At 42.5% G+C, this 164,049-nt stretch carries 112 protein-coding genes and 2 pseudogenes (1 of these 114 only partly in view); 56 read left to right on the top strand and 58 right to left on the bottom strand.

Annotated elements, in window-relative coordinates; translation table 11 throughout:
- The 8 genes from JF50_RS03235 to JF50_RS03200 all read right to left on the bottom strand — a co-directional run.
- Positions 1-569 (bottom strand): transposase (locus JF50_RS03235; protein WP_419177496.1); only part of this gene is annotated, 569 nt, incomplete at its 3' end.
- A 44-nt stretch (positions 570-613) separates the two neighbouring features.
- A complete protein-coding gene (locus JF50_RS03230; protein ID WP_039608041.1) occupies positions 614-991 on the bottom strand; it encodes a DUF6559 family protein in 378 nt (125 codons plus the stop codon).
- 126 nt (positions 992-1,117) lie between these two features.
- Positions 1,118-1,783 (bottom strand): phytanoyl-CoA dioxygenase family protein, encoded by a 666-nt coding sequence (locus JF50_RS03225; RefSeq protein WP_039608040.1) that lies wholly within the window; start codon positions 1,781-1,783, stop codon positions 1,118-1,120.
- Positions 1,784-1,902: 119 nt separating this feature from the next.
- Complete coding sequence (locus tag JF50_RS25940) at positions 1,903-2,265, bottom strand: hypothetical protein (RefSeq protein WP_052262114.1); 363 nt, start codon at positions 2,263-2,265, stop codon at positions 1,903-1,905.
- A gap of 103 nt (positions 2,266-2,368) precedes the next feature.
- Positions 2,369-2,572, bottom strand: coding sequence for a hypothetical protein (locus tag JF50_RS03215; protein ID WP_052262113.1), 204 nt, complete (start codon positions 2,570-2,572; stop codon positions 2,369-2,371).
- A gap of 40 nt (positions 2,573-2,612) precedes the next feature.
- Positions 2,613-2,978, bottom strand: coding sequence for a S1 RNA-binding domain-containing protein (locus JF50_RS27835; RefSeq protein WP_327077583.1), 366 nt, complete (start codon positions 2,976-2,978; stop codon positions 2,613-2,615).
- Positions 2,979-3,429: 451 nt separating this feature from the next.
- Positions 3,430-3,783, bottom strand: coding sequence for a hypothetical protein (locus JF50_RS03205; RefSeq protein ID WP_039608037.1), 354 nt, complete (start codon positions 3,781-3,783; stop codon positions 3,430-3,432).
- Positions 3,784-3,901: 118 nt separating this feature from the next.
- Positions 3,902-4,264: a hypothetical protein gene (locus JF50_RS03200; RefSeq protein WP_039608036.1), complete on the bottom strand. Its 363-nt coding sequence runs from the start codon at positions 4,262-4,264 to the stop codon at positions 3,902-3,904.
- A gap of 173 nt (positions 4,265-4,437) precedes the next feature.
- Here JF50_RS03200 and JF50_RS26655 point away from each other — a divergent pair, with 173 nt between their 5' ends.
- Complete coding sequence (locus JF50_RS26655) at positions 4,438-4,746, top strand: site-specific integrase (protein WP_080760092.1); 309 nt, start codon at positions 4,438-4,440, stop codon at positions 4,744-4,746.
- Here JF50_RS26655 and JF50_RS03195 read toward each other — a convergent pair.
- The 7 genes from JF50_RS03195 to JF50_RS03160 form a co-directional block, all read right to left on the bottom strand.
- Positions 4,644-5,072, bottom strand: coding sequence for a hypothetical protein (locus tag JF50_RS03195; protein ID WP_200890375.1), 429 nt, complete (start codon positions 5,070-5,072; stop codon positions 4,644-4,646). The genes JF50_RS26655 and JF50_RS03195 overlap by 103 nt on opposite strands.
- A gap of 124 nt (positions 5,073-5,196) precedes the next feature.
- Positions 5,197-5,604: a hypothetical protein gene (locus tag JF50_RS03190; RefSeq protein WP_039608035.1), complete on the bottom strand. Its 408-nt coding sequence runs from the start codon at positions 5,602-5,604 to the stop codon at positions 5,197-5,199.
- 655 nt (positions 5,605-6,259) lie between these two features.
- Positions 6,260-6,586 (bottom strand): ribonuclease E inhibitor RraB, encoded by a 327-nt coding sequence (locus JF50_RS03180; RefSeq protein WP_039608033.1) that lies wholly within the window; start codon positions 6,584-6,586, stop codon positions 6,260-6,262.
- 112 nt (positions 6,587-6,698) lie between these two features.
- Positions 6,699-6,920, bottom strand: coding sequence for a hypothetical protein (locus JF50_RS03175; RefSeq protein ID WP_039608032.1), 222 nt, complete (start codon positions 6,918-6,920; stop codon positions 6,699-6,701).
- Between the two features lie 111 nt (positions 6,921-7,031).
- The gene (locus tag JF50_RS03170; RefSeq protein WP_235423391.1) at positions 7,032-7,373 is read right to left on the bottom strand and encodes a hypothetical protein; all 342 of its coding nucleotides are present in this window, start codon (positions 7,371-7,373) and stop codon (positions 7,032-7,034) included.
- A gap of 129 nt (positions 7,374-7,502) precedes the next feature.
- The gene (locus JF50_RS03165) at positions 7,503-7,784 is read right to left on the bottom strand and encodes a hypothetical protein (protein ID WP_039608031.1); all 282 of its coding nucleotides are present in this window, start codon (positions 7,782-7,784) and stop codon (positions 7,503-7,505) included.
- 124 nt (positions 7,785-7,908) lie between these two features.
- Positions 7,909-8,274: a hypothetical protein gene (locus tag JF50_RS03160; protein WP_039608030.1), complete on the bottom strand. Its 366-nt coding sequence runs from the start codon at positions 8,272-8,274 to the stop codon at positions 7,909-7,911.
- 249 nt (positions 8,275-8,523) lie between these two features.
- Between JF50_RS03160 and JF50_RS03155 the strand changes: the two are divergent.
- Positions 8,524-9,491: pseudogene (locus tag JF50_RS03155) on the top strand (integron integrase); the annotation flags it as partial.
- A 40-nt stretch (positions 9,492-9,531) separates the two neighbouring features.
- On the opposite strand, the gene JF50_RS03150 reads toward JF50_RS03155, so the two are convergent.
- Positions 9,532-10,044: a M23 family metallopeptidase gene (locus JF50_RS03150; RefSeq protein ID WP_039608029.1), complete on the bottom strand. Its 513-nt coding sequence runs from the start codon at positions 10,042-10,044 to the stop codon at positions 9,532-9,534.
- A gap of 271 nt (positions 10,045-10,315) precedes the next feature.
- Here JF50_RS03150 and JF50_RS03145 point away from each other — a divergent pair, with 271 nt between their 5' ends.
- From JF50_RS03145 to JF50_RS03120, 6 genes are all read left to right on the top strand, one after another.
- On the top strand, positions 10,316-11,803 hold the full coding sequence (locus JF50_RS03145) for a PfaD family polyunsaturated fatty acid/polyketide biosynthesis protein (RefSeq protein ID WP_080760090.1): 1,488 nt from the start codon (positions 10,316-10,318) through the stop codon (positions 11,801-11,803).
- A 14-nt stretch (positions 11,804-11,817) separates the two neighbouring features.
- Positions 11,818-12,930, top strand: a complete 1,113-nt coding sequence (gene fabD / locus JF50_RS03140; RefSeq protein ID WP_039608028.1) for an ACP S-malonyltransferase — start codon at positions 11,818-11,820, stop codon at positions 12,928-12,930.
- Positions 12,931-13,007: 77 nt separating this feature from the next.
- Entirely contained in the window at positions 13,008-14,750 is a 1,743-nt protein-coding gene (locus JF50_RS03135) for a carbamoyltransferase (protein WP_039608027.1), read from the top strand.
- 81 nt (positions 14,751-14,831) lie between these two features.
- Positions 14,832-34,937 carry a non-ribosomal peptide synthetase gene (locus tag JF50_RS26890; RefSeq protein ID WP_039608026.1) on the top strand — a complete coding sequence of 6,702 codons (20,106 nt, stop codon included), beginning with the start codon at positions 14,832-14,834 and terminating at the stop codon, positions 34,935-34,937.
- Between the two features lie 94 nt (positions 34,938-35,031).
- Entirely contained in the window at positions 35,032-35,694 is a 663-nt protein-coding gene (locus JF50_RS03125) for a DNA alkylation repair protein (RefSeq protein WP_039608025.1), read from the top strand.
- Between the two features lie 79 nt (positions 35,695-35,773).
- Positions 35,774-36,247 carry a GNAT family N-acetyltransferase gene (locus JF50_RS03120; RefSeq protein ID WP_039608024.1) on the top strand — a complete coding sequence of 158 codons (474 nt, stop codon included), beginning with the start codon at positions 35,774-35,776 and terminating at the stop codon, positions 36,245-36,247.
- A 90-nt stretch (positions 36,248-36,337) separates the two neighbouring features.
- Here JF50_RS03120 and JF50_RS03115 read toward each other — a convergent pair whose 3' ends face one another.
- The gene (locus JF50_RS03115; RefSeq protein WP_039608023.1) at positions 36,338-36,559 is read right to left on the bottom strand and encodes a hypothetical protein; all 222 of its coding nucleotides are present in this window, start codon (positions 36,557-36,559) and stop codon (positions 36,338-36,340) included.
- 529 nt (positions 36,560-37,088) lie between these two features.
- Here JF50_RS03115 and JF50_RS03110 point away from each other — a divergent pair.
- Genes JF50_RS03110 through JF50_RS03085 form a run of 6 tightly spaced genes read left to right on the top strand, consistent with a single transcriptional unit; the run spans position 37,089 to position 42,175 of the window.
- On the top strand, positions 37,089-37,742 hold the full coding sequence (locus tag JF50_RS03110; RefSeq protein WP_052262112.1) for a non-canonical purine NTP pyrophosphatase: 654 nt from the start codon (positions 37,089-37,091) through the stop codon (positions 37,740-37,742).
- Positions 37,729-38,385 carry a cupin domain-containing protein gene (locus JF50_RS25935; RefSeq protein WP_052262111.1) on the top strand — a complete coding sequence of 219 codons (657 nt, stop codon included), beginning with the start codon at positions 37,729-37,731 and terminating at the stop codon, positions 38,383-38,385. The genes JF50_RS03110 and JF50_RS25935 overlap by 14 nt, the downstream gene beginning before the upstream one ends.
- Entirely contained in the window at positions 38,382-39,104 is a 723-nt protein-coding gene (locus JF50_RS03100; RefSeq protein WP_039608022.1) for an SDR family NAD(P)-dependent oxidoreductase, read from the top strand. The genes JF50_RS25935 and JF50_RS03100 overlap by 4 nt, the downstream gene beginning before the upstream one ends.
- A gap of 10 nt (positions 39,105-39,114) precedes the next feature.
- Complete coding sequence (locus JF50_RS03095) at positions 39,115-40,365, top strand: condensation domain-containing protein (RefSeq protein WP_039608021.1); 1,251 nt, start codon at positions 39,115-39,117, stop codon at positions 40,363-40,365.
- Positions 40,366-40,371: 6 nt separating this feature from the next.
- Complete coding sequence (locus JF50_RS03090; RefSeq protein ID WP_039608020.1) at positions 40,372-41,754, top strand: cytochrome P450; 1,383 nt, start codon at positions 40,372-40,374, stop codon at positions 41,752-41,754.
- 49 nt (positions 41,755-41,803) lie between these two features.
- Positions 41,804-42,175 carry a hypothetical protein gene (locus JF50_RS03085; RefSeq protein WP_052262110.1) on the top strand — a complete coding sequence of 124 codons (372 nt, stop codon included), beginning with the start codon at positions 41,804-41,806 and terminating at the stop codon, positions 42,173-42,175.
- 673 nt (positions 42,176-42,848) lie between these two features.
- Here the strand turns inward: JF50_RS03085 and JF50_RS03075 are convergent.
- The 3 genes from JF50_RS03075 to JF50_RS03065 form a co-directional block, all read right to left on the bottom strand.
- Positions 42,849-43,847 (bottom strand): sphingomyelin phosphodiesterase, encoded by a 999-nt coding sequence (locus tag JF50_RS03075; RefSeq protein WP_039608018.1) that lies wholly within the window; start codon positions 43,845-43,847, stop codon positions 42,849-42,851.
- A gap of 537 nt (positions 43,848-44,384) precedes the next feature.
- Entirely contained in the window at positions 44,385-44,675 is a 291-nt protein-coding gene (locus tag JF50_RS03070) for a hypothetical protein (RefSeq protein WP_039608017.1), read from the bottom strand.
- A 541-nt stretch (positions 44,676-45,216) separates the two neighbouring features.
- Positions 45,217-47,433 carry a hypothetical protein gene (locus JF50_RS03065; RefSeq protein ID WP_039608016.1) on the bottom strand — a complete coding sequence of 739 codons (2,217 nt, stop codon included), beginning with the start codon at positions 47,431-47,433 and terminating at the stop codon, positions 45,217-45,219.
- A gap of 195 nt (positions 47,434-47,628) precedes the next feature.
- On the opposite strand from JF50_RS03065, the pseudogene JF50_RS27865 reads away from it, so the two are divergent.
- The 5 genes and pseudogenes from JF50_RS27865 to JF50_RS03040 all read left to right on the top strand — a co-directional run bounded on the left by JF50_RS27865 (position 47,629) and on the right by JF50_RS03040 (position 53,298).
- Positions 47,629-48,347 (top strand): annotated as a pseudogene (locus JF50_RS27865) (LysE family translocator).
- Positions 48,348-48,382: 35 nt separating this feature from the next.
- Positions 48,383-49,099, top strand: a complete 717-nt coding sequence (locus tag JF50_RS03055; protein ID WP_039608015.1) for a sulfite exporter TauE/SafE family protein — start codon at positions 48,383-48,385, stop codon at positions 49,097-49,099.
- A 138-nt stretch (positions 49,100-49,237) separates the two neighbouring features.
- Positions 49,238-51,130, top strand: coding sequence for a hypothetical protein (locus JF50_RS03050; RefSeq protein WP_039608014.1), 1,893 nt, complete (start codon positions 49,238-49,240; stop codon positions 51,128-51,130).
- Positions 51,127-52,830 (top strand): HEAT repeat domain-containing protein, encoded by a 1,704-nt coding sequence (locus JF50_RS03045; protein ID WP_039608013.1) that lies wholly within the window; start codon positions 51,127-51,129, stop codon positions 52,828-52,830. The genes JF50_RS03050 and JF50_RS03045 overlap by 4 nt, the downstream gene beginning before the upstream one ends.
- A gap of 105 nt (positions 52,831-52,935) precedes the next feature.
- Entirely contained in the window at positions 52,936-53,298 is a 363-nt protein-coding gene (locus JF50_RS03040) for a glyoxalase superfamily protein (protein WP_039608012.1), read from the top strand.
- A gap of 40 nt (positions 53,299-53,338) precedes the next feature.
- Here the strand turns inward: JF50_RS03040 and JF50_RS03035 are convergent, their stop codons facing one another.
- Positions 53,339-54,697 (bottom strand): hypothetical protein, encoded by a 1,359-nt coding sequence (locus JF50_RS03035; protein ID WP_039608011.1) that lies wholly within the window; start codon positions 54,695-54,697, stop codon positions 53,339-53,341.
- 161 nt (positions 54,698-54,858) lie between these two features.
- On the opposite strand from JF50_RS03035, the gene JF50_RS03030 reads away from it, so the two are divergent.
- The 3 genes from JF50_RS03030 (at position 54,859) to JF50_RS03020 (ending at position 57,419) form a co-directional block, all read left to right on the top strand.
- Positions 54,859-55,224, top strand: a complete 366-nt coding sequence (locus tag JF50_RS03030; RefSeq protein ID WP_052262107.1) for a HopJ type III effector protein — start codon at positions 54,859-54,861, stop codon at positions 55,222-55,224.
- A gap of 89 nt (positions 55,225-55,313) precedes the next feature.
- The gene (locus JF50_RS03025; RefSeq protein ID WP_039608010.1) at positions 55,314-55,559 is read left to right on the top strand and encodes a TIGR03643 family protein; all 246 of its coding nucleotides are present in this window, start codon (positions 55,314-55,316) and stop codon (positions 55,557-55,559) included.
- Positions 55,560-55,787: 228 nt separating this feature from the next.
- Complete coding sequence (locus JF50_RS03020; protein ID WP_052262106.1) at positions 55,788-57,419, top strand: calcium-binding protein; 1,632 nt, start codon at positions 55,788-55,790, stop codon at positions 57,417-57,419.
- 72 nt (positions 57,420-57,491) lie between these two features.
- Here JF50_RS03020 and JF50_RS03015 read toward each other — a convergent pair whose 3' ends face one another.
- Complete coding sequence (locus JF50_RS03015) at positions 57,492-57,722, bottom strand: hypothetical protein (protein WP_039608009.1); 231 nt, start codon at positions 57,720-57,722, stop codon at positions 57,492-57,494.
- Between the two features lie 247 nt (positions 57,723-57,969).
- Here JF50_RS03015 and JF50_RS03010 point away from each other — a divergent pair, with 247 nt between their 5' ends.
- The 4 genes from JF50_RS03010 (at position 57,970) to JF50_RS02995 (ending at position 65,485) form a co-directional block, all read left to right on the top strand.
- Positions 57,970-59,145 carry an efflux RND transporter periplasmic adaptor subunit gene (locus tag JF50_RS03010; RefSeq protein ID WP_039608075.1) on the top strand — a complete coding sequence of 392 codons (1,176 nt, stop codon included), beginning with the start codon at positions 57,970-57,972 and terminating at the stop codon, positions 59,143-59,145.
- 6 nt (positions 59,146-59,151) lie between these two features.
- Positions 59,152-62,301, top strand: a complete 3,150-nt coding sequence (locus JF50_RS03005; RefSeq protein WP_039608008.1) for an efflux RND transporter permease subunit — start codon at positions 59,152-59,154, stop codon at positions 62,299-62,301.
- 324 nt (positions 62,302-62,625) lie between these two features.
- On the top strand, positions 62,626-64,863 hold the full coding sequence (locus JF50_RS03000) for a hypothetical protein (protein ID WP_039608007.1): 2,238 nt from the start codon (positions 62,626-62,628) through the stop codon (positions 64,861-64,863).
- 184 nt (positions 64,864-65,047) lie between these two features.
- Positions 65,048-65,485 (top strand): hypothetical protein, encoded by a 438-nt coding sequence (locus tag JF50_RS02995; protein WP_080760087.1) that lies wholly within the window; start codon positions 65,048-65,050, stop codon positions 65,483-65,485.
- 5 nt (positions 65,486-65,490) lie between these two features.
- On the opposite strand, the gene JF50_RS02990 is transcribed toward JF50_RS02995, so the two are convergent.
- On the bottom strand, positions 65,491-67,761 hold the full coding sequence (locus JF50_RS02990) for an acyl-CoA dehydrogenase (protein WP_039608005.1): 2,271 nt from the start codon (positions 67,759-67,761) through the stop codon (positions 65,491-65,493).
- Positions 67,762-67,961: 200 nt separating this feature from the next.
- Here JF50_RS02990 and JF50_RS02985 point away from each other — a divergent pair, with 200 nt between their 5' ends.
- The 6 genes from JF50_RS02985 (at position 67,962) to JF50_RS02960 (ending at position 73,410) form a co-directional block, all read left to right on the top strand.
- Complete coding sequence (locus JF50_RS02985) at positions 67,962-69,776, top strand: M2 family metallopeptidase (RefSeq protein ID WP_039608004.1); 1,815 nt, start codon at positions 67,962-67,964, stop codon at positions 69,774-69,776.
- Between the two features lie 130 nt (positions 69,777-69,906).
- Entirely contained in the window at positions 69,907-70,716 is an 810-nt protein-coding gene (locus JF50_RS02980; RefSeq protein WP_039608003.1) for an ABC transporter permease, read from the top strand.
- Positions 70,713-71,615: an ABC transporter ATP-binding protein gene (locus JF50_RS02975; RefSeq protein ID WP_039608002.1), complete on the top strand. Its 903-nt coding sequence runs from the start codon at positions 70,713-70,715 to the stop codon at positions 71,613-71,615. Before JF50_RS02980 ends, JF50_RS02975 begins: the two co-directional genes overlap by 4 nt.
- Positions 71,616-71,675: 60 nt before the next feature.
- Entirely contained in the window at positions 71,676-72,152 is a 477-nt protein-coding gene (locus JF50_RS02970) for a SixA phosphatase family protein (protein ID WP_052262105.1), read from the top strand.
- A 65-nt stretch (positions 72,153-72,217) separates the two neighbouring features.
- A complete protein-coding gene (locus JF50_RS02965; RefSeq protein WP_039608001.1) occupies positions 72,218-72,679 on the top strand; it encodes a GNAT family N-acetyltransferase in 462 nt (153 codons plus the stop codon).
- A gap of 86 nt (positions 72,680-72,765) precedes the next feature.
- A complete protein-coding gene (locus JF50_RS02960; protein WP_039608000.1) occupies positions 72,766-73,410 on the top strand; it encodes an NAD(P)H-binding protein in 645 nt (214 codons plus the stop codon).
- 125 nt (positions 73,411-73,535) lie between these two features.
- Here JF50_RS02960 and JF50_RS02955 read toward each other — a convergent pair whose 3' ends face one another.
- Positions 73,536-73,931: a hypothetical protein gene (locus JF50_RS02955; protein ID WP_039607999.1), complete on the bottom strand. Its 396-nt coding sequence runs from the start codon at positions 73,929-73,931 to the stop codon at positions 73,536-73,538.
- A gap of 215 nt (positions 73,932-74,146) precedes the next feature.
- Here JF50_RS02955 and dld point away from each other — a divergent pair, with 215 nt between their 5' ends.
- Together dld and JF50_RS02945 are read left to right on the top strand one after the other, a co-directional pair.
- Positions 74,147-75,862 carry a D-lactate dehydrogenase gene (gene dld / locus JF50_RS02950; RefSeq protein ID WP_039607998.1) on the top strand — a complete coding sequence of 572 codons (1,716 nt, stop codon included), beginning with the start codon at positions 74,147-74,149 and terminating at the stop codon, positions 75,860-75,862.
- 166 nt (positions 75,863-76,028) lie between these two features.
- Positions 76,029-76,964 (top strand): endonuclease/exonuclease/phosphatase family protein, encoded by a 936-nt coding sequence (locus tag JF50_RS02945; protein ID WP_039607997.1) that lies wholly within the window; start codon positions 76,029-76,031, stop codon positions 76,962-76,964.
- Positions 76,965-77,011: 47 nt separating this feature from the next.
- Here JF50_RS02945 and JF50_RS02940 read toward each other — a convergent pair whose 3' ends face one another.
- Together JF50_RS02940 and JF50_RS02935 are read right to left on the bottom strand one after the other, a co-directional pair.
- Positions 77,012-78,355, bottom strand: a complete 1,344-nt coding sequence (locus JF50_RS02940; protein ID WP_039607996.1) for a serine hydrolase domain-containing protein — start codon at positions 78,353-78,355, stop codon at positions 77,012-77,014.
- 69 nt (positions 78,356-78,424) lie between these two features.
- Positions 78,425-79,861 carry an MATE family efflux transporter gene (locus JF50_RS02935; protein WP_039607995.1) on the bottom strand — a complete coding sequence of 479 codons (1,437 nt, stop codon included), beginning with the start codon at positions 79,859-79,861 and terminating at the stop codon, positions 78,425-78,427.
- 268 nt (positions 79,862-80,129) lie between these two features.
- On the opposite strand from JF50_RS02935, the gene JF50_RS27750 reads away from it, so the two are divergent.
- Entirely contained in the window at positions 80,130-80,336 is a 207-nt protein-coding gene (locus JF50_RS27750) for a DUF1289 domain-containing protein (RefSeq protein ID WP_080760083.1), read from the top strand.
- A gap of 269 nt (positions 80,337-80,605) precedes the next feature.
- On the opposite strand, the gene JF50_RS02930 is transcribed toward JF50_RS27750, so the two are convergent.
- The gene (locus JF50_RS02930) at positions 80,606-81,727 is read right to left on the bottom strand and encodes a response regulator (protein WP_039607994.1); all 1,122 of its coding nucleotides are present in this window, start codon (positions 81,725-81,727) and stop codon (positions 80,606-80,608) included.
- A 17-nt stretch (positions 81,728-81,744) separates the two neighbouring features.
- Positions 81,745-82,824 carry an HD-GYP domain-containing protein gene (locus JF50_RS02925; RefSeq protein WP_039607993.1) on the bottom strand — a complete coding sequence of 360 codons (1,080 nt, stop codon included), beginning with the start codon at positions 82,822-82,824 and terminating at the stop codon, positions 81,745-81,747.
- Between the two features lie 92 nt (positions 82,825-82,916).
- Here JF50_RS02925 and JF50_RS02920 point away from each other — a divergent pair, with 92 nt between their 5' ends.
- Positions 82,917-86,915: a PAS domain-containing hybrid sensor histidine kinase/response regulator gene (locus JF50_RS02920; RefSeq protein ID WP_039607992.1), complete on the top strand. Its 3,999-nt coding sequence runs from the start codon at positions 82,917-82,919 to the stop codon at positions 86,913-86,915.
- 119 nt (positions 86,916-87,034) lie between these two features.
- Here the strand turns inward: JF50_RS02920 and JF50_RS02915 are convergent, their stop codons facing one another.
- The 4 genes from JF50_RS02915 to JF50_RS02900 form a co-directional block, all read right to left on the bottom strand.
- Positions 87,035-87,520 carry a GNAT family N-acetyltransferase gene (locus JF50_RS02915; RefSeq protein ID WP_039607991.1) on the bottom strand — a complete coding sequence of 162 codons (486 nt, stop codon included), beginning with the start codon at positions 87,518-87,520 and terminating at the stop codon, positions 87,035-87,037.
- Positions 87,521-87,592: 72 nt separating this feature from the next.
- Positions 87,593-88,567 (bottom strand): hypothetical protein, encoded by a 975-nt coding sequence (locus tag JF50_RS02910; protein WP_152614445.1) that lies wholly within the window; start codon positions 88,565-88,567, stop codon positions 87,593-87,595.
- Between the two features lie 26 nt (positions 88,568-88,593).
- The gene (locus JF50_RS25920; RefSeq protein ID WP_052262104.1) at positions 88,594-89,496 is read right to left on the bottom strand and encodes a hypothetical protein; all 903 of its coding nucleotides are present in this window, start codon (positions 89,494-89,496) and stop codon (positions 88,594-88,596) included.
- 49 nt (positions 89,497-89,545) lie between these two features.
- Entirely contained in the window at positions 89,546-89,830 is a 285-nt protein-coding gene (locus JF50_RS02900) for a YciI family protein (RefSeq protein ID WP_039607989.1), read from the bottom strand.
- 268 nt (positions 89,831-90,098) lie between these two features.
- Between JF50_RS02900 and JF50_RS02895 the strand changes: the two genes are divergently transcribed.
- From JF50_RS02895 to JF50_RS02875, 4 genes are all read left to right on the top strand, one after another.
- Entirely contained in the window at positions 90,099-91,538 is a 1,440-nt protein-coding gene (locus JF50_RS02895; RefSeq protein WP_039607988.1) for a PepSY domain-containing protein, read from the top strand.
- Between the two features lie 12 nt (positions 91,539-91,550).
- Complete coding sequence (locus tag JF50_RS02890) at positions 91,551-93,647, top strand: TonB-dependent receptor (RefSeq protein ID WP_039607987.1); 2,097 nt, start codon at positions 91,551-91,553, stop codon at positions 93,645-93,647.
- Positions 93,648-94,034: 387 nt separating this feature from the next.
- Positions 94,035-100,097 carry a leucine-rich repeat domain-containing protein gene (locus JF50_RS02885; RefSeq protein ID WP_039607986.1) on the top strand — a complete coding sequence of 2,021 codons (6,063 nt, stop codon included), beginning with the start codon at positions 94,035-94,037 and terminating at the stop codon, positions 100,095-100,097.
- A gap of 330 nt (positions 100,098-100,427) precedes the next feature.
- On the top strand, positions 100,428-102,098 hold the full coding sequence (locus JF50_RS02875; RefSeq protein WP_039607984.1) for an energy transducer TonB: 1,671 nt from the start codon (positions 100,428-100,430) through the stop codon (positions 102,096-102,098).
- A 179-nt stretch (positions 102,099-102,277) separates the two neighbouring features.
- On the opposite strand, the gene JF50_RS25915 is transcribed toward JF50_RS02875, so the two are convergent.
- Positions 102,278-103,147, bottom strand: a complete 870-nt coding sequence (locus JF50_RS25915) for a LysR family transcriptional regulator (RefSeq protein WP_052262103.1) — start codon at positions 103,145-103,147, stop codon at positions 102,278-102,280.
- Between the two features lie 92 nt (positions 103,148-103,239).
- Here JF50_RS25915 and JF50_RS02865 point away from each other — a divergent pair, with 92 nt between their 5' ends.
- From JF50_RS02865 to JF50_RS02835, 7 genes are all read left to right on the top strand, one after another.
- Positions 103,240-103,872 (top strand): hypothetical protein, encoded by a 633-nt coding sequence (locus tag JF50_RS02865; protein ID WP_039607983.1) that lies wholly within the window; start codon positions 103,240-103,242, stop codon positions 103,870-103,872.
- 9 nt (positions 103,873-103,881) lie between these two features.
- The gene (locus JF50_RS02860; RefSeq protein WP_039607982.1) at positions 103,882-104,511 is read left to right on the top strand and encodes a LysE family translocator; all 630 of its coding nucleotides are present in this window, start codon (positions 103,882-103,884) and stop codon (positions 104,509-104,511) included.
- 1,037 nt (positions 104,512-105,548) lie between these two features.
- Entirely contained in the window at positions 105,549-107,141 is a 1,593-nt protein-coding gene (locus JF50_RS02850) for a hypothetical protein (RefSeq protein WP_039607980.1), read from the top strand.
- Positions 107,138-107,707 (top strand): hypothetical protein, encoded by a 570-nt coding sequence (locus JF50_RS02845; RefSeq protein WP_039607979.1) that lies wholly within the window; start codon positions 107,138-107,140, stop codon positions 107,705-107,707. Before JF50_RS02850 ends, JF50_RS02845 begins: the two co-directional genes overlap by 4 nt.
- A 554-nt stretch (positions 107,708-108,261) precedes the next feature.
- On the top strand, positions 108,262-108,450 hold the full coding sequence (locus JF50_RS26880; protein ID WP_152614444.1) for a hypothetical protein: 189 nt from the start codon (positions 108,262-108,264) through the stop codon (positions 108,448-108,450).
- Positions 108,451-109,620: 1,170 nt separating this feature from the next.
- The gene (locus JF50_RS02840; protein WP_039607978.1) at positions 109,621-110,454 is read left to right on the top strand and encodes a hypothetical protein; all 834 of its coding nucleotides are present in this window, start codon (positions 109,621-109,623) and stop codon (positions 110,452-110,454) included.
- A 728-nt stretch (positions 110,455-111,182) separates the two neighbouring features.
- On the top strand, positions 111,183-111,980 hold the full coding sequence (locus JF50_RS02835; protein WP_039607977.1) for a dermatopontin-like protein: 798 nt from the start codon (positions 111,183-111,185) through the stop codon (positions 111,978-111,980).
- 917 nt (positions 111,981-112,897) lie between these two features.
- Here JF50_RS02835 and JF50_RS02830 read toward each other — a convergent pair.
- Together JF50_RS02830 and JF50_RS02825 are read right to left on the bottom strand one after the other, a co-directional pair.
- Entirely contained in the window at positions 112,898-113,869 is a 972-nt protein-coding gene (locus JF50_RS02830; RefSeq protein ID WP_039608071.1) for a transposase, read from the bottom strand.
- A gap of 800 nt (positions 113,870-114,669) precedes the next feature.
- The gene (locus JF50_RS02825) at positions 114,670-115,014 is read right to left on the bottom strand and encodes a hypothetical protein (RefSeq protein ID WP_039607976.1); all 345 of its coding nucleotides are present in this window, start codon (positions 115,012-115,014) and stop codon (positions 114,670-114,672) included.
- 399 nt (positions 115,015-115,413) lie between these two features.
- Here JF50_RS02825 and JF50_RS02820 point away from each other — a divergent pair, with 399 nt between their 5' ends.
- Genes JF50_RS02820 through JF50_RS02810 form a run of 3 tightly spaced genes read left to right on the top strand, consistent with a single transcriptional unit; the run spans position 115,414 to position 117,716 of the window.
- Positions 115,414-116,175: a metalloregulator ArsR/SmtB family transcription factor gene (locus tag JF50_RS02820; RefSeq protein WP_039607975.1), complete on the top strand. Its 762-nt coding sequence runs from the start codon at positions 115,414-115,416 to the stop codon at positions 116,173-116,175.
- Positions 116,176-116,186: 11 nt separating this feature from the next.
- Positions 116,187-117,218, top strand: a complete 1,032-nt coding sequence (gene arsB, locus JF50_RS02815) for an ACR3 family arsenite efflux transporter (RefSeq protein ID WP_039607974.1) — start codon at positions 116,187-116,189, stop codon at positions 117,216-117,218.
- A gap of 9 nt (positions 117,219-117,227) precedes the next feature.
- Positions 117,228-117,716, top strand: coding sequence for a dual specificity protein phosphatase family protein (locus tag JF50_RS02810; protein ID WP_039607973.1), 489 nt, complete (start codon positions 117,228-117,230; stop codon positions 117,714-117,716).
- Between the two features lie 131 nt (positions 117,717-117,847).
- Here JF50_RS02810 and JF50_RS02805 read toward each other — a convergent pair whose 3' ends face one another.
- A complete protein-coding gene (locus JF50_RS02805; protein ID WP_152614443.1) occupies positions 117,848-119,188 on the bottom strand; it encodes a fibrinogen-like YCDxxxxGGGW domain-containing protein in 1,341 nt (446 codons plus the stop codon).
- A 302-nt stretch (positions 119,189-119,490) separates the two neighbouring features.
- Positions 119,491-119,934 carry a helix-turn-helix domain-containing protein gene (locus JF50_RS02800; RefSeq protein ID WP_039607971.1) on the bottom strand — a complete coding sequence of 148 codons (444 nt, stop codon included), beginning with the start codon at positions 119,932-119,934 and terminating at the stop codon, positions 119,491-119,493.
- Between the two features lie 249 nt (positions 119,935-120,183).
- On the opposite strand from JF50_RS02800, the gene JF50_RS02795 reads away from it, so the two are divergent.
- Positions 120,184-121,347: a DUF819 domain-containing protein gene (locus tag JF50_RS02795; RefSeq protein ID WP_039607970.1), complete on the top strand. Its 1,164-nt coding sequence runs from the start codon at positions 120,184-120,186 to the stop codon at positions 121,345-121,347.
- Positions 121,348-121,537: 190 nt separating this feature from the next.
- Here JF50_RS02795 and JF50_RS02790 read toward each other — a convergent pair whose 3' ends face one another.
- From JF50_RS02790 to JF50_RS25910, 5 genes are all read right to left on the bottom strand, one after another.
- Entirely contained in the window at positions 121,538-121,933 is a 396-nt protein-coding gene (locus JF50_RS02790; protein ID WP_039607969.1) for a hypothetical protein, read from the bottom strand.
- A 249-nt stretch (positions 121,934-122,182) separates the two neighbouring features.
- Entirely contained in the window at positions 122,183-123,154 is a 972-nt protein-coding gene (locus JF50_RS02785; RefSeq protein ID WP_039608070.1) for a glutathione S-transferase family protein, read from the bottom strand.
- Positions 123,155-123,241: 87 nt separating this feature from the next.
- Entirely contained in the window at positions 123,242-123,661 is a 420-nt protein-coding gene (locus JF50_RS02780) for a DoxX family protein (protein ID WP_039607968.1), read from the bottom strand.
- A 241-nt stretch (positions 123,662-123,902) separates the two neighbouring features.
- Positions 123,903-124,622 carry a DUF4397 domain-containing protein gene (locus JF50_RS02775; protein ID WP_039607967.1) on the bottom strand — a complete coding sequence of 240 codons (720 nt, stop codon included), beginning with the start codon at positions 124,620-124,622 and terminating at the stop codon, positions 123,903-123,905.
- Between the two features lie 147 nt (positions 124,623-124,769).
- Positions 124,770-125,054, bottom strand: a complete 285-nt coding sequence (locus tag JF50_RS25910) for a putative quinol monooxygenase (protein WP_052262102.1) — start codon at positions 125,052-125,054, stop codon at positions 124,770-124,772.
- A gap of 102 nt (positions 125,055-125,156) precedes the next feature.
- On the opposite strand from JF50_RS25910, the gene JF50_RS02765 reads away from it, so the two are divergent.
- Positions 125,157-126,035, top strand: a complete 879-nt coding sequence (locus JF50_RS02765) for a LysR family transcriptional regulator (RefSeq protein WP_039607966.1) — start codon at positions 125,157-125,159, stop codon at positions 126,033-126,035.
- Here JF50_RS02765 and JF50_RS02760 read toward each other — a convergent pair.
- Positions 126,032-126,952 carry a hydrogen peroxide-inducible genes activator gene (locus JF50_RS02760; protein WP_039607965.1) on the bottom strand — a complete coding sequence of 307 codons (921 nt, stop codon included), beginning with the start codon at positions 126,950-126,952 and terminating at the stop codon, positions 126,032-126,034. The two genes, JF50_RS02765 and JF50_RS02760, sit on opposite strands and share 4 nt — an antisense overlap.
- 297 nt (positions 126,953-127,249) lie before the next feature.
- Between JF50_RS02760 and katG the strand changes: the two genes are divergently transcribed.
- Positions 127,250-129,463, top strand: a complete 2,214-nt coding sequence (katG, locus tag JF50_RS02755) for a catalase/peroxidase HPI (protein WP_039607964.1) — start codon at positions 127,250-127,252, stop codon at positions 129,461-129,463.
- 57 nt (positions 129,464-129,520) lie between these two features.
- Here the strand turns inward: katG and JF50_RS02750 are convergent, their stop codons facing one another.
- Positions 129,521-130,024, bottom strand: a complete 504-nt coding sequence (locus tag JF50_RS02750; RefSeq protein WP_039607963.1) for an RNA methyltransferase — start codon at positions 130,022-130,024, stop codon at positions 129,521-129,523.
- 387 nt (positions 130,025-130,411) lie between these two features.
- On the opposite strand from JF50_RS02750, the gene JF50_RS27105 reads away from it, so the two are divergent.
- Positions 130,412-130,579 (top strand): hypothetical protein, encoded by a 168-nt coding sequence (locus tag JF50_RS27105; RefSeq protein WP_160290448.1) that lies wholly within the window; start codon positions 130,412-130,414, stop codon positions 130,577-130,579.
- Between the two features lie 158 nt (positions 130,580-130,737).
- On the opposite strand, the gene JF50_RS02745 is transcribed toward JF50_RS27105, so the two are convergent.
- From JF50_RS02745 to JF50_RS02730, 4 genes are read right to left on the bottom strand one after another with little or no spacing between them, the layout of a single operon-like run.
- Positions 130,738-131,253 (bottom strand): GNAT family N-acetyltransferase, encoded by a 516-nt coding sequence (locus JF50_RS02745; RefSeq protein ID WP_052262101.1) that lies wholly within the window; start codon positions 131,251-131,253, stop codon positions 130,738-130,740.
- Positions 131,254-131,298: 45 nt separating this feature from the next.
- Positions 131,299-131,745, bottom strand: a complete 447-nt coding sequence (locus JF50_RS02740) for a methyltransferase family protein (RefSeq protein ID WP_039607962.1) — start codon at positions 131,743-131,745, stop codon at positions 131,299-131,301.
- A gap of 55 nt (positions 131,746-131,800) precedes the next feature.
- A complete protein-coding gene (locus JF50_RS02735) occupies positions 131,801-132,394 on the bottom strand; it encodes a Crp/Fnr family transcriptional regulator (protein WP_039607961.1) in 594 nt (197 codons plus the stop codon).
- Positions 132,395-132,859, bottom strand: a complete 465-nt coding sequence (locus JF50_RS02730; RefSeq protein ID WP_052262100.1) for a GNAT family N-acetyltransferase — start codon at positions 132,857-132,859, stop codon at positions 132,395-132,397.
- 311 nt (positions 132,860-133,170) lie between these two features.
- Here JF50_RS02730 and JF50_RS25905 point away from each other — a divergent pair, with 311 nt between their 5' ends.
- Positions 133,171-136,542, top strand: coding sequence for a methyl-accepting chemotaxis protein (locus JF50_RS25905; RefSeq protein WP_052262099.1), 3,372 nt, complete (start codon positions 133,171-133,173; stop codon positions 136,540-136,542).
- A gap of 170 nt (positions 136,543-136,712) precedes the next feature.
- Entirely contained in the window at positions 136,713-137,882 is a 1,170-nt protein-coding gene (locus JF50_RS02720; RefSeq protein WP_039607960.1) for a MerR family transcriptional regulator, read from the top strand.
- A 41-nt stretch (positions 137,883-137,923) separates the two neighbouring features.
- Here JF50_RS02720 and JF50_RS02715 read toward each other — a convergent pair whose 3' ends face one another.
- The 10 genes from JF50_RS02715 to JF50_RS02670 all read right to left on the bottom strand — a co-directional run.
- The gene (locus tag JF50_RS02715) at positions 137,924-138,331 is read right to left on the bottom strand and encodes an ASCH domain-containing protein (RefSeq protein ID WP_039607959.1); all 408 of its coding nucleotides are present in this window, start codon (positions 138,329-138,331) and stop codon (positions 137,924-137,926) included.
- A gap of 331 nt (positions 138,332-138,662) precedes the next feature.
- A complete protein-coding gene (locus tag JF50_RS02710) occupies positions 138,663-139,280 on the bottom strand; it encodes a DsbA family protein (protein WP_039607958.1) in 618 nt (205 codons plus the stop codon).
- A gap of 184 nt (positions 139,281-139,464) precedes the next feature.
- Complete coding sequence (locus JF50_RS02705; protein ID WP_052262098.1) at positions 139,465-142,467, bottom strand: FAD-binding and (Fe-S)-binding domain-containing protein; 3,003 nt, start codon at positions 142,465-142,467, stop codon at positions 139,465-139,467.
- Positions 142,468-142,731: 264 nt separating this feature from the next.
- A complete protein-coding gene (locus JF50_RS02700) occupies positions 142,732-143,955 on the bottom strand; it encodes an aspartyl protease family protein (protein ID WP_039607957.1) in 1,224 nt (407 codons plus the stop codon).
- Between the two features lie 1,147 nt (positions 143,956-145,102).
- Positions 145,103-145,615, bottom strand: a complete 513-nt coding sequence (locus tag JF50_RS02695; protein WP_039607956.1) for a DUF2141 domain-containing protein — start codon at positions 145,613-145,615, stop codon at positions 145,103-145,105.
- A 12-nt stretch (positions 145,616-145,627) separates the two neighbouring features.
- On the bottom strand, positions 145,628-152,896 hold the full coding sequence (locus tag JF50_RS02690; RefSeq protein WP_052262097.1) for a non-ribosomal peptide synthetase: 7,269 nt from the start codon (positions 152,894-152,896) through the stop codon (positions 145,628-145,630).
- Between the two features lie 3 nt (positions 152,897-152,899).
- The gene (locus JF50_RS02685; RefSeq protein ID WP_039607955.1) at positions 152,900-161,929 is read right to left on the bottom strand and encodes a non-ribosomal peptide synthetase; all 9,030 of its coding nucleotides are present in this window, start codon (positions 161,927-161,929) and stop codon (positions 152,900-152,902) included.
- Positions 161,930-162,019: 90 nt separating this feature from the next.
- A complete protein-coding gene (locus tag JF50_RS25900; RefSeq protein ID WP_160290447.1) occupies positions 162,020-162,778 on the bottom strand; it encodes an SDR family NAD(P)-dependent oxidoreductase in 759 nt (252 codons plus the stop codon).
- A gap of 87 nt (positions 162,779-162,865) precedes the next feature.
- Positions 162,866-163,582, bottom strand: a complete 717-nt coding sequence (locus JF50_RS02675) for a hypothetical protein (protein ID WP_039607954.1) — start codon at positions 163,580-163,582, stop codon at positions 162,866-162,868.
- Positions 163,579-164,049 carry the 3' portion of an SDR family NAD(P)-dependent oxidoreductase gene (locus JF50_RS02670; protein ID WP_039607953.1) on the bottom strand. Its footprint extends 249 nt past the window's final position, so the window shows 471 of its 720 coding nt (coding positions 250-720); the start codon falls outside the window, past its right edge; the stop codon is at positions 163,579-163,581. Before JF50_RS02670 ends, JF50_RS02675 begins: the two co-directional genes overlap by 4 nt.

The following is a 164,049-nucleotide window of genomic DNA, read 5'->3' as shown; positions in this document are numbered from 1 at the left end:
CGGATTGGGTTTAAGTCTACATACGCCATACAACTGAGCAGCTCTGTTTCGTCAAGTAAAGCTTGAGACTTGTACCGCCCTTCCCAGTATTTACCCGTGCAGTTATCTTCCTTGTTTGCTTCTTTTGCAATGTATTCATTAAGGTTTTTCATAAACCAACTAATGTCAAATAGCCTAGATCGCCACTTTTCAACTAACTCAGATACAAGCAACAGCTCCGCCTCACTAAGTGCATCACCGTTTAGCTGCCTATCAATAACTGGACTGCCCTTGTATAACTTGTACCACCTACCTATCACCTCATTGTCTGACCAACTAAGTGCTTGCTGTCTATTCACTTTGACCACCAAATGATAGTGATTACTCATAACGGCATAAGCCGCTATATCAATGGCAAATACACGACTGAGCAGCTTTACTCTTTCGACTAACCAAGTTCGTCTATGGTCAAAGTTTTTGCCAGTGTACTTATCGTCTCCGCACAAAAAAGCACGGCGTACACACCGTGCGATTAAGTGATAATAAGACGTCGACGACAAATCTATCAGTGCTTTCCTTGCTCTTGTCATTTCTACTCAACTCAACTTGGACTGGATATTTAAACAGTAGTTAATCAGCTCGATTTAAGCAATAAATTTGTGCCTGTCCCATTTGGTTTCTCACCGCCACCACCACAACCTCCGAATCCACCTCCTGAATCTCCATCATAGCTAGCACCGAAAAACATAGTGGCTACTATACCACCAGTCATAGCCGATGATATTGTGTCATTCATTGAATCGACTGGCTCTGGAAAGTCTTTTTCATCAAATGCCTGATAATCGCAATACATTATATATGCGTAGTGGATATACCTTGGATTTAACCTTAAATCATTGACGGTAACGTCTACTTGCGCTTTTGTATAAGATGCAGCCCCACCATACCGATTAGATAGTTCTGCGCCCAACTTCCGTTTATACTTTCTGATTGCAGATTTCTTGCCGAACATGATGCAACTCCTATGCGCATAACGCCTCGCATAACGGGCTAATAATGCTTGGCTAAAATTTGTGAGGTACGAACGAAGCCAACTGATTTTTGTCCGCACTTTTTTAATTTGCTTTGTTATATTGCCCTACGCCCAAGCTAAATTGCAAGGTAGTTGAAAACTGCTGAACTCTATATGAACTACACGCCTATTGCTGGGATTAACGGATTTGCTTGATGAATGCAAAAGATGTGGCCGCATTACCAATGCATCACCAGCTTTGACCACACACGAGAATGCTGGTTGGTTTTTAGTGATTGAATCAATTTCACTTTGAGTCAAAACACCCAATTGATGACTACTAGGTATAACTTTTAAACACCCATTGTCCTCGTCACAATCATCCAAATGAACCCTGAAGGCAACCATTTTATTTAAAACATCTATAGGTGGTTGAACATGGTGTTTACCATCTTTGATACTCCAAGCTTTCCAGTTTTCAATATCAGCTTTTCTGTTTACACAGATGGTCTTATCTTGATGCCAAGTAACCAGCCAATTATGTTCTGCCGTTTTATCGAAGAAAATTACTCTTACCAAATTAGCTTTCCCCATTAAGAAAGATTCAGCAATTTTTGTCAGTTTTTCAGATGAACATAATTTTTGGATGGATTGGAATTTGTTATTCGCGCCACGAATACCATATTTGGGGTAGGTTTCAGAAAACTCTTTTACCTCTGCTTTAATAGATTGTATTTCATGCTGAGATATAAAACTCTCTAATATCTCAAAGCCGTTTTCTCTAATATCCAAATTTCATAATTCCCTGAAGGCAATATAACGCTTGCCGTAAACGGCACAAAATAGCAGGCTAAAATTTGCGACGAAGGAGCACAAGCCTGCTGTTTTGTGTCCTTGGTTTAACGGCCTTGTTAGGTATACTTTTCCCAAAAGTTATTACTTGCAATTTTTTGAGTGTGGCAAGGATTATTCTTAATGAACTCTATTGTTTCAACTTTGGATTCTGGGAGAACAGGATCTGAATGGTAACCACTACCACAGTACCTGAAACCTGCTTCCCAAAGTAACCTTGCTGAATGCCACTTATTTGTATTCGACTGTTTCGGTGTACGAAAATTTCGACCTAAAAAAGCCATCCTGCGACCACAATTAGGGCAATTATGTACGAGTTCTGAATCAGCTTGCCAAGCAGTACCCGTATTTGACTCTTCAGTTGCACGTCTTTTGAATGCCACTCGACAATCAAAACATGCAAATTTGTGCAGAAATTCCATGTATACCTAACGCCTGCGTAACAGGCTGAAAAAGCTAGGCTAAAATTGGAAGCGCAGCGAACCAAGCCTAGCTTTTTTGGTCCAGTTGACGCATTTGTTATGTTTAAGCTCTCGCTAAATCTAAAGCAACAGCTATTTGTATTTGATGTATTTTGCTTAAGCCGTGTAAATAATCATTAAGTTCAACGCGCTCAATTACTGGCTCTTCTTGCGCATCAAATCTATTGAGCTCAATATTTAGGATATAAGAGCCTGAAATAAGCAGCACAAATATATCTTCGCTTTGCTCAGGAATATGATGCAACACATAGCTATTTTTAACTTCGTGGCCAGCGTTGACGACCTTGTTAGGTATTCATATACACGATTGCGCCAAATAAAATTATTGCTGATGCAAAGAAAATAGCAGTACTTATTGTGCTTTTCTTTTCTTGATAGGACAGCTCAAGTTCATGGACTGTTATTCCATTTGGTACTGTTTTATGAGCCTTAACAGCTGCACCCTTTTGTCCGTCTTCAGGCATTTCAATACTAACAATTAAAAACGAGCCTTCTTTATGTAATTCCTTGTCGTATCCCTCTATATTTTTTAGCGGCAAAAAACCTTGCCTTTCTGCGCCGAAGTCTACAAATGCTGCCTCTAATGTAGGTTCGACTCTAGTTATTATTGCCTTAAAAAAGCTACCTTTTTTGAATAACTCTACAGAATTCAATGTTACTCCCTGAATACCTAACATTTTTATCTACGACAAATGTCGCATAACAACGGCGTAATGTCTGCCGCATAGCAACAGCTTTTCAAATACGCACTTTGATACCCTCAACCATAACAAATAAGTTAAGCAGATGTCACCAAACTAGAAACGGTTAAAGTACGTCACTTGTCGTATAACAGTGATATTTGAAAAGCATCGAGTACTGTATATATAAAAATCAAAATAGAGCTGGTTATGAAGCAGCCCTTTTTATCCATAATACAAACGTATCTTCCTACGCAAAGATATGTCAAAAGTACCATTTCATGGTATCTCTATTGGATAACAGCCTTTATTCGATTTCACAATTTAATGCCCTAAATCAATTGGCCTAATGAATTCGTGCCTGTCCCATTTAGTTGAGGCACGAGCTTAGCCAAGCTTTTTAAGTCCTTCGTTGATTTGTTTGTTAGCTGTTTTTGGGCAAACTTTTACCTAAGCCCAAACCACCAATAAAAGTAATAACGCTGAGGATAATTTTTTCAGCTAATCCATCTTTATCGAAGAACAGTGCAACAAAGGCTATTAATAATATAAAGAAAGCAACACCAAAAAAGTAGTTCAAACCTTTGCCAATTAGTTTTGCCTGTATCTCTGCTCTTTTCGTAGCTTCGGTTGCCGCTATTTCTTGCCCTTTAGCTATAGGGGTAACAACACCCTCAAATAACTTACTTAATGCTTGGATTTCCACAGGTTCACCATTCTCAACGACTGTTGAGTGAGCTGTGGGATCTACAATTTGTACGTCTTTTTTATCAGTCACATGCATTCCTTTGAAAAACAGCTAACGCCGCAAATAAACGGCAAAAATTAGTTGGCTAAAATTTGTGAGGCACGAACAAAGCCAATTGGTTTTTGTCCGCACTTTTTAATTTGCCTTGTTATGTTGCAGGCAACTCCAATATACCTTTGGTACCAATATATAAAACAAATAGAGCAAATATTAGACCTGCCAGCCTTAATATTTTGGGAGCATCTTTTTTAATAGTTAGTTGACTAGCGATACCGAAATCAAAGTTAAAATACCACAAAAAAACTTTATCTAAGCTCCATAATATTAAAAACACATATCCGCTTAGCAACGCATACTGAGCATCGGATAGGTGAAGTACTAGCATTAAAGCCAAACTAACTAAGACGGCAGTAAAGCTTACTTTCTTAAATTTTTCGATCATACCCCTATGCAACATAACATTTTTATCTACGACAAATGTCGCATAACAACAGCGTAATGTCTGCCGCATAACAACAGCTTTTCAAATACGCACTTTAATACCCTCAACCATAACAATAAGTTAGGCAAATGTCACCAAATTAGAAATGGTTAAAATATGTCACTTGTCGTATAACAGTGATATTTGATAAATACTGAGTGCTGTATATATATACATATAAATAATTTAAAATAGAACTGCATATGAAATCACCATTTTTATCAATGATTCAGGAACATATGTATACGCAAAGATATGCCAAAAGTACTATTTCATGTTATCTCTATTGGATAACTGCCTTTATTCGATTTCATAATTTATTGCACCCGAAAACACTTGATGAGGAAGCGGTAGAACAGTTTTTAAGTCACCTAGCCAACCAACAAAACGTAGCTGCAAATACACAAGTTCAGGCGCTCAATGCACTTGTGTATATGTATAAAGAGGTCATCAAACAACCATTGAGTCTATCGCTTAAGTTTAATAATATAAATTGTGCCTGTCCCATTTGACTTGCACTTGCGTTGTAAATAGCATCAATACTCTTAGGTTTGTAAGTATCAAATTTTGCAACCAGCTCAGGGTTGTTTTCTATAAACGAATCCAACTCGTCTTTTTCATCAGAATCCAAAAGAGAAACAAACGCTAAATCACAACATTCAGTTGAAAAGGAGCGCTTATAAGAGTCGTTTACAAAGCGTGAAGAGAAAACAACAGTTCTAGGTTTATAACTTTGACTTGGAATATCGAAGTCATTGAGTTCTAGAATTCGGTGAACTCTCCATATTCCTGAACCATAGCTTCTGACCCAATCTCCGATCTTAATGTTTTCGTCCATACTTTCTTGATGCCTAACACTTACCTAACCGGCGCAAAATAGCAGGCTAAAATTAGCAACGAAGGAGCGCAAGCCTGCTGTTTTGCGTCCTTGGTTTAACGGCCTTGTTAGCTATCGGGCTAACTTAGTCCCACCAAATAAATACTTTATTATTTCTAACGTCAGTACTAGGGTCAAATTCCATGCCTTGAGAATTTGCCTCGTTTTTAAAAATTTTAAACAAGGCGGTTCGTTCCGATTCAGAGTTTGGCAACGTTACAACGATTGCATCAGCGTATGGGCCACCCTCTTTTTCTACTCTTTCCTTTTCATCGTAAATTGAATCTTTAGAAATTACGACTTTGACAGCGCCCAACTCATAAAGCTTCTCTACGAATTTAATAGCATCCTCTGTTCCAGCAAACCTATTTCCTGCTAATGCATACTTGTTTTTATTTTCTTTAAGCCACTCTTTTGCTTCTGGGGCATTTAACTTTAAAAAGTAAAAAGTTACACCCAGTAAAGCTAGAATAATTGCCACAATTTTTATCATATGCTTCCTAGATAGCTAACGCCTCGCTTAACTGGCGCAAAATAGCAGGCTAAAATTAGCGACGAAGGAGCGCAAGCCTGCTGTTTTGCGTCCTTTGGTTAAAGCGTTTGTTATACACCTGCCACACGGTTAGCTCTTAACAATTCTGAGCGTAATTCGATTTGGCGATTGACTTCAAAAAATGAAGAGTGCTGACCATTGAGAATGGGCCGAGCATAGGTAACCAATAAAGCTGCTAGCACTTGTATTTGTTGTAATTGACTGATATTAGGTTTTACTTTAACTCTGATTCGACTACAACTATAAATTACATCCATTAAATCAAAGTTTTCGAACTGACCATTATTAGAACCGATTGCAACTCTGGAGTTAAGACCCCAGTTAATTCCTTCAACACGAATTCTTGTTGTTGAGTTTTCGTAGTTTATCTCGAACTCTTTTGAGTAAACCTCATTGAATTGATAAACACTATTTAAAAATCGAAATTGCGTTCTTACTTCATTTAAAAATTCGTTCTCGATGGTAAATCACCTTAGGGTGTATAACGCCCCGATAAGCCGAGGCAAATGTGGAAGTTGCTTTGTGGTAAAGTGAGCGAAGCGAACCACAAAGCAACTGGAATGTTTGGCTTCGGCTTGATCGGTTTGTTAGGCATTTATTCCTGTAATACGCCCCAACCATCCATATAGCCTGTAACTAAAGCAACTCTACTAGCTAGAAGTTTCTCTAGCTTAGAGACTGAGTCATAAGTCACAAGCATCTTTTTAGAAATTTCCAACTCCATTCCCCCTTCGTCATAAGGGCGAGTTTCAATATTTTCATATATACACTCGTCAGCAACGAACATTCGTGCAATTTTATCAGCTTCTTCCTCTGTCGAAAAAACAGCATAAAAATCTACAACATGCTCTTTCGAGAAATCAAAATTACTTGCTTCCATTCTGCGAAATACATCGCCAATATCATCGTCTGGATATTCCATTGATTCCTCATAGTGCCTAACGCCGCAAATAAACGGCAAAAATTAGTTGACTAGAATTTGTGAGGCACGAACAAAGCCAACTCTTTTTTGTCCGACCTTTTAATTTGCTTTGTTATATGTACAGTAACTCTAAATCTGCATCATCAGGTTCAAAAAGCTCAAGCCAAATAGTTATGCCGTTTTCATCGCTACATTCTATGTCAAAAGCCTCACCATAAACTTCGACAATTGTTCCAACATCGCCTACCTTTGGAAGCCGAGAGCCAATGCTCTTTTCGGAATGAGTAAAATCTTTTTTTAGAGATTTAATTTTTACTACGGAGTATTGTCTCATTCAATTCTCAAGTACATATAACGCCTCGCATAACGGGCTAATAAAGCTTGGCTAAAATTGGTGAGGCACGAACCAAGCCAAGCTTTATTAGTCCATGCGTTAATGCGTTTGTTAGCTGTACTTTACTAGGATTTCTTTACTAAAGCGGTAAAAACAGATTGCAGACAATAAAATAAACGCTGAAGGTATAAGTAAAACAAACACCTCGAGAATACCAAATGAATCTGAGTTTTCAGCTATTGCTGCCGCCACAAAAGAAGACAAAATAGTTGCAAAAATAGATAGTTTTACACCTTTGGCATTCTTACTTTTAGTGATTTTGGCTAGTTTAATAAATGCAAGCAAAACCACAATAACGGCTACTAAGTAAATTACGGCGTCAAGAGCCATTACTGTGAACTCATAAAGAGACATCCCGTACATATTCATAATTATTTCTGCAAATGTGTCCACTACTCGGTTTTCCTTGTACAGCTAACGCCGCAAATAAACGGCAAAAATTAGTTGGCTAAAATTTGTGAGGCACAAACAAAGCCAACTGATTTTTGTCCGCGCTTTTTAATTTGCCTTGTTATATGCCAGTTACACCGCTTGTCTTACAGTTAGTGATTTAGCACCATTCCAGACTAGCTCTATACCTTTTTTGAAGTCATTAATTTGGCAATGTTCATTGCCATAGTTAGTAAGATAATTGATTACGTCAGCACTTTTAGTCCAAGTCGTTGCCACTAACTGTTTTTGAGTTCCTGAGTACTTAATGACCGCTAAGTGTCCAGCTGATCGGCGGTAAAATCCTGTCGGAATAGTTACTGCTTCTTTACTACAATGCTCTTCAATTATTTGCTGATACTTCGACTTTGGCACCTAAATCTCCATGGCATATAACGCCCGCATATGCGGAACAAAATGCTTGGCTATAATTGGTGAGGTACGAACCAAGCCAAGCTTTTTGGTTCCGCTCATAATGCACTTGTTATGTACCGATTTTCTATGAATTTTCAAAGAAAACGCGCAAACAAAAGCATTTAATACCATTTTGAAACATATACATAGAACCATCCATTCCTTTTTGTCTATTACCAAAGATAAATGGGAAAAGAGATACTTTGATTTTTGTCACTTTCTTCTCATTTTCAAAATCACAAATCAGTAAACCAGAACTTTGGGTTATTGAGTTGGAAGAAGAGAAATAAGTCTGTTTCACAATGGAACCGTCATTCTCAGTCCATTCTCTAATTAACGTACCTGAAAAATCGGAGTTAAATTGCAGCTTAACGGTTTCGTCAGTACCATCAGCGCTTCCTAGCCAACTACCGATTACGCCATCTTTTTTAAATGTGAAGTCAGATATCACGTCTACACTCCCTCAGGTACATAACATTTTTATCTACGACAAATGTCGCATAACAACAGCGTAATGTCTGCCGCATAACAACAGCTTTTCAAATACGCACTTTAATACCCTCAACCATAACAATAAGTTAGGCAAATGTCACCAAATTAGAAATGGTTAAAATATGTCACTTGTCGTATAACAGTGATATTTGATAAATACTGAGCGCTGTATATTTATACATATAAATAATTTAAAATAGAACTGCATATGAAATCACCATTTTTATCAATGATTCAGGAACATATGTATACGCAAAGATATGCCAAAAGTACTATTTCATGTTATCTCTATTGGATAACTGCCTTTATTCGATTTCATAATTTATTGCACCCAAAAACACTTGATGAGGAGGCGGTAGAACAGTTTTTAAGTCACCTAGCCAACCAACAAAACGTGGAAACGTGGCTGCAAATACACAAGCTCAGGCGCTCAATGCACTAGTGTATATGTATAAAGAGATCATCAAACAACCATTGAGCCTATCGCTTAAGTTTAATAAAAGCCACCGCCAACAAAAGCTACCCATTGTATTGACTGAACGGGAAATCGCAGCACTGCTAACACACTGCCCTCATCAACATTTACTGGCAGTATTTTTGCTTTATGGCAGTGGTTTAAGGCTAATGGAAGTGCTGAGGTTACGAGTACAAGATATTGATTTTGATTACCATTGTATTCGCATATGGCAGAGTAAAGGAGAAAAAAACCGAGTGGTTACACTTGCCGCTCACCTAATAGAGCCACTTCATCAACAAATAAAAGTCGTCAGTGCGTATTTACAAAGAGATATTCAAAACAAGCAATATGCTGGAGTCTGGTTGCCACACAAACTCAAAGATAAATATAAAAGCGCAAACAAACAACTTGGTTGGCATTATTTACTACCCTCTCACAAATTGAATATCGACCCTGAAACACAACAACTTCGCCGTCACCATTTGGACCCACGGCAAATTCAAAGAGCGCTAAAAACGTCAGCAACAAGGGGAAAGATCACAAAACCTGTCACTCCACACACACTTAAGCATTCATTTGCCACTCACCTACTTCAAAATGGTGCAGATATCCGAACTGTGCAAGCTCAACTTGGACATACAGATGTTAGAACAACACAAATTTATACTCATGTTATCCAACAAGGCGCGCAAGGAGTAACAAGCCCATTGAGTAAAATTGCCACGGATCAAATAACACCCTTTAGCAAAGTAAACTCCCTCACTCCACCAAAACCTTACTTGGATCTAAATAAAATATCTTTTTCCAGCCTTGGGTTTCACTTGTTACAAGCCAAGGTAGTGGGATAAGTGACAAAATAGAATAATGTACGTGAGCAGGTTTGCCTTTGGCGTTGCCTGTATCGCCCAAAGTACCAATGGGTTGACCTGAACTTAGCCGCTGACCAGCATGAGTTGTAACACTCTCTAGATGCGCATAATAATGAAGCCGCCATTTGGGGCCGAGCACAATCACCACTTTGCCGCCTTTATTGAACTGCCCTGAAAATAAAACAAACCCGTCGGATGCCGACAACACATCAGTACCTTTTTTCCCAAAAATATCTATACCTTTGTGCACGCCCGAACTCCCCCACGGTTCATACCAAAAAGTCTCTTGATGCCAATCATGAACACTTGCACCACGTACCGGTATGTGTAACTTCTCGGGTAGTAACAAACCGATTAAAATGACGAAAGTCACAACAAAGAGTAAATACTTTAGATACCTCACACTGCAATCCTTAAAATTTTTGCCAACCAATCCACATCAAAAACAGAATAATTTAGTTGCATAAAATGCACGAAAAAACATAACTTAGTGACCAACCAGCCTTTAAAAGTAGATTAAATACTAAAACTCCTTAAAAAGTGCTGAATAACGCGCTGATTAAAATACAAACTAATAAACTAGTATTATAAAAATAAAATTTATTCCTCCATTTTGCTTTCATAATTATGTACCACCATGCGTTATAACTAAGATGATCCCGCTTGGAAATGGTATGCAGCACGCTATAGATCATGAAAACGTCCAGTTAACTGGTGTCGTTTGTGAACAAAAACATAACAACAAAAACCAACAAAGTACTAAAGTCACAAACAACTTCGACTTAGCCAAGATTTCACCAAACAACCTTGGCTGTGCCAATTTTCGCAAGGACTATGGTCTCAAATATGCTTATTTAGCAGGCGGCATGTATCGTGGTATCGCTTCTAAAGAGTTGATCATCGCACTTGCAAACGCAGGTGTGATGGGCTTTTTAGGCACAGGTGGTAGACAACTAAAAGACATAGAGCAAGACATAGTTCATATTCAAAGCAAACTCACACATGGCCAAGCATATGGAATGAATCTAGTGGCAAATTTAAACTCGCCAGATACCGAGCTTGCAACCGTAGAGCTCTACCTTAAACATGGGGTTAAGTGTATTGAAGCCGCCGCATTTATTCGCATTACACCCGCTCTGGTACTGTATCGCTTACAGGGTTTATACCAAGATGAACAAGGCAATGTGCGCTCCCACAATAAACTGATCGCCAAACTCTCTCGCCCAGAAGTCGCCAATGGCTTTTTAAGCCCAGCACCTCAGCAAATCGTCCAACAACTGCTTAATGAGCATAAAATCACAGCCGAACAAGCACAATTAAGTCAGTCCATTTTTATGTGTGATGATATCTGCGTTGAGGCTGACTCAGGCGGCCATACAGACAGAGGCCAGCCCGCGGTTTTACTGCCCGCAATCCAAAGCTTACGGGACCAAAAAGTCGCTGAATTGGGCTTTATGCACGCGCCGCGAATTGGGCTTGGTGGCGGTATTGGCACGCCAAGTGCGGCCGCAGCCGCTTTCATGATGGGCGCAGACTTTATTCTCACGGGTTCTATCAACCAATGTACCGTCGAAGCCGGTACATCCGATACCGTTAAACACATGCTGCAACACATCAATGTGCAAGACACTGAATATGCGCCCGCTGGCGATATGTTTGAATCCGGTGCCAAGGTGCAGGTACTGAAAAAAGGCAGCTTTTTTGCAGCGCGTGCCAACAAATTGTTTCAGCTTTATCAGCAATATGACTCGCTCGACGCCCTACCGCAAAGAACACAAGCGCAGTTACAAGACAAGTACTTCAACATGAGCTTTGAAGATATCTGGCAACAAACCAAAGACTACTTGCTTGCATCTAAGCGCCCACACGATGTCGAGCGCGCCGAAAAAGACGGTAAATATAAAATGGCCCGCGTGTTTCGTTGGTACTTTGCCCACAGCATGAAGCTGGCCTTTAGCGGCGATGAGCAAATGCGGGTGAACTTTCAAGTGCACACTGGCCCTGCCCTTGGTGCATTTAATCAATGGGTCAAAGGCACAGAGCTCGAACCATGGCAGAACCGTCACGTTGACAAAATTGCCGACACACTGATGCAAGACACCGCTGAATTGATGAATGCCAAAGTGCAACAACTGCTGGCAGCTAACCTCGCTTACAAATAAAAAACGGAGCAGATATGAAAACATACATATTTCCGGGACAAGGATCACAATACGTCGGCATGGGCAAACCGCTTTTTGCTGAGTTTCCTGCGTATGTTGAGCAAGCCAGTGACTTACTTGGCTATTCAATCAGCGAGCTGTGCTTGGCAGATCCCAACAAGCAGCTTAATCACACTCAATTTACTCAGCCTGCACTTTATGTCGTCAGTGCCCTCGCTTTTTTACAACAGCAAAAACAACAAGGAACTGCGGACTATTTAGCAGGTCACAGTTTGGGTGAATACGCTGCGCTATTTGCCGCAGGTGCAATCAGTTTTGAAACTGGGTTAAAGCTGGTACAAAAGCGCGGTGAGCTCATGAGCAAAGCAGCCCCCGGCGCCATGGCCGCTGTGCTAAATGTCAGTGAATCGAACTTAAATAACGCACTGGCAGAGAACAACTTAAACACCATTGATATTGCCAATTTGAATGCGCCAGACCAAATCGTGATCTCAGGGCTTGCTGAAGACATTAATCAAAGCCAAGCTTTTATTGAGCAGCTAGGTGGTCGCTTTATCAAACTCAATACCAGTGGCGCCTTTCATTCTCGCTATATGGCCCCTGCGCAAACTGAGTTTGCTGAATTTATTCAAGGCGTTGAGTTTAAAACTCTACAAACACCTGTGATTGCTAATGTCACAGCACTGCCTTATAACCATACGGATATCGCTCAGCACTTAATAGCGCAAATTACCCAGCCTGTGCAGTGGACTAAAAGCGTTGAATACTTGCTCTCACAAGGTGATATGGACTTTGTAGAGCTTGGGCCAAAAAAGGTGCTGACTAAATTAGTGCAAACCATTGAAAAACAGTTTGTGATGCCAGCGCAGTCCAGTGCCGTAAAAACACCATCCAATAATCAAATTAGTGTTACGCCGCAGCAGCAAGTTGCACACTGGAATAACACGTATCCAGTGGGTACCGAGGTGCTTATCAAAGGGCAAACAACACCCTATAAAACCCGTACTCAGGCCACTCTGCAATTTGGCCACCGCCCTACACTTTATTTGCACGGTTTCGGCGGATACTTCCATTTAACTGATTTACGCCCTGCCCAGCAGCACGCGCGCATACCCGCAACGGCTTAAATCCACATGAATACAATCACTGGCCCAAGCAAGGCCATCAACAGAATAAAACTTAACCATAATATTGGACCACATCGATGAAATATTACATTGGCTTAGCCACCTCATTTCACGACCCTGCAATTGCAATCGTTAACGCAAAAGGCGAACTCATTTTTGCTGAAGACGCAGAGCGCTTTTTAGGCTACAAGCGTGGCCTATACTGCTTGCCAGACAACCCTTACTACATTGAAGAAGTACTAAAAACCCACTGCGCCGATTGTACCGAGCTTGTGATTGCCAAAACATGGAGTAAAGGCCGCGAAAAAAGCACCAATATTTTAGAAAATGTGGTTTTAAGTATTTTAGAAACTTTCTCATTTAATATTGACGTCAACACCCGTGATATTAAAGATCAGTTCTACTTTGCTCGTGCTTCTCAGGCAGCGGCTGGCAGAACCCTATCGCGCTTTTTTGAAGCTGGTTGCCGCAATTTTATCGTCGGTAACTACCGAACCAAAAAACCAACGGATGTACGCTATCACGACCACCATTTAACTCACGCGGCCAATGCCTGTTTTAACAGCCCATATGATGACGCGACCTGTATCGTGGTAGATGGCATGGGCGAAAAAAGCAGTATTGCCTATTACACCTACAAACATGGCAAAATTAAACCTGCGCCAATCAAGGTAAAACGCTCATTTAAGAGCTTGGGTTTGTTCTACACCATCATCTGTGAAAACCTCGGTTTTGACCCGCTCAAAGGTGAAGAGTGGAAAGTGATGGGCCTTGCCCCGTACGGTAAAAAAGACCAAAGAGTCTATGATTTACTGCGCTCATCTTTGCAGGTTAAAAACGGTAACTTTGCTGTTCCGAAAAACCTTAATGCCATCATGAAAGAAATCAAAAGCATGGCAAGAGAGCCAGGTGAGTCGGTTGAACGCTATAAAGACTTTGCTTACACAGGTCAGTTGGTGTTTGGTGAGATCTTCATGGATTTAATCAATGCCGCATACGAGTATGCACCGTCTAAAAACCTATGTATTTCAGGTGGCTGCTCACTGAACTCCTCATTTATGGGCACCGCTCTTGAGCGCTCCAAATTTGACAACATCTTTGTGCCTTCAGCCCCTGCTGATGATGGCAATGCCATTGGTGCTGCGTTTTTAAGTTACCAGCAAGACAACCCAACTTGGCAGCCAAGTAAAACCGTGCAATCGCCATACACTGGCTCGACAGTTAAAGAAAAATCGCTGCAAAAGCTGGCGCAATATGGCCACTTAAAAGCCACAGATTACGGCGATGAGGTCTACAAAAAGACCGCTGAATTTTTAGCACAAGGCAAAATCATCGGGTGGGCACAAGGTCGCGCCGAATTTGGTCCGCGCTCTTTAGGTAACCGCTCCATCCTCGCAAACCCATGTTTGCCAGATATGAAAGACACCATCAATGCCCGCGTTAAGTTCCGTGAAGAGTTCAGACCGTTTGCACCGTCGATCTTGCACGAGCACGGCGATGAGTATTTTGAAAACTACCAAGAATCACCTTACATGGAGCGTACTTTGGTCTTTAGAGAAGAAGTACGAGACAAAGTGCCTGCGGTTGTGCACGTCGACAACACAGGTCGTTTGCAGTCAGTAAAAAAAGAGTGGAACGAACCTTACTACAACTTGATCAGCAGCTTTAAAGAGATCACAGGCGTGCCTGTACTACTAAACACCAGCTTCAACATTATGGGTAAACCCATTGTGCATTCTGTTGAAGACATGCTCGCGGTGTTCCTGATGTCAGGCATCGACGTGTTGGTGATTAACAGCACCATTTACGAAAAGAGCTAACAGTAAGTGCCCTAAATCAAGGGTGATTTAGGGCCTTTGCTTTGCACATTATTAGTTACACCCGTTTTACTGAGACAAACCATGAAAAACAAGCAAGATACTACGGCTAACAAACACACATCAGCTCAACAAGAGATTGCCATTGTTGGTATATCGCTACGCTTTCCCGGCGCCAGCAACAAAGAGCAGTTTTGGCACAACTTAGCAAACAAAGTAAGTAGTATCAGTGAGATCCCTGCGGCGCGCTTTCGATGGCAAGATGACTTTGACCCAGCTCCGAAAAAAGACGAACAAAAAATCGTGAGTAAATGGGGCGGATTTATCGACAATATTGACGGTTTTGATGCCGGATTTTTTGCCATATCCCCCAAAGAAGCGCAAAGCATGGACCCACAACAACGCCTGAGCATGGAGCTGGCGTGGCAATGTTTTGAAGATGCGGGTTTGTCTCCAAGCACCTTCAAAAATACCAAAACGGGTGTGTACTTAGGTTGTAGTAATACCGATTATCAAGAGCTTGCCACGGGCAATATCGACCCGCATTTTTTAACGGGCATGTCGACTGGGGTTTTTGCCAATCGCATCTCCCATTATTTTAATTTCCAAGGCCCCAGCGAGACCGTCGATACCGCGTGTTCATCGTCTTTGGTTGCATTGCACAAAGCCATGAACGACTTTAATGCCGGAGAGATCAACGCAGCCTTAGTTGGCGGTGTTAACCTGCTTATCACCAAAAGTCGCTATGTGTCATTCAGTAAGCTCGGAGTATTATCACCAAATGGGCACTGCAAAACGCTAGATGCCAACGCCGATGGCTATGTGCGTGGCGAAGGCGTGGGCATGGTACTGCTGATGCCATTAGAGCGCGCTTTAAAAGAAAACCTTACAGTGTATGGCGTGGTCAAAGGCAGCAGTGTCGGTCATTCAGGTCACACCAATACCCTCACCTCACCCAGTCCTTTTTCGCAATCTCGTGTCATTCAAGAGGCCATCGACAATGCGGGGATCCACAGTGATGATTTATCTTACATTGAGCTACATGGGACAGGCACTCGACTTGGCGACCCAATCGAAATTCAGGGTCTAAAACGCGCTTTTCGTGCCACCAAATCTAAAAAGTCAGACGGAGACTCTACTTGTTATCTCAGTACAGTCAAAACCAATATCGGTCACTTGGAGTCCGCTGCAGGCATAGCGGGTATCATCAAGGTCCTCTTGAGTTTTAAACACCAACAAGTACCGCCGCTACAAAACTTCGAGACATTAAATCCCAAAATCACGCTGGATAAATCACCATTTGCCTTAGCAACTGACTGTGTCCCCTTAGCGCAAAAGCATGTGCTTGCTGGTATTTCATCATTTGGCTTTGCAGGGGTAAACGCCCATGTGATTTTGCAATCACCACCAGCTCAAATAGCAAATACCGTTAGTTTAGATACGCCAGCCGTGATTGTGCTCTCCGCCAAAAAGCCTGAGGCCTTAATGACGCGCGCCAAAGCGCTCAAAGCCTTTATTGAAGCGCAAAACTTAACTGATGATAGCTTGGCCGATTTGGCATTTACCCTACAAGTTGGCCGCGAAAGCATGAGCCAACGCTTGGCTTTTAGTGCCCGCTCAATGGCAGAAGTAACAAAACAGCTTAACTTGTTTATTGAAGGTAAAAACGGCGCTTGGCAGCAAGGTAAAGCAGATAAAGACAACGCGAGTACCTGTATAACAGCAGATAATCAAAACGCCTCAGATGCACTAAGCCAATGGCTATCAGGTGCGACTGTTGATTGGTCAGCACTTTATCCTGATGCTAAACCACAGCGACTTGCCCTGCCCGGTTACCCGTTTAATCCAAAGCCATACTGGATAACCTCAAAAAAAGATGCGCCAACAACCGAGGTTTTACATCCACTCCTGCATAAAGCACTACCTGCTTTTGATGAATTGCTATTTAGCTCGACTTTTACTGGCGACGAATTCTTTTTGGCTGACCACCAAATCAATGGCGAGCGCCTATTACCAGGGGTTTGCACGTTAGAAATGGCCCGTGCAGCCATCGCATTATCCCACAATTTAGATGCGTCCCATGCCATTCAAATCGAAAACGTCAAATGGCTACGCCCTATAAGCATTGAACAAGGGACATCCACTGAGCAAAACACTGTTTATGTATCCCTTTGGCAGTCAGATAGTGCAATGCAATTTGAAGTGTGGCAAAAGCACGAAGGCGAACAACAAGTCTGTGCCTCAGGACAAGTGCAAGTGTCACAGCACAGCGCGCCCGTCACCTTATTTGAATTAACCACCGAGTCTGATCAGCTGCTTACCCCGAGTGACGCTTACGCCACGTTTAAAAACATGGGCATAGACTACGGCACCCGCTTTCAAGGCCTACAGCAGTTAAGTAAACAAGGTACAACAGCAACCGCCAAAGTGGCCGTACCATCATCGTGTAGCCAAGGCTTTGGCCTATCACCAGCCCTCGTCGATGCGGCGTTGCAATCCTTAATCATATTTGCCGACCAATCACACGCAGCCCTGCCATTTGCCACCGAGCAAGTATGTTTTTACAACGCACAACAATTAAGTGCTGCACAGCACACTGAAGTCTGGGTCAAAGCAACGCAAACAAGCACCGATACAGATAACACACAAAAGTTTGATTTGGATATTTGTGATCTCGATGGCAATTTACTTATGGGTATTAAAGGCTTTTCAACTCGAAAAGTATCATTAGATGCTGTCAAACCAAGCACACAAGACTTGCTCACGCTCACACCTTGCTGGCAAGCAGTCACACCCGACTTTGCAACGTCTCCTGAACCGCACGCAGCTTATTTTGGGCCACAGGCATTAAAACCAGATTGGTTAACAGAGAGTAATGACACCAATCAGCTGGTTTGGCTGGCACAAGATGAGTACGCACAGCCACTGGCTTTATTCCAACAACTCAAGCGTATGTTGGCAGACGGGTTTGATGGCAAGCCACTATCAATCACCTTAGTGACAAAACAAACACAAGCCGTTTTTGGCCAAAATGAACAAGTTAACTGTGAAGGTGCTGGCCTAATTGGCCTACTGCAAAGTGTTGCACAGGAATACCCAAGCTGGACGGTGCGCATCATAGATGCAGAGCAACTAGACTCAATCCCAAGTGAATTTACGTTGTTACCTGCGGGTTTATATGCGCATCGCACCGGGCAATACTTTAGCTTTGAGCTGGCGCAGCACACCTATCTAGATGCGACAGCTAACAAGGCGAGTCTGCAAAAACAAGGCACCTATCTCGTACAGGGCGGGGCTGGCGGTCTTGGCCAAGTATGGAGCGAATGGATGATAAAGCACCACGATGCGCAAATCATCTGGCTTGGCCGCCGTGAACTAAATGCTGACATTCAAAGCGATATTGACCGCTTAGCAAAGCTTGGTAAAGCCCCTGTATACATTCAATGTGATGCCAGTGACAAAGATGCGATGGAAAGTGCATATCAAGACATCACCCGTCAATTTGGCAGTTTAAATGGTGTGGTGCATTCAATTTTACACCTAGAAGACCAAACGCTGACAAACATGGGGGAAGCGCAATTTAACCGCAGCTATCACGCCAAACAGCAAACCGGAGAAGTCGCGCTGGAAGTATTCAGCCAAGCAGATTTAGACTTTTTCTTGTTCTTTTCATCCATGCAGTCGTTTTCTCCTGCAGCGGGGCAAAGTAACTATGCCGCAGGGTGTGTATATCTAGATTCACTTGCTCGCACTTACCAACATAAGTGCCCAGTTAAAATCATCAATTGGGGATACTGGGGCTCTGTGGGCGTCGTCCAAGACGAGTACTACCAAAAGAAAATGACGGCTATGGGCATTGGCTCTATCGAGGCAGAACAAGGCATGCAAGCACTAGCCAACTTGATGGGCTCAAACTTAACGCAAGCGGGCGTGCTTAAAATCACACAAGCCGCACTAACCGATACCTTTAAGTTACGGAGCTTTAGTGCACAAGGCGCGCAGCACGCACTCGCCAAGCAAAACTCTAAATATCAAGCGCCTAAGCAAGATAGCAAAGCGCAGGTTGACCTACACCAACTTTGCGCGGCGCTCCACCAAGCTGGCTGGCAACACCCAGCCCAGCGTGAACAAGCCCTTGCCATTTTGCCTGAGTACTTCCGTAAGTGGTGGACAGAGACCGAGCGCTATTTAGAGGCGCACCAGCTAATGCAAAATGGCGTTATTCAACCTGTTGAAGCAACCCATACTTCAACCCCATCAGAGAATCTACTAGATAATTGTTTGGCGAATTTGCCTGCCATTTTAAATGGCGAGATCAAAGCCACAGATGCGCTCTTTCCTAATGCATCTATGGCCTTAGTCGAAGCGGTTTATCAAAATAATCCGGTTGCGGATTATGCAAATGCGGTGTTGATTGAGCAGCTGCAAACCTACTTGGCGACAGCCAACTTGGAATCAATACGCGTGCTTGAAATTGGCGCAGGTACTGGCGGCACGACCCGCTCGGTTTTACCAGCGCTTAAACCGTGGCAAGTCGAAGAATACGCCTATACCGACTTATCTAAAGCATTTTTTAACCATGCCAAGGCGCAGTATCAAACTGATTACCCATTTGTTGATACCAAATACCTAGATATCAGCAAGCCTCTTGCAGGTCAAAATATTGATATCGGCAGCTATGATGTGGTGATTGCCACTAACGTTCTACACGCCACTGCGGATATTAAAAACACCCTGCAAAATGCCAAAGCTTGCTTAAAGCAAGGCGGTGTTTTACTTATCAATGAAGTGGTACACACCTCCTTATTTACACACCTGACATTCGGCTTATTAGAAGGATGGTGGCTAAGCCAAGATACGCACTTGCGCTTAGCAGGCTCGCCGATGTTGTCTATCGAAAACTGGCAACAAGCCCTTTATGAAACTGGATTTGAAAACGCCTTTGCCGCTGGCGATGCAAGCACTCCTCAGCAAGTTTTTTGCGCCCAGAGCGATGGCTTTTCTTTACAAGCAAAAACGCCAACACACACCAAGAACAAAGACAAAAGAGACAACCCCAAAGCAACACAGAGTATGAGCAGTACATCAATACAACAACCACAACACAATACAGATCCCTCTGTGCTGACTGAATTTGTCCACAATGCGCTATTTGACATTGCAAGTGCCGCCCTAGACATGGCTCCTAACGAATTAGACGCAGATGAGTCATTTGCAGACTACGGGGTAGACTCTATTTTAGCCATTCAAATGCTGGATGAGATCAATGCCAAGTTTAACGTAAACTTGCCAGCAACCTTGCTATTTGATTACCCATCAATTGACACATTGAGTGCTTATATCATCGCAGAACATAAAGAGCAGGTAGTAGCGGTAATGCCAGCACAAAGCGACAGCAACGCATCTGAACAAGCGGTTGAAGCGCAGCCAAGTCCTGATAGTACGCACAACTTGCGCAAGCACAGCTCACACAGCAAAGTGGTGCAAGCAGAGCAAGAAAACTTAACAACACAAGCACCTACTCACAGAGGTAAAATCGCCATTGTGGGCATGAGCGGTCAATTTGGTGATGCAGACAACCTCGAAGAGTTTTGGAGCATGCTGGCGGAAAAACACACCTCGGTCAAAGCACAAACACGATGGGATTTATCACGCCTTACTGACAATCAGCAAAGCTGGAGCAAATACGCCAGCTTGCTGAATGACATCAGCCTCTTCGACGCGCCCTTTTTCTCAATTACGCCGCAAGAAGCCATGTACATGGACCCACAGCAAAGACTCTTTTTGCAAGAAGCGTATAAAGCATTAGAAGATGCCAATATGATCACCAAAGTTGCGGGTCAAAATGTCGGCGTATACTTGGGCTGTGCGCAAAGTGATTATGCTGGCTTGGCCGAAGAAGATGCGCCCGCACAAGTGTTTTGGGGCAATGCAGGATCTGTTATCCCAGCTCGTGTTTCTTACTTTTTAAATTTAAAAGGCCCAGCCCTTGCCATAGACACGGCGTGTTCGTCCTCTTTGGTTGCCCTTCACAGTGCGTGCCAAGCTTTAAACAACAATGAGATCAGCAGCGCCCTAGTCGGCGGTGTTGCTACTTTATGCACGCCTAAATTTTCCATTCATGCGGGTAAAGCGGGCATGCTGAGCCCAGATGGTACATGCTATACCTTTGATGATCGTGCTAATGGCTTTGTGCCCGGTGAAGGCGCAGGTGTGCTCGTACTGAAAAAACTTGAAGACGCCGAGCGCGACGGCGACCACATTTACGGTGTGATCCTAGGCTCTGCCACCAATCAAGATGGCACCACCAGCGGGATCACCGCACCGAGTTCTTTATCACAAGAGCAATTGCACCGTGATATTTACGCACGCTTTGATATCGCACCCGACTCAATTCAAATGATAGAAGCCCATGGTACAGGCACAAAACTGGGCGACCCCATTGAGTTTCAGGCGCTGACCCGCGCATTCAGAGCCCACACCGACAGCAACGAGTTTTGTGCGCTGGGCTCGGTCAAAACCAACATCGGCCACTGCCTAACCGCAGCGGGCATTGCAGGGGTGATCAAAGCACTACTTGCCATGAAGCACCGCACTATTCCTGCCTCGCTTCACTATGAGCAAGGCAACAGTCATATCAATTGGCACAACACGCCATTTTTTGTCAACCAAGAAGCCATCGCATGGCAAAGCGACAACGGGCAAAAGCGCCGTGCTGCGGTGAGCTCCTTTAGCTTTAGTGGCACCAACGCCCATGTTGTACTTGAAGAATATTTGCCTCAGCCTATACAGCAGCAAAACACCGTTTCGCTGCCTGTGATCATCACGCTTAGCGCCAAAAGCAAAGAGTCACTCAATGACAAAGCACACGCCTTGAAGTCATGGCTGACACGCAAAAACGTACAAGACAGCGCCCTAACTAGCCTTGCCTTCACGCTACAAAGCGCCCGTGAAGAGATGGACTATCGCATGGCATTTACCGCAAGCACCATTGCAGATGTGCAAGATGGCCTGACGCAATTTATAAACAAGGCGCGTGGTCACTACAAGCAAGGAGAAGTCAAACAAGGTAAAGAAATTTTAAGCGCACTGGATAGCAGTGACTTTATGCGTTGGATAGAACAAGGCGACTTGAACAAGTTGCTGGCGCTTTGGGTTGTTGGTGCTGACATCGATTGGCCTTTATTGTACGCACAGCAAACGCCAGCGCTATTACGTTTACCCACTTATCCGTTCGCTAAAACGTCATTTTGGCTACCAGAAAAAAGTACACATAAATCAGCTGAAAAATGCGAGCCAAGTGCTGCACTCAACTTTAATAGTCCAAGCGCAAACGAGCAAAACACGCAAGCGTTTGAACCTGTACCACACACACCAACTGCACAATCATCCACTGCACCGTCCGCACTGCTCCATTACACTGCAAACTGGGCAGACAAGCCGTTAACTTCTACTGAGCCTGCGACATATCATCGTCAAGTTGTATTGCTTGGTGATGACTTACCGGAAATATACTCGGTATCAAGCACGCGTCTAAGCTGCACAGCCACTGAAACTCAAGCGCAATTAGAAACCTATACAAATGGACTTATCGGCTATTTTAAGCAGCTCGAACTACAGCAAGGCACCATCACCAAAAAGACGCCGAGCAAGTTACTTGTTCAAGTTGTAGTGAAAGACCAAACCTCACTTTTATCTGCACTCAATGGTGTACTGAAAACAGCCGCCATTGAATACAGCAATATTGAGACTCAGCTAATTGCCGTTGATGATACAAATAATTTTGAGCACCTTGTTGAGGATGAAGCAAAAAAACAAGACGCCTGCATACGCTACCAACAAGGACAGCGACAGGTTTTAAGCTTTGACTTGCAAGCCTATCAGCAAGTTGACACCACCACTTTGCCGTGGAAAGAAGATGGTGTGTATGTCATAACAGGCGGCCTTGGCCAGCTTGGTCAAACCTTTGCCAAAGAAATCATTCAACATACTCAACAAGCACATATTGTGTTTGTTGGCCGCCGTGCACACAGTGATGCGATTCAATCACACCTTGATGCACTTGGAGGCGAGCATTCAAGATTGAGCTATGTATCATTAGATATTGCCAATCATGATGACGTCAACGCCCTGTTTGCAAGCCTCAAAGCCAAACATGGTGGTATCACAGGCATAATTCACAGTGCCGGGGTGATCAAAGATCAACTGATAAGCAATAAAACGCCGCAAGAAGTCGCGCAGGTGTTTGCGCCAAAAGTGGCTGGCTTAATCGCGTTAGATGAAGCAAGTAAAACATGTGATTTAGACTTTTTTGTCTGCTTCTCTTCCATTGCGGGTGTATTTGGCAATATGGGACAGGCAGATTATGCCTGCGCTAACGCCTTTATGGACCGCTTTATGGCGGCTCGTCAAACACAAGTATCACAAGGCATGCGCAGCGGTTTGAGCCTGTCGATTAACTGGCCATTGTGGTCAGAAGGCGGCATGCAAGTTGACTCATTAACCACGTCTATTTTGCAATCTCAAGGCATTGAAGTCATGCCGAATGAGGCAGGTATCGACGCGTTCTATCGTATTTTTACCTTGCATAACATCCCTACTCAGCACTGTTTTTTATATGGCGATGCCAGCAAATTAACACAGCTTTGGCACAGGCCTAGCACCACAACTGAGCGCATCAACACAGGCTCTATTGAGGGTGGAAAAAGCCACGCCCAGATCCGCGACCACGTTAAGTCAATTATTACCGACATCACTAGAATCGATGTGCAAGACTTAGACGATGAGGTTGATTTTAAAGACATGGGCTTTGACTCCATCATGCTGATGTCTGTGGTGCAAAGGCTTGAGTCTGATACGTTTTTGAACATTGAAACTTTACCACCCGCACTGCTTTTTGAGATAAGCACCATCAATGAGTTATGTGACTATTTGGCTGCGCACCAATTGCCAACGCAAGTGGATGAGCCTTTGGCTCAAAGCACGCCAGCCAGTGCAAATTTACATGGGCCTATGCCACTGTCAAAAGCTCAGCAAGGTCTGTGGTTACTACACAAGCAAAACCCGCAGCTAAGCACTTACCACGTACCAATGGTTTTTGAAGTCAATGACTTAAATGTGGACTGCATGCAGGCTGCGCTTAACTGGCTCAGCCAAAAACACCCCATTTTGTCGGTGCAGCTTGCAGAAGTAGAAGGCTTACCTCAACAAAAAATCACAGGGCTTACGCCCACACTGGTACAAAATCACACGCCAGTGTCGTCAAAATCAGCCTTGATTGATTTGATCCAAGCTGACATCAAGCTGCCATTCGCGATGACACAATCACACTCAGCACACAGCCCGCTGCTGTGGCGCGCAACACATTGGCAAATAAACGGCCAGCTCGATGTAATGGTTTTAGTATTCCATCACCTCATCATTGACGGTGTCTCTGCGACCCTATTGCTTGAACAATTATGGCAAACTTACCACGCTTTGGTCGCCAATGAGCCGCTAGAGCAAGCTCAACCAGATACTGGCTTTTTCACCTACCTTGAGTGGGAAAAGCAGATGCTCAACAGCGAACAAAGCACACAGCTAACACATTATTGGCAAACACAGTTGCAAGGTGTTGAGTCTGAGCTCGTGCTGGCAGGCAAGCAAGAAAAGCAACATGCGAACAAGCAAGCAAAACGACTTGAACTGGCAATGAATAGCAACCAAGTGCAGCGTATTCACCAATTTTGCAGTCGCAATAAGATAAACCCTGCCGCGTTTTTCTTATCTGCGTTTCAAACCCTGTTGAGTGCCAAAACGCAGCGTGGCGACTTCACCTTGGGTGTGCCAGTGCTGCACCGCCCAACCAGTGATATGGCCAATTCATTAGGCTTGTTTGTAAACCAGCTGCCACTTAGGGCTTCTGTCAATCAGTCGCACTCATTCTCGCAATTGGCCCTACAAAACCAACACCAGCTAGGCGAGCTTATAAAGCACAGTGGCTATCCATTTGCTGAAATCGTCCGCGCAACAGGTGCGAAACGCGCGATGCACAGCCATCCGATTTTCCAAATCGGGTTTGCCTACCATAACTTCTTAAAACCAGATTGGGTTGAGTCTAATCAAGACTTAGTAAACGCCATTTGGCCTGAATGTGTGCAGGAGCCTGAACTAGATTTAAGCTTGGAAGTCACCCCTTTATCACACAGCTTTAAAGTTGCATTTAAATTTGATGAAACCGTCTACCCTTCAGCAATTATTGATGCATTGGCTAAAGACTATGCAACTTTAATTGATGACGTGATGTTTGCAGGCGAGCAAGCACTTGGCAGCTTACCAGTCTTTATTAATGTACAAACACAACCAGCAGCTCAACCGACCCTAGTCGATTTGTTTGAAGCACAAGCCGCTACGCACCCAGAACGCATTGCGGTTTGCTTTGGTATGCAGTCAATCAATTACCGTCAGCTCAACGACAAAGCCAATCAATTTGCAAACACGCTCTTAAATCACCCTGAATTTAAGCAAGGCACTGAAAACCTTATTGCGCTATGTGCCAAACCCTCTATTGAATTAATCGTCGCGATACTGGGTATTTTAAAATCAGGTGCAGCCTATGTACCCCTTGATCCCAACTCACCTGCGGCGCGCATTCAACATATTTTAGAAGACGCCAAACCAAGCATGTTAGTACTTGGCACAGAGATGCAGCATGCAGGGGCCTACCAGCACCATCAAGTGATTAACTTGCAAGCTGCCCTTGCAACTACTGTTCAGGTTGCCAATATCAATCACGCATCTGCATCCAACTTGGCGTACATCATTTATACATCGGGCTCAACGGGCAAGCCAAAAGGCGTCTTGGTTGAGCATCACAATGTATGCAGCTTGTTTAACAACACCCAATCGTTATTTGGTTTTAACGAGCAAGACACTTGGTGTTTATTCCACTCTTATGCCTTTGATTTTTCGGTGTGGGAAATTTGGGGCGCGCTACTACACGGTGGCAAACTGTTGATCCCTGATGAGCTTACTCGCAAAGAGTCTGTGCGTTTTGCCAAGTTTGTCATCGATAACCAAGTGACTATTTTGAACCAAACGCCATCGGCATTTTACCCACTGATGGATAGCTTACTGGCAAGCCCACACAATGCACTGCGTAAAGTGATATTTGGTGGTGAAGCACTCGATGTGAGCAAACTGGCTCCTTGGTTTGAGCAAGCACAGCCACACGCTGAGCTTGTGAACATGTATGGCATTACTGAAACCACGGTACATGTGACCGAAGTCACCATAAATGCGAGCATGGCCTATGACGTACAAGCGCGCAGTATCATAGGCCGTGCCCTACCCGGCTACGAAGTATTGTTGTTAGATGAACAATTCAAACCAGTTCAAGCAGGCCAAGTCGGTGAGATTTTTGTCGCTGGCTGTGGCGTGACTCGAGGCTATCACAATCAACCGGCTCTGACTGATGCACGCTTTATTACTCACAGCGCTGGCAAACGCCTTTACCGCTCAGGTGATTTGGCCCGCTTCAATGAGTCTGGTTTACTGGAATACATGGGCCGAGCCGATGACCAAGTTCAGATCCGTGGTCACCGCATTGAGCTTGGTGAAGTCCAACACGCACTGCAATCACTGAGCTACATCACAGACGCCTATGTCACTAGCGCACAAAAGCAACGTGGCCAAGTATTGGTCGCCTATATCATTGCCCCTGATGCGCCATCGACCGCGAAGATCCGCACCGATTTACTGAGCAAACTGCCTGAATATATGATACCTGCTTATTTTGTATTGGTGCCCCATTTCCCGATTACTTCAAACGGTAAGATTGATAAACAAGCATTATCAAAGCAGTTACCATTTGTGCCGTCACACACGGCAATGTTAGACACAAAATCTAACGCCAGCACCCTCACTGCAACACCTAAACTGACTGATCAATCAGCGCTCAAAGCAGCGGTGACGCAAATTTGGCAGCAAGTCTTAGAAGTCGACCACATCGCCTCCAACGTGCCATTTTTTGAAGCCGGCGGTGATTCACTGCTGGCCAATGTGCTCACTGCTAAGTTCAAATCACAGTTAGATGTTGAGTTTCCGCTCACGCAGATTTTTCAATCTAGCACCATAGATGCGATGACAGACTTTATCGCCCAAGCGCAAAGTACGCATACGCAAGCGCCTGCTCAAGAGATAACAAGCGATGCAGCTAATAGCAATTCTCACAATCAAGATAATAGCACTCAAGATATCGCATTGATCGGCCTGTCTTGCCAGTACCCTGATTCGCAGAACCACACCGAGTTTTGGGATAATTTGGTCAACGAAAAAGACTTACTCAAACGACTCAGTGAGTCTACCGAGCAAGGCGATATTACCTGGCTCGACTCTTGGGTTGAGGGCCAAGACCAATTTGACCCAGAGTTTTTCAATATCTCTGAGAAGAACGCCAAAACAATGAGCTACTCGCAACGTCAATTGCTACTGCATGCGTGGAAAGCCATTGAAGATGCAGGCTACTGCGCTGAAAACATGCCAAATACGGGCGTGTATGTGTCATCCTCTGGTGCGGATAACCCAGATTTAAACCTGCAAGACAAGTTTAAAGATGGTCAGTTTATTTTAAATGCACAAGACTATGTGGCTTCGACCATTAATCAACCTGGTACACTGCCAACCACCATTTCATATCACCTTGGTTTTACTGGCCCAAGCTTGTTTGTTCATTCAAACTGCTCATCGTCTATGTCTGCCATCTCACTAGCATGCAGTGCACTAAAAGCTGGCGAGATTGATTACGCCATTGTCGGCGCAGCTTGCCTTTATCCGCAACGTTACACCGGATATGAATACGAGAAAGGGCTCAACTTTGCAGGCGATGCGCGCTGTAAGGTGTTTGATGAACAAGCCGACGGTATGATTGGCGGCAGCGGCGTGTCTGTGATTGTATTAAAACGCGCCGATGATGCAGTCAATGACGCTGATAACATCTACAGCCTCATTCGTGGTATTAAAGTAAATAACGACGGCAAAGACAAAGCGGGCTTTTTCGCTCCGGGCACCAAAGGCCAAATGCACGTCATTGAGCAAACTTTAAAAGCGTCAGACATCTCGCCAGCTTCAATCAGCTATGTGGAAGCCCATGGTACCGGCACTGCCCTTGGTGACCCCATTGAGTTTTCATCTTTGCAGCAGGTCTATCAGCAATATAGCGGCGACAAACAGTTTTGCGGTTTAGGCGCGGTTAAATCTAACCTAGGTCATACCGATACGTTGGCGGGCCTCACTGGCTTGATTAAAACATCGCTGGCGCTGTATCACAAAAAGCTGCCAGCCTCATTGCATTACAATAATGCTAATCCGCACGTAGATTTAGCAAATTCCCCCTTTTATGTGGTCGATAGCACACGAGATTGGCACACACCGCTACTACCAAGGCGCGCAGCTGTGAGCTCTTTTGGCATTGGCGGCACCAATGCCCATGCCGTGTTAGAAGAAGCCAATGACATCGAGCATCACGAGCTTGAAAGCCAGCTGATAAATACACCGGCCATTATTGTGCTCTCTGCACACACGCAAGCGGTATTAGACAAACAAGTCGCGCAATTACACGACTATTTAGCTGCTAATAACTTAACTGAGCAAGACCTAAGAAGACTGGCTTATACCTTGCAAACTGGCCGTACGGTGATGTCAATTCGCACTGGGTTTGTCGTCAGCTCTATTGCTGAGCTGAAATCAAAACTCGCTGAATACGTGCCAACAGCCACAACTAAGCCAACACACTCAATTGATTTAGAGCGTGCGTTAAAGCTTTTAGATCATCAAGAGATCTTAGCCCACTGGGTAGAAACCGGTTTCACAAACTGGGACTTTATCTATCAAGGTGCAAAGCTGCCAAAGCTCAGCTTGCCTACTTATCCGTTTGCACTTAAAACCATTGTTCTTGGCGATGCACAAACCGTGCAAGTACCTAAAGTGGGTGATGATGAACAGGCTAAAGTGACGCTGAAAGCCCCTGTTTGGGTCAAAGAAGCCCAAACCGCAAACCAAGCTCATGTGACAGCCGCGCATGCTGAAAACCACCTTGTTTTGTGTAACTGCACTGCAAGTACACAATTCAGTGAACTGCCAGATACGCAAATACATACATTGCACAGTGAACACTTCGCGATTGAGCAAAAAATTGCAGACTATGGCTTTCAACTGGTTGAGCTTATCAAACACTTAGCAAAGGCCAAAAAGCAGATAATACTGCAACTGGTCATTGGCGACACTGCATCCGCCGATACTCAAGCGAACCTCTATACTTGCTTCCATGCATTATTAAAAACAGCCAGCCTAGAGCACAAAACACTGCAAACCCAATTGTCGGTGTTAGACACAGAAGTGATAGACAGTGAAGTTGCGAAGATGCTCCGCGCCGAACAAAGTGGCTTTGATGCTAAATTTGTTCGTTACACCAAGGGTGAGCGTGAAGTATTAACCTATCAAGCAATTACACCAGCTGAGCCAAAAATGCCGTTTAAAGCAAATGGCGTTTACCTCATCACAGGTGGTTTTGGTGGCATAGGTCAGCACTTTATCAAGGCGATCAGTGCACAGCCATTTAATAAAACCATTGTCGTGGCAGGTCGTAAACCGCAAAGCCATCCTGAAGTGCAAAAGCAGTTAGTGGCACTGAGCACATCAAATACCCAATTGCAGTACCAAAGCGTGGATGTTTCACACAAAATGAATGTGCTTTTAATGGTCCGTGACATCCTTGCCAAACATGGTTCGCTGTGCGGTGTTATTCACGCGGCAGGCATTGTTAAAGACACGCTTTTAAGCAAAAAAGATAAACACAGCTTTTCGCAAGTGCTAGCCCCTAAAGTTTCGGGCGTGGTTGCATTGGATGAAGCCACTCAAGATTTGGCATTGGACTTTTTTGTCTGTTTTTCTGGGCTAAGTGGCGTAAATGGAGCTTTGACGCAGGTCGACTATGCCACTGCCAATGCCTTCTTAGATAGCTATATGCACTACCGCACTGGACTGCAACAACGCGGTGAACGCCAAGGTATGAGCGCCAGTATCGACTGGCCGTATTGGCAAGATGGCGGCATGAAGATCAATCCTGATTTTAAAGACCTGCTGGCACAAACTGGTTTTACACCTATGCCGACACGCACAGGTATTGATGCATTTTACAGTGCGCTACAACACCCTCAAACGCTCGTTGAATATACGAAAACGGCGCAGCCAGCCAATGCTAGCAGTACGCCCAATGCACACCAGTTTGACAATATCGAGGCACTCACTGCTGAGCTAAAAACGGGCTTAAGCGGCATTGCCGCTGACATTTTAGGAGTGGATGCCAACGAGCTTGATCCTGATACAGACTTAGGTGACTTTGGCGCAGATTCTATCGCTTTTATCACCTTTATCAACCAAGTGAACGCCAAATACCAACTAACGCTGTCGCCGAGCGTGCTGTTTATGCACTCTACTTTAAACAGTATTTTGACCCATATTTTGGACGAACACAGCGATAAATTGGTTGGGAACAACTCAGATCATACTGAGCTTCAAAAGACCCAAGTTACTGAACAGAAGAATGAAATGGATGATCGCATCGCGATCATTGGGATCAGCGCACAATTTCCACAAGCAAATAACATTGATGCATTTTGGCAAAACCTCGCCAATCAAACAGACTGTGTAACTGAATTTGACTGGGCAAGTGAAAATACTGATACCCGTTCACAACAACCATTACCAAAAGATATTAATTGGCTTGGCCGTCTTGAGCGAAACCAACGCTTTGATCCGCTATTTTTCAATATAGCTCCTGCTGAAAGTGACCGTATTAAGCTCCAAGAAAGCTTGCTAATGTCACATGTTTGGCAATGTATTGAAGATGCAGGCTATGATCCAAAATCCTTAGCTGGCACCAATACTGGGCTATTCATTGGCTGTCAGGCTGGATATCACGAGGGCTTAATCACCTCCTCTGCCTATGCGCCAAATCGAATGAGTTACTTCTTAGATTTACACGGTCCTAGTGAAGGCGTTGATACTACCTGTTCGTCTTCTCTCGTTGCTATCCACAAGGCGGTACAAGCCATTCAAAATGGTGAATGTGATCAGGCCATCGTAGGCGGTGTGAATGTCATTGATTCACCCAGTGCATCAATTGCCATGCATAACATTGGCGCGCTCTCACCCACAGGGCGTTGTCGCACTTTCTCGGCAGATGCCGACGGTATTGTGCGCGGCGAAGGTGTGGGCATGATCTTTATTAAAAAACTAAGTGAGTCTGAGCGTGATAAAGATCACATCTATGGGACGATTTTAGGCTCCGCCATTAATCACGGCGGCAAGTCTCAAGGCTTTACGGTCCCCAATGCAAAAGCGCAAACTCGCCTGCTGGACAAAGCATGGCAAGATGCGGGCGTTGACCCAAGCACGCTCAGCTACATTGAGTGCCATGGTACCGGCACCTCGCTTGGCGATCCTGTTGAGCTCGATGCTCTCAAGACCGCGTATAAAAAAATCAGCGCGGCGACAAGTAACGCGCAAACCTGTGCGCTGGGCTCAGTGAAAAGTAATATCGGTCACCTTGAAATTGCCGCAGGTATTGCTGGAGTGATCAAGGTATTGTTACAGCTTAAACACCAAACTTTAGTGCCATCACTCCATGTAGATGAGCTCAACCCATACTTAGGCCTTGAGCACTCACCATTTAAAGTACAAACAGAGATGACTCCTTGGCAAAGTGAGCAACCACGCCGTGCTGGGGTGAGCTCATTTGGTATCAGTGGCGTAAACGCCCATATCGTACTTGAGGAATACAGTAAACAGCCTGTCGTCGAGGCCACAGCAGCGGATACTGAATCTGCCATCGTGCTTTCAGCTACCAGCCAATCGGCGCTAGAAGCAAAAGTTAAGGCGTTCAATGCCTATCTTGAGCAGCAACCGACTGTGCCTTTCGAGTCCCTCGTTTATACACTGCAATTAGGCAGGACGGCGCACAAATACCGCACAGGCTGGACTGTTTCCTCTGTTGCAGCTTTAAAGCAAAAACTCAGCACTGAGCTTGAAAGCAATACTTTAATGATTAAAAAGGTGCCAAGCACAAAAGCTGAGGCGATTACGGATAACGATGTGTTAAAGCTTGCACACAATCCAGCGGCTCTACTGCGCTTTTGGCTTGAAGGTCACACAATCAATTGGTCTGCGCTGTATAAAACACCGGTGCAAAAAGTCAGCTTGCCAAGTACACCGTTTTTAAACACAAAGCCGCCTGCGGCACCTTGGTTACTGCTAGAGAATCAATGGCAAGCTATGCCACTGAGTTGCCCGCTAGATTGGCAAGCACAGCTACAACCGCTGCTTGCCAACAAAAAAGGGCTTATCGTTGCAAAGGATAAGCAAAGCGCTGAGCCACTGCGTGCTAAGCTCAACGGCTGTGACGTGGATATTGTACATTTTTCAGAGCTCGAAACTTTTGTATTTAACCAAGATACGTTACCTAGCTTTGTTTACTTCATTGCCGAGCAAGCAGAAACAAAACCTGCGAATATAAAGCCTCTGTACGAATTTATACAGGCGATTGCCAAGTTTGATAAACACGCGATGCAGATGTTTTACGCTTTGCCAAATAGCCAAATTAATAGCAGTTATGAAGACATCAGCGCACTGCTCAGAAGCTACACCATGCGCAACCCTGCCCATGTTTGGAGTCTTATTGAGTTTGCTGATAACGGCTCAGAGTGGGCTGAGAAATTACTGCAAGAGCTGGTATGCCCAAGCTTAAACAACGACGTGATTCAACCTAACCAAGTGAAGTATCAAGACCAATCTCGCTTTGGCTTAGCACTGCACAAAGCGGCTTTACCTGCAAATAATTCTGCGCTCTGTGCAAACAACTTTAAACAACACGGGGTGTATTTGATTGCTGGCGCTCTGGGCGAGTTAGGCATGGCACTGTGCGAGCAGTTATTAACGCAATTTAACGCCACACTTATCTTACTTGGTAGACGCAAAGAGGCGCAATGTATTGACTCACTCAATCAACTAAAAATATCTCAACAAGGTCAAGTCCATTACTTGAGTGCAGATGTCGCTTGCGAGCAAAGCCTTCAAGAGGTTCAAAAGTACATGGATCAACATAGCTTGCAGCTAAATGGCATATTGCATTTAGGTACCGCCTTTAAAGAAGATGAAAACAACTGGGCTGACTTTGAACAAGCGATGCAAGTCAAAGTACAAGGCTCAATCAATCTGGACAAGGTATTTGCACATACCGACCTTGATTTGTTTGTGATGTTCTCATCCATGGCGGTATTTGGCAGTTTAAATCACCTATCCTATTCATACGGCAATGGCTTTCAAAACGCATTTGCCCACGCCCGTCAACAACAAGTACTGGCAGGTGAAAGGCATGGTAAATCACTGGCCATAAATTGGGGATACTGGCATTCGGACGACCCTGTTAAAAGCATTGAAAATGGCTTTGCCGAGAAAAAAGGCTATCAGCTTATCACCATGCCTGAAGCGTTTAGCTTAATGCAACACTTGTTGAGCAACGAGGTCACAAATATGGGCGCTTTACTGAGCGCATCGCCTGATAAAATCTATCAGAATATCTCGCGCATAATGAGTCGCGAGGTTGCGCCCGCTGACACGGTCACACACTTATCAGATACAAAGATTGAAGTAGTGAACAGTGCTGATATACGAGGTGCAGTGATCCAAATCGTCAGCAATGTGATTGGCATTTCAACAGATGAATTAGACCTAGAGTGTGACCTATACGAATATGGCTTTGACTCAATTTCTTTACTGAAAACCTTTCAGCAATTAAAAGAGCAGCTTAACATTGAACTACAGGCAGATGCGTTTAAAAACATGAATACCATAGCGGCATTCATTGAAGACATTGAAAAGCTCTATGCTGTGCAGCAAACAGATAGCCAAAGTGAAGATAGCCAGCAAAAGCCTGACTTTATTTTAGACGCGGGCTTCACTCCAACAGCGAATACTACTGGGCTAACAAAAGCCTATGAAGGCGACGTAAAATCAGTGCTACTCACTGGCGCAACAGGCTTTTTAGGCAGCCATATTCTTCAGCAATTAATGGATGAGACAGATGCCACCATCTACTGCATCGTCAGAGCAAGTTCATTAAATGAGGCCAAGCAACGTATTGACAAAGCAGCAAAAAGCTACCAGCTCTCCCCTGATATGAGTCGCATCGTGCCCATGCTTGGAGATATGGAAAAGCCCCAGCTTGGTTTGTCTGATGACGATTGGCAAAGCTTGTGCGAACATGTGCAGCACATAGTTCACACGGCTTCTTACGTGAATCATATTCAGCCTTACTTTGCATTTAAAAAGTCAGTGGCGGGCACCAATCAGCTGTTACAAATGGCCACGACAAAATCGCTCAAAATGATGCACTTTGTCTCGAGCACGACCGCCAGTACACAAGTCAAAAATTCGCACTTTTCAGTGAACCCCATCGAAGACTTTATTGACGTCACTGATGCTGAGCTCATTTGTAGTGGCTACGGTCAATCTAAATGGGTGCAAGAGGAGAATATCCGCCAAGCTTCAGAGTGTGGTGTGCCCTACACCATTTATCGCTTTGCGCAGATCTCCGGGTCCTCACAAACTGGCATTGGCAACACCGATGATATTTTCCACCGAATTTTAAAAATGATGATGCGAACGACTGTACAGCCCTCAGATGTTCCGTATTTACTGGATATTATTCCGGTTGATAAAGCCGCTGCCGCCATCGTACTTGGCATGAATGATGAACAAAAACGCAATACGGTCTTTCATGTGGCAAACAAAACGCCACTGCCTGTCACGCAGTTTTACGACATGGCAAAAAACCAAGGCTTGCACTTTGAGCAAGGCGAAAAGCATGCGTTTATTGAGTCATGCAAACACTATATCGAACACGCAACAGAGGGTAACATCCAAGTCATTATGGATGGCTTACTCACGCAGCGTCCAGGATATGATGAATATTTGTTTGAAGCGTACCTAATGCCCATGGCACCGTACGACAAAGACAATTATTTAGCGCTGGTAGATCAATACCAAGTTGGATTAGATGACTGGGAGGCGCTGTTTAACACCTACTTTAAACAGTGGCGAGCAGACCCGCACTATCAAGTTATTTGGCAAGCGGCTGAACTCCCCTCCCATTAATATAAATGCTCAAAGTCGCTAGTTTATTTGTGCGGCTTTGAGCTTTTCCTATAATTCAGCTACCGTGTTTTAAAACAACTTACTGAAATACGCTATGCATATTAAAGACGCCGCACACCAAGCGCTTGCAGAGCTTGGCTACCCAGAACAAAAAATCAAAACGGCACAAACTCGTCAAATATCAGCATCTCTGTACCGCGCATTGCCTGATCATCATATCGATTCAGTGTTTGAACTCTGTGAACAGCTACTTGAGTCAAGAGAGTGGATGCTCAGTTTAATCGCCTTTGACTGGGCATTTAGAGTTAAAAAACAATATACCCCAAACACATTTGAAGTGTTTGAGCGGTGGCTACTCGAATACGTAACCGATTGGTATGACTGTGACGATTTTTGCACACATGCTTTTGGTGAGTTAATCGTGCAGTACCCGCAGTTAATAAATAAAACCCATGCATGGGCTAAACATGACAACTTTGCTGTTAGAAGAGCCGTTGCCGTGATCTTAATCTACCCGTTAAATAAAGGGAAATACCCCCAAAGTGCGCCTTTAAACGCTGCCGATCTCTTGTTCAATGATGAGCATGATTTAGTGCAAAAAGGCTATGGCTGGTTACTCAAAGTACTCTCTAAAACCTCACCCAATGAAGTCATTGACTATCTCAAAACACATCATAAAGAGATGCCACGTGTGGCATTTCGATACGCACTTGAGAAACTAGATAAGCAAGCCAGAGCTGAATTGATGTCACTGTAAAGCCAAGCTGTTCCCGTTATGGTAATTTTCGCCGTTATCATTTATGATTTTGTTACTTTATAACAATTAAGAGCATCCTATGATAACGATAACAAAGCTCTGTGATAGGTACCTTGAGCAGGTAAAACGCGTCCAAATCGAGCAGGATCAAATTGAATTTGCAGGCACTGCGTCAGAGTTTTTAGAAGAAATATGCGACACCACGCATTTGCATGTCATAAAACATCAAGAAGACGTGATTGGTTATTTTAAGCTGGATCTCGCCTATGCGAAAAAGTACGACTTTTGCCCACAAGATGGTGTTGGGATCCGCGCATTTGTCATCGATAAAGGCCAACAAGGCAAAGGCTTTGGCAAGCAAGCTGTTGCCGCACTAATCCCTTTTTTAAACGCATTTTACCCGCAATTTAATCATATTTGCTTAACTGTCAACTGCCGTAATACGTTAGCTTATGAATGTTATAAAAAAGCTGGATTTACAGACACTGGCAAGAAGTATTTAGGTAGTCCAGCTGGGCCAAACTATATTATGCAGAGTTCATTAATTGACTAATACTGCAGATTGGTCGGGATTCAAATATAAAAAATGTCTTATCTAAGTTAAAAATATGCACTTATAAAAAGTGCATATTCGATTCAAGACCTATAGATAGTCCACCTCTGCTAAACCGCCATCACGGCGACAACGATCTAAGTCAGCTTGAAACTGAGCCCTAAAGATAGACTTTGATGACCATAAATAATTATAGTTATTTTTATCTATACAAGTCACCAAAATCGTCATGTATGCATGAGCCGTTGATTGTACACCGAGTGTCATCGCCACAGCTGCTACACCACCAAATAACATTGATTTTAATTTCATCTTATTAACTCCCTTGTTTAATCATTTTTTATAAACTAGATAAAACATATTAAAAAATTAACAAGGCGTAAATACAAAAGCGAAACTTTACAAAAGTTTACCTAATCCAGGTTGAATAGCAAAAAAAATTAAAATAAAAATATAGATTTAAAAACCATAAAAACGGATTGAACCCAACATAAAAACTGAATATTCTAGAATTTAAACAGTTAGCTCATAAAATAAACCATAAGCAACATAAGCCACTAAATTAGCAATATATTTTAACTCCTTCAGCCTTTTAAAATCTAAATAAACCCATTCATCACAGTATGAAAATGCTTGAAATAAATACAGACTATCAGATGTAAGAGGGTTCCTATGGCGTTTATATTAACCAACAACACTGTATTAGATTTAATCCCCTTAATGCGTAGGAAACAGTGACCGCCCGTCATAAAACCAGATAACAAAAACTTTACACATTTCGTCCACATTTGCGCTATAAGCTGCATTGCAAGGTGTACAACAAACACTTCTGAGGATGTGTATGACTGAGCCATTTATTTACGACGAAATAGTCATTGCAAGCCAAAACACCGGTAAAATCATAGAAATTAAAGCCTTATTAAAACCATATTACCAACAAATTAGTTCGGCATATTCATTGGGCCTTGACGACATTGAAGAAACCGGAGACAGCTTTGCTGAAAATGCAGAACTTAAAGCACTATCAACAGCGCGATCTACAGGGCGTCCTGCCATTGCTGATGACAGCGGCCTATGTATTGATGCACTAAATGGTTTACCGGGCTTATTTACAGCGCGGTGGGCAAGTCAAGCAGGTGGTTTCGAATATGCGATTGAACATCTACTCACAAGAATGGAGTCCAAAAACGATCGGCGAGCACAGATGGTGTGCGCGCTTAGCCTCGCTTATCCATGCGGTGATGCCTACACCTTTATCGGAAAAGTACAAGGTACCATCAGCTGGCGAGCAAAAGGAAGTAACCGCATTGGATTTGAGCCCATATTTATACCTCAAGGACTGAGTTCAACATTCGCTTCGATGCACATCGATAAAAGAAATGAATTACACCCAAGGGCCTGTGCATTTAAGCAGCTCAAAGCACATATTTTAAATACTCCTAATGCCACGCTAACTCAAACATACTGTGAGGAGGTGCTACATGCCACCTTATGAACAAGACCTTGATCTTAATCTTGCACCGGACCTGCAAATTGAACTTAAACTTAATCTACAAAACACGATAAGCTCAATTCAGCTACAAGAAATTCAGGCACAAGTTCAATTCATATATGATCGAATATGCGACATAAGTGCTTCTGAATTTTTGGTCATTATTCCTAATCTACTTTTTTGCCGCTTCAAACAACTTGACTATATTGAAATTAATGTCTGCTCTCCTTTGCTTGAATATAACCAAAAAGGTGCATATCAACGACACATAATTGAGTTCGAAGCGCAACATTTTGGTACGGTCGATATCCTATTTGAAAATGATACGTTTGGCATTTATTTACTCAATATCGACGCGGGTCAGTCTATTCCTGCGCATATCCACCTTCAAATGGATGAACATGAATTAGTACTTGATGAAGGCCTTTCTTTTAATACCGAAAAAATAGAGCCTGGTAGCAGTTATGATTGGCCCAGAAGTACGGTTCACGGTTACGATAATTTCAGTGACAAGTTAGCCACCATATTGTGTATAGATACTCCTAAATTTATACCAGAAGATGAAATAGTTGTTCACCATGCCAACTCTTTGGAATCAATATTGCCCACCAATATCAATTACTACCAAGGGATCACGACCACATGAGTAAAACAGTCTTAGTAACAGGTGCTAGCTCTGGTATAGGCTATCAAGTGTGCAAAAAGCGCCTTAAGCAGGGTGATAGAGTCATTGGTGTCAGCAGAACCATAGATAAACGTCACCCGTTGAATGCGTTCGAGCGTTTTATCCCATGGCGCTGCGATCTTGCTGATATTACGAACACGCATACTCTATTCCAGTCAATACATGAGAGTGCCGGACCTATTGACGCTTTAATTTACGCAGCAGGCGTCTGTTATCACGAGCAATTTGGACAAACTCAACTTAACTCCATCACTGAACAACTTAATGTGAATCTCGTATCCGCTCTATTACTTTGCGAGCAAGCAATTCAATATATGCCGCAAAACAGTGCGATTCTTTTACTCAGCTCTACGCTTGCTGAAAAGCCCATTGCCACTAGCGCCGTTTACAGCGCTTCCAAAGCAGGGCTGGAGCAAATTATGAAAGCATCGGCGATTGCTGGCGCTGCCAAAAAGATTAGTGTGAATGCATTAGCCCTTGGTTGTGTAGATACCCCCATGCTACACCTACATCGAGACGACGATTTACAGCAACAGACGCGACTTGACGCACTCGCGGATCTGCACCCATTTGGGCTTGGCACAGTCAACGACATTGCATTTATTATTAATAACTTACTATCTCAACCTTGGACAACAGGTAGCGTAATCAAGGTTGATGGTGGTCTCACCTTAACCTAGACAAACCAGTATGAATACAATCCCGATCACACTCTTACAAAATATGATGCTCGCTTTTTGCAGCGCTGCCCCTCATTTGCCTATCGCCAACGCAGGCGGCGTCATTAAATTTACACAGGTAGATGCCAATAAACTTGTCGAAGCACAAAAGGCTGTGATGGCCTGTCACGCAAGCTTTGACTTTTATTTTCAGCCAACACCTAGTGGCGTGGCGCAATATCAACATGCTCACTGTGAGCACACTTACCCCATCACCGATTTATCCGCACTTCCTTTTGAGTGCGCAGAGCAAGCAGCCCATGAAAAAGTAGAAAAGTTATTTACAACGCCTATTTCTGCATTTGAGTACCCGCTACACAGAAATGAAATTTTCATACTGCCAAACAATCAAGTTTGGCTAGCCTTTTTGGCCAATCACTTAATTTGTGATGGATACAGTGCGTTTGCTTATTTAAAGCAAGTCGTAGACTACTACGATAAAGGTATCACGCCGACAAATACTCAATTTGAACCTGTTCAGTATGCCACTGGGCAGGCGCAATACTTAACATCAAATCAGTATCAAAAGGACAAAACATTTTGGCTAAATCACTTAGCAGCACCGATTGAATTTAGGCTTTTTTCACCCTCAAACCCATTAAAAAGTAAAGCGATACACCTTTCTTTACCTCGGTCGCAACTCGCACCAACCGTTGAGTTTGCAAATCAACATGAACTCAGTATATCAACACTGTTGCTGACCCTTTGGGTGCGTCAATTAAACCGAGATTTCCCTCTACCTAACTCAAATCAATTGCGTGTTGGTTTGCCTGTTCACGGACGCAAAAAAAGTGAAAGTAATTTAATTGCATTCATGGCAAATATGTTAGTTCATGAGTTTTCATTATCAGATGAACTAAATTTAGCAACGCAAGCGCAGCAAGTTTCAACACAATTAAAAAATGCCTATAGACATAAAAAACTACCGCCAGAACTCCTGTATGAAGACCTTAAATTGCCGCCACACATACCGTTAAGTGAGTTCAGGTTTGGCTATATGGAACTGGAACAGCTCAGCGACACACCTGGCATGCCGAGTTCATTCAGCTACGAATCTCACCAACATCACAGCCTGCCGCTACAGTTGAATATTATAAATTTCCATGGTGTGGATCAGGTAGACTTTTTAATCGAATACAACCCTCATAACCTCAGTGAAGAAGACGTGGTTAAGCATATCCAATCTCTCTTTGACGCCATTAAAAACATCGCCAGTAACTGATAAACAATGAAGCAAATACCAAAAGTAACCAACAAAGAAATCAGCAGGCTGGGCATCAACTTTATGGATGACCCTGCCAACTTTTTGATGACACTTGCAAGTAAATTTGGTGATGTACTGCAATTCAAACTCGGGCCATTTAAAGTCACTTTGCTCTCTAATCCAAGTATGATCCAAGACGTGCTTATCGGTAAAGTAAAGCAATTTCCAAAATCTACCCGAGATACGAAAATTCTTAGCAAAGCCATCGGTCAAGGGATCGTGACTGCCGACCAGCAAACACATAAACCGCTGCGTAAAATCGCCCAACCAGCCTTTATGCATCGTCGCCTGCAAAGCTACCAAGGTGTATTTGAGCAATATGCTTTAGAATCGGTTTCTGAGCTAAACCATGATGAGACTGTCGACATGGCTGCCCAAATGGAAAGGCTGTCTTTACAGATTACCTGCAAAACGCTATTTGGCTTGAGTAAATCTGAGTTAAAAAAAACCAGCGCGGTGTCAGATGCGATGAATGAACTGCATCATTTGCTCAGTAAAAACTTCGAAAGTGTCGTCAACTTTCCAGCTTGGTTTCCTTCGCCACTTAATCTAAGGATCAAAAGAGCTCGTAAAACCATTGAACAAATCATTGATGAAATTCTCCACAAACGAAAGAGTGAACCCTTCGTAGATCACGGTGATTTACTGTCATCCTTACTTGAAGCAACGGATGAAACAGGCAACTCACTCACCAATGAAAATATAAAAGATCATCTGATCTCTTATTTTATCGTCGGCCATGAAACAACCTCGAATAGCTTAATGTGGTGCTGGTATTGTTTGGCAAAATATGAGGTTGAGGCCAATAAAGTATATAAAGAAGTTATCAATCACAACAGTGGTGAGCCGTTGTCTTTTGATAAATTCCCAGCGACTCTAGCATTTATAAAAGAGGTATTAAGACTATTCCCACCGGTCTGGTTAATTGGTGCTAGGCGTGCTCAAGAAGATACAAACCTAAATGGTTATAAAATAAGTAAAGGAGATAAAGTATTTATCTCTCCATTTGTGGTACATAGATTAAACAGCAATTTTGATCACCCCGAGCACTTCGACCCACGCCGCTGGGAACAAGGGTCAGGACATGAAAAAGGCAGTTATATCCCTTTCGGAGCAGGGCATAGAAACTGTATTGGGCAGCATTTTGCGATGCAAGAAATGCTGAGTGTGCTAGTAACTTATTTAAGGCATGCAAGAATAAGTTTTCTAGACGATAACGTAAACCCATTAAATATTAACGCCAGATCAACTTTATCAAATCATGACGGACTAATTATGAAGGTTAATAAAGTAAATTTAAAAATAAAAAATATCATAAATAGAAAACACTCTTTAAAAACAAGTTAAAATAGGTACAATATAATTTCTTTTAAATTATAAATGGATATTTAAAATAGTGAAATTTAAAAAAACGATTAACACTCTTTTAGTAGCAACTTCTCTTCTGTCCGTTCAGGCGTTTGCAAATAACTCTATTTTCCCAGAAGGACATATTTCAAAAATTGATACCTGGGTTTATGGCAGCGATGAATATGGCGTTTGGGTAACACTTGCTGCTGGTGCTACAGATACCGGAGACTGTGGGAATACTTACTATTTACCTCATACGAGTGACAACAAGCAGCTGGTTTATAGTGCATTGCTATCAGCTCAAGTTTCACAAACACGTGTTCGACTGCAAAGCACCACGGACTCGGCTGCAAAAAATAAATTAGGCATGTGTAGAGCAAGCAGAGTCACTTTATGTCACGACAATAGCTGTAACTAACAAAACAACACACCAAACTCATTGCAAAGGAATGGGCAAGGTAGGGATTGGCCTCATTTGTTAGATGAATACAAATCAATCGCTATTTTCGAAAAAAGCAGACATAAAATACCAAGCATAGTGATGCTTCTTCACCCATTCCTTCTTTTTCGATGTTAAATATACAGGCTTTTCTGACCATCACCACTCTTTCTTAGCGGTAAATAAATTAAGCTTTCAACAAATAGGAGAGGATAATCATAAGAGGCTTACTAGCTCAGTTTATACTACTGCGTCTGTGCACTTCAGCTACAACTGCAACTAATGTGTAGTTTACACTCTAATCTTGAGCTGTTGAGCTGTTGAGCTGTTGAGCTGTTGAGCTGTTGAGCTGTTGAGCTGTTGAGCTGTTGAGCTGTTGAGCTGTTGAGCTGTTGAGCTGTTGAGCTGTTGAGCTAAAAAATAATAAAAGGGATCCGTCACACTTTACAATACAATTCACGCAGTTTTGATTAAGGACTAGCCTTTGCCCTCTTCGCATACTATATACTTTAAAGCAATTCAGTTAAAAACGGATCAGTGTTTTTTAAGGAAAAAAATTTATACTTATTTATTGGAAACATTAAATGTATTTTAAGTTTTGTTAGTTTGCATTAAAGGTTATCTCCCTTAATACAAACTAAAATATAGGTTTTTAAAACTCAAAATTTACTTGTACAGGATAATGATCTGACAATTCATGATAATAACCATTGTGGTAGTAACGGCCTGAACTCAGATTCCAATTTCCTTTTAAGTAACTCCAATACCAGTTTTTAGCTGCTTTTGGATAACGCACGACCATGTTAGGGTTATTCTTAGGTTGTTTATAGTCTTGATGCCAAAATACGTAGTCTAACGTATCGTTATAGTCTAAGCTGTAGTCAAAATAGTACGCGTTCGCTTTCGTAAACCAGTTATGTTTGGCAGAGAAAGAGCCAACCGCCGGGGTTTCAAAGTTTAACTTGCTGCGTGTAGTTGAGAGCATATCCGCAATTTCATGCTGCTTACTCCACTCTACATTCATATCTCCACCAATTATCACGGGTTCACTAGTAGAAATGTTTTCAGCCTCAATAAATGTTTGAATTTCCCTTAGTTGACCCATGCGTATGCGATGCTCTTGTTTTGTATTTCCATCGTGCGTTGCCTGTAAGTGAGTACCAACTAAATGATAGTATTGCCCGCCTTTATTGACCTTTACGTAGGCAAAGCCCTTATTGGCCAGATAGTCCCAACTACCGCTTAAGCTATTTGTAAAAACATGTGCCTTCTGCGAGACAATTGGATATTTAGAAATGATGACCACACCGCCGCGAATAACAAACGGACTGTTTGAACAATTCCCAGTTAAGCCATCCCAGCCGCTACCACTACACTCTTGCCCAACATTAGGCGTTTGATAAGGGTAAATATCTGATAATGCTGCCAACGCTTGCTCTGCATCGCTATTAAATACTTCATTGACAATGATAACATCTGGGCTATCACTGAGTGACTTTATTACAGACGGCAGTCGCTCTGCCCTATTTGCTTGGTCCCAATCTTGAACATTTAACTGCATAATATTATATGCCATCACTTTTATCGATTGAGCCATACTATGTGTACTCAATAGCATTAAAGCACAGAACAGGGGTAATTTTATCTTCATTTTTTCTCCAATACTTCTTTGTTTTTATAGCTTTAATTTAAATAATCACTCATGAGCGCAATAATAAGACGCACTACAATGGTAAAAATTTCAGCACTGGGAATATATGTTCGTAAAATGTCAGGTTTGTTTCTAAAACCTTTTATTTAAATTAAAGTTTTAATTTAAATTTATTTATTTTTTAAGTAACTTTTATTACAGAGAGCACTTAATTAATCATCAGGAAAGCTCGAGAAGTAATGATGAAGAAGTGAGTAAAATCGGGGGGGGAAACTGCCCCCTAAAGTGCTTCACATTCAATATAGATGACTCTAAACTTGCAAAATCAGTTAGGCAAATATCTGCTTTACGCCTATATGTTAATATATCAATTCAACTTTACTAGTCGCTGTAATAAAACCTGAATTAAGCAATTGCAAAAAACATAAGTTATTTACGTGCTTTATTGGTAAGTTGTATTTCAATTTTAAATCTAAGAAAACACATACAAACAGGCCTATTAACTGTACTTATGCCAAAAAAGATTAGATTTCGATATTAAAACTCGTTGGTCATTAAACCTATAGGTTTAGTCTTTTTGATAGCTTCACAGGTTCGCCAGCCAAATTTTAAAATCGCAATAACTTCTAATACGCCACCTCTTAATTCAGGCAAGGTCAGCATATTAGGGTGCCAAATTTGCTGCTCATAAGGTAATACGTCAATGTTATTTTGCCAGATTAGAGGGACAGACACAGACTGGCTGTAAAGCAAAAAGTTCACAGCTAGATGCCCTGAAGTCGCACCAGAGTATGTTCCTGTTAATGCTATTCCCAGCAGACTGTTCACCAATGAAACACCAAACTGCCCCCATCAAATCGCTGTTTATCGACAGCTGGTGTCCTACTTGCTTCATGTCACGCCATGTCATTAAATAATTGTACTTAGCGATATCTTTATTAAGTTCAAAGCGATTTTTTCCAGGCTCTAATACTTACAGCGCTTGGTCAAAGTAATACTTTTCAGCGTGAAAATGATGGTGAGATCACCTGATTTAAGTCTGTTGGCACTGCACTCAGTGATTTAATAACCGCAAAGCTCGTTTATGACTTGGTTCAAAAGTAAGCTGTGTCAAATCATAGGTGAAAAGCTTTCAGATGTAAGCAGCTTTATAAGTATGAGTTCAAGCTCATATGTTTGTCAGTTACCATTCCTGTAGTTAAACCAGAAGGAAAACATGTTCAATGACGATGCTTTTTACAATCGTTATAAGCCTAGTTTGGCGCATTAGATTTTCGCAGACAAGCTGCATATATAGTACATTCTCATCGTAATACTTAGAAATAAGGCACCGTATTAAAAGGTGCCTTAAAAAGCCATAAGCTATAAACTAGACTTGCTGAACCGTTAAAAATAAGTCACTACACAAGCTTGCACACTCAAGTTTCAAATTATGTGAATCCACAATACTTAAACTAAAGTCAGATGCTGAAAATGTCTGTTCACCTATGTTATTTACCGATGTAATATCGAGTAGAACATTTCCTTTTGCCGGGTCTGGCACCCCCATCACAGTTAGATAACCTTTGATTAGGCCAAAGCTCGAGCTCCCTTTTTTTATTGCTGTAATTGATACTTGATATGTTTTAGTGCTGCTATATACAAACGCCCCTTCGAACTGCTCAACAAAGAAATTAGCAACTTGCTCATTTTTAAGGTCTTTAGGGGCTGTTAAATGTAAAACTTGCGGCTGTTTATTTTCAGTTGACATCACACTCCCCCCCATCACAAGGTTATTAAGCGGGAAGTCTGGGTCATATAAAGCTGTGGAGCTCAATATTCCAGTATAAATCGACCATGGTGTTTTATTAACTAACGTATTTCCAACCTTACTGTTTATGAACGTTTTATTTTGTGCAGGAACAATATGTGAAGAAGATAAATGCTTAGCAACTTGAGAGTTAACAAAAGTAACGGGGCAATCATAACTTCCACCAGTGGATATCGTGCCATTAATCACGGAATTATTAAACACAATTTGTTTATCTGGTAAAGATGTCGTTACTTGATCTCCATAACTGCAGTATACACTTCCTTCGGTACTGAGGTTATTTACCACAATATCCGACTCAGTGCCTGGGGGAATACAAATATCACTGTTAACATATGCAGTCGTACAATTGTTTAATCGAATTCCCTTCACACGCATATTGCTGGTTTGCTGAGAAGATATTTTATTAAAGATGCTGAGCGCTCGACTCGCACCTGGCATATCATGTTGCAACGAAATATCTATATCACGAAACTCGATGGCACCGTTTTCGCCGACCACGGTAGATTTATTTATCGAAAAGCCCGTTTGGCTTTCTTTCGCTGTGCCAGATGCAACTAGATTCAATTTAATATTCGAACATATGTGACTGCGCCCGCCAGCTAGATCTAGACTTCCACCGCCAGATGTACCTTGTTCATAAACCAAGATACGGGATAACTCCGTTGGTAAGTCGTAATTCTGGATGAGTGTAAAATTCGCCTCTATGTTTTCGCAACTGCCGTATCCACCAAGGTTCACCGTCGCTGCATTAGATTCATTAATTGTTCCTGATTTAACTGTCACGTCAGCGACACCATACACGAAAAAGCCCCTATGGATATTCGCGACAGATAAATTGTTTACAAGTAAATTATCACCTGAACACTGGCAAACAAGGCCATACCCTAAATACTCAACGGAAGGATCGAAAGTCATTTCATTGTTGTCCAAATGAATATTATTTAACCGAATATCTTTTGAACGATATTTCGATTTTTTCCCATTCATTTGATAATCCAATAAATCCGTTGTTATCGTGACACCAGTAACATTCTTACCTATTACGTTCCCACCTCTGATATTTTGACTACCAGACTCTTTATGACAAATATTTAGCAAAGTCAGTCTGTCACCCGTTTGTGCTTTTTCTACATTTGCATACCCTTTTATTTGATCAAAATAAAACCCGTTTGTACCTTTACAGTCAAATAATATAGCCGGGCCTTGACGGGGAACTGAATCTAATACTGGCGGATCTACCCGTAATTCTGCTCCACCCATTTTAATATTGACGTCATTGTGGCCATCTGTTGAAAAATAAACAGACTGCCCGGTTGTAGCGCTTGCTGCGGTTAATTTATAGGCTCGTTTCGCTGATAAATCGAAAGTTAACTGATGTTTTAACGTATACGCCCAATATTTATTTAACGCTAAAGTATCATCTACAATACCATCGCCTATTGCCCCAAAAACACATGCATTAGTGTCTTTATTTGGACGGAGCACCAAACATATTGACAATGCCTCGTTAATTTCAAAGTTGGCACCGATGTAACGCCCGGCTATAAATTGACCATCAATGACATCGCTGTCATTGGCTTTTATTTTTTTCAGTGAATAAACTGCACGACCACAACGGCTTTCTTCGTTATTCCACACAACTTGAATAAGCGAGCTGTCATTACACATCGTACTGAGTGTTGTACTCGACTCCTCTTTCAATGAAGCAATGGCTTCACTCAGTGTTTTATATTGTCTTACTGGTTGAACAATTATGTTTTCGACTGTGACCACACTAAACTCCTTTAAATTTATATTTAGATCTGATAGCTATGATTCGAGACACACCTCAGGTGGCACACGACAAACAGCCGCGTGTAATGTCTCGAACCAAAACCATTGTTATTAAATTGTTAAAAAACCTAAAGGACAATAATGCCCTAAACACACGGGATAACAGGTACACCCTAATTATTCATCGCGGCAGCAATGGAGCATTTTGTAGAGTGCTTTTTATTCGATGCTAAACCCTTTATATTGATGGCCTTTAAGTTACAACTCGGACAAAAGTTGTTCTCAACACGCATGGAGTACTTTGTGACCATAGAAAGTTATATTGCTTTATTTAGCGCTATGTTTATTGTGGGTATTATCCCTGGGCCCGCTGTGTTTGCGATTACCACAGCTTCAATGACAGGAGGTTTTCGACGAGGAGCCGCAATGACATTGGGGCTTATTATTGCTGATTATTTTTTCATACTTTTAGCAGTTTCTGGGTTAGCTTTTATTGCTGATGCTATGGGTAGCGCATTCACAATCATTAAATATATATGTGCCGCCTACTTAATTTGGATGGGTATAAAACTATTTATGTCCAAACCCCAGCAAATATGCAAAAAGCCCCCAGTTCCAAGCATCATATCGATGTACTGGCAGGTTTTTTATTAACCATGAGTAATCCAAAAGCCATCATTTTTTATGTTGCACTCTTTCCTGCCTTCGTTGATTTTCAGGCAATTACAATCACTGATATTTTCGGCATTTTTATGTGTGCTACCCTCGCATTTGGTTCTGTTAACTTGGGGTATTCGTATCTGTTTGCAAAAGCAAAGTACTTTGTTTCAACGTCCCAGAGAATGCGTATTTTTAATAAGCTTGCTGGCAGCTTATTAACAACCACAGGGGTGGCTGTCGCCATTAGGACTTAGCCTACAATAAACTCGAATTTCAGGGATGGGATAATATGGAACTATTGCTTGGACTGCTCGCATTTACCACATCACTCATTGCTGCCATTGTCGGATTTGGCGGTGGCATGCTACTGCTCGCCATTTTACCGATATTTTTAAGCCCAACATTGCTTATTCCTATACATGGCCTCACCCAAGTGACCAGTAATGCATCTCGGGCGTTGTTTTCACTTTCCGATGTCAAGTGGTCACTCCTCCCCGCTTTTTCGATAGGCTCTATACTCGGCACATTGGTATTCGGTATGGTTTTATATAACATGCCTACAACCTATATCCCACTCGCAATTGGCCTGTATATCTTATTAAACCTCTGGTATTCACCTTTTTCGAATTTTATTCAACGTTTCGAGAACTTTTATATCATTGGCGCTTTGCAAACGGGCTTAGGACTCATTGTCGGTGCCACTGGACCATTATCGTTAACTGTACTGACTAAAAAGCTTCAATCTAAAGACCAAGTTGTCGCTACCAGTGCCGTATTTATGACACTTAGTCACCTTGCTAAAATTCCAGTTTTTTTGTTTGTTTCATCCGAACTTCAGACAAATAGCTACCTAATTATTGCGATGATGTGCGGTGCGATATTAGGGTCTTACGTTGGTACTAAGGTACGTTTTTCAATAGACAATAATAAGCTTATTGGCGCAATTAAACTCCTGCTGAGCATCTTGGCAATCAACATGATAATATCTGTGTCCACCTCACTCTAACAACATATTACTTACATTTAGTAAAGCACTCCGTTACCCTGTTTAAACACAATACTAATGTCTCAAGCGATTAACTCCATACTCCATCCATATTCTTAGCATATAATAAAAAAGATTTAGATAAGATAGAGAAACGACATGCGCTTGATCCCATACGCTCTTTTGAGCTTAGCCACTTTAACTGGGTGTCAATTCAGCGAAAATGACACACCAGACGTTACGGTAGTAACACCTGCACCTGAAGTACAAAGTAACTTAGAAATCACAGAGATATCAACGGGCCCACTCGATATGCTGGCACCAAATGATACCGTCAAAACTTACTACACAGTTGATGTAACAGGTTTTGATAATGTGGACGTCGAAGTTCACTTTTACTTAATGCACTCAGACGAATTAGACACGCAAAGTGAGCAAGAAGCCGCAATTGAAGATATTCAACAAATCGCTGTTGTTGAATTAGCAGGACTTTCATCAGGTACTAGTGAGCATGAGATTGAGCTAACATTACCAAACGCGCTAGAAGGGGGTAACTACCATATTTTGGCGCAAATTGACCCGAATGATTTACACGTAGAAGATATTGAAGAGGACAATCACCCTTCAGTTGACCATGAGCCGCATTTGGAAGGTAACTTCCCACATGCTGATATCGTCGTTCGCGAACAAGAAGGCCATGACTATAAATTACTGGGGGCTGAATTTGGTCAAACTGCGTTGATCTTAGATACGCCAAATGTGAATAATGGCACAAGTGACCACCACTCTGATCTTATCGGATACTTTGAAGCAGACTATGAGGGCACAAACTTAGGCCTTTCTCATATTAAAGCAGAAGTCATGGTTGCAGGTAACTGGGTTGAAACGCACTTTTGGGATGCAACAGCGGGTCAATACACTGACACACTTGCCCATGAGTTCAGAGCAGAACTACACGACGAACACATTGGTTTTGATATCGCACTAGAACCAGAGTTAATTAAAAGCTTGCATGACAATTACAATGCCGAGGCAGAAAATACACTTGAACTAAGATTTACTCTGATTGATGCCGCTCAAGATGCTGAGACAAACACAGACAACAACCAAGTACTCACCTCTATTCCATTTTACTTTTTTGAGCAGGAAGACGCCACGCAAGTACCTGCAAGTCGCTCAGCAAGATTTAATGAACACGCAATTGTGCCTGCTTCTGTGGGACTGGCAAATATCAATTTCCAAAGTGAATTTGATAAATCATACGGCGACAAATCTAAGTTCAGTGTGGGTGTAGACTTACAAGGTCAACTATTTATCGTCCCTACAGGCGACCCAGGTGGCCGCATTACAGGTGAAGGTACAGTCGAAGCTTACTTTTTCAATGCAAAAAATACCCTATTTAGTATTTCCTACAATGGTAGCGCTTATATCAGTGGCCTAAACACAGGTTATGAATCTGAAATGATCATCTTCAATAATGTGGTCTTCGAAGATGAAAAGTTCACCGCCAAGTATGAAAAATCATGGGAGAAAAAATGGGAAGAAGACAAAACCTTAGCCCAGGCAACTTTCACGGTTGGTCCTATCCCAATTAAAGTAGAAGCAGGTGTCACGGGCAACCTAGGCTTTGAACTTACAGTAGGCTACAACGCTGAGCTATATGCCGAAGGTGATTTATTCCACGTAGATTTTGGTGCTTTTGGTCGAGGCGGCGTAAACCTATTGGTTGCTTCAGCGGGTGTACAGGCGATCTTAACTTTAATTGATAACACATTTGCTATGGAATCAAATGCTGGTTTTGCCCTACTCACTAATAACAACGCTAACCCTCATATTTATTATGGTATTGAACTTAAAAATGACCTAGATGTTATTTCCGGTAAGTTTGGTTTATACGCAGAAACGTATGGTGTTAAATGGTGCAAAAAGTGGGGGATCCCTTATCCTTGTGGTAAGAAAACATCTCGCTATGATCTTTGGTTATATCAAACCAACAGTGTGTTTGATAAATCTTGGACTATTTACTCCAAAGAAGGTGAAATCGATCTATGATCACGCTTAACAAAGCGATGCTAGCCAGTGCACTTTGTGCACTGGCTGTTTCAAATACAACCTATGCAAACTGCTCCGCGCAATACAATTTTGAAATAGATACACACACCACGTTTAATTACGATAAAGTGAACCAGCAAGGCCAACAAACCCACATTAAGCTCACTGGTATACTTTCAATCAAAGCTGCAGAGCATAACGATGAGACCGGTTGGTGGGCCATCAAAGCAGATCAGGTCACAGCTGGCCAGGGGCTTTTTGGATCGGAACTTGCGACCTACACACTCCCTTTTGCGTTCAAGCTGGCAGACAACGGGCTAGTTACAGACTTTTGGTTTCCGGTAAAACTTGAAACGCAAATACAAGAGCAACTCAAAGGTTTGGCGTATTATTTTCAGTTTCAACGCAACAGCCCCGAATTAGAAAAAAAAGAACAAGATACACTTGGGCACTATACAGTCTCGTATCAATTTAAAGATGCAGAGATCACTCTTAACAAACACACTTATGACCTACATAATGGATCACAAGCCGCCTTGCAAACTGTCAATGTCGCGTCGTCGGGTCATCACATCGCACCAAACGAATGTTTTTTTACGCACCGTAGAGGGCAAGAGGTACTGCTATTTTCTGGCCAATCGCAAAGCTTAAATTTAAAAACTAAACAACAGTATCAATTTAAACCTGCAGATTCAGCGTTCCCATCAGCCCTGTTTACCATGCCTGTAGAATTAGAAAACTGGCCAAGTGCAGAAAAAACACTCAGTACAGACGAGCTTGAACAACTCAAAAAGGCTCTACACAGCTTGGTGAGTAAAGACAATTTAACCGATATTTCTGCCTATGACTTAGCCAAGCAACTGAGTCAATTTGATGCCGTAATTAGCACTCTAGAATCGGTGTTTTTGCAGCAAACACTCTCAGATGAAGTACAAATGCGACTGTTTAATGCATTAGGCCAGCTCGATAGCGCAAATAGCCAGCTACTACTTGGCCATATATTAGTTAAAGCAGAGAAAGATCCACTCATGCAATTTCGCGCTCTGCGCGCACTTTCACAGGGGCAAAGCCCACTCAGTCCAGCACTTGGTACATTACTCATCGAGCAAATAGAAGCTGGCTTTTCAAGCTTAGATTCCGAGGTTACCAGTAGCTTTTATATGACCATTGGCGCCATGCTAAATAACAGAGCTGCAAATGCACAGTCTCTAAAGCTGCATAATGTACTGTCTGAGCAATTATCATTAGTCACCGAAACCCATATCAAATCAGCGCTTATTACCAGTTTAGGAAATAGCCGAGATGAACAGCACTTTGACCAAATTGACAGTTATATACAGGATACTGATAAAAGCGTGCAACGTGCCTCGATTAGGGCTCTGGGCATGATGCAAACTGAGCAAGCTTACTCGAGCTTAGAAAAACAACTTGCTAAGCCCGAGCATCAAAACCAAGTTACACTGTTAAAGGCTTTATCAAATTACCAACTTAAGCCAGCTGCCAGTGACGCAGTACTTGCCATTGCGGTGAATAACCCCACAGCAGAAAGTCGTTATGCAGCGATTCAGGCACTGGCAACACAAAAAAACCAAGATGGCATAAAAAGCACATTAAGATCAGCTTTAAAAAAGGAAACCTCAAAGCGCAATTTTAAGGCCATTGTTGAGCTGCTTCACAGCCCAGCGCCAAGCACACCATAAACTTTCAAGTTTTGGCTTCGTCTAACTTTTTGTTAGTCGAAGCCATACTTCATGACATGTCAGCGCTTCGCACTAAAGTAACTTATATTTACTTAGGACCAGTCAATGACATTCCATCCTTCCATCCCGATTATCCGCAGCTTCGATATACAAATGGCACACACTTTTTATATTGAATTTTTAGAATTTAAAGTAGATTGGCAACATCAACACCAAACTGGTTTACCTCTCTACATGCAGATATCAAAAGACGCCTGCACATTGCATTTATCGGAACATTTTGCAGATGCGTCCCCAGGTGCGAATATTAGAATTGGCTGTGAGGATTTAAAAGCTTATCAAACACAGCTCATTCAAAAACAATTTAAACATGCCAGACCCTCCATCATCGATCAACCTTGGGGCATTGAGATGACCATATCAGACCCATTTGGTAATAGGCTTACCTTTTTCCAGACAGTTGAATGATGGGCGCTTAGAATCGCCCATTTCGTTTGATTTGCAAAAATTAGTCTTTCATTTGCTCTATGGCAACAATCTCTGAGCGATTCATTGTGAGCTTATATCTTTCTAGCTGTGAATCTTCGCCTGATTTAAAGCGCATCACTAAGTTAATTTGATATCGGCGCTCCACAGAATTTTTAGATACTTTGTGTCCTTCAAGGCTATACAGCTTTCCAGCGCCTTTTTTTAAATAGCGCACAAATGAGCTCATATTAAAGGTGATCCGCTGCTGCACTTCCTCATACCCGGGCAAAAACTCATCTATTTGCACTTGGTTTTTACAACTAAAGTGCAACAGGTTAGCTTCTTGGCGATTCTGCCTGCCACGCTTTTTAAGCAGCTTGTCGACATCCTCTGGGATATCCTTCTTTTTAATGTGCTCTAACCAAATGGTTTGTGTGCATACCGTTTCGTCATTAACTGAATTTTTAAATTTGTTGCGCCACTTAGGCCTGCCTTTTTGCACTTTACGCCACGCCCATTGCGTCAGATCATCTTTAAAAGTTTCCCTCAAACCGTAGATCACGCCTAACAGTGCAATAAGGGCGACAGTAATTTCTTCAAAATTAGAACGCGCATTCAGCACCAAGTACATCACAAATGCCATGATCACCGCAGTCACTGCGCCACGAGCGAGACGCTTTAAATTGGCGCCCAAGTTGGTCGTTTCTTTATTAAACACGACGCCATACTCAATAAGCCTTTCCAATAAGCGCATCTTGTTAGTAATGCGATTTGGGTCTTCAAGTGTCACTTGTGAGTTATAACTTTGCTTTTCACGGTAGAGGTTTTCTTGTTTACAAAAATCTATCACCTCTCCTCGCTCTTTGCTGAATTCGCTCGACTTCGGACCTCGTGCCAGTAATTTCAAAAAGGCTTGTTCAGTGTGCCAACTTAAATAATTGTCCGCATTTTGAAAGTAGGATTTAAGTCGGTTATCCGGTGGCGTGTAGCGTCTTAACTTCACCAAAAGCTTTGCGCTTTGCTCCACTAACTCCAAAGCGGCAGGGTAAAACTCTTCAGCTTGCTTGAGCTTCAAGGTTTGCTTAACGTCCGCATCTAATGCTATGCGAATTTGGTAGCAAAATAGGTTTAGATTTACGCGATAATCACTTTTTTGACCTTTGCTTTGACTTATAAAACGGCTGCGCACCAACGGCAAATGTAACTGCTCAGAATAATAGGCACTGTGGCATTTTATATTGGCATTAAAGTAATCGACTTCGTTTAAGGTGTTGGCGTTGATCCCCATATCAATTGGAATGGAAAAATATAGATCAAGCTGATTTGTCTCTTTGGGTAGGAGCTGATAGTTAATTTTAAATGATAGGCTTTCGTCTTGGCTTAGTTTTACTTTGCTCACTCGAATAATTTCCCTCCTATTTTTAACACACGCTAAGTATAACACAAATCCTTTCCTAACATTGGTTTAAGCTGTCAAAAACTCAAGTATCACGACAAAAATTCATTATGATCAGATTGCCAATACGAGGATAATACGCCTTTTATTTTGTAGGAATTAACATGTCAGATATACAACAAGAAACCCTTGCTGAGTTTATTGAACGCGCCACTCATCAGGGAGAGTCCGTTGAGTTTGATCACACCATTCAACTTATCGATAGCCTATATGACTTTACACCTTGTGCGTTTAAAAATGGTGAGCAAACTAATGAAGCTGGAACAAATCTAGGGTCATGCAAAATTTTTGCTTTTGCAAAACAGCACAATTTATCAAAGCAAGCCACCCTACACTGTTTTGGACAGTACTACCGACACGATGTGCTTAACCATCCAGATGGAGATGACCATGGCAATATCAGAAACTTTATCAAATCTGGCTGGGACGGTATTTCATTTCAAGATAACCCGCTCAGCGCACGTGTCTAAGGACATAATTTAAGGGTTCTATTCGCAAAACAATTGATCGGTTTATCAGCCAATACGTACAGTTAACAAACTCAATTTTTGGCATCAAAATGGATCACGTAGATACATCTAGAATCATAGAAATGGCGTGGGAAGACAGAACGCCGTTTGAGGCCATACAGCGTTTGTATGGCCTCAATGAAAAAGCGGTTATTAAGTTAATGCGCACACAGCTCAAAGCGAGTACTTTTAAACTTTGGCGAGAGAGAGTCTCAGGTCGAAAAACAAAACACCTGAAGTTGCGCTCACCTGAGGTAAGCCGTGGATACTGCCCAACCCAATACAAACAAAGATAAGGCACTCCCCTTACATTCAAGTCAGAGGACAAGCAGAGGAACGGCTTGTCCTCTCCTAGTCAAGAGCTATGTTGGTTTTTAGTTAGCCATAAATTGATAACTCCACTCCCTTAATTCATTTTCTTTGCACACTTTGCAACTAGCTTGTTCACAGTAAAAAACCAGTCTAAACATTGGTTTAAATTATAAGCGCTCAACTATTCATACTACATGGTAAGGATCCTCTCCATGCGTATTAAATTTTCAAAATTCACCAAAATGACAGCCGCACTGGCTGTTTCAATGGGCGTGCACACTGTCAGTTATGCGTGCACAGGCCTAGATAGCAGCATCAATGTCACCACCAATACCATACATAACGGCATGATGACCTATCTTTCATTTACACTCACCAATAATCAACACACATTGCATGCATTAGGTGGCGATAATTTCGTTAAAATGACGTATGGCAACACCTGCGAAATGTTCGATATCAGTAATTACAGTGGTGTACAGGTCAATTTGAGTAATTATGGCAATACATACAACGGCCAAAGTCTGCATACCCACCAGCTTATCCATGGTGGCAATGGCGATGATGTCATTAGAACGGGTAATAAAGTAGATTATGTCTATTCAGGTGATGGTAATGACCAGCTATTCACCTTCGGCGATACAGATATCGTAGATGCAGGCAGTGGTATAGATTGTGCTGAAGTAGGCACTGCTGGTTCTATCGCTCAACGCCCTGAAAATCATGAATTATCAAGCTGTGCTAACTTCTCGACAATAATCAGTAAAACCCAAAGCTGTACTGGCGGCGGCGCGCTATTCACAGACTATTATGTCAATGGCGTTTGGGGCATTCAGTCAAAGATCAACAGTGTGAGCTACACGTTTGAACAATATGGTGAACTGGTTTTTGTGAACGCAAAGCTTGGTAACTCAACCGCCTGCTCAACCCCTAACACCTCAAATATCGACCTTATTTTTGCCAAATTGAGTAGTGGTAACGATACCTTGAATGCCTCAGCAGTTACTTACAACATGACGGTATACGGCCTTGAGGGTAAAGATAATATTACCACTGGCAGCGGCCATGATTGGGTATTTGGCGGGAGCAATAAAGATACCATACGCGGTGGTGCGGGTAATGACTGGCTGATGGGCGATTCACGTATTGAAACAGATAAACGTGGTGTTGTTTTTACGCTTCCTTTAGGCAGCTCGGCAACTGCGCAAGACAAAATATATGGACAAGATGGTCACGACGTGATTTTTGGTAATGGCCATTCCGATCACCTTGAAGGTGGTAATGGCGATGACCTAGTTTTTGGTAATGCTGGTGATAAAGACCGCTTACATGGTAACAGTGGCGACGATATCTTAGTTGATTCTGGCGGTAACAAATGGAAAAAACGCGCAAAGCTTTGGGGCGGAAGCGGTAACGACATCGTATTATGTGAAGATGGTGACTGCGAGCTCTTTGGTGGTGGTAGCGCAGACTTTATCGCGAGTTTCTCGCAATATAATCACGACGTTGGATTATATGGTGGTGATGGCGGCGATACACTTTACAACCGTGGCGACCAATATCCTGAAGGCTCCGGTGGCGGTGGTAACGACCGATGCCATGGTCCGTGCGATCTAATAAGATCAGCTGGCTCTGGCATTGGTGGGGATAGTATTGAAGCCGCAGCCTATTACGCAGCAGGTGTTATGACCGCTGTATATGAGGGCGCGATTGATATGCGCACCTTTAGTGGCAATCACAGTGATTTTAGTAAACGCATCGCTGATTTAGTTGACCAAGCGGCACTCGATTACTGGCAAAATAATCGTCACCAGTCAATCTATGTCATTGAAGGTAGAAAGTAACTAAAACCCGTAACTTGGTAGCCATCTCTGTGCTACCAAGTTAGTGTAAATTAAACAACAATTCACGGTTATTTACGTCACCGCTTCTAAGTAGATTAAGTTATTCAATGCCTCTTCATTGGTACTACCACACGTTTCCCGGTCAGCCTTAAAATCGCTACACACTTGAGGGCGCTCTGGCTTACCAAAGATAGAACATAAATTCTTGTCGTTTAAGTACTCACAGCGAATGTTAGCAGCCTTTCCTAAAGAGCTGATACTTGGCGCGATACAGCAGGCACCACAGCCTAATCTACAGTCCATAAAAAGCCCCCATTTAATCCAAAGGAACTATTATACCCGTACTGCTGTCATCTGTATGTAATCTACACAAAATATATGCCGCTTTTAGCAATTGTAAAAATGTAACGGGGTACGCAATGCTTTGTTACATATTGAGGTGATATCAAAACACCTTGAAATATCTATTGGCGTATTATTGATGGTAATTGATACGTTGATGATCATTACCAGCGTATCCAAATTGTCAATTCAGGAAGGAATTAACATCGTGGCTAGTAAAAAACAAATTATATTACCGGGTGTGGTCTTGCTTGGCGGTATCGCAAGTGCAATTGCGTTTGCGTCGATGAAAACGCCCCCCGCTGAAAAAGAACAAAAAATCATTCACCCATTAGTAGAAGTAGCGCCTATTCAGGTGGCACCTCTAGAAATGTCCGTCAACTCTTATGGCATCGTGAAACCCAAATACAGCACCAAATTGGTCGCACAAGTCAGCGGTCAAATCATTGACCTTTCTGCGCAATTTGTGAAAGGCGGGTTTGTCAAAAAAGGCGATGTATTAGCACGTATTGACCCCAATGACTACGAAGCTGCTCTCATTGACGCAGAAGCTACCCTTGCACAAGCTAGCTCTGCTTTAGAGATTGAACAAGCACAAGCTCATGTTGCCAAAACAGAATGGGAGCGTATTAAAAGCAATGCTAGCTCTACGATTCCCTCTGAGCTGTATCTAAGAAAACCACAGCTTGCAGAGAAACTGGCCAGATTTAAAGCAGCACAAGCGAGTGTAAAACGTGCTAAAAGAAACTTAGAACGCACGTATATCAAAGCGCCCTATGATGCCATCATTGAAAGCCGAGCACTCAGCCTAGGCAGTGTTGTTAATCTGGGTAGTTCGGTTGGCGTGCTAAATGCGATTTCTGTCGCAGAGGTCCGTTTGCCTGTCGCTGACAGCGATCTGCAACATCTCGAAGGCAATGGCATCGACGCTAAAGTGACATTAATGGCCAAAGTAGCAGGCCAAGACGTTGCTTGGCAGGGTAAAATTGTACGCAGCGAAGGCGTTATAGATAATCGCAGCCGCATGACCTACTTAGTTGCACAAGTTGAACGCCCTTATGACAACGACCAAGCACCGCTTCGTTTTGGCGCTTATCTTAATGCACAGATCAAAGGCAAATTGCTGAATAACGCAGTAGAGATCCCACACCACCTCGTACGTGATGGCAAAGTCGCTATCTTAAATAAAGACCGTACTCTCTCATTTAAAACATTAAATGTCGTCAGAGAATATGATGGCTTGGTGGTTGCCAATCAAGGCCTTGAGTCAGGTCAACAGTTAATTACCTCTTCTTTAGAATTCCCAACCGAAGGTATGCAGCTTAGTGTAGATGATAGCCAAGTTGCAGCACCTTCTAATGCGCTAGCATTGAAAGAGGAGTAATACCAGATGGATACTCAAGAAAAAGGCCTAATAGCGTGGTTTGCACGTAATCCTGTCGCTGCAAATCTACTGATGATTTTTATTCTCGTCGGTGGGTTGCTCACTGCGTTTACAATTCAAAAGCAATTGTTCCCACAAAATACCAATTACTGGTTAAGTATCCAAGCCATCTACCCAGGTGCAGCCCCTCAGGAAGTAGAAGAAGGGATCACCATTAAGGTAGAGGAATCAATGGAAGGCCTCGAGGGCATCAAACGATTGATCACCTACTCTAACAGAGGCTATTCACAAACTTGGATTGAAGTCGATCATCAGTACGACCCCAAAGACGTACTCGATGAAGTTAAAATGCAAGTTGATGCCATCTCAACCTTTCCTGCGGGTATGGAACGCCCTATCATTCGTAACGAAAAAAATGAACAGGAAGTCATGCTCCTAACACTCAATGGGAATATGAGCTTTGAAGAGCTTAAGCACCTTGGTAACAACTTGCATGATGAAATGCTGGCCTTACCAGGCGTAAATTTAGTGACTTTCAATGGCGGCCTCAACTATGAGATTGGTATTGAAGTCAGTCCAGATAAACTGCGTGAATATGGTCTCACATTCAGAAATATCGCAGATACCGTACGTAACTACTCTGCCAATATGTCCGCAGGTCAAATCCGCTCAGACAATGGCTACATCTCGATGCGAGTTGAAAACCAAGCTTATCGCGGCCATGATTTTGAACAACTGCCTTTAATCACATTAGAAGATGGTGCGCAAATTCGTTTAGGTGATGTTGCCACCATCTCAGATGGCTTTGAAGAAGGCCTAATGTACTCTCTTTATAACGGTAGAAATTCACTCATCTATGAAGTTCGCGCGTCTAAAGATCAAGATATTACAAACGTTGCAGGAGTCATCAAAAACTACCTCAATGAAAAACAAGGTCAGTTACCACAGGGCGTGAAACTAGAACCATTCTTAGATTTTACCTATTACCTTGAAGGCCGCCTCAACATGATGGTTGAAAATATGATCATTGGCGGTGTGCTGGTTATGCTTATGCTGGCACTCTTTTTAAGAATTAGGTTAGCATTTTGGGTCATGATGGGCCTACCAGTATCGTTTTTAGGCGCGTTTTTACTTATGCCAGCAGGTACTATTGATATCACCATCAACCTTGCCTCTTTATTTGCATTTATACTGGTACTGGGGATTGTCGTAGACGATGCCATTGTCGTCGGTGAATCCGCGCACGCTGAAATAGAAAAACATGGCCACAGTTTAGACAACGTCGTACGTGGTGTTAAACGTGTAGCAGTCCCTGCTACATTTGGTGTACTCACCACCATTGCTGCATTTTTCCCTCAAACGTTATCTACCGGGCCTGAAGCGGCATTTTCTAAAGCCATTGGTGGTGTGATCATTCTCTGCTTGATTTTCTCACTGATTGAATCAAAGCTAATATTACCCGCACACCTTGCGGCAATGAAAGACAAACCAAGCAACCCTAACAACCCATTTCACCGCCTGCGTGAAGCATTGGACAATGGCCTAAAGCACTTCATTGAAAACATCTATAGACCTTCTATTGAAAAGTGTATTCACTATCGCTATACCGTCATTGTCGGTTTCATCTGTATTTTAATTGTCAGTGTTGGACTATTTATGGGTGGATTTATCAAGTTTGTTGCCAATCCTAAAATCCCTCATGATTTCCCAAGCATACAAGTGGAAATGAATTTATCTTCCTCAGAATCTGCGACGCTTGAAACCATCAAAAAGCTTGAGGCCATGCTTTATCAAGTCGAGCAGCAAATTGAGCAAGAGCACAATCAGGTCATGGTTAAGAATTTTGCTGTCAACATGAATGGCAGGACCAATGCCACGATCCGTGCAGTGCTGGTTGAGCCACATTTACGTCCAATTGATACTTTTGAGTTAAGTGCCCTATGGCGCGAGAATATGCCATTGCTACCAGGCGTTAAAAACTTAAACATTCAAGACAGTATTTCTGACGGTGGCCGAGATGATGGAGATATTAGCTTCCGATTAGAAGGCAAAGACAAAGAAACGCTCAAAGAAGTCGCACAAAGACTGAAAGATAAGCTCAGAACCATCGAAGGTGTGGGTGATGTCAACGACTCAATGCAATCTGCAACAGACGAAATTCAGCTTGAGCTCAAACCACTTGCATACAGTATGGGACTTACCCTTGCAGATGTAGCGTCACAAGTTAACTTTAGTTACTACGGTATTGAAGCTCAGCGGATCTTGAGAAATGGTGAAGAAATTAAGGTCATGATCCGCTATCCAGAGGCACAACGAGATGCCATCAGCGACATCCAAGACGTACGTATTATTTCACCTACTGGCGCTGAAATTCCCTTAGTCGAAATTGCTGACATCAAGCAAGTAGAAGGCGTGAGTCGCATCCGTCGTGAAAACTCTAAACGCACAGTGAGTGTTTGGGCGTCAATCGATACAGATAAAGCTGAACCTTTCAAAATAGCTGAACAAATTAGCGAAGAATATCTACCAAGCCTATTGGAAGGATATCCTGGTGTTACAAGTAGCATTGCAGGTCGAATTCAGGAAGAAATGGACAGCGTTGCCGAGCAATTCAGAGACTTTGCCATTTCAATGATGATCATCTTTGCATTACTGGCGATCCCACTTCGCTCATACTCTCAACCTCTGTTGATCATGTCCGTTATTCCTTTTGGTGTTGTTGGCGCTGTGTTTGGCCACATGGTACTGGGCATGACGATGAGCGGCCTGTCTATGTTTGGTATTATCGCGGTCGCTGGGGTTGTCGTTAATGATTCACTGGTGATGGTTGATTTTGTCAATAAAGCCAGAGAGCAAGGAATGAGTATTAAAGAAGCCGTTGTTGAAGCTGGTTGTCGCCGCTTCAGAGCAATCTTGCTTACATCTCTAACAACGTTTATTGGTCTTGTGCCCATTATTATGGAAACCAGTTTACAAGCTCAGATTGTCATCCCAATGGCTGTGTCGTTAGCATTTGGCGTGCTGTTCGCCACGGTCATCACATTACTGCTCATCCCATGTCAATACGTCATGTTAGAGGACATTAAACAGCTCATTAGAAAGGTACTGTGCCGACAAAAAACCGAGCAGCCTCAAGTGCCCTCGAACGTCAACTAACACGAGTACTTCACTTCCTGAACGAGCCCAGCATCACGCTGGGCTCTTACACTTAATTACAAATCCTAAACAATTGCCTACCTTGGTGTTCAGTTTTCATTCAATTAAATCCGCCTATCTTTCATGTGGTTAAACATTAACTACTCATACCAAAAACAGCATATATTAAGGACTAAAAATGCGAAAATTACTCATAGCTCCATTAATCACTTTACTCACAGCCTGCGGAGGCAGCGGTGGTAATGATAATTCAAGCAATACAATCCCCCCCGACCAGACCAAAGTCAAAATCAACCTGTCGCTGAAAATAATGCCCCCACAGTAGTGATCACAGGCGAGACCATTGCGCTATCTCAAGAGTCCATCACATTATCAACTCAGCTTGCTGATGCAGAGAACGATGACTTATCGATGAACTGGAAAAGCTCATTAGCCGATGTCACGTTTAAGCAAAATTCACTCTCTGAGACAATAGTGACTTTTCCTACTGTGACTGAGAAAAAAAACATTGTAATAACCTGTGAAGTATCAGACGGAGTCAATCAAGCAGTAAGTAAAAACTTTAACATCACCCTTTACCCTGAAAGCATCGGTGCACACATCCAAATGGCTGATGAATATAAGTTTGAAGGCGGCAGTAATGTCAGCATCAATGTGCCTTTCGAAACAACATCCACGATAAAGTCGGTCACTTGGGACATTGAAGGCTTTGATCCTGACTATCAAGAAGTGACTAATAGCTTAGCAGATACACATGGCGACTCCTCGCTTAACCTCCAACTTCCCGCAGTCACCGAAGTCATAGAGTTCTTCGTGACCATCATTATTGAAACAAACAGTGGCGCACACAAACAAACGGCAAAAATAAAAGTTTCTTCAGCTGATGGGCCAGTATTAACGGTTGCGCTTGCACAAGGGTATGTGGTGTCTTCGAAATCACATTTGAGCATCGTGCCGACGGTTGCAAATTCAGATGATATCATTAGTTATGCGTGGAGTTGGGCCCCAGAACCACAACCCACAGAGCCTTCATCTACAAAACGTATTTATCAATTTTACGCACCGAATGTTGAGCAAGAAGCTGACTTTGACGTGTCATTAGCAGTCACGATGAAAGGGAATATTACAAAAACAGCAACCACAACAGTTAAAGTATTACCTATACCCGCCGACAATACACTTACACTCTCTAGCTCTCACGCCCTTGCCGCTGCTGGTCAAACCGTCATTATTAAAAGTAACCTAGAAGATACCTCTGAGGTGGAGTCTGTAACTTGGGATATTGATGGTGGCTTTGATAAAAGCTTGCTAGTAGAAGCGCCTAATCAGCTTACAATAGAACTGCCAGAGCCTGACGACCTTAAAAAGCTTCATCATGTGCATTACGAAGTTAAATATAACTCTGGCGTTACCAAAACCGCTAAGACCACTCTAGTATATCTCAGTAAGTCAGCAACAAGAGGAGAAATTCAGCTTAAAAATGAGTATCAAGAATTTGATATCTATCCACAACAAGAAGTGACTGCCAATTACACTCTCACAAGTAGTGTTCCGTTAGACAGTGTGCGCGTAGTTGCTGCATTTGGCACATATACTTATGACAAACTTGAATCTGAGTATCTTGATAATAATCTTGCAATTACAGTGCTAGATAATGACGTACCTTTAGCTGGTAGACGATTTTTCAAGATTATCGCTAAAGCAGGGTTAGCAGAAAAAGAGTTTAATATCACTGCACACGCATACGACTCTTTACTTCGAGCCTATTCTGGCATCGACGAGGTATTTATTTCCGGTGACCGCATCTCTGTTTTCGGGCAATTAGTTCACGTGGACGATAAACGTGAGTATACGCCTAACTGGTCTTCAGATACTGCAAGATTTACATTTGAAAACCCACAAACGCTGACCAATGAAGCAATCATAAATGAGGCTTTTCGTCCGGGAGCTGGCACCATTAAATTGAGGTTATCAAGCCAAGATGAAAATGCGACCGCAACTCATAGCGAGCTGCAAATCAGATTTGTTGACGACATAACTATCAAAGGAAGCAAATACCGCTGCACAGTGAAAGATCGTATTTTACAAGAGTGCGTCGATGAAAATGAACAACTGCATTTTGAACACCCACCAGCACAGCTAAAACAAGTGATCACACGAGGCAGTTATGTCTGCTTACTAGGCTATGACGGTAAAGTTCAATGCGATGGTGAACAAGGAAATCCCGTGCTTGAAACCCCGAACTTAACCGATATTGTTAGACTCAATGCTGTTGGTCCAGAAACGGCATGTGGACAACGTCAAGATACGAACTGGCAATGCTGGGGGAAAAATGCAACAGAGATTGACAGCTTGCTTGAGATACCAGGTCAAGTACATCAGATATTAAACCTAAATGAACAAACTTGCCTAGTTCGAGATGGGCGGATGCAATGCTATCAAAGCGGTCAAAAAATCTTTGAAAGTACAGGTAAATTTGTATCAACGTTACTCGAAAGAGATGGTCAAATTTGTTACCAGCCTAAAAGTTCATACACTGTAAGCTGCCCACTCAGTCACTAAGCTAATAGACTCACCTCCGTCAATTCACAGGTGAGTCCCAAAAAGAGCTTAATTACAAATCATTATAAAAATAATCTATTTATATTAATTTTAAATTGTGAATTAGGTTATTTTAACTAGTGTTCTTTACAAACGCAGAGAATGCAGACACACTAGAACAAGTGTCTTGTAATTCTCTCGTATTATGAAATTTTCCTCTTTAATTATCGTTTTAATTACGTTTTTGTTAACTGCTTGTGGCAATGAAGAAGCTGGCCGAGGTGATAAAGATACTCCGGGCTTTGCCGCCACGATGTACTTTGACGCCCTTTACAATAAAAAAGATATGAAGGTGGCGTTAGATCTTGCCACACCAAGACTTGCGAGGATCATGCGCTCATACGGTACGCCCTCACAATTCACCAGAAATCTTGTTAACATGCAATTTGACCATGTCACAATAGAGCTCGATATGACCAATAAAAGTTTGAGAGAGCAATATGGTAAAAAAGCGAAAGTGAATCTGATTTTTACAGGGCAATTGCACGGAAATCAAGTCGACGATATGCGCAGCGTGCAAATGGTCAAACGTAAGGGCAACTGGTATGTAGATAAAATTAACCCAGACCCTTACGCGCGATAAGCGAATTAAGAAGCGCTCGATACATCGACACTGAGCGCTTCATCACACAACTGTAACCACTCTGCTAGCAATTGTTTGTCCCCTTCAGAAATAACACCCGCTTCACAGGCTTCTCCCAATTGCTCTGTCACCGATTTATCGTATAACTTCACACTCTGCTTTTTTTGCCACCTTAAAAAGTCGTGATACGCTGAGGTCACTTTTTTCGACAAACTCAGTGCCGACTCCAACTTTTCTAACCCAAGCATTTTTTGACTAGGACATAATGCGCTGATCCTTAATCGCGTAGTGTGGTTTTCATATACACTCGCACATAACGCTTTGACCTGCTCATCAGACATCTCTTGAGCACGAGTACCAAAAGGGAAAAAGACACGTTTCACGATACTCCGAAGCCCCCTAGGTAAAAAGTTATCGACAAAGCTTTTCATCGCGCGACTGTAACTAGATAGGTGATAAGACATCGCAGCGTGCAACAATGGTAAATCCCCACACTGATGCCCGTCATCCTCATACTTTTTCAAAACACAAGATGCTAAATATAAATGACTGAGCATATCTCCAAGCCGAGCCGACTGCATCTCACGATATTTTAGCTTTCCACCAAGCTTCAACATGGCGATATCACTTAAAGAGGATAACACTTGGCTATACCAAGTCAGTTTTTGATAATAACGGGCCACATCACCGCTCACAGGGCTTCGTACAAATCGCCCTACAGTGAGTCCATTAAGCAAGGCTTTTACTGCATTTTTGCCTGAGTGTGCGATATGCTCAACAAGTAATTTATCGAATACTTTCAAACCCTGCTCAGAATCTGCCATCTGCGCCGCTTCCATCTCTTGCAAAATAAAAGGGTGACAGCGACTGGCCCCTTGACCGAATATCATCAAGTTTCGGGTGAGTATGTTAGCACCTTCAACTGTAATGCTAATTGGCATGCCTGCATAATGGTTAGCTAAATAGTTGAGCGGCCCCTTTTGTATTGCCTTACCACCATGAATATCCATCGCATCATTGATCACCATTCTTGCTTGCTCTGTTAAATGATATTTGGCAATGGCCGTTATCACCGATGGTTTTTTCTTCAAATCCACCGCAAGCGCCGTGTTCTCTCTCGCGGCTTCAATACTGTAAGTTAACCCATAAATTCGAGCAGCCGCACTTTGTACCCCTTCAAATTGACCTATTGGTTGCTTAAACTGATAACGAAGTTGACTATAAGCTGAAGTCGATTTTGCGCATAACTGCGCGGTACCGGCGCTCAAAGCAGGCAGAGAAATCCCCCGCCCCGCACTTAGACAAGAGACAAGCATGCGCCAGCCTTTTCCTACGCCACTTTCACCTCCAATCACCCAATCCAGGGGAATGAAAACGTCCTTACCTGAAGTTGTACCATTCATAAACGCCAAACCCATTGGATCGTGACGCCCTCCTTGTGTAACCCCTTTATGTGAAGTTGGGATCAGTGCACACGTAATGCCGCGCTCAACTTGTTCGTCCAGTAATTTATCTGGGTCATACACTTTAAAAGCCAAGCCTAGTACATCAGCCACAGGAGCAAGCGTAATATAACGCTTCGACCAGGTCACCTTTAAACCCAATACTTCTTGACCTTCGAACTGTTGACGACACACTGTCGCATGGTCGGTGATCCCACCGGCATCGGAACCTGCATGCAACGACGTCAATGCAAAACATGGCAATACTTCACCACTTGCCAATTTTGGTAACCACTGCGCCTGCTGTGCCTGTGTGCCAAAGTGCAGCAGTAATTCCGCAGGGCCCAAGCTATTTGGCACCATCACTGTAACTGCGGCTGACAAGCTGCGCGTCGCAATGGTAGACACAATGACAGAGTTAGCCTGAGCACTAAATTCCTTTCCCCCAAAACTTTTTGGAATAATCATCGAGAAAAAGCCTTTTTCACGCAGAAATTGCCATGTTTCTTTGGATAAATCGCCCCGAGCCGTGATGTCAGTCTCGTCAAGCATCGCCATCAACTCTGACAATTCGTTATTTACAAACGCTTGCTCTTCATCGGATAAGCGAGGTTTACCCGACTTCAACCACATGTTCCAGTCAGGTTTGCCGCTAAATAAGCTGGCATCCCACCATGTATCCCCGGCTTTCATTGCTTCTTTTTCAGTGTCAGAGAGTTCAGGTAAAGCACATTTAAAATAATTAAATGTCGGTTTTGAAATCCATTTTAGGCGTATATCTTTTACCGCGAATATAACCCAAACTGCAATAATTAATAATAAAATTAGCCACATGAGTGTTGTTCCCCAACTAAGTATCAAAGATAAGTATGGATGAAAAACACACTAACTCAATAATTCACTCGCTTTGTTGATCTAGAAGTAAAATCAGCGGTTTTAAGTGCGATTTCCCTTCTGGTTTGACGTCATATAATTGAGCACATTAGCAGACGCTGCTATCATCACCGCTCTATATAACAGAAAGTGAAAACACAATGTCAGCAAAATTTAAACTCAGCCTAAGCGCAATTTTTGTCGCTGGGGCACTCTCACTGAGTGGCTGTAACTCTACAACAACGACACAAAAACTAACTGAAAAAGACGCTGAAATATTCCTAGCCGAAGCCGAAAAACAACTACAAGATTTATCTGTTAGAAGCGGCAGAGCAGCATGGATTTACGCTAATTTTATTACTGAAGATACCGCCGCGTTATCGGCAGAAGTAGGCAGAGAGTACACAGCAGCGCTGGTTGCACTTGCTAACGAAGCCGCTAGATTTGATGACTTAGAATTAAACTACGACAACCGTCGAAAACTTGATAAGTTAAAGCTTAACTTAACACTCCCTGCGCCTAAAGATCCGCAAAAAACTGCACAGCTTGCAAAACTATCAGCTGAACTAGATGGCCTCTATGGTAAAGGTAAGTACTGTAATAACGGTACTTGTATGAGCTTAGGTGACATGACAGCTAAAATGGCCACGAGCCGCAATTACGAAGAATTGTTAGACATCTGGCAAGGCTGGCGCGAAGTATCAAAGCCAATGCGTCCGCTTTATAAAGACCTTGTGTCATTAGCAAATGAAGGTGCTAATGAGTTAGGTTATGCTGACACTGGTGCAATGTGGCGTAGCAAATACGACATGCCAGCAGATGATTTTGCCAAAGAACTCGACCGTATTTGGGGTCAAGTGAAACCGCTTTATAACTCACTACATTGCCACGTGCGCGCAAAGCTTGGCGAAAAATATGGTGAAGACAAAGTACCACAAGACCAGCCTATCCCTGCACACCTGCTAGGTAACATGTGGGCGCAAACTTGGGGTAACGTGTATGACTTAGTGGCTCCAGAAAATGCCGATCCAGGTTATGATTTGACCCAGCTTCTCAAAGAGCATGACTACGATGCAATTAAGATGACCAAAGGCGCTGAGAAGTTCTTTACCTCTATGGGCTTTGAGCCCCTACCTGAAACTTTTTGGACACGTTCACTATTCTTAAAGCCGCAAGACCGTGATGTTCAATGTCACGCATCTGCTTGGAACTTGGATAATAAAGATGACCTGCGCATCAAAATGTGTATTCAGCAAACCGGTGAAGAGTTCTCAGTTATTCACCATGAGCTGGGCCATAACTTCTATCAGCGCGCATACAACAAGCTACCTCTTTATTACCAAGAAAGCGCCAATGATGGTTTCCACGAGGCCATTGGTGACACCATCGCATTATCGGTTACGCCGGGTTACTTGAAGGAAATCGGTCTACTTGAACAAGTACCTGATGAATCTAAAGACATTGGCTTATTGATGAAAATGGCGATGGACAAAGTTGCATTCATTCCATTTGGTCTACTCGTCGACCAGTGGCGCTGGAAAGTCTACTCAGGTGAAATCAGCCCAGAGCAATACAACCAAGCTTGGTGGGAACTGCGTGAAAAATATCAAGGTGTAAAAGCGCCGGTAGCACGAACAGAGAATGATTTTGACCCAGGTGCAAAATATCACGTACCGGGCAATGTGCCATACACTCGCTATTTCTTAGCACATATCTTGCAATTTGAATTCCACAAATCACTGTGTGAAATTGCAGGTAGTAAAGAAGCCATCCACCGCTGTTCAGTTTACAACTCAAAAGAAGCTGGTGAGCGCTTGAATACCATGCTTGAAATGGGTAGCAGCCGTCCTTGGCAAGAGGCCCTAGAAACAGTAACAGGTAATCAGCAAATGGATGCGACTGCAATTCTAGATTATTTTGCGCCTTTACAAGCTTATCTTGATGAGCAAAACAAAGGTCGTCAGTGTGGTTGGTAATAATTAACTAAAACACCATAGCGCAGCACCTTGCTGCGCTATTTGTTTCTGCTGCCATATTCTGCAACACTTTTTTGCTTCCTCCTCTGATAAATTCAAGCTAATGTATTGATCTGAATGAGGAGATCTTATGAATTTTCAACGCACTTGGTTATTTAGCCAATTTGAGCTTACGCGTCTATTTGCCACAAAGCGTGGTTGGCTCGCTATTACCGCATTTTTTCTTGTCTGGCTTATGGTCTTGCGCTATCCCATCTATAACGCGGTACCATATATTAATAGCTATGAATTTTCAGACATTGTCGGGCAAGTCGCAGGCACCGTCGGTCTGTCTGATTTAATATACTGGCCTGAAGCAGAGCTTGCAATGTTCTGGCTCATTGGCCTATTTACTTTCCCTATGTTCGCTGTATTTGTCACTGCTGATCAAACCGTTGAAGATAGAAATAGAGGTACTTTAAGGTTTTTAACCACGCGCAGCACACGACTTGAAATTTTACTTGGTCGATTTGCTGGGCAAGTGATGATATTAGGGTCACTTATCGCCCTTGTCACCATAGCTACACTTGCCATGATGCTCTATCGAGATGCGAGTTTATTGCCATCAGCTATGACTAAATCCGTTGCGATTTGGGGCAAGCTGCTACTGACCTGCCTACCCTTTATTGCGCTGATGAGCTTACTGAACCTTGTCACTAACTCAGCAAGAATGAGTATCGTCTTTTCGATATTGTTTTTTACCATAGTGGCGTCTGTGATCAGCTATCTCGGCGTGCAGTATCCTATGCTTGACTGGTTAAATTACCTTATACCTGGACACCAAGTTACCGAGCTGACCGGTTGGCGAAATACCCCCGTATTTGCTTATCTACTTCCAGCATGCCAAACACTGGTGTTGCTTAGTATTGGACATGTTTTATTAAAAGGGAGAGATTTATGAGCACAGTCATTGAAGTAACCTCTTTGAGCAAAAAGTTTGGTACAAAACAGGCACTGAACAATGTTGCGTTTACGATAAACAAAGGCAGCACGGTGGCGTTAGTTGGCCCAAACGGAGCGGGTAAAACAACTTTATTCAGCATTATTTGCGGGTACTTAAAGCCATCTAACGGGTCAATTAATGTGCTTGGTCACCCCCCAGGCGATGCTAATTTGTTTGGTAAGATCTCCGCACTCCCTCAAGATGCACAACTTGACCCAAAATTTTCAGTCGCAAAGCAACTGAGCTTCTTTGCTCAGTTACAAGGTATGTCGAGCAAAGCGGCCGAAGCTGACACACAGCGCGTGTTAGAATTAGTCGACTTAGTCCATGTTGCCAACTCAAAAACTGGCGAGCTATCTCACGGCATGCGAAAACGCGTGTGTATTGCACAGGCATTACTAGGCAGCCCTCAAGTAGTCTTGCTTGACGAAGCCACCGCCGGACTAGACCCAAAAAACGCCAAAGCAATTCGTACCCTCATTGCCTCTTTACAAGGTGATATGACGTTCATTTTGAGCTCACACGATCTCAGTGAACTCGAGCGTCTTTGTGATACCGTGCTTTATCTGGAGCAAGGTCAACTTTCAAGCCATCAAAGTGATCTTTACCAAAGTGAACAAGGCAGCTTTGTTACTTTGCAAATGCTAAATCTAGACACGCCAATGAAAGATAAAATTGCACAGCTCAGTGGTGTAAAAAATATCAAACAAACCCAATCTGATGAGCTTGTTATTGAATACGACAAGCAAGATGAGCCGTTTGATTTATCTTTACTCACCTTGATCCATGAAAATAGTTGGACTTACAAACAACTGGTCAATGGCAGAACGCTCGAAAACCAGTTATTTGTCGATTAGCAACATGATATATCGTGATATGGACCATGCTGTGTGTATTTATTTAGGAGTGAGATGCCGATGAAAACACTCAGACTGGTCCGTCATGCAAAATCAAGCTGGAAAAACTCATCCCTTGATGACTTTGATAGACCACTCAAACCAAAAGGGGTTGCACGGGCAAAGAAACTAGCAGCGACACTTGGGTCATTGCCAGATACACAAATCATGACAAGCCCAGCAAAGCGCGCAATAGCCACTGCCAAAATTTTACATCGCGGCTTAGCGCCCACAAATGACTTGTTGCTATGCGATACGCTTTATACCTTCGACTCAGAGGCATTATTACAGACCATTATACAGTGTCATGATTGTTTTAATGATATTTGTATTGTCGCCCACAACCCAGCTATCACCGCTGTGGCAAACCGCTTGGGCGTACCTAAGCTCAATAATGTTGTGACGTGCGGCTATGTTGAATTTAGCCTCAATGCATACAACTGGGAACAGGTCGCCACTACAAAAATGAATTATATTAGACATTTATATTTAGATTAAGATTAAGACTTGACCCCCTTTTTTAGGAACTAGTATATTTGGTTAATAACATCGTAAGGAAAACCATGCAGTTTGTTCAACTAACTAGTCAAAGCGCAGGACTTGCAGCGCTATTTAATGAAATTGATACTTTAATGAATAGCCTCTACCCCGCAGAGGCCAACGATCTAGTGCCTATCGACGAAGTGGATAACCCCAATACTTATCTCATCGGTCATTACCATGAAGAGGAACTCGTCGCCTGTGGCAGTTATATCGTTAAACAAGACCAATCAAAATACGCGGAGTTAAAACGCATTTACGTCAAACCCTCTCAACGAGGTAAGGGCTTGGCAAAAGCCATCGTGCAACACCTCCTCACGCAGGCCAAAATACAGGGACTCAAGCAAGTCAAACTCGAAACCGGCGATCAACAACATGCTGCAATTAAATTATATGAAGCGCTTGGATTCGAATTCTGTGATGCGTTCGGGCAATATCGTCAAGAACCCTCTTCAGTTTTTATGCAGCTTCCATTGAAACAGTAAATACATATTCAAAAGTGCTTGCTAATGCTAGCTTCACTGTATCTAATACGCCAATAACACGGTACGCAATGAAGTGAAAACGAACAATGAAAACAGCAATTGTACTCGGCGCGACAGGCCTGATTGGTAAGAGCTTGCTACAGCAGCTTGCAGAGCAAGCAGCAGTTGAAAAAGTCGTCGCCATTACACGGCGACCTGTTAATTATCCATCAGATAAGATAACAAACCAGGTCATCGACTTTGATAACTTGAGTCAATTCGCCCATATATTTCGAGGTGATATGCTGTTCTCTTGTTTGGGCACCACCAAAAAACAGGCAGGCTCAATTGCAAAGCAAAGAACCGTCGACTTAGACTATCAGCTTCAAGTTGCTCAACTTGCTGCCCAAAACCAGATAAAGCATTATTTTTTGGTCTCTTCCAGTGGTGCCAATGCCAATAGCCGCAGCCCATACCTTCAAATGAAAGGTGAACTTGAACAACATGTGAAACCGCTGCACTTTGACACGGTCAACATCTTCCAACCTTCATTACTGGTTGGCCACAGAGCAGATACACGCATAGCGGAAACCCTCGGAAATTATCTATTACCGACACTCTGTAAACTGCCTTGGCTGAAAAAGTACCGTCCAATCTCTGGACAACAAGTTGCGAAAAAAATGGTATCCGTGGCGATGGCAGAGCACAAAAAAACTCAAACCCATGCACTGGATGTGTTATTCGATTGCTAGCAAAATTAGAGGTCATCGCCTTACTTGTATAACAGAAATTCGAGGGAATGAATTGTTACCCCAAGATCACAGAATATTGATTAAATTCGTTTGGCATAGGCGCTAAGATACAACTTGATTTAGATTCAATTACGGCCAGCCTGCGTGGCGTAGCCCGCGCATTCACACTGGAGCTCAACACCTTGAACACGTACCCGCCATTTAAGCTTTGTGTCCGACTTTTTAGTATCAGCTTCAAATTTATGGGTAAGATTACGAGAACAGGCTGACTGCACTTCTGCCGACGCTTGGGATTTTGAAATAGACAACGGATACCCCAATTCGACACACGCGCCCATGACGAATTTTTGCTCATCATGCATCACATTGTAAATGCCATTTGATATACTGGACTTTGGCACACTCTGTACTCCGCTCCCAGTGCTTTGCGAGTTCTGATTGCCCTCACATCCAGACAGTATAAAAGTAGCTACGATTAGGGTAGACCCCGTTAATACATTCAGTCTGTCCTTGATTGGCATATTAAATTCCCTCACTTTAAACCTGCGAAACTTAGATATTAGTGTAGAACCCTCGCACAGTTGTGCCGTTAAATTTCTTCATCTGTCATAATATTTCCTTTAAAAGGTACTTATTAACATGCAAATCATTGGTTTCACTCCTTCTTAACCTTGCTGTATACTAGTCCCCAATCCCTCGTCAAGAATGCAAAAGTAGATCAATTTCCGAGAACAGCATGACCAATAACGCTTCGAATACCGCCCTTATACAAGAACTCAAGTCTATCGTTGGTAACAGCTTTGTACTGACTGATAACACAAAAAAGCAGCCATATACCAAAGGATTTCGTTTTGGTTCAGGCGACGCATTAGCAGTGGTGAGACCCGCTACGTTATTGGAAATTTGGCAAGCACTTAAGGCATGTGTTGCCGCAGACGTCATTGTTATCATGCAGGCCGCCAATACTGGTCTGACTGGCGGCTCTACACCAGATGGCAAAGATTATGATCGTCCTATTGTCATCATCAGCACTATGCGCATTGATAGCATCCAGCTTATCGACAATGCCAAACAAATTGTAGGCCTAGCAGGTAGCACGTTATTTGGTCTAGAAGACACATTAGCACCACATGGTCGTGAACCGCATTCTGTGATCGGCTCATCATGCATTGGCGCATCCATTGTTGGCGGGATTTGTAACAACTCAGGTGGCGCATTAGTACAAAGAGGCCCCGCATATACTGAGCTATCTTTATTTGCACAAATAGATGACCAAGGAAACTTATCACTGGTTAATAATCTCGGTATAAGCCTTGGGAACACGCCCGAAGAAATCCTGACTAATTTGCAAGAACAAAATTACACAGATGCCGATGTGCAATTCCCAGAGCTCCGCGCATCCGATGATGAATACCATGCGCGTGTAAGAGATGTAGATGCCGACACCCCCTCGCGATTCAACAATGATGGACGTCGTCTTTATGAATCTTCAGGTTGTGCTGGTAAACTCGCAGTCTTTGCAGTGAGATTAGACACTTACCCAGTGCCTGAAAAACACCAAGTATTTTATGTGGGCACGAATGACCCTGCCGTTTTAGCGCAAATACGCCGCGACATATTATCTAAGTTTGACAACTTACCAGTGTCAGGGGAATACCTACATAGAGACTGTTATGACGCCTCTAAAAAATACGGTAAAGATACCTTTTTGGTCATCGACAAACTCGGTTCTAAATACATTCCAAAAATGTTCGGGATCAAACGCACCGTGGATCGCATTGCTGATAACTTTAAGTTTTTACCCAATAAGTTTTCGGATCGCATCATGCAATATCTAAGTTGCCTGTGGCCAAATCACTTGCCAAAGCGCATGGATGAATATCGTGACCGTTATGAACACCACTGGATTGTGGAAATGAGCAACGCAGGTGTTGCTGAAGCCAAGGCTTATTTTGATGAGTTCTTTAAAACCAATGAAGGAAATTACTTCGAGTGTACCGAAGAGGAAGGTGAAAAAGCCATTCTGCATCGTTTTGTCGCCGGTGGCGCGATTGGTCGAATGCAAACCATGAATAGCAAAGAAATGGGGGCCATTATGACCATTGATGTCGCATTCCCTCGTAATGAGCAAGACTGGTTCGAACAATTACCCCCAGAAATTGATGAGCAAATTGCTGTAAAACTCTATTATGGGCACCTTTTCTGCCATGTTATGCACCAAAACTACATCATGAAACCGGGTGTGGATGCAAAAGCCGTCAAAAATAAAATTTTGGAAACATTCGACGAGCGTGGCGCTGAATATCCAGCAGAACATAACGTAGGACACGAATATTTCGCCAAAGACGCATTAAAGTCTTTTTATAAAAAGCTTGACCCAACCAACTCATTTAATCCGGGTATCGGCAAAACCAGTAAGTGTAAACACTGGCATGAGCCTGCTGATAAATAATCTTTTTCGCTGCAATACTTAGCAAGTATTGCAGCCCTTCACGCCATTTGCTCGCCACTGAGTTAAATGACCCTTTATTCGCGATGAATAAAAATATTTATATAATCTATTTGCAATATTTTTGATACACTATATCGCTATTAGAAATATTCAAGTTATTAGAATTATGAATCATACTTTCAAAGTCAGTGCACTTGCACTATGTGCGCTACTTACCAGTGCTTGTAACGCAACCAACCCAAACGAAAAACAAGATACAGGACTGCGTATTGTCACTTGGAATATTGAGCACCTTGCTGCTGATAACGGCAAAGGCTGTAAACCAAGAACTGAGCAAGAGATCACCGCTTTACAACACTATGCCAAATCACTTGATGCTGATGTCATCGCTTTTCAAGAAGTGGGCTCTATCCAAGCACTAGAGACTGTGTTTGATAAGTCGCAGTGGCAGCTTATTTTATCTGACAGAAAAGACAGCCCAAGCTACACATGTCGTGGCAATGGGTTGACATCGACACAGCAAAAAGTTGCTTTTGCTGTGAAGAAGCCTCTAAATGTAGAGAAAGTCGTTCATCATAAGCAATTTTCTGACATACAAATGGGTTTAAGAAGTGGCTTAGAAGTCCAAATTGGCTATCAAGGTAAAACAATTGACCTATTGAATGTGCACTTGAAAAGCGGCTGCTTCGTAGATGACTACCATCGTTCAGACAAAAAGTCATGTAAATTATTGGCCAAGCAAGTGCCATTACTGGACAACTGGGTTGAAACAAAAAGTGCTGAACAAGCAAACTTCATTGTGCTTGGAGATTTTAACCACAGGTTGACCGCACCATATAACCGCGTGAGTCGTGACCTATACTACCCTAATGGGCTTGCAGACAAGGCTCCAAACGACTTGTCTAAAGCAACATTCTTCAATGCCAACCAAATGCTGACTGGGTGTCATCCTTACTACCCTGCACCAATCGATCACATTTTGGTATCAAACACATTGAAGCAAAAATATGTGCAAGGCAGTGTAAAATTCCACTACTTTGACAATATGAAGCCAAAAGAAATGCTCAGTGACCACTGTGCACTGAGCATTGATTTAAACTAAGTTCAGTTTGAATGCTGGCGGACAACTCACTGCTGTCCGCCTATATTTTACTTTTCTAACTGTTCAATCACATTCAATACAGACTTAAACACACGTTTGTTTGCCAGTCCGATATGTTGATTTACCGCCGCACCATAAGCACCAAAGCGCACCACAACCAATTGTTTTGATGGAATGATCACAACATACTGACCGCGATGCCCACGCAGTGACACCGTATCTTTTGGTAATTTAGGCAACCAAAAACTCATATCATTCAGCCACAATTGACCACCGTAATGTTTATCAACGCCATTACTCATCATCACCTCTTTTAACCAAGTTTCAGAGACAACTTGTTCCCCCTGCCAACGGCCATTATCGATGAACAATTGACCTACTTTGAGCCAGTCATGGACGCTTAGAAACATTCTCGCACCGCCTCTGAGGTTACCTGCTTCATCAAACTCTGCGATTGCATTATTAATACCTAATGGTGAAAATAAATGTGTTTGGTATAAGGTGTTGAGTGTTTGAATATCCCCGCCTGCTGCATCCATCAAAGCTCGGCTCAATAACTGAGTTGTGCCCGTGGCATATTCAAATTGACTCCCTGGCTGATAAGATTTTGGCAGCTGCGATACGTAATTCACCGAGTCTCCGGTGTGATACCACATAGGTGCTAAGTCTTCGTAACCGTGGATATCAGGGGTTTCAGCCCATTTGACGCCAGAACTCATATTCATCAGGTTTTGTACCGTCACGACATGCTCACCAAAGCGCAGTGGCTGATGCAAACTGAGCTTTCCTTGGTCGACCAATAATCCGGTCAATAACCCTGTCAGCGTTTTCGCCATTGACCAACTTAGCATCCGTGAATCACCATGATGATATGCATCATACTGCTGTGCAACCAGCTGACCTTTATACATAACAGCCACGGCGAAAGTATTATCACTCCAGGTGTAGTCTTTATGATTAGTCGCAAAGAATGACGCTAAAGAAATATCATCACGCAGCGCTTTTTCTACCGGTGTACTTGGTGTTTGCGCTGGAAAATCAAGATCCGCTGTTTGCGCATGCAGTTGTGCCGGCGTCAAGTCATGAAGTAACGTACAGCCCAAGCCCTCACGAAAGACAGATGTGCGAGTGAGCGTCATACCATCTACTTGAGTCGATAGCGAGACCTGTTTAGTTGTACTATCAACGTCTATAAACAATCCACCGGATACAGCCCCAAGTGCCTCTGGGATCACTCGTTGTTTAATAAATTCAATTGGCTCGTCAGAAATAAAATGCCTAGAGCACAATTGATTAGCACTGTAGCCTAGCAACACATTAGGATCCGACTTACAGCCGCTCAGCAAGACAAGCGATGCAATGCTCCCCAGTAAAAATTTAGTCTGTTTCATATTTATGCCTTTTATTATTCTTCTGTGTTATGACGAATAACTGAACAATAAATACAAAATACAGACAGGCTAGCTGATGACAGCTCGCTTTGAGAGGCTTAATTGCTCACGCTGCACTACACAATAGACCAATAAGCCTATGCCTAATAACATATTCGCAAACGCAAGCCCCCACACGATGCCTGTGAAGCCCGCGATATAAGCCCCAAAAAATGCAAATGGAATGGATAAGCCAAATAGCCTAATAATACTGACATTCAACGCGGCCATGCTGCGACCAGTCGCATTACAACAACTCACGTACAGCATGGCTGCGGCTAGCGCAATGTATGACAAAGGTAATACGGTTAAAGCAAGTTCAATGGATTGACTAACAAAGGTTTGTTTACAAAACCCCACACCTAATAAATCTGCAGCAGAAAAAAGGACAACAGACACTATCAATTGCCACACAACACAGGTCAAAATAGATAATTTGATACCGCGTCTTACACGCAATGATTTTTTGGCTTCCCAATTTTGTCCAACAAAAATAGGTAATGAAGTCGTCAGTACCATGGGTAATAGCAAAGCGAGAGGCTCCAAACGCATCACAACACCATATGCAGCAACCGCCTCACTGCCTTGTGAAGCGACAATAGCCATCAAAACCGACTGCGCAATAGGCGTAAGCAACTGCATCGACACGATAGGTACCAAAAGGCGTGTTAAACAACGAAAGCCCTGACGGCTTTGCACCGACAACAAATTAATCTTGATAGAAATATTCTCTTTAACGACCAGTGAATACAAAGCCCACAAACACCCGACGGATGCCGCCACTAAATGCGCGATGCCTAATTTTTCCAAGCCAGTTAGCGCCGTATTGGACGTCGCCCAAGGTGAAAACAATCCCGCACTGACAATAACTTGAACAGAGGCAAATACCACCAGCAAATGTGCCGCAGCGCGCATGTTACCGAAAGCCCGCAAAACGCCGAATATAACCATTATTAGGAAGAAAAACACCACAGCAGCCAAACGATACTGCATATAACTACGCAAGGACGCCCACACATCGCCTCGTTGAGAAAAATCTGCAAAACCAAGTAAGTTTAATATGGGTAATAAATTAAACCAGATACACAGCGCTAATATCGCACCAACCAGCGTGGTAAAAATCAAACTCACCGCAGCCAGTTCCTCGACATGTCGAGCTTGCGTCAAACGCGTTGCGACCACAATGCCAAGCCCAATCGCAAAAGCGAACAACGTTGCTTGTATTGGCAGCGTAAAGCTCATTGCTGTTAACTCTTCAACGCCCAATCGAGACGCAAAATAGAGCTCAATCAGATCAGCACTAAATAGCGCTAAAATTGCCCATAGCATAGGAATGGTTAATTGTTTAAGCACTGCACTGGTCGACCCCGTCAAGATCCAGCGCTTTCTGACCGCTCTAGCCCGTTGTTTGAGACATGGTTGGGCGGGTGGACTTGATATAAAACCCTGTGTTCGACTACTTGCCATAATGCGAGGTCAACTCCTTGCTTTTTATTCTTTATAACTACGGACACTATTGTTTTTAATTTATTATGATTTCAAAATAGCTGTTCCATGTAAGAATCAAGACCTGCAAAGTGCAACATAGTTCCCCAAAAAACTTTAAAGTCGACCAAATAGCTAATTTTTCAGACAAGCCACAACCATATATCTTCACCTCGCTATACCACACTTTTCAGAGTCATAAAAAAGCGTCATACTATGGGCAGTAAGCCGTCAGTTAAGTAGTCAGTTCATGGGACACAAAGCCGCAACACCCACAGCCTCTATTTCTTCTCCTTGTATTCGCAATTGTTGTCTTGATGATAAAGACATATGTGTTGGATGCATGAGACACATTGATGAGATTGTCGGCTGGGGAAGCAAAAGCACACTAGAAAAAGAAACCATTTTGGCGCGCTGTGAGCTCAGAAAACGAGAAAAAACAAAACAAAAATCCTGATTTACTCTCACCAACTCAAAGACATAAAATCGCCTTGTATCGTCATGCAGGAGAGTCCCTAAAAAACCTGTTTTACAAATACCATTTTAAAAATATAACCCCTCCTAGCAGAGAGCTTGGCGTTGAGGTAATGCTTCTCCCCCCTTTGTCAATACTCAACTAACATCCAGCCTCAGCGCAGACAATAAAGTGATGATTATAAATGTGCGTCTTGTGAACAAGGGTTAAATACATATTTAAAACAGAATATCCTCACCCATCTCCCTTTATCAATCAATTAGCTTATCGAGTTTAATAAAAAAGTCATTGAAGGTCGCCGACATATCTTCAGAGTGCTCTTGGATCTGTTGCAAGTCATCCTTGGCACTATCTAACGTTTCTCTCAGGGTTTGCTCTTGAGCATCACTCACCCCAAAAGACATCATAGAGTCTTCTACATCAAAAATAAGTCGCTCAACTAACTCTTGGCATGCACTATTATAATTCTTAAATACTAACTCAATATCCTCTAAATCTTTACTGGCAACCTGACTTAACTCCCTAAGTCCCTTATTTTTAGCCTGAATTGCTTTAATATTTGTTTCAAGGCTTTTTAGCCTCGCATCCGCACCTCTTACAACCAAAGCTAAAATATCATTAAAACGACCATATTTTTCTTCATCATCAATTGGCATATTTTTAATTAATAACGAGCAATAAGCGCTGTTAAAAAAGCTGCGTTTTTCAATATTAATCACAGTCTTACTATCACGGCCTTTTTTTAAGAGCTCACTTTCCAGCGGGTTAATTGCGCCACAATTACTGAAATCACGAAACTCCCCTAATAAACCCAATTGAACCGATGCGTGTAAATGCAAGTTTTGACAAGTCGTTAAAATCGCCGTAGATAAATCAGAAAGCGTATTACATTGATAAGAATTTTCTATGAATTCAAGACACAGCCCTAATTCACTGCAACTGGTAATTGCGGTCATGGTGACTTCTTCCGCCACTTCACAGCTGACTTTTAACGTGTCAATTTCATTGCTGTATTTCACCAGGCGTTCAATGCGAAAACTTAACTCTTCGACATCAAAAGGCTTGGTGATATAGTCGTCTCCCCCCGCTTTAAAGCCTTCAAGTTTGTCTTCTACATCATCTTTAGAAGACACAAACAAAACGGGAGTCTGAGAGTTAGTAGGGGCATTTCGAATTGCTTTACAGACCTCATACCCATTCATACCGGGCATAACAACATCTAACAAGATGGCATCATATTTACGCTCATTAAACAATGCGAGCGCCTCCTCCCCGTTGTACGCTGAAAAATACTCGTGAGTTTCACCTAACATTGTTTTAGCAATGTCATGATTTACTTCGTCATCATCGATTAGTAAAATTGAGTACGACATACGCCCCCCAAAAGTGCCTAGTCTCGATATTTCTGAGAAATATCAAAAAATACATCTTCTTTTGCTAAAAATTCATCCAATAGCTCTGGATCAAAATGACTGCCTCGCCCTTCTCTCATAATGGCAATCGCTTTATCATGCTCCATCGCATCTTTGTAAACACGTCGACTAATAAGCGCGTCATACACATCAGCAATAGCCATCATGCGGGCACTGAGCGGAATGTCTTCACCTTTTAACCCCTCAGGGTAGCCCGAACCATCCCATTTTTCATGATGGTAATGCGAGATCTCTTTCGCTGTTTGTAAAAAGCTATCCGCTTGACCCAGCGCAGATTCGGCAGTCTCTATTGCATTGCGGCCGTACACTGTATGGCCTTTCATAATTTCAAATTCTTCTGCTGTTAACTTGCCGGGTTTGAGCAGCACATTGTCGGGGATCCCCACTTTGCCAATATCATGCAGTGGCGCTGACTTATAAAAATTATTAATCACTTCAGGGGTCAACACCGCTTTGTATTTTTCTTTTTCACATAAAATAGTCGCCAGTAACTTCACATACAGTTGTGTTCTGCGAATATGGTTGCCCGTTTCTTGATCGCGCGTTTCAGCAAGACTCGCCATGGCTTGAATGGTCACATCTTGTAAACGTGACATTTGCTCTGTCCGCTTTTGAACCTCTTCTTCCAAATAATCATTTTTGTTTTTTAGAATATCTTTGGACTCTTTGTTTAACAGGTGAGTATTTAATCTAGCCAGCAAAATGGGTGGGCTGATTGGCTTATTAATGTAATCACAAGCGCCTAGTAGGAAGCCCTTTTCCTCATCTTCGACACTGGTTTTTGCGGTTAGGAATATGACGGGGATCTCTCTATGAATATCATGAGATTTCAGGTATTTAATCACTTCATAGCCATTCATTTCTGGCATAACCACATCAAGTAAAATAATATCTACATCGTTTTTTTCAACCACAGAGATTGCTGCTTCACCACTTTTTACCGCTAAAACACGATATTTGTCTTTTATGATTTCAGTCATGAAAGCCAAGTTTTCTTTCACATCGTCCACCACTAACACCGTTTTAAGCTGTTCCATAGTCTCTTCTATACGTTTTGTTGCACAAATGTTCACCACACTCAAAAATATAGGTCTATTATTACTGAAACGCCAAGCACGGACTGGATTAGATGAAAAGTTTAAGAGTCAGCTTCTTTATCACATTCTCGATAATGCTGCTGGTTAGTATCGGGATCTGGCTTATGTCACATTACGTGCGCACAGAGGTCAGTGCTCTATCAGAAAAACAAACGCAGTTATTTAAGCTCACCGAGCTTTCCCATGAACTCAAGCTCAGTTCAGATAACTTAACTAATTTTGCAAGAGCTTACGCTGTAACAGGCAATGATAAGTGGCAGCAGTTATTTAGTTACGCGCTACTCGTCCGTGATGGAAAAGTAAGAGCAGAAAATGCCAACACCTATGACTATTGGGACAGCCTAGCTGCACCTCATTCCAGTGTCCCAGAAATCATTAGAGTCAATGATGGGCATAATATTATTGAACGTTTTCAGCAACTCGGCGCACAAGACTTTGAACTGTTGCAAATGCAAAACGCGCTCTCTACTTCTAATTCGCTTGTTAGCCTCGAACGACGCGCATTTAATGCCATTCAAGGTATTCATAAAGACACTTATGGAAATTGGGTTAAAGACTCAGATCCTGATTTAATTAGCGCTCAAAAAATTCTTTTTAGTGATAATTACTTAGTCGAAAAATCTAAAATTATGTCAGCCATCGGTGAGGCGCATAGGGCCATTACATCTAGGCTAACTGCAGAATTAGAGAGCCACCAAAATAGCCTCAATACCGCATACATGATGCGGAATATTTTTAACTTAATACTGCTGTTAAATATAGCACTGTCATTTTACTTACTCTGGAAGCTGTACATTAACCCTGTCGCTTCAATTCAAAAACAAGTCGTCAGTAATGTTGAGCAAGGTAATTACAATTTCACGCTCGACGAATCCGTTAAGGGGGATCTCTCTGATTTATCGAAATCGATGAACAAATTACTCAATGACCTGTCTGAGCAGCTTGAATTCAACACCATTATGAAAGATTTTGGCCTTGCACTCAGAGGCAAGAAAAACCCCAATGATTTAGGTGAAGAGCTACTGCAATTTTTGGAGCAGCGCTTATCGGTGCCATTGTTGGGTTTGTATGTTTTTGAAGAACAAAAAGTACTCACTCGAGTAGCTGGTACAGGCTACAGCAGCAACTGCGCTAGAACCTACAGTAATTATGACTCAATTCACTTTCATGTTTTAAGTACGCAAAAGCCTTACTCGATGAAATTTGAAAAAGAGCAATATGCCATTGAACTCAATGGTGAAAAGCTCTCTATTTGTGAACTGTATTATTTCCCCTTGGTGGTTAGCAATGACAGCATCGGGTTACTCGAGCTCGGTAGTCTCGTTGAGTTAACTGATCAGGACTATAAATGGGTGAAATCTGTGATCAATGATTTAGCGGTCAGTTTACAGTTAACCCAAAACATTGACTTACAGTCAAAAGCAGAAAAGCGCATTGTCGAGCAACTAGAGCTCAACAAAAAAATCCTCGATGCTATCCCAAGCCCAATGTACTACAAAAATAGTTCAGGCAACTATTTAGGCGTTAACAGTGTATTTCATCAGTACTTTGGCACCTTTGATGCGGACGTACTTGATGCTACAGCAGAAGACATTTTTAATTACGACATAGCTCAAGTGTTCGAGCAATCTCACCAAGACCTTATTGATGGGAAGTCTAACCAACACTATGAAATAAAAATTGAAAATTCCGAGGGTGAACCCCGTAATTTTATTGTTTATGAAGCTGTGTTTACCAATGCAGAAAACCAACTAGCTGGCGTTGTTGGTTTATTGCTTGATGTGACTGAACGCAAGCAAATGGAACTAGAACTCAGATTGGCGAAAGATAAAGCCGACGAAATGAGTACAGCCAAAGGCGAGTTTTTGGCAAACATGAGCCATGAAATTCGTACGCCTATGAACGCCATTATTGGCATGAGTCACTTAGCCCTTAGAACAGAGCTCACAACTCAACAGTCTGGCTACATTAACAAAATAGACCAAGCGGCAAAAAGCTTACTTGGCATTATCAATGATATTTTGGACTTTTCAAAAATCGAGTCTGGCAAACTAGAAATTGAAAATATCGATTTTTCTCTGCAAGAAGTGATGGACAACGTGGTTAATATCAATGTTATCCGAATGCAGGAAAAGGGCTTAGAGATGCTGTTAGACATCGCGCCAGATGTGCCGATCAGCCTAGTTGGCGACCCTTTAAGATTAGGTCAGGTACTCATCAATCTCTGTGGCAATGCCATTAAGTTTACTGAACGAGGTGAGATCACCATTTGTGTGACCACCGTCGAGCAATTAGATGAGCAAACCACCCTCAAGTTCACCGTTAAAGATACCGGCATCGGCATGTCAAAAGAGCAGCAGAACAAGCTCTTCAAAGCTTTTTCACAAGCCGATGGCTCTATCACACGTAAATATGGCGGTACCGGTCTCGGTCTCAGCATCTCGAAAAAATTGGTAGAGTTAATGGACGGCACTATAGGCGTGCACAGCGAGCAAGGGCAAGGTTCTGAATTCTTCTTCACCGTTCGCTGTGGCTTACAATCAGCTAAATTAACTAATGTTATTTGTCCAGATAGCCAACTTGCTGGCAAACATGTGCTTGTCGTGGATGACAATGAGAGTGCGCGTGCCATTTTAACCAATCTTCTCAAAGCAATGAAGTTCCAAGTCACTTGCGCAGCGAGTGGTTCAGGCGCCGTAGAGCTCGTGCAAGGCAGTGACTTTGATATCATATTTATGGATTGGAAAATGCCCAATATGAGCGGCATTGACGCCATTCAACATATTCGGGCGCTCGAATTACAAAAAGAACCCAAATACGTGCTTGTCACCGCTTATGGCACAGACATCGGCATGAACTCTGAAATACATGACCTGATAGATGCCATTATACTTAAACCAGTCAACGCATCCGTATTACTTGATGCCATCATGGAGTCATTCCAATTAAGTGGTCAATCCATCAATTCTGTCACTCAAGAGACGCACAGTGATGGTGTTCCTTCTTTTGACAAACAAAAAGTACTACTCGTAGAGGACAATAGCACCAATCAAGAAATTGCCAATGAGATGTTAAGCTCATTAAACCTAGACGTTACCATCGCTGACAATGGGCAAGTCGCCATTGATAAAGTGAAAAACAATCAGTTTGATATTGTTTTGATGGATATTCAAATGCCCGTTATGGATGGATACACAGCGACCAAAAAAATCCGTGAGCTCAGTCAATTTGATAATTTACCCATTGTCGCCATGACCGCAAATGTGATGAAAGAGGATTTACAAAAATGTGAATCGGCAGGCATGAATGGGCATATAGGTAAACCGATCAATTTCAATCAAATGGCAGAGACCGTGCATCAGCACTTATACGGTAACACGGCCGCAACCAAGCAAGCCGAACCGCTGCCCACCCCCAAAAAAGCCGAACACGATAACAAACCACAACCAGCAGTAAAACTGGAAGGCGTCGATATAGAGCGTGCCATTAAGCGTTTAGGGGGCAATGAAAAAGCATTCTGGAGTATCATTAAAAAGTTTGCCAGAAATCAGATCGAAGAGACTATTAACCTAAACCAAGCGCTAGTGATCGGCGACTTAGAACACGCTGAACGCATTGCTCATTCACTCAAAGGAGCCAGTGCAAACTTATGTATTGATCAACTATCTAAACAAGCTTCGGATATTGAAAGTGCCATTTCAAAGCAGCAAAGTGTAGACCCTGTAGATGTTGAAGCCTTAACTGACTTTTTAAGAAATTTACACAAGCAATTAAGTGAGTTGCAAACAGAAGAAGCGCCACCTCCTCCTTCATCCAATGTCGTCAGCTTAAAGGTAACAAGAGACGACTTTCTGGAGCTTGAAGAGCTTTTACTTAGCTGCGACACCCAATCTGTTGAAAAAGTACATGAGCTCAAAGCAAATCATAAAATTAGTGAGTCTACCTGTAACCAGCTCGTTGAATTAATAGAAGATTTTGAATTTGATCAGGCCAGAGAGGTCATTGCAAAATTATTAGAGCAATCTGCTTAAAGTTACTCAACATAACATGCATTCAGAGGAGGCCTGGGGTAAGGCAAACTAAGTACCGTAATTTAAGCAACAAAACATTGCCAAAGTTAGTCCATTTTTACAGGCCTCTGTGACCATCATCATGTTGGACTAATATACACATTGTTACGAATGACGGTCCCTGAAAAATCAAACGTGATTTCACCGACCTGTTTAAACCCTAAGCGCTGGTAAAAATGATTAGACGCATTTTCAACCCAAGTATACAACCAGAATTGTGTACCCCAGCGCTGTGATATGGCATCTAAAAGCTGCTTGCCAATACCTTGCCCTTGAAAATGAGTGTGAACATAGAGCTTTTCAACTTCAAAGCCATAGTGTTTATCTTGATATCGTGAAACCAAATTCACCACAGCAAACCCGATGACGGCGCTATCGTTCAAGCAAACCAAAACACCGTATTCGTCGCTCTGTATAAGTGCTTTAAAATAGTCAGCGGTAAAATGGCTCAATGCAAAAGCTGCATAGTCATCACGCATGCCGTCCGTTGTATAAGTTGTTAACCATACCTGTAATGCCAATGCCGCTAGACTGCGCGTATCTTGTAATTGTGCTTCTCTAATCATCTTAACTTTATATTTATTTCGAAGTTATATATTTCGTACTGTGTACGGTGGCTGGTGTTTGCGACATGACGCTCAGCTTTGGTTATCCAATATCACAATCTCTCCTAAAAAGCCGGCATCAGAAACCGTGCTATAACTCAACGCATTAGGGCCTGCGTGCAGAACCAGATCCTCACCATCTAACAGCCCATTGTTATTACTATCTTTATAAAGCGCGCCAATATGTGCGAATTGGCCATTTTGTCGATATCTAACCGCAATAAAATCTCCAGGCGAAATATCAGCGCCCCATTTTATCGCTGAACCTGCCCCTTTGAAGTCACTCAGATTTGCTTTATGTTTTAAATTCGTCACAAGCCATGCCACGTTGCGATCATGTACTTTGCCATTATTATGTATCGCATGCGCAGCCATAAGAACATCAGCACAGTCAACGCCCAAATAATGCTGGCTCTGGTAAGGTACTGAGCCAAATATCGCAGGAACATTAAAAAAGCTACTTAACGTGCCCAAATACCCGTCACCGGTTGTGAAAGAAACTCTCAGCACGTGCTTACTCAATCCTCGATGATCAGTGTCCCGTACACCTGTACTGACGCGTTTTATTCCGTTGACCCCAATCACCTCCACTTCAAACCAAAAGCTACCTACATCCGCATGGTAATAATGCGAGTTGAACACATTATTTTGCTTTAACAAACCAGCATCAACGGTAATATACGGGTGGTTATCGAATTGCTTCAGATGCTTTTGCTGATAACGTACTTTGCCAAAACCTGCCCACTGATACGGGTTTTGCTCCCACGGGTGATTTGCGTTTTTATAATACTGGCTGGTATCCGGAATGATTTGATACCAACGAACCTGCTCACCTTGAGCTACATCGACTTTTAATCGCACTGCACTACCCGATGGCGAGACCACTGCTGATCTGATATGCCAAGCTTGCTCAGACATTAACTGCGAATAAATCTCCACATTGGCGAATAGGCTTAAACTCAAAATGGAGCAGATAAATAGGGAAAAGTGTCTAAGTAGCTTCATCATGCCATCCTTTTATATCACTTATATCACTACGATTTTAAATACCCTTTAAATAGATAACTTAACCAACGAATATCTTCTGCCCCTAAACACGCTTTCTCGTGTAGGTCTTTATTTTCAATCACATCTTGATATACGTGTGATAAAGCGTCGACGGTGAGCACTTTCCATTGCTCTTTCTCAATCACACTATAATCTGTGCCATTGAATGCTTCATCCATAAGTGGATCATACTCTTGCTCATTGGTGCGCAGCGCTGTCTCTAATCTAGCTAAAATGGGGTTCACCAACTTTATAACGTCCCCCTCTGAAAACTCTTTTTGCACATTCAGTTGCGCTAACTTAATTTGCTTTTCCACCGACGCCTCTGACAGTCTTTCCCCTAAAGGGCGAATACCATGTTTATTCACAAGCCCGGTAATACTGGGTAAAGCAGCTTTGGCAGCAATCGCCGCCCCCACAGCTGGATTAACCAGTGCAGACAGCCCTCCAATAACTAACATGCCGTAAGTTAATTTAGTATCCAACGCATCGATATCATCAGCAAGCTGCTCCAACCTACTTTGCTGATCACCTTTTTGCGCTCGAACCATAGATTCGGTTTGTTCAGAGAGTATATGGGATAATAATTGTTCAGCATGCGCATTAGCAAAGTGAAAGACACGCCTTTTAGGTAACGTATTTACCTCGGGAATACCTTCAGGTAGGCTTCTAATGGTATGAAGCGCAACTTTATGCACTCCCAATTCATAAGGAATAACAAAATAATGTTTTTCATCAACACCCAGCACTTTTGAGAGATAAAATGACGATAACAGGGGAAGCCCCACGACAGTATCTTTGAACACAGCAAATCGTTCGTTTATCTGTGTGCCAACTTGACCCACCTCTCCTGCTAACGCTTGTAGTTTACTCAGTACTGTTTTTTGCATTTGTCATACCTCCCTGTATCAACTTAGCATAAATGGTCGCTCACGTTATTTAAAGCAAATAACTTAGCTCCTTTTTAGACTTTGTTGGCACAAATTCAGTAATTTGATATTCGGCAATACCTGTTTTAAAAAACGGATCTTCATTCAATGTTAGTTCTAGCGCTTCTTTAGAAGAAGACTTTGCTAAAATAACACCTCCCGTGCGAGGCTCTATTGGACCCGACATGAGAAAAATACCATCGTCATAGCAGCGATCTAAATACTCTTTATGCAGTGGTAAATACTTCTCAACTTCAGATAAGCCAACAAGATAATTAAGCGTGACGATAAACATGGCGTGTTCCTTGTGTTATTGATTAGGCGCACTCTTTGCGCTGCCAAACTGGATAAGTTAAAGACAAATTTCCGTACCCATTTTAGCACAATGATAAATGTAACAATCGAAACGCGAACTGTATAGTCTTACTTTACATTTACTTACAACATATGAAGTTTTAGCACTAATGAAATGATTTAAAGTATTGTGCGACAATTTGTCACATACCTAGCTGCAAATTAATTACATATAATCCAACAATTATCCTCAATATAATAATAATCAAATGCTAAAACAGTTGATAACTTGGCATAGAAGAATTGCACTATTTTGTTTCATTCCCTTTGTTATTTGGGCACTATCAGGCTTATTGCACCCTGCGATGTCGCACTTTGCAAAAGCGCCATTTATTCAATCCAGTCCGGTCAAAATAAATAAAAGTGATTTAAAAAATTACATAGCACTACAAGTTGCACTAACGCAGCGGGAGATTGCTCAGTTCAGTCACGCCAGCCTAGTGGAGTACAATGGCAGCCTCTTTTATCAAGTGATGGAACAATCACTTAATCATCTTGATGTACATTATCTGCCGCTGAGCGAGTCACAACTAAACCTGACAGACATTGAATATGCTCAGTATCTCGCCAAAAGGTGGAGTAAACAGAATATCGTCGACGCCCAGCTCATCACACAATTTAGTGCGGCTTATCCTGAAATAAATAGAGTATTACCTGTTTACCGCATACAACTGGATACTGGCAATCACCTGTATATCGATACGCTTGCGAAGCGGATCACAGCCCATAACACCCCTCTGAGAGATACCCTTTCATATTGGTTTAAACAACTTCATACTTGGCAATTCGCAGGCGACAGACATAGCCCATGGCGAATTGTACCAATGCTCATGATAAGTATCGCACTACTGGTGATGGCTACCCTAGGTTTAATCGCATACAGTGTGCTCTGGCCAAGGATAAAATCAAATCAGCAGTCGATTAGGTCATTTCATAGAGGGACGGGACTCATATTGAGCTTTTGTCTACTGGGCTTTTCAAGCAGCAGCACACATATCTTGATCGACAAATTCTTTGTACAAGCGTTTAGAACGCTACAACCTAATAACCAAATTGCCACTTTGGATATTAACCACGACCCTGTACAGGCCCTGCTCAGTGCGCAAGGAGATAACTTTCAATTAGTCAATATCAATGGGCAGATCGTCAGTCAAATCGTGTCTTTTGAAAAGCGAGCAATGCATTTTTCATATTGGGACACCCAACAGACCACCTATGACAACAGCAGCTTTGTACAATCTATACTACTTGAGCAACTTGAAGTTTCCGGTCCCCTTAATCACAGCGAAAAAGTTGATAAATTCGGACCAACTTACGGATTCATCAACAAACGTTTGCCAGTGCAGCAACTGAGCTTTGAGCATTCACCGGAAGTACTTTACAGCGTAGAGCTTCATACCGGCTATATTGCTGCGGTTAATGATCGTTGGCAAACAGCACGCAGTTGGCACTTTGGATACCTACATAAATATCACTTTTTAAACCCCCTGGGTAAGGGCTTGCGTGATAGTATCATCACTGCGATCTGCCTTGGTCTCGTTTTAGTTGCTTTAACAGGTACTTATATGTACTTTTCAAAACGCCTTCGCCAGCGTCGTGCGAAACTGCAACGTAACTTAAAAAATAACGAATTATTAGAAAATAACTAAGGAACAAGCATAATGAAATCTGGCTTTTCTTATTCCCTCATTGCCATTGCACTTTTGCAGGCTGACGTAGTTTGGGCGCAACAACAAAATGATGATATTGAAAAAATCATTGTCACAGCCAGTCGGACAATAAAAGCCAATACTGACTTAGCGCTCAGCGCTGGCAGCGTGTCAACCGAAGTGATAAGAAATGATAACGCGCAACATGTGTCAGAATCACTCGAAACCATTTCAGGCGTTTTACTCAATCAACTGTCCGGTGGACAAGGCCACAATGCTGCGATCCGTATGCCGATAAATTTCGGGGGGTATACGCTATATTTACAAGATAATGTCCCTTTACAATCAGCCGCTTTTTATAACCATAATGCCCTTTGGTGGGCAAGTACTAACTCCTCAGTTTCTCGTTTAGAAGTCATTAAAGGGGCTGGGACCAGTCTGTATGGCTCTGGCGCAGTTGCTGCAACCGTCAATGTCATTTCAGCACCGATAGACGAGGATAGCAACGAATTCGGTATCACATTAGGTGAAAGTAGCTATCAAAGAGTGAACGGTAGTAAGACATACAACATGTCAGACTCAAACGGCATTAGAGTGAGTGCAGCCTACTTAAATAATGAAGGATGGAGAGATCACAGCAGTGTCGAGAAGTCTGAGCTCAATGTGTTGCATGAACTACAACTTGACGGCAAGCAAAGCTTAAGAACAAGCTTGATTGCATCTACATTAGATCAGCAAATGCTAAACACATTAAGTGAAGAAGCATTTTTACAAGACCCGACACAATCTGGCCTGCAACCAGCTGTACTCGCCATTGATCCTCGCAGAAAAACGGACTACCTGAGAATTAGCTCAGAATATGTGTATGATGATAACGACCTTTATGCCTCAGTGATCCCTTATTTTCGTTATCGGACCAATGATTATATAGCAACTTGGCAGCCAAGCATGCCAAATATTGAATCCAGCGTCAGGAGCATCGGCCTTTTAGCCTTAACCAACTTTAGACACAGCGTAAATTTTGAAACCACATTTGGTATAGATTTAGAGCGCTCAGAAGGGGATGACTTTTCATACCAACCAACTACAGTGACAACCACTGGCTGGGGAGCTGCCACCTACCCTCAAGGCCATATATTTTACAAAGACTCAACAACCTTCACAGGGATCTCGCCCTACATTCAGCATTCGGGCCAATTAACAGAACAATTAAGCTATGCATTAGGCCTAAGGTACGATCATAATAAGTATCAGTTTGATAACAAACTGCCCGCGTATGATAACGACGGATTTGGCAACCGCTCTATTGCAAGCCGAGAAGATACTTTCAAACACTTGAGTCCAAAAGCCAGCTTAAATTACACATTAGACGCGCAATCTAGCATTTATGCTCGCTATGCAAATGCAATTCGCATTCCGACAGCGTCAGAGCTCTACCACCTTAAATCCAAGGAAACGAGTTCGCAACTAGGTTCAATCAATGAAGAAACATCCGATACCTATGAGGTGGGATATAAAGCCAACTTGGAAAACCTTTCTATTGAGCTCGCATACTATGTAATGGACGTCAAAGAAGCCATTGTGACTGCAACTGATGGATATGGTGCTAGTTTCCGAGTTAATGCATCGGAAGTTCGACATCAAGGATTTGAGCTTGGCACTACCTATACATTTTCTCCAACATGGTCCTTAGCGCTGGCTTATAGTCAATCAGACCATGAATTTGTGCATTATATTAAAGGGAATAACTTAGTTAAAAACGAGGACGATGATTTATCCAACAACAGTCTAGTTATGGCACCCGAATATGTTGCTAACCTCCGTTTAAACTACAATAGCCAATTTATTGCTGGATTAAATGTCACTGCTGAAATAAAAAGTATTGGCGACTATTGGATGGACTCGGAAAATACTCGTCAATATAGTGGTTATACCATTGCCAATTTAAAAGCAAATTATCAAGTGACTGATGCGCTAAAATTACATGCCCGGGTAGCCAATATCACAGATAAAACATATGCTCTACAAGCTGAGATTAGATTTAACAAAGAGCGTATTCAACCTGGTGCTCCCCGTATGGCTTATGTTGGATTGAGTTATACATTTTAGTGACACATTTCAAGTTGATTAAAAATTTTAAAGGGGTCCAAAGAAACTGGACTCCTTTTTAAAATCACCCTGATTGAGTATATAAAAATTGGCTTTCCTCCTTCCCCATTGCATTTAGTGTTATTCAAACATGCTATAAAATATTTTATATTTGCAAATCTCAACAGCGACCCTAAAGCCATTCTGATCAGACAGAACCAATTACAACCCAAGAATATTGAATATGAAAAGTAAATAAATCTAAAAACCGATAAAAAACACTCATATTATATAGAGTATACATTCAAAAAAAATAGAATAAATGATATATTTAAGTTTTTATAGATCTGAAAAAACCATAAATAAATATGCTTAAAATATTCAAAAAAGAGACATCAAGGATATAAGATGACATTGAGTAACTTAAGGACAAAACGTAAAGTATTAGCTTGTCTGGCACTTAGTACGCTGTTAAGTGCGTGCGGCGGCTCTGACAATAACACTAAGAGCTTAGAAAATAAAAATTCAGGGTCTCAATTAACAGACGAAGGCAAGACTTCAAATAGTAATAACCCAGAAAATAACCAGAATGCTTCTGACAACAAAGGGAATAATAACCCTGATAACGGCAGCGACAACTCTAAAAATGACGGTAATGCCAGTAGTAATAATAATCAATCTCCTCAATTAAATATCACTGGCAGCACAAAAGTTCTAGAACAAGTACCCATCACTTTGCATGCCAACGCAACTGATACTGATGGTGAAATAAGCCATTATAGCTGGCACTATGACGATGCGTTATTCACAGCACAAGACAAGTATGCTTCGACGTTAACCATAACCAGTCATAATATCCTAGCGCACGTAGACACTGAAATATCACTGACAGTAACAGACAACCATGGTGCTCAAACAACCGCAACGCATCTTTTGACTGTTGAGGCTTTGGCCAATTTAGCGCCTTCTCTCGATATCATTGGCCCTGAATCAGTCTTTGAAGACACCGTATTTTCGCTCAATGCTGACGCGCTTGATAGCGATGGACAAATCAAATCAATACAATGGGAACATGACTCAGCGCTAGCCCTTAGCCTAGATGGCGTCGACTCTTCGATACTCACCATAACAACACCTAATATATTTGAAAATCAGACTGTCACTTTTACAGCTTCTGCACAAGATAATCAGGGCGCAACGAACACCAAAAGTCACACGGTGACTATCAAAGCATTAGACAATGTTGGCGCAGATGTATCCATTAATGGTCCTGACCACATCGAAGAAAAGCAAAGCTTTATTTTGCAAGGTACAGCACGAGATATTGATGGCGGAGAAATACAAAGCTATCAATGGTCTTACTCAGGCGAGCTTGCATTAACCTTAAATGGGCGCGATACGCAAACACTGACTGTGAAGTCACCTGATATTCAAGAGGATACGCGTGTTACTTTTAAACTTGACGCAACCGATGATCAAGGGCTCACCACCAGTACCACTCACACCGTCGAAATTAGTGCCATCACACAGCAATTAACGCTTGCTGGCAAAGTGACTGATCAACCGATCGCTTATGCGAATGTAGAGCTCACATTTGATGGTCAAACCTTTACGACACAAGCTGATGAAACAGGTGCATATCAGCTGGACATCGTGTATGACGAGTCACAGTCAACCGAGCTTGCAAAACTCAGAGCAACCGGTTCCTTCGCGCAGAACAATGCCCATGTTGAATTTATCTCTCAGCTTGGCGATTTAGCGCACCTCACGCAAAAAGCAGGTGAAGATAAGCAACTAGATGCCAATGAAGAATTTGGTGTGAATGTCACCAATATAACCACCTCTGAATTTGCACTCATTAAAAGGCAGGTCAACCAGCTAAAAACAGCCGATGAGCTTGAAAAAGCCCGAAAAAATGTCGAACCAGCTGAGAAAATGCGTTTAGCTAAGCTGATAAAAGCCATCGTCGATCATAACGTCACATTGCCTGAAAACGTCAAAAATACCCTTGAATTAGTACAAGATGAAGACACTGCTGATAGCGCAATAGTACAATTGGAAGAAGAGCAAGCTGAATTGCTGGCGAAAATTCAAACGGCTATCGAGCAAGATAGTGACTTAGTAAAAGCAGCAACAACCATAGCAGCTGGAGACTACTTCCTCTCTGAAGCGCGATTTTTTAACGGTTTGGGCTTGGCTTTAAAATTGGAAGCCGACGGTACGGGCTTTGTTGCAAATACCAACGACAGTGACTTTACTTGGCAAAAAGTAAACAACACCATCAATATAGTATTCAATACACCGACGACTCTCACTGGAGTCAACATAGATTTATTTGGGCTTAGTCTGAACATCATAGAAAGCCAAAATAGCGCACATACAGTAGAGACTGTGCTACTTTCAAATAATGCCGAGCAAGGGCCCGCTCCTTTTATCGCTAAGCTTGCAAATAAAAGTGCATTTATTCAGCCAGAACGAGACAACTTCAAAGGTGAATGGTCATTACAACTTTCACAAAGTGACTCTCTATTAAAGTCACTAAGATTGAATTTTATAAATGACAGCCAAGTTGAGCTCAATAATGGTACTGAGACAATGACCGCTAGCTGGGAGTTGATCGATAGCGGCCAAACACTACAAATAAAGCACCCACAACGTACATTAACTCTCAATATTGTCAGAGAGTTCAAGCTCGGCTTACAAGTGCTGGTAAACGATGGAAAAGTGACTTCAGGGGTCATGGTACGCCATCAAAACATTAATTTTGACGATATTAACTTCGCAAAAACATGGATACCTTTTAAAACAAAAGGTGATAAACACGCTTTTGTCGTAGATGATAAGAATAAGTTTCACTTTAACTGGCAGCATAATGTCAAGGTTGAAAACCAGCAGGGCAAGCTAACACGCAATCACTACCAATTCTCTGGACAAGACCGCGCATTTTGTGATGTCGCGCTAACACAATGTGCAATCACCAAGCGCCAGACATATGAGTTAATCGCCTCATCGGATAATTTAATTGCAATTCAACACACCGCTTTTGAGCATACAAATGACTCTGTAGTACAAGTTGCGCGTTCAATGCATATTTACAAATTAAGCGATAAAGCAATTAACAAGCCTACGCAGTTTGATGAAACCTTTTTCAGCAGCACCACCGCGCCTCATTTATTGGTAGGCTCAGTTAACCTGCTCGCGCAAGAATACGGCAGGGGTATAAACTTAAAGCAAATAGAAAATTGCCCACCGCAAGCACACAGTGACTGTCGTCCAAAAGTTCAATACAACGACGGGATTTATTGGGCTGAACTCGCAGATGGCCATCTTAAATTAACCAACACAGTGAACAGTGCGGTTGTATATCTCACTATTGGTCAGGCAAACCAAGAAGGCCTGGCTATCTGTGTCAATAATTTTGACTGCGGCCCTCGCAGTGGTCGTCAGTTCAAATTTGAATGGCCTCATTTAAATATAAATATCAAGCAAACCGGCCAAGGTTTAGTAGTCCCCACGGTGACTGCGTTTGAATTTGGCAAGGACTTTGAACTTGTGTTAACACCAGAAAAAAACAACGAGCTCATTTACGTGCGTGGCTGTGAGGGTGAGCTTATTGATAAAGGATTAACCACATCATTATTCAAAATCACCAACCCCACCGAAGACTGTGAGATAGAGGTAGATTTTTCTCCCCGTCCTCTTCATCTAGGTGAAACCACAGTAATGATGGACAGTACAGACCAATTTAACGTGCCTCTGCACTTTATCTTTAATATTAGTAAAGATGGACAAGGTATACTTAAGTCTGAGTATGAAGTTCGCTCATTTTCAAGGCTCCCTAAGTTCACGATAAAAAAGCACTCAGACACTGAATATGTAGCCAAATTTGACAGCGCTTACACTAGCATCCCAATCAATAAGCCGGTTTCTTTTGATAACAATACACAATTTATCAAGATAGCTGGCTTTAAGTTCACCTATGAAGGAGAGCAACTATTTATATCTTGGTTAGAGTATAAGCGCGAAGATGACCTTCAATATTTAGAACCAATAGCGGTTAAGGCAACTAAGCAAATTACACCGATGCCATTAATGGATAAACTCATTGGTGAGTGGGCTTTATCTTTTGATACTTACATCGATTCTGAATCTTCGAATGCACAGAAAAACGTCTCACTCACATTTAACCAAGATGGCACTGGCAGCCTCAACATGGGCAGGTACATAGCTGAGCACTTAGAAGATAAAGCGTTTTCGTTCAATTGGACAATAACCCCAGAGGGCTTAGTTGAATTGACCGCTAATAATACAGATTATGCGCTACTTAGAGTGGTTTCAGAGCACAACGGTATCCATGTTTTATCTATTGAGCAGTCATCAATTGCATTGGACGACCCACAATATTATGACTGGCTCAGAGTTGGGGTTGGCGCGTTTATTAAAAAAGCAGACACACCATTTAGCTTCGCGGATATTGCTGGTAACTTATCAGACGACTGGGGAGACTTCACTCTGTATAGCGATGGCATCGCAAGAAGAGCTAATTTACATGGTACTGAAATCACCACTCTAAAAAATAACCGCCTAACAGTCACAGCCACACCTACTTGTACAAAAACAATGAACGGCTGTTTACTAAGTTTTGAAAGAGACTATGAGCTTCTTGCACAAAATGGGCAACAATTTTACGTCTACCGATATGTAAATAATATCAGGCACCTTTCTGTTTTAAATACCGATAATACACCAACAGAAATAAGCCATCGCGCACTTATGAAAGCAAACCCTAGCTATTTCCGTTCGCTAAGGTTATACGAGCGTTCAAAACACGGTATAGACATTTGGGAGCTTACCTATGCCCAAAAAGGTTTTAACCTTGTTACACCTGTATATACCCGCAATAAAGAAGTAATGTATACATTTGACCATGAGGGGATGGTTAAGGAATCTACTGGTGACATTGTTCTTTTTGTTCCTATCGAAAGCAACTCAAGTGGCATTTGGTTTTGTGAAATTCCTAAAGATGGTGAATGTAGCGAAAAAAACAAGCGATTTTTAGAATACACCGTACCTGCACACCCTATCAAACTTAATATAGATGGCCCTGGTACTGTGACGTCAAATTTACAAAACGGCACCATTTTACATGAACATAACTTAGAGCTAACGGCATCTGCAAAGAAAAGTGGCTTTTATGTTAGCAGCGTCGAAGGTTGTGGGCTTCAATATCGCGAACATAATGCGCGCTATTTGACATATGGGGCCAGTGATATCAAAAGCCCCTGCGAAGTAACTATAAAAGTGGAGGAAATACCCGACTCTATCGCGGAAAAAATCGGCGTAACTGATCCTGCTTTAAAAGCGTGTATCGATAACTACAAACATTATAGCCCTACCTTTCTTCTGTATGGCCAAGCGTTAAACTGTATTGGCAGCGATGAACATAATACAATCAATGATCTAACCGGCCTAAGTAACTTTATTAACCTATCAGCACTGCAATTTAATTCAATGGCGGTGACACTAGATAACAAATCGATTTCAGAGTTGAGCAAACTCCCTCGACTGCAAACGCTCTCGATTCAGAGCTCACTTGCCACCGATGTAGATATGAGTTCATTACAAAGACTCAGATATCTTTATCTTCGGGGTCAAAATACGCCTAACCTGACCTTCACGCCATCACCTAATTTAGAACATGTAGGTATTGAGAGTGATGTACTGGAAAGCCTTGCATTTATGAATGCAGCACAGCTTGGTAGCTTATCGGTTGACAGCGACAAGCTGAAAGCCATCGATCTTTCTCAAGCACAAGGTTTAGAAACGTTAAGACTAAAGCGGAGCATAATCGATACACTCGATCTGACGCACAACACAGCACTAAAAGAAGTCGACATTTCACAAAGTGGGATTGCACAAATTGCAGGCGTCACACCAAGTCACGCGCTTGCCGACTTAGATGCCCGACTATCTAAACTGACCAGCTTAGACTTATCTCAATATGCTCAGCTACAAGCGCTTAATATAGCGCAAAACCAGTTTACGACATTGGATATTTCACAAGTTGAGCAGTTAAAATCTTTGAGTGCTTACGATAACCCATTAACATCACTCATCACGATAGAAGGCAGTCAACTTAAGTCACTTAGCATTAATGACACTCAAATCGACACACTTAATACTCCGCATTTACTAAACCTGCGCACTTTGAGTGCGGATAATACTAAGTTAAAAGAACTCCAACTTACAGGTTTAAGAGAGTTAACTTGGTTAAGTGCATCGGATAACACCCTCACTGAACTGGACTTGTCTGACGCTGAGAAGTTATGGAACGTTTATTTTAAGAATAATACGCTGCAATCGATTATTCCTGGGCCAAATACAGACATCACTATGTATTTGGAAGGCACACAAGTCAGTGAAAAGGCACAAGCAGTCATAGATCAACAAGGGTATAAAATTATAAATTAATCTACTCTTAAACTCTAAAAGCCGCTAGCAAGCGGCTTTTTTTATAATTGAAGAGACAAATCGTTTCATTCCAACGCACAATTAATTGTCTTTGCACATATAAAGCGCCTTCAGCTGTAGCAGTAAAGACAGGTTTTTGCTTAATATTCGATTTCGAATTCGAGTTTAAAAGCACGTTTGGAACAGATAAAAACATGATGCGTGCCTCTTTAAAAACAACGGAAACGTTGACATTGATTTACTTTTGCCCATAGTCCAAACCATCTACTATGCTTCAACACACCACCGCCAAATGCTAAAATTTGTATGTATAACATAGGGAGCATAACAATGAATAAACAAAAACTCACCTTAGCACTGCTGACTTTTACAATACTAGCGGGGTGCGAGTCCTCTTCTCCTTCTCCGGTTACAGAGCTGCCTGCTGACAATGGCTCCCCTGTGGTAGTGACGCCCGAAGAAATGGCACCAGAAATAGTGACGGCAAAAGAACAAAATGACATCTCGACAGACTCCCTCCCTGTTGAAATCAGTTGCGAGCCTCTGAAATATCACTGTCACTCACAGCGCAAAGCACCCGCGCTCAGTAAAGAAACCGACAAGAATTTATCCGCCGCATTAAATATCGCAGACCGAGGTTTTGCGATATCCGCCGCTAGAAGGTTGGAAAGCGTTAAAGCTAAAAATGATTATGAGCAGGCTATACTGCATTACCATTTAGCTAATCTAAATACGGAAATAATGGGTAAAAACGCTGTCGCTCTAGACTACATTTTAAAAGCGATAGACAGTGGCAATTTACCTGCTGAAGAATACAAATCAGCACTTTACCTTGAAATTATGCTTCTAGTTGAACTAGGTTGGTTCGACATGAGCGAGGAAAAGGCATTACAGTATTTCGCCTATATCGATGAGCCATTTGATATGGATATCTTCGAGTTGTTTGAACAAATCGCTCAACTGAAACGAGACCAAAAGCGTCACGACTTGTTACTCGAAATTCAAACCATGTTTGATGAGCAAGAGCAACGACAAGCTGCCCAAGAAGTACTGGATGAAATACAATCACGAGTAAACAAAAACCGTTTAACCCATTCACAAGTTAAGTTGCAAATTAACAAAACTCGCAAACTCAAAGACAACTCAACATGCCGGGTAATGACCTACCAATGTCATAGACAACGTGCACAAAAGTCACCATCAGGCCCAGTTCAAAAAGCGCTAAAAAAGGCGCAAAAACTGCTCAAAGACAAAAGTTTTATGGAAGCAAAAAACCTACTTGAGTCCATCCAGCCCAGCTCTGACTTTGACGCTGCTATGGTTAATCGACTATTAGCTTATTTATATAGTGATGCCAAACTACATGAATTATCTCTAAACCATGCCAGAACAGCGTTAAGCGGTTACATTCTCAATGCAGAAGACCATCGATATTTAATGAGACTGGAAATAGTTGAGCTTTACTATTTTGGTGAATTTGAACAGGCTAAGCAAAAACTTGAACAACATCTGAATTACGACGAATCAACCTCAGACACATACATGGAAGGTTTATTGCTGAGAATTGCCAAGCTACAAAATAACCGTCAAGTTTTAAGAACTTTACAGAATCAGGCGCTTCAAAGTCCTGAAAGAGCGGAAATATTATACATGTATCAAGTATTTTCGCATTTTGGAGACATTCAAGAAAGAACACAAACCACGCAGGCATCTAATGACAGTAAGCCAAAAGTTATCTACCAAAAAGAATACGCATACCCAATGGAAGCTGCCAAAGAAGGCATTACGGGAAGCATCATATTAAAATTTGACTTAAACACTCAAGGTGAGCCCATCAATATCAGAGTAATGAATGCCACTCCAAAAGGCTATTTTGAAGAAGCTGGGATCAAAGCACTGGAACAATGGCGCTATAAAGTTGAACTCGACGATGCTGGTAACGTCATAGGAGGTAATGATCTTGAAGTGCATTTCACATGGAATATAGGCCGCAGTCAATAAACGTCACTCTGGATTTGATGTATCACAAAAGTAGGTGATGATCACAAAAATGGAAAAGCCCCTGTCATTGAAACACCCAACTATTGGGGCTATTTCACAAATACGAGGGCTTTTTGTCGAGTACTTTTTTGTATACTAGTTCAGTAGACTACTTGAAATCCTTACTTCTTTGGCAATATCTAACTGATGTCTTCTAACAATTGATTTAACCATGTTGGTGCAGGTTTTAGGCTCAGTAAGTACACTTGCTCAGTGTACGCTAGGTTATCTGGGCAAGTTGATAACGCAACCAACTGCCATTCCCTCACAATATAATCAGGTAAATAGGCTAACGCCAAGCCACTTTTTACAAGCTGGCTAAGTACAGCATAATCATTAACCACCCATTTTATATGCCTAGCTAGTTTTGGTACCTGCCAACCATCACACCCGACACCGCTTTGCTCTCCACAAAATGGCGAAGTATCAGGCGCAGCAAAGGGAAACTTGACTACTTCCGTTAAGTTAATTTTTTTGTGTGGCCGTAAAGGATGAGTATGCCCCATTGCAATCTGCATCGTTAACGTACCAAGCTGTGTTAAACGGACCTCATTTGGCAGTTCTTTAATCACCTCACCCGTTACTATGGCCAAGTCCACTTCACCGGCGAGCAATTTATTGACCGCATCAGACTCATATTGTGTATCAAACACTAATGAGAGGTGCTCAGTATGCAGGGTGTGGCGCGCTAACACACTCGCCCATTTGAATTGTAAAATACTGGACGCTGCTACAACACAGCTTATCGCCCTGCTCCCCGGTTTTATATGGGTTTTTGTATCATCAGCCAAATTTACCAATGCCACCGCTCTTGGCTGCAACGATAAGCCCTGTTCATTTAAACGCAATGACTTTCCTACTCGGTCAAACAGCTTTACCTCTAAAGAGTTTTCTAACCGCTTAAGAGATTTTGATAACGCACTAGGAGAGGTATTCAGGCGCTGAGCCGCTTTTTGCAAACTTTGTTGCTGCGCGATGACTAAAAACTTGCGTAGATCTGCTATTTCCATTTTGGAATTTATAACCACAATTTAGAAACGATTTAGAACTTAAAATAGCATACTCTAGACTCACTCCAACACGTTTCAATGAATGGCTCCCGATGAAAAACGCTTTTTTTTACTTATTACTGATTTGCTTTTTTGGCTCTATTCGTGCCCATGACCACTCCATGGGCATACATGGCATGGCTTTATTTTCGATAAATGACCGCATATACGCTTCTCACCTCCCGATGCCCAAAGGAAAGCATGCCGTGCAATTTATTTTCGAAACGCAACTACCAAATCAATTTAAAGCACACCTGAGCTCCCTCTTAAAGGCAAACCAACTGATAACGGTTCAACCACAAAGGTTCTCTTTAAATAAACTGAGAGCAGGTCAACTTAGTCACTTTTCGGGAGATATATTTATCGGTCATTTCGAGCGTTCAGGTCAAATGAAATACCGCAATATCACATTTAAAGTTCAACACACCCTATTAAATAAGTCCGTGAACCCATCTCAACAAAATGGGCAGTTTTATACATTGGGACTTGGTCAAAACACCTGTTTACTGGTACATAAAATTGGTAAACCTCCAAGCTTTGACCAAATAGTAACGGCTGAATGTGACTTGCTTGCTGGGGGAAAAACAGAACTGAACAGCGCAACAGACGGACCCGTCACAGCATTTGATAGGGCTGACATTGTGGGTGCACAAACTCTATACTTAGAAACTAAAGATTTTAAATAAGGACTTACTATGCCTCCCATTGAAGTGCTCGTTGCTTTTTCCGTCGTCTGCTTTTTACTCAGTATTACCCCTGGTCCTTCTATTTTATATATTATGGCGCGCAGTATTAGTCAGGGGCCAATTGCCGGTGTATCGGCCGCAAGTGGCATGGCGATAGGTTCCTTTGTCTATGTTGTTGCAACAGTGTTAGGGTTAGCAACCATTTTTAAATACTCCCCAATCGCTTACACGGGATTAAAAATGGCTGGTGCCATGTACTTGGTATATATAGGCTGGCAGTATTTTAAGCCGGCCGAACAAACAGCTGATAGTCCTTCACTGAGCAAAAAAAATAACTTTGCCATTATGAAGCAAAGCCTTGTTGTAGAACTCACCAACCCAAAGACAGCTTTATTCTTTTTAGCTTTCTTACCCCAGTTTGTTAGTAGCGAAGATGCACAAGTATCAACGCAATTGCTAATACTGGGTGCGATATACACGCTCATTACCTTATGCTGTGATATCTCGATCGCACTACTTTCGGGTAAATTAGGTCGCATGCTTAATAAAAACAATCACTCAAACCACTGGCAAGACAAATTAGCTGGCAGCGTGATGTTTATATTGGCGGGCGTGATTGGCTTTGAGAGCCTTAAATAAGTATATGAGCAGGCATTTGTTACAAGGTATTTTTAAAATCAACTTCCGGCCTGTATGAATAAAATGTGTTTTTTCATTGAGTGTAACTCACTCATCATTTTGGATAAAAACGATAGGTGGTTCGCTTCAATTTGGAGTACCACCATACAGCGCTTCCAAATAGATGTATGTATCATGGCTATTTTTTATGCTTAAATTCGAAGAGTAAATGCAAGCTGATTGCCAAAAGTGCAATTAATAAAAAGTAAAAAATAATACATACAAGCTTACTCCTTAAGTATCGAGCACTTTACGTGACTACCATCAATGTAAGTAGATTCAGCACTCTCTCCTAGTACATTAATATTCCTAACTTTAAGCGTTGAAAGATCAAAACTAATCACAATGTATTTGACCCATCGGTAGTTTCCATCCTTTAAAAAATAGTCATGAAAATCAACACTAAAAGAGACTAACCTTTCTGTGTTATCTTCAGAAATTACACCAAAAGAGTTGATACGTTTAATTGAAGACAAAAATGGAAGAATCGACAGTCTATACTTAATAAAATGGTAGCCTATCTTGAATTCATCCTCTACATGCTTCTTGTAGCGCTTGTACAATGAAGGCTCATATGAAAAATAATCTAAAAACTTCTTAGCTGATGAGATTGATTTAGTAATGTTTTTAGAATCATGAACTAGATTTAAAAACATTGTCGATTCGGGAGTTTCACAATCTTTAGCGAAAGCATTGCCACTTATAACTAGCAAGAAAACAATTAAACCAATGATATAGTTTAGCAAAAATTACCTCCAACATTAAAACTCGGTTACATAAAATGACCGCCCCCACTTCAGGAAATATGACGCCAGCCCGCATAAGTATCGATACAGTGGCGATACTGGGTATTCACCAAGCTAATAGGCCTGTTCATTGCTGTTGCCATAAAAAACCACAACAAGATATAGCAATTACAAACGTAAAAAGGTTATCATTAACTAAGAGTTAACTTAAGGTAATTATTATATAAACTACTCTAGGGAAGGTATTTATAATTGCAGTCAAAAATTCTAAATCAACAAATTGATAACTTATCGGATTTAGCTTTTGGTTCGAAAAGCAGAAAAAGCACAGAGCAAGTTACTATCGTAGCGGCTCTAATTCTTTCAGCAGCCTCATTTGCAACTACATATATGGGTTTAAATGAATTCACTGCCAATGCAACTCTTGCTGCTTTAATCTCATTTGGAATGCAAGGAATGATGTTCACATCCAGCATGCTGATTGCAGACTTTTTGGCCGAAAATAGATTGCATAAAGGGTTTCTTAGTATTTATCTAATAACAATGGCGACGTCTGTCTTTTTTTCCTTCATCTCTTTGTATTCCGTTATTTATCAAGGAGAGGAACGCCAAAAGCGAGAAGATATTTACTTCAACACTAAGGTAAATGAAATTAAAGGAAATATTAAAAATGATTTAAATGGAACAACTCCTAAAGGGGTTGATGACTACGAAAAATGGAAGCTAGGTATCCTTGATGAAGCGAATAATCTGAGAGAAAAAACTGAGTCACACAAAAACAAATTACTATCTGAAATAAATAATACTAGGACTAAAGCCATACTAGAAGAAGAGAAAGGTTCATATGTGTTAGATAGAAATGGTAATGCAATTCATACTGGGAGTGGGTATGGGTATCGTACTCAACAATTTGAACTGAAACTCGCAGAGCTGGAGTCAAAAAACAAGCAACTAGATAGCGAATTGCAAAAACAAGCTTTGGCTCTAGACACTTTAAAAAACCATATGATTCAATTTGAGCTTGAAATGAGTGATATGACATTACTCACCCTACTATCAAATCAGTGTTCGATAGCCACAAAGAACTCCCCCAACTGTAGTGTAAGTGACTTACAAGTCTACCAATATATTAAACAGGCAAAAAAAGCTTCTGAAGACTTTAATGAAGCATGTGGTTTTGAGGGAGATATCAGTAAAAATGAAGCAATGAAATTAATGATTAAGTGTATTTCCTTCTCGAACATTACTGAAGAGAAGAAACAATCCTACACAGATGAGTTAAATGAAACATATATAAATAACAACGAAAATACGCATAAATTCATTACATCTATGCAAGGTATCATCAATCAAGATTTGCTTGCATTTAGCGCGCTTGCTATAGCTATCTTCATCGATTTCTTGATACTGCTTTGCGCCTTTATCAGAGCTAAGCCAACTTCTTTTTTAAACATTGAGAACGATGACCTCGACGACATGAAAGAGGTAGCTATGGAATGCGTTCTTTCATGCGACCATAGCGCATTGAATACTGATTCGCAAAATATTGCTAGGCTTAAAACTATTTTAAGGATACTTAAATTTTCATTGGATATTAGTGAAAAGGGATACTGTGGATACATCTTAGTTAGTGAAGTGGATGAGTACACCTTACATAAGGAACTCGGACTGTTTTTTTCATTAAAACTAGCTAGACCTCTAAAAAATAAAACAATTATTGGCTTTAGAACAAGAGCGATATTATGGATGTGTAGTCAAATCGTAGCCGAAAGTCGCTCTGATGAATCAAAGGAAAATGTGAAACATGATACAAATATATTTACACAATTTGGGAGAAGTGCATGATAAATAGTAAATCTCCTTGGGAAGTTGTTGCAGAATTTTTTTCTGACTGGAATCAAGCTGATGTTGCATGGCTTACACTTGGCCTCGCTATTGTTATTATAATTTACATGCTCAACTTAAAAGTGCGGGCTACAGGTCGTAAGAGTGGTAGAACAACTCTGCTTTATTCTTTGATGATATGCTTCTGGGTATATGCATTTCAAACTGTTATAAAAGAAAAGGTGGACTTTAGCTTATCCGTATCTAACCTAATGTCACTCATATTACCAACAGTATTTATTGCGGTAATAGTTTATACATTGATGCTTGCTTCATTAAAAGGCAGGACAAGTAAGATTGATTGGCTGCAAATTACATTTAAAACCCTGCTTACAGCAATAGCTCTCGGCATAGTGATAATGATGACTGCAGACATGCGTAGGGCTATGTTAAATATCTCTGGAGTAACCCTTGGATTTTTGATTGGGTTGCTTTTCTTCAATCTATTTTGCCAAAAAAAAATTAATGACGAAGATTTAGAGGAAGATGTGGAGGAAGATGATGACTGGACAGCTCCAGGAATATAGTTCTCTACGAGCGCTCAGATATAGACACCTTTAAATAACATAATTTCAACAAAGACACCCACTTATCCCAACCTCTGAAGCTGCGTATTAATATCAGGACTAAGTTGAAATGGGTGTCATCTCTATTTTATTTCTAAAGCAACATTTTGACGACTGACATTGGCATTTTTTCTTCAAGTTCTATCATCCGATTAAGATCAGACTGATCTATACTGCCATATTTGAATTTTCATTTATCGCAAGTACTCTGTCCAACATTATGCTTATGGCACATATCGTGGACGGCCATAACATCTAATTCGACCTTTTTCAAAATTGCAAAAACCTGACTTTCTGTGAATTTGGGCTTTTTCATATTACTTTCCATCTAAAGTTACTTTAAATGAACAACCCTATTTTTAAAATTGTTAATTTATAAAATATTAAAACCGCAATGAAACATATATTTAAAATAAATAAAAACTAAACATAGAAAAAATTTACATATTATGATTTTTTAAATAACATAGCCATAGCTTATAGAGAGTTACTAGAATAATTAAGGCAGGAATCTTATGAAGTTAAAATTAGTTAAAAAGAAATACAAACAGCTAAACAAAAATACACAGTCAGTATGCAAAGAGGCAACACCTTTAATAGCTGGAGGGTGGGTAACAACTGTATGTACCGATACAGATGTTACAAATCGTTGCTATACAATTGAAGAAAGAACTTGTAATACTTGTAATACAGCAATGTGTTAATCTCAGACTTAAGTTATTAAGGGGGGAAATCACCTCCTTTTTAGGTTAAAAGTTTAAACGTAGTATCTAATTTTATTAACTAATTTTTATTCACACCTCTATTCTACTGTTCGAACATCTATGACACCCATCTCTATTTTTACTGTCTTGTTAGAATTAGAAGTAACGCATATGGTTACTACTAGTAAATTACGCGAATTCAACATACAAATGCACCACATATAAAAAAGAGGTAACTCCCCCATAAACTGAAACAGATCATCAGTAGAACTTCTATAATATAAAAAGGAAATTTTACGGTCTGAAAGAGTAAATTCACCAAATCACAGATAGTCGGCATGATCCAAGAAGCTGAATCGGGTGAGCCTATACCTGAAACAGCCATTAAAAATTTTCAACTAAGAGAGCTACTCTATTAAATTTATATTAAAAGTCACACTTGCGAATTTATTAATGCATATAGCAAAAACATGCCAACTGAAGCATGCGTACATGTCGCTATAAAGTAAAATTTAAACCTTCTAGATATACCATGCTTCCAAAAGATATACGCTAACGGAACTGTTATAAGTGGACTAAACACAAAAACAAGCCCACCCCATAATCCCAGTAACGCCTTAAAGTTTATATAACTAGTTAATTCATCGACCAAGTAACTAATACTTATTAACAAGGAAATAACGATGATAATTTCGATAAAAACATTGAAAGAGTTAATTTTATTTCTCACTAAAACTACCTACTTGGACCCATCGTTCGGTGAAGAAGATACATGATACATAAAGAGACATGACACCCATTTCTATTTATACCACAACTACACCACAACATGCTTCAAAGCAGAAACAAACCTCTCCAATCATGCTGAATGTAAATTGACCACCAGATAAATTGCTCGACTTTATAATCTGGCTGGAATTTAAGACATGTCTTGCCTCACAATTTTTAATAGCAACGTTGAAATGGATGTATTTATTAAAGATACATGACACCCATCTCTATTTTTGGTACAACAGCATTAGCGTTTTTCGGCTATATATTTGCCCAAGCCAAGTACGACACATCACCGCACAGCAAACATCAGCAGATTTTATTTAAAATATCTGACTTGGAGTGGTAATTTTTTTAATTGTAGGAGGTAACACGCTGTTACCTCCAAGGAGAATCAATATGAGAAGAGCAGCATTTACACTAGTATTTTTTTTAACAGGCTGTAATAGCAGTGACTCCAGCAAAGTTGCGCCTGAATCCTTTGAATTTAGAGATGTCACGCTGAGCGTTACCCAGCTTAACCCTAACCACAATGACAGTGTTGAAAACTCAGGGTTGAGCTACCATGGTATGTTTTACTTGTATGGTAAAGAGCAAGGAAAGATAAAGTTAAACGGCCAAGATAAATTGACATTTACCAGCCCAAGTAAACACCAATTCAACGCAAAAAATATCCCCCAAACAGGCTCTTTAGCTGAGCAGTGTTGTAAGTTAGAGGTATCTGGATTGCAGGACACCCAGTATCAACATCAGGATAATCATATCTGGCTTGCTGAGTTAACTCGTAACAACACAGTTATGGAAAGCTTTGAGCTGGACTTGCCTCAGATGGCACAGTTCATTTATCCGGGCGAGTCTGCTGATTATCAACAATTTGCCTTTACAGGTAATGATGTCGTACTTACCTGGCACCCCGAAACCGCTAAAGACCTCATCAAAATACGCTACAAAATAAGTACACAAAATGAAGGTCAGGATCTGTGTAGTGGCCAAAATGAAATTATTGAAGAGCGCGTAGACAACCTCTCTGAACTAAATGGAGAGCTGGTTATCCCCGCGGATAAAATAGCTCTGTGCCCTCACCCCGTTAGCATTTACGCCACACTTAATTATGATAACGAGCAGCGGAAAACAATAACAACACACAAACAAAAAAACACCTTTCAATTTTTTGATTTTGAAACGATTCAAATAATATCTCTTTACGAGGATGGGCCTTATAAACCGGAATGATATGCGTCGCATCGCGAATTTAAAGTTGGCTTTAAGCGGTCACTGCAACCTATATTGCTGATGACTCTGCGGCGTTATCGCTAGATTCAAATTGGATATTCACTGGTACCTCTTAGGAGGTGCCATAAAAAAGCAATTCATACTTTAACAGTGAATAAAACATTGACGACTGCTTAGACTAATCCCAAATTAAGATTGGGGGTCACTTCATCTCGCACCAAGGCTTGTTAGTTGCGTAGTTAAGATTTTTACTGGTGGCCAGCCTTTCCTGAAAATCCTATCTTGCATTCAGTAGGTTAAAATATGGCTGTAGCCTTAAAAAAATTTAAAAATTTTTTATCTCGTGAATTGCATTAGTATCGAATTTTTATATAGAACATTATTCGTATAAAGCGCTTAAAAAGATTAAAATTATAGCTGTTCCTAAATCGCAATTTAGCAAAAGTTGCTCGATCGTTGTGATCAAAATCACGCTATTTTGGGGTGTTTTTTACCCTATAGAGCTAAATTACGACCTCAGCGTATCTAGTTGCACTAAGCGCAACATCATTAAAATCTACATAAAACCCCGTCATTTAGCTGAAATATTCGATATCTATAACTAGGACTCCGAAATATAAGGCTGTATCGGAACTGAGTATATAAAATCATAATCGGCTTATTCACACTTAGAGCGACCAAAACGCTCTGAGCCGAGTTTGTTATTTAAATTTAAAAGGAATGTTTAAATGAATACAAAGTTACTTTTCAGCGCTGCTATGATATCAGCTGTACTTACTTCTTCTTTTGCATTTTCAAAAGAGTTACAAAGTGCTGGAGATATGGAATATAAGCTAGGTAATAAAGTTTATAAAATTCCTTCAAGCCAAGCGGCCAATGTTGATAAAATAATCGAGTTAATTGACTCTAACAACGATGTATCTGAATTCGGTGTAAACACATTCGAATTAGAAAGCGCGCAAGTATCAAGCTCATCATTCAACATCCAGTCAGGTAATTTGGTTGTTTTTAGTGGTTACAGCGCTACTGACGTCAACGCATTCGACGCCACATTTAGATTTACTTGTCCAAGCAACATGTTTTTACAACGTGTATCTAGCTACCATGAAAATTGGGCTGAGGATCGCCGCTTTAGTTTTGAATGTGCAAAGTTTAAAACAGCATCTGGTAGTAAAGTATACCGCGGCCGCGTGAGCTGGTCTGGTTATGCAAATGAGTTCGACCATGCGCTGAACTATACTTGTCGTTATGGTGAATTTTTAGTTGGCGTGTATGCTGAACATGAAAACTGGGCTGAAGATCGCAGATTCAAATTTGCTTGCGCAGCAATGAACGAAGGTTCTGCATACGGCACACAATTAGAGGCAGAACAATGTCTAGAAGATGGCCCTTCTTCTCTAGATCGTCCTTGGGATTTAGGCTCTTCTCGTGGCGCATTAGTTGGCATGAAGAGCGAGCATGTAAACTGGGCTGAAGACAGAAAAACGACTGTGACTTACTGTTTGAGTGCAAACAGCGGTTGGTAATGAACAGTTAATCCATTATTTTTAACTTTTCGAGTCACGTCTGGATTTTTAGTATAAATAAAAATTTTAGGCGTGACTTTTAGATGTATTTGTAATCGCCTTAAAAAAGCCAGCCATGTTTTAAAATTCAATAAAGCATAATCGGCTTCTTACACTATTCCCAAATTAAGATGGGTGTCATGTTTATTTCTTTCATAAATTAAGATGGGTGTCATGTTTATTTTTTCGTTAATGGAGTTTCAGACATGACTCACCACGTAACTTTTAAAAGCTACGTTGAAATTAGAATTTGAATGGTATTAAAGGCTAAGCGAGCAATTCACTACACTGCGTCAAGTTACCTCGTCGTTTTAACTTCAAATGTTCACAGTATATTCGCTTGGCATCGGGTCTGCCCACTGAACCCTTAAATACCTTGGGAAACTGAGTCGTAAGCTTTAGCCAGTTCTCTGACTGGAGATTAGTCTTGCTAAAATGGGCTGAGCATCTGTGATAAATCCGCACTTACCTTCTTGAAATTGAGATGGGTGTCATCGTAACTTTCACTTTCATAATAGGTTATTTGAATGACTGTCCAAGATAATACTTGTAATTTAGGGGATAAAATATAAAGTCGCACCAAGTGCTATAGGCAACAAACAAGTCACAATGAACGTTTTCTTTAACTTCCACTCCTTGTAAATAAGTTCATAACCTAGACCATAGCCAACTAAATTAAACATGACACCCAGCTCTATTTATACCACAACCCCCTACGGGGAATTTCAAAACATTAACAAAACACTCAAAAATGCTTAATTCACTTTATCGACAGAAATGCTTTACCTAGACTTTTATTTTTAATGGAGTTTCAGACATGACTCACCACGTAACTTTTAAAAGCTACGTTGAAATTAGAATTTGAATGGTATTAAAGGCTAAGCGAGCAATTCACTACACTGCGTCAAGTTACCTCGTCGTTTTAACTTTAAATGCTCACAGTACTTTTGCTTGGCATCGGGCCTACCCACTGAGCCTTTAAACACCTTGGTAAATTTAGTAGTTAACTTTAACCAATTCTCTGGCTGGATGTTAAGTCTTGCTAAAATAGATTGAGCGTCAGTGATAAACCCGCGCTTATCTTCGCGCATGCACCGACCTGTTAAATCAACAAGCTCTACATAATATTTGAATTCAAATGGTAGCCCTTTTGGCATGTGTTTTCTTGGGTTACCTACAAAACGCAGTAAAGACGTGGGTTGTTTACCCACTTTTGCTGTTTCAATACGCTTTTTGATACTGGTATGGTCTGACTCCTCTGGTGTCTCTGCCATTTTGGCTCTAACTGGATTCAAATCGACATACGCTAAACATGCTGCTAAAGCCGCTTCATCTAACAAGGCTTGTGATTTAAATCGCCCTTCCCAAAAACGGCCTGTGCAACCATCTTCTTTATTGGCTTTACGCGCTATATCTTCGTTGAGCGTTCGCATAAACCAGCTGATATCCGCTAGGCGCTTTCTATATTCGTCTATCAACTCTGACAGCAAACAACGCTCTGAATTGCTCAGTGGCTCTCCACTGACGAACTTATGGGTCAGCCAAGTCCCTTTAAACTGTTTATGCCAACGGATTAAAATGGCTTTATCATTTAGTCGTTTTGCTTTTTTATCATCAACATGCAGAACAATATGCGTATGATTACTCATCACCGCATACGCACATACATCAATACAGAACACCTTGGCTAGTTGCAATAACTTCTCTTCAACCCACCCTTTTCGATGCTCAAATGACTTACCCGTTGCTTTATCTTCTCCGCATAAAAAAGCACGTCTTACGCAGCGTGATATACAGTGGTAATACTTGGTATCCACCAAGCTAACTTGTCTCTTCCTTGCTATTGCCATAAAAAAAGCCATCCATACTTTACCATTCAATAAAGCATAGACGGCTTCTTACACTACCCCAAAATTAAGATGGGTGTCATGTTTATTTTATTGCCATAAAAAAGCCATCCATACTCTAACATTCATTAAAGCATAGACGGCTTCTTACACTACCCCAAAATTAAGATGGGTGTCATCTTAACTATGCTTCTCCCAATCCTTTTTCATTATAGTTTAAGACTTTTAAGTTTTTTTATTATTGCATTTATCAAATCAAACCCATAAATACATCACGCATATTACTATGCCCAATCCCTTGGATAAAAATTTAGCTCCCATAAATTCTACTCATTATATTTATCCAGACCATAACTTGAGCCACTTGTGATTTTAAAAATTTTCAAGGAATAATCAGGGCGAAACATTGAATAACATAAACATTTCGATAAAAATAAAGTCATATTATTTTAGGGTCACCAGATAAATCGTAAGACTTTGCATCTCGTATATCCGCATTTATATACATGTATTGACCGATACCGGTAAGCTTGTTATCAAATGAAAATGCTCAACACATTACTGAGAGAAAAAAGATATTTTTATGTCGCTTATTTTCGAAGTAAATCCCTTTCAACCAAAAACGTCAATAAAATAATTACAATAGCTGCACTTTCAAGCTACTTTGTTAAGTTTACACTTAGCTTAAGTTAGCTATATATAACAACTATTTACCTTAATTTTACTATTACTAGGCTCCAAGAAAAACTGACCTAAAGAGCCTAATTCTATTGTTAAAATTTAACAATTAGCCGCCTTTAATTTTAAAGAAATATATCAGTAATCTTTATGTATCCTAGGTTCCCACTAATATCGCCACATACTCCATTAAATTTAACTGGTTTTTGAGCGATTTTAGAGCTAATTACCATTGACATAATCATCTTTGCCCCCGCCTCTGACTCTTTAATATAGGCATATTGTGCTGCAGGACAGTCTTTGGCAAGCCAATCATTGCCCACTGGTTTAACGTAATAATATGCATCGCTTTCATGTTGCTGTACTCTTAATTCATCAACCAATTGAGCCTGTGTTGTTACCCTATCTCCCACTGCACTCATTGCAGACATTGACGAAAAGAGTAAAAACGTAATTAAAGACTTTTTCATGGTAACTCCACTTAAAATGCGCTTTTTACCATATAATTTCTTTTAAAGAAACAAAAACAGCCCAACAGAAACAACTTAGCCTTAAAATCGCAACAATAAATAAACATTTAAGCCCAAATTAAACTGCCAAGTGCGACACACGCCAATATCGAGCAGCCATGCCCTATAAATACGTGTTACACCTCGATATGTTCCACAGTAGAAATAAACCTCCCTGGTCATGTCCAATGTACTTTGACCACCAGATAAATTGCTCGACTTTGTAATTTGGCTGGAATTTAAAACATGAAGCGCATAGGGCATGTAAAAAAGCAGCCTAGCCAAAACGCTTGCGACCATTACATAACGAAGTTAGTATATAACAAATTTATTATATGCAATTTAGAAATAGGCAACGATATGAAGGTTCTATTTTTATGCACTGAGAACTCAGCGCGCTCTCTGATGGCTGAAGTATTACTAAAACACCATGGTAAAGGCCAATATGATGTTTACAGTGCAGGTACTCACCCGACTGGCGCTGATCCTCGTACCCTCGCAGCTATCGAACACTTTGGGCTGAATAACCAAGGCTTGGCTTCACAGCATGTAGATGAATTCTCAAATATGCATTTCGACTATGTGATAACCTTGTGCGCAAGCGCGACCAAAGAATGTGAAGGTCGTGTCAATGGCGTTAATTGCCTTGCTTGGGATATTGCAGAGCCTAAGTCTCGCCAATGTGAGCATCCATTTGAAAAGACTTTGCAAGAGATCAATGAAAAGATCCAGTCTCTATTTATTGAAAATGCCACACAAAAACCGGCAACAATTCACCCTACAGCATTTTATAAAGCGCTGGCCGATGAGACTCGTTTAAAAACCCTACTCATCATTGCCGTTGAAAAAGAAGCCTGTGTATGCGAACTGATGACGGCACTGGACGAGTCGAGCCAACCAAAAGTATCTCGACATCTCGCGCAGCTGCGAAAAATAGGGATCTTGTCAGATAGAAAATACCATCAATGGGTTTTCTATTCTCTCAACCCCACTTTACCTGAGTGGATGAAACACGTCATTACATCGACCGTGATCAATGAACCCTGCTTCATAGAAAAAGAGCTCAGTAGATTGAACGCCATGGGTGATCGCCCTACTCGTTTTGCAAACTTGTGTAACTAAGGAGTTCGTCTGTGGGTATATTTGAACGTTACCTATCTGTTTGGGTTGCTGCCAGTATTGTATTCGGGGTTGGGCTAGGCTTGGTTTATCCCCCTCTATTCGAACTCATCGCGACCATGGCTTATGCCAATGTTAATTTGGTTATCGCTGTGTTTATCTGGGTCATGATTTACCCCATGATGGTGCAAATTGACTTCTCAACCATCCGAGAAGTCGGCAAAAATCCGCAAGGATTGATCCTCACTGTGGTGATCAATTGGCTCGTAAAACCTTTCACAATGGCTGCGCTTGGTTGGTTATTTTTTGAGGGTGTTTTTGCCAATTATGTCAATCCAGAAACGGCACAGTCGTACATCGCTGGTATGATTTTATTGGGTGTTGCCCCATGTACCGCCATGGTGTTTGTGTGGTCCCAACTGACAAAAGGCGATGCCAACTATACCTTAGTACAAGTGTCTGTTAACGACGTGATTATGATCTTCGCATTTGCGCCCATTGCAGGCTTATTACTCGGTGTATCTGATATTCATGTGCCGTGGGATACATTGCTTATGTCTGTTGTACTATATGTGCTGTTACCCCTAATAGCGGGTATTTTCACACGAAAACGGTTAAATTCATCAGGCCAAAATGAAACCACCATTAACGCATTACTTGCCAAATTGAAGCCTTTTTCAGTAATAGGGTTGTTGGCCACGGTCGTGCTGTTGTTTGGTTTTCAAGCCAATACCATCATCACACAGCCGATGAACATCATTTTGATAGCCATCCCCCTTATTTTGCAAACCTATGGCATATTTTTCATCGCTTATTTTGCAGCACTCAAACTCAAATTAAAACACAACATCGCCGCGCCCGCTTGCCTCATTGGCACGTCAAACTTCTTTGAGTTGGCCGTCGCTGTGGCAATATCTTTATTTGGATTACATTCAGGTGCCGCACTTGCCACCGTGGTCGGCGTATTGGTTGAAGTCCCTGTGATGTTATCTTTGGTCGCAATTGTTAATAAAACCAAACACTGGTTTAACCCACAAACCCATTAAGAGGCAATTATGCAAACTCACCCATTTGATAAGCTAACACTGGAAAATGGCGGCGAATTTATATTTACTCCGTGTCCAGGCACAAAAGAGGCCACCTTAAAAGCGTCGGTCAGCCAACTGAAACACGCAGGCGCAGAGGCCATCATTACCTTAATGTATGACAGTGAGCTACAAAAGAACAATGCACAAAACCTCGCGTTAGAGTGCCAAGAACAAGGCGTCACGTGGTTTCAATTTCCACTTCCCGATGACGATGCGCCTAATCAAGATTTCACCAACGCATTTAATCATCATTATAATGAAGTCATTGATATCATTAATCGTCAAGGTACTGTCGCTGTGCACTGTAAAGGTGGCTCTGGCAGAACAGGACTGGTGATTGGCCTATTAATGAAACGGCTGGGGTACACACATTCAGACATCATCACGCAAGTGCAATCAATCAGACCCAAAGCACTCAAACATCCTGCACAAGTGTCATTTTTTGAGCAATTTTAGTCACCTTATCGCTATCAATTTAAGAGTAAATAGCGCAATTAAGTTGACCAAAAATAAAAAAGCCAAGTAAGCAATACGCTATACTTGGCTTCTCATGTGCACACTCAAAACAAGCATGCTGACGTTGAGTTTTACTTGATGTAGTACTCTACGATACCCGCAGTGTAACCACCGCTAAACTCCCACTTGCTGAACGCACCTGTGAAGTTATAAACATGTGACCAACCGATATTTAGGATTGCTTCACTGTAGTCACCGCCAGAACCACCACAACCAGATCTTTCTGTGTGCCAGAAACGACCATATGGCGCAGGGTTATTAGCCAGTGAGTCTGTTTGGTTAAGTGAGATACAAGACGCATTTAATAGCGCATCTTTTTCTACGATACCCACCTTGCCAGCACCATCAACAAACATAATACCGTATTGCATACTGTCTCTAACTGCTTGCCAGTTTGCATCGGTCATTACACCAAAACCGTCGTGCTTAACAACATCAACAGCATCAACTGATTTTAGTGATGTATTATGTGTCGCGAATAAAGTCCAGCCGCCAGACTCTTTTTCCATATTACAATATACTTCAATTGGCGCTGAGTTCGCTGGAGTAATTGTATAGTAACCGCTTGCTACTAATGGGTTTTGTGTTTGAATTGCAGCACACGAGCTACCCGTCGGTGCTTGAGCAAAATCATTTGCCAATCTAGGTGCAACTGTATCACGACCAAAAGCAGTCACATCTTGTGCAAACACATGTCTGCCAAACTTCATAACATTAACATGCTCTACAATGTGCGTAAGTTCAGTGTCTTTCGACTGCTCTTCTTGCAGATACAATCCATAAGTCGCTTCAGTAGCTGCTGAGTGGTCAAGTTTTACTTGATCAATGATGAAATCGTTACCACCGATTGAACCCGTATTGTTTGGCGCGTAGATAGCTAGGTATGCAACTGTTTCTTGCGCTGGTAGGTTTGAAGCGGCTTCTTCACCTTGCTTTAATGCAACAAAGCCGTGCTGCGTCACACCATGTACGCGAGTTACATAGGCTTTTGCATTGTCGTTTGATTGACCAGTTAAGAAAATATGCGGTGTATGGTCAAACTTCTCAGAGAAGTTAATTGTGTTTTCACCGTTGCCTAGTTTAAAGGTACCAACTTCAATGATTGTGCCATCAGCCAGAGCTTGACGACCAGCAGGCAGTGATAGAATTGCGAGATCTTCGGCAACGTGTGCACCGTCAAGATATGGCCATTCTTGGAATTTAATTTCAACACCACCAGCAGATTGCTGCAAAGCGATAATACCAGCGTCAGCTTCTTTGTCTGAAGGCGCACTTGTGAATACTAGATTACCGTTAGTGTGATTTACAACGTTCCAAGCATCGCTTGCAGAAACTTCAGCGTACTCGTTAACAGCCATCGCGCTTGTGCACGCAAATAAAGAAAGCCATAGGGTATTTTTAAGCATCATCATCTCCTTTAAATGATACAATTTATTAATGTGTCAATGAACAAGATTTATTTACTTATGAAAAGTAAAACTAAACTCATATATTTTTTATTCTTACTTTCAACTTTAGTCGAGCTCAATAGAAACGAAACAAAACATTGATTTAGAACAAAATATATTTAAACCATCAAATTCATAAATAGGATGATAGCCCTTTCCATTAAAAATAAAATAGTATTAATTTATTATTTTTAATGATTAAATTCATATAGTTCACTTTACCCACTAATATGCTTCTTGTTGCATAGAATTAGCTAATATTTGACCTAATCCCATATCGTATATTTATCTCCTTGCCATTTTAACAACGTAAATAAATACCCCGTTATCAACATGAATAAGCCCCCTATCAAAGCGGCTTCACTAACAATGCCCAAAGTACAAAACATAAAACCAAAACCATGACTTATATACTCGATGCGTCTTGCCGTTTTACGTTTGGGCCTAATTTGTAAGAAATTAAGCGTAAACCACACCTTTAATATCAGTGGTAACTCCTTCCAATTGTCTTTACTTTGTTTCATTGTAAACCTCACCTGATTCAACGCTTCAATACTGACATTCAGTGCAGCTGCAAGGCATTTCTGTGACTCTAAACTTGCATTGGCACCAGCTTCAATGCGCTGAATAGTCCGTACATTTAAACCTGACATATTCGCGAGCTGTTCTTGAGATAAGCTGCGGCTTAACCTAAGTTGTTTTAAAATCATATTTTTACCTCAATAAACTGCAATGAGAGCATAATAAATCCTACTCTCTGGCGGTGACGACAATACCTCGACTCTAACCCGACATTAACACGACTTGGTAACGACATCTTAAAATTAGCATAGTAATCAGTGGCTTTGATAATTTTAAAATTTAACATTCGTAACATATATCAGTGAATTTACATCGTTTTTTTTGCAAAATTCAGCTAGCATAGCTGGAAATTCATAATAATTAGAATAGAGGGAAGTATGATCCAAGATGGTTTTGCGTTTATCGCATTCTTAATGTTTGTATCCAGTATAATAATTTGGGGTGAGGATAAATATAAAAACGGGCCTTTTTTCAAGTATGTACCAGCTGTTATTATCATCTATTTTTCAGCCATGGTGATGTCAACTTTAGGCGTTTGGGAAATGACCGAGTCTGTTAAACAAGCTCGCTCGGAAGTCAAAACAGCGATTTTACCAGCCATGATCTTTTTGATGTTACTAAGGGCTGATTTAAGAGATATTGTAAAGCTGGGACCAAAGCTATTGGGGACATTTTTCGCGGCAACATTAAGTATTGTTCTTGGATTCATTGTCTCGTTCGCACTATTCCAAAGTTACTTAAATGACAATGCTGCGCTCACGTTTGGTGCCTTAGCAGGCAGTTGGATTGGGGGCACACAAAACATGGTTGCGGTCCAACAATCTTTAGGGCTCAATGATGCTGGTATGGGTTATACACTGCTCATCGATTCTATTGATTATGCAATGTGGATTATGTTTTTATTGGCACTCGTGCCATTTGCACACAAATTTAATGCGTGGACCAAAGCAGATACCAGCACACTGGACGATCTACAAGAAAAACTCACCTTATCCAATGACAAAATCAGAAAAGAAACCACGTTTCCAGATATGATGCTTTTATTAGGGAGTGCCTTTGGTCTCTCAGCACTGGCGATTTATGTCTCAGGTTTGTTACCTCACAACGCCGTACTAACAGGCACGACATGGAGCATCATGATAGTGACCCTTGTTGGTGTGATTTGTGCGATGACACCACTTGGCAAGCTACCTGGCTCACCACAACTTTCGAATGTCTTACTGTATACTTTAGTCGGTCTGATTGCAGCCAATGCAGACTTTGCAGAGCTGACCCAAGCACCTGCATACATTTTAGCGGGCTTTGTTATTCTGCTGATCCATGGCGTGATCCTGACTACCATAGCCAAAATTTTCAAGCTGGACCTCTTTACCTGTGGCATTGCGTCGCTCGCAAATATTGGCGGGGTTGCTTCATCACCCGTGCTCGCTGCAGCGTATAGCCAAACGTTAGTACCTGTTGCAATCTTAATGGCGTTGATGGGCGTCATCATTGGTACTGGTGCAGGCATTGGGGTAGCTATGTTGCTACAAGCTATGTAAGCCTGCATAAAGTTGCAGTGAGTAAACATGCTCACTGCAACCTTTTTTGTCGAACTAACCAGTTAAAGCACTGAGTTCCTCGACTTTTGTGTTTTGAGGCGCAGTACAGTTTTCACTCAGTGAGTCCCCTGCGCTTCAATCCAAAGTGTGTGCTTTGGAAATACATGTTCGCTTCCAAAGCTCCTCCTTGTTATTTCACTTCAATACGTATTTGCGTATTTCCGTTATCAATCTCGCCCACGCCTTTAGAAGCAACCGCTTTATAGTCTGAGCCACGCACTTTTCTAATGTATGTGTAATTGCCGCCATCCGCATATGTACCCCGGTGTTGCCAACTGCCGTTAACACGCAGATGAAGCTGTATATCACCGCCGAAGTATGGCTGATGGTTATTGCCATTAACTAAGACCTTATTCACTGCCCATGCATGGCGGTTGGTTAAGTATGTTGCGCCAGAGTAATTATGATTGGTTGGAGTAATGGTACTGACGGCTACTTTATTAGCAGATTGAATATCCAACTCTTTCACATAACGTGACCCTTTAGTCGGATCAAAAGACGTGCTTTCGGTAAATAAAACATGCACATCAATATGCAGTTCAAAATATCACCAAAAAACTATTATTCGTGTATGTAAAATCAAAAAACATATGTTTATATTGATTAATTAGTCAACGATATAAAATCGTAGTTATTTAATCAAAAAATATAAACCTAAAAAAATTGAAAAATGATTTCATAAATATCAAAAGAGCCATCTCTGGCTCTTGTCGTATTGTCGTATTGTCGTATTGTCGTATTGTCGTATTGTCGTATTGTCGTATTGTCGTTATTATCAGCCTCGATTATGTGGCCGAGCGTAATCGATGTCCGGTCCATTGGGCACAACTTGCGTTGGATTGATCATCGTATGGCTAAAATAGTAATGACGTTTAATATGATAAAAATCAACTGTCTCAGCGACGCCTGGGTATTGATATAATTCTCTAACGTAATTAGACAAGTTTGGATAGCTTTCAATTGTGCGCTGATTACATTTAAAGTGACCAACATACACGGCATCAAATCTTATCAAAGTGGTAAACAAACGCCAATCGGCTTCTGTTAATGTATCGCCAGCTAAGTACCTATTTTCACTTAGAATATTTTCTACTTTATCAAGCGCATCAAATAGTTTGCCATACGCTTGGTGATAAGCCTCTTGGCTGGTGGCAAACCCTGTGCGATATACCCCGTTATTTATCGAGTCATAAACAAAATCATTGATGTCATCAATTTGAGCCTGTAAAGCACGTGGATAAAAATCTAATGTATTGCCTGTAAGCGTATCAAATGCACTATTAAACATACGAATGATCTCAGATGACTCATTACTCACGATACGCTGTAATTGTTTATCCCATAAAACGGGCACTGTAACTCGACCGCTATAATCTGCTTTATTTTTGGTGTAGATCTGATGCATAAAGTGACTGTCAAATAATGCATCGCCTGTACTGCCGGTGGCTTTGTCAAACGTCCAACCCTGCTCTAACATGTCAGGACTCACCACAGATACATCAATGTAGTCCTCTAACCCTTTAAGCTTTCTAAATATCAATGTGCGGTGCGCCCAAGGGCAAGCGAGTGATACAAACAAGTGATAGCGGCCTTTTTCTGCTTTAAAACCTGCTTCTCCACTTGGGCCTGCTTCGCCGTCAGGGGTAACCCAATTTCGTAACTGGGCAGCTTCACGCTTAAATTCACCATTACTTGATTTAGTATCGTACCACTTGTCTTGCCAATGTCCGTTAACCAATAAACCCATTTTTTGCTCCTCACCTATGCTTAAACATGTATCTGCAACTGCTGACATAGCAGTTCAAAGTTTGGCCCAAATTTGGGCCACCGCCATTTATGCTGATTTAGCCAACTTGTGGTCGACACTAAAGCGACCTGCGCCAGTAGAGGCTAAGGCTAAAAAGCCGCCTGCCATGGCGATGTTTTTAAAGAACATAAAAAACTGCATTTGATCCGCAAGGTTATTGTGAAACACCAAAGCACTCACTACACAGAATCCGGCAAAGGCCAATGCGGTTAACTGGGTTAATGCCCCCGCTAAGATAAATAATCCGCCAATCAGCTCAAACGCAATCACTAACGGGAGTAAAAACTCAGGTAAACCACCGGAAGCGAGATACTGCGCATTGCCCTCAAAGTATTGGATTTTATTCACCCCCGCCAAAATAAAGATAACAGATAAACCAACTCGACCCAGTAAGTTTGCGGCATTCGATAGATGGTCATTATTAGAAACGATATTGAGTAAATTCATGATGTTCTCCAACGCTGTAAATTTGTTTTTTTGGCATCTCTGCCCGACTTGCTAACAAGTTTACTATCTAATTAGAGAATTAAAATTTGAATAAATAGAGGACTTCATTCTTTAAAAAAGAATGAAAGATATAAAACAACACAGGACAGTTAGGAAAAATAACCTTAACTCCCTGTTCAAAATACAAAAAGCGGCATGTTGCCGCTTTAAAATCGCCTTAATCATAGGCCAGTGTCATTCGCTACTGTGCTTTAGGCGCGACTTTGAACGATTTGATATTGCCTTCGTTTTCAGATGTGGTGGTAATATAAGCTAGATGGATATCTCCTGCCTCTGGCGACAAAGTCACCTTTGCAATGGGCGTATCTGTATTGGCACCTTGACCGGCCTTGACGACAATTAACTCATTTAAATCTACCGACAAGTCCATAAACTGAGTTGCATCACCATACTCTAAGTTCTCAGCTAACTTTTCATCACCCATATACACATCCACTTTGCCCATATCAGCAACGTAAGTATGGATAACAATCACACGATATTTACTCTGTGCAACTTCTGCATCGTCTATTTTCACCGCATCCAGCTGAGCCGCTTGTGCAGAGTCATTGTCTAATCGACCATAGCTATACACAACATAATCACCATGTTCGGAAAACCTAAAGCGCGTCGACGAAATTGCCACCTCTTTGGAATTACCTTCTACCGCGTAAAATGTAAAGACATTGCCATCTGAGTCATCTTGAACGAGCAGTTTTTCTGCCGACTTAGCGCCGAATAACAGCCCATTTTCGTCAGACAGCGACACCTCTTCATGGCCTTTTTCAAATTCCCAATACACATCCATTTCACTATTTACTAAATTAATCGCACTGACATCCGCGGTATAGGTGTCGTCATTATTGCACCCAGCTAAAGCCGTCACAGCAACAGATAGAACTAAACCAGTTATTAATTTCACGATACTCTCCTCCCATTGGCGTTATGAAAAGTATATGGATCATCGTTCAAACGAGTTGTTATTGAATGTTACTTTTCAATACTTTGATGTAGCAGAGCGTTACAGATGGCATCTAAGCGTAACGATCCCCCGTAAAAACGAAATAATTTAAGCATTGAGCTTGCTGATAGGCTGACAAGAAAGAATACGCGTATGCTGCTTGGCAAAATAGGCTTGGGTATGAGACGCATCATAATGCCGCTTTAAATCTGCTTCACAGTGCCACGCTTCCCACAAATAAAACACACCGGGCTCGTCAGCAGCATGATAGATGTCAAAATAAATACAGCCGGATTCATTGACTGTATGTGTTCTCAAGATATTTAGATCGGTCGTAATTTCTGAGATATTGTCGTGGTTTGCCATTAACTTGGCAACAATGTAATAGCTCATAAGGTGTCCTTTTAAAATTGTATCAATAAAGAACAGCTATCATAACCAGCATCATATACGTAAACTATACAAACAAATGAGAACTAACTTTACATATATGTAATGCTATTAAATGACCTCTACCTTTTCTCTATCATTGTCGATTGTGGCAGCTTGAGTCGTGCAGCCAAACAATTAAATACCACTGTCGCGACTGTTTCCCGCAGGCTTTGCGCACTCGAAGCGCACATCGGACAGCCACTGCTAAACAGACATGCACGTGGTATCCATGTCACACAGGCAGGAGAGCAGTTATATCGGCAATATGCAGTGGATTTACAGACGATTCAAACTCAGCTCACAGAGTTCAAATCACACGCTCAGTTGATCAGCGGGCGATTAAAGGTTTTGGCACCGAGTAACTTGGCCACAACTGCGCTGGCAGATTTTTGGCCAGAGTTTATGCGCACTTATCCTGAGCTACAACTCGATATCCAGACCAGTAATCATATCCAAGATATTGCTGAGCAAGGCGCTGATTGCGCAATTCGTGTTGGCCATTTACCAAGCTCTAGCTTAGTGCAAAAACGCCTTGGTACCATAGAGAGTAAACTGGTTGCTGCACCTGAACACCCAGATATCACCTATGTGACTGAATTGTCTGAACATACTTTTGCCATTTCACAGCAGGTCAATAACCTTACACTCTCTCATCCGAAACAAGGAGACTATAAGTTAACCGTCACACCAACACATTTTTGCAACGACATCGCACTTCTTAAAGCCATGGTAAAAAGTGGCCGATGCATCGCCTTGCTTCCATTGAGTGAAGCATCAAGTTGTTTGCAAAGTGGCGCACTAAAAACAGTACTGCCACATTGGTCTGGTGTTGAACGTCCGGTATATTTGGTGACAACCTCTCGCAAATACCCGTCACCGAAAGTAAAAGCGTTTGCAGACATGCTCAAACAGTTTATAGCGCAACAGCCTTGGGCCAGTTAAATACTGCAATAACTCATTGCGCAATGTTTGTCGAGCGCCTGCTCAAACAGCTTTTGCAACACAATAATATCATTCGTGCGCACGTAATTAGGCCTAACAACCAGTGCGATAGTGCGGTGCGGACCCGGCTCATTGAGGTGTAACGCCACCAGCTCAGACTCGCCTTTTATCAGTTGATCAAGCGCCATTTGCGGCACTAAGGTGGTGCCCATTTTTCCAGCAACCATCTGGATCAATGTGTGTAAGCTTGTACTATCAAAGGTTGTGTCTTTTTGCTCTTGTGGCAAATTACACGCACTCAAGGCATGCTCTTTTAAGCAATGGCCGTCTTTAAGTAACATGAGTTTAGCAATATCAAATTGGTCGCTGGTGATCTCTTGCAGCCCTGCCCCGCTCTCATCTTTGTGACTCACCCAGTAAAAATCCTCTTGCCAGAAGTTAAACGCCATCAGCCCATCAATTTGATAAGGCAAAGCTAAAATGGCGGCATCTAATTCGCCTTGGCGCAGCATATCGGTTAAAACATGAGACTGCTCTTCTATGATCTTTAACTTAAAATCAGGGTATTGCTGACGCACATCTGGCAAAACTTTAGGCAGTAAAAATGGGCCAATGGTCGGGATCACACCTATTTTCATCGGTCTGCAAAGCGGCGACTTATCTACTTGTGAAAGCATCATAAACTCATCGACTTCCAACTTAATTTTGCGCGCCTTATCCAGTAACAGCTTGCCTTGCTCAGTTACAAATACATGTTTATTATTGCGCTCAAAAATCACCGTCCCCAACTGTTTTTCAAGTTCATGTATCGCCGTACTTAAGGTCGATTGAGACACATGGCACGCATCCGCCGCCTTTTTAAAGTGCAGTGTTTTTTCTACCGCAAGTGCATAGATGATTTGTTTTATCGAGACCATTGAAACGTTCTTTTTTATTGATTGTTTTTTCTATTTTAATCAATTGCGCGTTAAGTGCACCCGCGCAGCTGTTCGCATTTTCACCACACTTTACGCTAAGTCTAGTTTGACGTTGAATAAAGATAATAAATTCAATGTCATACATATTTTTTGATGTGCTTTTTTTATACATTCTAAAAAACTGATAATTAACATTAAATTATTCAATTTTTCATTTAACACCCGTCTACTTAGGCTCTAAAAGGTCACCACTCAGACAGCATTGAGCTGATTAAAGTAACCCTATTGGAGTAAATTATGCGTACTCAACTGATGACGTTAGCCTCGGGCATCGCACTGGCACTGTCTAGTGCAGCGATTGCAGCGCCCAGTGCAACCCAAATTAAAACAAACCAGTTCTGGTGGCCAGAACAATTAGATCTCAGCCCGCTTAGACAACATGACATAAGCTCAAACCCCTATGGTAAAGACTTTGACTACAGAGCCGAGTTTATAAAACTCGATTTAGCACAAGTTAAAGCCGACATTGAAAAGACCCTCACTGACTCTCAAGACTGGTGGCCGGCAGATTGGGGACACTACGGGCCACTGATGATCCGTATGGCATGGCACAGCGCAGGTGTCTACCGCGTGCACGACGGTAGAGGCGGTGCTGCTGGCGGTCAACAGCGCTTCAACCCGCTCAACAGTTGGCCCGATAATGCCAATTTAGACAAAGCCAGACGCTTATTGTGGCCTGTTAAGCAAAAATACGGTAAGCAGCTATCTTGGGCTGACTTAATGGTATTGGCTGGCAATGTGTCATTAGAGTCTATGGGCTTTAAAACCTTCGGCTTTGCTGGTGGTAGAAGCGATGACTGGGAACCTGATCTCGTCTATTGGGGCCCAGAAACCACATTTTTAGCCGACAAACGACGTGATAAAAAAGGCAAACTCAAAGGCCCACTGGCGGCGGTTGAAATGGGCCTTATCTATGTCAATCCAGAAGGTCCACATGGCAAGCCCGACCCCTTATTAGCAGCCGACGACATTCGCCTTTCGTTTGGCCGTATGGCAATGAATGACGAAGAAATCGTAGCGCTCATCGCAGGTGGCCACACCTTCGGAAAAGCCCATGGTGCGAAAAAACCTGGAAACTGTGTTGGTAAGGAACCTGCTGCTGCGCCAACTGAGCAACAGGGCTTTGGCTGGAAAAACAAATGCGGCACTGGTAAAGGCGCAGATACCAGTACCAGTGGTTTAGAAGGTGCGTGGACCGTCACCCCAACCCGCTGGTCTACAAACTACTTAGACAACCTAATGAATTTTAATTGGGTGCAAACCAAAAGCCCAGCAGGCGCAATACAATGGATCCCAGATAACCCAGCAGCCGCTAATTTAGTACCTGATGCACATATCAAAGGGAAACGCAGTGCACCGATTATGTTTACCACTGATCTTGCACTCAAAGAAGACCCTGCGTTTCGTAAAATTGTTGAGCGATTCCGCGCAGATCCGAAAGAGTACGAACTGGCATTTGCCAAGGCTTGGTTTAAGCTCACGCACAGAGATATGGGGCCAAGAGCACGTTACCTTGGCAATGAAATACCAAGTGAAGTGCTGACATGGCAAGACCCTATTCCTGAACATAGCGGTAAAAAAATCACGCAAAGTGACATCAAGACACTACAAATTGCAATCAAGCGCACAGGTCTCAGTAACGCTGATTTAATTGAAACTGCATGGGCAGCTGCATCCAGTCATCGTGTTACAGATATGCGAGGCGGCGCAAATGGCGCGCGGATCAGACTCGCTCCACAAAACAACTGGACAGTAAACAATCCGCGCCAGCTCAAACAAGTGCTCGCACAGCTTGAGCAAGTTAAAGCGCAATTTAACAAACGCTCAAAACGCCAAGTATCTCTGGCCGATGTCATTGTACTTGCAGGCAAAACCGGTATTGAAAGCGCTCTTAGAAATGCAAATATGCCAAAAACAGTGCCGTTTAGCCCAGGACGCACCGATGCCTCTCAGGCACAAACCGACGTTAAATCATTCAGTTTTTTAGAGCCTAAAGCCGACGCGTTTAGAAACTATTACCATGACTCAGCGTTTATGTCGCCAACAAAAATGTTAGTAGATAAAGCAAACATGCTTGGGCTATCGGTTCCTGAGATGACGGTGCTACTGGGTGGTATGCGTGTGCTGGAAACCAATACGGATAACTCAAGCACTGGTGTACTGACGCATACTCCGGGCAGCTTAGACAATGCCTTTTTTGTTAACTTGCTGGACATGCGCACACAGTGGAAAAAGTCAGAGACACAACCGGGTATGTACTTAGGTTATGACCGCAAAACAGGAAATAAACAGTGGCAAGCAAGCGCAGTTGACCTCATTTTTGGCTCAAACTCAGAACTTAGAGCCATCGCAGAAGTGTATGCATCTGATGATGCCAAGCAAAAGTTTGCCGATGACTTTATTAAAGTCTGGGTCAAAGTCATGCGCTTAGACCGATTTGATTTAATGTAAAAAACAAAAGCCGCGTTTAAACGCGGCTTTCTCTAATTTAATCACATTATGTAGGAATTACTCGACAATTAAGCGATTATTTGTATCTCGGCTTGTTAAGATCTGCGCTGCATCAAAACTGGTCGCACGCTTGGCCATACGATCGTATAACAGAACATTCACAGTAGCGGCCAAATTCATACACCCAGTTGTCGGTACGTATACAACCGCATCAGCGGCATCAACAATATCTTGTGGCAAACTGCCATCCTCTGGGCCAAATACATATAGCGCTTTTTCTGGGTGATCAAAGTGCGGCAATGGTATCGCACCTTCCACCAATTCAACGCACACCAAAGCGCGCCCCGATACTTTTAAGCTCACTAAGTCATCTACTTGTTGAATTGGGATATTCTCAGCGACATTTTTTGTGTCTGTGTGATATTTTGCAGCTTTTGCGTAGCGGTTGCCGTTAAAATATACCGCCTGTGCGCCATAGCACCCTGCGGCACGCAATACTCCACCGACGTTAGTTGGCGACTTAGGGTTCACCAAGCCTATCGCTGCAAATGATTCACTCATACTGTTCACTCTTCATGTATAGGCAGTACAACTACCAAAAAATTCGACGGGCGATTGTACCATGTGCGAAATTTTGTGCCAGTCAGACAAACCGCCCAAATTTAGGTAAATTGGCAATAATTTGTAACATTTGCAAACTCTCCAAGCGTCGCATTGACTCCCCCCAAAAAAAGCCCGTTATAGTAAAAAAGAAAGCAATAAAAACAATTGGTTAAATGCTCTCATAAAAACATCAGCAAACCCACATAAAACATCATATACGCCATCAATCAGCCCCCTTGCTGCTTGCTTAAGATGAATGTAACAGTTCATGTATTTACGTTGAATATGAAATTGAGATTGGCTAGTTTTGTAAAGGTACAATCCAGTACAATCAAGGAGATAACTATGAAATTAACAATCAAAAAAAGTAAAATTAAGAACCTTTCTAGCAAGCCTTCTTTAGGACTTGAAGCAACACCACATGTTGCAGGTGGCATGAAGCAAGTAGAGACCCGAGAGCCGTGTCGTTCAATATGGGCATGTACTCACCCTCAAGCTTGTCTCACTGACTAAGTAAAAGATCTGAATTTGCGGCCACAAATTCGATTCACCAAGCGACCTTTTGAGCTCACGGTCGCTATTATAGGAAAATTAACCATGCCGCCTATCTTATGTCAGCGTGTCACATCCCAGTGACCGACTACTCAGGTCGCACAGCATTCATGTGAAACTTAAATATACTCAGCGCGTTTAAGCACATACACATACTCGTCACACGCTTCCCCTTGGTGAAAAGCGGTTTTTTGTGTGATGTGTTTTAACCCAAACCCGACTTTTTCCATCACCCTAATCGAGGCTTGATTAGGTGACGAGACCGGATTATACAAGGCTTGAAGTGACGTTTTTTCAAAAAACTTCGCGACAAAAAGCGCCACAGCATGTGTGCCAGTGCCATTCCCCCAAAAGCATTCTCCAAGCCAATATCCGAGCTCAGCGCCCTGTGGTGAAGATAAATCATCAGGCAAATAAGCACCGACCACCCCACAAAACTGGCCATCATACTCAATCGCATAGTTCAGCGCATTTTGGCTTTGCCCGACCTCTAGCCACCACTTTGCATCCTGAGGTGTATAGGGCTTTGGTAGTCTATCTGACAAATACCGGATGACATTAGGGTTGTTTAAGTGCTTAACCAAATCACTCCCATCTTTTGGCTCCAATGACCTAAGTACCACATTTTTATTCATTCTGCTGCAAGGCATTAAGTTGGCCTCATATCCTCTATGATTAATTTAAATCCACCTTCTTACTTGGCAACAGTATCGCTCGTATACCGCACCAAATTTTCGTCGCATTGCTTGCTCTTCAAAACGGATATACCAACGATCTGTCACAATAACAAATGTTAGCCACCCACACACAGACATTACGCCAGCACCAAGCGACACAGCCGCACCAAACAAAGAGATGGCAAAACCCAAGTACATCGGGTTGCGGGAAAACTTAAATGCCCCTTGGGTCACTAACTTATCTGGCTCACCAAAGGTCATGATATTGGTACCTTCACGCATAAAGCGCTTTTTCGCTCCGACAGCCAATAACAACCCAAATAAAAACAATGGTATGCCCGCCAAGTTGTATGGATAAACGATATAGTGCGTGGCGTCTAAGCGCCAGCACAATAACGCCATATTGATTAAGATGATCGCGTATAAAAACGGGGGTAAAAGCTTTTGCATGTATTTGCTCCTAAAAAGAAGCACTTTACCTGTCCTACCGAGACTACGCCTTAACTTATGTTAAGCCCATTTTTTTACGTATTCTAGATAAGCTTACATCTGTTATACCAAGGTACATCGCAACCTGATTCAGAGCAATATGCTCACTGTCTTGACCAAACTCCATTAAAAATTGCTCATATCTTTGCTGCGCATTGAGCAGCAAAAAACTCGCTTCTCGCTTTTCTTTTTTTAATGCTAAGCGCTCATAAACCTTTCTTACAAATTCACTCCAGTTACTATTTTTCTGAGATAACGTGACTAGGTTTTGATAAGAAATCGATGCAATATGGCACTCACTCAAAGCTTGTGCGTAAAAAGGGCTAGGGCTGTGCTCAATTAATGAAGCGATGCTTGTGAATGCACCGCCTTGCTTGACTAAAGACTTGTTAAACTCTTTCCCGTTGACATCAATGTAATAATAACGACCAATTCCAGCGAGTAAAAAATGTACGTCTTGAACCATATCTTGGCTTTTAAACAAATGTGATTTTGCGCGATAGGTTTTAAACTCAAAGACCTCCAAAGCAGCAGCTATTTCACTTGCTTTAAATGGCACCAACTGCGTCAAAACTTTCGTTAACAGTGCTGCACTGTCATACCCCTGCATTTAATCCGCACACCTTTGACTTGGCGTAAAGTTGCTTTTTACAAACAATAATGTCTTGTGCTCGTAAATTTCATTACACCAATGATGTTTGCTGAGCACCATGTCTGGTACCTCCACATCGTTTACTTCATCAAAACCAAATTTTTTATAAAACGAAGCCAGATGCGCAAAAGGCAGACAATATACGTGGCGATACTGTAACGCGTTTTCAACTAAAAACGTCACTATTTTATCGGCAAGTCCAACACCTCTAAAGCCTGGGTTCACATACATGCCCCCCAGCTCTGCATCAAACTCAGTGATCTTTTGTATTCGACCAACACCCACCTTCTGATCATCAACTAACGCAATGGCAATCATATCCGACTCGAAGTTTGACAACTTAAACCCGACACGTTGATACTGCTCATTTACCCAATGAATTTCATCCTGGGTTGCTTTTCTTATTGTTATATTGATGTCCACAGTTTGTTTGCTCCTAAAACAAATACATCCGACTGATTGAATATCATACACTCAATCCAAATACCAGCACTGCGACAAAATACCAAGCGCTTTAAAATTGTTTGCTACACACCTAAAGCCACATACAAACAATTGTTATTTAAAAATTTTAAATAACACAAATCCGTTACTCCCTAGAACAGACGGATCATTTTTCAAGCAAAAATGCGCTTCTATTGCCAATAATAAAACGCATTGTGATTTAGCTTCTATACTTGTTGTCAGGACTTTTTCTATTTCTCGCATCATCTGCGGACTAAGGGAATTTGAATATGGCTAAATCCAAGCAACTCACTATTTTTTCTACGCTGCACGCTAAGTTGATAGCTGCCTTTTCAGCGGTGATGATCACCCTCGCCGTGATTGGCTTTATTTCTTATTTTGCCTTGAAAATGGCTTCTGACGGATTTAAAGATTACCGTGAATTAGCCCGCGATAGTAACCTCGCGGGCATTTTACAATCAAATATGCTCATGGTTCGCATGAATGTAAAAGACTTTCTGTTGACTGGCAGTGATAAAGACATTCGCCAATACGACGAATACTTTACTCAAGTAGAAACCCTGCTCAAAGAGGCTACGCGTGAAATTAACAAGCCCGAGCGGGCGCAAATGGTGAAACAGCTCACCACAAAAATCGCAACGTATAACGAGACATTTAACCAAATAAAAGCTTATCGAATACAGCGCAATGACCTAGTATTGAATCAACTGAACGTCATTGGTCCGCAAATGGAGCGAGAGCTGACCAAGCTGATGTTCAGTGCATCGGAAAGTAACGATACACAACTCGCCTACTTGACAGGCGTTGCCATGCGCAACCTATTACTAGGTCGCCTCTATGTGATCAAGTACTTAGAAAGTAATGACGAAAGCGCTGACCAAAGGGTAAAGCAAGAGTTCAGCGCCTTTGAACAGCAAATGGATTTAATCGAACAACTCACCAATACGGTCGCAAACCGCGCTTTAATTGCGCAAGTCAGAACACTCGAAGCTGACTACAAACAAGCTTATCTGAGTGTGCATGACATCATTGTGGATCGTAATGATAAAGTCACCAATACCCTAGATGTGCTGGGGCCACAATTTGCAAAACTGGTCGATGAATTAAAGCTCTCCGTTAAAACCGACCAAGATAAACTGGGTCCAAAACTCAAAGAGGCGAATGAATCAGCAGTCAGTAACATCATGATCACCTTTGTCATTGCGCTTTTCCTCAGTGGCTGCATTGTGTTCTTCCTGACTCGCAATGTGATGGCGCAGCTTGGCAAGGACCCGAATGAACTAGAAAATGTTGCATTGGCTATCGCCCGGGGAGACTTGGATGAAAAATATGACGAACGTGCACCCAAAGGTGTGTTTAAGTCGATGATGGCCATGCGGGATAGCTTGCGCCAGATGCGGGAAAAAGAACGTGAAGAAAAACGCATTGCCAGTGCCAATGCCCGTATTAAAAGTGCGCTAGATAACGCCAGTGCGTGTGTGATGATCACCAATACACAAAATCAGGTTATTTATCTCAATGATGCTATTTGCACCATGTTTGACCAAGCCAGCGACGAGATTCGCACCATCCACAATCACTTTGATAGCCAAGCATTACTCAACCACTCACTCAGCCAATCGCTACCGACTTTTTCAGAGATTGAAAACGCCGTCCACGGGCTGAGCGACAGCTATAACAGCCAACTAAAAATTGCCAGTAGGACGTTTGATATCGTCGCAAGCCCCGTCATCGTTGATGGAAAAACCGTTGGTCTTGTGTATGAGTGGGAAGATAAAACCGAGTGGCTAGCAAGCGAAATAGAAAAAGCAAGAGTGGCATCTGAGAACGCCCGTGTAAAATATGCACTAGACGGGTCATCAGGTCAGGTCATGATCACAGATGATAACTATAACGTCATCTACCTCAATGGTGCACTGGAGCACATGTTTAATGAGGCTGCCAGCGACATAACCCAAGAGTTGATGGACTTTAGCACCACCAATATCAAACATAATGCACTGGATCATTACTTCACTCACTTCACTAACTTGTTGAGTGAGTTTAATGGACTCACAACAAGCCATCAGAGTGAATTTGTCATTGCAGGGCGTACTTTCAATGTCGTGGCCAGTCCTGTCAAAGTAGACGGTGAACGTGTTGGTACCGTCATAGAGTGGCAAGACAAAACGCAGTGGTTAGCACTTGAGCGTGAAAAGTCTAGAGTGGCTTCTGAGAATGCGCGCGTCAAGTATGCACTCGATAGCGTATCTGGAAACGTGATGATAGCCGACCCTGAACTGAATATTATATATGCTAACAACGCAATACAAACCATGATGTTAGAGTCCGAGCAAGACATACGACGACATGTTGGCGCATTTGAAGCCAACAACCTAATTGGCTTTGCCATTCATGACTTTTACCTAGAGCCTGAGCAACAAAAACTCGTATTTGAAAACCTGAACGATACACACCGTAGCGAAGAACAGATAGGCGACAAGGTGTTTGCATTGACGGCTAACCCCATTGAAGTTGACGGTAAACGTATCGGCACCGTGCTTGAGTGGGTCGATCGTACCGCTGAAGTGAATATCGAAAAAGAAATTGACGACATTGTGCAAGCCGCTTCACAGGGAGACTTGAGCAAGAAAATCGACCCCACTGGCAAGTCTGGTTTCTTTGGTAACTTAAGCCAAGGCCTCAATGACTTATTAGGCACCGTTGAAGTGGCCCTAGACGATGTGATGCAAATGTTGGGCTCTCTGGCTCATGGCGACCTCACCAAGCGCATTAATAACGAATATCACGGTAAGTTTGGCAAGCTCAAAGAAGATACCAATACGACAGCAGAAAAACTCACCGAAATTATATCGAGTATTCGCACCTCAGCTAGCAGTATTTCACAAAGCGCCAATGAAATCGCCCAAGGTAATATGGATTTAAGTCAACGAACGGAAGAGCAAGCTTCAAGCCTCGAAGAAACATCGGCCAGTATGGATGCCATGACTGACGGTGTTAAACAAAGTAGTAAACGTGCCGAAAACGCCAATGAATTATCACTCGATGCGGAGCGCAGAGCAGAACAAGGTGGCCAAGTAGTGAATATGGCAGTGACCGCAATGAAAGAGATCAGTGACTCGAGTAAGGAGATTTCAGAGATCATCGGTGTCATAGATGAAATTGCTTTCCAAACAAATTTATTGGCACTCAATGCAGCTGTTGAAGCGGCCAGAGCGGGTGAGCAAGGCCGAGGATTTGCAGTCGTCGCGGGTGAAGTTAGAAACCTCGCACAACGTTCATCCGAAGCCGCCAAGGAGATAAAAGATTTAATCCGAGATAGCCAAACCAAAGTTGAAGAAGGTACATCTTTAGTCAACAAATCTGGGGAGACCTTATTAGAAATCGTAGAGGCCACTTCAAAAGTGCGCGTTATGATGCAAGACTTAGCAGAGTCTTCGAAGCAGCAATCTGACGGAATTGTGCAAGTTAATAGCGCAATCACTCAAATGGATGAAATGACACAACAAAATGCAGCACTGGTCGAGGAAGCCACAGCCGCAGGTCAATCGATGGCTGACCAAGCGCACAATATGAATAAGACGATGGACTTTTTTACCATAGGTCAAAGAAGTACCGGACTGAGGACCCTCGCGTCCTAGTTGATAGCATGAAACCAAGGGGCACTCGCCCCTTTTTTCTTTTTTCTTTTTTCTTTTTTCTTTTTTCTTTTTTCACATCACTACGTTTAATTCGCTTTAAAACCAAGCTTGACCTGTCTATAACTTTATACTTTAAAGTCGGCACGCATTTGTTTAATGAGATTAAGTCTATGTACAAAATATCAGAGCTTGCCAAACGAGTTGGGCTCTCACGTACCGCACTACTCTATTATGAGAAACAGCAACTGATCAGTGGAAAACGACTTGCCAATGGCTATCGAATATATAGTGATAAAGACATTCAACGTGTGCACTTAATTCAAAAGCTACTCGCAGGTGGACTTACCATTAAAGAATGTAAATCTTGCCTTGATGCAAAAATTGAAAAGCACCGTTTGCGCGACAGACTCTCTGCGTTAAATAACGAGATTGAGCAGAAAAAACAAGCTCGCGACTTATTGGCCGCAATATTGGGCGATGCGCCACAACGTCATTGGCACGAAGAACTCAACACGCTTGCGCCCGATGCGCATCTGAGTTGGTTAATGCAGCAAGGCTTTAATGAAAAAGAAGCACTTAGATTAAAATGGTTATCAAAAGATATGAATGAGCACGAATTATATATGGCTGACTTTATGACCGTATTTGGGCCTCTTGCGCGCTGGGCACCTGGCAGTCATGAAGACACCCTTAAAGCTTTGTCACATGTGCCCTTAACACCCAGTATTATTGCCGATATTGGTTGCGGAAAAGGCCACGCGACTCAGTTGCTGGCAACCCATACTCATGCCAATATTATCGCTATCGATAATGAGCAAAGCGCACTCGATGCATTGGTTGATAGTTTTACTCAAGATGGTCTTGTAGATCGGCTTCAAACGGACTGTACAAGCATGACAGAACTAAACATGGCGCAAAACAGTATCGACCTTATTTGGTCAGAAGGCAGCGCCTATATCATGGGCGTGCAAAATGCACTTAAGAAGTGGCGACCAAAGCTTAAACCCAATGGCGTATTAGTGTTTAGTGACATGGTATGGCATACGACAAAACCAAGCACGCAAGCTCAGGGGTTTTGGGCCAAAGAATATCCCGATATACAATCTGTTGAATTCAGACTTAAGCAAATATCTGAACTGGGATATGAAGTCATTGCACATTTCCCGCAAAGCACACAAGCCTGGCAAAACTACTACGAACCTTTACGCGCGCGCACAATAGAACTGCAGCCTACAATGGCACATTCTCAAGCACTACAAGATATTCAAAACGAAGTGAAAATATGTACTGAGTATGCCGATGAGTTTGGCTACCATATGTTTATTTTACAAAAGTGCTAACCCTATTTAGGCGCTAAACGCGCCTTTTTTTATAATTGACTTTAGAATATCTCAACCACTTCAAAATATTCACATACTAATTCCATATCAGAGGCAAACCCACCATTTCGCTCAAAATATGCCTGATGTTCTTTACGCCAGCCAGCTAAGTCAGCATTTTCTCCCTCTGCAAGCGCAAAGGCTTCGTCGACATCTTCAAACCGAGTGATATCTACTTTAACAATTTTGATCACTGCGACAGGCTTATTTAGCCAAGTCTCTACAATGTACACTTGTCCAATATCGGGGATTGCTTCTTCACCTAATTCATAAGCACTCAACGCATCGCAAGTTGCCACTTTGGCACCACTTACAATGAGCGCAGTCAGTTCATCACATAAATGCTGACTATCGCCAAATTTACACGCAACTGCATCGGGGTATCTGGCCTTTATTTTGGATGAATTCATTATTTTTCTTCTTATCAAAGCGCATATTTAGTAAAAATGGTGGGGATTAAACCGGTTTGTGGTTATGAAACCCGACGTAAAAGTCCTTAAGCGAATTAGGCAGTATTGCCCAGTAACTGTGTGTTTTCTTTCTAGACACTTGCCAGAATACATTATCAGTAAACGACACATCAACACCACGTATCATATCGATATTGATTGCTGTCGCTACACTTTCAAACCAGCTATGCGCATATTCAGGGTCAAGATTTCCTCAGCAAAATAGATGCGCTCCATCTGCTTTTTGAATCAATTCAAAAAAGCGTTGCCTGAACTCCTGGTACATGCTGAGTCATTGCGCTTTTAATATTTGATTGAAGCGCGTTGTTAATTCTTCTTCTTGGCAATATCCCAAGGTCAGTGCAAAAGCTTGATTTTCTTCAGTCACATAAAACAGTGCGGGGAACCCACTGACTTGTAATTGACGGGTAAGCACCAAATGCTGTTGCAACTGGTTTTCAGTATCTGGTGAATTAAGTAAACACAAAAATGACGCTTCTTCAAGCCCAATTGACACGGCGCATGCTGCCAAAGTCGCATCTAATGACGGGTTAGTAGCTTGTTGGTAATACGCGGATTGGATCGCCTTTGACATTGCTTCAGCGCTATTTTCCCTCATATTTTGTGCCACAATCACCGCGCGACAAGCTTGGTAAGTAGAACGATAAGGCGTGTTTTGATGCCAGTAATCGTGGTTAAAGGATACTTGGGTTCTTTGTTCTATTTGATGCCAATACGAAGCAATTGTTTCTCTTAAGCTTTGCGCCATCGGCTCAGTATTGTCAGGCGCAAGACCGCCCATAATCCACTCTATCTGTGCACTTGGGTGTTGGCTTAAAAATGCCTCTAATTCAGGCTGAAACCCGTAACACCAAGCACACATCGGGTCCATAACATATACAAAACGCATCAATACTTAACTCCATTAGTCCTACTCTGTCGCCAGAAGATACACGATTATACAGTAACAACGCTTCCACTGAATTTACAACGTCCATACAGCGCACAGTCAATGTGCGCAAAGTATGGAGCTACTGACGTTTAGCTGATGCCATTAAAAACATCTAGATAAGTCATTCATAAATCAGAAAACGTTACAAATAGTGAGCAATAAACTCCACAGGGTGCTGAGGTTTACGCCCTTCAAAACGTTTTACTTGGCTGCGACAAGAAAACCCTGTTGCTACCACCTTTGATGATTGCACATGAGATTGCCAAGAGGCATTGTACAAGCCATGAGAGGCCGCCTGATTTTTACTCTCATGACCAAAAGTTCCGGCCATGCCACAACAACCCACATTGGGTGCATCAAGCTGTACTCCCAGCGTATTAAAGATATTTTTCCAAGTTGCAGATGCAGCACGTGCATTGGTTTCTTCAGTACAGTGCGCCAGCAAGGTAATTGACTCAGCCACCGACGACAATACCAGAGCAGATAAATCCTGTTGCTGAAGCCACTCATGAATAGTGAGTACGTGAAAGTTTCCTCTTTCATTCTCGCTCAGTACTTTACGATATTCATCGTCGTACACAAATACCAAGGCAGAATCTAAACCAATCATCGGAATATTGAGGCTTGCTGCGTGTTGTAAAAAAGCGCTGGTGGCTTTGGCCGTCGCTTTAAACTCAGGAAGAAACCCTTTTACATGCTGAGTTTTACCATTCTCATGGTAGGGCAATAGCACGGCTTTTTTACCCAGCTTGCCGATCAATTTAATGGTTGCAGTGATTAACTCTGCTTCGTAAAACCAAGTAAACGGATCCAATACAACCAAAACATGCTCGTCTTTTTGCGACTGACTAAGCTTACTTAACGCACCGTAGTTGTACTCAATGCCTTCAGGCTGCTGGGTGCTGAGCAACGGTAAGTCTTGATAGCCTAAAAGCCATTGACTGAGCTTATTAACAAGGTTCGACCCAATCATAGGGTTTAATAGTGATGCACCACGTGACATCAAGGGCAGCAACTTTTCAATATTACCGACCACATGATCTTTCAGCGCTCTGCCATATTTTTGATGATAAAAGTGCAAAAAGTAAGCCCGTGAATTAGGAATATCTACTTTAACAGGACACGCTGTTGAGCATGCTTTACAAGCCAAACAAGCATCCATGGCACGTTTTACTTCGTGGTTTAACTGGGCAAGTTCTCCCGCTTCTGAAATCTCAACTTGAAATTTTTCCGCATCAAAATAGGCAGATTGCTGCACAGGCAGTTCAACGCCTTGCGCAGCTTGCAGTCGTGCCCACTCCTTAAATAACATGGCTCGCCCTTTAGGTGAATCCCTTCTGTCTTTCGTGATCTTGTACGAAGGACACATCTGAGCGTTTTCGTTGTAGTTAAAACACAACCCATTGCCGTTGCAGTTCAACGTGTCTTGAAACGAGGTTTTAATATTAATGGGAACAAGCTGATCGTAACGTGCTCTCAGCGGCCCATTGACACCAGCAAGCGCGGTATCATTATCAAGCGGCGTACATATTTTGCCGGGGTTGAGTTTATTGCTTTTATCAAATGTGGTTTTGATTTTTCTCAATTCTAAGAATAACTCAGGACCAAAAAAGTCAGCACCATATTCACTGCGAAACCCTTTACCATGCTCTCCCCAAAATAAGCCGCCATATTTTTTAGTCAGTTCAGACACTTTATCCGATATGGGTTTTAACATCGCTTGCTGTTTATCATCGCATAGATCTAATGCTGGGCGCACATGTAAAACCCCAGCGTCAACATGACCAAACATACCATAACTTAAATCATGTGCATCCAGTAGCGCTCTAAATTCGGTAATAAAATCAGCCAGATGCTCAGGGGGTACAGCGGTGTCTTCAACAAAAGCAACGGGCTTTTGCGCCCCTTTTGTGTTGCCTAAAAGCCCAACGGCTTTTTTACGCATCGCATAGATTTTTAAAATATCCGTCTTATTGGTGGTGATAGAGTAAGATAAAACGCCCGCAGTTTTACTGTCAATAAGCGCATCTAGTTTATCCGTTAATGCAGCGACTTTGGTGTTAATGTCTGACTCATTATTGCCATTAAACTCCACCATATTTAACCCATCTGAGATGATATCCGCGGGAGTATCTAAAAAATCAGCGACGCTGCGCCAGATCATATCTTCACGGGCAAGATTCAGCACTTTACTGTCCACCGTTTCAACAGAGGTCGAGCGTGCACTTACCAAAAAAGGGGAATGTCTTAGCGCCGAGTCAAAGTTATCATAATTAATATTGACCAACGTTTTATATGGCTCAATCGGCAAGATATTCAACTTGGCTTCTGCAACCACCGCAAGCGAACCTTCACTCCCTGCTATAATGCGAGTGAGATCAAACGTTTCCATATTATCACTGAGCACGTTTTTAAGATCATACCCGGTTAAGAAACGATTTAATTTTGGAAAAACCTCTAATATTGTGGCACGGTTTTCTACGCAGCTGTTGATCACATCACGAAAGATATGCCCTTTACGGTTGTCCTGAGTTGCAATTTTTTGCGCTGCCTGCATTGGCATTTTGTATGTATCTAACTCATAACCATCAGCTAAAAAACATTTTAAAGCCAATAAGTGATCACTGGTTTTACCGTACACCAGAGAACCTTGTCCGGATGCATCGGTGTTGACCATACCGCCCACTGTTGCACGGTTGCTGGTGGACAGATCAGGCGCAAAAAAGAATCCCAACGGTCTTAAAAAGTCATTAAGTTGATCTTTGATCACACCGCCTTGTACCCTGACCCACTTTTCTTCGATATTAACCTCTAAGATCTGACGCATATGGCGCGATAAATCCAATACTATCCCACTGGTGAGCGACTGCCCGTTAGTCCCTGTGCCACCACCACGCGGACCAAAGCAGAGCTGACGAAACTCCCCTTGTTCAGACAGTAGTAAGGCTTTTTGAATGTCATCATTGTTCTTGGCAAATATGACCGCTTGCGGAAATTGCTGGTAGATACTGTTATCTGTTGAATGCACCAAAGTTGTTGAATAACTTGTATCTACTTCCCCTTCAAAGCCAGATGCTTTTAAAGCATCTAAGTACCTCTTTACAACATCAGCCAAATCAATACTGGCTTTTTTATCTTGACCCATTTTTGCGCCCCACAACAAAATGATACAATATAACATAACTAACAATTATCGTAACTAGACTTAAGGCGCGGACAGCCAAAATCAATAAATAAAAAAGCGGCAAGATTGTCGTCTTGCCGCTTTCAATTAGTTGGGAGATCTAATTTACTGAGTGTAGTTGAATTACTCAACTTTGCTAAATGAATGTTAGCAACCTAATCAAAAAGCGATCTTTTTAGTCAAAGCATTGACTTTAATACAACTTTAATCGACACACTCTCATCTCTAAAGATTGCTGTAGCCTGCAATATGCTGTGCATTAAGCTCATAGCAAGTATCACCTCTTGTAACACAGAGTGTGTGTTCCCCAATAGTAGATGAAAGTGTTATCCAATCTTTTTGCGACAGCTGCTTAGCATCGACGCCGTTAAAACTCACTACTTCATCACCGACTTTGATACCTGAACCCACTGCCGCCATATCAGGCATGACATATCGCACCACAAATGCACCATCAGTCAGCTTTCTCAATTCCAAGCCCAATAAATTATACCGTGCTATAAACTTGCTTGATTGGTAAGGCTTTAAGTGCAGCATTAAATTACTGTAGTCAATGACATAACTAAAATGCGATAACGCTGAGCTGCCAAGTACTGACTTCCCATCATCATCGCCTTCAATGAAATTGGTTTTCACATTGGTTAAAGTCAAATCTCCAATTTTCACTTTAGGAACAGTGCCACGCTGATGCACCGTTTGACCACTTAATCCGAAATCAGACCCTGTGACTGTTTTACCTTTAAACTCAAGTCCCGCGTCACGTACGTAATAATTGTTGAGTTTAAAATAATGACGACTGCCAGTATCAAGTACAATTTCTTGCGTAAATGTTTGGTTGTTACCCAAGTCAACTTCACTGTCAAAATAGAGTTTACTGAGGAACACTCGCATGGGGATCGTGACATCATCCTGTGTGGGTTGGTAAGGCAGCTTTGAAATGGTGATTTTGCCTTTTTGCGTGTCTATATACCACGTAAAGTGTTTTAAAATATCATGACCAAGTACACCATCAAATACCGCCTCATCAGGACGTAAAAAGTAGTCGGTTTGTGAAAGAGGCATATATGCAAAACTCACTTCGTCAAAACTGACATCGCCTAACTTTATTTGACTCACTTGTGTTTGATAAGCCCGAGAATTTTCACCATCTCCCCACCCGCCGAGTTCAAGTGGATACCCTTCTTTCAGACCCAGCGCTTTGACTTTACTTGTATCTTGCAACAGTGAAATCGATGCCCCTGTATCAATCATCATTTTAAAGCCTCTGACACCATTAATGGTCATATAAACATAGGGTTTCGCGCTAATGTCAGCAGATAGCCGAGAATGCGTTTTATCTACGTGCCAATTTGGCACTAGGTGGTCGTTCTCATATTTGAGTCGAAGGTAATTAACGACACTACAGCCACTTAGGACCAGAGTGCCCAAAAGTAAAATAAGAAGCTTCATCAATCATTCCCTTTTGTGTTTTTGAAAGTCACTACAGTACAGAAGAGTTTGTGAAGAAAACGTCAAATTCAATTATTACATGAGGCAAGCTCGGGATGACAAGAGTGATGTGAGATTAATTGAAAAGATTTATCGTAGTGTAAATAGCCTATGAATCATTCTAACCGCGCTAACGATTAACCAAACCCGTCGTCCTGAACTCGATTCAGGATCCATGTCATTCTTGACCAATGCATAGATCCCGAGGCAAGCTCGGGATGACGAGGGTGATGTGAGATTAATTGAAAAGATTTATCGTAGTGTAAATTGCCTATGCGTCACCCCAACTGCGTTGACAGTTAACCAAACCCGTCGTCCTGAACTCGATTCAGGATCCAAGTCACTCTGACCAATGCATAAACCCCGAGGCAAGCTCGGGATGACAAGAATGATGTGAAATTAATTTAAAAGATTTATCGTAGTGTAAATAGCCTATGAGTTCCCAACTGCGTTAACGGTTAACCAAACCCGTCGTCCTGAACTCGATTCAGGATCCATGTCATTCTGACCAATGCATAGATCCCTAGGCAAGCTCGGGATGACGAGGGTAATGCAAAGTTAAAATGGTTTATCATGCTGTAAATAACCCAAGCATAATCCAACAGAGCGCACCATTAACCAAACCGCGTTGACGATTAACTAAACTCGTCGTCCTGAACTCGATTCAGGATCCAAGTTACTCTTGACCAATGCGTAGATCCCGAGGCAAGCTCGGGATGACAAAAATGATGTGAAATTAATTTAAAAGATTTATCGTGGTGTAAATAGCCTATGAGTTCCCAACTGCGTTAACGGTTAACCAAACCCGTCGTCCTGAACTCGATTCAGGATCCATGTCACTCTGACCAATGCATAAACCCCGAGGCAAGCACGGGATGACAAGAGTGATGTGAGATTAATTGAAAAGATTTATCGTAGTGTAAATTGCCTATGCGTCACCCCAACTGCGTTGACAATTAACCAAACCCGTCGTCCTGAACTCGATTCAGGATCCAAGTTACTCTTGACCAATGCATAGATCCCGAGGCAAGCTCGGGATCTAGTAATTTAAATTAAATGACTATAAAGCGTTACATAAATAGTTAATATAAGCATCAACTACCTATACTTAACCGCCAAAGGTTTTTGACAAGTGCGTCGCTAGGTTTATTTGAATTGGCTGCGTTTGCTTTGCAATATCAACCAGTGCATCCTCGAAGTTTCCTTTAGATAACGTGCTATATGCGTCATTAGATAACCCATATGGCTCACTTGGCATGCCAATAAATGGGAATACCATGCGATCAAGCGTGCCATCACTGTCTTTGTCATGCACCACACTGATGGCGTATTTACCTGCTGGAATACCTTCTAGCACCACTTCTGTTGCCGGAATGCTTGGCGTAACCACCATACGGTGAAAGTACTTGATGCTCGTTGCGCTGTAGTTATCATCGCTGTAGTAAGAGTCCGCGTTGTCATGCAAATACACTAACAACTGCCCTTCAGTACTTGCCACCTGATTCACCACAATACGGACCTCAGTCGGCGCACCTTTTACTTCATTCACGCTCATATTAGAGGTAGACGAGCAAGCCGCTAACACCGTAAGCGCCAATGACGATAACAATACCTTTTTCATATAAAATACCTTTTAACCTTTATTGCCCAAACCAAACTCATGTTCCAATACAGCCTTGATTTCAGCGTGACTTTGCAAGATATCACCATGATGTCGCTGTTTAAGTAAAGTACAATCCACTTTACCACCGATAAATGCTTCCACATTGTTATCCGAAATAGCATCCAGCATTTGTGACCATTCACGTGTCAGCGCATCCGACACCTGCGCCTCATATTGACCTGCTTTAAATAAATGCACCTGAGCCGTTTTCAACGGTTGGCTTAGTGGGCATAAGTCCAACTGCCCTTCCGCTTTACGCGCTTTTATCATCGCCTCAATACTGCCTGTCTCGTGGCCAAGCTCTCGCATGCGTGCAACAAATAATTGCTCATTTTCAGACTCAAACTCTTGCGTCAGCGTTTTGATCTTCCCAGACTTGATAATAGTGTCTAAAAGCAGCACTTTTATGTCAGCGCTGTGGTTTCTTTCAAATAAACCCGCCATTTCTAGTGCGATATTACCACCGAGTGACCAGCCTAAAAGACAAACTTTATCAGCTTCAATATGAGCGCACACCTCATCGTAATACACCTTAGCAAGCTCATCTAACTGACTAATTTTTTCGTCATTAATGAGGTTATAGTTATCAACGCCTAAGCAATTAAACGATCCATTTAACTCTGCTGCAAGCCCTTGATAAACCTCGCATCCGCCGCTGCCAGCGTGGACCATCACCAGGGTTGGTAAGCCGTCGCTAAAGTCATTTAAACGTTTCACTAATTGCCCGTCACGCGCTTGATTACGTACCAAACTTGCCAGGCCTCGTACGGTAGGAGATTTAAACAAATCAGCCACAGAGAGCTTACAGTTAATGGTTTGATTTATCACTTGTGTCAATTTAATCGCCGCAATTGAAGTCCCGCCGAGCTTGAAGTAGTCATCGCTGATCCCAATTTGCGAGTGGCTTAGTGCAGATTGCCATAACTCACATAACTTAAGTTCAAGGGCATCGCGTGGCGCTACATATTCATCACTTCTAATAAAATTAGGTTCTGGCAAAGACTTTACATCCAACTTGCCGTTGACATTAAGCGGTATTTTATCAAGTAACGTCATCGCTGAAGGCACCATAAAATCAGGAAGGGCAGTCTGCAAATATCCCATGATCTGCTCTGCTTTATCAGCATCGGTATCGTCGCTTACAACATACGCTGCAAGATACTTTTCAGTCCCGTTTTGCGTTGCTATTACCGCAGCTTGCTTCACACCAGCAACGCTACAAATGGCACTTTCGATTTCACCCAGCTCAATCCTAAAGCCGCGTATCTTAACTTGTTTATCGTTTCGACCAACGTACTCTATATTGCCATCAGCTTGCCACTTTACAATATCTCCAGTGCGATACATGCGAGGTTCGATATGGCTGTTTTTTGCAGTCTCTACAAATGGGTTTTTAACAAATTTCTCTGCCGTAAGTTCTGGACGGTTTAAATACCCTCTTGCAAGTCCTTCACCACCAATGTAAAGCTCACCTGGTGTACCCACAGGAACTGGCTTACCCATAGGATCTAATACATACAAGGTTTTGCCTGTTAAGGCGTGACCAATAGGCGCATTAGTTCGACTATCATCAAGGTGGCAAACAGAGGCAAACACTGTGGTCTCTGTCGGACCATATACATGACTTAGCTTCACCTGTGGTGTACTTTGCTTAAAGGCATTCACCACATTTAAATTAACCTGCTCGCCGCCAAACAAAATGTGCTTAAGCGGGCTATTTTTAAGCTGTCCACTGGTTGCCAGTGCATTAAATAATGCGGTGGTCATAAAACTCGCATCGATTTTATGTGTTTCAACATACTGAGCAAATAACTCGGGTGAGAGTCGCGTGTATTTATCCACTAAATGCACACACAAGCCATTGAGCAAACTGAACATGGCATCAAAAATAAATCCATCAAATGCATAAGACGACATACTGGCAATACGGCGCACCTTAGTCGCATCCAAATAATTGTTGCCCAGTGCAAAAGAATTTACCGCATGGTGTTCAATCTCAACCCCTTTAGGTTGCCCCGTGGTTCCTGAGGTATAAATGACATACGCCAAGCTCGTTAAATTCGTATCCACGTCCAAATTCTCGATGCTCTCACCACCGACATGCTCTGCAACTAAGATACTCGGCCCCGAGTCCGTATTAAAAATACCAGATAGCTCAGCATGATAGTCCGCTTGGGTGAGTACCAAAGAGACATTTGCATCGCTGGCAATAAATCGCGTGCGCTCATCGGGGTTATCCATCGACAACGGGACATACGCAGCGCCCGCTTTGAGCACCGCTAAAATGGCCACCACCATATCGATATTTTGTGGATAATAAAGCGCAATTAAAGTATCCGGTTTGATTGTGGACTTTTGGTCTATTTCATAGGCCTGACGGATAAATCGAGCAAGCTTATTGGCTTTTTGATTAAGCTGCTGGTAAGTCAGTTGCTCATCGCCACACACCACAGCAATATCACTGCCACGCCTGTTGGCTACACGCTCAAAAATACGATGAATAGAGAGTGAACTTGGTGTATGCGCGGGCTTGTGATTAAATTGTTCTAGTACTTGTGTGCGCTCAGCGTCACTCAGTACATTAATGTGATGCAACGCGTCAGCAGGCGCCGCCAGCATGCTTTTAAGTATTCGAACATAACGCTTTGCAAATGCATCGATGGTCGCTCGCTCAAATAAACTGGTCGCGTAGTTAAACTGCAAACTCAGCTGCTCGGTGCTGTCATCAACGACTAAGGTCAAATCATATTTAGCACTCTTGCCACTAAGCTTATCGCTTAGCACTGGCTTTAACTGCAAATCACCCTGCACAATTTGCTCGGCATTCATGCTCTGCACACTGAACATCACCTGAAAAATAGGATGGCGCGAGCTGTCTCTTTCTAACGCCAACAGCTCCACTATTTGCTCAAATGGTAAATCCTGATGCACTTTCGCTTGGGTAACCAGCTGATGCGTGTGCTGAATAAACTCGCTCGCACTCCTGTTTTTATCAACTTGGCTACGCAGCGCCATCGAGTTGACAAAAAATCCGATAAGCGCCTGCACTTGGCTATGATGACGGTTATCCGAAGGCGTACCAACCACAATATCTTGCTGCCCAGATACACTGCTCAAAGTGACATATAAGGCGCTCAGCATCACGGTGTACACACTGGTTTGCTGTGCTTTAGCACTATCCACAACCTGTTTGGACAGCGTTTTATCTAGGGCTAACTCAAGGTTCTCACCTGCGTAGCTCACTTGACTTGGCCTTACCTTGTCATAAGGTAACTCCAGTGTTTCAAACCCTTGCAGCGTGCCTATCCAATAGCTTTGCAACTTGCTCAGTGTCTCACCTTGCAGATAATCCCTTTGCCATTTTGCATAGTCCGCATAACGGATACTCAGCTCTGGCAGTTGAGCTGCTTTACCATTCAACGCTGCAAGATACGCTTTCGTTAGCTCTTCAGTAAAAACAAACGTCGACCAACCATCAAATGCGATGTGGTGCCACACAAAGAGCAAATACTGGGTAGATGCACGACTAATGTGATACACCCGCATTGGGCTATCTTGCGATAGCTCAAATGGTTTTGAGGCCAGTTCACTAACAAGCGCTTCTAAGGCAATTTCATCCGCCACCGAGTGCTGAACAATAGCGATATTTGATGGTAATGTGTGCTGACTTAACATGCCGTTATCTTGGGTGTTAAATACCGAATTTAATACCTCATGGCGTGCCACAACTTGATTAAGTGCTTTTTCAAATGCATCTAGGTTTAGCGATTCACCAACTTCAAACAAGGCTGGGATATGATACGCACTACTGCCTTTTTCATAACTGTCGATAAAGAGTAATCGTTCCTGTGCAAATGACAGCGGTAAAGGTTCCGCGTCACTGCGAGGGATCACAATGGCCTGTGATGCACCAATGACGTTGGCCAGTTTGGCCACGGTATTATGGGTGAACAGCATTTCGAGAGGGATATCACGCTTGAGTGCTTTGCGGCTGGCCGCAGATAAACGAATCGCCGTAATTGAATTCCCTCCTAACTCGTAAAAGTTATCATCTACACCCACAGTTTCAACATTGAGTACCTGTTGCCAAAGCGCACATAAGGTCGACTCAAGGTCATTACTTGGCGCTTTGTAACTCTGTTTGACGCTTTGATTAGGAATGGGCAGGGCCTTTTCATCCAACTTACCATTGCCTGTTAAAGGGAACACCTCTAATTGTGTATAGCTGGCTGGCACCATGTATTTTGGTAATGTTGACGCTAAATATGCGTTAATGTTTTCCTCACAGGCAGTACTGCCCGCACTGGCAATCCAATAAGCATGTAACGCACCATCTGCATGGCTTTTATCCGCAATGACGGCCACACTTTGAACCCCCTCAACGTCACATATGGCGTGCTCTATCTCACCAAGCTCAATTCGATAACCGCGAATTTTAACTTGGTTGTCGTTACGGCCGAGGTATTCAATTTCACCATTGTCGAGCCAACGAACTAAATCACCCGTTTTGTAAATCCGTTGATTATCCACATCATCACTACTTGTAAATGGATTTTGAATAAAGCGTGATTGTGTCAAATCGTCGCGATTTAAGTAGCCTCTGGCCACCCCTGCCCCGCCGATATATAACTCGCCAATTGCACCCACTGGCACAGGTTTAAGTGCCGATGACAAAACATACAGCGCTACATTGGGATAAGCATGCCCGATACCATTGACCACTTGGCTTGGGTCAATGCATTTGTTCATGGCGCCAACTGTTGCCTCTGTTGGACCATATTCATCAATCAGTGTCTCCGTAACCATTGAGAGCTTATCAATCACTGGCTTAGTGAGCGCTTCACCGCCCACCATCAAGCTGCGTAAGGTTATCTCACTGTCAGCCAATAAGAGGCTGGCAAGGCTTGGCGTGGTTTTTACAAAACGCACTTGGTTGTCTGTCAAATGAGCCTGATATGCTGACACATTGGCAATGTCATCCTGATAAACACACACAGTTCCACCTGCCATGAGTGGACATAAGGTAGTTGTCACGGTCAAATCAAAGCAATAGTTGGTCGAAAAATCACATACTTCTAAGGCATCTGATAAAGTACTTTGCACCCCAAAAAAGTAATTAAGTACCTGCGCTTGCTCTACCATCACACCCTTTGGCTTGCCTGTGGTGCCCGAGGTATAAATCACATACGCAATGTTATTCATACGGCTGCGACGCTCAGCAAAATCTCGTGAATTATCCAACACCAACATGGGTTTATCACAGCTGATGAAACCAACATCAGTGCCTGTCAGCCAAGTATCTAGTCGATGGGCGTACTCTGTTTGCGTCAGAACCAAACGCGTGTCTGTATCAGACAAGATAAACTGCACCCTATCCTCTGGTGCATCAGGGGAGATGGGGACATATCCCGCTCCCAACTTCAATACCGCTAGCATTGCTACCAGAGTGTCAGCACTTGGACTCAAATACAGCCCAATCAAGGTATTGGCTTGCACCGACTCACCTTGCTGAGCAAGACGCTGCACAATGGTGTTTGCTAAATGCTCAGCTCGCTCATTTAATTGGTGATAACTTAAAGAAGTTTTCCCGGCTTTGACAGCCACCTTGTCTGGCATTGCCTGAGCATGCTGGGCAATCATGCCAGCAATGTCGCTTTCAAACTCAAAGTGTGCTTGTTGGCAGTGCCACTGCTGCGTGATTGCCTCACACTCAGCAGATGTCAACAACCCTAATTGCTGATGCGGTTGCTCTGGCGCTTCCACCAGTTGCTCAAGTAGCACTTTAAGCTGCGATACCAGCTTGCTCGCTTTGTCTGCATCTAGCCAATTTGCACTGTAGTTAACGGCTATATCGAGCGTACTCCCTTGCTCTGTCGCAACAAGGGACAACGGATAATCAATTTTCTCAACCACCTTTTTGAGCTGCCACTTACGCGTATCACCTTGATGATTGATCGGGTAATTTTCAAAGGTAAACAAGGTGTGGAATAACCGCTCACCTGGCGGTTGCAGCTCAGCCAGTGCAACACTGCTGGCGCTGTTGAGTGACGCAATCGACAGCTGAATATCCGCCATGATTTGCGCACAAGACGCATCTTCTGGCCAAAACACTTGCAACGGCAAGGTGTTGATAAACAAACCGACACTGTTATCGATGTCTTCGACTGGCAAGTTACGCCCCGAGACAACGGTGCCTACAGTCGTTTGCTCGTCGCCCGCGTAAACCTGGATAAGCTTGTGCCAACAAAATTGTAATGCCACGTTGAGTGTCACCCCAGCACTTTGGCACATGGCTTTGAGCGCATGAAACTCAGCGCCCGTGATCATCAATTGTTGCGTATCCGGTTCTGTGACCTGCATCGGCTTGGTCAAATCAAGGGGCGCACTCAACATCCCCGAGATGTCATTTGCCCCTTCAAATTGTCGTTTCTTTTCTTGCCAATACTGCTGTGTTTGCGCTTGGTGTTGCTGATAGTACTGCTGCGTTGCTAAGTAGGCTGTTTCAACCTCGACCGTCGGCACAGTGCCGCCGAGTAACTGCTCATAATACTCATGGACGCTGCGCAGCAACAAAGGCGCACTCCAACCATCGCTGATGCTGTGATGCTCCGTTTTTAGTAAGGTGTATAAATCCTCTGCTTGCTTGATAAGTGAAATGCGGATCAAGCCCGGCTTTGACAAGTCAAACCCTTTTGCGCGCTCCGCTTGCTGCAATGCATCTATCTTTGCAGCGCGCTCTACTTCACCTAATGCGCTGATATCTTCATAATAAAAGCTATTGCTATCAATACTCGCTTTGGGTGAGACAATTTGTAACAGGGCTTCATCCCAGTTAAAAAAAGTACGCAGCGCAGGGAATCTTAAAGAGGTTAACTCCCAGGCCTTTTGGTACAAAGGCACGTTCAGCGGCTCTTGATAATCCAACATCATTTGCACACGATACGCATCATCGTCTGGCTGGTTCAAATGATGATAAATAAACCCTTGTTGCAAGCTGTTTGCCGGACTTACCGACTCAATACCACGCGAAGGCGCAGCTTGGATCTGGATATAACGTTTAAACGCTTTCGCCGAGTCAATGCTTTGCTCACTCAAAAATGCAATTAACTCCGGCTTATTGGCTTTGATTTTATTCACTAGCTGCGGGTCCGGAGACGCATTGCCAAAAGCCAGTTTTAACTTACCTTGCTCTGCCCAAATAGACAGGTTATGTGCACTGATTTCCTTGATAAGTAACATTGCTTAAATCTCCATGATGTTGTCGTCGCAGGTATCGTCTTGCTCATCCAAAACAGCCTCTTCGAGTACGCTGTTTAAGTGCGCAAGATGCTCTACAGATAAGTCATTGGCAATAAAGTCACTGGGGGTGGCGACTGCGCCTTGCTCGGCAATATGAGCGGTATGTTCAATCACATGTTGCAAGTTTGTCGCAAAGTAGCGTTCAAAATCAGCACTGAGCTGCTGGCCTAGTCGCGACTGAATTGAAAACATCAGTTGGTCAGAGTCAATCATGCCGTTAATGTTAAGCATCAAAGCCATCTCATTTTGCTCGCCAATTAACTGCCCACAAGACTCTTGAACAATCTGCCAACTCTCTACACCCGAAACACGACTATTAAATTGACCTAAGTAGTTGAAGCTAATAAGTGGGAGCTTTTGAGCAATTTGGCCTGCTTGGAAAAAGGCCCCATAACCTACCCCTTTGTTCGGCACGGCGCGCAACATTTCCTTGGTTTGCACCACCGCTGTTGAAAGGTCGTCATAGGCTGTAAGCTTCACTGGATATAAGCTGGTAAACCAACCTAGGGTTTGCGATACATCTAAGTGCTCATCAATGTCTTCTCGACCGTGACCTTCTAACGTGATCACATGCTCTGTACCAGATAATACTTGCGGCAAAGTTAAGCTTAACGCAGCTAACAATAAGTCATTGATTTCCGTGTTATAGCCTTCGTTTGATTGCCTCAAAAGCATGTGTGTATGCTCAACCGACAAAGACAACGAATGCTCACTGACAGCTTCAGTAACCTTGAGTGCATTGCTATGCTCAACCACATGTTGCCAGTAATTCAGCTCACTGCTGTGATCTGTAGGATAGGTTTGCATACTCTTAACCCACTGGCGATAACTGCTGGTTTTTGCCGCCAATGTTTTACCCATTAGTAAGGTTTGCATATCTTGTGACAACACCCGCCACGACACGCCATCAATGATTAAATGGTGGAAAATAAAGCAAACCCGCGCGACACCATCGCCATAACCTTGCAGGTGCACAAGCTTAAATAACGGCCCATCTTTGAGGTCAAAACTTTGCTGCCATTGGTTCAACTGCTCACCAATTTGCGTATCAGAGAGCCCTGTCACATCTAACTGGACAACGTTACACCAAGCAGCCAAGTCTAACTCGTTAAGAGATAAATAAGATTGACGATAAGTATCACCTTGCGGCGCAAAACGGACGCGCATCATATCGTGGTGCTCAACCAAATCCTGACATGCCTGCTCAATTTGCGACGTGGTTAGCGCTTCAGGCACCGTCAGCATAAATGACTGGTTCCAATGATTAGGTTGCGACAGACCTAAGTCAAAGAACCAAGACTGTACAGGCAGTAAATCAAACTCACCCGTCAATACTCCTTGCTCTGTTTGTACTGTCTGGGCCTGCGGCAATTGCGCTAGCTTTTTCGCTAATTGCGCCACTGTCGGTGATTCATAGATGTCTTTCACCTTGAGCGTATAACCCAATAAGCGCAGCTGCGACATCAATTGAATACTAATGATTGAGTCCCCCCCGATGCGGAAGAAGTGCTCATCAATCCCCACTTTTTCAAGGCCAAGTAACGCCTGCCAAATATCACACAGCTGGCTCTCAAGTTCAGTGGTCGGTGCAACATAATCGCTTTGTGCATCAAATACAGGATCTGGTAAGGCTTTGCGGTCGACTTTGTTGTTTACAGTCAGCGGTACTTGCTCAATGGCCATAATGGCGCTGGGTACCATGTACTCTGGCAATTGCTCAACTAAATAAGTGCGCAGCACGTCATGGTTCAGTGCGGTTTCGCCTTGTGATACCACATACGCAACAAGCTGCTGTGTGCCTTGCAGCAATCGCGGGATCACAACGGCTTGCTTCACATCTTGATGTGCAATGAGAATGTTTTCAATTTCTCCCAGCTCGATTCTAAAGCCTCGGATCTTGACCTGCTCGTCATTTCGGCCAATGTACTCTAGTTGACCATCAGCAAGTCGGCGCACCAAGTCACCACTGCGGTACAAACGGGATTCTTGAGAAGCAGGTAATTGCGCGGCAAATGGATTTTCAATAAAGCGCTCACGGGTCAGCTCTTCGCGGTTTAAATAGCCTCGCGCAAGACCAGCACCACCGACATACAATTCACCCACAACTCCAACTGGCACTAGGTTTTGGTTGGCATCAAGTACATACGCTGACATGTCACTCAATGGGCGGCCAATGAGTGATTGGTGCTGATTGTTATCCGGTGAGAGTTCTTGATATGTCACATGCACGGTGGTTTCTGTGATGCCGTACATATTGATTAATTTGGTTTGCGTATCACCATAGGCCTGCCACCAAGGGGCAAGGCGCGCCATATTAAGTTTGTCTCCACCAAAAATAACATAACGCAGCGCTGGTAGCTGGGCACCTTGCGACACCGCGGTATCGGTAAATGAATAGAAAGCACTCGGCGTTTGGTTTAATACCGTGACGCCTTGGTTTTGACACAAAGCAATGAACTCACGCGGATCACGGGTGCAGGCTTTGTCAGGGATCACAAGACAGCCACCGTGTAATAGTGCGCCCCAAATTTCCCATACACTAAAGTCAAAGGTACAAGCATGGTACATCACCCACACATCTTGCTCGGTGAACTGATACGCTTGCTCACAAGAATCAAACAGTCGTACCACGTTGTGATGCGGTTGCATCACGCCTTTGGGCTGTCCTGTGGTGCCTGATGTATAAATCACGTATGCCAAATCATCTGCCGTGGTATTCACCACAGACAAGTCGATATCCACTTCTTCCTGACTGAGTTCGTCATAACTGAGTACTTGCACAGATGTATCTAAGCCATCGAGTACTTGCGAAAGGCTCGCCTCTAACCCTGCTTCACAGAGCAATATTGGCGTTTGTGTGTCACTCAAAATAAACTGGCTACGCGATTTTGGATACTCTGGCGTCAAAGGTACATAGGTGGCCCCAAGCTTTAATATCGCCATCATGCTCACTAACAACTCAAGGCTGGGCGCAAAGTACAGACCAATGTAAACCGGCGCTTGGCTTGTGGCGGAGGCAATACTCGGATCTCGCGCTAAAATCGCCTTAGCCAATGCCGTCGACTGTGCATCTAACGCTTGATAGCTAAGCGCTTTGTCTTGGAACTTAAGCGCTGTGCTATTTGGGTACTTTTGCACTTGTTCGGCAAAAATCTCACTCAAGCTGCCACGCTCAGGGAGTGGCGCGACTTGCGGCTGAATTTGCATCAGCAACTCATGGCTTTGTTGCTTTGACAGCAAGCTAATTTGACTGTGTGGCTGCTCAACTTCAGCAGCAATGGCGTTGACGATAATTTGCAGCTGCGCGATTAATTGTTCAGCCTGAGACGCATCAATTTGCTGCGCACAATAATTCAAAGAAAACTCAACCTGCTCCGGTGTGGCGGTGACAATAACGGTGATCGGGTAATCACTTTTCTCACGCGTCTCACGATACTGCATTGCCTGCTCTACGCGCTCAGCATCACTTTCTTGCACTTCTGGAATTGGATAATTCTCAAACACAAATAAGGTATGGAATAACGCATCCCCTTGGCTTTGCACACGAGATAACTCTGCACCACTGTGGGTATTTATATCGGCGATTGCCAGCTGAATTTGCGACATCATCTGTGTGATCGTTGCATCCGTTTGCCAATTTACTGCCAGAGGTAAGGTATTGATAAACAGACCTACACTTTCATGAATATCCGCAACAGGCATATCTCGACCAGATACTGTGGTCCCAACGATTGTTTGCTGATCTTGGCAATAGCTTTGCAGTAACTTGTGCCAAGCAAATTGCATGGCAGCATTGAGTGTCACACCTGCGTGCTTACACACTTTATTCAACGCACTAAATTCATCACCTGCAATCACAAACTGACTGCGTGCGGGTTCAGTGATGACGCGCTCATTGGCTAAATCAAATGACTGGCTCAGCAGATAATTAACATCATTGGCATGCTCAAATTCAGGCATTTTTTGCTGCCAAAATGCATCCGTTTTGTCTTTGTTTTCATACAGGTATACCTGCGCGGCTTGATAAGCATGGTCATGTTGGATAACAGGCTGTTCACCCGCTTTCAGTTGGTTGTAAAAACCGTTGACGGTCTCCAGTAGATTGCCGACACTCCAGCCATCGCCAATGCTGTGATGCTCCGTTTTTAGAACGCTATAATGGGTGTCGCTGTGCTTGAACACCACCACTCTGAAAAGCCCAGGCTTTGCCAAATCAAACGCTGTGAGCCTATCTTGAGTGAGTAGCTCATTCATATTTTTCGCGCTTTCACCTTCAGGCAAAGTAGTGAGATCTACCACCTTGAAATGCGCATCACTGAGCACCAGCTTTTTGCTGATCACTTGCAGCATTTGCGCTTGCCAATTAAATGCCATACGCAGCGCTGGGTGTTTATCTGTCGCTAGTTGCCAAGCTGCTCGATACAGATCAAGGTCTAGCTGAGTGTGATAGTCCACCAGCAATTGTACTCGGTATGCATCATCATCTGGCTGATTTAAGGCATGATAAATAAAACCTTGTTGCAAACTATTGGCTGGATATAAAGCCTCTACAGGAGCCTGTGACTGGAGGTTTTGCAGCAGCTCAAAACTAATCTTCGCCTGCGGGAAGTCACTTGGCGTGCTCACCCCGCCAGATTGCATTGCCATCACACCTTGAGCAATCACCTGCTCAAGTGCACGCTCAAAGGCACGGACAAATTGCGCACCTTGCGCTGGCGCAAGTCTGGATTCAACCTCAATGCTCAACGCATCCTGCTTAATTAATCCCAACACATTGAGCATCAAATCACTGTCATTGTCAGCGCTAACCGCTGCGCCAACAGGCTCCCCGGTAATTTGCCAATGAGCAGGCTCAGCTGTTTTATACTGTCCAAGGTAGTTAAAGCATACTTTTGGCAGCGGCGCAGGTAACTTTTCAGGATCGAATTGATACAGCGCACCAAAACCAATGCCCTTGTCAGGAATAGCGCGCAGCATGTCTTTGTTTGCAGCAATGGTTTGTTCTATAGATTGCGCACATTCGAGCTTAACGGGGTATAAACTGGTAAACCACCCCACTGTTTGGTTTACTTCGAGTGCATCATCAATGGCTTCTCGACCATGGCCTTCGAGCATAATATGATGAGACTTTGACCCAAATACAGTTTCCATGGCAATGGCAAGCGCACTGAGTAACAACTCTTGCGTTTGCGTGTTATAACCTTGAGTGGCTTGCTGTAACAAAACTTCTGTTTGCTCAATCGATAAAGACAAGGATAATTGCTGTGATGAATGCAAGGGCTGTGGACTAGGCTGTCCTGCTAACACCTCAGACCAATACGCCGTTTGCGCTTGGTTACGCGCTGCATATTGCGCCAGTCCATCCACCCACTGACGATAACTGGTTTGCTTTGCCAACAGGCTTTGTCCAGCAATAAGTTGCTCAAGGTCGTTAAGTAAAATGCCCCAAGAGACGGTATCTATGTTCAAATGATGGAAAATAAAACACAGTCTATCGCGGCCATCGCTATACCCTTTTAATCTGACCACACGCCATGTTGGGCCTGCAAAAATATCCAAGCTGGCTTGTAAAGTGCTCAAGGTGTCACTGACTTGTGCCTCATCCAACAAAGAGATATCCAGCTCAGTTAATTCAAACAACACTTCTTCGCAGAAACGGTTTTTACGCTCAACAATGCATCGGCTGCGTAACATGTCATGCTGATAGCTCAGTGTGGTTAGCGCCTCATTTAGGTCATCATGAGATAAGTCATTCGGGCAGTAGGCACTAAATGCTTGGTTGAAGTGGTGCACATTGGCAAAGTTTTGTGCAAAGAACCAATTTTGCGTTGGGTGCAGGTCAAAATCACCTAATAAAACCCCTTGCTCTGACAGCACCTCCACTTTCGCGACATCATCATTATCGGTAATAAATTCTGCCAATTCCGCCACACTTGGCGCGACAAAAATATCTTTCACCTTAAGGGAGTAGCCCGCGCGTCTAAGGGCTGATACCAAACTGATACTGACGATTGAGTCGCCACCGATTTGGAAGAAGTTATCGTTTATACCCACTTTTTCAAGACCCAGTACACCTTGCCAGATATCACAGAGTTCTGTCTCTAATTCATTGCGCGGTGCTTGGTATTCAGTGCAGGCACTAAACTCAGGCTCTGGTAATGCTTTTCTGTCTAACTTGCCATTGAGCGTTAACGGCAATGCATCTATCACCACAAAAGCGGCCGGTACCATATACTCTGGTAACTGTTTTGCCACAAACTGTCTCACATCGTCTAAATCAATCGATGCATTACGCTCTCCAACTAGATAGGCAACCAGCGCTTTTTGTTGATTGTGCGCTTTGTCAATCACCGCAACGTGTTTTATTTCAGGGCGCTTTAACAAGCAGTGCTCAATTTCGCCCATTTCAATACGGTAGCCACGTACTTTTACCTGAAAATCTTTACGGCCTTTGAATTCAATATAGCCTTTCTCATTCCAACAACCGTTGTCACCAGTACGATATAGTCGGCCAAGTTTAGGGTGTTCAAAATATGCAAGATTAGTACGCTCTGGATCATTAAAGTATCCCTGAGCGACCCCAATACCACCGATGTGAATTTCACCTAAAATACCAGCAGGACAATGATTGCCATATTGATCCAGCACCCACATAGCTTGGTTCGGCATTGCCAAGCCATAAGGAATGCTCTGCCAATCCGGCTCAACTGTTTGTATTTCATGCCAAATTGACCAGATACTGCCCTCAGTGGCACCACCTAAGCTCATCACTTTAGCATGAGGTGTCATTGCGCTTAGCTGCGTGGGTAGGCGCAGTGGGATCCAATCTCCACTCATCATGTAAACACGCAAACTATCCACATTGCGTGCTTGCAATGCTTGCTCATTTGCGAGCAGTTGCGCAAGCTGTGGGACTGTATTCCAAATTGTCACTTGGTGCGCTTCGACCATGTCTAACCAATGATCAGTGTCCTGCACTTTGTCTTGCTCAGGCAGCACAATCGCGGCCCCCACAGCCAAGGCACCAAACACATCGTATACAGATAAATCAAAACTCAAATCCGAAATGCCAAAAATACGGTCTTCTGGCATAACCTCGAAGCGCGCATTAACAGCAAAAATGGTATTCATGGCACTTTCGTGGGTGATCACCACCCCTTTTGGCTGGCCAGTACTGCCCGATGTGAAGATCACATACGCAATCTCGTGCGGCAAAGGCAAGGCTAAGCTTTCTCGCCATAGGCTATCTGCCTGCGCACTGTTTGCTGCGGCCTCTTCAACTAAAGTGAATTGGAATTCGCTCAACCACGGCTCATTTTGAATGCGCTCGAATAGCGCATTCGAAATTAATACCTGCTGCACGCCACCGGCTAATAACACCTGATGAATACGAGAGTTTGGCCAAGCCACGTTGATTGGCAAGTACGCACACCCTGCGGTATTAATGGCCAGCAGTGCGGCGACTTGATATTCACTTTTTTCGCACATGACAGCGACCAGCTCACCGCGCTTAGCTGCTTTTGAGGCCACTTGGAAAGCAATGCCATAGCGGTATTCACTCAGGGTATGATAATCAATTTGACGACTTGCCGTGATCACAGAGACGCGTTCTGGATGCTGTGCTACTTGTAAGTCAAAGCCATCAATTAAATTATGCTCTGGGTATTTTGCAGGGAAGTCATTCCACTGGCGTTCAATCAAATGTGTTTGTGCTTCAGTCAGCGTACTGATACAGCCACATATTTGATGGGCATCATCTAGCGCTAGATGCGTAATAAAGCGTTTTTGTATTTCACCAATTTCTTGTAAAGCCTGGGTATTAAACTGCGCGTCTGCTGCGACAATTTTTCGCAGCAACTGTGAGCCTGTTTCGAATAACGTAAAGTCTAACTCAAACTGTGCCACAACCGGTGTTAACAGCACGCCTTCTACTGTAACCGCATTATCTTCACCCAAACGGAGCTGCTGTTCAGGTAAGCCTGCAAGCACCTGCATCAAGCCCGGAATAATATGAGACGTTTTTAGCTGTGCAAGATAGTTACACACCACATTGATGTTCTTGCTGCTCAAGCCTGATGGGGCTTTATGCAAAAGCAGTGCAGTCAGCTGCTCACTGATGGTCTGTAATAACTCAATCAGTGACTTTTGATGAACCGCCGTGATCGACAACGCTTCTAAATCAACATAATGACCTAACAAGTAACGATTTTTACGCGTTCTTCTGGCGATCGGTACACCAATGGTGACGTCTTCATCGTTAGTCAAACGGCTCACCGTTAAAATAGTACTTGCAAGGATAACGCAGTAAGGGCTGATACCGTGTTCAGCGGCCACTTGCTTTATCGATTCAATACACTCAGAGGTATCGTCTAATAGCACGGCAACCTCGTCACTGGCATCAGCGCTGTGTGGCTTTTTCATGATAAAGTCCACTGGACTCACCTGCACGTCAGCAAAGTCCTGATCTTTGGCTGCGTAATATTCAATATCTGGTGTGAGTGTTGAGCTGTCATCCTTACTCGATAAGAGTCTCAGCAAATCATTCACTAAAATCTGTAAAGACCATTGATCACACACTATGTGATGACCTTTGATCAACACTATGACCTCAGAGTCTGTCAGTGCTTGATAGAAAAATTCAAAGTTATGCACGCTGGTATCAATGAATTGCGCATTATATTGATCGCATAATTCGGATACGTTCAAAGCAGTGCCCGCCATAGCTTGCCACTGCACCGCGCCCTCTTTGAAAATCAGTTCCGGTGTATCCGCTGTCAGCTCCACTTTACTGTGGATCACTGGGTGACGTTGCTGTAATTGAGCAAGCGCATTTTGTAGCTGTTCAAAACAATCGTCCATGGTAATTTTAAGTGCACTAGAGACGTTAAAAACTGGGCTCGTTGGTGCAATTTCTTGACCTTGCCAAACTTGTAATTGGCGCTGTGAAAGAGGGAGAGGGTGTTCGTTACGCATTGGGTTTATACTTCCATTATTATTTTTGTGATGGCATAAAAAGACATTCAACGCCGCGAGCGTTATGATTTAACTGATTACTGTCAGTGATTAAGCACATGTGTAGCCTCCATCGACATACACAGTGCTACCTGTGGTCCATTCACTTTCTAATAAATTAATAATTTCTTTTGAAACATGCTCTGGTGAGCCAAATCCTAGCGGGTGCATGCTGGCTAGCTTTTCAAAGTGACCCGGTTGCGCCATGCCCTGATAGCCATCATTGAGCTTGGTCTGGATCATGCCTGCGGCAATGCAATTGACCAGTACGCGATCTTTAGCCAATTCCAACGCTGCACAGCGACTTAAACTGCCTAGCGCCCCTTTACTGGCCGCGTAACCGGAGATGCCCGCCTCACCCGCAGACTGACTCACTGATGACAGTAAAACTAGAGAAGTTGTACCTGCTGTATTTCTCACGCTTTTGCGCGTAAATGCCTTAATCATGGCCAGCGCACCGCCGCAGTTAACGCGGTAAATCTGCTCAAAGTCAGCATAACTGGATTGACGTAGCGTGGTCATCGCGTGTACACCTGCACAAAATACAGCCCCTTTAAATGCGCCATATTGCTTAGCATTATCGATAATGAGTGGCGTCAATTCGTCTGGCATATTCAAATCAGCCACCGCCGTTTTATGCTGCCCGGGTAAAGACTCGGCCAATGCACCTAAGGTTTTTTCATTTCGCCCTATCAATAGGAGTTCGTAACCTTTATTTGCTAAATCAAGGCAGGTCTTCTGCCCCAGATCTGAGGTTGCACCAAGCACCAAAATTCTTAATGGAGCCCCATCAATATTCATTGTTTCCATTACTATGCTTCTTCTCTTTAAAGGCCACATCACGCCAAAAGCACGGCTGTGCTTTTGGCTCATATGCGTATACTCAATGTTGAATTGTTAAACGGATATTTCTGTGCTCGGGCGCATGGTCATACACTGCCCTGTCATCATGTTGTTGTAGTGTGAAAAGTGCGCGATAAACTCGATAAACTCCTGCTGCAAAAATACAGTTGGTCGCATACCGAATACTGAACGCTTTAGTGCACGGCGCATTTTCTTTCGCTCAGCTTCATCTTTTGCTAAATAAGGGATCACAGCACTGTTAATGAATACGGTATCGCTCGTCAGCTCTCTGGCTAAGGTCTTCATAAATGCATTCAAAGCGTGGTTAGCCACAGAATTCACCGCTTGTCCGAGATAACTCAAACTATCCGAATACAGAGGGAAAACAATGTTCGCGCCCACCTCTTTCACAAACGTAGCCAGACTTTGATAGATTAAAAAAGTATTATCCAAGTGCATTGTTATCTGCGCCAAGCAACTCGCATCTGTGAACAGTGCCTGCTCATTTGCACACTGCACACCTTGGATAACAACCAGTGGCTGTCCATTATCGAGCATGCCTTTTTCGGTCAATAACTGTCCAACATCAGGTTCACCCTGTGCCTGGATTTCAGCCAGTGACAAGCTGGGTAGTGACACATTTTGCGATTGAAATTCCGCTGAGGGCGCTATCAAAATCACATTAACGTTTGCACTGAGGTAATGATCAACCACCGCCTGATCAAACTCACTTTCTGCTTGTACCAATAATAAAGTTTGCGCCGCACTCATATTAAAAACCCTCCGTCCAGGTGGATGACTTCTCCATTTTGATAATTTGGCGCATCTGATGTAAGGTGCAATACCGTACGTGCAACTTCACTACACTGCCCCATGCGTCTGACACTAGTACAGTCGATAATAGGCGCAACAATAGACTGCTCTGCGCTGTCCACCATTTGTGTTTCAATCAAGCCCGGCGCGACGGCGTTACACAAAATATTGTCTTTGCCATACTCACGCGCAATAGTTCTGGTCATACCGATGATGGCGCCTTTAGACGTGGCATAGTTAATTTGCCCTTCACGCCCGACCACGCCACTTTTTGAGACCATATTGATAATGCGACCAAATTGCTGCGCTTTAAAAATCGGCAGCACCTGTTGGCATAAATTAAACGTGCCTGTTAAATTCGTCGTCAGTACTTTTTGCCAATCTTCTAGGGCCATCAGCTGTATCAAGCTATCGTGATTAATTCC

It is taken from the genome of Pseudoalteromonas luteoviolacea (genome assembly GCF_000814765.1).
Taxonomy (GTDB): domain Bacteria; phylum Pseudomonadota; class Gammaproteobacteria; order Enterobacterales; family Alteromonadaceae; genus Pseudoalteromonas; species Pseudoalteromonas luteoviolacea_H.
The sequence above is the reverse complement of the archived record's forward strand: the minus strand, read 5'-3'. Positions and strand labels throughout refer to the sequence as shown.

Bases quoted from the DNA above. Each gene is read 5' to 3' on its own strand.
- JF50_RS02940 (WP_039607996.1), bottom strand. From the start codon at position 78,355: ATGAAACAGACTAAATTTTTACTGGGGAGCATTGCATCGCTTGTCTTG.
- JF50_RS02995 (WP_080760087.1), top strand. From the start codon at position 65,048: ATGAAATTTTCCTCTTTAATTATCGTTTTAATTACGTTTTTGTTAACT.
- JF50_RS02945 (WP_039607997.1), top strand. From the start codon at position 76,029: ATGAATCATACTTTCAAAGTCAGTGCACTTGCACTATGTGCGCTACTT.
- JF50_RS02760 (WP_039607965.1), bottom strand. From the start codon at position 126,952: ATGGTCTCGATAAAACAAATCATCTATGCACTTGCGGTAGAAAAAACA.
- JF50_RS25900 (WP_160290447.1), bottom strand. From the start codon at position 162,778: ATGGAAACAATGAATATTGATGGGGCTCCATTAAGAATTTTGGTGCTT.
- JF50_RS02740 (WP_039607962.1), bottom strand. From the start codon at position 131,745: ATGCAAAAGCTTTTACCCCCGTTTTTATACGCGATCATCTTAATCAAT.
- JF50_RS03095 (WP_039608021.1), top strand. From the start codon at position 39,115: ATGAATACAATCCCGATCACACTCTTACAAAATATGATGCTCGCTTTT.
- JF50_RS02910 (WP_152614445.1), bottom strand. From the start codon at position 88,567: ATGATGAAGCTACTTAGACACTTTTCCCTATTTATCTGCTCCATTTTG.
- JF50_RS02925 (WP_039607993.1), bottom strand. From the start codon at position 82,824: ATGGAACAGCTTAAAACGGTGTTAGTGGTGGACGATGTGAAAGAAAAC.
- JF50_RS02795 (WP_039607970.1), top strand. From the start codon at position 120,184: ATGATCCAAGATGGTTTTGCGTTTATCGCATTCTTAATGTTTGTATCC.
- JF50_RS02865 (WP_039607983.1), top strand. From the start codon at position 103,240: ATGAAAAACGCTTTTTTTTACTTATTACTGATTTGCTTTTTTGGCTCT.
- JF50_RS02785 (WP_039608070.1), bottom strand. From the start codon at position 123,154: ATGGGTTTATTGGTTAACGGACATTGGCAAGACAAGTGGTACGATACT.
- JF50_RS03045 (WP_039608013.1), top strand. From the start codon at position 51,127: ATGATCACGCTTAACAAAGCGATGCTAGCCAGTGCACTTTGTGCACTG.
- JF50_RS02765 (WP_039607966.1), top strand. From the start codon at position 125,157: ATGCTATTAAATGACCTCTACCTTTTCTCTATCATTGTCGATTGTGGC.
- dld (WP_039607998.1), top strand. From the start codon at position 74,147: ATGACCAATAACGCTTCGAATACCGCCCTTATACAAGAACTCAAGTCT.
- JF50_RS26890 (WP_039608026.1), top strand. From the start codon at position 14,832: ATGAAAAACAAGCAAGATACTACGGCTAACAAACACACATCAGCTCAA.
- JF50_RS25910 (WP_052262102.1), bottom strand. From the start codon at position 125,054: ATGAGCTATTACATTGTTGCCAAGTTAATGGCAAACCACGACAATATC.
- JF50_RS03050 (WP_039608014.1), top strand. From the start codon at position 49,238: ATGCGCTTGATCCCATACGCTCTTTTGAGCTTAGCCACTTTAACTGGG.
- JF50_RS03230 (WP_039608041.1), bottom strand. From the start codon at position 991: ATGTTCGGCAAGAAATCTGCAATCAGAAAGTATAAACGGAAGTTGGGC.
- JF50_RS03200 (WP_039608036.1), bottom strand. From the start codon at position 4,264: ATGCGGCAGACATTACGCTGTTGTTATGCGACATTTGTCGTAGATAAA.
- JF50_RS03025 (WP_039608010.1), top strand. From the start codon at position 55,314: ATGGATCACGTAGATACATCTAGAATCATAGAAATGGCGTGGGAAGAC.
- JF50_RS03075 (WP_039608018.1), bottom strand. From the start codon at position 43,847: ATGAAGATAAAATTACCCCTGTTCTGTGCTTTAATGCTATTGAGTACA.
- JF50_RS02810 (WP_039607973.1), top strand. From the start codon at position 117,228: ATGCAAACTCACCCATTTGATAAGCTAACACTGGAAAATGGCGGCGAA.
- JF50_RS02920 (WP_039607992.1), top strand. From the start codon at position 82,917: ATGAAAAGTTTAAGAGTCAGCTTCTTTATCACATTCTCGATAATGCTG.
- JF50_RS27750 (WP_080760083.1), top strand. From the start codon at position 80,130: ATGGGACACAAAGCCGCAACACCCACAGCCTCTATTTCTTCTCCTTGT.
- JF50_RS26880 (WP_152614444.1), top strand. From the start codon at position 108,262: ATGAAGTTAAAATTAGTTAAAAAGAAATACAAACAGCTAAACAAAAAT.
- JF50_RS26655 (WP_080760092.1), top strand. From the start codon at position 4,438: ATGAAATCACCATTTTTATCAATGATTCAGGAACATATGTATACGCAA.
- JF50_RS03120 (WP_039608024.1), top strand. From the start codon at position 35,774: ATGATAACGATAACAAAGCTCTGTGATAGGTACCTTGAGCAGGTAAAA.
- JF50_RS03125 (WP_039608025.1), top strand. From the start codon at position 35,032: ATGCATATTAAAGACGCCGCACACCAAGCGCTTGCAGAGCTTGGCTAC.
- JF50_RS02895 (WP_039607988.1), top strand. From the start codon at position 90,099: ATGCTAAAACAGTTGATAACTTGGCATAGAAGAATTGCACTATTTTGT.
- JF50_RS02805 (WP_152614443.1), bottom strand. From the start codon at position 119,188: ATGATGATGCTTAAAAATACCCTATGGCTTTCTTTATTTGCGTGCACA.
- JF50_RS25920 (WP_052262104.1), bottom strand. From the start codon at position 89,496: ATGCAAAAAACAGTACTGAGTAAACTACAAGCGTTAGCAGGAGAGGTG.
- JF50_RS02705 (WP_052262098.1), bottom strand. From the start codon at position 142,467: ATGGGTCAAGATAAAAAAGCCAGTATTGATTTGGCTGATGTTGTAAAG.
- JF50_RS02975 (WP_039608002.1), top strand. From the start codon at position 70,713: ATGAGCACAGTCATTGAAGTAACCTCTTTGAGCAAAAAGTTTGGTACA.
- JF50_RS03090 (WP_039608020.1), top strand. From the start codon at position 40,372: ATGAAGCAAATACCAAAAGTAACCAACAAAGAAATCAGCAGGCTGGGC.
- JF50_RS02825 (WP_039607976.1), bottom strand. From the start codon at position 115,014: ATGAAAAAGTCTTTAATTACGTTTTTACTCTTTTCGTCAATGTCTGCA.
- JF50_RS27105 (WP_160290448.1), top strand. From the start codon at position 130,412: ATGAAATTAACAATCAAAAAAAGTAAAATTAAGAACCTTTCTAGCAAG.
- JF50_RS02710 (WP_039607958.1), bottom strand. From the start codon at position 139,280: ATGCGTTTTGTATATGTTATGGACCCGATGTGTGCTTGGTGTTACGGG.
- JF50_RS03005 (WP_039608008.1), top strand. From the start codon at position 59,152: ATGGATACTCAAGAAAAAGGCCTAATAGCGTGGTTTGCACGTAATCCT.
- JF50_RS02715 (WP_039607959.1), bottom strand. From the start codon at position 138,331: ATGAATTCATCCAAAATAAAGGCCAGATACCCCGATGCAGTTGCGTGT.
- JF50_RS02985 (WP_039608004.1), top strand. From the start codon at position 67,962: ATGTCAGCAAAATTTAAACTCAGCCTAAGCGCAATTTTTGTCGCTGGG.
- JF50_RS03020 (WP_052262106.1), top strand. From the start codon at position 55,788: ATGCGTATTAAATTTTCAAAATTCACCAAAATGACAGCCGCACTGGCT.
- JF50_RS03110 (WP_052262112.1), top strand. From the start codon at position 37,089: ATGACTGAGCCATTTATTTACGACGAAATAGTCATTGCAAGCCAAAAC.
- katG (WP_039607964.1), top strand. From the start codon at position 127,250: ATGCGTACTCAACTGATGACGTTAGCCTCGGGCATCGCACTGGCACTG.
- fabD (WP_039608028.1), top strand. From the start codon at position 11,818: ATGAAAACATACATATTTCCGGGACAAGGATCACAATACGTCGGCATG.
- JF50_RS02830 (WP_039608071.1), bottom strand. From the start codon at position 113,869: ATGGCAATAGCAAGGAAGAGACAAGTTAGCTTGGTGGATACCAAGTAT.
- JF50_RS02980 (WP_039608003.1), top strand. From the start codon at position 69,907: ATGAATTTTCAACGCACTTGGTTATTTAGCCAATTTGAGCTTACGCGT.
- JF50_RS02720 (WP_039607960.1), top strand. From the start codon at position 136,713: ATGTACAAAATATCAGAGCTTGCCAAACGAGTTGGGCTCTCACGTACC.
- JF50_RS02685 (WP_039607955.1), bottom strand. From the start codon at position 161,929: ATGCGTAACGAACACCCTCTCCCTCTTTCACAGCGCCAATTACAAGTT.
- JF50_RS02965 (WP_039608001.1), top strand. From the start codon at position 72,218: ATGCAGTTTGTTCAACTAACTAGTCAAAGCGCAGGACTTGCAGCGCTA.
- JF50_RS03195 (WP_200890375.1), bottom strand. From the start codon at position 5,072: ATGGACGAAAACATTAAGATCGGAGATTGGGTCAGAAGCTATGGTTCA.
- JF50_RS03030 (WP_052262107.1), top strand. From the start codon at position 54,859: ATGTCAGATATACAACAAGAAACCCTTGCTGAGTTTATTGAACGCGCC.
- JF50_RS02800 (WP_039607971.1), bottom strand. From the start codon at position 119,934: ATGATTTTAAAACAACTTAGGTTAAGCCGCAGCTTATCTCAAGAACAG.
- JF50_RS03190 (WP_039608035.1), bottom strand. From the start codon at position 5,604: ATGATAAAAATTGTGGCAATTATTCTAGCTTTACTGGGTGTAACTTTT.
- JF50_RS03145 (WP_080760090.1), top strand. From the start codon at position 10,316: ATGCAGCACGCTATAGATCATGAAAACGTCCAGTTAACTGGTGTCGTT.
- JF50_RS25935 (WP_052262111.1), top strand. From the start codon at position 37,729: ATGCCACCTTATGAACAAGACCTTGATCTTAATCTTGCACCGGACCTG.
- JF50_RS02875 (WP_039607984.1), top strand. From the start codon at position 100,428: ATGAATAAACAAAAACTCACCTTAGCACTGCTGACTTTTACAATACTA.
- JF50_RS03040 (WP_039608012.1), top strand. From the start codon at position 52,936: ATGACATTCCATCCTTCCATCCCGATTATCCGCAGCTTCGATATACAA.
- JF50_RS02735 (WP_039607961.1), bottom strand. From the start codon at position 132,394: ATGCAGGGGTATGACAGTGCAGCACTGTTAACGAAAGTTTTGACGCAG.
- JF50_RS02835 (WP_039607977.1), top strand. From the start codon at position 111,183: ATGAATACAAAGTTACTTTTCAGCGCTGCTATGATATCAGCTGTACTT.
- JF50_RS02700 (WP_039607957.1), bottom strand. From the start codon at position 143,955: ATGAAGCTTCTTATTTTACTTTTGGGCACTCTGGTCCTAAGTGGCTGT.
- JF50_RS02845 (WP_039607979.1), top strand. From the start codon at position 107,138: ATGATAAATAGTAAATCTCCTTGGGAAGTTGTTGCAGAATTTTTTTCT.
- JF50_RS02840 (WP_039607978.1), top strand. From the start codon at position 109,621: ATGAGAAGAGCAGCATTTACACTAGTATTTTTTTTAACAGGCTGTAAT.
- JF50_RS02900 (WP_039607989.1), bottom strand. From the start codon at position 89,830: ATGTTTATCGTCACGCTTAATTATCTTGTTGGCTTATCTGAAGTTGAG.
- JF50_RS25905 (WP_052262099.1), top strand. From the start codon at position 133,171: ATGGCTAAATCCAAGCAACTCACTATTTTTTCTACGCTGCACGCTAAG.
- JF50_RS02860 (WP_039607982.1), top strand. From the start codon at position 103,882: ATGCCTCCCATTGAAGTGCTCGTTGCTTTTTCCGTCGTCTGCTTTTTA.
- JF50_RS03100 (WP_039608022.1), top strand. From the start codon at position 38,382: ATGAGTAAAACAGTCTTAGTAACAGGTGCTAGCTCTGGTATAGGCTAT.
- JF50_RS02780 (WP_039607968.1), bottom strand. From the start codon at position 123,661: ATGAATTTACTCAATATCGTTTCTAATAATGACCATCTATCGAATGCC.
- JF50_RS02990 (WP_039608005.1), bottom strand. From the start codon at position 67,761: ATGTGGCTAATTTTATTATTAATTATTGCAGTTTGGGTTATATTCGCG.
- JF50_RS02890 (WP_039607987.1), top strand. From the start codon at position 91,551: ATGAAATCTGGCTTTTCTTATTCCCTCATTGCCATTGCACTTTTGCAG.
- JF50_RS02745 (WP_052262101.1), bottom strand. From the start codon at position 131,253: ATGAATAAAAATGTGGTACTTAGGTCATTGGAGCCAAAAGATGGGAGT.
- JF50_RS25940 (WP_052262114.1), bottom strand. From the start codon at position 2,265: ATGGAATTTCTGCACAAATTTGCATGTTTTGATTGTCGAGTGGCATTC.
- JF50_RS03180 (WP_039608033.1), bottom strand. From the start codon at position 6,586: ATGGAATATCCAGACGATGATATTGGCGATGTATTTCGCAGAATGGAA.
- JF50_RS02695 (WP_039607956.1), bottom strand. From the start codon at position 145,615: ATGAAAAAGGTATTGTTATCGTCATTGGCGCTTACGGTGTTAGCGGCT.
- JF50_RS02885 (WP_039607986.1), top strand. From the start codon at position 94,035: ATGACATTGAGTAACTTAAGGACAAAACGTAAAGTATTAGCTTGTCTG.
- JF50_RS25915 (WP_052262103.1), bottom strand. From the start codon at position 103,147: ATGGAAATAGCAGATCTACGCAAGTTTTTAGTCATCGCGCAGCAACAA.
- JF50_RS03015 (WP_039608009.1), bottom strand. From the start codon at position 57,722: ATGGACTGTAGATTAGGCTGTGGTGCCTGCTGTATCGCGCCAAGTATC.
- JF50_RS02935 (WP_039607995.1), bottom strand. From the start codon at position 79,861: ATGGCAAGTAGTCGAACACAGGGTTTTATATCAAGTCCACCCGCCCAA.
- JF50_RS03055 (WP_039608015.1), top strand. From the start codon at position 48,383: ATGGAACTATTGCTTGGACTGCTCGCATTTACCACATCACTCATTGCT.
- JF50_RS02970 (WP_052262105.1), top strand. From the start codon at position 71,676: ATGAAAACACTCAGACTGGTCCGTCATGCAAAATCAAGCTGGAAAAAC.
- JF50_RS02675 (WP_039607954.1), bottom strand. From the start codon at position 163,582: ATGAGTGCGGCGCAAACTTTATTATTGGTACAAGCAGAAAGTGAGTTT.
- JF50_RS03175 (WP_039608032.1), bottom strand. From the start codon at position 6,920: ATGAGACAATACTCCGTAGTAAAAATTAAATCTCTAAAAAAAGATTTT.
- JF50_RS02930 (WP_039607994.1), bottom strand. From the start codon at position 81,727: ATGTCGTACTCAATTTTACTAATCGATGATGACGAAGTAAATCATGAC.
- JF50_RS02820 (WP_039607975.1), top strand. From the start codon at position 115,414: ATGAAGGTTCTATTTTTATGCACTGAGAACTCAGCGCGCTCTCTGATG.
- JF50_RS02960 (WP_039608000.1), top strand. From the start codon at position 72,766: ATGAAAACAGCAATTGTACTCGGCGCGACAGGCCTGATTGGTAAGAGC.
- JF50_RS03135 (WP_039608027.1), top strand. From the start codon at position 13,008: ATGAAATATTACATTGGCTTAGCCACCTCATTTCACGACCCTGCAATT.
- JF50_RS02690 (WP_052262097.1), bottom strand. From the start codon at position 152,896: ATGTTACTTATCAAGGAAATCAGTGCACATAACCTGTCTATTTGGGCA.
- JF50_RS02915 (WP_039607991.1), bottom strand. From the start codon at position 87,520: ATGATTAGAGAAGCACAATTACAAGATACGCGCAGTCTAGCGGCATTG.
- JF50_RS02955 (WP_039607999.1), bottom strand. From the start codon at position 73,931: ATGCCAATCAAGGACAGACTGAATGTATTAACGGGGTCTACCCTAATC.
- JF50_RS02750 (WP_039607963.1), bottom strand. From the start codon at position 130,024: ATGAGTGAATCATTTGCAGCGATAGGCTTGGTGAACCCTAAGTCGCCA.
- JF50_RS03115 (WP_039608023.1), bottom strand. From the start codon at position 36,559: ATGAAATTAAAATCAATGTTATTTGGTGGTGTAGCAGCTGTGGCGATG.